This window comes from Paenibacillus sp. FSL P4-0081 (assembly GCF_000758565.1).
In the GTDB taxonomy this organism is placed as follows: Bacteria; Bacillota; Bacilli; order Paenibacillales; family Paenibacillaceae; genus Paenibacillus_AQ; species Paenibacillus_AQ phytohabitans.
Map to the genome: position 1 here is coordinate 3,688,303 of NZ_CP009280.1, position 230,686 is coordinate 3,918,988.

At 50.6% G+C, this 230,686-nt stretch carries 222 protein-coding genes, 1 pseudogene and 2 riboswitches (1 of these 225 cut by a window edge); of the genes and pseudogenes, 155 read left to right on the forward strand and 68 right to left on the reverse strand.

The window, feature by feature from the left end; all coding sequences use genetic code 11:
- From P40081_RS15670 to P40081_RS15705, 8 genes are all read left to right on the forward strand, one after another.
- Positions 1–1,465, forward strand: the 3' portion of a protein-coding gene (locus P40081_RS15670) for a HEAT repeat domain-containing protein (protein WP_042136710.1). 383 nt of this gene lie to the left of the window's left edge; 1,465 of the gene's 1,848 nt are visible here — the last part of the coding sequence; the start codon falls outside the window, past its left edge; its stop codon occupies positions 1,463–1,465.
- A gap of 60 nt (positions 1,466–1,525) precedes the next feature.
- The gene (locus P40081_RS15675) at positions 1,526–2,629 is read left to right on the forward strand and encodes an AAA family ATPase (RefSeq protein ID WP_042136712.1); all 1,104 of its coding nucleotides are present in this window, start codon (positions 1,526–1,528) and stop codon (positions 2,627–2,629) included.
- On the forward strand, positions 2,626–4,974 hold the full coding sequence (locus P40081_RS15680) for a DUF5682 family protein (protein WP_042136714.1): 2,349 nt from the start codon (positions 2,626–2,628) through the stop codon (positions 4,972–4,974). The genes P40081_RS15675 and P40081_RS15680 overlap by 4 nt, the downstream gene beginning before the upstream one ends.
- Positions 4,975–6,201 (forward strand): VWA domain-containing protein, encoded by a 1,227-nt coding sequence (locus P40081_RS15685; protein ID WP_042136716.1) that lies wholly within the window; start codon positions 4,975–4,977, stop codon positions 6,199–6,201. It begins immediately after the preceding gene.
- Between the two features lie 122 nt (positions 6,202–6,323).
- Entirely contained in the window at positions 6,324–7,409 is a 1,086-nt protein-coding gene (gene asd, locus P40081_RS15690; protein WP_042136717.1) for an aspartate-semialdehyde dehydrogenase, read from the forward strand.
- A gap of 146 nt (positions 7,410–7,555) precedes the next feature.
- The gene (locus P40081_RS15695) at positions 7,556–7,753 is read left to right on the forward strand and encodes a DUF3934 family protein (RefSeq protein WP_156118779.1); all 198 of its coding nucleotides are present in this window, start codon (positions 7,556–7,558) and stop codon (positions 7,751–7,753) included.
- 85 nt (positions 7,754–7,838) lie between these two features.
- A complete protein-coding gene (locus P40081_RS15700) occupies positions 7,839–8,540 on the forward strand; it encodes a pseudouridine synthase (protein WP_042136721.1) in 702 nt (233 codons plus the stop codon).
- A 56-nt stretch (positions 8,541–8,596) separates the two neighbouring features.
- Positions 8,597–9,541: a hypothetical protein gene (locus tag P40081_RS15705; protein WP_042136724.1), complete on the forward strand. Its 945-nt coding sequence runs from the start codon at positions 8,597–8,599 to the stop codon at positions 9,539–9,541.
- 89 nt (positions 9,542–9,630) lie between these two features.
- Here the strand turns inward: P40081_RS15705 and P40081_RS15710 are convergent, their stop codons facing one another.
- From P40081_RS15710 to P40081_RS15750, 9 genes are all read right to left on the reverse strand, one after another.
- Positions 9,631–11,463: an ABC transporter ATP-binding protein gene (locus P40081_RS15710; protein ID WP_231575363.1), complete on the reverse strand. Its 1,833-nt coding sequence runs from the start codon at positions 11,461–11,463 to the stop codon at positions 9,631–9,633.
- Entirely contained in the window at positions 11,463–11,939 is a 477-nt protein-coding gene (locus P40081_RS15715; protein WP_042136727.1) for a MarR family winged helix-turn-helix transcriptional regulator, read from the reverse strand. The genes P40081_RS15710 and P40081_RS15715 overlap by 1 nt, the downstream gene beginning before the upstream one ends.
- 207 nt (positions 11,940–12,146) lie before the next feature.
- Complete coding sequence (gene thiE, locus P40081_RS15720; protein ID WP_042136729.1) at positions 12,147–12,818, reverse strand: thiamine phosphate synthase; 672 nt, start codon at positions 12,816–12,818, stop codon at positions 12,147–12,149.
- Positions 12,815–13,642, reverse strand: a complete 828-nt coding sequence (gene thiD / locus P40081_RS15725) for a bifunctional hydroxymethylpyrimidine kinase/phosphomethylpyrimidine kinase (RefSeq protein ID WP_042136731.1) — start codon at positions 13,640–13,642, stop codon at positions 12,815–12,817. The genes thiE and thiD overlap by 4 nt, the downstream gene beginning before the upstream one ends.
- 27 nt (positions 13,643–13,669) lie before the next feature.
- On the reverse strand, positions 13,670–14,467 hold the full coding sequence (gene thiM / locus P40081_RS15730; protein ID WP_231575364.1) for a hydroxyethylthiazole kinase: 798 nt from the start codon (positions 14,465–14,467) through the stop codon (positions 13,670–13,672).
- A 76-nt stretch (positions 14,468–14,543) separates the two neighbouring features.
- The gene (locus P40081_RS15735) at positions 14,544–15,641 is read right to left on the reverse strand and encodes an ABC transporter substrate-binding protein (protein ID WP_042136735.1); all 1,098 of its coding nucleotides are present in this window, start codon (positions 15,639–15,641) and stop codon (positions 14,544–14,546) included.
- The gene (locus P40081_RS15740) at positions 15,638–16,414 is read right to left on the reverse strand and encodes an ABC transporter permease (protein ID WP_042136737.1); all 777 of its coding nucleotides are present in this window, start codon (positions 16,412–16,414) and stop codon (positions 15,638–15,640) included. The genes P40081_RS15735 and P40081_RS15740 overlap by 4 nt, the downstream gene beginning before the upstream one ends.
- Complete coding sequence (locus P40081_RS15745) at positions 16,395–17,177, reverse strand: ABC transporter ATP-binding protein (RefSeq protein ID WP_231575365.1); 783 nt, start codon at positions 17,175–17,177, stop codon at positions 16,395–16,397. Before P40081_RS15745 ends, P40081_RS15740 begins: the two co-directional genes overlap by 20 nt.
- A gap of 112 nt (positions 17,178–17,289) precedes the next feature.
- A riboswitch (TPP riboswitch) is annotated at positions 17,290–17,392 on the reverse strand.
- A 68-nt stretch (positions 17,393–17,460) separates the two neighbouring features.
- Entirely contained in the window at positions 17,461–18,153 is a 693-nt protein-coding gene (locus P40081_RS15750) for a TetR/AcrR family transcriptional regulator (RefSeq protein ID WP_197074364.1), read from the reverse strand.
- A 407-nt stretch (positions 18,154–18,560) separates the two neighbouring features.
- On the opposite strand from P40081_RS15750, the gene P40081_RS15755 reads away from it, so the two are divergent.
- The 4 genes from P40081_RS15755 to P40081_RS15770 all read left to right on the forward strand — a co-directional run bounded on the left by P40081_RS15755 (position 18,561) and on the right by P40081_RS15770 (position 22,722).
- Positions 18,561–20,081, forward strand: a complete 1,521-nt coding sequence (locus P40081_RS15755) for a DHA2 family efflux MFS transporter permease subunit (protein ID WP_042136742.1) — start codon at positions 18,561–18,563, stop codon at positions 20,079–20,081.
- Between the two features lie 262 nt (positions 20,082–20,343).
- Positions 20,344–21,198 carry an amino acid ABC transporter substrate-binding protein gene (locus P40081_RS15760; protein WP_042136744.1) on the forward strand — a complete coding sequence of 285 codons (855 nt, stop codon included), beginning with the start codon at positions 20,344–20,346 and terminating at the stop codon, positions 21,196–21,198.
- A gap of 93 nt (positions 21,199–21,291) precedes the next feature.
- A complete protein-coding gene (locus tag P40081_RS15765; protein ID WP_042136746.1) occupies positions 21,292–21,960 on the forward strand; it encodes an amino acid ABC transporter permease in 669 nt (222 codons plus the stop codon).
- A 12-nt stretch (positions 21,961–21,972) separates the two neighbouring features.
- Complete coding sequence (locus P40081_RS15770; protein ID WP_042136749.1) at positions 21,973–22,722, forward strand: amino acid ABC transporter ATP-binding protein; 750 nt, start codon at positions 21,973–21,975, stop codon at positions 22,720–22,722.
- A 115-nt stretch (positions 22,723–22,837) separates the two neighbouring features.
- Here P40081_RS15770 and P40081_RS15775 read toward each other — a convergent pair whose 3' ends face one another.
- Together P40081_RS15775 and P40081_RS15780 are read right to left on the reverse strand one after the other, a co-directional pair.
- On the reverse strand, positions 22,838–23,512 hold the full coding sequence (locus P40081_RS15775) for an S-layer homology domain-containing protein (RefSeq protein ID WP_042136751.1): 675 nt from the start codon (positions 23,510–23,512) through the stop codon (positions 22,838–22,840).
- A 132-nt stretch (positions 23,513–23,644) separates the two neighbouring features.
- The gene (locus P40081_RS15780) at positions 23,645–24,220 is read right to left on the reverse strand and encodes a hypothetical protein (protein WP_042136753.1); all 576 of its coding nucleotides are present in this window, start codon (positions 24,218–24,220) and stop codon (positions 23,645–23,647) included.
- A gap of 253 nt (positions 24,221–24,473) precedes the next feature.
- Between P40081_RS15780 and fur the strand changes: the two genes are divergently transcribed.
- Positions 24,474–24,947 carry a ferric iron uptake transcriptional regulator gene (fur, locus tag P40081_RS15785; protein ID WP_042136755.1) on the forward strand — a complete coding sequence of 158 codons (474 nt, stop codon included), beginning with the start codon at positions 24,474–24,476 and terminating at the stop codon, positions 24,945–24,947.
- 138 nt (positions 24,948–25,085) lie between these two features.
- A complete protein-coding gene (locus P40081_RS15790) occupies positions 25,086–25,676 on the forward strand; it encodes a TetR/AcrR family transcriptional regulator (RefSeq protein WP_042136757.1) in 591 nt (196 codons plus the stop codon).
- A 105-nt stretch (positions 25,677–25,781) separates the two neighbouring features.
- Here the strand turns inward: P40081_RS15790 and P40081_RS15795 are convergent, their stop codons facing one another.
- Entirely contained in the window at positions 25,782–26,462 is a 681-nt protein-coding gene (locus tag P40081_RS15795) for a TIGR00266 family protein (RefSeq protein WP_042136759.1), read from the reverse strand.
- A 260-nt stretch (positions 26,463–26,722) separates the two neighbouring features.
- Here P40081_RS15795 and P40081_RS15800 point away from each other — a divergent pair, with 260 nt between their 5' ends.
- Complete coding sequence (locus P40081_RS15800) at positions 26,723–26,935, forward strand: hypothetical protein (protein ID WP_042136761.1); 213 nt, start codon at positions 26,723–26,725, stop codon at positions 26,933–26,935.
- 2 nt (positions 26,936–26,937) lie between these two features.
- On the opposite strand, the gene P40081_RS15805 is transcribed toward P40081_RS15800, so the two are convergent.
- Complete coding sequence (locus tag P40081_RS15805) at positions 26,938–27,756, reverse strand: helix-turn-helix domain-containing protein (protein ID WP_039303582.1); 819 nt, start codon at positions 27,754–27,756, stop codon at positions 26,938–26,940.
- A gap of 312 nt (positions 27,757–28,068) precedes the next feature.
- Between P40081_RS15805 and P40081_RS15810 the strand changes: the two genes are divergently transcribed.
- The 5 genes from P40081_RS15810 to P40081_RS15830 are packed head-to-tail and all read left to right on the forward strand — an operon-like array spanning position 28,069 to position 33,025.
- Positions 28,069–28,836: a sugar phosphate isomerase/epimerase family protein gene (locus P40081_RS15810; protein ID WP_042136762.1), complete on the forward strand. Its 768-nt coding sequence runs from the start codon at positions 28,069–28,071 to the stop codon at positions 28,834–28,836.
- Positions 28,829–29,926, forward strand: coding sequence for a Gfo/Idh/MocA family protein (locus P40081_RS15815; protein ID WP_039303577.1), 1,098 nt, complete (start codon positions 28,829–28,831; stop codon positions 29,924–29,926). Before P40081_RS15810 ends, P40081_RS15815 begins: the two co-directional genes overlap by 8 nt.
- Before the next feature lie 48 nt (positions 29,927–29,974).
- Entirely contained in the window at positions 29,975–31,045 is a 1,071-nt protein-coding gene (locus P40081_RS15820; RefSeq protein ID WP_042136765.1) for a Gfo/Idh/MocA family protein, read from the forward strand.
- 39 nt (positions 31,046–31,084) lie between these two features.
- A complete protein-coding gene (locus P40081_RS15825) occupies positions 31,085–32,053 on the forward strand; it encodes a sugar phosphate isomerase/epimerase family protein (RefSeq protein ID WP_042136766.1) in 969 nt (322 codons plus the stop codon).
- 3 nt (positions 32,054–32,056) lie between these two features.
- On the forward strand, positions 32,057–33,025 hold the full coding sequence (locus tag P40081_RS15830; RefSeq protein ID WP_042136769.1) for a phosphotransferase family protein: 969 nt from the start codon (positions 32,057–32,059) through the stop codon (positions 33,023–33,025).
- A gap of 101 nt (positions 33,026–33,126) precedes the next feature.
- Here the strand turns inward: P40081_RS15830 and fabV are convergent, their stop codons facing one another.
- Complete coding sequence (fabV, locus tag P40081_RS15835) at positions 33,127–34,317, reverse strand: enoyl-ACP reductase FabV (protein WP_042136771.1); 1,191 nt, start codon at positions 34,315–34,317, stop codon at positions 33,127–33,129.
- Positions 34,318–34,587: 270 nt separating this feature from the next.
- Here fabV and P40081_RS15840 point away from each other — a divergent pair, with 270 nt between their 5' ends.
- From P40081_RS15840 to P40081_RS15850, 3 genes are all read left to right on the forward strand, one after another.
- Entirely contained in the window at positions 34,588–35,130 is a 543-nt protein-coding gene (locus P40081_RS15840) for an HXXEE domain-containing protein (protein WP_042136773.1), read from the forward strand.
- 140 nt (positions 35,131–35,270) lie between these two features.
- The gene (locus tag P40081_RS15845; RefSeq protein ID WP_042136776.1) at positions 35,271–36,341 is read left to right on the forward strand and encodes an ABC transporter ATP-binding protein; all 1,071 of its coding nucleotides are present in this window, start codon (positions 35,271–35,273) and stop codon (positions 36,339–36,341) included.
- 256 nt (positions 36,342–36,597) lie between these two features.
- Positions 36,598–38,031, forward strand: a complete 1,434-nt coding sequence (locus tag P40081_RS15850) for an arabinan endo-1,5-alpha-L-arabinosidase AbnB (RefSeq protein ID WP_081969977.1) — start codon at positions 36,598–36,600, stop codon at positions 38,029–38,031.
- Positions 38,032–38,114: 83 nt separating this feature from the next.
- On the opposite strand, the gene P40081_RS15855 is transcribed toward P40081_RS15850, so the two are convergent.
- Positions 38,115–39,278: an MFS transporter gene (locus P40081_RS15855; RefSeq protein WP_042136778.1), complete on the reverse strand. Its 1,164-nt coding sequence runs from the start codon at positions 39,276–39,278 to the stop codon at positions 38,115–38,117.
- A gap of 166 nt (positions 39,279–39,444) precedes the next feature.
- On the opposite strand from P40081_RS15855, the gene P40081_RS15860 reads away from it, so the two are divergent.
- Positions 39,445–40,320 (forward strand): LysR family transcriptional regulator, encoded by an 876-nt coding sequence (locus P40081_RS15860; protein WP_052421845.1) that lies wholly within the window; start codon positions 39,445–39,447, stop codon positions 40,318–40,320.
- 407 nt (positions 40,321–40,727) lie between these two features.
- Here the strand turns inward: P40081_RS15860 and fabF (P40081_RS15865) are convergent, their stop codons facing one another.
- On the reverse strand, positions 40,728–41,966 hold the full coding sequence (gene fabF, locus P40081_RS15865) for a beta-ketoacyl-ACP synthase II (RefSeq protein ID WP_042136782.1): 1,239 nt from the start codon (positions 41,964–41,966) through the stop codon (positions 40,728–40,730).
- Positions 41,967–42,137: 171 nt separating this feature from the next.
- Between fabF (P40081_RS15865) and P40081_RS15870 the strand changes: the two genes are divergently transcribed.
- A complete protein-coding gene (locus P40081_RS15870; RefSeq protein ID WP_042136784.1) occupies positions 42,138–42,989 on the forward strand; it encodes a helix-turn-helix transcriptional regulator in 852 nt (283 codons plus the stop codon).
- Positions 42,990–43,103: 114 nt separating this feature from the next.
- Positions 43,104–44,213 (forward strand): citrate synthase/methylcitrate synthase, encoded by a 1,110-nt coding sequence (locus P40081_RS15875; RefSeq protein ID WP_042136785.1) that lies wholly within the window; start codon positions 43,104–43,106, stop codon positions 44,211–44,213.
- A 95-nt stretch (positions 44,214–44,308) separates the two neighbouring features.
- Here the strand turns inward: P40081_RS15875 and P40081_RS15880 are convergent, their stop codons facing one another.
- Positions 44,309–44,596 carry a hypothetical protein gene (locus P40081_RS15880; protein WP_039303550.1) on the reverse strand — a complete coding sequence of 96 codons (288 nt, stop codon included), beginning with the start codon at positions 44,594–44,596 and terminating at the stop codon, positions 44,309–44,311.
- 359 nt (positions 44,597–44,955) lie between these two features.
- Between P40081_RS15880 and P40081_RS15885 the strand changes: the two genes are divergently transcribed.
- A complete protein-coding gene (locus tag P40081_RS15885; protein WP_042136788.1) occupies positions 44,956–45,723 on the forward strand; it encodes an exodeoxyribonuclease III in 768 nt (255 codons plus the stop codon).
- Between the two features lie 78 nt (positions 45,724–45,801).
- Here the strand turns inward: P40081_RS15885 and P40081_RS15890 are convergent, their stop codons facing one another.
- Both P40081_RS15890 and P40081_RS15895 read right to left on the reverse strand, forming a co-directional pair.
- Positions 45,802–47,352, reverse strand: coding sequence for an amidase family protein (locus tag P40081_RS15890; protein WP_081969978.1), 1,551 nt, complete (start codon positions 47,350–47,352; stop codon positions 45,802–45,804).
- Positions 47,353–47,382: 30 nt separating this feature from the next.
- A complete protein-coding gene (locus P40081_RS15895; RefSeq protein ID WP_042136789.1) occupies positions 47,383–48,513 on the reverse strand; it encodes a VanZ family protein in 1,131 nt (376 codons plus the stop codon).
- A 217-nt stretch (positions 48,514–48,730) separates the two neighbouring features.
- Between P40081_RS15895 and P40081_RS15900 the strand changes: the two genes are divergently transcribed.
- The 5 genes from P40081_RS15900 (at position 48,731) to P40081_RS15920 (ending at position 52,880) form a co-directional block, all read left to right on the forward strand.
- Positions 48,731–49,078: a hypothetical protein gene (locus tag P40081_RS15900; RefSeq protein WP_042136791.1), complete on the forward strand. Its 348-nt coding sequence runs from the start codon at positions 48,731–48,733 to the stop codon at positions 49,076–49,078.
- An 85-nt stretch (positions 49,079–49,163) separates the two neighbouring features.
- Positions 49,164–49,712 (forward strand): hypothetical protein, encoded by a 549-nt coding sequence (locus P40081_RS15905; protein ID WP_042136793.1) that lies wholly within the window; start codon positions 49,164–49,166, stop codon positions 49,710–49,712.
- 103 nt (positions 49,713–49,815) lie between these two features.
- Positions 49,816–51,048, forward strand: a complete 1,233-nt coding sequence (locus tag P40081_RS15910; RefSeq protein WP_039303534.1) for an aminopeptidase — start codon at positions 49,816–49,818, stop codon at positions 51,046–51,048.
- A 172-nt stretch (positions 51,049–51,220) separates the two neighbouring features.
- The gene (locus tag P40081_RS15915; protein WP_042136796.1) at positions 51,221–51,757 is read left to right on the forward strand and encodes a sigma-70 family RNA polymerase sigma factor; all 537 of its coding nucleotides are present in this window, start codon (positions 51,221–51,223) and stop codon (positions 51,755–51,757) included.
- Positions 51,747–52,880, forward strand: coding sequence for a DUF4179 domain-containing protein (locus P40081_RS15920; RefSeq protein WP_081969979.1), 1,134 nt, complete (start codon positions 51,747–51,749; stop codon positions 52,878–52,880). Before P40081_RS15915 ends, P40081_RS15920 begins: the two co-directional genes overlap by 11 nt.
- Before the next feature lie 85 nt (positions 52,881–52,965).
- Here P40081_RS15920 and P40081_RS15925 read toward each other — a convergent pair whose 3' ends face one another.
- The gene (locus P40081_RS15925; RefSeq protein ID WP_042136800.1) at positions 52,966–53,517 is read right to left on the reverse strand and encodes a hypothetical protein; all 552 of its coding nucleotides are present in this window, start codon (positions 53,515–53,517) and stop codon (positions 52,966–52,968) included.
- 235 nt (positions 53,518–53,752) lie between these two features.
- Here P40081_RS15925 and P40081_RS15930 point away from each other — a divergent pair, with 235 nt between their 5' ends.
- On the forward strand, positions 53,753–54,088 hold the full coding sequence (locus P40081_RS15930) for an antibiotic biosynthesis monooxygenase (protein WP_042136801.1): 336 nt from the start codon (positions 53,753–53,755) through the stop codon (positions 54,086–54,088).
- 423 nt (positions 54,089–54,511) lie between these two features.
- On the opposite strand, the gene P40081_RS15935 is transcribed toward P40081_RS15930, so the two are convergent.
- Positions 54,512–55,810 carry a DUF5050 domain-containing protein gene (locus P40081_RS15935; protein ID WP_042136803.1) on the reverse strand — a complete coding sequence of 433 codons (1,299 nt, stop codon included), beginning with the start codon at positions 55,808–55,810 and terminating at the stop codon, positions 54,512–54,514.
- 431 nt (positions 55,811–56,241) lie between these two features.
- Here P40081_RS15935 and P40081_RS15940 point away from each other — a divergent pair, with 431 nt between their 5' ends.
- Entirely contained in the window at positions 56,242–56,553 is a 312-nt protein-coding gene (locus P40081_RS15940) for a hypothetical protein (RefSeq protein WP_231575366.1), read from the forward strand.
- A gap of 103 nt (positions 56,554–56,656) precedes the next feature.
- Here the strand turns inward: P40081_RS15940 and P40081_RS15945 are convergent, their stop codons facing one another.
- The 3 genes from P40081_RS15945 to P40081_RS15955 all read right to left on the reverse strand — a co-directional run bounded on the left by P40081_RS15945 (position 56,657) and on the right by P40081_RS15955 (position 59,997).
- Positions 56,657–57,811, reverse strand: a complete 1,155-nt coding sequence (locus P40081_RS15945; protein ID WP_042136804.1) for a hypothetical protein — start codon at positions 57,809–57,811, stop codon at positions 56,657–56,659.
- Between the two features lie 64 nt (positions 57,812–57,875).
- Complete coding sequence (locus tag P40081_RS15950; RefSeq protein ID WP_042136807.1) at positions 57,876–59,447, reverse strand: DUF4179 domain-containing protein; 1,572 nt, start codon at positions 59,445–59,447, stop codon at positions 57,876–57,878.
- Positions 59,416–59,997, reverse strand: a complete 582-nt coding sequence (locus tag P40081_RS15955; protein ID WP_042136809.1) for an RNA polymerase sigma factor — start codon at positions 59,995–59,997, stop codon at positions 59,416–59,418. Before P40081_RS15955 ends, P40081_RS15950 begins: the two co-directional genes overlap by 32 nt.
- Before the next feature lie 493 nt (positions 59,998–60,490).
- Between P40081_RS15955 and P40081_RS15960 the strand changes: the two genes are divergently transcribed.
- Positions 60,491–60,943: a hypothetical protein gene (locus tag P40081_RS15960; protein ID WP_156118628.1), complete on the forward strand. Its 453-nt coding sequence runs from the start codon at positions 60,491–60,493 to the stop codon at positions 60,941–60,943.
- A 58-nt stretch (positions 60,944–61,001) separates the two neighbouring features.
- Here P40081_RS15960 and P40081_RS15965 read toward each other — a convergent pair whose 3' ends face one another.
- The 3 genes from P40081_RS15965 to P40081_RS15975 all read right to left on the reverse strand — a co-directional run bounded on the left by P40081_RS15965 (position 61,002) and on the right by P40081_RS15975 (position 64,055).
- Positions 61,002–61,847 carry an ornithine carbamoyltransferase gene (locus P40081_RS15965; protein WP_042136811.1) on the reverse strand — a complete coding sequence of 282 codons (846 nt, stop codon included), beginning with the start codon at positions 61,845–61,847 and terminating at the stop codon, positions 61,002–61,004.
- A gap of 111 nt (positions 61,848–61,958) precedes the next feature.
- Positions 61,959–62,678: a L,D-transpeptidase family protein gene (locus P40081_RS15970; protein ID WP_231575367.1), complete on the reverse strand. Its 720-nt coding sequence runs from the start codon at positions 62,676–62,678 to the stop codon at positions 61,959–61,961.
- A gap of 264 nt (positions 62,679–62,942) precedes the next feature.
- Entirely contained in the window at positions 62,943–64,055 is a 1,113-nt protein-coding gene (locus P40081_RS15975; RefSeq protein ID WP_052421847.1) for a serine hydrolase domain-containing protein, read from the reverse strand.
- Between the two features lie 159 nt (positions 64,056–64,214).
- Here P40081_RS15975 and P40081_RS15980 point away from each other — a divergent pair, with 159 nt between their 5' ends.
- Positions 64,215–65,141 (forward strand): AraC family transcriptional regulator, encoded by a 927-nt coding sequence (locus P40081_RS15980; protein WP_052421848.1) that lies wholly within the window; start codon positions 64,215–64,217, stop codon positions 65,139–65,141.
- A 363-nt stretch (positions 65,142–65,504) separates the two neighbouring features.
- On the opposite strand, the gene P40081_RS15985 is transcribed toward P40081_RS15980, so the two are convergent.
- The 3 genes from P40081_RS15985 to P40081_RS15995 are packed head-to-tail and all read right to left on the reverse strand — an operon-like array spanning position 65,505 to position 69,126.
- A complete protein-coding gene (locus P40081_RS15985) occupies positions 65,505–66,644 on the reverse strand; it encodes a toxic anion resistance protein (protein WP_042136815.1) in 1,140 nt (379 codons plus the stop codon).
- A 27-nt stretch (positions 66,645–66,671) separates the two neighbouring features.
- Positions 66,672–68,360: a vWA domain-containing protein gene (locus P40081_RS15990; protein WP_042136818.1), complete on the reverse strand. Its 1,689-nt coding sequence runs from the start codon at positions 68,358–68,360 to the stop codon at positions 66,672–66,674.
- A gap of 16 nt (positions 68,361–68,376) precedes the next feature.
- Positions 68,377–69,126 (reverse strand): hypothetical protein, encoded by a 750-nt coding sequence (locus P40081_RS15995; protein WP_231575368.1) that lies wholly within the window; start codon positions 69,124–69,126, stop codon positions 68,377–68,379.
- 185 nt (positions 69,127–69,311) lie between these two features.
- Here P40081_RS15995 and P40081_RS16000 point away from each other — a divergent pair, with 185 nt between their 5' ends.
- From P40081_RS16000 to P40081_RS16030, 7 genes are all read left to right on the forward strand, one after another.
- Positions 69,312–70,796 (forward strand): stalk domain-containing protein, encoded by a 1,485-nt coding sequence (locus tag P40081_RS16000; protein WP_052421849.1) that lies wholly within the window; start codon positions 69,312–69,314, stop codon positions 70,794–70,796.
- Positions 70,797–70,913: 117 nt separating this feature from the next.
- Positions 70,914–71,276, forward strand: coding sequence for a BlaI/MecI/CopY family transcriptional regulator (locus tag P40081_RS16005; RefSeq protein WP_042136820.1), 363 nt, complete (start codon positions 70,914–70,916; stop codon positions 71,274–71,276).
- 2 nt (positions 71,277–71,278) lie between these two features.
- Complete coding sequence (locus tag P40081_RS36430) at positions 71,279–73,390, forward strand: M56 family metallopeptidase (protein ID WP_052421850.1); 2,112 nt, start codon at positions 71,279–71,281, stop codon at positions 73,388–73,390.
- A 70-nt stretch (positions 73,391–73,460) separates the two neighbouring features.
- A riboswitch (purine riboswitch) is annotated at positions 73,461–73,570 on the forward strand.
- Between the two features lie 86 nt (positions 73,571–73,656).
- Entirely contained in the window at positions 73,657–74,622 is a 966-nt protein-coding gene (locus P40081_RS16015) for an EamA family transporter (protein WP_042141130.1), read from the forward strand.
- Positions 74,623–74,953: 331 nt separating this feature from the next.
- Positions 74,954–75,790, forward strand: a complete 837-nt coding sequence (licT, locus tag P40081_RS16020) for a BglG family transcription antiterminator LicT (protein WP_042136822.1) — start codon at positions 74,954–74,956, stop codon at positions 75,788–75,790.
- Between the two features lie 102 nt (positions 75,791–75,892).
- On the forward strand, positions 75,893–77,791 hold the full coding sequence (locus P40081_RS16025) for a beta-glucoside-specific PTS transporter subunit IIABC (RefSeq protein ID WP_042136825.1): 1,899 nt from the start codon (positions 75,893–75,895) through the stop codon (positions 77,789–77,791).
- 45 nt (positions 77,792–77,836) lie between these two features.
- Complete coding sequence (locus P40081_RS16030; RefSeq protein WP_442950227.1) at positions 77,837–79,285, forward strand: 6-phospho-beta-glucosidase; 1,449 nt, start codon at positions 77,837–77,839, stop codon at positions 79,283–79,285.
- A 276-nt stretch (positions 79,286–79,561) separates the two neighbouring features.
- Here P40081_RS16030 and P40081_RS16035 read toward each other — a convergent pair whose 3' ends face one another.
- The 3 genes from P40081_RS16035 to P40081_RS16045 are packed head-to-tail and all read right to left on the reverse strand — an operon-like array spanning position 79,562 to position 81,033.
- Positions 79,562–80,317, reverse strand: a complete 756-nt coding sequence (locus tag P40081_RS16035; protein WP_197074394.1) for a methyltransferase domain-containing protein — start codon at positions 80,315–80,317, stop codon at positions 79,562–79,564.
- Positions 80,295–80,678, reverse strand: a complete 384-nt coding sequence (locus P40081_RS16040; protein WP_042136830.1) for a cupin domain-containing protein — start codon at positions 80,676–80,678, stop codon at positions 80,295–80,297. Before P40081_RS16040 ends, P40081_RS16035 begins: the two co-directional genes overlap by 23 nt.
- 16 nt (positions 80,679–80,694) lie before the next feature.
- Positions 80,695–81,033 carry a cupin domain-containing protein gene (locus P40081_RS16045; RefSeq protein WP_042136832.1) on the reverse strand — a complete coding sequence of 113 codons (339 nt, stop codon included), beginning with the start codon at positions 81,031–81,033 and terminating at the stop codon, positions 80,695–80,697.
- Between the two features lie 135 nt (positions 81,034–81,168).
- Here P40081_RS16045 and P40081_RS16050 point away from each other — a divergent pair, with 135 nt between their 5' ends.
- The 6 genes from P40081_RS16050 (at position 81,169) to ltrA (P40081_RS16075) (ending at position 88,742) form a co-directional block, all read left to right on the forward strand.
- Positions 81,169–81,867 (forward strand): Crp/Fnr family transcriptional regulator, encoded by a 699-nt coding sequence (locus tag P40081_RS16050; protein ID WP_042136833.1) that lies wholly within the window; start codon positions 81,169–81,171, stop codon positions 81,865–81,867.
- 209 nt (positions 81,868–82,076) lie between these two features.
- On the forward strand, positions 82,077–83,453 hold the full coding sequence (locus tag P40081_RS16055) for a DHA2 family efflux MFS transporter permease subunit (RefSeq protein WP_042136835.1): 1,377 nt from the start codon (positions 82,077–82,079) through the stop codon (positions 83,451–83,453).
- A gap of 150 nt (positions 83,454–83,603) precedes the next feature.
- Positions 83,604–84,563, forward strand: a complete 960-nt coding sequence (locus P40081_RS16060) for an ABC transporter substrate-binding protein (RefSeq protein ID WP_039303485.1) — start codon at positions 83,604–83,606, stop codon at positions 84,561–84,563.
- Between the two features lie 174 nt (positions 84,564–84,737).
- Complete coding sequence (locus P40081_RS16065) at positions 84,738–85,037, forward strand: heme biosynthesis protein HemY (RefSeq protein ID WP_042136836.1); 300 nt, start codon at positions 84,738–84,740, stop codon at positions 85,035–85,037.
- 256 nt (positions 85,038–85,293) lie between these two features.
- The gene (locus P40081_RS16070; protein ID WP_331281721.1) at positions 85,294–86,883 is read left to right on the forward strand and encodes an ABC transporter substrate-binding protein; all 1,590 of its coding nucleotides are present in this window, start codon (positions 85,294–85,296) and stop codon (positions 86,881–86,883) included.
- Positions 86,884–87,350: 467 nt separating this feature from the next.
- Positions 87,351–88,742: a group II intron reverse transcriptase/maturase gene (gene ltrA / locus P40081_RS16075; protein WP_081969981.1), complete on the forward strand. Its 1,392-nt coding sequence runs from the start codon at positions 87,351–87,353 to the stop codon at positions 88,740–88,742.
- Between the two features lie 94 nt (positions 88,743–88,836).
- Here ltrA (P40081_RS16075) and P40081_RS16080 read toward each other — a convergent pair whose 3' ends face one another.
- The 4 genes from P40081_RS16080 to P40081_RS16095 form a co-directional block, all read right to left on the reverse strand.
- Positions 88,837–90,186 carry an FAD-binding oxidoreductase gene (locus tag P40081_RS16080; RefSeq protein ID WP_042136838.1) on the reverse strand — a complete coding sequence of 450 codons (1,350 nt, stop codon included), beginning with the start codon at positions 90,184–90,186 and terminating at the stop codon, positions 88,837–88,839.
- 115 nt (positions 90,187–90,301) lie between these two features.
- Positions 90,302–91,315, reverse strand: a complete 1,014-nt coding sequence (locus P40081_RS16085; protein ID WP_042136839.1) for a FecCD family ABC transporter permease — start codon at positions 91,313–91,315, stop codon at positions 90,302–90,304.
- Positions 91,312–92,334 (reverse strand): FecCD family ABC transporter permease, encoded by a 1,023-nt coding sequence (locus tag P40081_RS16090; RefSeq protein ID WP_042136841.1) that lies wholly within the window; start codon positions 92,332–92,334, stop codon positions 91,312–91,314. Before P40081_RS16090 ends, P40081_RS16085 begins: the two co-directional genes overlap by 4 nt.
- Before the next feature lie 95 nt (positions 92,335–92,429).
- On the reverse strand, positions 92,430–93,401 hold the full coding sequence (locus tag P40081_RS16095; protein WP_042136842.1) for an iron-hydroxamate ABC transporter substrate-binding protein: 972 nt from the start codon (positions 93,399–93,401) through the stop codon (positions 92,430–92,432).
- A gap of 215 nt (positions 93,402–93,616) precedes the next feature.
- Here P40081_RS16095 and P40081_RS16100 point away from each other — a divergent pair, with 215 nt between their 5' ends.
- Positions 93,617–96,010 (forward strand): polyprenyl synthetase family protein, encoded by a 2,394-nt coding sequence (locus P40081_RS16100; protein WP_042141134.1) that lies wholly within the window; start codon positions 93,617–93,619, stop codon positions 96,008–96,010.
- A gap of 7 nt (positions 96,011–96,017) precedes the next feature.
- Here P40081_RS16100 and P40081_RS16105 read toward each other — a convergent pair whose 3' ends face one another.
- Positions 96,018–96,878: an alpha/beta fold hydrolase gene (locus P40081_RS16105; protein WP_052421852.1), complete on the reverse strand. Its 861-nt coding sequence runs from the start codon at positions 96,876–96,878 to the stop codon at positions 96,018–96,020.
- Between the two features lie 188 nt (positions 96,879–97,066).
- Between P40081_RS16105 and P40081_RS16110 the strand changes: the two genes are divergently transcribed.
- On the forward strand, positions 97,067–98,050 hold the full coding sequence (locus tag P40081_RS16110; protein ID WP_042136843.1) for a diaminopimelate dehydrogenase: 984 nt from the start codon (positions 97,067–97,069) through the stop codon (positions 98,048–98,050).
- A 661-nt stretch (positions 98,051–98,711) separates the two neighbouring features.
- Here the strand turns inward: P40081_RS16110 and gdhA are convergent.
- Complete coding sequence (gdhA, locus tag P40081_RS16115) at positions 98,712–100,067, reverse strand: NADP-specific glutamate dehydrogenase (protein ID WP_371916281.1); 1,356 nt, start codon at positions 100,065–100,067, stop codon at positions 98,712–98,714.
- A 408-nt stretch (positions 100,068–100,475) separates the two neighbouring features.
- Between gdhA and P40081_RS16120 the strand changes: the two genes are divergently transcribed.
- The 7 genes from P40081_RS16120 to mnhG all read left to right on the forward strand — a co-directional run bounded on the left by P40081_RS16120 (position 100,476) and on the right by mnhG (position 106,973).
- Positions 100,476–101,084 (forward strand): universal stress protein, encoded by a 609-nt coding sequence (locus P40081_RS16120; protein WP_042136847.1) that lies wholly within the window; start codon positions 100,476–100,478, stop codon positions 101,082–101,084.
- A 65-nt stretch (positions 101,085–101,149) separates the two neighbouring features.
- Positions 101,150–104,014, forward strand: a complete 2,865-nt coding sequence (locus P40081_RS16125) for a Na+/H+ antiporter subunit A (RefSeq protein WP_042136849.1) — start codon at positions 101,150–101,152, stop codon at positions 104,012–104,014.
- A complete protein-coding gene (locus P40081_RS16130; RefSeq protein WP_042136851.1) occupies positions 104,014–104,349 on the forward strand; it encodes a Na(+)/H(+) antiporter subunit C in 336 nt (111 codons plus the stop codon). Before P40081_RS16125 ends, P40081_RS16130 begins: the two co-directional genes overlap by 1 nt.
- Entirely contained in the window at positions 104,346–105,839 is a 1,494-nt protein-coding gene (locus P40081_RS16135; protein ID WP_042136853.1) for a Na+/H+ antiporter subunit D, read from the forward strand. Before P40081_RS16130 ends, P40081_RS16135 begins: the two co-directional genes overlap by 4 nt.
- 6 nt (positions 105,840–105,845) lie before the next feature.
- Complete coding sequence (locus P40081_RS16140; protein ID WP_042136855.1) at positions 105,846–106,325, forward strand: Na+/H+ antiporter subunit E; 480 nt, start codon at positions 105,846–105,848, stop codon at positions 106,323–106,325.
- Positions 106,322–106,615: a Na(+)/H(+) antiporter subunit F1 gene (locus tag P40081_RS16145; RefSeq protein ID WP_042136857.1), complete on the forward strand. Its 294-nt coding sequence runs from the start codon at positions 106,322–106,324 to the stop codon at positions 106,613–106,615. Before P40081_RS16140 ends, P40081_RS16145 begins: the two co-directional genes overlap by 4 nt.
- Positions 106,590–106,973, forward strand: coding sequence for a monovalent cation/H(+) antiporter subunit G (gene mnhG / locus P40081_RS16150; RefSeq protein WP_039306101.1), 384 nt, complete (start codon positions 106,590–106,592; stop codon positions 106,971–106,973). The genes P40081_RS16145 and mnhG overlap by 26 nt, the downstream gene beginning before the upstream one ends.
- A gap of 65 nt (positions 106,974–107,038) precedes the next feature.
- Here mnhG and P40081_RS16155 read toward each other — a convergent pair whose 3' ends face one another.
- The gene (locus P40081_RS16155) at positions 107,039–108,292 is read right to left on the reverse strand and encodes an MFS transporter (RefSeq protein WP_042136860.1); all 1,254 of its coding nucleotides are present in this window, start codon (positions 108,290–108,292) and stop codon (positions 107,039–107,041) included.
- A 174-nt stretch (positions 108,293–108,466) separates the two neighbouring features.
- Here P40081_RS16155 and P40081_RS16160 point away from each other — a divergent pair, with 174 nt between their 5' ends.
- Positions 108,467–109,579 (forward strand): metallophosphoesterase, encoded by a 1,113-nt coding sequence (locus P40081_RS16160; protein ID WP_042136862.1) that lies wholly within the window; start codon positions 108,467–108,469, stop codon positions 109,577–109,579.
- Positions 109,580–109,724: 145 nt separating this feature from the next.
- Here the strand turns inward: P40081_RS16160 and P40081_RS16165 are convergent, their stop codons facing one another.
- Positions 109,725–110,252, reverse strand: a complete 528-nt coding sequence (locus P40081_RS16165; protein ID WP_042136863.1) for a MepB family protein — start codon at positions 110,250–110,252, stop codon at positions 109,725–109,727.
- A gap of 156 nt (positions 110,253–110,408) precedes the next feature.
- On the opposite strand from P40081_RS16165, the gene P40081_RS16170 reads away from it, so the two are divergent.
- Positions 110,409–112,322, forward strand: a complete 1,914-nt coding sequence (locus P40081_RS16170; protein WP_052421853.1) for a serine hydrolase domain-containing protein — start codon at positions 110,409–110,411, stop codon at positions 112,320–112,322.
- Between the two features lie 154 nt (positions 112,323–112,476).
- Here the strand turns inward: P40081_RS16170 and P40081_RS16175 are convergent, their stop codons facing one another.
- Both P40081_RS16175 and P40081_RS16180 read right to left on the reverse strand, forming a co-directional pair.
- Positions 112,477–114,765, reverse strand: a complete 2,289-nt coding sequence (locus P40081_RS16175) for a preprotein translocase subunit SecA (protein WP_042136866.1) — start codon at positions 114,763–114,765, stop codon at positions 112,477–112,479.
- A 265-nt stretch (positions 114,766–115,030) separates the two neighbouring features.
- On the reverse strand, positions 115,031–115,813 hold the full coding sequence (locus tag P40081_RS16180) for a DUF975 family protein (protein WP_197074366.1): 783 nt from the start codon (positions 115,811–115,813) through the stop codon (positions 115,031–115,033).
- Between the two features lie 312 nt (positions 115,814–116,125).
- On the opposite strand from P40081_RS16180, the gene P40081_RS16185 reads away from it, so the two are divergent.
- From P40081_RS16185 to P40081_RS16210, 6 genes are read left to right on the forward strand one after another with little or no spacing between them, the layout of a single operon-like run.
- Positions 116,126–116,602, forward strand: a complete 477-nt coding sequence (locus tag P40081_RS16185) for a hypothetical protein (protein WP_231575370.1) — start codon at positions 116,126–116,128, stop codon at positions 116,600–116,602.
- Positions 116,602–117,123 (forward strand): hypothetical protein, encoded by a 522-nt coding sequence (locus tag P40081_RS16190; RefSeq protein ID WP_042136870.1) that lies wholly within the window; start codon positions 116,602–116,604, stop codon positions 117,121–117,123. Before P40081_RS16185 ends, P40081_RS16190 begins: the two co-directional genes overlap by 1 nt.
- A 26-nt stretch (positions 117,124–117,149) precedes the next feature.
- Complete coding sequence (locus tag P40081_RS16195; RefSeq protein WP_042136872.1) at positions 117,150–117,944, forward strand: hypothetical protein; 795 nt, start codon at positions 117,150–117,152, stop codon at positions 117,942–117,944.
- The gene (locus P40081_RS16200; protein ID WP_042136874.1) at positions 117,945–118,394 is read left to right on the forward strand and encodes a DMT family transporter; all 450 of its coding nucleotides are present in this window, start codon (positions 117,945–117,947) and stop codon (positions 118,392–118,394) included.
- A 28-nt stretch (positions 118,395–118,422) separates the two neighbouring features.
- A complete protein-coding gene (locus P40081_RS16205; protein ID WP_081969982.1) occupies positions 118,423–119,931 on the forward strand; it encodes a spore germination protein in 1,509 nt (502 codons plus the stop codon).
- Complete coding sequence (locus P40081_RS16210) at positions 119,928–121,022, forward strand: Ger(x)C family spore germination protein (RefSeq protein ID WP_052421854.1); 1,095 nt, start codon at positions 119,928–119,930, stop codon at positions 121,020–121,022. Before P40081_RS16205 ends, P40081_RS16210 begins: the two co-directional genes overlap by 4 nt.
- A 138-nt stretch (positions 121,023–121,160) precedes the next feature.
- On the opposite strand, the gene P40081_RS16215 is transcribed toward P40081_RS16210, so the two are convergent.
- Positions 121,161–122,246: a GerAB/ArcD/ProY family transporter gene (locus tag P40081_RS16215; protein WP_042136876.1), complete on the reverse strand. Its 1,086-nt coding sequence runs from the start codon at positions 122,244–122,246 to the stop codon at positions 121,161–121,163.
- A 518-nt stretch (positions 122,247–122,764) separates the two neighbouring features.
- The gene (locus tag P40081_RS16220; RefSeq protein ID WP_197074367.1) at positions 122,765–123,538 is read right to left on the reverse strand and encodes an SDR family NAD(P)-dependent oxidoreductase; all 774 of its coding nucleotides are present in this window, start codon (positions 123,536–123,538) and stop codon (positions 122,765–122,767) included.
- A gap of 126 nt (positions 123,539–123,664) precedes the next feature.
- On the opposite strand from P40081_RS16220, the gene P40081_RS16225 reads away from it, so the two are divergent.
- Positions 123,665–124,504, forward strand: a complete 840-nt coding sequence (locus tag P40081_RS16225) for a helix-turn-helix transcriptional regulator (RefSeq protein WP_042136880.1) — start codon at positions 123,665–123,667, stop codon at positions 124,502–124,504.
- A 104-nt stretch (positions 124,505–124,608) separates the two neighbouring features.
- On the opposite strand, the gene P40081_RS16230 is transcribed toward P40081_RS16225, so the two are convergent.
- Both P40081_RS16230 and P40081_RS16235 read right to left on the reverse strand, forming a co-directional pair.
- Entirely contained in the window at positions 124,609–125,514 is a 906-nt protein-coding gene (locus P40081_RS16230; protein WP_042136882.1) for a sulfurtransferase, read from the reverse strand.
- Positions 125,515–125,597: 83 nt separating this feature from the next.
- Positions 125,598–125,978: a sigma factor gene (locus P40081_RS16235; protein WP_081969983.1), complete on the reverse strand. Its 381-nt coding sequence runs from the start codon at positions 125,976–125,978 to the stop codon at positions 125,598–125,600.
- Positions 125,979–126,068: 90 nt separating this feature from the next.
- Between P40081_RS16235 and P40081_RS16240 the strand changes: the two genes are divergently transcribed.
- Positions 126,069–127,034, forward strand: coding sequence for a phosphotransferase enzyme family protein (locus tag P40081_RS16240; RefSeq protein ID WP_042136886.1), 966 nt, complete (start codon positions 126,069–126,071; stop codon positions 127,032–127,034).
- Positions 127,035–127,138: 104 nt separating this feature from the next.
- On the opposite strand, the gene P40081_RS16245 is transcribed toward P40081_RS16240, so the two are convergent.
- Both P40081_RS16245 and P40081_RS16250 read right to left on the reverse strand, forming a co-directional pair.
- Positions 127,139–128,071 carry an aminoglycoside phosphotransferase family protein gene (locus P40081_RS16245; RefSeq protein WP_042136887.1) on the reverse strand — a complete coding sequence of 311 codons (933 nt, stop codon included), beginning with the start codon at positions 128,069–128,071 and terminating at the stop codon, positions 127,139–127,141.
- Between the two features lie 240 nt (positions 128,072–128,311).
- The gene (locus P40081_RS16250) at positions 128,312–128,683 is read right to left on the reverse strand and encodes a hypothetical protein (RefSeq protein ID WP_042136889.1); all 372 of its coding nucleotides are present in this window, start codon (positions 128,681–128,683) and stop codon (positions 128,312–128,314) included.
- Between the two features lie 260 nt (positions 128,684–128,943).
- On the opposite strand from P40081_RS16250, the gene P40081_RS16255 reads away from it, so the two are divergent.
- The 5 genes from P40081_RS16255 to P40081_RS16275 are packed head-to-tail and all read left to right on the forward strand — an operon-like array spanning position 128,944 to position 132,475.
- Entirely contained in the window at positions 128,944–129,915 is a 972-nt protein-coding gene (locus P40081_RS16255; RefSeq protein ID WP_042136891.1) for an ABC transporter ATP-binding protein, read from the forward strand.
- A complete protein-coding gene (locus tag P40081_RS16260) occupies positions 129,908–130,657 on the forward strand; it encodes an ABC transporter permease (protein WP_042136893.1) in 750 nt (249 codons plus the stop codon). The genes P40081_RS16255 and P40081_RS16260 overlap by 8 nt, the downstream gene beginning before the upstream one ends.
- Positions 130,657–131,031 (forward strand): GntR family transcriptional regulator, encoded by a 375-nt coding sequence (locus tag P40081_RS16265; RefSeq protein WP_039306026.1) that lies wholly within the window; start codon positions 130,657–130,659, stop codon positions 131,029–131,031. The genes P40081_RS16260 and P40081_RS16265 overlap by 1 nt, the downstream gene beginning before the upstream one ends.
- 14 nt (positions 131,032–131,045) lie before the next feature.
- Positions 131,046–131,747, forward strand: a complete 702-nt coding sequence (locus tag P40081_RS16270) for an ABC transporter ATP-binding protein (protein ID WP_042136895.1) — start codon at positions 131,046–131,048, stop codon at positions 131,745–131,747.
- Positions 131,741–132,475: a hypothetical protein gene (locus tag P40081_RS16275; protein WP_042136896.1), complete on the forward strand. Its 735-nt coding sequence runs from the start codon at positions 131,741–131,743 to the stop codon at positions 132,473–132,475. The genes P40081_RS16270 and P40081_RS16275 overlap by 7 nt, the downstream gene beginning before the upstream one ends.
- Before the next feature lie 92 nt (positions 132,476–132,567).
- Here the strand turns inward: P40081_RS16275 and P40081_RS16280 are convergent, their stop codons facing one another.
- Positions 132,568–132,951, reverse strand: coding sequence for a PilZ domain-containing protein (locus tag P40081_RS16280; RefSeq protein ID WP_231575371.1), 384 nt, complete (start codon positions 132,949–132,951; stop codon positions 132,568–132,570).
- A 141-nt stretch (positions 132,952–133,092) separates the two neighbouring features.
- Between P40081_RS16280 and P40081_RS16285 the strand changes: the two genes are divergently transcribed.
- A complete protein-coding gene (locus P40081_RS16285; RefSeq protein ID WP_042136898.1) occupies positions 133,093–133,698 on the forward strand; it encodes a pentapeptide repeat-containing protein in 606 nt (201 codons plus the stop codon).
- 127 nt (positions 133,699–133,825) lie between these two features.
- On the opposite strand, the gene P40081_RS16290 is transcribed toward P40081_RS16285, so the two are convergent.
- A complete protein-coding gene (locus P40081_RS16290) occupies positions 133,826–134,113 on the reverse strand; it encodes a hypothetical protein (RefSeq protein ID WP_231575372.1) in 288 nt (95 codons plus the stop codon).
- Positions 134,114–134,378: 265 nt separating this feature from the next.
- On the opposite strand from P40081_RS16290, the gene P40081_RS16295 reads away from it, so the two are divergent.
- The 13 genes from P40081_RS16295 (at position 134,379) to coaD (ending at position 143,100) form a co-directional block, all read left to right on the forward strand.
- Positions 134,379–136,013: a sensor domain-containing diguanylate cyclase gene (locus P40081_RS16295; RefSeq protein ID WP_042136902.1), complete on the forward strand. Its 1,635-nt coding sequence runs from the start codon at positions 134,379–134,381 to the stop codon at positions 136,011–136,013.
- Positions 136,014–136,431: 418 nt separating this feature from the next.
- Entirely contained in the window at positions 136,432–136,536 is a 105-nt protein-coding gene (locus P40081_RS39020; RefSeq protein WP_197073088.1) for a sporulation protein YjcZ, read from the forward strand.
- 145 nt (positions 136,537–136,681) lie between these two features.
- Positions 136,682–137,485: a glycoside hydrolase family 73 protein gene (locus P40081_RS16300; RefSeq protein ID WP_042136904.1), complete on the forward strand. Its 804-nt coding sequence runs from the start codon at positions 136,682–136,684 to the stop codon at positions 137,483–137,485.
- 5 nt (positions 137,486–137,490) lie between these two features.
- The gene (locus P40081_RS16305; RefSeq protein WP_039305999.1) at positions 137,491–137,772 is read left to right on the forward strand and encodes a holin; all 282 of its coding nucleotides are present in this window, start codon (positions 137,491–137,493) and stop codon (positions 137,770–137,772) included.
- A gap of 100 nt (positions 137,773–137,872) precedes the next feature.
- The gene (locus P40081_RS16310) at positions 137,873–138,295 is read left to right on the forward strand and encodes a hypothetical protein (protein ID WP_042136906.1); all 423 of its coding nucleotides are present in this window, start codon (positions 137,873–137,875) and stop codon (positions 138,293–138,295) included.
- A 151-nt stretch (positions 138,296–138,446) separates the two neighbouring features.
- On the forward strand, positions 138,447–138,581 hold the full coding sequence (locus tag P40081_RS38535) for a sporulation protein YjcZ (protein ID WP_099052468.1): 135 nt from the start codon (positions 138,447–138,449) through the stop codon (positions 138,579–138,581).
- A 141-nt stretch (positions 138,582–138,722) separates the two neighbouring features.
- Positions 138,723–138,974 (forward strand): hypothetical protein, encoded by a 252-nt coding sequence (locus tag P40081_RS16315; protein WP_042136908.1) that lies wholly within the window; start codon positions 138,723–138,725, stop codon positions 138,972–138,974.
- Between the two features lie 52 nt (positions 138,975–139,026).
- The gene (locus P40081_RS16320; protein ID WP_042136910.1) at positions 139,027–139,491 is read left to right on the forward strand and encodes a GNAT family N-acetyltransferase; all 465 of its coding nucleotides are present in this window, start codon (positions 139,027–139,029) and stop codon (positions 139,489–139,491) included.
- A 77-nt stretch (positions 139,492–139,568) separates the two neighbouring features.
- Positions 139,569–141,296, forward strand: coding sequence for an alpha/beta fold hydrolase (locus P40081_RS37565; protein WP_081969984.1), 1,728 nt, complete (start codon positions 139,569–139,571; stop codon positions 141,294–141,296).
- A 55-nt stretch (positions 141,297–141,351) separates the two neighbouring features.
- Positions 141,352–141,498, forward strand: a complete 147-nt coding sequence (locus tag P40081_RS39365) for a hypothetical protein (protein ID WP_231575373.1) — start codon at positions 141,352–141,354, stop codon at positions 141,496–141,498.
- Positions 141,491–141,628, forward strand: a complete 138-nt coding sequence (locus tag P40081_RS39370; RefSeq protein ID WP_231575374.1) for a hypothetical protein — start codon at positions 141,491–141,493, stop codon at positions 141,626–141,628. The genes P40081_RS39365 and P40081_RS39370 overlap by 8 nt, the downstream gene beginning before the upstream one ends.
- 361 nt (positions 141,629–141,989) lie before the next feature.
- Positions 141,990–142,598 (forward strand): 16S rRNA (guanine(966)-N(2))-methyltransferase RsmD, encoded by a 609-nt coding sequence (rsmD, locus tag P40081_RS16335; protein WP_042136912.1) that lies wholly within the window; start codon positions 141,990–141,992, stop codon positions 142,596–142,598.
- Entirely contained in the window at positions 142,582–143,100 is a 519-nt protein-coding gene (gene coaD, locus P40081_RS16340; protein ID WP_144026102.1) for a pantetheine-phosphate adenylyltransferase, read from the forward strand. Before rsmD ends, coaD begins: the two co-directional genes overlap by 17 nt.
- Here the strand turns inward: coaD and P40081_RS16345 are convergent.
- A complete protein-coding gene (locus P40081_RS16345) occupies positions 143,072–144,325 on the reverse strand; it encodes a nucleoside recognition domain-containing protein (RefSeq protein ID WP_042136914.1) in 1,254 nt (417 codons plus the stop codon). The two genes, coaD and P40081_RS16345, sit on opposite strands and share 29 nt — an antisense overlap.
- Positions 144,326–144,485: 160 nt before the next feature.
- Here P40081_RS16345 and P40081_RS16350 point away from each other — a divergent pair, with 160 nt between their 5' ends.
- Positions 144,486–145,526 carry a SepM family pheromone-processing serine protease gene (locus P40081_RS16350; protein WP_052421855.1) on the forward strand — a complete coding sequence of 347 codons (1,041 nt, stop codon included), beginning with the start codon at positions 144,486–144,488 and terminating at the stop codon, positions 145,524–145,526.
- Here P40081_RS16350 and P40081_RS16355 read toward each other — a convergent pair.
- Positions 145,516–146,754: a nucleotidyltransferase gene (locus P40081_RS16355; protein ID WP_042136915.1), complete on the reverse strand. Its 1,239-nt coding sequence runs from the start codon at positions 146,752–146,754 to the stop codon at positions 145,516–145,518. The two genes, P40081_RS16350 and P40081_RS16355, sit on opposite strands and share 11 nt — an antisense overlap.
- Positions 146,755–146,958: 204 nt before the next feature.
- On the opposite strand from P40081_RS16355, the gene P40081_RS16360 reads away from it, so the two are divergent.
- The 23 genes from P40081_RS16360 (at position 146,959) to P40081_RS16470 (ending at position 169,480) form a co-directional block, all read left to right on the forward strand.
- Complete coding sequence (locus tag P40081_RS16360) at positions 146,959–147,480, forward strand: YceD family protein (RefSeq protein WP_039307410.1); 522 nt, start codon at positions 146,959–146,961, stop codon at positions 147,478–147,480.
- 53 nt (positions 147,481–147,533) lie between these two features.
- Entirely contained in the window at positions 147,534–147,707 is a 174-nt protein-coding gene (gene rpmF / locus P40081_RS16365) for a 50S ribosomal protein L32 (RefSeq protein ID WP_019911234.1), read from the forward strand.
- 312 nt (positions 147,708–148,019) lie between these two features.
- Positions 148,020–148,616 (forward strand): transcription factor FapR, encoded by a 597-nt coding sequence (gene fapR / locus P40081_RS16370; RefSeq protein ID WP_039307413.1) that lies wholly within the window; start codon positions 148,020–148,022, stop codon positions 148,614–148,616.
- Complete coding sequence (gene plsX, locus P40081_RS16375) at positions 148,600–149,589, forward strand: phosphate acyltransferase PlsX (protein ID WP_042136916.1); 990 nt, start codon at positions 148,600–148,602, stop codon at positions 149,587–149,589. The genes fapR and plsX overlap by 17 nt, the downstream gene beginning before the upstream one ends.
- 8 nt (positions 149,590–149,597) lie before the next feature.
- Entirely contained in the window at positions 149,598–150,587 is a 990-nt protein-coding gene (locus P40081_RS16380; protein ID WP_144026103.1) for a beta-ketoacyl-ACP synthase III, read from the forward strand.
- A gap of 90 nt (positions 150,588–150,677) precedes the next feature.
- Complete coding sequence (gene fabD, locus P40081_RS16385) at positions 150,678–151,601, forward strand: ACP S-malonyltransferase (protein WP_042136919.1); 924 nt, start codon at positions 150,678–150,680, stop codon at positions 151,599–151,601.
- 51 nt (positions 151,602–151,652) lie between these two features.
- Positions 151,653–152,402 carry a 3-oxoacyl-[acyl-carrier-protein] reductase gene (gene fabG / locus P40081_RS16390; RefSeq protein WP_039307455.1) on the forward strand — a complete coding sequence of 250 codons (750 nt, stop codon included), beginning with the start codon at positions 151,653–151,655 and terminating at the stop codon, positions 152,400–152,402.
- 121 nt (positions 152,403–152,523) lie between these two features.
- A complete protein-coding gene (locus P40081_RS16395) occupies positions 152,524–152,757 on the forward strand; it encodes an acyl carrier protein (protein WP_039307421.1) in 234 nt (77 codons plus the stop codon).
- A gap of 221 nt (positions 152,758–152,978) precedes the next feature.
- A complete protein-coding gene (gene fabF, locus P40081_RS16400; protein ID WP_081969985.1) occupies positions 152,979–154,217 on the forward strand; it encodes a beta-ketoacyl-ACP synthase II in 1,239 nt (412 codons plus the stop codon).
- Positions 154,218–154,229: 12 nt separating this feature from the next.
- Positions 154,230–154,934 (forward strand): ribonuclease III, encoded by a 705-nt coding sequence (gene rnc, locus P40081_RS16405; protein ID WP_039307426.1) that lies wholly within the window; start codon positions 154,230–154,232, stop codon positions 154,932–154,934.
- Between the two features lie 192 nt (positions 154,935–155,126).
- A complete protein-coding gene (smc, locus tag P40081_RS16410; RefSeq protein ID WP_042136922.1) occupies positions 155,127–158,696 on the forward strand; it encodes a chromosome segregation protein SMC in 3,570 nt (1,189 codons plus the stop codon).
- 146 nt (positions 158,697–158,842) lie between these two features.
- On the forward strand, positions 158,843–159,841 hold the full coding sequence (gene ftsY / locus P40081_RS16415; RefSeq protein ID WP_042136924.1) for a signal recognition particle-docking protein FtsY: 999 nt from the start codon (positions 158,843–158,845) through the stop codon (positions 159,839–159,841).
- A gap of 733 nt (positions 159,842–160,574) precedes the next feature.
- Positions 160,575–162,038 (forward strand): circularly permuted type 2 ATP-grasp protein, encoded by a 1,464-nt coding sequence (locus P40081_RS16420; RefSeq protein ID WP_042136925.1) that lies wholly within the window; start codon positions 160,575–160,577, stop codon positions 162,036–162,038.
- 58 nt (positions 162,039–162,096) lie between these two features.
- The gene (locus P40081_RS16425) at positions 162,097–163,050 is read left to right on the forward strand and encodes an alpha-E domain-containing protein (protein WP_039307436.1); all 954 of its coding nucleotides are present in this window, start codon (positions 162,097–162,099) and stop codon (positions 163,048–163,050) included.
- Positions 163,047–163,913 carry a transglutaminase family protein gene (locus tag P40081_RS16430; RefSeq protein WP_039307438.1) on the forward strand — a complete coding sequence of 289 codons (867 nt, stop codon included), beginning with the start codon at positions 163,047–163,049 and terminating at the stop codon, positions 163,911–163,913. Before P40081_RS16425 ends, P40081_RS16430 begins: the two co-directional genes overlap by 4 nt.
- Positions 163,914–164,097: 184 nt before the next feature.
- The gene (locus tag P40081_RS16435) at positions 164,098–164,907 is read left to right on the forward strand and encodes an SDR family oxidoreductase (RefSeq protein ID WP_042136926.1); all 810 of its coding nucleotides are present in this window, start codon (positions 164,098–164,100) and stop codon (positions 164,905–164,907) included.
- 93 nt (positions 164,908–165,000) lie between these two features.
- Complete coding sequence (locus tag P40081_RS16440; protein ID WP_231575375.1) at positions 165,001–165,597, forward strand: TetR/AcrR family transcriptional regulator; 597 nt, start codon at positions 165,001–165,003, stop codon at positions 165,595–165,597.
- Positions 165,598–165,665: 68 nt separating this feature from the next.
- On the forward strand, positions 165,666–166,499 hold the full coding sequence (locus P40081_RS16445; RefSeq protein WP_042136927.1) for an oxidoreductase: 834 nt from the start codon (positions 165,666–165,668) through the stop codon (positions 166,497–166,499).
- A 56-nt stretch (positions 166,500–166,555) separates the two neighbouring features.
- Entirely contained in the window at positions 166,556–167,248 is a 693-nt protein-coding gene (locus P40081_RS16450) for a Rossmann-fold NAD(P)-binding domain-containing protein (protein WP_042136928.1), read from the forward strand.
- A gap of 36 nt (positions 167,249–167,284) precedes the next feature.
- Positions 167,285–167,629 carry a DUF1801 domain-containing protein gene (locus P40081_RS16455; protein ID WP_042136929.1) on the forward strand — a complete coding sequence of 115 codons (345 nt, stop codon included), beginning with the start codon at positions 167,285–167,287 and terminating at the stop codon, positions 167,627–167,629.
- A gap of 174 nt (positions 167,630–167,803) precedes the next feature.
- Positions 167,804–168,571 carry a DUF2087 domain-containing protein gene (locus P40081_RS16460; protein ID WP_042141144.1) on the forward strand — a complete coding sequence of 256 codons (768 nt, stop codon included), beginning with the start codon at positions 167,804–167,806 and terminating at the stop codon, positions 168,569–168,571.
- 56 nt (positions 168,572–168,627) lie between these two features.
- Entirely contained in the window at positions 168,628–169,017 is a 390-nt protein-coding gene (locus P40081_RS16465; protein WP_042136930.1) for a GIY-YIG nuclease family protein, read from the forward strand.
- Positions 169,018–169,081: 64 nt separating this feature from the next.
- A complete protein-coding gene (locus tag P40081_RS16470; protein ID WP_042136931.1) occupies positions 169,082–169,480 on the forward strand; it encodes a DnaJ family domain-containing protein in 399 nt (132 codons plus the stop codon).
- Between the two features lie 67 nt (positions 169,481–169,547).
- On the opposite strand, the gene P40081_RS16475 is transcribed toward P40081_RS16470, so the two are convergent.
- Positions 169,548–170,588 (reverse strand): hypothetical protein, encoded by a 1,041-nt coding sequence (locus P40081_RS16475; RefSeq protein ID WP_042136932.1) that lies wholly within the window; start codon positions 170,586–170,588, stop codon positions 169,548–169,550.
- A 118-nt stretch (positions 170,589–170,706) separates the two neighbouring features.
- On the opposite strand from P40081_RS16475, the gene hrpB reads away from it, so the two are divergent.
- Complete coding sequence (hrpB, locus tag P40081_RS16480; RefSeq protein WP_042136933.1) at positions 170,707–173,199, forward strand: ATP-dependent helicase HrpB; 2,493 nt, start codon at positions 170,707–170,709, stop codon at positions 173,197–173,199.
- Positions 173,200–173,310: 111 nt separating this feature from the next.
- The gene (locus P40081_RS16485; RefSeq protein WP_052421856.1) at positions 173,311–173,967 is read left to right on the forward strand and encodes a general stress protein; all 657 of its coding nucleotides are present in this window, start codon (positions 173,311–173,313) and stop codon (positions 173,965–173,967) included.
- Positions 173,968–174,093: 126 nt separating this feature from the next.
- Here the strand turns inward: P40081_RS16485 and P40081_RS16490 are convergent, their stop codons facing one another.
- The gene (locus P40081_RS16490; RefSeq protein ID WP_042136934.1) at positions 174,094–174,663 is read right to left on the reverse strand and encodes a spermidine/spermine N(1)-acetyltransferase; all 570 of its coding nucleotides are present in this window, start codon (positions 174,661–174,663) and stop codon (positions 174,094–174,096) included.
- Positions 174,664–176,210: 1,547 nt separating this feature from the next.
- Between P40081_RS16490 and P40081_RS16495 the strand changes: the two genes are divergently transcribed.
- Positions 176,211–176,570: a replication termination protein gene (locus P40081_RS16495; protein ID WP_039292873.1), complete on the forward strand. Its 360-nt coding sequence runs from the start codon at positions 176,211–176,213 to the stop codon at positions 176,568–176,570.
- 33 nt (positions 176,571–176,603) lie between these two features.
- On the opposite strand, the gene P40081_RS16500 is transcribed toward P40081_RS16495, so the two are convergent.
- Entirely contained in the window at positions 176,604–177,167 is a 564-nt protein-coding gene (locus tag P40081_RS16500; protein ID WP_042136935.1) for a TraR/DksA C4-type zinc finger protein, read from the reverse strand.
- A gap of 190 nt (positions 177,168–177,357) precedes the next feature.
- On the opposite strand from P40081_RS16500, the gene P40081_RS16505 reads away from it, so the two are divergent.
- Positions 177,358–177,741: a DivIVA domain-containing protein gene (locus P40081_RS16505; RefSeq protein WP_042136936.1), complete on the forward strand. Its 384-nt coding sequence runs from the start codon at positions 177,358–177,360 to the stop codon at positions 177,739–177,741.
- 100 nt (positions 177,742–177,841) lie between these two features.
- Complete coding sequence (locus P40081_RS16510; RefSeq protein ID WP_052421857.1) at positions 177,842–180,583, forward strand: CHASE3 domain-containing protein; 2,742 nt, start codon at positions 177,842–177,844, stop codon at positions 180,581–180,583.
- Between the two features lie 77 nt (positions 180,584–180,660).
- On the opposite strand, the gene P40081_RS40040 is transcribed toward P40081_RS16510, so the two are convergent.
- Genes P40081_RS40040 through P40081_RS16535 form a run of 5 tightly spaced genes read right to left on the reverse strand, consistent with a single transcriptional unit; the run spans position 180,661 to position 185,633 of the window.
- A complete protein-coding gene (locus tag P40081_RS40040) occupies positions 180,661–181,077 on the reverse strand; it encodes a disulfide bond formation protein B (protein ID WP_042136938.1) in 417 nt (138 codons plus the stop codon).
- Positions 181,078–181,115: 38 nt separating this feature from the next.
- Positions 181,116–181,793 (reverse strand): DsbA family protein, encoded by a 678-nt coding sequence (locus tag P40081_RS16520; RefSeq protein ID WP_052421858.1) that lies wholly within the window; start codon positions 181,791–181,793, stop codon positions 181,116–181,118.
- A 15-nt stretch (positions 181,794–181,808) separates the two neighbouring features.
- Positions 181,809–183,101 carry a glycosyltransferase gene (locus tag P40081_RS16525; RefSeq protein ID WP_042136939.1) on the reverse strand — a complete coding sequence of 431 codons (1,293 nt, stop codon included), beginning with the start codon at positions 183,099–183,101 and terminating at the stop codon, positions 181,809–181,811.
- 19 nt (positions 183,102–183,120) lie between these two features.
- Entirely contained in the window at positions 183,121–183,531 is a 411-nt protein-coding gene (locus tag P40081_RS16530) for a thioredoxin family protein (protein ID WP_042136940.1), read from the reverse strand.
- Positions 183,528–185,633, reverse strand: coding sequence for a peptidase domain-containing ABC transporter (locus P40081_RS16535; RefSeq protein WP_042136941.1), 2,106 nt, complete (start codon positions 185,631–185,633; stop codon positions 183,528–183,530). The genes P40081_RS16530 and P40081_RS16535 overlap by 4 nt, the downstream gene beginning before the upstream one ends.
- A 670-nt stretch (positions 185,634–186,303) precedes the next feature.
- Here P40081_RS16535 and P40081_RS16540 point away from each other — a divergent pair.
- The 4 genes from P40081_RS16540 (at position 186,304) to P40081_RS16555 (ending at position 189,638) form a co-directional block, all read left to right on the forward strand.
- Entirely contained in the window at positions 186,304–187,170 is an 867-nt protein-coding gene (locus P40081_RS16540) for a PRD domain-containing protein (RefSeq protein WP_076244917.1), read from the forward strand.
- 21 nt (positions 187,171–187,191) lie between these two features.
- Positions 187,192–187,701 (forward strand): PTS sugar transporter subunit IIA, encoded by a 510-nt coding sequence (locus P40081_RS16545; protein WP_042136942.1) that lies wholly within the window; start codon positions 187,192–187,194, stop codon positions 187,699–187,701.
- Positions 187,702–187,743: 42 nt separating this feature from the next.
- On the forward strand, positions 187,744–189,198 hold the full coding sequence (locus P40081_RS16550) for a PTS transporter subunit EIIC (RefSeq protein ID WP_042136943.1): 1,455 nt from the start codon (positions 187,744–187,746) through the stop codon (positions 189,196–189,198).
- 125 nt (positions 189,199–189,323) lie between these two features.
- Positions 189,324–189,638, forward strand: coding sequence for a hypothetical protein (locus P40081_RS16555; RefSeq protein ID WP_042136944.1), 315 nt, complete (start codon positions 189,324–189,326; stop codon positions 189,636–189,638).
- Positions 189,639–189,799: 161 nt separating this feature from the next.
- Here the strand turns inward: P40081_RS16555 and P40081_RS16560 are convergent, their stop codons facing one another.
- Positions 189,800–190,012: a hypothetical protein gene (locus tag P40081_RS16560; RefSeq protein ID WP_039292850.1), complete on the reverse strand. Its 213-nt coding sequence runs from the start codon at positions 190,010–190,012 to the stop codon at positions 189,800–189,802.
- Positions 190,013–190,369: 357 nt separating this feature from the next.
- Here P40081_RS16560 and P40081_RS16565 point away from each other — a divergent pair, with 357 nt between their 5' ends.
- Genes P40081_RS16565 through P40081_RS16580 form a run of 4 tightly spaced genes read left to right on the forward strand, consistent with a single transcriptional unit; the run spans position 190,370 to position 193,891 of the window.
- A complete protein-coding gene (locus P40081_RS16565) occupies positions 190,370–190,885 on the forward strand; it encodes a sigma-70 family RNA polymerase sigma factor (RefSeq protein ID WP_042136946.1) in 516 nt (171 codons plus the stop codon).
- A gap of 23 nt (positions 190,886–190,908) precedes the next feature.
- Positions 190,909–192,033: a hypothetical protein gene (locus P40081_RS16570; protein WP_042136948.1), complete on the forward strand. Its 1,125-nt coding sequence runs from the start codon at positions 190,909–190,911 to the stop codon at positions 192,031–192,033.
- Positions 192,030–193,013 carry an ABC transporter ATP-binding protein gene (locus P40081_RS16575; RefSeq protein WP_042136950.1) on the forward strand — a complete coding sequence of 328 codons (984 nt, stop codon included), beginning with the start codon at positions 192,030–192,032 and terminating at the stop codon, positions 193,011–193,013. Before P40081_RS16570 ends, P40081_RS16575 begins: the two co-directional genes overlap by 4 nt.
- Positions 193,010–193,891 carry an ABC transporter permease gene (locus tag P40081_RS16580; RefSeq protein WP_042136952.1) on the forward strand — a complete coding sequence of 294 codons (882 nt, stop codon included), beginning with the start codon at positions 193,010–193,012 and terminating at the stop codon, positions 193,889–193,891. The genes P40081_RS16575 and P40081_RS16580 overlap by 4 nt, the downstream gene beginning before the upstream one ends.
- A gap of 75 nt (positions 193,892–193,966) precedes the next feature.
- On the opposite strand, the gene P40081_RS16585 is transcribed toward P40081_RS16580, so the two are convergent.
- Positions 193,967–194,293 carry a catDE operon transcriptional regulator CatR gene (locus tag P40081_RS16585; protein ID WP_039292833.1) on the reverse strand — a complete coding sequence of 109 codons (327 nt, stop codon included), beginning with the start codon at positions 194,291–194,293 and terminating at the stop codon, positions 193,967–193,969.
- Between the two features lie 294 nt (positions 194,294–194,587).
- Here P40081_RS16585 and P40081_RS16590 point away from each other — a divergent pair, with 294 nt between their 5' ends.
- From P40081_RS16590 to P40081_RS16640, 10 genes are all read left to right on the forward strand, one after another.
- Positions 194,588–195,370, forward strand: a complete 783-nt coding sequence (locus P40081_RS16590) for a GTP cyclohydrolase II (RefSeq protein ID WP_042136953.1) — start codon at positions 194,588–194,590, stop codon at positions 195,368–195,370.
- Between the two features lie 110 nt (positions 195,371–195,480).
- Positions 195,481–196,536, forward strand: coding sequence for an ABC transporter ATP-binding protein (locus P40081_RS16595; RefSeq protein WP_042136955.1), 1,056 nt, complete (start codon positions 195,481–195,483; stop codon positions 196,534–196,536).
- 70 nt (positions 196,537–196,606) lie between these two features.
- Positions 196,607–197,401, forward strand: a complete 795-nt coding sequence (locus tag P40081_RS16600; protein WP_042141150.1) for an ABC transporter permease — start codon at positions 196,607–196,609, stop codon at positions 197,399–197,401.
- A 6-nt stretch (positions 197,402–197,407) separates the two neighbouring features.
- Complete coding sequence (locus P40081_RS16605) at positions 197,408–198,193, forward strand: ABC transporter permease (RefSeq protein ID WP_039292825.1); 786 nt, start codon at positions 197,408–197,410, stop codon at positions 198,191–198,193.
- 610 nt (positions 198,194–198,803) lie between these two features.
- Complete coding sequence (ltrA, locus tag P40081_RS16615) at positions 198,804–200,096, forward strand: group II intron reverse transcriptase/maturase (RefSeq protein WP_042132671.1); 1,293 nt, start codon at positions 198,804–198,806, stop codon at positions 200,094–200,096.
- Positions 200,097–200,311: 215 nt separating this feature from the next.
- Positions 200,312–201,286, forward strand: coding sequence for an ROK family protein (locus P40081_RS16620; RefSeq protein WP_042136957.1), 975 nt, complete (start codon positions 200,312–200,314; stop codon positions 201,284–201,286).
- Positions 201,287–201,604: 318 nt separating this feature from the next.
- The gene (locus P40081_RS16625; protein WP_042136959.1) at positions 201,605–202,537 is read left to right on the forward strand and encodes an NAD-dependent epimerase/dehydratase family protein; all 933 of its coding nucleotides are present in this window, start codon (positions 201,605–201,607) and stop codon (positions 202,535–202,537) included.
- A 31-nt stretch (positions 202,538–202,568) separates the two neighbouring features.
- The gene (locus tag P40081_RS16630) at positions 202,569–203,315 is read left to right on the forward strand and encodes a 4'-phosphopantetheinyl transferase family protein (protein WP_042136961.1); all 747 of its coding nucleotides are present in this window, start codon (positions 202,569–202,571) and stop codon (positions 203,313–203,315) included.
- A gap of 213 nt (positions 203,316–203,528) precedes the next feature.
- Positions 203,529–204,059, forward strand: a complete 531-nt coding sequence (locus P40081_RS16635; RefSeq protein WP_042136963.1) for a hypothetical protein — start codon at positions 203,529–203,531, stop codon at positions 204,057–204,059.
- A gap of 41 nt (positions 204,060–204,100) precedes the next feature.
- The gene (locus tag P40081_RS16640) at positions 204,101–204,439 is read left to right on the forward strand and encodes a DUF6054 family protein (protein WP_042136964.1); all 339 of its coding nucleotides are present in this window, start codon (positions 204,101–204,103) and stop codon (positions 204,437–204,439) included.
- A gap of 110 nt (positions 204,440–204,549) precedes the next feature.
- Here P40081_RS16640 and P40081_RS16645 read toward each other — a convergent pair whose 3' ends face one another.
- Complete coding sequence (locus tag P40081_RS16645; protein WP_042136966.1) at positions 204,550–204,993, reverse strand: DUF4395 domain-containing protein; 444 nt, start codon at positions 204,991–204,993, stop codon at positions 204,550–204,552.
- A 185-nt stretch (positions 204,994–205,178) separates the two neighbouring features.
- On the opposite strand from P40081_RS16645, the gene P40081_RS16650 reads away from it, so the two are divergent.
- The 10 genes from P40081_RS16650 to P40081_RS16695 all read left to right on the forward strand — a co-directional run bounded on the left by P40081_RS16650 (position 205,179) and on the right by P40081_RS16695 (position 215,352).
- Positions 205,179–205,748: a TetR/AcrR family transcriptional regulator gene (locus tag P40081_RS16650; RefSeq protein ID WP_042136969.1), complete on the forward strand. Its 570-nt coding sequence runs from the start codon at positions 205,179–205,181 to the stop codon at positions 205,746–205,748.
- A 91-nt stretch (positions 205,749–205,839) separates the two neighbouring features.
- Positions 205,840–207,294: a DHA2 family efflux MFS transporter permease subunit gene (locus P40081_RS16655; RefSeq protein ID WP_042141151.1), complete on the forward strand. Its 1,455-nt coding sequence runs from the start codon at positions 205,840–205,842 to the stop codon at positions 207,292–207,294.
- 473 nt (positions 207,295–207,767) lie between these two features.
- Positions 207,768–208,100, forward strand: a complete 333-nt coding sequence (locus P40081_RS16660) for a PadR family transcriptional regulator (protein WP_039292805.1) — start codon at positions 207,768–207,770, stop codon at positions 208,098–208,100.
- A complete protein-coding gene (locus P40081_RS16665) occupies positions 208,097–209,431 on the forward strand; it encodes an FtsW/RodA/SpoVE family cell cycle protein (RefSeq protein ID WP_042136970.1) in 1,335 nt (444 codons plus the stop codon). The genes P40081_RS16660 and P40081_RS16665 overlap by 4 nt, the downstream gene beginning before the upstream one ends.
- A gap of 63 nt (positions 209,432–209,494) precedes the next feature.
- Entirely contained in the window at positions 209,495–210,277 is a 783-nt protein-coding gene (locus P40081_RS16670) for a M15 family metallopeptidase (protein ID WP_081969989.1), read from the forward strand.
- Positions 210,278–210,377: 100 nt separating this feature from the next.
- Positions 210,378–211,148: a stalk domain-containing protein gene (locus P40081_RS16675; RefSeq protein ID WP_042136972.1), complete on the forward strand. Its 771-nt coding sequence runs from the start codon at positions 210,378–210,380 to the stop codon at positions 211,146–211,148.
- A gap of 207 nt (positions 211,149–211,355) precedes the next feature.
- Entirely contained in the window at positions 211,356–211,979 is a 624-nt protein-coding gene (locus P40081_RS16680; RefSeq protein WP_042136974.1) for a TetR/AcrR family transcriptional regulator, read from the forward strand.
- A gap of 30 nt (positions 211,980–212,009) precedes the next feature.
- Complete coding sequence (locus tag P40081_RS16685; protein ID WP_042136976.1) at positions 212,010–213,509, forward strand: DHA2 family efflux MFS transporter permease subunit; 1,500 nt, start codon at positions 212,010–212,012, stop codon at positions 213,507–213,509.
- Between the two features lie 365 nt (positions 213,510–213,874).
- Positions 213,875–214,438 carry a PadR family transcriptional regulator gene (locus P40081_RS39025; protein WP_076244939.1) on the forward strand — a complete coding sequence of 188 codons (564 nt, stop codon included), beginning with the start codon at positions 213,875–213,877 and terminating at the stop codon, positions 214,436–214,438.
- On the forward strand, positions 214,435–215,352 hold the full coding sequence (locus tag P40081_RS16695; protein WP_052421859.1) for an alpha/beta hydrolase fold domain-containing protein: 918 nt from the start codon (positions 214,435–214,437) through the stop codon (positions 215,350–215,352). Before P40081_RS39025 ends, P40081_RS16695 begins: the two co-directional genes overlap by 4 nt.
- Here P40081_RS16695 and P40081_RS16700 read toward each other — a convergent pair.
- Positions 215,347–216,249: a DMT family transporter gene (locus P40081_RS16700; protein WP_042136980.1), complete on the reverse strand. Its 903-nt coding sequence runs from the start codon at positions 216,247–216,249 to the stop codon at positions 215,347–215,349. The two genes, P40081_RS16695 and P40081_RS16700, sit on opposite strands and share 6 nt — an antisense overlap.
- Before the next feature lie 120 nt (positions 216,250–216,369).
- On the opposite strand from P40081_RS16700, the gene P40081_RS16705 reads away from it, so the two are divergent.
- A complete protein-coding gene (locus tag P40081_RS16705) occupies positions 216,370–217,251 on the forward strand; it encodes a LysR family transcriptional regulator (RefSeq protein WP_042136981.1) in 882 nt (293 codons plus the stop codon).
- A gap of 66 nt (positions 217,252–217,317) precedes the next feature.
- Here P40081_RS16705 and P40081_RS16710 read toward each other — a convergent pair whose 3' ends face one another.
- Positions 217,318–218,631 (reverse strand): hypothetical protein, encoded by a 1,314-nt coding sequence (locus P40081_RS16710; protein WP_042136983.1) that lies wholly within the window; start codon positions 218,629–218,631, stop codon positions 217,318–217,320.
- Positions 218,632–218,863: 232 nt separating this feature from the next.
- Here P40081_RS16710 and P40081_RS16715 point away from each other — a divergent pair, with 232 nt between their 5' ends.
- From P40081_RS16715 to P40081_RS40045, 6 genes and pseudogenes are all read left to right on the forward strand, one after another.
- Entirely contained in the window at positions 218,864–220,081 is a 1,218-nt protein-coding gene (locus P40081_RS16715; RefSeq protein WP_231575376.1) for a M20 metallopeptidase family protein, read from the forward strand.
- Between the two features lie 29 nt (positions 220,082–220,110).
- On the forward strand, positions 220,111–220,950 hold the full coding sequence (locus tag P40081_RS16720; protein WP_042136985.1) for an enoyl-CoA hydratase/isomerase family protein: 840 nt from the start codon (positions 220,111–220,113) through the stop codon (positions 220,948–220,950).
- Complete coding sequence (locus tag P40081_RS16725) at positions 220,940–221,776, forward strand: enoyl-CoA hydratase/isomerase family protein (RefSeq protein ID WP_042136987.1); 837 nt, start codon at positions 220,940–220,942, stop codon at positions 221,774–221,776. The genes P40081_RS16720 and P40081_RS16725 overlap by 11 nt, the downstream gene beginning before the upstream one ends.
- Before the next feature lie 22 nt (positions 221,777–221,798).
- The gene (locus P40081_RS16730; protein WP_042136989.1) at positions 221,799–223,007 is read left to right on the forward strand and encodes an L-serine ammonia-lyase; all 1,209 of its coding nucleotides are present in this window, start codon (positions 221,799–221,801) and stop codon (positions 223,005–223,007) included.
- Positions 223,008–223,217: 210 nt separating this feature from the next.
- Positions 223,218–224,378, forward strand: coding sequence for a Gfo/Idh/MocA family protein (locus tag P40081_RS16735; RefSeq protein WP_042136991.1), 1,161 nt, complete (start codon positions 223,218–223,220; stop codon positions 224,376–224,378).
- A 281-nt stretch (positions 224,379–224,659) separates the two neighbouring features.
- Positions 224,660–225,164: pseudogene (locus P40081_RS40045) on the forward strand (transposase); the annotation flags it as partial.
- Positions 225,165–225,294: 130 nt separating this feature from the next.
- On the opposite strand, the gene P40081_RS16740 reads toward P40081_RS40045, so the two are convergent.
- Positions 225,295–226,164, reverse strand: coding sequence for a helix-turn-helix domain-containing protein (locus P40081_RS16740; RefSeq protein ID WP_042136992.1), 870 nt, complete (start codon positions 226,162–226,164; stop codon positions 225,295–225,297).
- A 124-nt stretch (positions 226,165–226,288) separates the two neighbouring features.
- Here P40081_RS16740 and P40081_RS16745 point away from each other — a divergent pair, with 124 nt between their 5' ends.
- From P40081_RS16745 to P40081_RS16755, 3 genes are all read left to right on the forward strand, one after another.
- Positions 226,289–227,176 (forward strand): sugar phosphate isomerase/epimerase family protein, encoded by an 888-nt coding sequence (locus P40081_RS16745; protein ID WP_042136994.1) that lies wholly within the window; start codon positions 226,289–226,291, stop codon positions 227,174–227,176.
- 21 nt (positions 227,177–227,197) lie between these two features.
- A complete protein-coding gene (locus tag P40081_RS16750; RefSeq protein WP_042136996.1) occupies positions 227,198–228,262 on the forward strand; it encodes a Gfo/Idh/MocA family protein in 1,065 nt (354 codons plus the stop codon).
- Between the two features lie 219 nt (positions 228,263–228,481).
- Positions 228,482–229,075 carry a class I SAM-dependent methyltransferase gene (locus P40081_RS16755; protein ID WP_042141156.1) on the forward strand — a complete coding sequence of 198 codons (594 nt, stop codon included), beginning with the start codon at positions 228,482–228,484 and terminating at the stop codon, positions 229,073–229,075.
- Positions 229,076–229,168: 93 nt separating this feature from the next.
- On the opposite strand, the gene P40081_RS16760 is transcribed toward P40081_RS16755, so the two are convergent.
- Positions 229,169–229,375: a DUF1657 domain-containing protein gene (locus P40081_RS16760; RefSeq protein ID WP_042136998.1), complete on the reverse strand. Its 207-nt coding sequence runs from the start codon at positions 229,373–229,375 to the stop codon at positions 229,169–229,171.
- A gap of 223 nt (positions 229,376–229,598) precedes the next feature.
- Between P40081_RS16760 and P40081_RS16765 the strand changes: the two genes are divergently transcribed.
- Entirely contained in the window at positions 229,599–230,459 is an 861-nt protein-coding gene (locus tag P40081_RS16765) for a DUF421 domain-containing protein (protein WP_042136999.1), read from the forward strand.
- Positions 230,460–230,686 lie beyond the last annotated feature (227 nt).

Below are 230,686 nucleotides of genomic sequence, written 5' to 3' on the forward strand. Positions count from 1 at the left end.
ATATGAAATTGTAATTGATGCTTTCAAGGAAGGTGTTTTTCAGGATTTGCGGCTGCTGCCGCCGGCAGTCTCGGCGCTGAACGATCCTTATTCGGAACTTGCAGACTTTGCGATGACCGATATTCTTCCGTCCTATGGACCGGACATTGCCGGATTCCTGTTCGAAAGCTTGGATCCAGCCGGCGGCAGGAGCGAGGTCCGCAAGCTTGAGGTGATCGGCAAGGTGGGAGGAGACCGGTATCTGGAGGAGATGTTCCGCATCGCCGGAAGCGGCAGTGAAGACATCCGGGTAGCCGCTATGAAATGGCTCGCCGGTCATGAGCAGTATGTGGATGCACTCTTGGAGTGGACAACAGATAAGAAGAAGGCCATCCGTGAAGCTGCCTTCTCGGCGCTGGCTGCAGGCGGTTCGCAGCAGGGCGGTGAACGGCTTGTGGAGGCTTTCACGGCGAAAAAGGACCGTGAGATGGTTGCCGGTGTACTGGCGGGCAGAGCTTCCGCAGAGGTGTCTGATAAGCTGGCGGCATTGTTCATGGAAGAACTGCAGAAGGCGCCGCAGAATAATGCAGACAAGAAGCTCACAGAGGCCGCATGGAATAGCCTTCTTCCATTCTTGACCGCTCTTCGCCATGAGCGTAGCCCGCAGCTGGATGAAATCTACAGCTATATCCTTCAGGAATATGCCAGGTTTTCCCCGCTCGGCTGGATTCCGCTCATTGACCAGGCAGCCTGGTATAAAGAGAATACTCCGGGCGGAGCTGCACTGGCAGAGCTGGAGGCGCTGGAGAAGCGGAGTGTGCGTTTCCTGCCGAATTACTTCCACGCCGCCCAGCGGGTGATGACGCCCAAGGAGCTGTATAGCCGGTTCGGCGGAACCTTTATGGACAAATTGAAAGCGCTGGTGGGCAAGGATGCCAAAGATGCGGCTCAGCGCGCCCAGCTGCTGATTAATACGATAGAGGAGCAGGTCGTGGATATCCGCCGGAGGGCGTATGAGGTAGAGTGGGATGCTGCAGGAATCAGGCAGCCTTACAGCAGGGAGATGCTGTCAGCCGAGGAAATTGCGGCAGCCTGGGATTCCCGCTGGCTGGACTGGTTCATTCAGCATGATGCGGTGAACCTGGCAAGCGCTTTTGCCCGGCCGGGTCATAAGGGCGTGCGGGACTACCTGCTTGGCAAGCTGCAGGAGCCATTTAAACGTACGACTTATGATCTCCTTTCTAATATTTTCAAGGGTCTGGAGAGGGCCGGGGTGCCGGAGCCGGAGCGTCTTGAGCTGCTGATGACAGCCCTTGAGAATAAAAATGTTCATACAGCTTACACATTTGAGCTCTACTTATTCAAACTGATTGAGCGCTTCCCGGTCAGCTATGTGGGACGTCTGGAAGCGATTGTCCCTAAATATAGATATGAATGCAAGCAGCAGCTGGAGTATGTGCTGAACAGCTTGAAGAGTGCGCAATAATCCTGGGCGGATGTAGCTTGAGAAATCTAATTGAAGAGTTCTTATAAAGGAGAGGTGTTCATGTCGACGGAACAAAGTCAGCTTCAGGATTACATGCGTCTGCCAGCCGAGGTTCTATACCGTGAGGAACTGGAGGCCTTACGCAGGGAAGATACAGGCCGTATCCCTGCCGGGTGGCAGATGTCGCCGCGTTCGGTGTTAACGTTCATTGCCGGAGGCAAGGCGGGCAAGACCGTGATTACCCCGAAATATATCGGTAACACGCGGCTAATCGAGATGGCGGTCGCCACGCTGGTAACAGACCGGGCGCTGCTTCTGATCGGTGAGCCGGGAACGGCAAAGTCCTGGCTGTCCGAGAATCTGGCGGCTGCGATCTACGGCAACTCGGGCCTGGTTGTGCAAGGGACTGCCGGAACCAGTGAGGAGCATGTACGTTATTCATGGAACTATGCCATGCTCCTGGCGAACGGACCAACGCCGGAGGCGCTGGTCAAGAGTCCGATTATGCGGGCAATGGAGGACGGCGGGCTAGCCCGGTTTGAGGAGATCTCCCGCTGCGCTTCCGAGGTGCAGGATGCGCTGATCTCCATCCTCTCGGAGAAGACGATCTCCGTGCCGGAACTGGGCAAGGAGACCAGTGCCCGCAAAGGCTTCTCCATTATTGCCACCGCCAACACGCGCGACCGCGGCGTGAACGAAATGTCAGCGGCGCTCAAGCGCCGGTTCAACATCATCGTGCTGCCGGCACCGTCTGATCTGGAGACCGAGCTGTCGATCGTGAAGAAGCGGGTTGCAGAGATTGCTTCTTCGTATGAGCTTCAGGCTTCTGTTCCGGCGGATGAAGCACTGCTCAAGGTAGTGACGATCTTCCGCGAGCTGCGCAGCGGCATGACGCTCGACAAGAAGGAGAAGGTGAAGACACCGGCCGGTGTAATCTCCACGGCGGAAGCCATCTCCCTGCTGACGAACAGCATGGCCCTGGCAGCCAGCTTCGGCAGCGGAGAATTGACCGACGGGGATCTGGCTGCCGGCCTGCAGGGGGCTATCGTCAAGGATGATGACAAGGATAAGCTGGTCTGGAAGGAATACCTCGATAATGTAATGAAGAAAAAAGGAGCGGACTGGCGCGGATTGTATCAAGCCTGCAAGGAGATGAACGAGTGAGTGGGGCGGCTGTTGCTGCCGTTGTGAATATTTTCGGGGTGCGCCATCTGTCTCCGGGCGGTGCGAAGCATCTGCTGGAATACTTGAATGAGCTTCAGCCGACCGCCGTACTGATCGAAGGACCCGGTGATGCGACTGACGAGATCCGTCATTTGACTCACACCGTCACGAAACCTCCGGTTGCAATTCTGGCCTTTACTGAGGATTTGCCTGTGCGGACGGTGCTGTGGCCGTTAGCTGTCTACTCCCCGGAATACCAGGGGATGCGATGGGCGAAGGAGCATGGGGCAGAAGCGGAATTCATCGATCTTCCCTCATCCGTAACCCTGGGTCTGCAGGATGCCCTGCGGCTTGAATCCGGGAGCAGGCCGGTGCTTAAGCCTGCGGCGGATGAACAAGGTGAGCCTACGGATGATGAGCTGCAGGAGCAGGAATCGGTGTACAGCCGGATTGCCCGGCTCGCCGGTGAATCTGATTATGATATGTATTGGGAACGCAATTACGAGCATAACGCCAGCAGCGGAGCGTACCGTGCGGCGATACTGGCGTTCTCAGCCCGGATGCGTGAGCTGTCAGAGTCCCGGGAGCTGGTAGAGCAGCCCCGCGAATATGCTTATAACGCGCTGCGCGAAGCTTATATGCGGCGCCAGATCCGGAAGAAGATTGAAGCCGGCCATCAGCCGGAGAAGATAGTAGTGATCTGCGGCGCTTACCATGCTGCTGCACTGGCAGACCTTGCAGACGGGATGACCGACAGCGAGCTGGCGTCACTGCCTGCACGCAGCACGAAGCTGACACTGATGCCGTATTCGTATTACAAGCTCTCTACAATGTCCGGCTATGGTGCAGGCAACGGGGCTCCGCATTACTTCGAGCTGATGTGGGAGCTGATGGAGTCCGGCAGGGCTGAGGAGCTGCCGCATCTCTACCTGTCCTCCGTGGCTAGGCAGGTACGCAGATCCGGGACGCACCGCTCCACGGCTGAAGTCATTGAAGCGGTCCGGCTGGCAGAGTCGCTGGCAGCACTGCACGGCGGGAGCGCGCCTACACTGCGTGATCTGCGCGATGCCGCCCAGACACTGCTCGGCCATGGCGACCTCTCGGTTGTTGCCGAATCGCTGGCCCGGGTAGATGTCGGTACGGCGATTGGCAGCCTGGCCGAAGGTGTCAGCCAGACACCGATCCAGGATGACCTGAACCGGCTGCTGAAACGGTATAAGCTGGAGAAATATAAGTCCACTGTAGCCAGTGACCTGGCGCTCGATCTGCGTGAGAACCGCCGGGTGTCCAGCGCTGAAGCGGCCTACCTGGATCTGCACCGTTCCGTGCTGTTTCACAGGCTGGAGCTGCTGGGCATATCCTTCGTGCGGAATATGCCAAGCGGACAGTCCGGGGCAACCTGGGCAGAGCACTGGATTATTCAGTGGTCACCGGAGGTGGAGATTCAGGTGGTTGAATCGACGCTCCTGGGCGAGACCATTGAAGTCGCTTCAGCTTATGTGCTGAAGGAGAAGCTGCTGGAGTGCCGCTCCATTACTGATGCGTCTGCGCTGATCCGCATCGCCTGCCAGTGTGCGATGACCTCGCAGATGGAGGAGAGCAGCCGGGTGCTGCAGAGCCTGGCGGTGGACAGCCGCGATGTAGTTGCTATTGCCGCCGCTGCCCGGGAGCTGGCGACAATTATCGGCTTCAGCGATATCCGCAAGGTGGATACCGCTCCGCTAGTGCCGCTGCTGGAGGAGCTGTTCCGGCGCGGCTGCCTGTTCCTGCTGGATGCGAGCGGCTGCAATGACGAAGCTGCGGCGCTGATGATCAGCGCCATGAATGAGCTGAACGGCATCTCGCTGGAACATAGCGGGACTCTGGATACTGCCCTGTGGCTGCAGGAGCTGCAGCAGCTGTCACAGCGGGATGACCGTAACCCCCGGCTGTCCGGCTTCGCATGCGCGATCCTGATGGAGCGGGCTGCGGTCTCTGCGGAAGATGTGGTCGCAGAGGTGTCGCGCCGGCTGTCTCCGGGTATCCCAGCTGATCTGGGGGCGGGCTGGTTCGAAGGGCTGTCTATGCGTAACCGCTACGGCCTGTTGTCGCGGATGAGCCTGTGGGAGCAGCTGAATGATTATATTAATGCCCTGGACGATGAGGAATTCAAGCGTGCCCTGGTCTTTCTGCGCCGGGCATTCAGCACCTTCTCTCCCCGGGAGAAGACGATGATCTCCGAGCTTCTGGGTGAGCTGTGGGGTGTGAACACAGAACAGGCTGCTGAGATTCTTACAGGCGAGCTGAAGGAGGAGGAAGCCAAAATGCTGGATGAGCTGAATGATTTTGACTTCGGTGACCTATAGATGGCGGGGGATATTAAGGATAACGGACGGAACGGGGCGGTATCGCGCTGGAGGCTGATATTGGGCCAGGAAGCAGAGGAAGCTTTATCCGGTTACGGGACAGGCGGCGGGCCTACACTGACCGAGGAAGAACGGATTATGGATGCGGCGCTGGCTGCCATCTATAATGAGGCAGGTGCTGGCGGAGCTGACGGGACCTCTCAAGCGGGTTCGAAGGGCAGAGGGGCGGGATCAGGGCATGCCGCTATTAACCTGTCCAAATGGCTTGGGGATGTGCGCACCTTCTTCCCGGAGGATGTTGTCTCGATTATCCAGAGTGATGCCATGGAGCGCAAAGGCTGGAAGCAGCTGCTGTTCGAGCCGGAGCTGCTGGCGGCAGTGAAGCCGGATATCCAGCTGGTCGGTACGCTTCTGGCACTCAAAGGCAAAATTCCTGAGAAAACAAAGGACACCGCAAGAATGCTAGTCCAGGCACTGGTTGATGAGCTGGTCAAGCTGCTGGAGACGGATATCCGCCGTGCCGTTACCGGCGCGCTGAACAAGCGGCAGCATTCTCCGCTGCCGTCCCTGAGCGGGCTGGACTGGAAGCGGACCATTGAGCGCAATCTGAAGCATTACGATGCAGAGCGGCGGATGATTATCCCCGAGCGGTTCTTTTATTTCGACCGGGCACGCCGCAGCAAGGAATGGACCGTGATCGTGGACATTGACCAGAGCGGATCGATGGCCAGCTCTGTCATCTGGGCTTCGGTCATCGGCTCGATCTTCGCCAGCATTCCGGCGCTTAACACGCGTGTGGTCGCTTTTGACACTGAGGTCGTAGATTTGACTGAGCAATGTGCCAATGATCCTGTAGACATGCTCTTCGGCATTCAGCTTGGCGGCGGCACGGATATCCATAAGTCCGTGAAGTATTGTGAGCAGTTCATTGAGGAGCCGAAGAAGACGCTGTTCATCATTGTTTCCGATCTGTATGAGAACGGCAACCAGGCCGGACTGGTCCGGCGGATGCGTGAGCTGCGCGAATCCGGTGTGCGGACGATGACACTGCTGGCCCTGTCGGATGAAGGGAAGCCTTCCTACGACGAGCGTCTGGCCGCCCAGCTCACCCGTGACGGAACCCCTTGCTTTGCCTGTACTCCGGCGTTACTTCCTGTTTTGGTCGAGGGAGCGCTCAAGGGCCAGGATCTCGGTGAATTGTCCAAGCGTCTGGGGATGGCGCGATAATTTTTAGGAACAGGAAACACTTACTTTATAATCACATATTGTGTAACATGCATATATCATTTATAATCGGTTATTAAAAAGCACCTATCGCTAGGCGCTGCTTGAAAGGAAATGAATTTCTTATGTCAAGTAAGTTGAGAGCGGGTATTGTTGGCGGTACCGGTATGGTCGGCCAGCGTTTCATTGCACTTCTTGAGAATCATCCCTGGTTTCAGGTAACGGCTATTGCCGCGAGCGCGAATTCGGCCGGTAAGACGTACGAAGAGTCCGTCAAAGGCAGATGGAAGCTGTCTACACCAATGCCGGAGGCCGTTAAGAGTATCATGGTTCAGGACGCCTCCAAGGTAGAGGAAGTGTCTGCGGATGTGGATCTGATCTTCTGCGCTGTAGATATGAAGAAAGAAGAAATCAAGGCACTGGAAGAAGCCTACGCACGCACTGGTACTCCGGTTATTTCCAACAATTCCGCGCACCGCTGGACGCCGGATGTTCCGATGGTGATTCCTGAGATCAACCCTGAGCATCTTGAGGTGATTGCCCAGCAGCGCAAACGTCTGGGCACCGAAACCGGATTTATCGCTGTGAAGCCAAACTGTTCCATTCAAAGCTACATGCCTACACTGCATGCGCTTCATGATTTCAAGCCTTCGAAGGTTGTTGTGACGACGTATCAGGCGATTTCCGGAGCCGGTAAAACCTTTGCCGACTGGCCGGACATGGTGGACAACGTGATTCCATTCATCGGCGGCGAAGAAGAGAAGAGTGAGCAGGAGCCTTTGCGGATCTGGGGGAAGGTAACCGAAGAGGGGATTGTCAAAAGCGAACAGCCGGTGATCACCACACAGTGTATTCGTGTGCCGGTTGCTGATGGCCATATGGCTGCGGTATTCGCATCCTTTGAGCAGAAGCCTAGCAGGGAAGAGATTCTGGAACACTGGAACAGCTTCCAGGGACGTCCGCAGCAGCTGGGACTGCCAAGCGCACCTAAACAGTTCATTACCTATTTCGAAGAAGAGAACCGTCCGCAGACCCGTCTGGACCGTGATATTGAGAACGGAATGGGAATTTCGGCCGGCAGACTCCGTGAGGATTCACTCTATGACTACAAATTTGTCAGCCTGTCCCACAACACTGTAAGAGGTGCTGCCGGCGGTGCTGTCCTGATCGCTGAGCTTCTGAAGGCTGAAGGTTATATTCAGCCGAAATAAGCAGCAGCAACAGCTTCATTTCAGTTCGTAATGCAGCCTGCCGGAGCCTCTCCGCGCAGGTTGTTTGCGGTTTTACCTGACATTACCCCCGGAATAATGGTAAGATAGAGGAATGCATGACGAAAACTGAATACCGACGGAGTGATATTGTGGCAAAAAGTAAAGGCGGCGGCACAGGCAGAGGGACAGGGAGCAAGGGCTGGACCCGCTGGAATAAGACGGCGAAACCCGTGAAGCCGGCAAAAAGCGGACCTCCCGGAAGCCCGGGTACCAAACCGGGAACTAAGGGAGCAAGCGCAGCCAAGGGCGGCGGCGGAGGCAACAAAACCGGAGGCAGTAAATAAGGCGGCCATGTGCCCATATGCAACATCTGATTTGTAAGTGAATCAGGTGTTCTTTAATATGTAGGGCAGGAAAGCGGGTACTGGAGTGAGAATTAATAAATATATAAGTGAGACAGGCGTATATCCGCGCAGAGAGACGGACCGGCTGATTGCGGCGGGACGGATAACCATTAACGGTATAGCCTGTGCAGCGGGGGCTAGTGTTGAGCCGGGAGATACGGTGGCCGTTGACGGCGTTACGCTGAGCCCGGACCGGGAAGAACGGGTCTATCTGGCTCTTAACAAGCCAGTTGGGATTACCTGTACAGCTGCCCGGCAGGTGGAAGGGAATATCATTGATTATGTCGGTTATCCTTCCCGGATCTTTGCCGTCGGCAGGCTGGACAAACAGTCCGAAGGACTGATACTCATGACCAATGACGGAGCCGTGGTTAACCGGATGATGCGCTCCGAGCATGGGCATGAGAAGGAATATAACGTTACGGTGGACAAGCCGGTGACTGAAGCATTCCTTCAGGAGATGTCAGCCGGTGTGGGTATTCTCGGGACCCGGACCAAGCCTTGCCTCACCCGCAGGATCACGGACAACGAGTTCGCGATTGTTTTAACCCAGGGGCTGAATCTGCAGATCCGCCGGATGTGCAAGGAGCTGGGATACCGGGTGCTCCGCCTGGAGCGCATCCGGATCATGCACATTACGCTCAGCGGCCTTGAGCGGGGGCAGTGGAGGCATCTGACCGCAGAAGAGCTGGCTGAACTCTACTCCAGACTGGACGCAGAGAAATAGGGATTCACAGCATTTAAGCGTTTGCTGACATACTGACAAACCATCAGGAGGATCAAATGAGAATAATAAGTTTGCTATTAGCGCTAATGGTTATAGCCGGTTGCTCGGGAACCGGCAGTAATGAATCTGCGGAGCCGCCGGAAGCATCTGTGACTTCAGAAGCAGCAGCACAGTCAACTGCACCACAAGCCTCTCCGGCGGATGCAACCGCTGATTTTACGGGGGAAGTACCGGAAGTCTCCCCGGAGATTTCGGATAAATATTCAGGCTTCTTACATATGGATGCCGTTCAGCTGAACGGGCAGATCTACGAGGTGTATTACTGGAACAAAGGGGAGTTTACGTATACGCAGTTTGCGGTTGTGAAGGACGGGAAGATTGTCTTTGACAGCAAGCAAGCCGGAATTAAGATGGAAGGCGGCAATATCTGGAGTGAGGAAGATGATCTCTGGGCGGAAGCGCTTGTGCAGAATAATCATGCCACCTTTTTGTTCAGTCTGATGGATAACCGTCCTGAATCATCCTATATTGTCGTTGAGGAAATCGACGGAGTCATGCAGGTAACTGTTAACGATAATGTATCGGTGAACTATGAGGATACGGATCAGGACGGAGATGAGGATTTGCTTGCAAGTCCCTTTTCCGGGCAATTGCCGCTTGGTCCAGCGCTGGTAGGCGTGTATGAGCTTCAGGGAACACGGTATGTACCGGATAAGACCCTCACCAAGCAATATGCGGAAGACCAGCTGCGGCTAAGTGAGCAGGAGTACAAAAATAACCCCACAGACCTGACATTGGACAGCCTGCTCAGTGCTTATCTGATTCTGGAGAAGCGTAGTTTTGCATTGACGCGGTTTGAAGAATTCTATGAGTGGGCAGGACAGCGTGCCGGAGACGGCGGTTTTGTGGACGAATATTATGACCGCTTGAAGAAGAACGAGACGCCGGAATACTTCAGCGGATGGATGGACAAGCTGGAGCCATTGCGTACAGAGAGATAAACCTGGACTTGTCTGTTCAATTATAAAAAGGGATTCCGGAGGCAGCGGTTAATGGCCTCCGTGAATCCCTTTTTCAATTCCGTACAATATCAAGTGGCGGACTCTGACGCCTGAAACTGCTTGTTATACAAATCCCTGTAGACCCCGTTGTCCGCCAGCAGAGAAGCATGTTGTCCAGACTCCACAATAGCGCCGTCCTGAACGACAAGAATGGTATCGGCAGCCATAATGGTGGAAAGCCTGTGGGCGATAACGATGCTGGTCTTGCCCAGCAGCAGCTGATGCATCGCCTGTTGGATATAGAACTCCGACACTGTATCCAGTGACGAGGTGGCTTCATCCATGATGATAATAGGCGGATTCTTGAGCAGCACGCGGGCGATCGAGATCCGCTGCTTCTCTCCGCCGGACAGCTTGATTCCCCGGTTACCGACTACCGTATTGTAGCCTTCAGGCAGCTTCATAATGAAATCATGAATATAAGCGGCTTCACAGGCGGCAATCATCTCGGACTCCGTGGCACCGGCGCTTGCATAGAGCAGATTCTCCTGGATGGTCCCGTTGAACAGATATGTGTCCTGGGTAACCAGCCCGATCTGAGAGCGTAGGGAGTGCAGCGTGAACTCACGGATATCCTTGCCGCCGATGCGGATCACACCCGAATCCAGTTCATAGAGTCTGGGGATGAGGTTGGTAATGGTTGTTTTACCCGCTCCGCTGGGGCCGACCAGCGCAGTCAGTGATCCGGCGGCAGCCGTGAAGGAAATTTCCCGCAGGGCCGGTTTGCCCGGCTGATAGGCGAAATTCACCTTGTCGAAGACGATATCCTGGCCGTCAGCACTGCTTGGCAGGGCCAGCGGCGAATCCACAATCAGCGGGTCCATATCGAAATAGTCAAAAATCCGTTCAAACAGCGCCACCGACCGGTTCACATCCACATACAGATTGGTCATTTGCATGACCGGCCCGTATAATCTGCCCAGCAGCGCCACAAAGGTGATAATCGCACCAACCGTCAGCTCTCCCTGGATAAATAAATAACCCCCGTACAGATAAATCAGCATGGGCCCGATACTGGTGAAGGTGGTGAGGACCAGCATAAACCAGCGTCCGGCCATCGATTCCCGGATCTGCAGGCGTGTCGCCTGGGCATTAACGGTTCTGAAGCTCGCCAGCTCGTTGTCTTCCTTGGTGAACAGCTTCATGAGCATATATCCGCTGAGACTGAGCGTTTCCTGGATGATCTGGTTTTGCTCGGAGATCTTCTCCTGGGTTTCCTTGGCCAGCTTCCAGCGCACATTGCCCATTTTGCGGGTTGGCATAATGAACAGGGGGACAACCAGTATGCCCAGTAGCGCCAGCTTCCAGTTCATGATAAACAGAGTTGCCGCTGTCGTAGTCAGAATGAACAGATTGCTGGCAAAATTGACGATGGTGCTGTTGAACACGCCCTGTATCCCGGCAATATCACTGGTCATCCGGGTGATGACTTCCCCTTGCTTAACCCCTGAGAAGAACTGCAGCGGCATGCCCTGCAGATGGCGGTACATCTGATTTTTCATATCGTGGACAATATTTTGTGAGATAAAAGAGTTCAGGTAATTCTGCAGCACGCCCAGCAGACCGGACACTACAGTTGTACCGAGCGAGGCGAGGACAAGCAGAACCAGCAGCCTCAGGTTTTTATCCGGGAGCGCACGGTCGATAATATGCTGAATCAGAATCGGAGGAAGCAGCCCGAGCACTGCAGTAATGCACAGCACAATCATCACCAGCAGGGTCTGCTTCCAGTAAGGCAGGAAATATTTCACGATGCGGAGCAGCAGCGTCTTGGATATATCCGGCTTCGCCTCATCATCATCGAACTTTAATTTGCCATGCCCGGGTCCGCCGAATCCCATTGGACCGAAACCTCTGCCCATTATTCATCACCAGCTTTGTGTGTATTTAAGTTATCCTGATCCCGGGTCAGCTGTTCGAGCAGCTGTGAGTGCATTTGAATGAGCGACTGGACTTCTTCTCCCGAAAAATGATCCAGCGCCGCCCCCAGCATTTGGTATGAATAGGCGTCTTCATTGTATTGCCTGCACAGCGCTTCACCTGCCGGGGTGAGATTCAGCCTCGTTTCCCTGCGGTCTGCCTCGGAGGCGGTCCGGGTCACCAGTTCCTTCTCGGCCAACGCATCAATATGCAGGCTTACGCGGCTCTTGGCAAATACCAGACGCTCTGTTATTTCCTTCTGCGATTGACCGGGATGCTTGAGCAGAGAATTCAGTATACCGATCTGATGCACGGTTAATCCGAGATCCGCAGCGCTCTGATGGGCCAGCTTACGGAGCTGGCGGGCAACGGCGAGCAAGGAATGATACACCTCTATCGTTTGCGCCGGATCTGTCATGGGGCAACCTCCTCTGACCTGATAATAGTTTCTTTTGTCAACAGTTAACAATGTAAACTGATTATACGCCTGAATATTCCAAAAGTAAATGTTACGCTGAAATAGCGGTAAACAGGTTATGCCGGAATGCATAAGAAACACCCGCAGCGCCTGTGTGAAGGCAGCTGCGGGTGTTTTTGTAATTGAAATACGCTCATTTATTTAAGCTCATTCCGGAAGCATTCCGCATTGTATAATCCGCCCGAACGCCCTCGCGGTCTCCCGGATATCCTCTGCTCCGGCAATGGCCGAGATTACGGAGATTCCGTCTGCACCGGCCCGGATCACCGGCAGGGCGTTATCCAGGGTTATACCGCCTATCCCTACCAGGGGGATATTAAGCCCGCTGCGGCGGAGAGTATCAATGACAGCCGTCCCTTGAACGGCTTCGGCATCGTCTTTGGAGGAGGTGGGGTAGACCGGACCGACCCCGAGATAATCGGCTCCGTCCGCAATCGCCTGCTGCGCTTCCGCGGGATTATGGGCGGAAACGCCGATGATCTTGTGCTCGCCGAGCCGCTGGCGGATCGTCCGGGCCGGCAGATCATCCTGGCCCACATGGACTCCGTCTGCATCAAGTGCAACCGCCAGCTCCAGGTCGTCATTGACGATGAACGGAATCCGCTTGTCCCGGCAGATTGCCCGGAGCTGCTGTCCAAGCTCTAGCAGAGCAGCGCCGGTCAGAGCACCGGGACCCTTTTCACGGAACTGGAATAAGGTGATTCCCCCGTCTGCTGCGGCAGATAAAGTCTCGGCTGGAGAGAGGCGGCAGTTCACGCTGCCCATAATGAAATATACCTTAAGGAGCTTGCGCATATGCTCACTGTCAATCCGGTTCATAGCTGCTGCCCCCCTGATCTGATACGGTTCCCGTAAGCAAAATGATTGGTCGGCCCATGTCCTGCCCCGATGTTCAGACTGTCCTCAATGGCTGCCTGAATGAAGGCTTTGGCTGTATGCACCGCTTCATTTATAGAGTGGCCGAGCGCAAGTCCTGCCGCCACCGCCGCCGAGAAAGTACAGCCGGTCCCATGCGTATGCCTGGTCTCAATCCGCGGACTGGTCAGATATTGGAATTCCCGGCCGTCATAGAGCAGGTCCACCAGCTGATCGCCTTCCGGATCATGTCCGCCCTTAAGAACAATGTACTGCGGCCCCATCTGATGGAGGAGTCTTGCAGCCTGTTCTCTGTCTGCCATTCCATTAATCTTCATCCCCGTGAGCATCTCTGCCTCGGGAAGATTGGGGGTAACCACAAGAGCCAGAGGCATCAGTCCGGTAATCAATGCCTGCACGGCTTCCTGCAGCAGCAGAGCTGACCCGCCCTTGGCAATCATTACCGGGTCGATCACAAGCCGCTGCTGCCAGCCGTACGCTGTCACCTTATCCGCGACAACACCGATAATCTTACTGCTGAACAGCATACCGGTCTTAATGGCATCAGGTGTCAAGTCACTGCCAATAGAATCCAGCTGCGCAGCAACGGCTTCCGGCTCCAGCGGATATACCCCTTGAACGCCTAAGGTATTCTGAGCCGTGACCGCAGTGAGCGCGGACATTCCGTAGACTCCAAGCTCCTGAAAGGTCTTCAGATCAGCCTGGATACCGGCACCGCCGCCGCTGTCAGAGCCGGCAATCGTTAACGCTTTACGTATACGGGTCATCAGGTATTCTCCTTTAAGAGGTGCGGTTTATTGTTCAAGCAGCTGCAGGCGTGACCGGCTGCTGTAGATATCTGGTGTCACCAGGGACAATTGATTCAGGAACTCCATCTGGAAGCTGCCGGGTCCTTGTCCTTCAGCGGCTTCTGCGGCAATCTCGGCTGCCACGCCGTAGAACGAGAGTGCTTCGGCAGCTGCCTCAAGCGCATTCCCACCGCTTACTGCAAGAAATGCGCCTACTACGGCACTGAGCAGACAGCCGGTTCCCGTCACTTGGGTCAGGATGGAATGGCCGTTGCTGGCGATGTAGGTGCGCGTGCCGTCGCTAATGATATCCTCCTTGCCGGTGATGATCACCACGCAGTTCAGCTTCCGCGCAGCCTTGTTCGCCAAGGCGATCACATCGCCTTCACCTGCTCCGGCATCGACGCCTTTGCTCGCCCAGCGCTCTCCGGCGACATTGGCTACTTCGGCCACATTGCCGCGCAGAGCGGTCAGCTGCAGCTCACCCAGCAGCTTCGCGGTAACGTCAGTGCGGTACGGTGTAGCACCTGCTCCAACGGGATCAAGCACGAGCGGGACACCATGCCGGTTCGCGGCTTGCCCGGCCTTCACCATTGAAGTGATGATAGCTTCATTCAGTGTACCGATGTTCAGCACGACCGCCCCGGACATCGCGGCAACATCCGCCACCTCTTCCAGTGCGTCGGCCATGAACGGGGAAGCCCCCAGCGCCAGCAGTCCGTTAGCGGTGAAATTAGCCACTACAATATTGGTAATGTTATGTACGAGCGGATTTGCCTGCCGTACCTTGGATAGAAAAGACATGATTATTCCTCCTGAAAGTTTTGATAGCATACGCATCCTTGAGATCATTTCGCAAAACTAACTTCGAAAGCATGTTCTATAAATTAATAAAAGCATCCGCACTGTCAACTTCCTCAGCCAGCAGACCGCCCTCGCTCAGCCATTTGCGCACATTCTCCCAGGAAACGCTATCCTGATAACCGAAGGGCTGTGCACCGGCATCCATCAGCGGCAGCAGAATTTCCAGGCTGCGCTTCTCGATGGCTTCATCAAGCGGTGCGGTGGCATCCTGATGCTCCAGCAGAAGCTTCAGCGCCTGCTCCGGCTGCTTAGTGACGAACTGCTGACCCTTGCGCGCAGCATTCATGAACTTCTGGAAATATTCCGAGGAATTCTGCAGACCCTGGTCACTTGCGACCAGCACCAGCTCATAATAATCAGGAACCCCGTAGTCAACAGGATTGAACGAACGCACAGGATGGCCTTCCTGCTCTAATATCAGCTGCTCATGGTTGATGAATCCGCCCATAATTCCATCCACACGCCCGGTGGAGAGGGCAGGGATAAGCTCAAAGCCGACGTCAATCAGCTTCAGGGAGGCGGGATCGCCGCCATCGGTTTGGATCATAGTGTGCAGCATGGCTTCATACAGCGGAATGGAGGAGTAACCGGCTTGCTTGCCTGAGAGCTCCCCGGGCCGGGTTATTCCGCTGTCTGCGGAAACCATGAGATGGTTCAGGGGATGCCGTACCAGAGCGGCAACGGATTTGACCGGAATCTGCTCTCCCCGGGCCATCAGCACCTGCGGCTGGTAGCTGAGGGCCAGATCGACTTGTCCGGCAGCTACCAGTTTCAGCGCGTCGTTGCTGTCGGCAGGCATCTGTATCTCAACATCAAGCCCCTCTTCGGCAAAATACCCCTCACTCTGTGCCGCATACAAAAAGGAATGAACGGCGTTCGGATACCAGTCGAGCATGATCGTCAGCTTATGGGCTGTACCGTCTGCGGCTGCCGCCGGAGCGGATGATGCCGATGATGAGCCGGAGCCAGCCGGCACGTTATTGCCAGCCGACCCGTTATTGCCGGCGCAGCCCGGCAGCACCAAAAGAACAGACAGGAGCAATACATAAGGCAGCAACTTATAAGGTTGAGTACTACGGGTGTAGTGATAACGGTTATAGCGGATTGGAGTCATGAATAACGTCCTCTTTTCTTCAGAAATAACTTCTCGAGAGTAGCAATACAAAGAAACAAAGTGATCCCAAGGGCGGACAACAGCACAACAGCGGCAAACATCTCGGCACTTTGCAGATTGCCGGCCATTCTCCGGCTGAAATAACCAAGCCCCCGGCTGCCTCCAAGCCATTCGCCGATGGTAGCGCCAATGACGCAGTACACCACCGACAGCTTCAGTCCGGAGAAAAAGGACGGCAGGGCCAGCGGAACAGCAGCCTTGCGGAGAATCTGCCAGCGGTTCGCGCCAAGCGTCAACAACAGCTCGCGGTACTGCTCCGTATTCTTGCCCAGCCCATCGTAGATGCCGACAACCACCGGGAAGAAGGCGGTCAGGAACACTACGGCAACCTTGCTCCACAAGGTATAGCCGAACCACATGATAAACAGGGGAGAGAGGGCAACCAGCGGAATCGTCTGGCTGATAATCAGCAGCGGATACAGCGCTTTGGCCAGCGGCCTGAACAGATGCATGCCCGTTCCCAGCAGACTGCCGCAGAAGACGGACAGAGCGAAGCCTGTTAGTACCTCAAGCAGCGTTGCAGGCAGGTGAACGCCGAAGAGTAAATGCCTGTCTTCCATCAGAGCAATCCAGATGGCAGTGGGAGCCGGCAGGATGAACGGAGGAATCAGCCCCAGCCGGGACACCGTTTCCCAGACCGCAAGAATCAGCAGCACAAGCAGAATAGCCGGGCTGTACTCCCGCAGCAATCTTCTATAGAAGACGGTTGTCATACAGCTTCAGCTCCAAATCCTGCCGCAGGGCAACAAACTGCGGTTCGTAATTCTGACTATGATGTCTGGGGCGGGGAAGACCGGTGATGAACTCCTGCATACCGCCCCCGGCACTGCCGGTCATCAGATAGATGCGGTCACTAAGCAGAAGCGCTTCTTCAAGGTCATGGGTAATGAACAGCACAGTCTTGTCCAGTCCTGACCATAATTCCAGCAGCCAGCGGTGAAGCTCCCGCTTGGTTATGGCGTCCAGTGCCCCGAACGGCTCGTCCAGCAGGAGCAGATCATTCCCGGCGGCAATGGTGCGGAGTACCGCAACCCGCTGGCGCATGCCGCCCGACAGCTCATGCGGATACGCAGCCCCCGAATCACCAAGACCGAACTGCTGCAGCATGCTGCGGATCTGAATAACGGCTTCCTCTTTGGAGCCGCTCCGCTTCAGTTCCCAGGGCAGCAGGCAATTGTCCAGTACGGTTCTCCAGGGCAGCAGGAGATCCCGCTGCGGCATATAGCCGACCTGGCCGAGCCGCTCCGAGGCGCTATTAGGCGGTTGCCCGTCCAGGGAAACCTCGCCGCTGCCGGGTTCCAGCAGGCCGGCGATAATCTTGAACAGCGTGCTTTTGCCGCAGCCGCTGGCACCCACGACGGAGATGAACTCGCCGCGGCGGACCTTCATGGAGATTCCGGAGAAGACCGGAGCCCTTGAAGCTGCGCCGAAAGAATAGGACAGGTTAGCGATGTTGATCATAGGATGGGGAAGCAAGCCTCCTTAGGGAAAAGTGATTACGCTACGAAAACAAGAAAGACCCATCCATTTCCGGAGGAAATGAATGGGCCTGAAGGTACAGTCAGTTTGCAAAGACGCGGAACCGCTGATACATTCTGCTCCACTTCCCTCCGCTGGTATGATCCAGATCAGGTTCCAAGGGTCCGGAGCTTAAGCTCCGTCTCAGTCGGCCGACTCCCCTAGTGAAATAACAGGTGCTATTGAATTCGTAATTGCTACTTAATATACCATAATTTCCCCGCTTGTAAAGAGCCTGTGCTCAGCGCTTGGAGAGGCCGGTGATGAACAACGCAACAATTCCCCGCGAGATTTCCTCTTTGGAGGAGCCGTTCCGTTTCTGTTCATACAGGTAAAGATCGGGACTAAGTACAGAGATCAGCGCTGTGGCAGCGAAGCGGGGATCGATCCCGATAATCTCTCCATTCGCGGATGCGCGGTGCAGAAGTTCACCCATAATCACCCCGAGCCGCTGGAAAAAAGGATGTTCGAACTGGGTAAGCTGCTTCTTGCCGGTGAATTCGGATTTGATCATGTTCAAGAGCTCCGCATATTGCTCAATGAAACCAACGACCTGCTCAATGCTGCTCTGCAGATGCGCGAGGGCAGCCGTTTCACCAGCGCTGGCAGCAAGCTGCTGTTCCATCCCCGACAGAAACTGCTCGGTGCTGTCCAGCAGCAGGGCCGAACAGATTTCGCCCTTATCAGTGAAGCGGCGGTAGAGCGATCCCTGCCCTATACCGGCCCGTTTGGCGATGCCGTACATACTGACAGCTTCGAGGCCGCTCTCGGTGAACAGCTGGCGGGCCGCCTCGAGTATCCGCTGCATATAAGGATCGGCGGGTTCTTTTGCAGCGATGTCTCTGTTCACTGTGTTATCTTTGTTCTCTGTGTTCTCTGTATTGTCCGGAGCTGCTGATGTTACAGGTTCAACTTCCGTTTCTGTTTTTTTCATGATATCCCCTTTCATATAAAGTAAATCCTGCCCATAATACAACATTTCCCTCATTCGATCGGCCTAAATCCCAAATTGTTGTATAAAATGCATTATTTCAGCTTGTTCAAGCAGTTTAGCAGAACTATTCTTGCATTTCATACAACAATCCATCCGGAAACCCGGCTATCCATGAATCAAAGCTGCAAAATATACAACATTTATGCCTACAGTGCGTCCTAAGAAATCTCTATTCTGCCGGTAAACGAATCAAGTGTGGGGAATTGGCGTATTCCGCTTGACACATCGGACAATTGTCCGTAGACTATGAAATGCGAACGCGGACAATTGTCCGTTCACTAATTATATAGACAAACCTGCCCGCAGGTCAACGTAGTTGAAGCGGACACTTCAGGAGGAGAAGGAGTATGGATCAGACCTTGAAGCAGGATGCCGATTTCCGGTTATCCGGCATTCTAGTTCCGCTGCTGGCGATTATTGCCGGCGTATTTATGGTCGTGCTGGATAGTACGGCAATGAATGTGGCATTGTCCAGACTGGTAGTGGATTTCAATACAGACCTGCATACGCTGCAGTGGGTCGTAACCGGGTATATGCTGGCGCAGGCTTCGGTCATTCCGCTGTCAGGCTGGCTGTCTGACCGGTTCGGGGCTAAGAACGTCTTTTTGACAGCTGTTATTGTGTTTACGATCGGCTCCATTCTGTGTGCAACGCCAAGCAGTGCAGAATGGCTGGTCGTTTTCCGGGTATTGCAGGGTCTTGGAGGGGGCTGTGTGCTCCCGGTCGGGATGGCTTATGTGTACAGACTGGCTCCGAAGAGTAAAGTCGGCGTTGTTATGGGGATTATGGGAATTCCCGTGCTGTTCGCTCCGGCGATTGGTCCTGTATTGTCAGGCTGGCTGGTGGAATACCACTCCTGGCGCTGGATCTTCCTGATTAATATCCCCATCGGTATTATCTGTGTGCTGATCGGGCTGCGAAAGCTGCCGAATGCGGCGAAGAACACCGTTCCCGGCATGGATAAATTCGGAATGGTGCTCGGACCACTGGCTTTTGCTTCACTCACTTACGGTGTAAGTCAGGGTGCGCAGAGCTGGACCTCGGACAAAACGCTAATCGGGTTATCTCTGGGAGCTGTTGCACTGATTGCCTTTGTCATTGCCGAGCTGCGTTCCAGGACCCCTTTACTGGAGCTGCGGATTCTGAAATCCGTGGATTTCACCACCGGAATTATTGTGCAGTGGATCGCCCAGTTCGGCTTATATGGTGCTTTATTTCTACTGCCGCAGTTTCTGCAGCAGGCCCGCGGCTTCGGCGCATTTGATACCGGATTGACCCTGCTGCCGCAGGCCATTGCTTCCGGGCTGATGATGCCAATTGCCGGAATTCTGTTCGACCGGATCGGGGTGCGCTGGCTGGTGGTTTGCGGACTCAGTCTGGTCTCTGGCGCCTTGTTTCAGTATTCCCATGTCGATCTGACCACCCAGAGCCGTGATCTCATTCTTCCGCTAATCATGTGCGGTGCAGGGATGGGGATGATGATGATGCCGATGAATACGCATCTGCTGAACAAGGCGCCAGGCAATCTGGTCAACCGGGTAACCTCACTCACCAACTCCATGCAGCAGGTCATTAACTCACTTGCAGTGTCAACACTGGTTACGATTCTGACGGCCAGAACCTCCGCGCGTGGTCTTGAAATGCAGGAGGCGGCAGCCGCTGCCGGGCAGACGGTGGACGGAGTCTCGAAGGAAGCCCTGCAGCTGGCCAAGCAGACTGTATTGGCCCAAGGCTTTGCCGACACCTTCCACATTATGATTTTTGTAGCTTTAGGCGGCGCCGTCCTTGGACTGCTGCTGCGCAGGGGCCGCAAACCAGAAAGCGGAGGCTCCAGGGAGAAAGCGGTGCCTGAAATCATGCACGGTTAATAGGTGCATTCACATTCATAAGAAGTTAGGCGGCGATTCTCCGTTACTGGAGGGTCGCTGTTTTGCGTTGTGGATCATTTAGTTTGTCTTCCACTGATGTAGAAATGCAATTTCGGGGCAAGCTAAACTATCAAAAACCTATATAACATAAATCCGATGTTTATTATCGGAAAAAGTTATTGACGGATGTAACAGCTCAGTGTTACGATTCATTTTGCCGGCAAGTCCGGAACATAAAGAGAGATGAGAGGGGATTAATCTTATGAAAAAACTTAGTCTGACAATTATGCTGCTCCTGACCATGGCCGTGGTTGCGGCATGCGGCAACAACAATAACAATAATTCAGCAACAGGCGGCAATGCGGCGGCTGAACCGACTGCGGCGGCTACTGATAGTGCAGCACCTGCTGAGCAGAATAGTCTGGAAGCTGTCAAAGCCAGCGGCAAGCTGCGTATCGGAACAGAAGGCACCTATGCCCCGTTCACATATCATGATGCCGACGGCAAGCTGACCGGTTTCGATGTGGAAATTGCTGAAGAAGTAACTAAACGTCTGGGCGTGGAAGCCGAGTTTATCGAGACTCAGTGGGACGGTATTTTTGCCGGCATGGATGCCAAGCGGTTCGATACGATCTTCAACGAAGTTTCCATTACGGATGAGCGCAAAGTGAAATATGATTTCTCCGACCCGTATATCGTATCCAAGGCTGTGCTGATCGTCAGTGAAGATAATGAAGATATCAAATCATTCGCGGACCTCAAGGGCAAGAAAGCCGGCCAGTCCCTGACAAGTAACCTCGGACAGATTGCAACGGATAACGGTGCAGAGATTGTATCCACCGAAGGCTTCAATCAGGCAATTGATCTGCTGACCTCCGGCCGGATTGATGCAACCGTCAATGACGGCTTGTCCTTCCTGGATCTGAAGAAGCAGAAGCCTGATATCAAGATCAAGAAGGTTGATGAGATTGCAGAAGGCTCGTATAGTGCAGCGGTCTTCCTGAAGGGTAACGATGAGCTTGTGCAGGCAGTGAATGAAGCGCTGACTGCCATGCATGATGATGGCACATATCTGAAGATTTCCGAGAAGTACTTCGGAGCTGATGTATCGAAATAAGCTTGCCTGCTTGACGGCAGTCTCAAATAACTTATGGACACAGGGCGGAGCTGGTTGCTTCCGCCTTGCCGTTCCAAGAAGGATGTCAGAACGATGGATGACCGCAAAATACAAATATTTCTCGATTCACTGCTGCCTCTGTTCAAAGCCGGGGTGGCTTTTACCATTCCGCTGACCTTGGTCTCCTTTGCACTTGGGCTTACACTTGCTGTAATTACTGCGCTTGTGCGGCTCTCTTCCTGGAGAATTCCGAAGCTGATTGCCGGCTTCTACGTCTGGGTCATCCGCGGAACACCGCTGCTGCTTCAGCTGTTTATTATTTTCTACGGGCTGCCTACGGTAGGTATTGTGCTTGATCCGTTCATCGCAGCTGTGATTGGCTTCACCCTTAGTGTCGGGGCATACTCCTCGGAAATTGTCCGGGCGGCTATTCTCTCCATACATAAAGGGCAATGGGAGGCTGCCTTCTCCGTCGGTATGAGCCGTGGACAGGCTTTGCGGCGGGTGATTCTGCCTCAAGCTGCCCGGGTATCGGTTCCGCCATTATCCAATTCATTTATTAGTCTGGTGAAGGATACATCACTTGCAGCAAGCATCACATATGTAGAAATGTTCAGAAAAGCTCAGCAAATTACAGCCACCACCTATGAACCGCTGCTGTTGTATTGCGAAGCGGGTTTATTCTATCTGTTATTTTGCTCAGTATTATCGGTGCTGCAGAAATACCTGGAGAAGCGGCTGGACCGGTATTCGGCCAGTTAAGGAGGCATACCCATGATTGAAATACGTGATTTACATAAATCCTTCGGTCCGCTGCAGGTCTTGAAGGGGGTTGATCTTACCGTTGAGCATGGCCAGGTGATGGTCATTATCGGACCTTCCGGCTCCGGCAAAACCACCCTGCTGCGCTGCTTCAACCTGCTGGAGACTCCCGACAAGGGCAGCCTGGCTCTGAATAATATTAAGCTGGATTTCACTCCCGGCGGCAAAATTCCACAGCGTACCGTGCTGTCTCTTCGCCAGCAGACGGGAATGGTCTTCCAGTCCTACAATCTGTTCCCGCATATGACGGCGCTCGGTAATGTAATGGAGGGCCAGGTGACCGTTCAGAAGCGTTCCAGGGAGGAAGCCAGAACGAAGGCGCTTGCCCTGCTGGACAAGGTAGGGCTGGCCGACAAGGCGGATACCTATCCGCATCAGCTGTCCGGCGGCCAGCAGCAGCGTGTGGCGATTGCCCGGGCGATGGCGGTCGAGCCGGAGGTGCTGCTGTTCGATGAGCCAACCTCGGCGCTCGATCCGGAGCTGGTCGGTGAGGTGCTGAAGGTCATCAAGCAGCTGGCCCGGGAAGGAATGACGATGGTCATTGTTACCCATGAGATGAAATTCGCGGCCGATGTGGCCGACCGGATCATCTTAATGGATAACGGGGTCATTCTGGAGCAGGGAACTCCGCAGCAGGTGCTGGAGCAGACGAAGAATCCGCGCGCCCTGCAGTTCCTGAACCGGCTCAGCGGAGAAGACTAAACGAATGTGGGCATTAATGCAAAAAGGCAGTCCGGGAGGGGAATCCCGGAATGCCTTTTCTGCTTGTGAATTCATCATGCACGGGGGAGTGCACGAAGGATTACTCAGCCATTAGTTAGTTCTGTGTTGCTCCATCACTGCGTGAGTTCAAATAGTCCAGTGCGTTGTAGAGCATAATTGCCGCTTCGGCGCGGGTGAGCTGGCTCTTCGGGTTGAACTTGCCGTTAGCATCCAGTGTATTGATGTTGTATTTCAGGGACCGCTGGATAGTGCCCTGGTAGGATGGCTCAAGCGCATCTGCATCGGCGATGTCCACCGGCACGATGTTGATCATCGGCAGGTTGCCTGCCTTCTCAACGCCCTGAATCAGCAGGCTGGTGAACAGCTCTTTGGTAATCGGTTTGGATGGATCAATATCAGCGGGAATATCCACGTCATTATAGTGTGCATTGATGAAGGCTTCTGCGTACCAGGCGTTGTCTTTTACTTTGGAGAAGATCGCACTGGCTACGGGAGCCTTGTTGAAACTGATTGCGGCCAGGCTAAGCTGGAGTCCGCCCGTGATAAACTGAACGCCTTGTGCTGTAGTTACAGTGGATGCGGGCAGAAACTGGGTATCCGATATCCCTTTGATCAGGCCCTGCTGCTTCAGAGAGTTGATTTTGTCCTTACCGGTTACACTGTCAATATCCTTAAAGCTGCTGCCGGCTGCAAAAATTTGTCCGCCGAAAGAGAAGGTAAGAAGCGTTACGGCTGTAAAAGCTGCGATCGTGTTTTTTTTGATACTCATCTGAATTCCACCTCTATTGTAGGTTGTACCACTAGATTTCACGCTGATCCGGTGATTGTCCGTTACAGCACGGCGTAACCGTTTCAACTTGACTCTAATGACGCAATGACAATAGAAAAGGTTGCAGACGTTTTACATCATTTCCTGGAACAGCAGGTTGCGGTAAGGGTATTTACTGAACCGGGTTCTGAACAGCAGCGCGATCCCGCTGTCTTCAATGGTTACGGATTTCAGCGAATCTGCTGTGACGAGGCTGCGTACCATCGCTGTTACCGCACCGCGGTCTCTGCGCCGGATGGCTGCAGCCAGACTCTCCGCGAAGCAGTTATTTACAGAGAGCTCCCGGTAGAGCGGAATAACGGCCCGTGCGATGCTCCGGTGGGCTGCTGTACTGAAGGTGAACTGGACCGTGCCCGGCGGAATCGTTGTTCCATTCGTGTAGAACGCAACCGGCAGCGGAAAAGGAAACGAGATGAAATAGCCGATGCCGTTCGTCCCATAATTCTCTACTCTGGAAAGGGTGGGAATTCTGGCCAGCAGGCTGCCCATCAGATCAAGATCTGCGGAGACAACAGCGGTTGTCCAATCAGCGGCATAACTGCTGTTGCCGGCAATTTTCCGGTAGAACGGCAGCATGGCCGTGGCTACTCTGCGCAGTACACGGGCTGTTACAAGCCGCTGGGTCTGCTTAGGTTTTATTTTCACCATCCGGATCATCCTCACTTATAAGAGATTTAGTCTATATAAGGTATGGAGGGAGGGCGCACTTCGGATTGGGCGTAAGACTAGCCGGCGATAATATAATCATAATCCGCAGAACCTATTTATACGTTTTTGGGGAAAAGTGATGTTATACTGGTGTCAGGCCTTTTCTTTGACGGACAAGTTTGTTATGCTTATATCGTAAAGATTACTAATTATTGTCGGGAATTGTTCAACTTCCGGAAAGGTGGGAACCCGGGTGAACCGAGTAGCAAATATCAGCCAGCAGTTTGCGGCGCAGAATTATAAGCTTACGCCTCAGCGCGAAGCTATAGTAAGAGTATTACTGGACAACGAGAAGGATCACTTAAGTGTGGAAGAGGTCTATATGCTGGTCAAGCGCAGTTATCCGCATTTGGGACTTGCGACCGTATACCGTACCTTAGAGCTGCTGTGTGAACTTCATATTGTAGAAAAGATGAATTTCGGCGATGGCGTTGCCCGCTATGACCTGCGAGGTGACGATCATGTTCATATGCACCACCACCTGATCTGCAGTGTATGCGGCAAGCTGGAGGAGATCAAGGATGACTGGCTGCTGGACCTTGAAGCGCGGCTGGCCCGTGAGTACGGCTTCAGTGTGACCGATCACCGGCTTGATTTCAAAGGCACCTATAATACCTGCAAGGGAAACGGCTGCAAGGGCGATAAAGAATGCCGGGCTGTATCCTGAGCCGCAGCTGGGGCACATTCAAAGACGCATGGCTGATTTAACAGCCGGCGTCTTTTTGTTTGACTGCAGCGGAGAATCAGCGCATTTGCGACTTATGGAGCAGGGATATGACGCTGGTGCACATGCTATAATGACGTTATGCCAAAAAAAGTGGACCATGATGAACGCCGTAATCATCTGGCGGAGGCGGCTTGGCGGATCATCCGGCGTGATGGTCTGGAAGCTGTATCCGTGCGGAATGTTGCCAAGGAGGCAGGCATGTCGCTGGGATCGCTGCGGCATTATTTTGCCAGCCAATCCGAGCTGCTTGCCTTCTCCATGAGACTGGTGAGTGAACGAAGTTATCAGAGAGTTGAGGTCTTTCAATACTCGGGGAATCCCCGGGAGGATGTGGAGAGGCTGATTCATGAATTAATGCCCATTGATGAAGAGAGGAGAGCGGAAGCGGAGGTCTGGTTGGCTTTTGTCGGACGGGCAGCAGCGGACCCCGCCATACAGGCGCTGAAACAGGAAGTACATAACGGGCTGTATAGCGGCTTCTGCCAGATGATGGAGTACCTGGATGCCGTGAATCTGCTAAGACAGGACCTGGATCTGGACCGGGAAATCAAGACGCTGCATGCATTAGTAGACGGATTGGTCGTCCATAGTGTAATCTATCCCGAAATGGTAACACCGGAAGATATGATTATGCTCATTTCCAGTCATTTCGACAAGCTGATGGCTTAAGTACCCGGTCAAACGCGGATGAATTTCCAAAAAAGATTGAACCTGTGATTCTTCTATTAACAGGTTCAATCTTTTTTAAATTTCGGAATCGGCAGCCCGCCGCTGCTACGGCCGGTTCGGCACAAAGGACTTGATCCACGTCCCGAAGCTTCCGGGATTGCGGGTCTGTACCAGAACGACGCCTTCGCCGCGGAACCGGCAGACCAGTGCCTCCCCGCTGGTTAAGCTGTTCAGCCAGCCGGAGGCTGCCTTTTCCACCTTATAATCCATATAATCCGGCCAGGCCACGAGGTGGCCGTTATCAATGATCATTTCCTCGCCAGGGCCGAGGTTAATGGCGTGAATGGCTCCGAAGGAAGAGAGGAAGACCGTGCCTCTGCCGCTGATTTCTATAATGAAGAAGCCTTCGCCGGAGAATAAGCCGCGGGTCAGATTCTGCATTTTGGTGTTCACTTGAATACCGTGGGTTCCAGCCAGGAAACCATCCTTCTGCACCATCAGCTTGTACGATCCGTCCAGCTCAATTGCCTGAATATCCCCGATTGCCCCTGGTGAGAGCAGCACTTCACTCTGTCCGCGGGTGGCGGTCAGCTCCTGGAAGAAGAATTTCTCCCCGCTCAGCATCCGGCCGAGTCCGCGCATAATACCGCCGTCTACCGTTCCTCTCAGCTCCACATTCGGCGACATGGCGACCATCGCCCCCATTTCCGCCTTCACACTTTCTCCTGACTCCAGGACTACCTTCAGCATGGCAAAAGCGCCGTCATACAGCACATCGTATTTCATTAATATCTCCTCCTGATTCTGCCTATTCCATTCTAAGTATAACTGATGACTTTCTTCTGCCAGACACATGTACCTTGTCCATCAAGAATACTGTAACAAGCTGTACCGCTGCAAGCTGAGGACAAGGCAGTGTAACTGACCACAAAGGAATAAACTATTTTAGTTAATTATACCGGGCAGCGGTATGGTGATTATGTTAAAATTAAACTAACAGTACCGCATGTACTGAATATGCTTATAACAAAGGAGTGTTGCCGCTTATGGCACGTACACGCACACAAAAAGCTCTGCTGAAGGCAGAACGCTCCGGCACCTGGTGTGCCGAAAGAAACCGCAGGATGAATCAGGATTACGGCGCCATCTCCCAGCATGTACGGACGACACCCGGCAAGCGCCAGCAATTGAATAAAGTCAAACACAAGGAGCGGATCTATAGTGATGGCGCTCCTTTTGCATGCCTACTGGTCTCGTGACCTTACGCCTGCGCCCTGCTATGGATACGGTACTGCTTGGGTGACATTCCGAACCGGCTGCGGAAGACACGGTGGAAGTACGTATAGTTGGCAAACCCGCAAGTTTCAGATACATGCTCCAGCGGCATCGGGCTGAAGGTGATCTTCTCCCTGGCCATATCCAGCCTGACGTCATTTACATATTTCACAATCGTAGTGCCGAACGCTTCTTTGAACAGATGAACCGCGCGGGAGACGGAAATATCGACATGGCCGGCCACATCCTCCAGACGGAAGGCGTACGCGGCATGCTCCTCGACATACTGCTTCATCCGGTAAGCAAGATAGGCCTTGGGTGAAATTGCCGGCTGCTCGGACATCAGCCTGTCAATCTCCATACATAGAATCTGCAGATAACACGCGGAGATATCCGGTGAAGAATCTGATAGACGGCGCTGCTCCAGTACAAGCTGGCGGAACAGGCCAAGAATATGGTCGCTGAGCGGCAGCCGGAGTACAGCCGGGCGATGCTTGCGTCCCCACCATTCTTCAATCCAGGGGCCGCTGCAGAAAATATGATAGTCGCCGCTCTCAATCCGCGGCTTGCCGACAGGGTAGACTTCCTTGTCGATACTTAAGTAGTAGGGATCGGTCGGTGCGAAGAGCATCAGATTGCCGCTCTCGACAGTAGTGATGACTCCGCCTTCCATCGTCCGGCTGCGTCCTTCGGTCTGGAGGCGCAGCAGATAATACTGGACGCCTTCGCTGCGGGACATATGAAACGGCTTGCGGTGGAAGGAGAATCCGGCGGATAGGATGTGGCAGGCTGCGTTAGGTGTCATGAGTCCTCCTGTTGTTAAATGATAAGCAGATTGTTCATGTTTTAATCATATTATTCATTTTATTATATACGCTTTCATATTACCATGTACCTAAGCAAAAAACATACAAATGATGTGGGGGAGGCTGTATTGCGGCTCTGATCGCTACATAGGCAAACACTGGAGGCAGCGGATGACAGATAGACAGCTATATTACATCCTATGTTTACAGCCCGTTTGTTCAGGTGGAATGCCTGGCATAGGTGCGGGGCAAAGGGCGGTGGCGGCAAGATCAGTCGGACTCTCGGATCAAACTTAGGAGTGAGAGCAATAATGTTGAAGGTAGGACTTCAGCTGTATACGCTGAGAGACGAACTGGAACAGGATTTCGAAGGGACAATACGCAAGGTTGCCGAACTGGGCTACAGCGGTGTGGAATTCTTCCACTATTTCGGCCGGACGGCCGGGCAGGTGAAGGCACTGCTTGAGGAAACAGGACTCGTGGCTCTCGGAGCGCATCGCCCGTACGATGTTATGCTGAACGATACGGAACAGGAAATCAGCTTCAATCTGGAGATTGGCAACCGCAATCTGATCGTGCCTTTTCTGACGGAAGAACAGCGTAATTGGCCTGAAGTGGCTAAGAACCTGCGGCTGATCGGCGACAAATGCCGGGCAGGCGGGGCGGTTCTTTCTTATCATAATCATGATTTCGAATTCACGGAGAAGGTGGGCGGCCGCACAGCTTTTGACTACCTGTTCGATGAGGTGCCTGCTGAGCAGCTTCAAGTGGAAATGGATACATGCTGGGTGTATTATGGCGGATATGATCCGGTAGAATACATCAATAAATACGCAGGACGGCTGCCGATCATCCACCTCAAGGACCTGAAAAAACGCGAAGACGGTTCTCCGGAGACTGTGGTCTTGGGTGAAGGCGAAGTCAATCTGGCTGCAATTATTGAAGCAGCCGCGGCGGCTGGTGTGGAATGGGCAGTGGTTGAACAGGATTATTGCAGCCGTTCACCGCTTGCCAGTGTAGCTGACAGTTTGAATTGGATCAAATCATATGGTAATCAAGGAGGAAATATTCATGTCTAACAAACTCAAAATTGCTATTATCGGTTGCGGTGGTATCGCAAACGGCAAACATATGCCAAGTCTTTCCCGTCAGGCGGATGCCGAAATGGTGGCATTCTGTGACATCGTAGAAGAACGTGCTCAAGAGGCTGCCAAGACTTACGGAGCGGAAGGCGCTGCTGTATTCACCGATTTCCGTGAGCTGCTGGCTGCCGGCGGATTCGACATCGTGCATGTATGCACACCAAACGACAGCCACTCCGAGATCACTGTGGCCGCCCTCGAAGCCGGCAATCACGTGCTGTGCGAGAAGCCGATGGCGAAGACCACTGCCCAGGCGAAGGAAATGCTGGATGCCGCCAAGCGCACTGGCAAGAAATTATCCATTGCTTATCAGAACCGTTTCCGTGCAGACAGTGATTATCTGAAGGGGCTGTGCGAGAGCGGAGAACTCGGCGATATCTATTACGGTAAGGCTATTGCGCTTCGCCGCCGTGCCGTTCCGACTTGGGGCGTATTCCTGGATGAAGAGAAACAGGGCGGCGGACCGCTGATCGATATCGGTACACATGCACTGGATCTGACGCTCTGGCTGATGGATAACTACAAACCGCGTATGGTCGTAGGCTCCACCTTCCACAAGCTGGGCCAGAAGAAGAATGCGGCGAATGCCTTCGGTCCATGGGATCCGGAACAATTCAAGGTTGAAGATTCCGCATTCGGCTTCATTACAATGGAGAACGGTGCTACAATTGTGCTTGAAGCCAGCTGGGCGCTGAATGTGTCAGAATTTGGTGAAGCCAAGACAATGCTCGCCGGTACGGAGGGCGGAGCAGACATGAAGGATGGCCTGCGTCTGAACGGCGAACGTGCCGGACGCCTGTACGAAACCAAAGTTGATCTTGGATCAGGCGGAGTAGCCTTCTACTCCGGTGCTGCTGAGACTGAAGCTGACCGTGAAGCGCGTCTGTGGCTGGAAGCGGTAAGAGAAGATAAAGATCCGGTTGTATTGCCGGAGCAGGCTTTTGTTGTTACCCAGATCCTTGAAGCAGTGTATGAATCAGCACGTACCGGACGTGCCGTTTATTTTGACGGAAGTTCTGACAACTAAGAGCATCTCCGGTTCACGCGACTATTAGAGAAAACAGGAGTGGAATCCATGAGTTCAATCAAACATACTGTAGTTATCGTTGGTTACGGCGGAATGGGCAGCTATCACACGCAATTAATTAAAGAAAGCGACCGCGTGATAGTGAGCGGAGCCTTCGATCTGCTGGAAGAGCGGCGCGCGCTGGCTGCCGAAGCAGGTTACACCGCTTATTCCAGCTATGAGGAAGTACTGGCAGATCCGGAGGTGGACATTATTCTGATCGCAACACCGAATGATGTGCACAAGGATATTGCTGTTCGTGCATTTCAGGCGGGCAAGCATGTGGTCTGTGAGAAGCCGGTGGCCATGTCTTCGGCCGAATTTACCGAGATGCAGGCAGCGGCAGATACGGCCGGACGTGTGCTGATGGTGCACCAGAACAGACGCTGGGATGAGGATTTCCGCGTAATCAAGGAGATGTATGAGAAGGAGACGATTGGATCACTCTTCCAGCTTGAGTCCCGGGTGCATGGTGCTAACGGGATTCCCGGCGACTGGCGTCATGTGAAGGCGCAGGGCGGAGGGATGCTGCTGGACTGGGGCGTTCATCTGCTGGATCAGCTGCTGTTCATGATTGACAGCAAAGTCACAAGCGTAAGCAGCAGCCTGAGCTATATTCTCGGCAATGATGTGGATGACGGTTTCGAGGCCAGCCTGCAGTTTGAGAATGGGATCAAAGCCATCGTTGAAGTCGGAACCACCAACTTTATCACGCTGCCAAGATGGTATGTGAAGGGGCTTGAGGGAACGGCTATTATTGAGGACTGGTCTCTGAGAGGAAGAATAGTCACCCGCAATAATGCATCCGAGAAAATAGAACCGACACCGATCCGTGCAGGTGTAGGGTTAACCAAGACGATGGCTCCGCCATCGGAAGGCTCGACAATTGCCGGAGACCTGCCGGCGGCGTCTGAGCTATCCTCCAGCTTCTATGATAATCTGGCTGCTGTAATCGAAGGTACAGCTGAACCGATTGTCAAGAACGCTGAAGTGCTGCGTGTGCTTATTCTGATTGAAGCTATCTTTGAAGCGGCAGAGAAGAATGAGACCATCAAGAATTTCGATATCTACGGTGCATAACAAGATACGAGAACTGATCAGGGAGAGGTGGCAACATCAATGAAACTTGGAGTATTTATGGTATTGTTCGGCGGCCGCAAGCTGGAGGAAGCGCTGGATTACGTAGCATCCAAAGGGCTGAAGGCAGTTGAGATCGGCACCGGAGGTTATCCCGGCAACAGCCATTGCGATCCGAAGCTGCTGCTTGAGAATGAAGCAGCGCTTAAGGAATTCAAGCATGCAGTAGAATCCCGCGGTCTGATTATCAGTGCACTTAGCTGCCACGGCAATCCGCTGCATCCGCAGAAGGAGCTGGCAGCCAAGGACCATGAGGATTTCGTGAACACGGTTAAGCTGGCACAGAAGCTGGGTGTTAAGGTTGTGAATACCTTCTCCGGCTGTCCCGGCGATCATGAAGGCGCGAAATATCCGAACTGGCCGGTTGCGCCATGGCCGAATGATTACCAGGAGATTCTGACCTGGCAGTGGGAGAACAAAGTGATCCCTTATTGGACGGAGCAGGCTGCTTTCGCAACTGAGCATGATGTGAAGATTGGCCTTGAACTGCACGGAGGATTCTCGGTGCATACGCCAGCTACGCTGCTGAGACTAAGAGAAGCTGCAGGGGAAGCCATTGGCGCGAACCTGGACCCGAGCCATATGTGGTGGCAGGGCATTGATCCGGTACAGGCGATTCATATTCTGGGCCGTGAAGGCGCAATTCATCACTTCCATGCGAAGGATACGGTAATTGATCCGGTCAATGTCAACAAGCATGGCCTGACCGATATGCAGTCCTATACGAATATGCTTGACCGCGCCTGGCAGTTCCGTTCCGTAGGCTACGGACATGATGTCAAGGTGTGGGCGGACATGATGAGTGCGCTCCGCCTTGTAGGATACGACTATGTGGTCAGCATTGAACACGAAGACGGCCTGATGTCTATTGAGGAAGGCTTCTCCAAGGCTGTAGACAATCTCCGCCAGGTACTTATTGAAGAGCCTCTTTCCGAGATGTGGTGGGTCTAACAGATGGAGAGCTTCACCAAGGTCAAGCTGAATGACCGGGAGCTGAGTCTATTAGCAGCAAGCGCCTTCGGTGCAGATGCAGCGGTTGTCGGCAGCAGAGAGCTGACCGGAGGTTTTTTTAATACAGGATATGATCTGGAGCTGAGCGATGGACGGTCGGTCATCCTTAAGGTTGCTCCTGGGCCGGGGACGGCAGTGCTTAGCTATGAGAAGGATATTATGCGTGCTGAAGTCGGAGCGCTCCGCCTGGTCCGTGCTGCAGGCGGGATTCCTGTGCCTGAAGTCTACAGTTATGATGAGAGCCTGCTGCTGATTCCATGCCCTTATTTCTTCATGGAGAAGATTGAAGGTGAGCCGTACAGTGATGTGAAGGAGAGCCTGTCTCCAGAGCAGCGTTCTTCCATTGAGTATGAACTCGGGCGGTACCAGCGTCTGATCAATGAGATTAAAGGGCCAGTTTTTGGATTATTCGGTGCAGATCCTGCCGGAGGCGGAATGTCCTGGAGGGAGACCTTCAAGGCGATGCTGCTGAATGTGCTTCAGGATGCTGTGAGACTGGATGCCGCGTTACCTGCATCGCTGCCGGAAATTGAGCAGGCGCTGGGGCGTTATCTGCCGGCGCTGGATGCAGTGACGCAGCCGCGTCTTGTACACTGGGATTTGTGGAACGGTAATATTTTTGTGCAGGATGGCAGGATCGTATCCATTATTGACTGGGAGCGGGCCATGTGGGGTGATGTGCTGCTGGAGTATTATTTCCGGCATTTCGAGAACTCGGAAGCGTTCTATGAGGGGTACGGGACAGCTTTCAGCAGTCCGGACGAACTACTGCGGAAGCGGCTGTACGACCTGTATCTGGATCTTATTATGGTTATTGAGTGTTATTCGCGCCAGTATAAGGATGAGAATCATGTAAACTGGGCCCACGAGAACCTCGCGGAGTCCTGGAAGCTGTTCTCAGCTGTAATCTGACGAGACAAACAGGAGGCCGGTTCTCTTCGGAGATCCGGCCTCCTGGCTGTTGTTGTTGAGCAGCACATCAGAACAGTTGGATGTCAGTCAGCACTCAGTACTCAGTACCTGTTCCGGATGGCGATAACGGGGTTGATGTCTGCTTCGTAATCAACGCCGCCAGTCTCGAAGCCGAACAGCTGGAAGAACTCACGTCTGTAGCCGTCCAGATCGGAATATTGATAGACATTCTCCGTGCTTAGCTTGGGCCATATGCGGTCCACTTCTGTCTGCACAGCGGAGCTCATCTCATGATCATCAATCCGGATGCGCCCTTGTCCGTCTACCGGAGTCCCTTCCGGGTTGTACAGGAAACCGGTATACAGCCGGTATGCTTGTTCGATGCAGCCTTCGTGCAGTCCCTTTTCTTTCATAACCTTGTAGAGAACGGAGATGTAGAGCGGAACTACAGGGATCGCCGAGCTGGACTGGGTGACCAGGCCCTTGCTGACTGCTACATAGGCGCGGCCTCCGGTTGGTGATAATTGGGCATTCAGCTCTAAGGCTGTGGCTTCCAGATGATCTTTAGCCCGGCCGATGGTTCCGTCGCGGTAGACGGCCTGTGTTAGCTCCGAACCTATATAGGAGAAGGCGAGAGTGACCGCATCTGCCGCCAGAGCACCGGAATTCCGGAGCGCTTCAATCCAGAGCTGCCAATCTTCTCCGCCCATCACATGAACCGTGTCATCGATTTCAGCTTCGGTGGCCGGTTCAATCTGTACCGTGCTTAGTTCTCCGGTATGGAAATTGACCGTTGTATTGGTATAAGTGCTGCCGATCGGCTTCAATACTGACTGATGAACTTCTCTGGTCTCTGGGTCTGTTCTGCGTGCCGAGGCTACGCTGTAAATGACAAGATCAACCTGTCCGAGCTCCCTGCGGATTAACTCTATGGTCCGTTCTTTCGTTTCAGCGGTGAAAGCGTCCCCGCATACGCTGTAGGAGCGCAGGCCGGCTGTATAGGCCATTTCCTCAAAAGCTGCGGAATTATACCAGCCTGCGGAGGCCGTCCGCGTCTCGCTGGCTGTGCTGGGTCTATAGACACCTACAGTTGCTGCTCCTGCACCGAAGGCTGCAGCAATCCTGACTGCAAGTCCATACCCGGTTGAAGCCCCGATTACGAGTACATTGCGGGGGCCTGTAAATTTTCCCTGATTTTGTACATAGTTCACTTGCTGCTGTACCTGATGCGCACAGCCTGCGGGGTGGGCAGTCGTACAGATGAAACCGCGCGTTCTGGGTTTTATGATCATTATAATATTTACCTCGCTTTCATCGATGGTTGCAGGGATTGTAGAATCGAGAGGAGTTGCCTGATTCGGAGTGAGTATTTTCTCATGGTGAACCTCTCAGGTGATCCTTATAATGAAGTGAAGAAACATCTGAGCTCCCAGATCAGGCTGTATGAATGCTATATTGATCTAATTTACTTCATTGAATGTTATTCCCGCAAGTAAGGCAGGGACGACGGGCAGCGGAGAACATACCGGATGACAACTTTCCCGCGAAAGGAGACGGATGTTATGATGTTGAACTGGCTGCAAATACATATGGACGTAACAAGCTTGCTCTGGCTGCTGCCTGTATTCTTCATGTTTCATGATTTTGAGGAAATTCTTACAGTTGAGGCATGGGGGAACAAACACGGTCCAGCTATAACATCGTCGCTTTCCCCGTCATTGCAGAAGCGCCTGGCGCCTATGATGGGCATGACCACCAGGAATTTTGCTATGGATGTGCTCTTCGTGTATATTCTGATAGTGGGGGTAACCTTCGTTGCGGTGTTTTTAGAGTTCTACTGGCTCTACTTAGCCGTGCTCGCTGTGTTTCTGCTGCATGTCTTCACACATTTGGCACAAAGTATTGTTCTGAGGCTGTATACCCCGGGTGTAGTGACTGCTGTGCTCGTAGCATTGCCGTACTCGATATATGCTTTTTACCGCCTGCTGTATGAGAATGTTGTCAGCGAAGCTGACATAGGGTGGTCGGTGCTGCTCATGCTGATCCTGACACCACTGCTTGTATGGGGCATGATGAAGAACCGGACAAGACATAACCGCAGCTGAGAATGATGATTTGTTACGGTGACGTTTTCAGAAAAATCTTGACGTGACCCCCTAATGATAGATAAAATAATATTATTGCGTGTTTTTTGGCTACTGAGAATTATTATCATAATTTGAAAAGAAGCAGAGAGGGTGACAGGATGGAGCGCCTTTTAGAGGTAAAAGACCTAGCTATATCATTCAGAACACGCGGAGGAGAAGTCCAAGCAATCCGTGGTGTCAGCTTTCATGTAAATAAAGGGGAGACTCTGGCGATTGTAGGCGAATCCGGTTCCGGTAAGAGCGTAACCTCGCAAGCAGTCATGAAGCTGGTTCCTCAGCCTGCGGGCGAATATAAGCGTGGACAGATTCTGTTCGATGGACAAGATCTGATCGGCAAGAATGAGAAGCAAATGCAAAAAATCCGCGGTAAAGAGATCGGTATGATTTTCCAGGATCCGATGACCTCGCTGAATCCGATGATGAAAGTCGGCAGACAGATTACCGAAGTACTGTTCAAGCACGAGAAAATTACAAAAGAAGCTGCTTACAAACGCGGCATCGAGCTGCTTAATCTGGTGGGAATTCCTTCACCTGAACGCCGTTTCCAGCAGTACCCGCATGAGTTCAGCGGCGGGATGCGCCAACGTGTCGTAATCGCTATGGCACTTGCCGCTAACCCTAAGCTCCTGATTGCCGATGAGCCGACAACCGCGCTTGACGTAACCATTCAGGCACAGATCCTGGATCTGATGAAGGACCTGCAGAAGAAGATTGATACAGCGATCATTTTCATCACCCATGACCTTGGGGTTGTGGCGAGAATGGCAGACCGTGTTGCCGTAATGTACGCTGGTCAAATCGTTGAAATGGGCACAGCGGAAGAGATCTTCTATGATCCGAGACATCCGTATACTTGGGGCTTGCTGGCTTCCATGCCTAGCCTTGAGAGCAAGGGTTCCCTGCTTACAGCGATTCCGGGAACACCTCCCGATCTGATCAAGCCGCCTAAGGGTGATGCCTTCGCACTGCGGAGCACATATGCCATGGCGATTGACATGGAGAAAGAACCGCCAATGTACAAGGTTTCCGATACTCATCTTGTGAAGTCCTGGCTGATGCATCCGATGGCACCTGCGGTAGAACCGCCGGATGTCGTGAAGAAGCAGCGCCGCGTTTTGAGCAATGCCTATCCGGAGCCGCTTCTCGTGCAGAACAGCAGCGAGTATTAAGAACCGGGCTATAGCACATACTATTAAGATTAGCGTCAGGCCGATTGCGGCTTGGCGCTTTTTTGACGATTCAGGAAGCAATGAGTTTCTTCGAAGGTGGACGAAGCTTAAAGTTACCGCAAAGAACATGCCCGGCCGATCTGCCTGACTTTAAGTTTATATAAATATAAAATAATACAAATATATATAAATAAAAGTATTGACTAATTTGTCATTGCGCAGCAAAATGTAAGGGTATACATAAGGGGGTTATAAGTTGAGAACAAGAACGCTAACCGCTTTGATATCCTTAGCTTTGCTGTCTGCCTGCAGTGGCGGGAATGCTGCAGGCACACCTGAGTTTGAGAATGTATCGGTACACGATCCATCCGTGATCAAGGCTGACGATACTTTTTATGTGTTTGGCTCGCATTTGGCTTCGGCCAAATCCAAGGATCTGATGTCGTGGACTCAGATTTCCTCCGGGGTAACGGATGACAACGTGCTTATCCCCAATGTAACGGAGGAACTCAGTGAGACTCTCAGCTGGGCACAATCGGACACCCTGTGGGCGCCTGATGTCATTCAGCTGGCGGACGGGAAGTTCTACATGTACTACGATGCATGCCGGGGAGATTCTCCGCTGTCGGCACTCGGCATCGCAGCCGCTGACAAGGTCGAAGGCCCTTATAAGAATAAAGGAATTATTCTTAAATCTGGTATGGCCGGCACCGGAGATGACGGTGAGGTCTATGATGCTACCGAGAAGCCTAATGTAGTAGATCCTGATGTGTTTTTTGATAAGAACGGCAAGCTGTGGATGGTATACGGTTCGTATTCCGGAGGCATCTTCATTCTGGAGCTGGACCCGGCTACGGGCTTTCCGCTGGCAGACCAAGGGTATGGCAAGAAGCTGCTGGGGGCGGATCATGCCCGGATAGAAGGGCCTTATATGCTGTACAGTCCGGAGACGGATTACTACTACTTGTTCCTGTCTTACGGCGGGCTCGATGCGAATGGCGGCTATAATATCCGTGTTGCACGCTCCAAGAACCCGGACGGACCGTTTGAGGATTCTGAAGGCAAAGCTATGATTGACGCGCGGGGGACGGCTGGTGTTCTGTTTGATGATCCGGCATATGCACCTTACGGAGTGAAGCTGATGGGGAGTTATGAGTTCCTGAACACGGATCAGGAACCTTCAGCCAGCGGTGCAGGGTATGTCTCTCCCGGACATAACTCGGCATATTATGATGAGAAGAGCGGGCAGTATTATCTGATCTTCCATACCCGGTTCCCGAATCTTGGCGAGCAGCATGAAGTGCGGGTACACCAGATGTTCCTGAACGAAGCGGGCTGGCCGGTAGTGGCGCCCCACCGCTACAGCGGGGAGAAGATCGGCAAGTACTCCGGTAGGGATGTGGCCGGCGAGTACAAATATATCAATCACGGCAAAGATATTACTGCAGAGATTGTAGAGTCGCAGCTCCTTAAGCTGAATACAGACGGTACGATAAGCGGCGCAGTAACAGGTACATGGAGCCTGGGTGATGAGCATAGTGCGAAGCTGACTATAGACGGGACGGAGTACAGCGGAGTGTTCCTGCGCGAATGGAATGAAGCCACTGGAAGTAATGTAATGACATTCACGGCATTGTCGGCGGAAGGCATCTCAGTCTGGGGAAGCCAGGTTTCACCGGAGAACAAGTAACGTTACATTCCCCGGTGGCTATGATCATATGAAACAGCGGCAGCAAAGGACGAACTATAGTCCCTGGCTGCCGCTGTTTTTTATTATGGAGAACTTTTTTTGTTCCCTATTGCCAATTGAACGATAATCTGAAGTACGATGATGCCAGCCAAACCATAGAATGCTTGTACGAAGCTGCCCGTAGCATCGTAGTACCAGCCCATGGCCAGCGGCCCAAGCGCTCCGAGAATATAACCGCCGGATTGGGTCATTGCAGACCAGCTACTGGCTTCCTGGGCGTTGCTTGTTTCATCAATGGGCAACATTAATGCAATCGGGAACATTCCGCCCGCACCAATACCGAGCGGGACCGCCGCGAGCCAAGGGCTAACGGATAGGTTCAGCATCAGGACACCGGTCAACTCCATTAACGCACACCCGACAAGCCAGAATACACGTCTTTGGTAGCGGTGTACAAGCATGGGTATGAACAACGTAGAGGGCAGCGATATCAATGTGAATAAGGTTTGGATGTTTCCGGCCGTCTCCTGGCTGTACCCCTGGCTTTGGATGGCTGGCGCGAGCCAGGCGGTTAAGGAATAGAAGATCGCTGCCATCAGCCCGAAGAATAGGGTCAGCACCCAGGCACGCCTGTTCTTCACTGGAAGAGGTGCATGAAATACACTCTTAGTTATATCGGATTGCCGGTCTGTGTGCGCAGACCAGGCTAACCGCAACCAGACAGGCAATGCAATGGCTGCGGGGAATGCCCATACAGCCAGTGAGCTCCTCCATGATCCCCCCAGCAGATGCTGAAGCGGAACCGATAGTCCCACACTAATGCTCGCCCCCGCCACCATCGCTGTAGAGTAGATCCCTACCATGGCTGCCACCCGGTCAGGGAAATGCTGTTTGATGAAGCTGGACAACAGCGGTCCTGCCAAGGCGATCCCTACACCCGACATAAAAGAAGTGAACATCATCAATGGAGTTGTGTCCACAAACCAGCGTAATCCCGTACCCAGCCCGATGAGGATTAGAGCCAGAACAATGGCCCCTTCATTTCCCCACCTTCTGCTTAATCTAACGGAGAACGGAGCAAATAGGCCCATGCATAATACCGGAAGTGTGGTTAACAGACTGGCGGTAATCCCGCTTATACCCAGATCATTTTGTATGGTGCTCATTAGAGGAGAAATGGATGTAATAGGCGGCCGTAAATTCAGTGAAGCCAGGATAAGCGCCAAGACGATGTAAAAAAGTTTCATTCTGAATCTCCTCGTGGTAGTAGTATTGTGGCTTTCACCCGTGAGCATGAGCCCGTGACAGAGCATTGGGGGATGCACGGTTAAGTATAGAATCATTAGAATGATTGAACAATACTATTGTTTCTATTAAAATGATTACTAAAACCAATGATTGGAGGTGGCTGATATGGAGATTCGTCAGATGGAAAACTTCATTGCGGTGTGCGAGGCGCTTCATTTCACACGGGCAGCTGAGAAACTTGGCATATCCCAACCTACGCTGAGTCAACAAATACGTGCGCTGGAGGATGAACTCGGCGTTCCCTTATTCGACCGGGTCGGCAAGAGGATTGTGATGACACAGGCAGGAAACCTGTTTCTGGAGCACTGTGTACAGATGATCCGTCATTTACAGAATACCCGGGATGCATTAGCTGAATTCCGCAATGATCAGCGGGGCCGACTGGTAATCGGTGTTCTCCCTTCCGATCTGGACTACCGGATTACTCCTTTGCTGGCAGATTTTCATACCCGGTTCCCCAAGGTGCAGCTGAAGGTTGTCTCTTCGGTCTTCGTCTTGAATCAAGTGCTGGAGAATGAAGTAGACATCGGCATCGACGTCTCGTCTGCTCCTGATGACCGGCTTGTACGCATTTCTTTGTGCAGTGAAGAATATGTGCTCGTCGTTTCCGAGAATCATGATTGGGCGAAGCGAAGCTCAATTGGTATCCGGGAGCTGCGTGATATCCAAACGGTGATGTTCCCCGAAGGATTTACAGGCCGAGAACTGGTGGATAACTATTGCCGTAAATATGGCTTCAGCTTAAATACGATCATGGAGATCAGTTCGGCCACTTCCATTATTAGCCTGGTAAAAGCCAATGTCGGAGGCACCCTGCTGCCGTATCCTCTGATCCAAGCGATGAATGAACCGACACTGCGCTGCATCCGAATTACAGATGATCCGCCATACCGTCACTTTGAGATCATTCACCGGTCAGACCGGTTTCTGACTCAATCGGCCAAGGCATTTATTGAGAAAACTATTGCGTATTTCAATTGATTTGTATACAAATCCTGATAGGGTAACTTCTTATAAAATCATGCCCATAATACAACATTTCCCTGATCCTAGCGGCAGAAATTCAAGATTGTTGTATAAAATGTAGGATTTCAGCGTTTTCAAGCGGCTTAGCCGGATTATTCTTGTTTTTTATACAACAATCCTTCCAATCACCCGGCTACTTATCGGTCAGAGTTGCAGAACGTACAACATTTAGGTCTAGAGTGCTTTCTAAAAGTCTCCATTCTGCCGGTAACGAATCCAATTGCAGGAATTGTCTCCTGTGTTCCAGTCTCGCTGCGTGACCGGTAACTTGTATGACAAACAGCGGGTCTCCGCCTGGAGATCCGCTGTTAATTGGTAACATACTATTCTTAGGCCATTGAATGCCGCAACTTCATCTTGATTTACTCCTCATACCTGCGCAGCACGATGACCGCATTATGTCCGCCGAAGCCAAAGGAATTGGAGATCCCGATCTTCAGATCCGCCTGACGGGCATGGTTAGGAACATAATCCAGGTCGCACAATTCGTCAGGCTGCTCCAGATTGATTGTCGGCGGAATCAGACCCTCCTGAATGCTTTTGAGCAGGGCGATGGCTTCCAGGCCGCCGGCTGCTCCGAGTGCATGTCCGGTCATCGACTTGTTCGCAGTGACCGGAATCCGGTAGGCGTCCTCACCGAACAGCTTCTTGATCGCCATGGTCTCAGAACGGTCCCCGACGATCGTACTGGTCGCGTGGGCACTAATTACATCCACCTCAACCGGAGCGATTCCGGCCTCTCTCAGCGCCAGCTTCATCGCCTGATAGGCACCTATGCCCTCGGGATGAGTGGCTACCATATGATAAGCATCGGAGCTGGCCCCATAGCCGGTTACTTCACCATAGATGACAGCATTCCGCTGCAAGGCATGGGAGAGGGACTCCAGGATGACAATGGCGCCGCCTTCCCCGATGACAAAGCCGTCGCGGCGCTGGTCAAAAGGCCGGCTGGCCTTCTGCGGCTCCTCATTGCGGGTGGATAGGGCGGTTGCATTGCCGAAGCTGGCCAGGGCAATTTCGGTCACCGCCGCTTCGGCACCCCCGGCGAGGATCACATCGGCTCCGCCGTAACGGATCAGGCGGAAGGCTTCGCCGATGGCAGTATTACCAATCGAGCAGGCAGTGACCGGCGAGAGGGTCGGCCCTAAGGCTCCCAGCTCAATGCTGATCATTGCTGCTGCCATATTGGAGATCAGCATCGGGATCAGGGTTGGACTTACCCGCTCCGGGCCACGCGAGCGCAGCAGATCACCCTGCTCCATCAGGGTCTGGATGCCGCCTACTCCGGAGCCTACATAGACACCGAGCCGTTCGCGGTCAATCTTGTCCAGCTGCAGGCCGGAATGGGCCCAGGCCTCCTCGGCGGCGGCAAGCGCAAACTGGCTGAACCGGTCCATGCGCCGCGCTTCCTTGCGGCCGAATCTGGCGTCAGGATCGAACTCTTGTACAGAGCCGGCAATTTTGGTCTTGAAATGTGTTATATCAAAAGTAGTGATCGGCGAAATTCCCGATTCACCAGCAGCCAAGCGGCTCCAGAATTGTTCTACGGTATTGCCAAGCGGCGAAATTACGCCCATCCCTGTGATCACTACGCGTTCCATATGATAATCCTCCTAAAAGTTATGTGAGCATAAACTTAAGTGTTGTAAGTATAACCGGATGCGTTCTAGACCTATTGTTCCACTTAATTTATCCTATTACAAGTTGTAGTTTATACTAGTATAATTACTACTACACTAATAGGCAGACCAACCGGAAGGCAGGGAGATACAATGTCCAATCAGAACAGGCTGCAAGCATTATCCGATTTCCTGAAATCCAGACGAGCGGCCATCTCTCCGGCAGCGGCAGGACTGCTGGAAGGCTCGCGCAGAAGGACGCCGGGGCTAAGACGCGAAGAGGTGGCACAGCTGGCCGGGGTCAGCAATACCTGGTACACGTGGCTTGAGCAGGGGCGTGATATTAAAGTATCTCCATCCGTGCTGGATTGTATTGCCGCAGCACTGCGGCTGACCAAGGATGAGCGGAGCTACTTATTTGCCCTGGCCCTGGATAACGGGCCGGGAAGTATGATTTATCCTCAAGAGGAGAGCTCAGTGATTCATCCGTCCCTGCAGAAGATCCTGCAGGAGCTGAAAAGCTGTCCGACAATCATCTCGGACCGGCACTGCGGCATTGTCGGCTGGAATGAGGCGGCCGCACATGTGTTTCTTGATTTCGCCAAGCTGCCGCCGGAGCAGCGCAATATGATCTCCCTGTTATTTGTACGCAAGGAATTCAGACGGCTGGCCGTGAACTGGGAGCAGTTTGTCCGGGGGTACCTGTCGATTTTCCGCGCCTATTACGGACAATATCTGGAGGACCGCTGGTATGATGAATTCATTGCGGAGATGAAGGAACAGCATCCGGAGTTCAATCAGCTATGGGAGGAGAGCCGGGTAAGCTCCGCTCCGGACGTAGTACTGGAGTTCCGGCATGCCAAAGCCGGCAAAATGCTGTTCCATTTAACCTCGCTTCAGGTGCAGGGCAGCACGGATCTGCGCTGCAGCATCTACACCCCCGCCGGAGATTCCAATACAGAATCCAAGCTGAAGCAGCTGATGGCGCCTGAACCACAGGCTTGATAGATATTTTTTATGGATTCATAAAAAACTATAAATATACAATATCGAATTTGGCGTTTATACTCCTTATATGATGAATCAATTCCTGCGGGATCGTAAAAGGAGCAAAGGTCAATGGCTAAAGTAACCGGATTGGAAGGCGTAGTTGCCGGAGAAACTGAAATCGGATTGGTCGATGGAGAGAAAGGACATTTGGTATACCGCGGATATTGGGCCAAAGAGCTTGCGGTAAGCAAAAGTTATGAGGAAGTGGCTTATTTGCTCTGGAACGGGCATCTGCCGGATGCAGTGGAGCTGGCGCTGCTGAAGGCACAGATGGCAGAGGAGAGAGTCATTCCTGAGTATCTTTGCAGGATGCTGGATCTGTTCCCGGCTTCGGTACCGCTTATGCTGGTGCTGCAGAGTGCAGTTGCCGCACTAGGCGATAAAGAGAATACAACCTGGCCGCCAACGCTGAAGCAAGCGGTACGTCTGACGGCTGTTCTACCAGCAATCATCGCGTACAGAGCCCGCAGCCTGCAGGGCCTGGCACCACTGGATTCGCTTCCTGAGCTTGGCCATGCTGCGAATTATCTATATTTGCTTACAGGAAAGCTGCCGGAGGAAGCCCATGTCAAGGCGCTCAGCGCTTATCTGATTCTCTGCATGGAGCATGGCATGAATGCTTCGACTTTTGCCGGGCGGGTAGTGCTCTCGACTGAATCCGATATGTGCGCAGCGGTATGCGGAGCTATCGGAGCGATGAAAGGGCCGCTGCATGGCGGTGCACCTTATGAAGTCATCTCAATGCTGGAGGATATCGGAACGGTAGAGCGGGCAGAGCCTTGGCTGCGCAATGCGCTGGATAACGGGACGAAGCTGATGGGCTTTGGACACCGCATCTATAAGACCAAGGACCCCCGTGCAGAAGCACTGCAGATTGCCACGCTGGAGATGATCGGGAAGGATGCATCCTTTGACCTTGCCCTGCATGTAGAAGCCACGGCAATCGCACTGCTGGAGGAATACAAACCGGGCCGGCGGCTGTTCACTAACGTCGAGTTTTATGCCGCAGCGATTCTGAAGGCGCTGCAGCTCTCACCGGAGATATTTACTCCAACGTTTACGGCTGGTAGAATTGTCGGCTGGACGGCCCATATACTGGAGCAAGCGGCCAATAACCGGATTTTCCGCCCGCAATCTACGTATATCGGACCGATGCCTGAATCAGAGGTTGTATCATAACAGCACACAAACATCCCCGGCCGTCAAACAGCCGGGGATGTTGAACAAGGGAATGTTAATGAGAGAGTATGAGGGGGGATACTCTGACATTAGATTTAGAAATCAGAGGTTGCAACTTCGATGGTGCCGAAGACTGCGCCTGCAGCTGTGCTGAGAAGAGCAGCAACAAGCAGCAGGTTTACAGAAACTGTGAGACTGTTCAGCGCAGGAATAGTATAAGTGACGACTGGAGCATTGACTCTGTAAAGAACAAGGTCCACAGGGAAACCGGAGTTGTTATTTACAGTTACAGCCGCGTTGATGCCTCCAGCCAGATTCTCATAATAAGATTTACCAACGCCTGCAGCCAGGTTGAAGAATTGTTGCGGTAACAAGATTGCCATGGTAATGACCTCCTTTTTCGTTTGATAGGATATCATATTCGCCGAAACTATGATTGCTGTAACGTATGTCTTGGGAGATTAGCACATTTTAATAGGGCGATGAGAGTTAGAATTAAATAGAAGAAGAGCCTCTACCCTTGGCGGGCGGGGGCTCTTTGCGGTTCGATTACTCTATGGATTAGGTCTATGACCTATGAAGCTGGTTTAATATATGCCTTATCTTTGGACTGTCTGCCGTAGAAGCGGTATAGGATAAGCCCGAAGAGCATTCCGGCAAAAGACATGGCTGCTACGCTCAAATAGAGGACAATATGGTACACTGGAAGTAATTCTAGTGAATGGTAAGGAGAATGACAACGATGAAGCTGGTGTCCTGGAATGTAAATGGTCTGAGAGCTTGTGTAAACAAAGGGTTTAACGAATATTTCCGGGAAAGCGCCGCAGACATCTTCTGCGTGCAGGAAACGAAGCTTCAGGAGGGTCAGATTGTTCTGGACCACGGTGAGGAGTATTCGCAGTACTGGAATTATGCCCTCAAAAAAGGATATTCAGGTACGGCCGTCTTCACCCGGATTAAGCCGCTGTCTGTCAGATATGGTCTCGACAAGGAAACCGAAGACGAGGGAAGAATTATTACCCTGGAATTCACAGACTTCTATCTGGTGAATGTATATACTCCGAATGCCAAACGGGATCTGTCGAGACTGGATTACCGGATGGAATGGGAGGAAGAGTTCCGCAATTATCTGCTGAAGCTCGATGCGCATAAGCCGGTTCTAGTCTGCGGGGATTTGAATGTGGCGCATCAGGATATTGATCTCAAGAATGTCAAATCGAACCGCGGGAATTCAGGCTTCACCGATGAAGAACGCGGAAAGATGACAGAGCTGCTGGAGGCCGGGTTCGTTGATACTTTCCGGTATTTCTATCCTGAGCTTGAGGGTGCCTACAGCTGGTGGTCCTATATGCCGAAGGTAAGAGAGAAGAATGTAGGCTGGCGGATCGACTATTTCCTCGCTTCCTCGCGGCTGGCCCCGCGCCTTCTGGATGCAGGGATAGAGTGCAATATTCTCGGCAGTGATCATTGTCCGGTAGTCCTTCATCTTGCTGATGCGGCGGAAGTGTAGATTTATTCGTTATACAAAAGAACATAAAAGAACAGAGGCGGTATCCCGGGTTGCGGGGTACCGCCTCTGTTTGTGATATCAATCGGATTCCCCGGCCGTGTCAAGAAGCGGCGGACGCCGGTGCTTCGTGGCCTGTTCGAAGCTGTATGCAATGCCGGTCAGCACGGCTTCGCTGAAGGCTGAAGCGGAGAAGGTGACCCCCTGCGGACCGTTGGTGATATAGCCTCCCGGTGCAGTTATCCCGGTAGTGGTATATCCGGCAGGTACTGTAATGAGCGGATAGCCGGCTCTGGCTGCCAGGTCAGTGCCGTGAAATCCGGCAAACATGATGGCATCCAGACCGTAATGCTCCAGTGCATAATCGATGCCTTGTCTGCCAGCCATGGACCGGGAGAATTGCAGCTGCTCCAGATATTCCTGCTCCGTAATCCCGTCTCCGGAAGTATCCAGCCATTCAAGCGTTCCCTGACCATATTTCAGCGCCTGTGCGCTGTGCTGGTTGTTGAATTCGATTAACTCCTGCAGGGAATGCACCGGGATAGAAGCAGGCAGGCCGCTTAAATAACGGTTTAAGCCTTTTTTGAATTCATATTGTAGTATAACAGCATTCCACTCGGCATTCTGGCAAGGAAGCTCAATAGGATCAATGACTTCAGCTCCAAGTTCTTTAAGAACAGCTATGGCAGATTCCATCAGGAGCAGTGCCTCCTCATCCAAATCCTTATAATAGAATCTCGGGATACCAATCCGTTTGGATTTCACGTATTCAATATCCAGAGCGGCAGTATAATCCTGTCTGCCTGCTGTCCCATCGGATGAAGCGCTGTGGGGATGCTCTCCGGTACCGGCAATGACACTGAGGAGCAGTGCGGCATCCGATACGGTTCTGGCCATCGGACCGGCGGTATCCTGACTGCCGATCCCCGGTATAATCCCCGCATTGCTTACCAGCCTCCACGTAGGTTTGATGCCGGCAAGCGAGTTCTGGGCAGCCGGACAAATGATGGAACCCGAAGTTTCCGTGCCGAGAGCGGCAGCTGCCAGGTTAGCGGCAACGGCCGCAGCACTTCCCGAGCTGGAGCCGCCAATGAACAGCTCACCGGGCCCGTAAGGATTCAGCACCAGTCCGCCGCGTGAGCTGTATCCCGCCCACATGGTGGGCGACATGAAGTTGGCCCACTCCGTCATATTTGCTTTTCCCAGAATCACTGCACCTGCAGCCCGCAGCTTATTAATGACTACGGCATCTTCAGCAGCCCTGTAATCTGCTAATGCCAGCGCTCCCGCACTGGTGTGCAGCTTGTCCGAAGTAGCGATATTATCCTTAACAAGTACGGGGATTCCGTGCAGCGGACTGCGTATTCCCTTATCCCGGCGTTCCTGATCGAGCCTCCGGGCAATCTCCAGTGCATTCGGATTAATCTCCAGTACAGATTTCAGCAGGCTGTCATACCGGTCAATCCGCTCTAAATACAGCGCTGTTAACCGCTCGGAAGTTAAATTCCCCTGCTCCATTTCCTGCTGCATGGCCGTTATATCCGCTTCAATTATCCATTCCTGCCACTCCCGGGCGGGGGAGTGAATGTTGCTGAGGGGGCTGCTGCTAAGGTCTGCATCATTATTTTTCATGGCTGTTTTCTTCCCTCTATACATAGTATTTTAGTTGGCCAGCGTCTCAGCGGCAGCTGCCGGCTGCGGGTCCGGCCAGGTAATCACATTGTGTGTCCTGCTCCACTCTTCGTAGAATAGCGGGCGGTCACGCTTAAACATCCGCATCAGCAGATGAATGAAGAAGATCAGATCGGCAAGCGAGGCTGTAATTCGTACAACCGTAGAACCTGCAGTGCCGAAATTAAGCATTAAGGCAGAATCAAGGGACAGGAAGTTTATTCCTCCAAGCAATCCATAGAGTAGTCCATACCTTATCCACACCATCCAGAGTTTGAGCGGACCACCATCCGCACTGCCCAGCCGGATACGCACCACCCATTTGCCGAGCGTCCGCCCTCCGGTTAAGAGAGGAACGATCAGGAAATACACCATACTGACTGACCAGAATGAAATATTCAGAGATAGCAGATTGAGCAGAAGTGCCGCTGCCATCCATAGGACTGCATCCAGCAGGCAAGCGAGGCCTCGGCGTGTGTAGGTAACCTTTTTGGCGGATAAATCCTCCTGGCTGTCCAGCTGTTCAATCCGCGGCAGCAGTCCGGAGATCCATAAGGCAATCCGGAATCCGGCTATTCCGCCGAATGTATTGGTGATCAGGTCATCGACATCAAAGATCCGGTAAGGATGGTCGAAGAAACCGTAAATCCCGGTAATCTGTGTTATCTCAAACAATAGCGATAGCCCGAAAGAAAGCATGATGCACACGACCCAGCGGGTCCGGAAATAGTAGCCCAGAAACAGCCCGAAAGGTAAGGTCAGCACAACATTGAAGGCAGCCAGCAGGAAATCCGTTTCGCGCAGTACGTTAAGATAGCTTGACGGATCATTACGCGAGAGATGCGTATTGCGCAAGATGTCCTGAATGAACTGCAGCGGCACAGGCTGGAGCATATGCCCGGTAGGCGCAGCGTTATGGCGTGAGTCCGGCATGGGCAGCAGCACCAGGAAAAAGGCGTTCAGCAAGTATAGGAGCAGCAAATAGAGGATGAGCGCCCGAATCTTGTTGATATAACCGTGCCGGCGGTATTGAACGATCAGGAACGGCAAAGTGAAGAGCAGCGCCGCTAACGGAAAAGCCATAAATGCATAAGAGATCGGAAAAAGATAGGATTGAAACATGGTTCACCTGCTGTCTTAGTTTTTGTCTGAACGATTTCTCGATAGGATGCTAAGCATTATGTATGAGACCCCGGTTCTTAACGTTGCAGACTATTTCCCCTATTATAACTTGCTTGAACCGACTTCAGTATAGAATTAAACCTGGGCTTAATCCATGGAATTAATCATTCTATCCGTTCTTTCCTGCATACATATGAGGAGAGGAGCGTGAGACAGGATGGAGAAGAAGGTACAGCAGTATTATAAATTGAAGACCAGGCAGAAGGAGCTGGAAAAGGAGCTGGCCGGGCTGAGGCAGGATATTCTGGCCTATTTTGCTGAACAAGGCAAGGCGGAGTCGGTTATCGGCAGCTACAAAGTGAAGCTTGTCACGCAGAACCGGAAGGAATATGATGATGATAAGCTTTACCAGACATTGTCAGATCCGGAACTGTGGAGGCTGCTCTCCAAGGCAGACCCGGCCAAAGTAGCGAGTCTCACGAAATTGAAAGTGATTGACGAAGAGAAGATTTCACATACGTATAATGTGAAGACAATTACGCTGCTGCAGGTGGATAAACAGTAGATTCTGCGGTACCGGAGGCGGAGGGGGAATGTACTTTCCGTTTCCGGCGCAGCAGGGAGATTAATATGATTGGAGGGGGATGGAAATGAACAGGACAAGGACCGGAATGAAGAAGGCCCGGTTTCGCCTCGTTGCGGGAGTGCTGCTCATTATCGCTCTAGGATTGCTTGCCTTTTTTTACAGGGAGATTTCTTCCGGACCGGAGAAGCTGCAGGCATGGCAGAAGGTATTTATTCTAACGGTTCATGCTGCAGACGGAACACCGGAGCTGGCGCAGCCGGATCGTGAGGCTTCTTATGGAAGCTACCGTGTCACCGACAGCAAGGCACCCGGCTATACGCTAATTGTAAATGCTGAAGATGCGGATGAGATCAGGCTGAGTGCAAGTACGGGCAGCTTCATACGCTGGAATGCGCCAGACTATAAGGTGAACCAGGCTGGTAAGGAGATTACGATAGCGCCGGGTGAGACGATCTATTGGACTCCGCTAACCGGAGAATCACCGGAGAGAATTACAGAGAGTGAGCTGACAATGTCTGCTTACCGGCATAACTCGGTGTTCAGCGAAGCCCGGTTTATAATCCGGAGTGATGAGAGCGGCGTCTATACAGGAAAATGGGCTGAGGGGGATTAACTGATCGCCACATGCCCTTTTTTGCGTTAAAATAACAAGTGGGTTTGTTCAAAGTAAGGCAAGAATCATTCACAGACGGAATAGATACGGAGGAAGAGAAGACATGAAGGATTTTGATCTGATGCTGGAGAAATATGCAGAGCTTGTGGTAAAGGTTGGCGTGAACGTGCAGCCAGGGCAAGTGCTGATGGTGCATGCACCGCTTGAGACCGTGGAGCTTACCCGGCTAATCGTAGGCAAAGCTTATGAGGCAGGGGCTAAATATGTGCTTGTGGACTGGGATGATGAAGCGGTAACGCGCATCCGTTATGAGAAGGCTTCTGAGGATTCCTTCGGATATTATCCGCAGTGGCATGCGGACATGCTGGAGGGGTTCGCTGAAGAAGGCGGGGCTATATTACATATTAAGGTACCGGACCCTGAGCTGTTCCGCGGAATTGATTCCGCCAAAGTCTCCACAGCGGTTAAGGCTGCTGCTGTAGCCCGTAAGAAATATCAGAACTATACCCGCAACAACCGAATCAGCTGGTCGCTGGTCAAGGCACCTACGCGTGCCTGGGCGGACAAGGTATTCGCTGATCTGCCTGAAGAGGGCCGGATTGAGGCAATGTGGGAAGCGGTATTCCAGATGAACCGTGTGGGCAGCGAGGATCCGGTTGCTGCTTGGCGCAGTCATATCGGTGACCTGAAGCAGAGCCAGGAGCGGATGAATGCCAAACGGTATAAAAGCCTTCATTACCGTGCACCGGGCACGGATCTGCGCGTAGAACTGCCTGAAGGCCATCTGTGGCGCGGCGGCGGCGGCGAGAATGCCGGCGGTGTATATTTTGTAGCGAATATGCCTACGGAAGAGATCTACACGATGCCGCATCGCACCGGAGTCAATGGTACTGTCAAAAGCACCCTTCCGCTTAATCTGAACGGACGGCTGGTGGACGGAATTACGGTTACCTTTACGGACGGCAAGGTTACAGCCTATGATGCCGAATCCGGGCGTGAGCATCTGACCTCGCTGCTGGACACGGATGAAGGGGCCTCTTATCTTGGGGAGGTGGCACTGGTGCCGCATGACTCTCCGATCTCCCGGCTGAACAGAGTGTTCTATAATACCGGGATCGATGAGAATGCATCCTGTCATTTCGCCCTGGGCAGTGCGTATCCGGTTAACATTGAAGGCGGGACTTCCATGACAAGCGAAGAACTGATTGCCAGGGGAGCCAACGTCAGCCTTACGCATGTCGATTTCATGATTGGCTCGGCGGAGCTTGATATTGACGGGGAGCTGGCCGATGGGACCATTGAGCCGGTGTTCCGCCAAGGCAACTGGGTGCTGTAGCCGGAGGATATCCGGCGGCGGCTAATTAGCTGCGTTCCACAAGTAAGGCCGCATTTTTTCCCGGTCAGCGGGGAATGCGGTTTTTTTTGTGATAATAATTGCCGCAGGATAAAACTGTTTGTGATACCTCTCCGTCTAATTCATGTAAAAGTGATGGAGAGGAGAGGGAGAGATGACGATGTCCGGGGCTGAGATGAAGCGTGTTACTGCCGCTGTGCCGCATGAAGAGACGGATTTTGTTAAAGCGGTTATGGAGCACAGTGATCAGCTATATCATATTGCTTACAGTTATCTGGGCAACCGCAACGATGCGCTGGAAGCCTTGCAGGAAGCGACCTGCCGGGCCTGGGTGAAACGAAGAACCCTAAAGGACCCCCAGGCGTTCAAATCCTGGCTGATACGGATATTAATCTATGTCTGCATTGACGAACAGCGGAGAAGGAAGAGGGCAGTCCCGACCGCAGCGGAGAATATGATGGAGCCGGTCATTCATAACAGCACTCATACTATGGAGATGCAGTGGGCGCTCTTGCAGGTGAAGCTGAAATACCGTCATGTGCTGCTGCTCAAATACTACAATGATATGACCTTGGCTGAAATCGCCGTTCTGCTTAAGAAGCCGGAGGGAACAATCAAAACCTGGCAGCACAAAGGACTGAAGCAGCTTAGGATGATTATGAAGAACCGGGGTGAATGGAATGAACAGTAGCAGGGAAGAACAGGCGATGTTGTCTGATGCGGTCCGTATACACGAGGCAGCTGAAGCGGACGCCGGAGGCAATGCGGTCAGAATGGCAGTTCAGGCGGGAATGGAGAGCGGACGCAGGAGAAGCTGGCAGGGCAGATTCACCAAAGGTTCCTTTATCGGCCTGGCTGCCGCTGCGGTTGCCGCAATGATCCTATTTTTCATTCCAGTAATCCACGATTCTGCATCGCATACTGCCACACCTCCTGGAGTAGTGAATTGGGGAGAGCTGGAAAAGTTTAAACGGCTCTATTCTTTTGATATGGAAGCGGCGACTCTGGATTCAGCTATACGGCATGATTATATCCAGATGATTAATCAAAGTGCCGCTAGCGGAGATTATAAGATTACATTAAATGCCGTTACAGCGGATGAGAACCGGATTATCTTTTTGTACACCGCAGAAGTGGCTGAAGGCCAGGAGGTCTATGGTACCAGCAGTGCACGAATGAAGGATATATCAACAGGACAATATTTGGAGAACGGTGGCGGAATCGGGGGCAATGCGACGGCTTCTGGCCTGCTCAATAACCGTATTTACTACGGCCGAAGCATTATCAATCTGGACCGGAACAAGCCGTTCCCGGAGCAGCTTGAAGCAGATTTCCAGATCGCATCTGTGGACACCGGCAAGCTTGGCCAGCCGAAGACAGGGACAATTGTAGCCGACATGCATTATTCTCCCAGACTCAAGGTCAGCTTCAAGCTGGACCCGAAATTCAAAGAGCAGCAAACTGTCATTGTTCAGCCGGATGAAGACTTCGTCCTCGACGGGATCGAAGTGACACTGGAGAAGGTTGAAATCTCACCACTTCTGATCCGGACGATGATTAAAATTAAGAATGAGTCAGATATTACCTGGCAGAACAGGCAAAATATATTTGAGGTTGTATACGGGAATGAAATTCAGTCGATTACAAAATATGGAACTGTCCATCTAGGAATGACGCTGGGTTCCGGAACTTATGAGGGCTTTGAACGGAGCTTCGGCAGCAATCTGCTGGATCAGCCCGAGTCCCTCAATTTGATTCTGAAGACGGGCACAGGTAAGAATGCCAAGGAAATTAACCTGCCCATTCTGCCGTAAAATAGGATGAGAAAAGGCTGACCGCCGGTATCTTTAGCGCGTCAGCCTTTGTGCTGTGTGACTTGTGAAGTGTCAAAGTTAACACTCATTCAATCCGGTTATTAAACCGGAAGACAAGCATATTTCCGTCGAAGGTCTCTCCGGTGCGCTCTGTATATTGACCCTGCGTATAGCGGGAGACCGTCTTCCGCCAGAATTTCTGACCGGTTATATTCCTCGCCGCCGGATTGGTGAACAGCTCCCATTCGCCCCGGAACCGTTCAAATACCTCCACAGCCGCTTGCTCCGCAATACCATTCCCCCTGAAGGGCTGCAGCAGAAAAAAGTCATTCACGAAATAATTAACCTCCTGCCCGCAGTGCGGCGGAGTGGCAATCAGTGCGAACCCGGCCGGCAGTGAATTCACCATGATCAGAAAAGGGTAGAGAATCCCGGGTTTCTCCCACCAGATATTCTGCACTTCATACTGGTCTGCCAGTGTGCGGCATTCGTCATCATCCTCAAATATACCGTGCCGGTTAGGGGTATGTCCTTGCACAAGTCCGTAATGTCCCGACAAATCATGCAGATAGAGCGGATACATATTTTTGATAATATAGGCTTCATTAAGCCCGGTAAGCTTAACTTCGATGTTCATCTGATATTCTGCCTGCTTTCTATGCGTATTGGGTAACAACAACTATTAAAACTTTATACCGGGAGTTCTATTCTTTCTAGTGAGATCTCTGTTATAAAATAAACTTTATCTATTGTGCTGCAGCTTGGCTGGAAATGATAACGATTATCAATTAGAATGAGAGTATTATATTTTAAGCTGACTGCATCAATATTTAAGCCCGGTGCAGCAGCTTCTTCAGGAGGAATAGATCAATATGTACGTGCAAACCAGATCCATCGTTGTAGAAAAAGGCAACAGTAGCACCGTAGTAGAACGCTTCAGCAAACAGGGGGCACTGGAGGAAATGGACGGGCTGATCGATGTCAGCGTGATGGTCAATAAGAAGAGTAAGGAGCATGAAGAGGTTCTCCTGCTGATCCGCTGGGAATCGGAGGAAGCCTGGAAGAACTGGGAGAAGAGTGATGCCCATCTTCAGGGCCACAAGAACAGCAGAGGGCAGGCGAAGCCTGCTTATATCATTAGCACTACAGTAAATATGTATCATGTACAGACGGTAAAAGAGGGCAAGGCCTACGGGAAACGCTCCTAAACCGGGCTAATTCAGAATGCCTTCTCTGGACAGCAAACTTGATATTATGCGGTATGCTGTGCCAATGACCTCGTGCTATGAGGGCAATTATGAATTGGGCCGTAAGGGGATAAAGTTGCCTGACGATCTCCCGGTGATCGGCTATGATAATGCTTTTTTACCGAAAATACGAATGCGCCGCTTATCACCATACGTCACCGGTACGAAGAAATTGGAACGCTTGCCGCTGAATTGCTGATTGAAATTATGAATGGGGGAGCCGGAAGAAGTCTGCGGCTTGCTCCGGAACTTTTCAGACGGGATACGGTTATTTGTGTGAATTGATATTTAAATGAAAAAAAAGGCCATGCAGCTGTTATATCAGTGCATGGTCTTTTCTTCTGAACCAGGGCTTCAAATAGAAGCTCCTTCATAGTCTGGTATTTAATGTGTGGAGAGCAAGCCGATAAAAGTTACCGGGCCAGCCGAAAGCTTGGTTTTGGTTTTACCGTCATTGCTGAACCGGTACAAACAATCGTTGTCTCCAGCGTTAATATAATATATACCCTGGATATCGTTTGTAATTACGGAGTAGTCAGATTCTACACCCGCCATCTTGGTCAGTGTTGAATCGGCATTCAGTACATAAGCATCGGTTTTGGTATAAAAAATGGTAGTAAGCGTGGTTCCATTCTTTACGGTTTGGACATTGATAACATTAGTCAGTGCAAGTGCCTTGGATGAGGCTATTTTGCCATTTGCAAGAGTGCTGATATATGCTTTGCCCTTGGAATCCACATATGCCAGTTTGGTATTGCTTAACTCGCTGATGCTTAGGACACTATTCTGGCTAAGTTGAAGGATCTTTCCGTTTTTGTCGATCAGGAAGCCTTTGCCAGTGCTGAAATTGTTCTCTCCTTTTGCATCAAGTTTAATCCCTTTGTTAAACAGGAAGTAATTATTGGACCAGGTGCCAGCGTACACTTCATTTGAATCCAGCGGACTTTTGGCATTGGCTGCTTTGGGAGCCCCTCCGCTTAAGGGAAGCGTGTAGAGCACCTTAGAATTAAGGGAATATTCTGTTTCACCAGGAATAGTGTCAATCATCAGGTTTAAGCTGGCACCATACGGGTGGATGAAACTGGCATCCTGAATAGCTCCGCTGGCGATCCATTGAATGGTTCCGCTCCCGTCACTAGGCTTAGAAGCTACCCAGGTAGTGGTTGTATCCTTCAAGGCATTATAGTAGATTCGTCCATTCAGGACGTCAAAGCACTGGAAGTTCGCATCTGCATTGTCTGCGACCCGCGTAAGCTGGGTATCATCTTCAGCATTGGCTGAAGTCCGGTAGATGCTGCCCGTGTCATCCATGAAGTACAGGAAGTCACCATCGATCAGGAAATAGACAATATTGCGATCTCCGCTAAAATTGGTGATTAAGGCATCGGGATCAGTTAGTGACAGGCGCTGTATACCCATGATGCTCTCATAGTAAAAATAGAGATATTTACCTGTCGACATTAATCCGTTGCCATCGAAATTCTCGGCGATTTTCTGTGTTTCGCTTCCGTCTGTCGTTACACGGTATAGAACTTCATTGGATACATAATACACATATGCTTTGCCTGCTGTTGCCGCTGAAGCCGTTTGTGTTTGGCTGGCGCCGGCTGTACCGATGGTCACCAGTAACAGTACAAGCAGAATACAACCTAGTTTTCTGGATAATAACTTTAAAGCGTTCATGTGAAGTCTCCTCTTTGGCAGTGTGGTATACAGTAAATACTGTTCTAATAAGATATCGGAGAGATTCACAATATGTAATATAAATCTAAAGAACCAATTATTAACTTTAACATTAAAGTTATCAAGGAAGTTGCTAGGGGATTCTGCGTTCTTATGTATGCTGAAAGGCGGTAAACCTGCGGGGAGGAAAGGAAATATAGTCTGACGAGTGATGGAAAGAGTCCCAAGGCTTGCATGAATGAGAAAATGTAACCGAACGCATTATACGGGAAGTACAAGTGGAAGCATATGATTATCTTGCCAGGGTAGGGGTAAAATCACCATGTAATCATCCGCAGCTCTTCGGTAATTGATAATGCCTGCTGATATAACTACTATACCTGACACTGGAGGAGATTATATGTTTGGCAAAAAAACGATTTTCATAACCGGTGCCGGCAGCGGGCGCTGAATTCGGCATCCAGGTAGCGACCATTAATCCGGGACCCTATAAGACAGGCTTCAATGATATGATGTTTGAAGAGAAAGAGAAATGGTATGACGAGAAAGTCAATTTCACGAAACGCGCGGATATGCTAAAAGGTGCCGCAATGCTTGCATTGCAGCAGGACCCCCAGGAAATGATTGATAAAATGGTGGAGGTCATCGAAGCCAAACATCATCCGTTCCGGACGGTCTACCCCGAGGCGGCTGAGCTGCTGGTGAAGGAGAATGAGCGGAAGATTTGGGATGAGAAAATATAAATTTGTAGTGAATACAGGGAAGCGGGGACCGGCGCATAGGCTGATCCCCGCTTTTATTGCGTGTGGTAGATACGGTATCGAAAATTATGCTAGAGACAGCATGTTATAAGGAATCTGTTCCTATATAGGCCTCCAGCAGTTCCCTTGAGGTTTTGCCTATCAGCAGGTTGCCGTCACTGGTCCATTTCAGCAGACGTCCCCTCTCCAGCTTCACGGCTTGCCGGGTCTTCTGATTAAGCAGCCAGATATCCGAATTCATGCCTTGAACCGCATAATACACAGGCTGGTCTCCAGGCTCGGGGAGGAAGTGCAGCTCCTCCGGGAATTTCACCTTTCCGGCGGATTCCTCAAATAGCAGAAGCAGGTCAGCGGGAAGGGAAGGCTTCTCCAAGAACTCGGTTACCCCAGTATCCGTATGAACCAGATTCACGCCACCGTTGCCATATTGCTCATATCCGCTGACCGGAACTGTGAGGATACCGGGATCTTTCCAGGCCATCGGATAAATAAACAGAAATCCGTCACTGTGGCTTTGGACGCTGGCCCTCGGTTTGGTGAATACTTCTTCTCCCTTACGGTTCAGAACAATCAAATCGGCGTCAGGACCTATATACGGCTCAGAGGCAACAAGCAGGGCAGCCTGGCTGTTATCCGGGGATGCGGTGAGTCCATAGACCGCCCGCTCGGCAGAATACAGCTTTTTGGCTTCTCCGGTTGTAATATTCACCAGGTATAAAGTGCGGTTTCCTTTGACGGCAAAAATCTCATCATTCAGCAGCCGGTCGGCATAGAGCACATCATTGCCGTAGTCATTACCGTAGGGAGGTTCCTCACCGGACCATTGCGGCGCCGGCCAGGATGTTATGCTTCCGTCCTCCGCCAGAAGCTCAGGCTGCTCACTGCCGATGTGGTAGATAAGCAGCTGCTGCTGTTCGTTCAGGCCGGTCCTTACCGGTTGGAACAAGTTAATGGCTGCTGAAGCCCATTCTCTTATAACCTCTCCCTGTTTGCTGACAAGCCGGACACCCCGGAAGGAATCTGCCGGATCCGGCACAGCCGCCGCAGCAGGGGCTACGCTAACTCCAGGCGCAGACGGAGAAACGGCAGGTTCAGGTGTGCTTGTGGGCACCGTTCCCGTGAATCCGGGAGCAGCGGATGAGGAAGAAGGCTTAGGGGAACCAGCCTGCTCTGAACTGCAGCCGCCGAGTGCGGCAATGGATACAAGCAATAGCAAGAATAGCCTAATACTGCGGTTCATAGATTCACATCCATTTCCTATTATTGGGATGAGGAATCCCTATTATTAGGAATAGACGTGGAAATTATTGTGAAGTTGCTGCCGAGCGAGGCAATTCGAAGCTCCAGTCGGCGTCATTGAAGAGTTTGTCTGTGACTGTGCGGATTAGCGTCAGCTCCTTCGGGATGGATTTCATACCGTCAACAATCAGATACACAAGATCGGAGTTCCCACTGCTCTGGCCAAAGGTAACGAGATCCCCCTCCCGGTAGGAACCCCAGCGGATTACATCATACTCAGTGCCATTGCCGTCCCGGGCCATCCATTTGTCCATATCGAATTCATTGCTGAATTTGCCGCTGACAGCCATCCAGGCTGACAGCCCAGGCAAGGTCTGAGTCTCAGTGATCTTTATATTATTTACATTCAAAATATCACCCTCTGCTGCAAAGACAGCAGGCTTTGTCTTCAGAAGCGCCGGATTGAACGTTAATGAATCATCCGATTCAACAGGGATGGAGAAGCCGTCGAGTACGAAATAAATAGGCTCGCTGAGATATGGAAGTTCCGTTAAGTAATAACTCCAGTTCAATTGGAGATCATGACCGACTCTGTTTATCTCAGACATTCCGCCATATTTACTATTAATGAGTGAGCCCACAATTTGACCTTTGGCATTCTCGAAATGATACCTGACACCCAGATTAACCCTGCGGTTCTCCGGAACTTGGGAGGCCAGCTCATCCTTTAGCAGGGTACTGAATTCAATTTTGGCACCGGCAGGAGAATGCGTGATGCCTTTCATCAGAATTTCCAGCCCTTGAGGTGTGGTGTAGCTGTATTTACTCAAATCAGTGTTCACTGTCAGAGCATTGGCGGTTGTCATGTCTGCAGCATAACTGAAGCTCCAATTCCCCGAAATCCTATCATTGGTCTTGTATTTCAGCATCAGCTCGTGAACCTTCCCTTCAATGAACACGGTATCCCCGGGCTGTTCTCCTTTGAAATAATAGGTTAATAACAGATATTCAATCCTGAACTTATCGGGGCCGAGCTTAGTACTCATATGATTGATACCCTGCAGGTCTCCAATTTCTAGCCCTTCCTCGTTACGGAGCTGCAGCTGGGTGATATCAAACATACTCATCATTTCTTCATCTGGCTGCCCTTTGGCATCGGTAATTCTGAGATTCAGAATCATCCGGTTCGGGTCGGCAACAACCTCTTGCAGCGTCAGCGTATAGCCCTGATCCGTGACCTCAATATCAGGCAGCTTCACTACCCCGGCTTTCTTGGCTTCCAGCAGGTGATGGTCACTCCACTCGGAAGGCAGTATGAGCAGCCGCTGGGATTTGGAGGATTGGATCTGCTGTAGAGCAGATAAGTCCGGGAGCAGGAACAGCAGGACCGCCAGCGCAATGGCAGCTGTACCCAAGCCTGCCCATAGTACATTACGCCGGAACCTTCTGCGGCCGTGATTGCTGGTATAGCCAGCCATGGACCCGTTTGATACGGGCAAAACCTCCGTCTGGCGGATTTGCTCCATAACACGCCCCGTGAAATCCTCATCCATCTGATGATCATCATAACCGGACAGAGACATTAGCATTTCCTCATCTGCTACATTATCGTGTGTGCGGTAATCCGATTTTTTCATTGGAATCCTCCTTCGGTTTCGACCATTGTTTTTTGAGCTTCAAGCGGGCGCGGTGCAGACGGTTCTTCACCTGATGCAAGGTCATTCCCGTGATGGCGGCAATCTCCTCATAAGTCAATTCATTGGTATAACGCAACAGCAGCACGATCCGGTAGCGTTCCGGAAGCCGGGCCAGCTTTTTTTGCAGCTCCAGCTTGTTTTCCTTGATCATATACCGCTCTTCAGGTGTCGGGGTCTGATCCCTCTCCTCCAGAATGGAGCCCCCCGAGAAAGAGAAGGACTTGCGCCGCTTCTGTGATTTGAACCGGTTGATGGCAATGGCGTAGAGCCAGGCTGCGAAGCTGGACTGTTCATTATGGCTGCGCAGCTTCTGATAGGCCTGAATGAAAGTCTCCTGCGCCAGATCCTGCGCATCCTGATGGCTCGCACCGAGGCCCAGCAGCAGAAGGTATAAACCGGATTTATACTGGTCTACCAGTATAGCAAAGGCCTCACGATTTCCGGCCAGCACCTCGGCAATTATGATTTCGGCATTGTCTTGTTCCTTCATCTATTGCCTCCAAATGGACGTATTTACTTATAAGACGCGCGGACGGCCTGCGGTTTCTCACTTTTTTTGCCAAAAAACAAAAGATATCTTCTCACACCGCAGCCGGTATGTAAATATTATCCGCCTGGAGCGATGCGGCCGGTTTCTGCAAACAGCTCAAATTCTGCCATCCGGAGGCATCTTATCCGGTAATCGGGTAATAAGAGAATAGCTAAACTTAAGTTCAGCTATCAGACAGACATCTATTCTTCGGGAGGTTAGCAGATGAGAAGATTACATTTCAATTTGCCGGTATGGTGTAAAGGAGCTTTACTAGGCCTAGTTCTGATCTTTGGCAGCATTGTTACAGGAAATTCTACACCTCAGGCCACTGCGGCAGCATTCTCAGAGAAGGAGGCCGTGTATAAAGCAAGTAATTGATAGATCTGCAGCCAAGAGCGGGCTAACATACAGCGGATTGTTGAGCTCGGTTCAGGAGGCCAATATCCGGAAGTTGTTAATAGAATTGAGAGATACGGGTTATAAAATCGAGACCAGTGAGGGGATGTATTATCCTATTATGCATTATGAGGGCTTCAAAGCGTTTAAACCGTATATTGCAAAAGATATTGCAGCTTATATGGATCTCATGGCCACAGAGAGCAACCGCCCGGCAACCTACGATGCCGGTATCGTCATTACGTGGGATGAGATTATAGCCAGGGCGGTAATTATGGAGGATTTTGTCCAGAACTATCCGAAGTTCAACCGGGTCAGCGTTGTCCAAACAGAGCTGGGATACGCAGTGTCGAGAACGTTCTATGGGACGGACAACACTCCGGCTTATGATTATGAGGATGAAGCTGTTGACCCTGCACTTAAAAAAGCATATGAGAATGTGCTGCTGGAGGGGCCCGGGGATAGCCGTTATTCTGCAAATAATCCAGAAGCTGCTGTCTATGCTTGATGCCTCGGATGACTGCTTCACACCTCAAATTGAAAGCTACCTGAAGACTGCTCTGCAGTTAGTGGGATAAACAATAGATAAGGATGGCCTGCTGCAGATAGATCAGGCTTTTCTTGAATCCGAAGCCGGCAAAATAAGGCGAAGCAATCGCATCTTCACTTACTTCCTCATTGCGGAAGAATGGGGGGCAAGGATTTAAGATGGCATCCGGTTTGGCAGACTTCATCCGCTCAAGGGTAATTTGATAGGCGCCAAGATACTCCTGGGTCAGGCATGTCACTGGCAAAGAATCGGTAAGAATAACGTCGCTCTCCGGCAGAATGCTGTCCAGACTGGTGTGAAACGCATAATTAGGGTTCTCTGTCCCCATCTCTTTGCCTGCCGTGCATACATGATTGAAAGAGAGGTCAAGAGCCTTGGCGGCTTCCATCCAGCTTCTGGATATATTGCCTGCCGGACCTACGAAGGTGTAGGTCAGTTCCCGGTAGTTATCTCTGATGGAGCGCAGGGCGTACAGGTCAGCCAGAATCTCACAGGGGTGATTGTGCGCTGTCATGGCATTAATGACTGGAATCGAGGCGTGCGCCGACAGCTCTTCCAGCTTGGACAACTCGGGATATCTGGCGATAATCCCGTCACCCCAGTTCTCCAGATAGCGGATCATATCGCCGGGAGATTCTTTCTTGTCCAGGGCTTCCGGCGGAAATGTAATATAGGCTCCGCCGAGGTCCCTGATGCCTTTCTCGAAGCTGATCCGGGTCCGCAGACTGGTATCGGGGAAGAAGAGAATCATCGTTTTTCCTTCAAGTAAAGGCTCCGGGCTTCTGTAACGAAGCTGATCGGTTAATTCAAATATTTCAAGGATCTGCTCAGCGGTGAGCTGGCTTATATCCAGAAAATGCATCGTGGTATCCCTCCTTGGCACAGGTATATTCATTACAGTAACTGTATAAATATACATTAGTGCGGAAGGATATACAAACCAATATTTGCTAAAAAAGTTACGGGTTTTGTATCAGCCGGATATGCCAATAGCAATGGCCGGAGAAAGTTCAGGGTCAAGCAGCCTCATTAGCTGAAGGAGATTAGACTCCGACATGGCAATGCATCCGGCAGTAGGCTTGCCAGCGGCTCTCCAGATATGCAGGAAGATAGCGCTGCCTTTGCCGGACACAACCGGATCATCGTTATATTTCAGAATGATAGCGTATTTATATAGGGGCTGCTGGAGCCGCTCATAAGACCGCCAGCGCTGATCCGGATTGCCGGCATAATTCACCCATTGATTGTACTGGCTGGATAACGGATCATCGACCCAGTAATCCTGATTAGACGTTCTTGTATAGAAGATACGAAGTCCGCCGGGATTCATTGCTGATCCGAAACCTGAGCCGAGGCGGTAGATACCGGAGGGGGTCCGCCCGTCACCTTCCTTGGTTTTGCCGATGCCCTTGCTGCCCAAGGTGACGGGTATTCCTGAGAGGACGGATTGCCATTGCCCGCCAGCTTTCTGATAAAGAGAGAGCTGACCGGTCTGGGAATGGATGGACTTCGCTTCGACAACAACCATCTGCTGGCTATGTATAACATCTGCCTTGTAGGGCCAGGAAGCGGCGAAGCCGGCTGCAGAGGACCGGGGAGACCAGGTGGCGCAGCTTAAGAACAGGAAGAAGAGAGACAATAACCAGATGGCTGGTTGTACGGAAATCCGCGGTTTAATATTATGGCAACGCATAGCTCAGCCCCCTTTGTCTTCTTATTACCTCTGGAGGACTGAGGGGAATCGGCTGGATAATGGAATGTTTTATAGAATAATATGTAATCGAAGAGCAGTCTGTACAAATGACACATGACAATATTGACGATCAATAGAAAAAATGACATAAGATAACATTCTTGATTATTTGTCTCTTGGTTGGCTGTTCCATCCCGGTGCTCCATAAGTTAATAATCACATTTTCAAACGAATGAAAGTTGTAGGGCGATTCTTAGGATTTCCTCAATCTGTTCTCACGGCTTTGACCAAGCGCCCGATAAACTGAATGGGGAGGAGGGTATCCTGGGGATTCTTGGAGAAAGCCGAGTTTACGACAATTACTAGATCAAGGTCGGGTACGAGGGTCAAATATTGGCCGGCATAACCCATACCGAAAATGGCCTTATGTCCGCTGTACTGATTTATCCACCAATGTAAACCATAATTACCAAAATTAATATTTCCCTCCGAATGCGGAGTGGTCGTATCCTGGATCCATGCCTCCGATACAATGCGTTTACCATTCCATATGCCATGGTTAAGCACCAATTGGCCAATCTTCGCTAGATCCCTTGGCTTCATCTTCAGTCCGAAACCACCTGAATTCGAATCGTCCGGTGAACTAGGCCACTCTACGCTATTAATGTCGAGAGGACCTAACAGATGCTCCTTGGCAAAATCGAGTTCGGATTTTCCAGTCGTTTTTCTGATAATCGCCGCCAGCAATTGGGAACCGCCCGTATTATAGTTCCAAGTAATACCTGGGGCGTCATCCATTGATTGGCTAAGTATAAATTGGTTCCAATCCTTGGTCTCTGTCATAGGTTTGAGCATATAGTTCCACTCAGTCCATTCCGGGAAATGCAAGCCACTTGTCATACTGAGCAGATGCTCCATGGTAATGAATTTCTTAGCTGATGAATCGAAGAAATCTTTATATTCGGGAAAAAATGCCTCGATCGGCTCATTAATTCCTTTCAGATAGCCTTTATCGATAGCTATCCCGATTAAGAGCGAAGTCACGCTCTTAGTGATGGAGTTTACAGCCAGCATAGAATCCGGCATGCCATCCTTATAATACTCGGAGACGATTGTGCCGTCTCTAACAACCAGCATGGAAAGAACCGCCGATTTCTTGGCAAGTTGCATCACTGCCTCGATTTCCTTGGAATCCATCTCAACCTGCTCTGGAGTGCCGATCTGCCACTCCCCATTAGGCAAGCTAATCACCTTGGAGCTGTTGAGGGATGGCACGGAGGTTGAGGACTTTTCGGAAGAGCAAGCGGAAGTGGCAAGGATCAGACAAAATGCCCCAGCCACCATGGCCAGCTTAGCAAAGCTGAATAATTTGTTCATAGAGTAACACACCCCTTAAATTTATAATTCGAACTCCCTTATGGTAGTGTAATGGGCGTGTATCGTCTTCCAATTTCTTGCTAACGAATTAACAATTCTTGCTATAATAAAAAAAGACTGAATCTATGAATAGGAAAAAGGAAAGGAGGGAAACGGATAGTGGCAGCAAAAGCCTTGGAATTGGAATACCGGTACCGGATCAACCATGTCGTCAACTACATGGAAGAGCATCTTACGGAGCCATTAACCCTTGAAGAAGTATCGGACGTGAGTGCCTACTCACCCTATCACTTTCATCGGGTGTTTAAAACGGTGATGGATGAGAATGTGCACGGGTTTATCCAGCGGATCCGCATTGAGAAGGCAATTAAGCTGTTATTGTTTCATCCAGGTAGAAGTATAACTGATATCGCCTTGGATTGCGGTCTGCAAACTCAGGCCCACTTTTGCAGAGTATTCCGCAAGCATACCGGTCTGAGCGCTTCTGAATACCGGGACAGATTTCGTCTGCGGACGATCGCAGAACGGTTTAGGGCTAAAGTCACCTTAGAGAAGTCCACCGAACTGTCCTGCAAGCTGGCAGAGCTTCCGATCGAGATTCGGAGCCTTGCTCCGATGAATACGATCTATGCCCGATATAGGGGGACTATCAATGAAGGAAGGATTAATTCGGATATTACAGGGCTCTTTGAGCATGTAGCCTCATGGTTGGTCGCGAGAGAAGCCTTGAATAAAGACAGCTTAACTGTCGGACTCATCTTAGACGACCCTTACATCACGCCGGATGGCAGACACAGGTACGATGCTTGTATTACAACGGAGCACCGGATGACACCGACTGGCGATCTGGGTGTCCGGACGATTCCCGGTGGCAAGTACGCCCTTGTGCAGTTGAAAGACAGACCGGATAGGGTGAGAGATCTGCTCCACTTAGTCTCCACCGAGTGGCTTCCTCTAAGCCCGTATGTATGGGACGTCACGAGACCAGCCCTGGAAATTTTCTTCCCCAACTCGCTTGACCATACGGCAGGACAGTGGGAAATGGAATTTGGCATCCCTGTTAAACTAAATGAAGCCGGCTTCTGAGGTATCACGTACTGACGGTATTCCGTTGTGGCGGTAACGCCTGCCTATACTCCAGCTGTTTCGGGCAGGAGGTGATTATAGTCTAGCGCTGAAGAGCGACGGTACCGTTTAGTTACTCAGATTCCTGGTATTTCGTGCGCGATTTCCAATTCTTGCGGTGAATGCAACAGTTTGCACTTTTGGGGTACAGACATGTCCAATCTTGGGGGGGGAATGCTTACAGGATTACAATTATTATATAGTTCGCTAAACGTTATCTATCAAAACAGCGACAGCTAAGGACAGGAAATAGCGTCCTTGACTGTCGCTGTTTTGATTTCGGAGCTCAGTCCAATCCTTTATTTTAAGCTGACAACAGTAGTGCTATAACCCCAGCGTACTGCCTTTTTCCAGCCGCCGGATCTGCTGTTCGCCGCTATCCGCCAGTTCCCGGAACTGGTTGATCGTCTCCCGCATCTTGGGGAGGGCTTCCTGCTTATAGGTGCTGATAGAATCAAGCGCAGACAGGACATCTGTGAACGCCTGCTTCAAGGTGTCAGCGGAAATACTGGTTTCGAGCGATTGCTTGTGAATGGCCGCGCCCTGGTCTTTCAACATTTTGGAGGTGCCGCTGATCAGGTTGTTGGTGGTCTGGTTCAGCAGCTCGATCTTTTTGAGTACGATCCTCTGATTGTATAAGGCACTTGCGACCGTAACCGAAATTTTGAGCGCAGATACCGTGACGTTCCGTGCTCTGTCCACACCGCGGATCAGCTCTTTGTTGTTGCGTATTACGACTTCAATGGCCATGATCCCCTGCTGATTGACCACCAGCATCTGCTGCAGATCCATTACCCTCTGACGTAACGGGAATAGGACTTCTTCGGTGATGAACCGGATTTTATCCTCGTCTTCACTGCGCTGCTTAGCCGCCTCAATCTGCGTCTCGATCTCCTGATCCATCAGGATGCCGAGCTGAATTTCCTTTTTCAGCCGTTTAGTCAGCTCCCGCAGAGTCTGTTGCTCAATCTCTAAGGTGATATTGTCATTTTTCAGCACGCTTTTGCCTTTATCCAGAGACAGAATGATATCGGAGATGACACTATCCGCCTTCTGGTATTTGGCGAAGTAATTACGCAAGGGATGGAAGAACTTGCCCAGGAAGCCGCTTTTGGCGAAATCAACTGCACTCGGGTCCAGATCCTTCAGCTGGAGATGCAGCTCTGTTAATCCCTTGGCGACCTGGCCGCCTTCATCACCGGTCTTGGAGAGATTACCTACAGATACCTGCAGGAGCGAATTCTTCTCCGAAGAGGAGCGCATGGTGCCCATCCCGAAGCTGTCAATCGACTGCAGCACTGATTTGCGTTTCTCCAGTGAATCGAAATCCAGGGCAAGAATATTGGATACATTATTGACCGCCTGTTCCTTCAGCTGCGTAACTTCCTCCGGCTCCGTCTGCACCTGCTCTTCGACGGCCTCTTTCAGCTTCTCAGGGCTGGGAATTTCCATTGAGAATGACATGGGAACCCTCCTTCGGGATTATGGGACTTACATTTGCACATTGAGCAGATTGCCGATTTTGTAGACCACATCTTCAGTATCTGCATTGATATTAGCCGCCTCGTTGATGCTTGAAATGCTCTCCAGCGCCTTGATGTTGGCGTTATATCCAATTGTATATACGGGGATTTTGTAGCTCTCAATCAATCCTCTGATCTCATCCAATGAATGTCCTTCGTTCGTCTCCCCGTCGCTAAGCACGAAGATCAGCGGTTTCATCTCCGGATGCAGCGCGAGCTCCTCCTTCAGCATCTTCATGGCCACGACCATTCCGTCAAAAGTAGCCGTCCCCCCGGCAGCCTGCAGGCTATTGATCGCCCCAACGAACATGGACTGCTGATTGGTGTCGTATTTGCCGATCGGCAGATTAATCGTCACATCACTGGAGTAGGAGACAAACCCGATGCTGTTGTCCTTGCCCAGAAACTTCTGGCCCTTCAGCAGCGATTCCTTGAGCCGGTTCAGCGGTTCCCCGGCCATGCTGCCCGATACATCAGCAACAAATACTGCGGCAATCGGTTTGCTGCCGTCTTTTTTCTCCTTCCATAGCTTCTGGGCTGAGGAGAGGAGGGAGCCGTCCACCGGAGCCAGCTCGGACTTGTAATCATTCAGACCGTTAAAGCCTCTGTCTGAGGCTGCTGTCTGGTATTTGTCCTGCACGGCAAATTCGGCGAACTTGCGGATGATCTCCAGCTTCTCTTTTGGCAAATCACCCAGTGCATAGAGTGGACTGTCATGCCGTACCCCGAAGGGGGTAAACACATAACCGCTTGTCAGATCTGCCGCATTGACATACGTCTGATATTCCAGCACAAAAGCATCCAGCATGCCCGACTTCGCTGCGTCCCGCATCTGCAGGGTAGTGGAGGCAATGAAAGGCACATTCGCCTGGAACTTCTCAAAGCCTTGAACCGCCTTGTCCCCAAGCAGATCCGTACTGTCGAACGTGCCCAGTGCAGTCACGAGGAAATTCAATCCCGTGGAGCTGGCAAAAGGATCAGTGTAGCCCATCGCGAGCTCATTCGCTGCAATGGCATCGGTGATCGTCTTCACATTAATCGAGCCGTATTTGCCGACCAGCTGATCATATTTCTGCTTGCTCATGACCACCCCGGCCACATTGCCGGCCAGCCGCTCAGATACAAGTTCCGCTGAGATGCCGCTTGCCTTGACCATTTCACCCCATAGCTCATTGGACGGAGTGTAGGCGTCTGGCACATATTTGCCGGACCGGATATAATCTGCGGCTGTGCCTGATGCAATATTACGGATGCTGACCGAGACGGGCTTGCCGTCCACGAGGATACCCGCAGCGTTGAAGTCATTGGCCACTTCATTCAGCCAGCCGTCGTTGCCGGTGCCGGATTTCTCGGTCGAGGAGAAAATTTCGGCATAGCTGTCCGTTGTGCTGTTCACAGAAAGCGGGAATTTGGAGATATCGGGCAATGAATCGCCGACTGCTGCCGGATCAAGATCAATTTGCCCTTTTACAGGTGCGGTACTGCTCACGTTAATATCTTTATAGATCCTGTTCAGCCTTTTATCCGCATCTTCTGCAGAGATCTCTGTCTTGGATTTGCCCAAGTTCGCGGTCAGGCTGATTCCGAAGTAGACAAGCGCAAAGACGGACACGGCGATGAGGCCAAGTACGATGAATGTTTTGCCTTTCCCGGCCATAATCATCTTCCTTTCGTTACTGATAGAGTTTCGTCTGCCCGATCAGGGCGGTCAGCTCCTGCATGCAGGGCATTTCCAGAGCGGCGTCATAATCAGCACTTCCGAGCCGGGAGATCTCCAGCAGCAGCTGGTCCAGCTTCAGCAGAATCTCTTCGTTTGCTGCCAGACAGCCTTTGACATGGGTGAAATATTCGTTGAACAAGGCGTTTTTCTTCTGGATGAATGTACTTGTGAATCTGCCGGAGTTAATTGTACCCGTAAATTGCGAGAACTCGGCGGCATCGAATACGCTTAGCTTATTCAGAATACTGCGGATATTCAGATACAGGAGCTTCTCCACTTCTTGAATCACTGTGTGGAACTTCCGGAAACTGAGCTCCTCCCGCCCGAAACGCCCGGCAAGAACATTCAGCAGCGTCAGCTTTTTTTTATCCACCCGCTCCAGCTGATCCAGGGCCAGGGCGACATCCTCTTTCAGTACCCTCACATTACGGTAGCGGTTAAGTTCAGCTATATAGTCTTCCCGTGAATCGAGAGGAGGGACAGCGGGAACAATTGCCCGTTTGAAGAGCAGGGTATAACTCCCGTAGAGCAGAATCAGCAGGCTGACAACGAGCAGGGTTACCCCTGTTGCAGTTTCAAGAGCACTGGACCCGCCGATAGCTATTCCCAGCAGTCCTGGCGATAAGATAGCAATGTTCAGAATGACGACTCCGGCAATTACGCCCAGCAGCTTCACAGGTCCGGAACTATTCAGGATTAACACCCCCTCCAAGAGTATATTTAGCTACTGCGCCTTTTGATTCGTAAATGGAGAGAAATACTGTGCATGTAACGTTTAGCATGTTGGGATTTTACATTTCCCCGCTGTGCTGTACTAATAATTGGAAGTATACTAGTCTAGTGGATAGGATAATTATGGGAAAAGAAGAGTGCAAGGGGGAAAAGACTTTGCTTTTACGTAAAACAGTAATTCAGCTCATAGTATGTATACTGGTGGTGTCCGTATTCCTGCCTTCCGGCAAGGAAGCAGCTGCGGCGCCTGCGTTAAAAGTGGTAAGTGCATCCGGCGGTTCTGCGCATGGAATTGCGGCCTGGAGCGACGGGACAGTGACCGGCTGGGGATACAACAAACAAGGCCAGGTCGGCGACGGTACCAGCATTAATCAGTACGTTCCCAGAAGAGTGGAGGGTCTAAGCGGTATCGTGCAGGTGGCGGCAGGCGGGAATACATCCTTCGCGCTCAGCGGGGGCGGTGAGGTATGGGGCTGGGGTCAAGCCTACAGCAGCTTCATTCCGAATGACCCCATTCTGCCCGATCAAAGAAGGGGAGGTCCGGTTAAGCTCGAAGGTCTTCAGGACGTTTCATTCCTGACTACGGACGGCTCTAAGGGAATTGCTGTAAAAAGAGACGGGACCGCAATGCTATGGTATCCGTCCTATGATCAGGCTGACAGCACGCTGGTGCAGATCCGGTATCTAGCGCTTGAAGGCGTTTCAGGAATTAAATCCGCTGTGATTAATGGTAACGATGCGTTGTTTCTTACCGGGGCTGGCAGTGTGAAGCAGGTGAGCCTCTATAACAGTGTCCTGAACCGGATGCGCCTTGAGGGTGATCCGGTCAGTATAGGAACGCTGGCTTCATCCTCTATAACAAGTATGGCAGCCTCCCAAGGTGAGGTGTTCCTGCTCCGAAGCGACGGCCAGATCCTGCGCTGGAACAAGGGGCTTCAAGCGACGTCACCCGTTGCCAATCTTAACGGCGTCTATCAGCTGCAGGCGGGATTCTACCGGCTCTATGTACTGAAGAAGAATGGGACAGTCTGGCAATGGAATTACAACTCAGGAGCGCAGGTTAAACCGTTTCAGGTAAAAGACGGAGCCGGCATCACCAACATTTGGGGAAGCAGCGGGAACTTCGGATTTGCCCAGCGCAAAGAGGGTGCTTTTCTCGGTTGGGGGGAAGGTTTTGACTCGGGACTTGCGACTGGCAGCGGTACGACAACCAGGGATGAAGAGGGTTATGTCCTGGCGCCGGTCCAGCATCCGCTAACTTTCGCCGTGAACGGGAAGCCGTTATATTTCTATGGAACCGCAGCAGTGATTGACGGCAAACTGTATGTTCCGTTGACCAGTGTATTCAAGGCGCTTGGTGTACAGGTCAGCAGGGGGATATCCAATCCGGATCCGAAGCTCGGCAATTATCATTTCACTGTCTGGTCCTTTGTTTACGGGAATTCGACGATTCAGGTTAAGGTCAGCGATCCGCTCGAATTGTATATCAATGGCAAGAAATCAGGCCGTGAGTTTAAAATAGGCAGCTTGCCCGATAGCACAATGTTCCCGCTGGAGGATATCTGCGGGATTCTGGGTATAGGCCAGCAATGGAATAAAGTCACAGGTGAAGTGAAGCTGGGGACTGCAGCAGCCCAATAAGATGAGTGCTGCTGGCACGTTGAACGGGCTGGGTTTCAGTTCTGGACATTCCGGTCTACAAGTTGTAAACTGAACTCAGTTGAGTCTACAATTTGTAGACCGAAAGGGCTGAATAACTTGAGGAAAAATGCATTAACGGATATGGAGTCCAAATTCGCAGATTTAATCTGGAGCCATGAGCCGGTTCCTTCAGGCGATCTCGTGAAGCTGTGCGAGACTGAACTGAACTGGAAGAAATCAACAACGTATACGATGTTGAAGCGTTTGGAGAGCAAAGGCATATGTGAGAACCGGAATGGTATAGTCACGGCAATATTGAATAAAGAGGATTTCTACGCCGAACAGAGCAAGCGGTTCGTGGAGGAGACCTTCGAGGGCTCCTTGCCCAGGTTTCTGGCGGCGTTCACCAGGAGCCGGAAGCTTAGTGACAGCGAAGTAGATGCCTTTGTGAAGCTAATCAAGGAGCATAAGGAGGAATAGCCGTGGATCAGCTGTTGGAACACCTGATGAAGATGACTATTACAGGCAGCCACTGTATTGTAATTGTAATCCTTATGCGGCTGCTGCTCCGCAGAGTTCCCAAGATTTATTCCTACGCACTATGGTCGATAGTCTTGTTCCGGCTCGTCTGCCCGTTCTCCTTCGAGAGTGCCATCAGTCTTATTCCGGCGGAGGCGCAACAGATTTCAGTGAAATTGACGGCTTCACAAGCTGCTGCAGGGGCAGTCCTGCCGGATTCCCGGTCCGCTCAAGTCCTGCAGATACCGGAGGAGAGCCAAGGTGCTGCAAGCCTGCAGCCAGTGAATGCTGTATCACAGTCAGTGACTGCTACAGCTCAATCTGCAGACAGCCCGGCTTCCGGTAATCCGTGGGCCCAGACTGCGCTGTATATTTGGCTTACCGGGATTGGCATTATGCTTGTACACAGTCTGACTGCCACAATCCGCCTGAGACGCAGGCTGGAGAACGCTCGGCTCATATCCGGGAACATCTACGAAACCAGGCGGATCTCAACCCCGTTTGTCTCAGGTATGCTGAGACCGCGGATTTATCTTCCCCCCGGTCTGCAGGATCAGGAGCGGGCTTATATCATCAAGCATGAGCAGGTGCATATCCGCAGATTTGACCATATCATCAAGCCTCTAGCCTATGCAGTACTCTGTATCCACTGGTTCAATCCGCTGGTCTGGCTCGCATTCTTCCTGATGAGCGAGGATATGGAGAAATCCTGCGATGAGAGTGTAATCCGGCAGCTGGGCAGCGGAATCAAGCAGGATTATTCGCTTTCGCTGTTAGCTTTGTCAACCGGGAGACGATTTACCTACGGCTCGCCGCTTGCTTTTGGAGAGAGTGGTACGAAAGGACGGATCCGCAATATTTTACATTACCGCAAACCCGCATTCTGGGTAGTCCTGCTCTGTATTGCCGGAACCGCCGGCATTAGCGTGGGACTGCTTGGCAACCCCAGACAGCAGGCAGAATTCACTGAAAGGGATTACGCAGAACAATACATTAAGGCGAATATCGCCTCCTATCAAAGAGCGGTGCCGGATCTAACTTTTGAGAATAGCACCATCACTACATTTGAGCGCATCGGTGAATTCGCCCACCTGCTGGATACGCCTGTGCAGCTTTGGGCTTTGGAATACAGGCTGAAGCCGGATGATGCAGACAAATTAATGCAGCTGGGAAATATAAATATAGAAGACGGAATGCTTACCGAAGACGGGAGTATGGGCAAGCCGATACTTGTATTCTCCTATCAGGATTCTATACCGGAGTATCTGGGGGAGATCAGGAGCGGGGAGAACGACATGTCCCGGCCGGCCGGTCAGGAAACAGCTCTCCGCAAGTTCTTTGAAGGGAAAGGCATGCTTCCGCATGAGACATTCAGCGGCAATCATATCCTGGTCAAATTTATTTTGACCGCTGGTGAGACCAGCCAGCTGTTATTATCCCAGCCTGTGAAGCAGGGAGAGCAAGGTATCTGGACCGTCGAACGCTGGATGGATACGCGCGGCAATGAGTATTACGAAACACCGGAGACGGAAGAGACTCTGGCTGCATACTATGCCGGCCTGCAGGCGGGAGCTGATGCGGGGACGGAACAGGCATGGCTTGACCCGCTTCAGGTGGCGGTTCAATATATCAGAACTGAACTGGGCCAGCCGGTATCCAGAGACAATCTTGTAGTAGATTATGAGGCAACTGCCGCAGATTTTGCAATTGCACCTGTGAGCAGCTTCCTTGGTTACGTTACAGGTCTTGCCATGGACAGCGACACATTGAATTTGGATCAGGTGGAGTGGCTGACGCTTGAAGATTCTGAACGTTTTGCCGCCCTGGGTATCACGGAGGAGGATCTGCCGGGAGGATTCTATATCCTCAACAAATATAAGATTAACGATCTCTACACTGTCACGGCGGAAACGGAGTATAAGCTGATAGACCGTGTGAATCCCGGATCGCTCCAAAGCGTCAGCAAAGCGGAGTTTATTGCGTATTATGAGCAGTTTACCGGCTTCGCCCCTCCATGTATGATTACGATAAGCAATAACACGGTTAATACCGTCACAGAGGTTTATGTTCCGTAACACCACAAATTTTAAGAATTAAGGGTTGACGCCAGCTCACTTGACGTGTAACATATGAACAGTCGTCAACCCGATAATTACATATTGTTCTCGTATAACCTCGCAGCCATCAGGTACATCAGGGCGAGGGTTTCTACAGGAAGCCTACTCTTCCTAACTACGATGATAAGGACTTTGTTACACAGGTCCCTATCCCGGAGTTAGGATTATTTGCGTGTTGCGGCCGACACAACAGAGATTCAGGAGGCATAATTGAAATGAAAGATATGAAATACTTAATCTCCGTGCTCATAGGTGCTATGAGCTACGGCATTTTATCCACAATCGTCGTATTAGCATACGGAGAAGGCTATAAGCTGGGCGAAGTTGTTGGTACCCAGCTGCTGACCGGCTGCATTCTCGCCTGGCTGCTGGCCTTATATACCAAGGTTAGAGAGAACCGCAAACAGCACAGCCGTACCAATACTGCGGCCACGGCTGCTGTCAGCAAGGCTCCGGCCATGAAGCTGGCCTGGAAGCACAGATTGCTGCTAATGCTCGCCGGCGCGCCAACAGTGGTTACCGGTCTGCTGTACTACCAGTCCCTCCGGTATATTCCGGCGTCGCTCGCCATTATTCTCCTGTTCCAGTTCACCTGGATCAGCGTGCTGATCCAGGCTGTAAGCAAACGTCAGCGCCCCGATAAGATCACTGTGCTAACCTTGATCCTGCTGTTCGGGGGAACGCTGCTGGCAGCCGGAATTCTGAATCAGGGAGCTGCCGAGTTTAACGCACTCGGGCTTATGCTCGGGCTGTTATCTGCAGTAAGCTATTCCATGTTCATTATCTTCAGCGGCAAAGCCGTTCCGGCTGCGCATCCGGCTTACCGTAGCGCCTGGATGGTTACCGGCGGCCTGCTGCTGCTGTTCATCCTGTTCCCGCCATACTTCCTGTTTAACGGTTTGCTGTGGAGTCAGCTGCTGCTGTTCGGCTTCCTGCTTGGATTGTTCGGCGCCTTTATCCCGCCAGTCCTGTTCGCCATCGGTGTTCCGCATATTGGCGGAGGCATGGCTGGTATTCTGGGTGCTGCTGAACTGCCGGTTGCCGTGCTGCTGTCCTCGTTCGTACTGCATGAGCATGTGAGCGGCCTGCAGTGGACCGGAGTGGTTCTGGTGCTGATCGGAGTCGTACTGCCGGAGCTGTATAAGCTGCGCTGGGGGAATTCCCGGTCGGTCACTTCATCATCCGTTTAAGTTCTTATTCAACAGTAACATGAAGCAGAGGATTAATTTCCGTATTACCCGGAAATCAATCCTCTGCTTATTTACATACGAAGAATGTTCCAATCATCCGGGCGGAACAATCGTTCATTGAAAGCGCAAACATTTTTGTTGCCAAAAGTGAAATAGAGTGCTATTCTGAATTTGGGATTGTTACTGAAAAGGCAAAACCCAAAACATGGTCACGTGTTTTGGGTTTTGCCTTTCTTTATGTTAAGGCCTGCGGGACGCCGCGGGAATCCTTGATTAATCCGTCTACATCCTGTATTGATGAATGAAATTCGGGATAAAGGAGGGCAGAGGGTTGATTATCGAAAAAATTTTCAATAATAATGCCATTATTGCCAAGGATTCAGGCAAAGATGAGCTGGTGGTCATGGGACGCGGCATCGGATTCAAGAAGAACGCCGGCGATCCGGTGGATATATCCCTGATTGAGAAGACGTTTGTACTGAAGCAGAATGATGCTTCGGAGAAATTCAAAGCATTAATGGCAGATGCGCCCGCCGAATATGTAGCTTTAAGCTACGATATTATCGAATATGCCAAGCATTCCCTGAAGGTGCGCCTAAGCGATTATATCTATGTTACATTAACGGATCATTTGACCCATGCACTTAGGCTCTGGGACCAGGGGATCCGCAATACCAATCCGCTCATCTGGGAGATACAGCGCTGTTATCCCAAGGAATATGGTATCGCACTTCAAGCCTTGCAGATCATTGAGGGTTATACCCGCATCCGCCTGCCGGAGGATGAAGCCGGCAATATTGCCCTGCATCTGATCAATGCGCAAATAAACAGCTCCGGTCATAGAATTGCTGATGTCACCAGACAGACGCAACAGATCGATGACATTCTCAATATTGTTAAGTATTCCTATAACAACGAGATTGATGAGAGTTCGGTCAGCTATGAACGGTTCATTAAGCATCTGCGGTATTTTTTTCAGCGGTCACGCAAGAAGGAAGCGGTGGAGTCGGTTGATGATTTTCTGCTTAAGCAGGTACGGACCAAATACAAAAAGGCGCATAGCTGTGTACTCAAAATTGAGCAGTACCTGGACACCCGGCTTCTGGATGAGGAAAGACTGTACTTGACGATTCACATTCAGCGGGTAACACAAAGACAAACTGAATAAAACCTTTGGATTGTTACTGGTCATGCAGGCGAAACCAAATCGGCAGAATATTGCCGTGTGGTTTCGTTTTTTGTTTTTTAATCGGGAATGGGAGGGTTTAGGATGAAATATGATGCACTCGCGAATGAAATTATCAGGAATGTCGGCGGCAAAGAAAATGTTAACGGATTAACCCACTGTGTGACCCGTCTGCGCTTCAAACTTAAGAACGACACACTGGCGAACACAGATGTGCTGAAAAATATGGATGGAATCGTTACAGTCATCCAGAGCGGCGGCCAATATCAGGTTGTCATCGGCAATCATGTATCTGAGGTCTATGCCCAGGTTATGGCTGCTGGCGGATTCCAGGAAGACGGGTCAGAGGCAGCCACGGCCGGTAAAACAAGCCTGTTCAACAGGTTTATCGATATGATCTCAGGGGTATTCTCTCCGACGCTTGGTGTGCTGTGCGCAACAGGAATGATTAAGGGGTTCACTGCCCTGTTTGTGACGCTGGGACTGATTACGAATACTTCGGGTACCTACCAGATTCTTAATGCGCTTGGGGACTGCCTGTTCTATTTCTTCCCGATTTTCCTCGGGTATACGTCGGCGAAGAAGTTTGGCGCCAACATCTTTATCGGAATGGCTATTGGTGCTACATTGGTGTATCCGACATTTAGCAGCACCATGGCAACCGGCGAGCCGCTCTATACGCTGTTTAGCGGAACGCTGTTTGAATCCCCGGTGTACATTACGTTCCTGGGAATCCCGGTAATCCTGATGTCGTATACCTCCAGCGTTATTCCGATCATCATCTCAACCTTTGTAGGCTCTAAGCTGGAAAGCTTCTTCAAGAAAGTGATTCCGAGTGTGGTGCGCACCTTCCTGGTTCCGTTCTTCACCCTGCTCGTCACCGTTCCGCTGGCACTGATTGCGATTGGTCCAATCTCCACGTGGGCAGGACAACTGCTGGGAGAGGGAACCTTGTTCCTCTACAATCTCAGTCCGGTTATTGAAGGCTTGCTGGTTGGCGCGTTCTGGCAGGTATTCGTCATCTTCGGCCTGCACTGGGGTCTGGTTCCGATTGCGCTCAACAACATGGCTGTGCTGAAATCCGATCCGATTCTGGCAGCTTCCTTCGGGGCTTCCTTTGCCCAGACCGGTGCCGTGCTGGCCATTCTGCTGCGGACTAAGAACGTCAAGCTCAAGTCATTGTCTATACCGGCCGTCATTTCAGGGATCTTCGGTGTTACCGAGCCCGCTATTTACGGGATTACGCTGCCGCGCAAGAAGCCGTTTGTCTTAAGCTGTATCGCTGCAGCAGTCGGGGGCGGTATTGTCGGTCTGATGGGCACCAAGGGCTATATTCTCGGCGGTCTGGGCATCTTCGGCATCCCAAGCTATATCAGTCCGGACGGTATGGATAAAGGCTTCTACGGCGCAATTGCGGCGATTGTAATCAGCTTCATTCTAGGTTTTATTCTGGTATTCTTCTCCGGATTTAAGGATGAAGAGGCTGCAGAGAGCAAGAGCACAGGCACCCCGCGCAATACGCTGGTGAAGCAGGAGACTGTGGGAAGTCCGCTGAAGGGCCAGGTCCGAGCGCTGTCCGAGCTGACAGACGAAGCTTTCTCTACAGGAGCCATGGGTAAGGGCATCGCGATTGAGCCGCTGGAAGGCAAAGTATACTCACCGGTAGACGGGGTACTGACCACATTGTTTGCATCCGGGCATGCCATAGGGATCACCAGTGATAACGGGGTCGATATTCTGATTCATGTGGGCAAGGATACCGTCAAATTAAAGGGCAAATACTTCACCCCAAAGGCCAAGCAAGGAGATCTGGTCAAAAAAGGCCAGCTGCTGATGGAGTTTGATGTAGCGGCGATCAGAGAGGCCGGCTATACCCTGACCACACCGGTCATTATTTCAAATTCCGCCGAGTATCTCGATGTGATTGAGACGGACCTGAAGAGCATTGATTACAGGGAGAATCTGCTGACTGTCATGATCTGATCTGTGCAAAGAAACCCCAAACGAGGAGGAACTATAATGAGCACAATGTACAAAAGTTTTCCGGAGGATTTCCTGTGGGGCGGCGCAACCGCTGCCAATCAGCTGGAGGGCGGATTCGATGCTGGAGGCAAGGGATTAAGCACTGCCGATGTGATTACCGCCGGAACGCATACAGTATCCAGAAGAATTACCCCGGTATTGGAAGCCGGTTCTAATTATCCGAGCCATGAGGCAGTGGATTTCTATCACCGCTACAAGGAGGATATCGCTTTGTTTGCCGAAATGGGCTTCAAAGTATTCCGCTTGTCCATCGCCTGGTCACGGATTTTCCCGAATGGGGATGATGCGCAGCCGAATGAGGAGGGTCTTCAATTCTACGATCAGGTCTTTGCCGAACTCAAAAAGCATCAGATCGAACCGCTGGTAACGATCTCCCATTTTGAAGCCCCTTTCCACCTGGCTGAAGCCTATAACGGGTGGGCCGACCGCAGAACGATTGACTTCTATGTCCGTTATTGTGAAGTGATCTTCAACAGATACAGGGACAGTGTGAAATACTGGCTGACCTTCAACGAAATCAATATTCTGACGATGCCGTTCGGAACATTCATGGCAGGAGCGATCATGCCGCAGGGCAATGCAGAGCTCGGCACTTCGGCAATCGGCGACAATGAGCAACTGCGTTATCAGGCGCTGCATCACCAGTTCCTCGCGAGCGCCAAAGCCGTGAAGCTGGGGCATGAGATCAATGAGAAGTTCCAGATCGGCTGCATGATTGCCTACATGTGTTCTTACCCGCTGACCTGTAATCCGGAAGACGTTCTGCTGGCGCAGCAAAAGGATAATCTGAGCAATTTCCTCTGCTCGGATGTACAGGTCAGAGGTGCATATCCGGGCTTCGCCACAAGATATTTCAAGGAGAAGAATATTAAGCTTCAGCAGGAGGAGGACGACGAGCAGACGCTGCGGGAAGGCTGTGTAGATTTCTACACCTTCAGCTACTATTCATCCACCTGCGTGAGCGCAGCGCCGGATCAGGAGGCTATCGGCGGCAATCTGTCGATGGGGCTGAAGAATCCATATCTGCAGGCGAGCGCATGGGAATGGCAGATAGACCCGCAAGGGCTCAGATGGTCCCTGAACCATATTTACAACCGTTATGGCATTCCTATGATGGTAGTGGAGAATGGACTTGGCGCTGTAGAAACCGTTGAAGCGGACGGTTCAATCCAAGACGGTTACCGGATCGATTATTTGCGGGAACATGTCAAGACCATGGGTGAAGCGCTGGAGGACGGGGTAGAATTGATCGGCTACACTCCGTGGGGCTGCATTGACCTGGTCAGTGCAGGAACAGGCGAAATGAAGAAGCGCTACGGATTCATCTACGTCGACAAGGACAATGAAGGGAACGGCACACTGGCCAGATCCCGCAAAGACAGCTTTTACTGGTACAAGAATGTAATCGCCAGCAGCGGAACACAGCTGGATTAATCAGGCTATCAGCAATGAGTTCATAAGCATAGCAGCCAAACAAGTGCTTCTGCACTGCTTGGCTGCTATTTGATTTTGTAACGAGCATGCTTGCACAAGATGAAGATTCGGACTCGGCCCATTCTTGATGAAAACGATCATTATCGCCCTGATCGGGCTGCCTTCAGCTATTCCGGTGATTCAGTTCGGACTCCCAAGCAGCCAGTTCATGGCTTTTGGGACAGCTCCTTTTTGTTGTGTATGAGCTCTTTAGTCCAGGCGGCACGGGATTTTTCATCAGTCCTTGCTGCTGCACACGGCGATATAATTCAGGTCCTTGCCGGTTGTATTGAAGAAGGTATACATCTTCTTGAACTGGGCGCGGTTTTCTTTTTTGAGTGCATTCTTGAAAATACGCAGTGTACCGGGGACGCCTTCATCACGAATCATGCCTTTAACACTCATCAGCGACATGGTGCCTGTAGAATGTTCGATCTTCTTGAATCCGGTGGAGTTGAACAGTCCTTCCCACTCTGCCACAGGCAGCGGCTCTACATTAATATGAATTGTCCGGCGCAGCTCCGCCAGCTCCCCGGCCATGTTATTCTTCGCAAAAGTGATGTCATGCGTAAGCAGAACCCCGCCCGGCTTCAGCACACGGAAATATTCAGCTACAGCCTTCTGCTTCGCCGCCTGATTCAGCATGGTCAGCATCGCTTCGTTAATGACGACGTCGAAGCTGTTATCCTCAAAAGGCAGCTTCATCGCATTGGCCTGTCTGACCTGAATGTACCCCTCCAGATTGGCATCTCTAATATTCTTCTCAGCCTTCTCAAGTGCCCTGGGGTCCATATCAATCCCGGTAATCTGGCACTTATACTCCCGCGCAAGCTGGATAGAGGTGGTACACATGTTGCAGGCCACTTCCAGCACACGGCTGTCTTTAGTCAGCTTCGCATGCCGGATCAACCAGTTCGTAGCAGCGACACCGCCGGGACGCAGCCGCTTTTTACCCAGTTTGGCCAGGAAATTATGCCCTACTTCCTTTTTCAACATGTCTCAGCTCCTTCTTCTCCGGTTTGACCACAATCAGCAGCATTTGGAAGGCTTCGGTAGCATACAGCGCATGGGGAATATTAGCCGGCAAAATGATCGTTTCTCCTGCCAGCACCGTGTAGGGTTTATCCGCAATGGTGATCTGAGCCTCGCCCGACAGAATATTCACCATGGCATCGCCCGGGGAGGAGTGGCCGCCAATCGATGAGCCTTTATCCAGGGAGATCAGTGTCATGGCGAGACTGGAGCGCTGTACCAGGGTCAGGCTCGATACCTGCTGCTCCTCCACCGTAATGATCTTCCGTAAATCCATAACTTCAGCTTGCGGCAATCTTTTAATATAGTGTTCTTGCTCCATATGATCTACCTCCAGGTTATATGCTGATTTGCAGAAATTTGCAGCTGCTCTGCGCAGCGAATTCATGCCAGGTACCGGCTTGGACGATTACCGCTGCCCCGGCGGTTAATGGACAGGGCTGCTCTCCTATGAGCATGTGAAGCTCTCCCTCCAGTACGTGAATGAGCTTGGATCTGGGCGAGGTCTCCGAGCTGATGGTCTCATCCTTATCCATGCCGTATAGTACCCATTCAGGTGCTTCAGCGGCTTGGCCCGAACCTTCTGTGATATTCAGTGTTCTGCTCGATATCTGATAGGGCCGGATGCTAATCATGTCATTGAAATAAAATACTGTGCCTGCAGTCATTCCGCTCATGCCGTCCTCCTGTATATATTGAATGATTCTTAACATTTGGTATAATGAGATGAGGTGAGAATCGTTCTCATTTATTAAATTGTAGCAGAGTTTGTACAATGACTCTGTTGCCATGGCAACAGGAGGCGGATAAATGTGCAGCAATATATGAACAAAATCCAAAGCACGGTCTTATTTAAAGGATTTATGATCAGTGAGGTGCAGCAGGCACTGGGCTGTCTTCAGGGTACCATCAAGGATTTCGCCAAGAAGGATGTCATCTTCAAACAGGAGGAATATCTGGTTTCGGCGGGTATTATTCTCCAGGGAAATGTATTGCTGTGCAAAGAGAATAGTTCGGGCATGCGCTTCATATTCTCGGAGCTTGAGAGCGGGGAGATTATCGGGGAGACCGCCCTTCGTCTGGAGCAGGAGCCCAGCGGCTACGAAGCGGTTGCAGGCTCGGCGTGCCGGGTGCTGTTCATCAAGATTAACAAAATTGTACGTCCGGGCCAGGCGACCTGCCATTTGAGAAGCCGGATTATTGAGAATATGCTGACCTTGCTGCTTGAGAATAACCGGTCGATGTATCAGAAGCTTGACCTGGTCTCACACAAATCACTGCGGGAACGGATTATCCACTACTTCAGCCTGCAGGCCCAAAAAAATAATTCGCCCGTCTTTGAAATTCCATTCAGCCGGAATGATCTGGCGGATTACCTGACTGTGGACCGGAGTGCCTTATCCAGAGAGTTGCAGCGGATGGCACAGGATGGACTGATCCGGTTTACACGGAACCAGTTTGAATTGCTGAAGGCAGATTATGAGAAGCAGTGGTGGAAGAATCAGTGGTGAAAGCATGCGGACTCCTGTAAGTACAGATTGACAATCTGTACTTTTGGATATATTGTAGATACATTAAGTCTTTGATTTAAGGTGTTTACTTCCGGTCCAATTAACCAGAACAATCTGTAGAAGTTAAAGTGGAGGGCGTAGTCCGCTTTTATTAAGGACTTAATATATCTTTAATATATTTTATAACAAGAGAGACAGGTGGAGACGGAATGAAAAGCAGACCCGGATTAATTATATCTTCGCTGGTCATCGCGAATTTCCTCGGGCAGCTGATGCAGACGATGCTGAATACGGCATTGCCCAGAATGATGCTGGATTTGGGGATTAATGAAGGCAGGGCCCAGTGGCTGATTACAGTATACTATCTGACTGCAGGCATAACGGTGCCTGTTGCCGGATTTTTAATCGGAAGATTCACGACAAGAGGTTTATTCTTCACTTCGGCAAGTGTCTTTGCAGCAGGCACACTGATCGCGGGAATATCCCCGGACTTTATCCTTATTCTGGGCGGGCGTATTATTCAGGGTTTGGGCGCAGGACTGCTGATGCCTCTGTTCCAGACAACGATTCTAAGGGTGTTCCCGAAGGGGAAGATAGGCTCGGCTATGGGGTTAATCGGACTGGTAATGGGCCTGGCTCCGGCGCTGGGTCCGACCCTGTCAGGATTAGTCGTTCAGGATCACTCCTGGCGGATTCTCTTCTATGCATTGCTGCCTGTAGTGATAGCCAATCTGCTGCTCGCTGCGTTCAGTCTGCAGAATGTGGGGGAGAGACACCGGGAGAAGCTGGACTACATATCTATTCTATTATCAACAACCGGATTTGCCGGTCTGTTATATGGTGTTAATCTGGCAGGGGATCAAAGTGCCCCGCGGGTATGGGCAGGGGCCGTTATCCTAAGCGGGATATTGTTCATAATTCTATTTATCAGGCGTCAGCTGAAGCTTACCGTTCCATTGCTGGATTTCAGGCTGTTCAAGAGCAGGAGCTTTAGCCTTGCCTCAATCATTGGAGTGCTGATGTTCATTGTAATGGTGGGTGCTGAGCTGCTGATTCCGTTATATGTGCAGAATGTCCGGGGGCTGACGCCAAGTGAGTCAGGTCTGATGCTGCTGCCGGGTGCGCTGCTGCTGGGGTGTACCAGTGTAATCTCCGGAAAAATATATGACCGCTATGGAGTGAAGATAGTGCTTCGCGGCGGGTTTACCCTCATTGCCGGGGTATCTTTGCTAATCTCGCTTATGTTATCCCAGGATTCATCCATACTTATACTCGCTGTGCTCTATGTATTTCTAATGGTGGGAATCGGGTTTATTATGACCCCTGTTACCGCCTATGCGATGGCAAGTGTACCTCCTCAGATGATTGCACATGCCTCTCCAATGACGATTTCGATCCGCTCGTTAGCCAGCTCTATGGGAGGGGTTCTGCTGATAGCCATAATGACGATTACGATGAATTACAGTTCTTTCACATTCCCGGTGAATATGATGCAGGGATTCCATGCCGCTTTTTGGTGCCTGACCGTAGTAGCCATAGCCGGATTAGGTTTATCGTTTAATCTGAAGGGGCTGACTCATTCGTAAAGAATAGTTAAGGGGATATTCACTTTACGCAGATCGTCCATGGTTTTAACGACAATAATCCATGTTCAAAATGGGGAGATGAATCTATTATATTAGTAATGGTGATAATGATTATCATTATTAATAAATGATGGAGAGTGGTAGCAGGCTATGATTAAGAGAATAACAGGTTTGGTACTTGCTGGTGTTATGGCGCTGGGTATCGTTTCTGCCGCAGGTGTAAATGTCGCACCTGTGGGCGTTGCGGAAGCCGCACAGGCAACGCAAAAGATTACCTATAAAGGCAAGGTATACACCGTTCCGGCCAAAACCAATAATATTGTCATTACCGGTGCAGTAGAGGCGCTGGAAGACGCACTGGTACTCAATTTCAAACCCAAGGGAGCATTGACTGTCGGCGGTGAGTTCCCTTCAATCTTTTCCAAAATAACAAGCGGCGTAACAGCGATCGGGGAAAAGGCAGAACCTGACCTGGAAGCGATCCTGAAGCTCAAACCGGATATTATCCTCAGCAGCACGAAGTTCCCGGCGGAGACCAATGAGAAGCTGGCGAAGATCGCGACTACGATTCCAGTATCGCATATCGCGACCGATTGGATGGACAACCTGAAGCTGCTCGCAGCACTTACGGGCAAACAGAAGGAAGCGACCACTGCGATTCTGAAATACCAGAAGGAACTGAAGGAAGCCAAAGTGAAGCTTGCGCCGAAGCTCAAGGACAAGAAGGTCATTGCTCTGCGCATCCGTTCAGGCAGCCTGTTCCTCTATCCGCAGGACGTATTCTTTAACCGCTCCCTGTATGCCGACCTGGGTGCAACCGTGCCGAAGGAAGTGCAGCAGGTCAAAGCCCAGCAGAATATTTCCCTTGAATCCTTTGCGGCAATCAATCCGGATTACATCTTTGTACAGTTCTCGGCGGATGAGAACAAAGACAATCCTAAGGCACTGGAAGAGCTGCAGAAGAACGCCATCTGGAAGAGCCTGAAAGCTGTGAAGGGCGGCAATGTATTTGTCAATCTGGTTGATCCGCTGGCACAAGGCGGAACTGCATTCAGCAAGTTCTCCTTCCTTGAAGCCCTGATGAAGACCAAACTGTACACAGGGAAGTAAGATTAATTCCAGCCAGTATATGCAAATGGAAGAAAACAGGAGAGAGCCCAGGCCGGCTCTCTTTTTGCTGCACCAAAAGCGGGTGCAATTTATTGCTGAATTATATATAGCACCTTATATTATGTTATAATGGATTTCTTATTGTAAATTACAAAGAATAGAGGTCGCTAGAGGATGAAAGTTAAAGTTAACCGCAATGCTGCAAAGGTTCTGAAGGATATGCTGAACACTCCTGAAGCGGAGGGCAAGAAGATCCGCGTCATTATTACTCAGGATCACGGCAATCACGGGCACTATGATGTTGCTCTTGATACACCGACCGAGCATGATGAAGTGGTTGCCACGGATAAAGGTATCGAGATTGTGCTGGATACACGTCAACCGCTGCTGGACGGTGTCTGGATTCAGTATTTCTATGTTCCCCAAGAAGGCTTCTTCATTACGAATCCCTCTACAGGATTTCTTGAGAAATAAGCAGCTGAACCTGATATAGAACCATATGGTTTGAGACGGCATTGTCTTAACAGCCTTATAAGGGCTGCTAAAGATAATGCCGTTTCTTTGGGTTGTTTAAATAAACAGAGCGGCAAAATTCATCATTTATTGTACTTCCGCCCAAAAAGTCGTTGCAAAAGTATGTATAATCGTTGACTGCCTACATTAGACGGACTTGGATTTTTTATTATACTGTAATTGTAAGCGATTACACATACGCTGGGGGGAAATTCAATTGAACAAGAAAAAAAGATTAACACTGCTGTCCGGTATACTGATGATCTCTCTGCTTGCTGCATGCGGCAATAACAACGGTAATGCCGTAGGAAGCACGGCGGAGCCGCAGGCTTCGGCAGCCGCGACAGAAGCTGCCGGGACGAATGCCGGCCCAGCCGGAGATTCCGGCACAGTGGATACGTCCCAGCCCGTAACACTGAAGATGATTTTTGTAGGACCGAAGCCGGTCGACTATGACCTGGTATTTGGAGAGATCAACAAGAAGCTGAAGGAGAAAGTTAACGCTACGCTGGAAGCCGAGTTCCTGGACTGGTCGGATTGGGCGCAGAAATATCCGCTCAAGCTGGCGGCGAATGAGAATTTTGACCTCATCTACTCTGCCAACTGGGCAGGCTATAATGATCAGGCCCTCAAAGGCGGGTTTCTTGAGCTGACCGACGAATTGCTGCAGAAGTACGCGCCGATGACCTGGGAAGCGATGCCGGAGGTGGGCTGGGGTCAGGCGAAGGTGAACGGCAAGCTCTATATGGTGCCTCAGAACCGCGGGGAAACGATTGAGAAGCTGATTCTGTACCGGGAGGACCTGCGCAAGAAATATAACCTGCCGGAGATCAACAGCCCGGAGGCGTATGCTACTTATCTCAAGACGGTCTCCGAGAAGGAGCAGGGTGTCACTCCGTTCGTACCGGAGACAGGGGACTGGAAGCTGCACAATCTGGACCGGGTCCTGCTGAAGCAGCAGAATGAATGGAACATGTTCGACTTCGATCTGCCGATTGGCTTCAAGCTGACAGATCCTGCCGGTAAGGTATTCAATGTATACGAAACTCCGGAATTCAAAGAGCTTGTCTACTATTATAAAGATCTTGCGGATCACAACGCCTGGTCGAAGAGCGCACTGAACAGCAAGCTGGATCACCAGCAGGAGTTCCGTGCAGGCAAGACAGCATCAATCACACACAATCTTGGTACGCTAGGCGCTTTAATGACGGATATGCGCGAGAAAAATTCACCGTATGAGCTGGCTCTGGCTGATATTACACCGGACAAGAAGAAGTCTGTTGCTGTCTCCACGCAGAACGGGGTCTCTATTCACGCTACGACCAAGAACCCGGAACGTTCACTGATGGTGATTGATCTTCTGCAGAATGACAAGGAACTGCATGATCTGATGATGAACGGCATTACGGCTGTGCATTATAATCCGGTTGGCGATGATAAATATACGAATGCAGAGAAAAATGCTAACTATACCGGATTCTCCAACTGGGGCTTTAACTCCCCATTGAACCGGGACAACGCCTCCTTCCCTGACGAAGGCAATGCGCTGACCGACAAATGGGAAGGTGAGGTTTACCACTATCCGCTGGAGACCTTTGTCTTCGATAACAGCAAAGTGAAGACGGAGGTAGCTAATGTCGGTAATGTGATGCTGCAATATGGCATTCCGCTGGAATACGGTTCAGTGAAGGATGTGGACGGCGGACTGGCCAAGCTTCAGGCACAGGTGAAGGAAGCTGGAATTGATACCATCATTGCAGAAGTTCAGCGGCAGATTGATGAATTCCTGGCTAATTCCGGACAGTAAAAGGCTGCAACCATAAGAAGGAGGCCCGCGTGGATACATGCAGGCCTCTTTATGTTCGTACGCCCAGCATGGGCGTCATCTTTAGGGTGAAAGTCCCGAACGGGGGCTGGCGAGCGCCTACCGTTAGCCAAGGGCAAGGGTGTCCACCGTGAGGTGGAATCTGAAGGAAGCCGGAGGCAAAAGCACGGGCCAAGGTACACGAACTGGATTTGAGGCTGTGTCAGTCGGATGAGTCACCTAAACATGACGAAATCCAAAGCCGCCAAGGGCTGGCGCGGTATACTCCAGTGGTCGCGGGCAGACAGATGACGTTCTTATCTGGGGAGACCTGTCAGATAAGCAAGAAAAAAAACTTGTAACCGTAGCTGAGAGGCTGCGCTGAACTGGCAGGAGTCAGCAGAAGCCATAGTACGTAAGCTGTTGCAACAATTTACGGAAGGGCTGAACCGAAAGGAGAGAGGAAAGCGATGCGTTCGCATGAAGAGCAACGACAGCAGAATATCTCGCAAGGGAGCTTGCGGCAAAGAGAAGCGGTGAAGCCGTCAGGGTATGCCGGAGCGCCGAGTTCTTCGTCGGCACAAGTCGTCCCTTCCTCTCGCGAAGACCAGAACAACTTGCTGGAGCAAATGCTCAAAGGAGATAACCTTCGACTCGCTTACAAACGAGTGGTGCAAAATGGAGGAGCGCCCGGTGTGGACGGTGTAACGGTAGCGAATCTACAAGTTTACCTGAATACGCACTGGGCATCGGTGAAAACTGAACTTCTGACGGGAACTTACAGACCTGCGCCAGTCAAACGGGTGGAAATCCCCAAACCTGGAGGCGGTGTACGGCAGCTAGGCATCCCGACTGTGATGGACCGTTTCCTCCAGCAAGCACTTTTACAAGTCATGAACCCGATCTTTGACGCACAATTCTCGTGGTACAGCTACGGCTTTCGGCCGGGGAAGAGCGCGCATGACGCCGTTAAACAAGCCCAAAGATATATCCAAGGCGGCCTCAGATGGGTCGTGGATTTGGATCTGGAGAAATTCTTTGACAAGGTAAACCACGACATGCTAATGGCAAGAGTGGCGCGGAAAGTGGAGGACAAAAGAGTGCTGACGCTAATCCGTGCTTACTTAAACGCCGGAGTTATGGTGGATGGAAAATGGGAGCGTAGCCGGGAGGGAACGCCACAAGGCGGTCCGCTTAGTCCGCTTCTAGCAAACATTCTATTGGATGATCTGGACAAGGAACTGACCGGGCGAGGTTTGCGATTCGTACGCTACGCGGACGACTGTAATATCTTTGTGGCGAGTAAACGAGCAGGCGAGCGTGTCATGGAATCGGTAAGTCGGTTTGTAGAAGGAAAGCTAAAACTGAAAGTAAACGGGGAGAAAAGTGCGGTAGCGAGACCTTGGCACCGAAAGTTCTTAGGATTCAGTTTCCTGAGCCAGAAACAGGCAACGATTCGGATTGCTCCGAAGAGTCTCGCAGCTTTTAAAGGGAGAATTCGAGAGCTAACGAAACGTACCTGGTCCATTTCCATGGAAGAAAGGATTTACCGACTGAACCGCTATCTGATGGGTTGGCTCGGTTATTTCCGTCTAGCCTCGGCGAAGACACACTTCCAAACACTGGACCAGTGGATTCGGAGGAGACTTCGAATGTGTCTGTGGAAACAGTGGAAACGAGTACGTACACGAATCCGCGAGCTTCGAGCACTCGGGGTTCCAAAGTGGGCTTGTTTTAAGATGGCCAACTCGCGGCGAGGCGCGTGGGAAATGTCCCGGAACACGAATAACGCCCTTCCGACTTCCTATTGGGAAGCAAAAGGGCTGAAGAGTTTACTTTCACGCTATCTGGAACTTTGTTAACCTTTTGGAACCGCCGTATGCGGACCCGCATGTACGGTGGTGTGAGAGGACGGGGGCTTGCCGCCCCCTCCTACTCGATAGTTTAATCTTATTCTTATACCTTGCGGGCCGGAGGAATGCTTTGCGGATTGTTGAATACATTTCCGGGATCATATTTGGCTTTGACTCTCCGTAACCGGGGATAGTTCGCTCCATAATAGACCGGGCCGGAATGTTTGATCCCCTGGTCCGGAACATTAATATAGCTTCCCACGATGAACGGCTGCAGCTTCCGGCGTGTATTCCGCACTATGGCAATATTTTTGGCAGCATCCGATTTCTTGACCCATGAACTGTTCCACTCTACATAGAATTTCGCTTTACGCCAGTAGAAGGCGGTAGATCTGGGTGATTTACGGCTTACAGCCCCGCCCCAGTTGAGGAAATAGAACCCTGCGAACTCGCCCTCCACGTTCTCAAGGAACTCACGCATAGACTTAAACGCTTTGTCCGGGAAAGGTTTTCTTCCGAAACCGCTGGAGAACTGGTTGCTGAATCTTTGGGTCTCCACCGGATCGGGAGCCAGCAGGAAACTCACTACTTTGGGATAAGATAATGAGCGGATCAATTGATTCGTGGGCGTCCCTACGTCCGTAATGGGCTTTAAGAGGCGGACCGCCTCCGCTTTTGATCCGAGGAACAGGCCCAGCATGCTGACATTACCGCCCTTTTTGGGACCAATGGATAGCTCGCTGCCCAGTCTGGTGTTCACAGAAGGAGCCCAGCGCTGCCAGGCTTTGAGTACCTTTTCGAACTGGTTCCAGGGCCAGGTGATGCGGAATACGGTCGCCGTGGCCGGCGCGGGACGCACTTTGAACTTATAACGGGTGCAGACTCCAAAATTACCTCCGCCACCCCCGCGGGAAGCCCAGAGGAGATCGGCGTTGCTGTTCTTATTGGCGACAATAATTCTGCCTTTGGCATCCACCATTTCGAGCTCAATCAGATTATCACTGACCAGACCTACGGTCCGCTGAAGCGGCCCAATTCCCCCGCCTAGTGTAATGCCCCCGATTCCGACAGTGGGACTATCCCCAAAAGGGGCCATGTATCCCTGCCGCGCAAGCGTATGGGCAATTCTTCCCACCGTATTTCCGGTCCCCACTACTGCAGTTCCCGATTTTTTATTGAGCTTGATGCTTCTCAGTTCACTTACATCGATGACAATGCCTCCGTTGACCTGGGACAGATTGACCTCCAGCGAGTGCCGGCCGCTTCTTGGCCGGATAGGGATGTTATTCTCGTTGGCCCAGCGGATGGCGTTGGCTACATCCTGCGTTTTCTGTGCGAAGACAAATACCTTCGGGAATCTGTCAGTATGCGGATCCCAATTTTTGCGTGCCGTTTCATAGCCCGGATCACCTTTATAGATAACCCGCCCGGTAAGCTTTGTTCCTGATTTCACTGATTCCAGCTCCTTTTGAGCTAACAATTTAACTGCATGTATGCAGTCAGGTCCCAATATAGTATGTAGGGCGTTAGTCTATGGAGTGGGCTTACGCGGAGAGTTTGCGTCAGTACTACCCTTCTTTCTTCAATAGAAGATACAGGAAATAAGGAGCGCCGATAAAAGCAACCATTATTCCGGCAGCGATACCGTCAGGCTGGGTCAGGTTACGGCCAATCGTATCCGCCAGCAGCAGCAGCCAGCCGCCGATTAATATGGATACCGGCACGAATTGCTGATGCCGCGCTCCTACCAGGGCTCTGGCAATATGCGGAGCCATCAGGCCGACAAAGGCGATGCCGCCGGTCATCGAAACAGCCGACGCTGCCAGTGCAACCGCCGCCAGCATAAGGAGGACCCGGTCTCTGGAGACCGCCACACCTGCCCCGATAGCAGTAGGCTCGTTCAAAGCAAGCAAATTCAGTGTTCTGGATTTGTACAGCACATAAGGGACCAGAATGATCAGCCAAGGCAGCAGGGCGAGAACGAAAGGCCAGTCTGTACCCCACACATTACCGGCCAGCCATTTGGAGATGAAGTCCACCTTGGTCCGGTCCACCGAAGAGATGAGTACGATCATCACGCCGGAGAGCGCCATGGAGAACCCGACTCCGGTGATGACCAGCCTGATCGGCTGAACGCCATCGGTGCGGGTGTAGGAGAAGGCATAGATGAGTACAGCGGTTACCAGGGCTCCGGCGAATGCCGCAAGCGGAATCATATATATGAAGGACCCGGCGTCAATGGATGCAAAGATGAAAAAGACGGTAACCCCGACCCCGGCCCCGGCATTAATGCCTATAATTCCCGGATCAGCCAGCTCATTGCGGGTAATGCCCTGCAGAATAGCACCGGATAAAGCAAGCGCCATACCTGCGAGCAGCGTAATCAGTATCCGGGGGAGCCGGATGGAGAACAGTACAAAATTATCCTCGAAAGAACCGTGCCCGAGGATTGTCGGAATCAGTCTCCCGTATGACACCGGGGAAGATCCGATCCCTATTCCGATAACGATGGTAGCCAGGATAAGAAGCATAAGCAGCGATACGACAAGCGGTTGATTACGATACAGCCGGGCTGGTTTCATGAGAAGGATCGCACTCCTTTACGGACAATGAACAGGAAGAACGGCAGGCCCAGCACAGCCACGATCGCGGCGACAGGCGTTTCGAACGGGACGTCAATCATCCGTCCGAGTGTGTCGGCGAACACCATAAAGGTGGCGCCGGCAATGGCGGACAGCGGAAGAATGGCACGGTAATCTGTCCCGGCAAACACCCGCACGAGGTGGGGGATCATCAGGCCGACAAAAGCGATGTTGCCGACAAGCGCAACAGCAGCGCCTGCGAGCAGCGTGATCAATATGTACAGTGTAATTTTAACCTGAGTCGTCTTGAGCCCAAGACTTACAGCCGTTCCTTCGTTCAGACTAAGGATTGTCAGCTGACGGGACAAAAGGATTGAAACGATAAGGCAAATGATAATAACCGGGGCAATTGCTGTAATCTGGCCCCAGGTAGTGCCGATCAGCCCGCCGGATGTCCACATCGATACATTTTTAGAGATCTTGAATTGAAGGCTGATTCCTTCGGCTACAGCGGTCAGCAGAGCGGATACGGCAGAACCGGCCAGCACCATCCGCAGAGGCGACATATTCTGCCTCCGGAGTGCAGCGATGCCGAACACCAGCATCACGCCACAGGCTGCGCCGATGAAACAGGCGATCATGATTCCGTAGTATCCGATGGAGGGGATGAAGGCAGAGGATACCGCAAGTGCGGCATTGGCACCTGCCGTCAGACCAAGCAGTCCCGGGTCGGCAAGCGGATTTCGGGTTAGACCCTGCATGATTGCCCCGGCAACAGCGAGGGCGGCACCTACCAGAATGCCGCCGACTTCGCGGGGGAGCCGCAGTTCACGGATGATAGAGATATCACCACCCGTAGCCTTCGGGTTGCTGATGGCGCTCCAAATATCTGCCAGTGAAACATTTTTGGCACCGAGCCTGACCGCCAGGGCAAATACAATCACAAATAAAATCATGCTGACGAGCAGCTTAAGCACAAAAGTAGAATTTATCGGCTTTTGCGGAGACTGTTTCTCCATTTCGACCATCCGTTCCTTATCAATTTGCGAAAAAAAAGAACGCGATTTGCGCTCCTTTTTTTCGGTTTCAACCTGGCTGGATTCCTAAATAATAATTAATTTCCCAGCAATGATTTGGAAATGAAATCAAGCTGATAGTCAAGCGACAGAGCATCATTGAAATAGAAAGATGTAGCATCTATTTCGTAGACATGATTATTTTTGACGGCCGGGATATCCTTGTAAGTGGAAGTCTCCTGGAAGGAAGCATCACCTGCAGGATCTTTGCTGTAGATCACGTAATCTCCCATATAATCCGGCAGGATTTCCAGTGATAAATTGAAGTATCCTTCTTTGGCTGTCATTTCCTTCACTTTATCCGGCATTTTCAGACCCATAGCCTGATAGATGATTTCTGTACCGCGTCCCCAGGCGCTGCCGAAGGTGTACAGATTTTTGGAATCTCCTTCAATAACGGAGATCGTGCTATCAGCACCGATTTTGGCTTTGATTTCTTCACCGGCCGCCAAGGCACGTGCCTTGAAATCAGCAATCCAGTCAGCGGCTTTCTGCTCCTGGTTAACCGCTTTGCCGATCTCCAGGATCTGGGTCAGATAATCCACTTTGTTGTATGTATAGGTAACCACCGGTGCGATTTGTTTCATTTTGTCCAGGTTTTTGGTATCTGACGAAGCAATGATTAAGTCTGGCTTGAGATTCAGAATACTCTCCACATTCTCCTCGGAGACTTCCGCGACGTCCTTCAACTGATCCTGGAAATTTGGATTTGCTTTGATGTAGGAATCTACTCCTGCTAGGGGGACATCCAGAGCGAGCAGGTTACCTGCGTACCCGGCAAGAACTACAACACGCTGGGGATTGGCGGGAACTTCGATAGGTCCGGTTTCAGACTCATATGTAATGGTATCTGTGCTGCTGTTATCAGCACTTGCAGTTGCGCTGGCTTCGGGTGCCGGTGTAGCTGTGGCAGCAGCCGTGTTGTTGCTTGCACTGTTGCTTGCATTATTGCCGCAGGCACTTAGTACCAGGAGGGTAAGGATGAGTAGAGGTAACAACAATTTCTTCATTTCTGATAATCTCCCTTTCAATGATAAATTTATGAAATTGATAATCATTATCAATGATGTAACTGTTAAAACTTTAATTGTTTATTGACCGTTTGTCAATCCTTAACTTGATTTCGTAACCATGCTGCCACTTGTTCGTATAAGGATAAAAAGCAGGCTCCCCATTTGTTCAAAGACCCCCATACAGCATGATAAACCAATATGAAGCTAAGGTTGTGCATCCTATGAATGAAATTGTCAGAGAACATCCCCATACAGGTTATCAGCTGGCAGAGCAGAAGGCCGCCCGCTACTTAAGCTCACTCCATGATCAGCTGAAGAGCCAATCTTATGTGACGGCGTTGACGGCGGATATCCATGAGTGGAAAAAGAAGCATATCCGGCGGTTCTCCGTGTTGTCCTTGTGGTCACCGGGGAAGAAAAAGCCGGACACCCAAGATTATTACCGCTACATCCAATGGCTGAATTACACGAAGAAGCTGGATGATTATCTGGACCGGAGCGTCTCGTACATTTATATGAGGGATCTGGGTAAGGCACCCGATTCTCCAGATACACAGAAACGGATCAGGAGAACCATAGCTGATCTGAACCAGCATCTGCTGAAGTCAGCCCGCTCAGGCAGCGGAGAAGTGCCGGATTTCATGAATCTGGACGGGGTATACCGCTGGGCCCAGAAGGAAGGGATAGAAGCTGCAGTGATCTGGGTTTTTGCCAAATTAAGATCTGTAGCAGCCCATATACCGGAGGGAATGAACGCGGAGCATGCCCAGCGCAAGCTAATCAAGATTATCGTTGGCGTTATACTGCATGTTATAGAAGAGATGGACGGTGATACTGCGCCTGTGGAACGGTCCCGGAGATTGGATGAAGCGATCAGGCTTGGCTATTCCTATGGACTGACGTATCCTTTCGTTGACGATCTGCTGGATTCTCGGATACTGACGGTTCAAGAGAAAGTGCAATACTCTGAGCTGATTCGTTCAGCGCTGCTCACAGGAGTTGTGCCGGTACTTGGGGATTGGTCCGGAGAGAACATGGAACTGATCAAGTATATTCATTCGGAGCTTTCTGAGGCATTCGAGTATATTAAGCAGCAACAGCGGCCGGAGACGCAGCATATCTTTTTCGGCCAGTCCTATGTTTTTTTTCAGGCTCAGGATAAGGACCGTGTCAAGGTACTCACCAGGGGAGATTACACTAACGATGATTTGTACATCCCCGTTATCTTGAAGTCATCGTCATCCCGGCTCATTGCGCGTTCGGTGATTAGTGCGCCTGCGGATGAGGGATTTGAAGAGCGGACCTTCTTTTTTGGCCTCTACAATCAGCTTGCTGATGATTTCGCGGATATGACCGAGGATATGAGTGACGGAGCCGTAACACCGTATACCTATTATTTGAAATATCATAAGCAAAGGCCTGATCTGATTAATCCTTTTGAGTTATACTGGGCGGTCATCTCCAATCTGATCCACAGTGTATATCACTCCGATGCCAAGGCCCGCGAGGTTATTCTTGACCGGGCAATTAACGGGCTGAAACGTTATAAAGAACGTGTGGGATCTGATAAGTATAATGAGACGATGAGGATTTTTGCAGCAGGCAACCCGGAGTTTAACAGGCTCATTCAGATCCTGGTAGACAAAGCGGATGATGTGGACTTTTTTGATAAGCTGCTGCGGGACCGGATGATTGAGCACTTGAAGAAGGATGCCAGGGAGCAGAAGGAATTCTTCGCTACGTTTAAAAGTGTCCGCAGTCTGATCAATGAAGAACTGCTCTTCGCTAAGCCGCAGGAGCTTCCGGCCATGAAGGAGCAGCTGATCGATGCGGCCAATTACAGCCTGGCGGGGGACGGCAAGCGGGTGCGACCGATTCTAACCTGGGTGATGGGTGTGAAGGAATACGGCTTGGAGCCGGCAGCCATAGTTCCGCTTCTCCGCTCGCTTGAATACATGCATACCGCCTCCCTGATCTTCGATGATCTGCCTTCCCAGGATAATGCCTCTACCCGCAGAGGGCGCACGACCCTGCATGAGATTCACAGCAGTGCAGTTGCGGAGTTAACCGGTCTGTATCTGATCCAGAAGGCCATCGGGGAGCAAGCCTCGCTTGACCGCTTTAAGGCGGAAACAGTGCTTGCCTTGATCCGTTATTCGGCCCGGAAGGCAGAGGATATGTGTATGGGCCAGGCGATGGATTTGGATGCAAAAGGCAGAACATTGACGCTGGAGCAGCTGAATAATGTGTGCTTTTACAAAACAGGAGTGGCCTTTGAGGCGTGCCTGGTCATGCCGGCCATGCTGGCTGAGGTTAGCGATGCGGAGATCAGTGCGCTCAAAAAAATCGCTTACCATATGGGCATTGCTTTTCAGATTAAGGATGATTTGCTTGATGTGGAAGGGGATATGCATGTACTTGGTAAGCCTGTCGGCAACGATGTTGTTAACAATAATTCGAATTTTGTCTCGATTCTTGGTCAAGAAGGGGCCAGTAAAGAGATGTGGGATCACTATTGCAAGGCCAATGAGGCTCTGCGCGGGATCCCGCGTAATATCACCTTCCTGAAGCATTTAATGAATTATGTGGTGAACAGGGAGCGGTAAGCCCGGACTAATCGATCATCCGTCTGACCTCATCTGCGATCAGTCCGGGCTCGCTGTACATGATCATATGACCGGATTGCCGGGCTTCGACCAGGCGGCCGTCTGCCAATCCTGCTGCCGTCTGCTTGTGCGCTGCATGAAGCGCAGGCCGGAAATTCCGTTCCATCCGCGTGATTAGTGTTCCTGAGAGCACGGATACCTCAATACCCTCCAGCTTCAGCGGATGCTCCAGAAGTGCCCGTAAATCCTCCAGGAAGGTTGCTCCCTCAGCAACCATGGTATGAGCTGCCCGCATAGTGAAATCCTCCTGCCGCTGTTCCTTGTAGACATCCGCTGGCAGAACCTTGCCCGGCTTGCTTCCCATCAGCTTGTATAAACCGGTTCCCGCAAGCAGCGGAAGGAGAGTATTCATCTTCGCAAAATGCTTCACGGAAGCTTCTTCGAAATAGAGCCCGCAATGCTCGTCTGTCGGATCGACCAGAACGAGTCCCCGTATGATGTCAGGGTTCCGGGAAGCTGCTGTGCGGACAACGGGGCCGCCCCAGCTGTGTCCGACGAGAATGAAGGGGCCCGCTCCCAAGTGGCTCAATAAGCACATGAGATCATCGGCCATTCTGCTCAGGGTCCTTGGTGCCCGGTCCGCACCGCTTTTCCCGCTGCCCGCCCTGTCGTAGACGACAGCCCGCGCGTATCTGGCGACTACCGGCTGCACCAGCCCCCAGGCAGAGCGGGACATGCCCATGCCCGATTCGAATACCACAGTTACCGGACCGGCTCCGTTCTCCATGTAATGGAGCTGACGCCCGTCCGGTGTTTGTATGTAATGGCTGTCTCCATACGTATGAGAGATCACAGCTGGAATCTTCATTTTTCACCCCATCCATTAAGAATGATTATCAATTGGACTCATTGTAAGTGAAGAACGGGGAAAGGACAAGTCCGGGAAAATTCAATTTATATACTCTTAAATGTTTACATTTCGTGTAATGTATATATACTTATAATTTAAAGGATTCATATCTCCGGGATAACCGGCAAGGGAGGACTATATTAAACATGACTTCAAACATCAGAGTTGGGATTGTCGGATACGGGAATTTGGGCAAAGGGGTACAGCAGGCGATTGAACAAAATCCGGATATGGAGCTTGCCGCTATTTTTACCCGCAGAGACCCGCAGCAGCTGGCGGAGATCACAGGAGCAGTCACAGAGCATATTTCCGCAGCCGAGCAATACATAGGCAAAATCGACGTAATGATTCTGTGCGGCGGATCAGCAACAGACCTGCCGGAGCAGACTCCGCAGCTGGCCAGATTGTTTAATACAGTGGACAGCTTTGACACCCATGCCAAAATTCCTGACTTCTTCACTGAAGTGGATAAGGCAGCCCAAGGCGGCGGGACAGTCAGTGTGATCTCAACGGGCTGGGACCCGGGAATGTTCTCCATGAACCGTCTGCTGATGCAGTCCATCCTGCCGGAAGGTGAGGATTATACCTTCTGGGGCACCGGAGTCAGCCAAGGGCATTCGGATGCGATCCGCCGGGTTCCCGGTGTGAAGGCAGGCGTGCAATATACCGTTCCTGTCCAGGAGGTAATTGACAGTATCCGGGGCGGCGAGACCCCGCAGCTGACTACCCGCGAGAAGCACCGCCGGGAATGTTTCGTGGTGGCGGAAGAAGGGGCGGACCATGAGGCTATCACCCGGAGCATTGTGGGGATGCCGAATTATTTCGCCGATTATGATACAACGGTGAACTTCATTTCGGAGGATGAGCTTGCTGCGAAGCATTCCGGCATGCCGCATGGCGGCTTCGTTATCCGTAGTGGTATAACCGGCGGAGGAAGCAAGCAGATTGCTGAATTCGGGCTGAAGCTGGACAGTAATCCTGAATTTACAGCCAGCGTGCTGGTAGCCTATGCCCGCGCAGCTGTCCGCCTGAAGCATGAAGGCCATAAGGGTGCCAAGACGGTATTCGATATTCCGCTCGGCCATCTGTCCCCTAAATCGGCAGAGACGCTGCGGCGCGAGCTGCTGTAGGCTGGCGAAGAGTGAGCAAGGGGCATGCAGGTGGGAGCAGCCGGCTGCTGTGAGGACCATGATCTGGCCGGGGCTCGCCCGGGGGAAACCCTGATCCTGCTTAAAGAGCACAGCATTTAGAACAACGGTCCGTTCGCGGAGCGTTCTCACCACGAGTTTAAGTATCGCATACTCCAAAAACGAGGGGTGTCTCAATAGCCATTGCATGGCTATTGAGACACCCCTTCTGCAGGTTCTGATGGAATCAAAAAAAATCAGAGGTAGAAATACCTCTGATTCATAGTGAGTGGAAGTAACCGGACAAATGCGGTCACTAAATAAGCTGGACTTAATAGTCATACTGAAATCCTGCACGAAATACAACATTTCCTTCATAATATCGGGTCTATTCAAGAATTGTTGTATAAAAAGCAGCATTTCCCACGTATTCAAGCGGCGAACGGGACAATTGTTGTATTTCATACAACAATCCTTATGAAAACCCCATTATCAGTGAATCTATGTTGCACTACGTACAACAATATGTACAACGATAGATTCAGGCCTAGCTCTACAAATAAGCTTTATACATATAGCAACAGCATCTTTTCGGGCAGTAAAAGCTACTCGCTCGTAATAACCAAAGCTCGTTCCGCCCGCCATTAATCTGCAGCTTATTTAGTTACACAATCCCCTGCGCCAGCATAGTGTCGGCAACCTTCAGGAAACCGGCGATGTTAGCTCCAGCCACCAGGTTACCGGCCACTCCGTATTCCTCTGCCGCCTGCACCGTTCTACGGTAGATATTCTTCATAATCTCCTGCAGCTTGGCATCGACTTCTTCAAAGCTCCAGGCCAGCCGCATGCTGTTCTGGCTCATTTCCAGGCCCGAGACGGCTACACCGCCCGCATTAGCCGCTTTGGCCGGAGCGAACAATACATTATTCTCAAGGAACAATTCTACCGCTTCAATCGTCGTCGGCATATTAGCCCCTTCACCGATGGCTTGGACTCCATTCAGAATCAGCGTACGGGCGGATGTCAGATCAATCTCATTTTGGGTGGCACAAGGCAGGGCGATATCGCATGGCAGACTCCAGATTCCGCTGCAGCCGTCAATGTACTGTGCGTGCGGATGCTCCTTCACGTATTCGCTGATGCGCAGGCGTTCGGTTTCCTTCAGTCTTTTGACAGTAGCGAGGTTGATGCCTTGCGGATCATGAATGTATCCGTTCGAATCACTGCACGCGATAACAAGAGCACCCAGCTGCTGAGCCTTCTCGATAGCATAAATAGAGACGTTTCCTGATCCCGAGATAACTACCCGGCTGCCCTCGAAGCTGGTTCCCCGCGTGGACGACAGCATTTCCTGCACGAAGTATACACAGCCGTAGCCGGTAGCCTCCTTGCGTGCCAGACTGCCGCCGTATAACAGCCCTTTTCCGGTGAGAACCCCGGCCGCATGTCCTCCGTGAATCCGTTTATATTGTCCGAACATATAGCCGATCTCGCGTGCGCCGACACCAATATCCCCTGCGGGAACATCCGTATCCTGGCCGATGTGGCGGTACAGTTCCGTCATGAAGCTTTGGGTGAAACGCATAACTTCCTGATCGGATTTATCCTTGGGATCGAAATCACTGCCGCCTTTGCCGCCGCCCATGGGCAGGCCGGTCAGGGCATTTTTGAAAATCTGCTCGAAGCCCAGGAACTTGATAATGCCAAGATAAACGGATGGATGGAAGCGGAGTCCGCCTTTGTAAGGGCCGATGGCGCTGCTGTATTGAACGCGGAAACCGCGGTTGACCCGGACCTTGCCGGCATCATCGACCCAGGGCACGCGGAAGGATATGCTGCGCTCGGGTTCAACCAGCCGTTCGAGAATCCCTTGCTTCATATATTGCGGATGACGGGCCAGGACAGGCACGAGACAATCCAGGAACTCCTTGACCGCCTGATGAAATTCGGGCTCTTGCGGGTCGCGCTGCTGGACCTCCGCGTAGATCTGATGAACATATTGTACAGCCTGGTTAGTTATTTCTGAAGTAACGGAATGAACGGTGGACACTTTAGCTAGCACTCCCTGTCTGATAGTGGATTCGGGCAGCCCCGGATTTATTTTTAATTTAAAAGAATTCTATAAAACCTTACATCAATTTACCAATCAATTATTTTTGGTGTGGTCATTAAGAAATTCTATGAACCTTACATGCGATGCCAGATATAGCTTGTGAAAGGACTGATTTGGGCTTCAATATAATGGTAATTATGTTTCAATGTTGTCATATCCTTGTCCGTAAACTTTACAAACAGTATCGGAATAGATATAATTTAAGTATAATTTTTAGGGTTTGAAACAACAGAAAGGGGCCTAACGCCAGTAGGCTCCTTTTGTATTTCTTGCCCATGTTACAGGAGGGCGAAGGTCATTCACAAGGAAAAAATTATGGTATGCGTTCATTATGGTCCGCACGGGGAGCGTTTGATCCGGCGTGGAGTCGAGCTGTCTGAGATGCTGGGGGCACCGCTTTATGTGCTCAATGTGGATAGCTCGGATAGTGATGAATACAATCAGAGCAAAGAAATGTTCATGGCGGTCTGGAAGCGTCTCGCCGAGGAGGCCGGAGCAGAGTTTATGGTCCGCAAACGCCGGGGCCGCAAGACAACGGATGTAATCGTTGAAGCGGCAGAAGAGAAGGATGTCACGCAGATTATTATCGGACAATCCGCCCAGACACTGTGGCAGGAGCTGACCAAGCGCAATTTTGTCAATGAGCTGATCAGTAAAATGAAGATGATGGATCTGCATGTTGTGGCAGTACAGCGGATGCGCGCCGGTCTTGAAGAGACGCATGAAGAAGGTGTAATCTCCTATCTGGTGAAGAATGAGGGCGTTTATCAGCTCAGTGATGAGCCGGAAGGTCAGGATTTCATCAAAGGGAAATTTTTTCACGAATTGCACACGGAATTTGAGAATGGCTTATTCAGAATTGAGCAAGATGGTAAAGCGAGATATTTGCATATCTGCGAGGGGACACTTAGCGATCCCTTATAATCGTTTTTACTTCCAGTAGTATGTACTATTGTTCACAACTTAATTTGTAGAGTGGAAAAGGAGGCTTGCCTTTGCTGCATATAACCGTACTTGTTCCGTTTCTGCTGGCCCTAATGATAGCGCTTCTACGCGGGCGGATGGCCTGGCTCCACCGGGGTTGGCTTGTACTTGCCGGACCGCTGGCGTTGTTCATTTATTTCTTGACCCGGATTCCTGTCATTAAGGGAGGGGACTCCGGATATGAGACTGTATCCTGGATTCCGTCCCTTGGCATTAATCTGGTATTTCATCTGGATGGATTAAGTTTGCTGTTTGCATTGTTAATTACGGGAATGGGGATGCTGGTCATCTTCTACTCGATTTATTATCTGGACAAACGCAAAGAAGAACTGACCCCGTTTTATGTATATCTCCTAATCTTTATGGGCGCGATGCTCGGGGTGGTAATGTCCGATAACCTGATGGTTCTGTACGGCTTCTGGGAGCTGACAAGTGTATCCTCCTTCCTCCTGATTGCCTATTGGCACCGTAGACAGAAGTCACGCTACGGCGCACTGAAGTCGATGCTGATCACGGTCTTCGGCGGTCTGGCAATGTTCGCCGGCTTCCTGATGCTGTATGGCATGACAGGGACCTTCAGTATCCGTGAAATCTGGAGCCAGGCCGGGGACATCAGCGGACAAACGCTGTTCATACCGTCGATGATCCTGATTCTGCTGGGGGCTTTCACCAAATCGGCCCAGTTTCCGTTTCATATCTGGCTGCCGGATGCGATGGAAGCACCGACCCCGGTCAGCGCATATCTGCACTCGGCAACGATGGTCAAAGCAGGACTGTATCTGGTCGCGCGTTTCAGCCCGGTGTTTGCGGGGCAACATGAGTGGTTTTGGATTGTGTCGGGCGTCGGCCTGATCACCTTGATCTATGGATCGATCCAGGCGATGAAGCAGACGGACCTGAAGGCTCTGTTAGCCTATTCCACAATCAGCCAGCTGGGGCTGATTATGGGATTACTGGGAATGGGATCGGCAGCTTCATTCTATACGGGCGAAGAGGCTGTGTTCTTTACCGCCGCAACAACGGCTGCCCTTTTTCATTTGATTAATCATGCCATATTCAAGGGTTCGCTGTTCATGGTGGTCGGGATTGTCGACCATGAGACGAATACACGTGATCTGCGCAAGCTGGGAGGACTGGTGTCACTGATGCCGGTGACCTTCACGGTAGCGCTGATCGGCAGCTTCTCCATGGCAGGCCTCCCGCCGTTTGCCGGATTTCTGAGCAAGGAAATGTTCTTCACGGCTGTACTGAATATCAGACAGCTGGATATCCTCAGCCCGCAATCCTTCTTCACGATCTTTCCGGTGCTGGCCTGGATTGCAAGCATATTTACCTTTGCATACAGCATGATTATGGTTTTCCATACCTTTTTCGGCAAATACCAGCCCGAGAAGCTGGATAAGAAGCCGCATGAAGCACCGTTTGGGCTGCTGCTTCCTCCGATTCTCCTGGCACTGCTGGCCGTTATCACCGGCCTGTTCCCGAACATCCTGTCCAAGACATTGATTGTACCGGGAATGAATGCTATTCATCCGCAGCTTGCGGCAAGCTCGCCCTTTTATGTGAACATTTATTTCTGGCATGGCTTCACAGCTGAAGTGTGGATGACTCTGGGTGTGATCCTGCTGGGAATTGTCGTATACCGTGTGTATGGCCGGTTAAGTCTGGTCGATAAGGAATGGCGCAGCGGGTATACACTCAACCAGGTCTACGACGGCAGTATCCGGCTGGTGGAGCGGGTGTCCCGTTCGGTGACAGGGCTATATATGACAGGCTCCATGCGCCATTATCTGATGTATATTTTCACCTTGATTATTGTTGTAGTTGGCGGTTCATTGCTGTACGCAGACGGAATTACGTTTGGCCAAGGGCAGTATGCTCCGGTCACCTTCTTTGAAGTCGTGGCAGTGCTGGTCATGCTGACAGGTGCGCTCGCGATTCCGTTCGCCAGGTCCAGGATTGCGGCAATTCTGTTAACGGGAATGGTAGGGTATATGGTGACATTGCTCTTCATCCTGTTCCGTGCACCCGATCTGGCGCTTACGCAGATGATCGTCGAAGTGGTGTCGGTGACGCTGTTCCTGCTCTGCTTCCGGCATTTGCCCCGACTGAAACGGGAGAAGGTCAAATTCCGGGTAAAGATCCCGAAGCTGATTATCGCCGTAGGATTCGGGGCAACGATGACACTTGTCGCACTGGCAGCGCTTGGGAGCAGTCCGTTCGAGTCCATCTCAAGCTACTACGTGGAGAACAGCTATACCCTCGGCGGCGGCAAAAATATAGTCAACGTGCTGCTGGTGGATTTCCGCGGCTTTGATACCATGTTTGAGATTACGGTGCTTGGTCTGGCCTCGCTGGCTATCTATTCAATGATTAAGCTGCAGCTTGAACCGGGTAGTAAGCCTGATCTGGTCAGAGATGTGCCGGACGATAACAAGCCGCGTTATGCGCGCAGTAACGATGTGCTGCTGCAGTCTGTGGCCAAAGTGGCCTTCGTGATTATTATTACCTTCTCGCTGTATTTGTTCTTTGCCGGTCATAACCATCCGGGCGGCGGATTTATCGGCGCATTGATGGCTGCAGCCGGGCTCGTGCTGCTCTCGATTGCGTTCGGTACAGAGTTTGTAGAGAAGGTGCTGCCTGTCGATTACCGTAAGTTAATTGCGGCCGGAATTTCTATAGCTTTTCTCACAGGGATAGGTTCCTTTGTATTCGATGTTCCGTTCCTGACCCAGACCTTCGGCTATTTCGAGCTGCCGGTGATGGGCAAGACTGAACTTACTACAGCAACACTGTTCGATCTGGGCGTATACCTGTCAGTGATCGGTGTTACCATGAATATCATCTTTACGATCGGGAGGGATAACTGATGGAGATCCTTATTGCCCTGGCGATCGGCGTCTTGTTTACCGTAGGTGTATATCTGGTCTTATCCAAAAGCCTGCTCCGCATCCTTCTGGGGACAACACTGCTGACTCACGGTGTTCATCTGCTGCTGCTGACCATGGCGGGACTTAAGACTGGCGCTTCACCGCTGCTTGGCGAGAAAGCGGAGAGTTATGTCGATCCGCTGCCGCAGGCGCTTATCCTTACTTCGATTGTAATCAGCTTTGGGGTATCCGCGTTCTTCATCGTGCTGGCTTACCGGGCATACCGCTCGGCAGGCATGGATGATGTGGAAGGAAGCAAGGGGGAGAGACCATGAACAATCTGCTGGTACTGCCTTTGCTGATTCCGGCCTTTACGGCGGTCATCCTGATTTTTCTGAAGGAAAGAATTAACCTGCAGCGTATAATCAGTGCAATCAGTGTATTTGTCAATATTGCTGTTGCGATAATTATTGTGTATCAGGTGAATACAAACGGGATTCAAACGCTGTACATGGGAGGGTGGCTGCCGCCCTACGGCATCGTCTTTGTTGCTGATATGTTTGCGGCATTGCTGGTATTAACCACGGCGGTTGTAGGCGCGGCCTGCCTGTTCTTTTCCTTCGCAAGCATTGGGGAACAGCGGGAGCGGTTCTACTACTATACCTTCTTCCACTTCCTGCTGACCGGTGTGTTCGGCTCCTTCCTTACGGGAGACCTGTTTAACCTGTTCGTATGCTTCGAGGTATTGCTGGTTGCCTCCTATGCGATGATTGTACTGGGCGGAACCCGGGTTCAGCTGCGGGAGACACTGAAATATATTCTTGTCAATGTGATCTCCTCCAGCTTGTTCGTAGCGGCAATTGCTTATCTGTACGCTGCGACAGGTACGCTTAACATGGCGCATCTGGCGGTCCGTGTAGCGGAGGCGGGGCAGGGCGGTGTCATGAATGTAATTGCTGTACTGCTGCTGCTGGTCTTCTCGCTCAAAGCCGGTCTGCTGCTGTTCTTCTGGCTGCCGGATTCATACAGTGCTCCTCCCCTGGCTGTAAGGGCGCTGTTCGGTGCCTTATTGACCAAAGTTGGTCTGTATGCCATCACACGTACATTCTCCCTGATTTTTGTTCATGATCTGGGACTGACACATACGCTGATCGGCTGGATGGCCGGGGCAACAATGATTCTTGGAGCTGTCGGCGCGCTGGCTTACAATGATCTGAGCCGGATTTTTAATTACAATATTGTGATTAGCGTAGGCTTTATTGCCTTTGGCATATCGGTGGCAACCCAGGATTCATTAAACGGGGTAGTGTTCTATCTGATGCACGACATGATTGCCAAGGCGCTGCTGTTCTTCCTGGGCGGTATGATTATTGCAGCGTCAGGAACGGAGCAGCTACGGCAAATGGGCGGCCTGATCCGCCGGTATCCATGGACGGGCTGGATGTTTTTCATCCTGACTCTGGCGCTGGTGGGCGTTCCGCCGCTTAGCGGTTTCGCGGGGAAAGTGATGATGGTCCGCAGCGGCTTAGGGGAGCAGCACGTCGCTCTTGCACTTATTGCACTGGCGTCAAGTTTCGTTGTGCTCTATTCGCTGATCAAAGTGTTCCAGGAAGTGTTCTGGGGTGGTGAACGAAGCGAGGAAGAAGTCCACCCGCTGCGCTACAAAGCAATGATGGCACCGGCTGCCATGCTGTTTGTCCTCATCATCCTGATGGGGGTCGGCGCCGAAACGGTGAACGGGCTTGTGGCCCAAGCCGGGGCCGTGCTGGCTGATCCGGCAGAGTACATTAACGCTGTGTACATTAACGCTGTCATGAAGGAGTAGATGAAGATGGCCTTTCAAATATTATTAAATCTCATGATAGCGTTCTTGTGGATGTTCCTGAATAATGACTGGACGGCCTCCGGCTTCATTGTCGGGTATGTGCTGGGTATTGCCGTTCTTATGGCTATGCGGCGTTTCTTCGACGGGCGGCTGTATCTTGGCAAGGTATGGGCTATTGTGAAGCTGGCTGGCCTGCTGCTGCGGGAACTGGTTGTATCCAGCTATATCGTGGTCAAGGCGGTGCTTCGGCCGAACCTCAACATCCGCCCGGCCATCCTAATGTACCACACGGAGCTGGAGTCGGACTGGGAGGTTGCCGTGCTGATTACACTGCTCTGCTTGACTCCGGGGTCCGTGGTGCTGGAAGTATCCAAAGATAACCGGACGTTATACATTCATGCGATGGATATACAGGATGTGGAACAGTTCGGCGCGAATATCCGCAATACGTTCGAACGAGCGATTCTGGAGGTGACCCGTTCATGATTCATTTTATACTCATGCTGTCGCTTTCGATCATGGTCATTTCGATTGCAATATGCGCCTGGAGGCTGGTCAAAGGACCCTCGCTGCCTGACCGGGTCGCAGCACTCGATACAATCGGAATCAACCTGCTGGCGATGGTGGCGGTTCTCTCGATCCTGTTCAAGACTGAGGCCTTCATTGAATACATTCTGCTGATCGGCATTCTCTCTTTTATCGGAACGATAGCGCTGGCCAGATATATCGAAAGGGGAGTGGTGTTTGAATATGGAAATGATCAAGACGGCCGTTGAATTGCTGTTCGTATTGCTTATCCTGACAGGTGCACTCCTCAGTGCTGTCAGCTCTGTGGGGCTGATCCGTCTACCGGACGTCTACTTAAGATCACATGCTGCTGCCAAAAGCGCTACGCTTGGTGTATTGTGTGTGCTCAGCGGGGCGTTTCTCTACTTTGCTTTTTTTCTCGATTACGTCAGTGCAAAGCTGCTGCTGGGGATTGTCTTCGTATTTATGACTTCACCGTTGTCAGCCCACCTGACCGGCCGGGCGGCCTACCGCTCCGGTGTTCCGCTGTGGAACCGCCGTATCCAGGATGACCTCAAAGAGGTGCTGGAGAAGGAACGGATCAAGTCGGATTCTTCAACGTCATAGCCGTAAGGTGTAAACAGGGATGTCCTCCAGGCCATAAATGGTCTGAGGGACATCCCTGCCCTGGTTTATTGTGAAAGCTGCTGCGGAGAATTGTGATTCTGTGCAGTCCGTCTGCGGTACAGATGCAGCAGTGCGTATGAGAGGACGAACGCAGCTGTAACCAGCCATAGAGGGATTCGCGGATCGAGCTTGTACGCCCAGCCGCCGATGATGCCCGCAGGTGCAGTGAACAGCAGGATCAGCACGGACAGTGTGGAAAAGACTTTGGCCCGTTTATCATCATCGATGGCGTTCTGTACGGCAGCCTCCAGATAAGGGGAGCTGATCATCAGTCCCACGGCTGCCAGTATGGTGCTGAGTCCGATCCACAAGAGGCTGGACGAAGGATATAACACCAGCATAGCATTGGACAGCGCAGATAGTCCGAAGCCGGCCATCATGGAGCGGTTGGCGCTCTGGTCCGGGATTTTGGGCATAAGAAGCCATAAGGTCAGCAGCATGATTATAGAGGAGACTGCGGGAAACAGGGAGAGGATACCGCTATCCATATGCAGATAATCAGCCAGGTACAGTGACAGATAGGTGCTTTTCAGCGTGGCCTGGAAATTGAACAGGATGTATACGCCGAAGATCAGCAGCAGATTGCGTTCCACCCACAGCTCACGGAATGCGCCGCCATATTCGACCATAATTTCCCGCAGTCCAAGTTCACGTGTTTCCTGACGTTTCCTTATTCCGGCTTCGGTTTCGCGCGTCGTCAGCTGGCGGCCGATGAACTGGAAGGTCATGAACAGAAATGCGAGCACATACATCATCCGCATCCCCTGAATCATGCCGTACTGGTGTACAAGCAGACCGCCCAGCGGTGCAAACAGCCCTCCGATGACACCGATAATCTGCAGCAGGGTGAAGACATACGTCCGGTCAGAGGGCCGGGTGTCTTCGACAATCAGGCAATAAAAAGCAATATGCGGGACACGCTGGAAGCCGTTAATGACCGCAGCTGCCGCAAAAAACCACAGATTCTGTGATGCGGCCCATAACAGGGTGGCCAGGCTCCAGCTAAGCAGGTCAAAGTATAAAATAGCCCGCTTGCGTCCCAGACGGTCCGTCAAATATCCGCTGATTAATGAAGAGAATACCTGTACGATCAGTCCGATCGTGGTAATCCAGCCGATGTTCAGCTCCGACAGTCCCAGCTCGTACATATAAAGCGTAGCATAGGTGGAGAACATGCTGTAGGGAATCAGGAAAAAAGGTTCAAAGGTTAAGCAGCCCCGGCTGTTTCCCTGCAGCCGCGGAAATAAAGGTTTGGCCATGATTAAATCCTCCAGGGTTGTCTGTAAAGTAAGGAAAGGTCCAAACCATTAAATGATAATTACAGGACAATGTCAACAACAAAACACAGCTTAGTTGCAGTAGTGCCTGAAGTTACTGTAGACTGGTTAGAAAAGATTTTGTGCTCGGGATGAAATTTACATAAGGTGGTTAACATGTATATCCTTATCGGAATCGTATTTATCATTGTATATGCCTTAATTGTATTCTACATCGGCTGGAGCGGCTGGGGCTGGATCAAGCCGGTAGTGTCTGGCAGGTTCCGGCTATTCTATATCCTTGCGCTTGTTTTTCTGGCCAGCTCGCTGATCCTGTCCAGAGTGGTCGCAGGATCGGCCATTTTAAGTGTTATCGGCAGCTACTGGCTGGCATTGTTCAGCTTATTGATTATGCTGCTGCCGCTTGTTCATCTATCGGTCTGGTTAACGAAGCTGAGCAGGCTGCCGCGTCATGCCGTTCAGAAGTGGTCGGGGATTCTTACTATGCTGCTGCTGGCCGGTCTGCTTGGATTCGGGAGCTTCAACGCTTACAGTCCGGTTGTCCGTTCGTATGACATACAGATCGACAAGGCAGGTCCGGCGCAAGGTGAACTTCATATTGTGATGGCCTCTGATATGCATTTTGGCTATTTGTCGGGTAAAAGCCATGCGCTGCGGATGGTAAAGGAGATCAATGCGCTGAAGCCGGATATTGTCTTATTCCCCGGTGATATTGTAGATGATGATATTGTGCCGTATAAGGACAAGGGCATCGGTGCGATTTTAGCGGAGATTGAAGCGCCGCTCGGCGTGTATGCTTCTCTGGGCAATCATGACCGCTTCAAAGGCGGGACGGAGGAGATCATCAGTCTTCTGGAGGAGAGCGGGATTCAGGTCCTCTATGATGAAGCCATTGAGGTGGGAGACTGGCTGACGCTGATCGGGCGGAAGGATTATAGTGATAAGGATAGAGCGGAGCTGTCTGTTCTGATGGAGAATATAGATGGCTCGAAGCCGGTAGTTATGCTGGAGCATCAACCGGTCGGCTTCGACACAGCAGAGGAGCAGGGAATTGATCTGATGGTATCCGGTCATACCCACCGCGGGCAGATTGCGCCTGCCAATATATTGACTGACAGATTGTTTGAGAATGACTGGGGATATCTGCAGAAAGGGCAGCTCCATTCCATAGTATCTTCCGGATATGGATTCTGGGGTCCGCCGATCCGTATCGGATCGCGGTCGGAGGTAGTGTCCATTCATGTGAATTTTAATCATTCAGAGCGATAGTGCAAGAAGGGTCCATCCGGATATTCGGATGGACTCTTCTTGTTATAAGCCAATCTGATGGATACTTACCGGAGGAATTTCAGTCCGCTATGCTCAAGATAACGTTCATTCCGTAACAAAAAAGGCTCCAGAATAATGAACAGAATCATAGCTGAAATTCCTTTGGTTCATACAACCGGGTTAAGGCCTGCATATGCTGATCGTTCATGGGAGCTACTCTCGAAAAATAAGGCAGCTGCCATTTCTGCGCAGCAGAAGCCTGCTTATTAGTCACGGTATCCCAGTCCGGATACACGCGCATTGCCATTTTTCCTGGTGTATCCTTGTCCGCCAGCACCCCGTGCATTCTCAGCAAGTCTTTGGGAAAGACGAACTGTCCACACTCCCCGCTGAAGGGATGGAAGGTATGGATTACCAATATATCGGGAGCGTCCGTATAGGCAAATGCCCGGTTTTTGCGCTCCGCATCCTTTTCCCAGAAGACGACAAACTGCCCTGTCTTCGTTGGGGTGATTTTTGCAACACGAAACCGAACGGACCGGGTATTCAGCTGGAACCGCCCTGCGCCGTATTCGGCATTCTGCGGTTCTTCCCGCACTGAATCAACAGTGAAGCGGGCCGGTGCATAAAATGTATCAGTTATATAAGCTAACGTATTATAAAAGTTATTCATGAGATGCCTTCTTCCTGAGTGGTTATCATGCTGTCTCCAATTAAGATAATACCAGTCCATCCCGCATAAATGTAAGCTGTTTGTAATGTTATGGAGGATGATATTTGTTAGAATGGGGGAACTGCAGGAATTTACTCGACTAAAGGAGAGGTTTAATTGTTAAGAAAAGGATTTACCGTTATGTTCTCAATACTATTGCTATTATCCGGCAGTATCACGGCATTTGCTGCCGGGAAAGGCAGCGGGGGAGCAGAGGGAGTAACCCCATCAGGCATTCCGCTGACCGGTTTGGAAGCTTTTGTCGACGATTATGTAAAAGAGTACATAGGACAACAATCCGTAGGTGCGTCTGTTGTTATGGTAAAGGATGGCCGGGTGGTACTGTCCAAGGGTTACGGATACGCTGACTTGGAGCAGCAGATCCCTGTTTCAAAGGATACGGTAATGGAATGGGGCTCAATCAGCAAGCTTACCGTATGGACTTCCGTAATGCAGCTGGTTGAGCAAGGAAAGCTCGATCTGAATGAAGATATCCGCAAGCTTTTGCCGGACAATTTCCTGACCAGACTGAAATATGATGATCCCATAACGATGCTTCATCTGATGAACCACAATGCCGGATTCGAGGAGTATATGTTCGACATGGCTTATCAGTCCCCTGAGGAAGTACGTTCTTTGGAAGAGGGGCTGCTGCTGGCCCAGCCGGCACAGATTTACAGACCGGGTGAGGTTGTAGCCTACTCTAACTACGGCAACTCACTGGCTGCCTTCATTGTAGAGAGAATCAGCGGCCAGCCTTATCATGAATACGTTCAGCAGCATATTTTTGATCCCCTCGGGATGAAGGATTCAATTGCCTATTCTGTTGTAGAGGACCGTCCGGAGCTGTTGAAGCATAAAGCTAAAGGTTATTTCTTCGAGGGAGAAGGGACCTTTACGCAAGGATCATGGAATTATATGTCCATGTACCCTAACGGAGGCAATAACGGCACTGCAGAGGACCTGGCTAAGTTTGCGATGGCGTTCATGCCTGCAGCCGGAGAAGCCTCCCCTCTGTTTGAGAAGCCGGAGACACTGGGCACGATGCTGACTCAGAGTTATACATCAGCTGAAGGAATGCCGGGTATTGCCCATGGGTTCTGGGAATATCCCGGAATGAAGCGTACGCTTGGACATGGCGGAAATACGATTGCATTTGCCACCAATCTGCAGATTGTGCCTGAAGACCGGTTCGCGATTATAATTATGACCAATCAGGCCAGCGAATCCATTATTGTACATGGTCTGACCAAAGCAATACTGGGCATGCGTGAGCAGGCAGATGCCGTTGATCTGCCGGATTCGTCAGAGATTCAAGGCGAGTTCATGGCTGCGCGGCGCCCCGGACACGGCTTCATGAATCTATTCCCCTATCTTACGCTGATGAAGCTTGAGCCGCAGGGGGAAGATCAACTCGGGGTATCACTTGCCGGGATGACCGGAAGCTATAAACAGGTTCAGCCCTATCTCTATGAGAAAGTAAGCGGAGACTCGGCGCTGGATGCCTGGCCAATGCTGCATGCCACAGTCAGTGAGGGTAAGGTGAAGGCCATCTCGGTATATACGACAGATTATTTGCCTCTGCCTGCTGGTAAGTCAATGCCGGTGCTGCTCATGAATGCCGTGCTTGCGGCACTGGCCATCCTCTATTTCGTTATCGCCCCGTTTGTATTGCTGATACAGGCAATATTGAACAAGCGAAGAGCCGGAACACGCCCTGCACCTCGTGCCGTCAGCCGTATGCTGGCAGCTGGCCTCACCTTGACAGGTACCGGTATTGTGGTGAACAACCTGATTCTGGCCTTGAGGATGCTAAGCAACAATGAACGAGCTTATGCAGAAGTGTATCCGCAGATTTTGGTTAACTATGGTCTGACTGGACTGGCGGTGTTGTTCTTGGCCGCGCTGCTGCTATCCTGGAGGAAGAACCGCTCTGCTTCAACTGCCCGTGGCAAGTGGTCTGCTATTCTTCCTATAGTCATGATGGCTGTTCTGGTGGGGTTGCTTGTATTCTGGAAGTTCTACAGTTAAGCAGGGGGATTACACTGTAAATTACGCCTGACGAATTGAATTTTCCTAAGCTGATTTCCAATTGTTCGTCATTACTGAATACATCGCCAAGTGCAGTATACGCACCGGCGATGTATTTTTGTGTGTTCCTGATTAATCAGCTGCGCTGCAATAATTAATATTTAGGCAGCTTGAGTACCGGCCATAATAGCTTCCTCAATACCGGACGAAGCCAATAAGCCAATACAGTCGTTCCGGTCCATGAGCTGCGCTTATTCTGCAGGTATTGATCGTTGATAATATAAGTCCGGGTGGAAGGGGGACTCTTGAGACCGAACTCATCCCATTTTGCCGGATCATTCGAGCCATTGAGTCTTTTAAGCATATTTGCTGTTTCATGGTCTATTTTAGCGGGGATCTGTTCGTAGGCCTGGGAAATTTGCATATGAAATTCATCGATCGGACTGCGGCTGGCCAGGCTCTCCAGGTGGATGCTTTCACGAAGGTAAGAGACGTATGCCAGATGATCCGCCCAGAACGCGTCGATATAAAAAAGCCGTACCCGCTGCTCCGCAGGGCTCATCGGTTTCGTGCCATGCAGAATTCCGAGCCGCTCCGCGTATAGAATCCGCCTCTGATCCTCCACCATATCCGAATAACCGTTCAGTTCCTGGTGGATATCGAAGTTTTGGCTCATAATAACGCGCTGGGTATGCGCGATTTTGCTGCGGAGCAACGGATCATCAAGAGCCTCATCCTGCCGGGGAACGCGAACCGCTTTATCGAATCCGAACCGCAGCATCAGCTCGTCTTCTAAGCTTACGTAGAATACGGAAGCTCCCGGGTCGCCTTGGCGGCCGGAACGCCCGCGCAGCTGGTCGTCGATCCGTACGCTTTCATTCACATGAGTGCCAATCACGTACAACCCGCCCAGCTTGGTTACTACCTCTGTCTGCGCGGGGTCACCTCCACCGAGCCGGATGTCCACGCCCCGTCCCGCCATATTCGTAGACACCGTGACGGCGCCGAATGCTCCGGCTTTGGCGATGATCCCGGCTTCTTCTGCATCGTTTTTTGCATTCAGAACCTGACAGGGTACACCCGCAGCCGCTAATGCCTCCGCCAGCATATCAGACTCCTGGACACTGGACGTTCCAATGAGAATAGGACGTCCCGCCTTATGAACGGACGAAATTTCTTGTACAAGCGCTTTAAATTTGGCTTCTTTATGGGTAAAAATCATGTGCGGATGGTCGATCCGTATGTTTGTCCGGTTCGGAGGAATTTGCACGACCTGCAGCATATAAACCGCTTTGAATTCCATTGCGGAAGCGTGCGCGGTCGCCGTCATTCCGCAAATTCCCGGATACAGGCTAATGAAATGCTGGAGGGTAATTGTGCCGAGAATTCTCCCTCCAACGCTCCACTGCAGCCCTTCTTTGACCGCAAGCGCGGCTTGCAGCCCGTCCGGTAAATACCTGTTCTCGGCCACGCGGCCGGTATATTCCTCGATCTGCTCGATTTTACCGTCCCGGACGATATAATCAATGTCTTTGTTTAATAACGATTCCACATGCAGCGCGCAATTTAATGAGGTTAACAAGTGAGAATTATGGCTATCGTACAAATTACCGCATCCCAGCAGGGATTCCGCTTTCGCGGCGCCGGCTTCATTCAAGTAAACATTCCGCTGGAACTCATCGAAGTCGTAATGCTCCGCAGGCTGTAGCTGCCGGGCCACTTCTGCGAACAGAAAGCCGTCACTGATGGAAGAGTCCGACTCCCCGCTGATGACCAGCGGCACCCGCGCTTCGTCAAGAAGCAGCGAATCTGCTTCATCGACGATGACATAGTGGAACGGACGATGTACGGTATCGGCTTCGCTTAGTGCGATCGTGTCGCGCAAGTAATCGAAGCCAGCCTCTTTGGCCGTAACGTAGGTTATATCGGCGGCGTATGCTTCCCGTTTCCGGGACAGGCTCATGCCAGCCTGCACCGGCTGAACCGTTAATCCGAGGAAACGATACACCGGACCCATCCACCCGGCATCGCGTTTGGCCAAATAATCGTTAAAGGTCAGCACATGAACCCCTTCGCCGGTCAGTGCATTTAGATATGCAGGCATAACCGCAGATAGTGTTTTTCCTTCACCGGTATGCTGCTCGATTAAGAATCTCTTATGCAGTGCGATCGCAGCCATGATCTGGACATCGTAGGGCTGTAGTCCGAGCGTTCTTTTCGCTGCCTCACAGACAAGCGCATAAGCATCAACAAGCAGCTCGTCCAATGGCGTACCTGACCGTGCTTCTTTTTGCAGCCGGAGGGATTCCGCTTGAAGCTGGCCATCCTCCCATGCTTGCAGATTCCGGCTCCTGATGAGCTCCGTTTGGTCCTGATAGATCTTCAGCTTACTCCGGTTATCGTAGTCTTTGAATCGATGCATCAGCTTGACGGCTATATTCATAGGAATATGATCTCCCCTCGGTAGTAGAATGAAGTCCAATCGCTCCACAACATGGAATGCTTTGCCGGGCTTCAAGCTCATAAACTTCGTATTACTACGTAAAAGCCTGCCCAAAGTTTCTATTTATTTCCTCCCGGGCAAAATTGCCCGAAAGACGCGGTCTTACATACAAAAGCAGCAGTAACCTCCGGTCTACGGGGCTGCTGCTGCTTTTTCATAGGGTGCAATTGTCCTAAATAGTGGTATGCAGATAACAGATAGGTTTCTAGTAAAAGGGGGTCTGTGCTAACCGGAGTTCATGGGCTGTTGTCAAATTATACGAAAGCGCATTGTGGCGCAACTCCAGGTACAGCTCGGCCTTCGTGGCGTTGATATAGGGCTGGACAAATAAGACGCCGATTCCGAGTGCCAGCAGGCCCAGTAGAATCCACCCTATGAAGCTCAAATCAAGCACAAACATGCTGAATTTATGACCGCGTGTCATTTGCTTGCTTAATTCTACTGCGCGGTTATACCCGATGTGCGGATTGTCCGCAAGGATGTAAGGCACCTGGCTGTATGCATAGGATTTTACAATGCCAGGAATGATCAGCAGCAGGAACCATAAGAAATTCAAAAAACCTCTCCAGAGCATAGTTAGAACTATAGCCCAATACCGGTCCCTGTTAAACGCATACCCGACATTGCCCATCCGGACTTCTCCCTCGGCAGATCGTTTGAAGTAACGCAGTGAACCTACAGTAAGGGGGGAGGCGATCAGAATATAAAACGCTATTCCAATTACTGCGAAGATGCCAATTAGTAAAAATGCGAATGCAAGAAAAGATCCTAACACGCTCCAATCTAATTCCACACCGGAGCTGGAAATTTTAGAACGTGCCGATGATCCCCAGTTCCGATCAAAGCTTGGAATACCTGAGCCTTCTCCGAGCAAAACCAGCAGTAAACTTACTACAAAAGCCTTCCAATACGAGGTGCGGAGGACATTCTTAGCCCTTCCCTTTATTTCTTTACGATCCCACATCAAAAAACCTCTTTCCTTTTGCATTTTGTTCTTCGTCTTACAATTGATACCATAGATTATGTCATTAGACAATCAATTAATTACTATAACCTTTGACTGAATACTGAAGATTGCAGGGAGGATGCGAATAACCGAATACAAAGTGCGGCTACGAAGATGGATTTCTCCTCTAATTGGCTAGAAAGTAACAAAAGCCCGTGCCAGGCACGGGCTCTTCATGGTAACTATTCGCCAGCGGTTATACCGGAGCAGGGTTGAACGCTCAGCATGCATAAGTCACCAAAATAAAGGGGAAATTAGAAATCAAATTTAACAGTGAAGCGGAGGCATTTTGTAGTGGTAATTGTCATATTCCTCATACTCGCATGGTTCTCTATTGGGGTCATGGCCAGTCTGCCCAATAAACTGCCGCTGGCAGCCAACTTCCTTTTGGTTATGGTCATTGAAATTTTACTTACTAATAAATTGACCCTCTTATCTTTCAATTTTAAGCTGTTCGAAATAAATACAAGCAGTATCCCCCACTTTCTATCCATGATTCTGCAAAATGATATCACTGTCACTTTCATTCTCCTGACCTATGTGAATGTGTTTCTAACTGCCTCCAAAGCCAGCACGCGCTGGGGAATATCTGCCTATGGGTTTCTGTTCCAAATGTTCATTGGAGCAATGCTTCGCTGGTACTCCGTACTTACTTATACCGGATGGAATTTCTTAATGGAGGCGGTGATGATCATTGCTTTAATGAGCTGTACTTTGCTGACGGGGCGTTTCTTTCAACGAATGATTACTAAGGAAGGATGGATTCGGTGATGGAAAAAATCGTTTATGACAATCAATTTAACGGGAATGAGTGGTTTGTCATTGGGATGGCTGTCATTGGTTTGACGGCAGTCTGGTTGCTTCCCCGGCGCTTTTCACCTGCCCACGCAACCTTTAATCTGCTTATTGGCGTCACTTTTGGACTTATGTTTGACCATGCGATCGCGATCCCGCCGTTTGATCTATATGATGCGGGGGACAACTCAACATACGAGTGGATTGACTTATTCTCTTATTTCATGTATGCGCCGTTTGGATACTTGTTTATTTATGGGTATGAGCGGCTGCGGATGTTCGAAATCATGACGGTTGTGTATATTCTCTTTTGGGCACTAGTGTCTATCGGGTTTGAATGGCTGGCTGTAAAAGCTGGCGTGTTCCATTACAAGCATGGCTACCACATAAGTTACTCGTTCCCCATTTACTTATTCCTGATGAGTATTCATCTAAGCTTGTACCGGATGGCATTCTCACGGGTTCGTTGGCAGAGTAAGCGTAGTAAAGAAGTATAAGAAGATTATACTCGGGGGCAATCCAGATGGAGCAGAAGAAGGAAGCAAAGCGCATCCGCAGATATAACAGCTATATGGCGGTATTCAATACTAACCAAATTTATTTAAGGAACCCTTGGGTCATCGCATGGTGGTCAGCGGCTTTTCCAGGTTTTGGTCATCTGAACCTCGGGCTTTATTTGAAGGGGTTTATGCTGATTATTTGGGAAATCGTCATAAATAACGGTGCCGGGATCAATAAAGCGATGGTGTATTCCTTTAACGGAAGGTTTGATGTCGCCAAAGACATACTGAACCCGAGGTGGGTGCTACTATATATTCCAGTCTATATCTATTGCATATGGGACAGTTATCACAAAACAATCGATCTGAACAAGCATTTCCTGTTGGCCCAAAATGAGAATTCACCCGTCACAGTTTTCAATATGAAGGGTGTGAGCCTGAATATGCTGGATAAACGGCAGCCACAGTATGCTCTGGTATGGTCCTTATTATTTCCGGGATTGGGTCATCTCTATTTACATAAATTGATGAGCGGTTCATTTCTCTTCGTGAGTTGTATTGTTATTGCTTATTATTCACATCTCGTTGAAGCCTGTATCTATACGATTAACGGTTCCTTTGAATTAGCAAGGGCTGTACTAGATCCGGAATGGTTCTGTTACTATCCGTCGATGTTTTGTTTTGCAGCTTATGAAGCGTACATAATAGCGGTTGAGCAAAATAAATTATTCGAGCTAGAGCAGTTTCAATTTCTCCGGGAAAATGTACAGCCACGGAGCTTTGAGCTGCTTGGCTCGAAAGGAAATGAGGAAACTTAATTGCATGTACTCTCTTGTTTTGAGTCTTCTGTGTATCTGGAATTGGTAATTCTGGCTTTAGAGCAGAATGGTTTCGGTAAAGAAAGCATTGCTGCTGTTCCAATGGAACCAACAACCCAAAGAACGAAGCTGTCCGATTCCATTCATCGGGCCGAGGGAATTGCCGCAATTGATCCAGCAGCAATCCTGGGCACCATCTTTGCGGTCCTGGGCGCCTCTTTCGGATTTGAATTAAGGTGGGGACCCGTTCTTTGGGGGCTTATCGGACTAGCGGCAGGAGTGTTCACCGGTTGGATCCTCTTCCTTATAGCCGGAAATAGAGTGAAGAATAGGCCGCCTGGTACAAATGCATTAGTCATGTTGATTATTCATTGCGAAGAAGCAGAGTCAATTAAGGCGATCCATATTTTGAAGCAGTTCTCTGCGATAAACATTGGAAATTTAAACTAGGAATTTCTTGAAAGGATGGAGGGGAACTATGCGGTATACAGAATTAAGCACTGAACTCGCGATTAATGAGAAGATGCTGAGAGAAATTTTCCAGGACTGCTCTGATATCGTATTTCGGACCATCAGCATCAGCCCCAAAATACTGCTTATTTATTTAGATGGATTAACCGATACCAAAATCCTGGATCAAGTTGTGCTACAACCAATCATTTATGATGAAAATCCGGACGGGTTGAATAGCGTTACCAAGCTACGGGGAATCATCCAACAGCAGCTTGTAGCCATCTCACAGGTCCAGACGGTTTCTAAAGTAAAAGATGTGGCTGATGGCGTATTAAAGGCGAATATCACCATACTGGTTGAGGGAGAGGACAAAGCTTTAGTTGCAGATCTGAAAGGATTTGAGAAACGGGGGATTGAAGAACCAGCAGCTGAAGTCTCTGTCCGTGGACCCAGAGATGGCTTCACAGAAACATTACGAATTAATACAAGCCTGATCCGCAGACGCATCCGCAGTGCAGAGCTCAAAATGGAATCCATTACAGTGGGACAATATTCTCAGACGGATATCGTCATTGCATATATTCATGGTGTTGTCTCGAATACCGTCCTTGAGGAAGTCCGTAACCGAATCAAGCAAATCCAGATTGACGGGGTCATGGAATCGGGTTTTATTGAAGAGTTTATCGAAGATGTTCCTTGGTCTCCATTTCCGCAAATTCAAAATACCGAACGTCCTGACGTTGTTAGCGCAAGTCTGTTGGAGGGCAAAGTTGCCATTATCGTTGATAATACTCCATTTGTGCTGATCGTTCCGATGAATTTTTGGACAGGATTACAGGCGGTTGAAGACTATTACGAACGTTCTATTTATACGACCTTCATTCGGTTCATCCGCTATTCGCTGGTAAATATGTCACTATTGCTTCCGTCCTTATATGTTGCACTTACAACGTTTCATCAGCAGCTTATTCCAACCAACCTGCTCATTAGTATTGCCAATTCCAGAGAAGGCGTCCCTTTTCCAACCTTTGTTGAAACATTATTGATGGAATTTATGTTTGAGGGACTTCGTGAAGCGGGCATTCGTATGCCAAAGGCCGTTGGTTCGGCGGTAAGCATTGTGGGGGCACTTGTCATTGGACAAGCTGCTGTGCAAGCAGGCATTGTATCAGCCCCTGTTGTGATTGTGGTAGCTACGACAGGAATTGCCTCGTTTGCCATTCCCCGGTACAATTTTGGAACTGCATACCGGATGCTTCGGTTTCCTATGTTGATTTTTGCGGGATTGCTGGGTTTATACGGGATAATCAGCGGATTATTTATTTTGATCATCCATCTTCTAAGTCTGTGTTCATTTGGTGTTCCGTATATGAGTCCGGTCGCTCCACAAACTCTCCGGAGCTTGAAGGATGTAATCATCCGCGCACCCAGATGGAGTATGAACCGGCGTCCGGCATATCTCTCCGGGGCTAATAGAACCCGCATTCCCGAAGGCCAGCAACCCCATCCAAAACGAAAGAGGGGAGACAAATGAATAGAAAACGGATAGTTTCTTCCTGTCTGCTCATCTCTCTTCTATTTACTTCAGGTTGTTGGGACAGTACAGAGGTAAACGATCTTGCGATAGAACTCGCCTGGGGGATTGATAAAGGGCAAAATAATGACGTAGTGATCAGTGCTCAGGCTATCGTTCCGTCGAAAATTAGCAGTGGACAAAGTGGAGGTAAAGATGGAGGAAGTCAGAATAATCCCTTTTTTGTCGTGACCAGCTCTGGTATGAACACGCTTGATGCCGTGCAGCAGATGCAGGCCAAGCTGTCCCGGCAGGTATTCCGCGGTCACCGGCGGGTCATTGTGATTGGAGAGTCAATGGCCAGACACGGGATTAAGGATGTACTGGATACGTATACCCGGGATCCGAACCTCAAGCTGCGGACCGATCTGTTTGTGGTCAAGGGAGGCACTGCACGGGATTTTTTAAACATATCGTATCCGCTAGAAACAATACCCGGTCTCGGAGCCTTAGGAGAATTTGACCAGATCGGTACGCTTATGGAAATGGGGTTTTTACATTTTTTAATATCCGCAAGCAGCAAAGGAACCAGTCCGACTGTTCCATTAATTAAAGCGGGCTTGAACAATGGCGCGCAAGAAGAAGGCGAGCATCAGGATCAATCCAGCAGGAATGATGTGGAGGGGTTTCACCTAGCAGGAACCGCAATTTTTAGTCAAGAGCTGAAATTGGTAGGATTCTTGGATATCACAGAAGGACGAATTATGCGATGGGTAACCGGGAATTTACAGAAGCTTACTATTTCAGCCCAAATACCCGAAGACAACGGAAACGCTAGTCTGGAGGTAAATAAGTTAGGGAGCAAGATTCAGCCTGTTATCCAAGGTGATCATATCAAATTCCTTGTTACGTTAACAGGGCAAGGAGCCATACGAGAAAACAACACGAGACTGGACCTGACAAAAATGGACAATATAAATCTTATGCAAGACACATTTAACAAGCATGTTGAAGAATCGGTGCTGCGGACCATTACCAAAGTGCAAAAAAAGTATGGAACTGATATCTTTGGATTCGGGGATTCCATTCACAATGAAAATTCATCATTATAGAAATCCTTGAAAAATAACTGGGATATGGAGTTTTCAAAGGCGGAGGTATCAGTAAAAGCAAATTTGACGGTTCGGCGGATAGGTGTAACAGGACCATCGGTACATTTGATGGATGACGAAATAAAACGATGAAGTTTGTCATTTCTTGAATTGCCGAAACCAAGTAACGAAGAGCAGGATCGCTGGCAAGACTAAATGCAAGGGTACCGACACATAAGGAAGCAATATTTTAAAATGATGATAATAAATATGCTCAGTGATGTTCTTGGACATGGTCATTCCCAGAATTAATGAGAGGAGGCATGACGGAATGATCAGTGAACGATAACTCTTCATCTTGGTCAATTGCTGAATCCCTTTTAGCGCACCGAACATATATATGACACTTTTTAATAATGCTGTCATTAAAAAATACAGGACACCAAACATCTGCAGGTTTTCAATGAATTTTCCGATACTGATTAAACTCAATAAGGTGTAGAGGGGATATAGAAACCGCGAAAACACTCCCCCAAAAACGGAAATCGCAAACAAATCCAAACAGGCAATCATGATTCCTGACAGTACTGTGGAAATAACTGTAATCTTCATTACTTTTGAAGGGGTTTTGACTTCAGGCCAGAACATGGCAAGAACAATGGCTTCCCCAAAGGATTGAGTGACACCGCCTGGGTAAACAACGTTCCAGATGGGTCCCCACCCGTTTTCCAAAACAGGTTGTATATTCTTGATATGCATGACACCGGAGCCAAATAGAAGGATAATCTCAATACTGAAAATGATGATAACAATGGGAAGGAATAATTCTCCCAGTCGTGCAATGATCTGAGCGCCACCATATAAGCAAAAGGCGATGATGAGGGCAAATAACCCTGTAATCAGTATAAGCGGTGTATTATTTAAGAGGGTTGTTGAAACCATATCCCTAATATCCGCAATAATACGTCCCACAAAATACAGAAACACAAGAGGGTATACAAATGCTATAGGTGTCCCGATCCAGCGTCCAAATTGTGCGGGAAACCACTGGACTAGAGAGAGCCCCGGGTTCATCCCCATTAAGGTGGTGTAGACGAGAATAATAACTACTCCCAGAGCACTGGAAATCAGTTCACCAATCCATGCATCCCGGCCAGCCGTACCTCCAAAGCCAAAGATAATGGTCGTTCCGAGCTGGAAAATAAAAGTGATTGTGAATAATTGATAGCTAGTAATTTTATTCAAAGTATCCGCTCCATCTCATCTGATTCACATATCATCAGTATGATTATTTCCATAGGAGGGACGCGGCAAACATGAGAAGGTCAGAGGGAGACAGAGTATTATTATACGCCTCGCCACTCCGTTCTCCGCATTCAAAATGAACTGAACCGTGCTGCATACCCCTCACCCGGTCCAGTCCACCAAAATGCTTATCTAAATCCTTCGTTTCTTTTATGCTTCCACCGTAGCCACCTGATTCAAGCGCAGCCAGCGACTGAAATGCAACTAAAAGCGATCGCTGAACTGGAGAAAAGCACTGGCAAGTCTTATGAGGATAAGCTGAGTAAGCTGGAAGCATAATTTTATATAACAATTCTTGCTGCAGGCATGTGAACGTAGGTAATGTCTACTCCTCAAAACTTGGCTCTGCAGGCATGGAAAAGCGCCGCTGGGAGCTTCTTCTCCAAGCGGCAACCTTGCCGGGATTCACCTGTATTCCCGGTAGTGAAACCTAGTCGTTTTCCTTTGCCACCGGGTTTTTATGCGCTTAGCCCACCGTCAACCGGCAGGATAACCCCCGTAATGAAAGAGGCGTAATCACTAAGCAGCCAAGCCGCTGCCTGCGCGATCTCAAGGGGTTCAGCCGGACGCCGAAGAGGTGTTTTGGCGCTGATTTGTTCGATAATTTCAGGGTTGATGGAAACCCATTGCTGAATCATATCCGTCATCGTGGTCCCAGGGGCAATTGCATTGACACGGATGCCAACTGGCCCATACTCAATAGCAGCCGTTTGAGTCAGGCTGTTTACTCCCCGTTTAGATGCCCCATACGCTCCTAACCCCGGATTCCCCTTAAGGCTGCCCACACTGCTGGTATTGACAATTGCGCCTGATCCCGAGGTCTCTAACATAGCCTTAATCTGGGCCTTCATAGACAACCAGACTCCTTTATAATTTACAGACTGAATCAAGTCAAAATCTTCTTCATTTTCATCGAGCAACGAGGAAACCGTGACTCCGATGCCTGCATTATTGAAAGCACCATCAAGGCGGCCATATCGTTCCACTGTCGCTTTGACAGCTTTCTCAATGTTGCTTGCAGCTGACAGATCGGCTGTGAAATAATCTGCCTCTCCGCCGGATGCCGTAATTTCATCTCTGACTTTGAGCAGCTCGGATTCTGTTCTCGCGACGAGCATCACCGAAGCACCTTGCTGAGCAAATAGCTTTGCTGCCGCAGCTCCAATTCCTCGTCCGGAACCTGTAATCATTATCACTTTGTTCGTCAACAATTGCGTAGAATTGCTTGTCATGTTCATTCTCCTTTGTCTTAGGCATATTGATATCACCGATCACCTTGAGTATACTTTGACTATGATTTTTCGACGAGAGCCTGCTTAATGGTAGGTTTATGAGTGCTAGGATAAGGGGGATTCCTGATGAATGATAGTGAACGTCGTATAGCTCTGGGTAATTTTCTGCGAAGTCTGAGAGCGTCGATCTCTCCCCTCGATGTTGGGCTGCCGACCGGTAACCGTCGCCGGACACATGGCCTGCGCCGCGAAGAAGTTGCTCAGCTCGCCAACATTGGCCCATCATGGTATACCCGTCTGGAGCAAGGACGTGATATCCGTCCATCGGTGAGCGTGCTGGAGAGCCTGGCTTCAGCGCTCAAGCTAACACCCAATGAGCAGCGGCATCTCTTTCTGCTCGCAGGAGAGTCGTTGCCCCCTCATTGGGATGCTGCTGAAGAGAAGATCAATCCATTTATTCAGGCAATGCTGGACGAATTAAATCCGAATCCGGCCTATGTGATTGGTAGGAAATGGGATTTTTTGGCCTGGAATATAGCAGCAGATGCGGTGTTTACGATTCCTGAGTCCTCGTCGCCGCATAATTACAATTTGATCTGGCGTCAATTCACAGACCCTATTTGGAGAGAAGGATCAGAGGATTGGGAATCCGTTTCACAGAGAATGATTGCCGAGTTCCGTACGGCGAGAGCCCGTTACTTGGAAGATGCTTCATTCGACAGATTAATCGACGATCTGAAACGAGTAAGTTCCGATTTTACACGGATGTGGCAGAATCATGAGGCACCTAGAACCCTTGATGGGTATAAGAAACTTTCTCACCCCGTTCTTGGAGCTTTAGAGTTTGAGCATATCACCCTTCAATTCCCCAATGACCCGGATCAACGGATCATGATCTATATACCGCTTACTGCAACAAAATCCAGGTTGAAGCATTATTTACTGTTGGGTAATTCCGCTTTGTAATCGTCATTTATTAGGTAGTCCCATGCTGTACAGTTTGCATAGTTGATAAATCCTGCAGCACAAAAAGCCCGCGTCGCTCGCGGGCTTAAGTTTTATACTCGTGGTTACACTTCCCCAGTAGCCACCGGATTCTCCTCATAACTAATCCAGTCGCTCCAGCTTCCCGCATACAGCCGCACCTTCTTGAATCCAGCCTTCTCCAGCGCGAGCACATTCGGGCAGGCGGTTACGCCGGACCCGCAGTAGACGATAATCTCCGCGTTCTTGTCCATTCCGGCAAAATGCTCCGCAAGCTCATCGGCGCTCTTGAAGCTGCCGCCCGCGTTTTGCGTTTCTTTCCAGAAGTAGTTGACCGCACCGGGGATATGCCCCCCGACCGGGTCCAGGGTTTCATTCATACCCTGATAACGGTCATTCGCGCGGGAATCAATCAGGATAGGGAGAGCCGAGAGCGAAGCGGCAACGCCAGCAGTATTCCCGGTATCGGCCCCATCTTGAGTCCCGAAACCAGCCGTCTTCACCGACACGCGGCGAACCTCTTCAACATCCACCAGCATATGAGGCTGCAGATTTGCCGTAAAAGTACTCGGCACCCGCACCGGCTGATGATCCGTCACCGGATATTTCTCAGCCTTCCAGGCACTGAAGCCGCCTTCCAGAATGAAAACCTGTTCATGCCCGAGGTAGCGCAGCAGCCACCACAGCCGGGCAGCGTTCATGCCGCTCTCATCGTCATAGGCAACGATACGGGAATCGTTCCCGATTCCGAGCTTCGCGAGCCGTGCCGCCAGCACCTCCGGATCGGGAAGCGGGTGGCGTCCGCCGTGTTCGGTAACCGGACTGGACAGATCCAGCTTCAGATCGAGATAGACCGCGCCTGGAATATGCTCTTGTTCGTAGCTCTCCCGGCCTGCTTCGGGTTTGCCCAGGGTGAAGCGGCAGTCGATGATGGTCTGCTCCGGCTCATAGAGCCTTGCCAGCAGCCAGCGTTTGGTAACAGTTGCGTCCATAAGTATCCCATCCTTTGCATATTTCAATATGAATTTCATTATAGCGGAAAAACCACAGCTTGGCAGAATATGCTCACTAACAGTTAATTCTGTTCTGCGAATTGGGCTTCAACGGCTGCAGTTGCGGGAGGCAGATCCATGCCCTGCTTCCAGATCAGGATCGGATTATTATCCTTGGGGCCATAATAGATGGCTTTGATTTGAGTGGAGGGGTTGGTCCGGTTAGCGTTTAATAATTCGAGATCTATGGTGTCATATCTGTTGCCAAGCCCGAGCTCTGCGAATTTTCGCGATTTAATTACCTGCAGCTTTTCCTGTGGCTCAGCGGGATCCCGGCGTTTTTCCTTCTCCATATAAGTGAAGTAGGTATTTTTAGCGATTTGACAGAGCCAGACACTGATTTTACAATTGCCTTTGAACTGGTTAATATTTTTCACTGCTTTGACAAACGTTTCTTGCGTAATTTCCTCGGTTCACCATCTTACATAGATAAGACCCGACTGCGGAAGATTCGTTACATATCAGCACAAAAAAAGAGAAAGGGGCACAAGCCTATGAATAACATTGTAAGCCAGGCCTGGCCGGAGTGGAATGGAACGTTAAGGAAGCGGAGCGGAGGCTGGAATAACACCACCTACTTCGTGGACAAGGACGCCCGCCGCGCTGTACTAAGAATCTATGATACACATAGGGAGCGGAATAAAATAGAGTTCGAGCATGCCGTGCTGCAGAAGCTGGCTATACTGGATTTGCCGTTTAAAACCCCCGTTCCCATTCTTACCTCCACAGGGGAAACGATGGTCCAGCTTGAAGAGGGGGAAGGAAAGTTCGCTTGCCTGTTCGGCTATATTGATGGTGAATCTCCCGCTGAACAGGATTCCGGCTTCTATGAGTCGTTCGGTGAGGCAGCCGGGACATTATCTGCTGTGCTTGCTGATGTGAAGCCGGAGACCCCTCCTGTATACAGGCCCTACTATGAGCTGGGGCGTTCGTACCCGCTGTGCACCCGGGAAGCGCTCCGCGACCTGTTGTTGAATCCGCCTGAACCTCTCCAGGGTTTGCTGCCCGAACTGAAAGTGCTGGTTGAGGCTTATGAAGGTGTGGCAGACTCACTGGAGCAACTGGAGGAGTTACCCCACCAGCTGGTGCATGGCGATCTTAATGCCTCTAACCTGCTGGTTGATACGGAGGATGCTGCGCAGGTGACGGCGCTGCTTGATTTTGAGTTCTGTACCTGGGATGTACGGGCCATGGAGGCTGCGGTCATCTTGTCCGGAATGCTGTGCCATGAAGAGGAAGAGCGGATTATCCGTGATTTCTGGCGGGGCTTCAGCCGCAAGATCATGCTTACTGCAGAAGAATTCACAGCGATTCCGACGCTGATCCTGCTGCGTAAGGTCGACGTCTTTCTTCATTTTGTCACCCGTTACTGGAAAGGCATTGATGAAGTGAATGTGCTGCAGGAGCAGATACCTGTGCTCGCGGCAGAGGTGCTTCAGATGTCGGGCGGGAAGCTGTAGCTGGAATTCTATTTGCTTATAAGCGAGCGCATAAAAAATAAGACCTGTAAGAAAGACACTAAGCTGAGAGAGCTTCTTACGGGTCTTTATGGCTGCGTTCAATCTTATAATAAATTATTATCATAAATTCTATGTAAAAGCTCCCTGCCATAATGGATGACGTTCGGCTGTTTGTTGAGGGTGCCCCAATATATATCGCCAATTGCCATCTTAATGCAGCAGATTTGCACTTCTATATTCCTCTCCTTAAGTATCTCGGCTCCATAGCCTTCAAAATATGCTTTCATAGCACGTTTATTATCTTTGAAATACCGCCCGAATAGAATGGAGAAGTTATCCACATCAATACCCCATAACATATTTTCAAAATCAATCATTCCGGTGAAAATACCGTTGTTATCAACCAGCCAATTCCCTGGTGTAGAATCCCAGCTTATGGGGACTGGTTTAGCAGGCTCAAAAATTTGAGTGTTCTGAAGAGCCCAATGGGTTAACTCGATCTCTGAAGATTGCAACAACCCTTCCTGAGTACAGCGCTTACAAATATCAATAATTGAATTGGATACATATTGAACCGGGTCTGCATTATGGTATAACTCAATTGGATTTCCATTCTTATCGGGGCGGCCAAACCAACGGCCATTCTCTGAATGATGTAAGACTCTTGTAAGTTCACCAGCCTTAAGGTAAGCAGCTTCATTAGCTGCGGAACTTAGTTCCGCTTCTCTCAGGATTGTTCCATTAATCGAAGTTATCAATATCGCTTGCCATTCATAGCCCTCAAAGGAACTGATCAGCTCTGGTACATACGGCTTCAAGTAACCTGTCCAATGAGTATAAGCAAAAACTTCCGGATGCCATCTTTGTTTTCTGGTATAGGTTTTTAAGTAATAACATTTGTTGCCGGTGTCTGAACTAAGCTTCCAGACTCCTGTCCTTACGCTATTTAATCTTAAATTAGCTATGACTTGAAAGGGGCCAATGGCGGATAGAACCAATCCGCTTAATTCAGGTGGATATATTTCTAGATTGAGCATGCTTATCCTAATCCTCCTCAAGCGTTGCCGGATACTATTGACATTTCTAACATATCATATTGTTCAGTCCGCGGATATTTTTCTTTACTGCCTGCCGCCCTTGAATTTGTCTCTTACCTAATAGTGATGCCGTACAGTTTGAATGTTAATAACAGTCCGGCTGACAGCCTTGAACAACCAAATAGGGCGCACTCCAGCTGGGTGATACCGGAGGGTGCCCTATTTGTCTTGCGGATGCTACTAGATCAGCCGGTAACCCGAAGGCAGATTTCCGCTGCTGCGGATGCTGCGGATTTGTGCCAGGGTCAGCCTTTGGTTAGTTGAGATAATCGACTCTACATCGTTGCCGGAGATAAAGTCATCCAGATCACGGATGCTGTGGTTCCCGCGAAGCACACGGAAGCTGCCTCTGAACCGGGTTCTGCTGAACAGGACGAGCGTAGCATTGCTGCTGGTGGAGAAGAAACGGAGACTTTCGATTCCGTCCAGAATATTGTCTGTATTACGGATACCCAGATTGCCCCTGTAAATTCTGCTTCTTCCCCGGTAATTTTCTTCGCTGTACACGGTCAGCCGTGGATAAGTCTGTGAGATATGAACCTCTTTGTCCATGCGAACTCCTCCTCGAAGCTGGAATGGCAAATGCAGTACGATACTGTCAGTTGCAATACTATTTTATGATTGCTTTGGAAGACTGGTATGGTTAAACCCCCCGCATGAATAGCCTGTTTCCGGAGAGGATAAGGAAAAAATTCACAAACGGGCTTTACAGATTGAAATGTCTAGTGTACTATTTAACTAACACACCGACACGATAATTCAAATGCGCACTTGGAAACATTAACAATCCCGTACTACATTAGGAGGCTGTCATGAATTCGTCCACTCGTAATCAAGGGCTGTCAGGTCCCATGAAGGAAGAAACCGTATTGGAAATGCAAGGCGTCAGCAAGGTGATAAAAGGGAAGGCAATAGTAGATAACCTTAGCTTCGATATCCGCAGAGGGGAGATTATCGGACTGCTGGGTCCGAACGGGGCGGGTAAAACGACCACCATCCGCATGATGACCGGACTTATCCGAATGAGCGGAGGAGATGTCCTTATTCATGGGCACAGCATACGCAAGGATTTCAAGCGGGCCATCTCGCAGATCGGAGCGATCATCGAGAACCCGGAGTTTTATCCCCATATGACCGGTTATGACAATCTGAAGCAGTATCTGCGGATGAGTGACGGGGCCGGAGAATCGCGGATTGATGAAGTTGTGGCGCTGGTTGGACTGCAGGAAGCGATGGATAAGAAGGTAAAAGCGTATTCGCTGGGTATGCGCCAGCGTCTTGGCATCGCCCAGGCCCTGCTGCATTCGCCGAAGCTGCTCATTCTGGATGAACCGACCAACGGGCTGGACCCCGCCGGAATCCGGGAAATGCGCGATTATATGCGCACGATTGCCGAGGTGGAGGGCATTGCAATACTGATCTCCAGCCATATGCTGGCCGAGATTGAACAGATCTGCCACCGCGCGGTTGTAATTCAGAACGGGAAGCTTGTAACGGTTACGCAGCTTGCTGAGGCGCCGGAAGCGCGCAGTGAAGTAGCCCTTACCATCCGGGTGGATAATGCCGGGAACGCGCGTACTGTTGCCGAAGCATTGCAGGGTGTGGAGGTTACCGGGACAGATGAAGCTCACTCCGAGCTGCATGTAAGCCTGCCCGACAGGAATGTTCCGGAGCTTGTGGCTGCACTCAGTGAAGCCAAGGTTGGGGTATACCGGATTACCGAGAATAAACAGAGCCTGGAAGATGATTTCCTGAAATGGACAGGGGGTAACCGCATTGCGTAAATTTAATCAGCTCGTACTGAATGAATGGCTCAAAATATCGAAGAAACGCAGCTTTACTGTTCCATATGCCCTTCTGGTGCTGATGGTATTTGTGATAGGTTATATTGTGCACACGGTGGCAGGGGCGGATACGTATGCCTCCGCGGCGGAATTCACAGCAGACTCACTGCTGCCTACAGGAATCGGCCAGGTGCTGGTGATCCTCGTCATTGTAGGGATAGCTGGGATAGTGTCCAAAGAATACAGCCAGGGGACCATCAAGTTTCTGCTGATCCGGGCCCGCAGCCGGACTGCGATACTGGCCTCTAAATATGTAACCGTACTGCTCTATTCATTGAGTATGCTGCTGATTGCGACAATCGCGCTGTTTGTCTCAGGAATGATCTTCTTTGGACTCAGCGGAGGGGATTCAGGACTCAGCGATATCCTTACCTCACTGTTGTACTCATCCGTATACTGCATCGTGTATGCCACGATCGGATTTATGCTTGGAATACTGACCCGATCAACAGGAGTAACGATCGGTGCGACTATCTTTGCCACTACCATAGATAAAATCATCATCTACCGTGATTTCTATAAATACTTCCTTTTCCCGAACCTCAATCTCGCAGCTTATAAAGATGGCGGTGCGCCGATGCCGGGAATGACGTTGAACTTCTCCATTGTGCTGCTGTGCATATATATGGCGTTGTTCCTGCTCGCGGGATTTGCGGTCTTCAGACGCAGGGATGTTGCTTGATGGTTATCGAATTTGATAACAACCAGCCGATTTATCTTCAGATCATGAATTACATCAAAGGGGAGATCATCACAGGCAAGCTGAAGCCCGGTGACAAAATCCCCTCAGTACGTGAATTGGCCGCAGAACTGCAGATTAATCCGAATACGGTACAAAGAACCTTTCAGGAACTGGAGCGTGAGACAATCGTGGAGACCCGCCGCGGCATGGGCAGATATGTTACCGGAAGAGAAGAGACGATTCTGACCATCAAGAAGGAAATGGCACAGGATGTGCTGGACCGTTTTATCCGCGGCATGCAGGAGCTCGGCTTCCAGGGTGAAGATATTCTGGCGGCCGTAGCGGAGAATATACATCAGCGTGGCCAAGAATAGGGGGATTACCAAGAGTGGATGAGTTACTTGAAGTACAGGGCGTGACCAAGAAGTTCGGCTCCAAACAAGCGCTGGGCAATGTCTCCTTTACACTGGGCGCAGGCAGAATTACCGGACTGCTCGGCAGCAACGGCAGCGGCAAAAGCACCCTCATGAAGCTGATCGCAGGATTGGCACAGCCGGGCTCAGGCCGGATTTCAGTCCTCGGTGTTCCCATTGGGGTGGAGAGCCGGAAGCTTGTATCCTTCATGCCTGATGTTCCCGTTACGGAGTCTTGGATGAATGTGGGGGATGCGTTGAAGTTCCAGCGGGATTTCTACCCGGACTTCGATCAGGCCAAAGCACAGCGGATGCTCGATTTCATGAATCTCAGAGTACAGGATAAGGTCCGGACGTTATCCAAAGGGATGAACGAACGTCTCCAGCTCACCCTTGCGCTGTCGCGCCGGGCCAGACTCTACATGCTGGATGAGCCAATCGGCGGTGTCGACCCTGTAGCACGGACCAAAATTCTCAATGCGCTGATGGAGTTCTATGAGGAAGACAGCAGTATTCTGATCTCTACACACCTGGTGAACGATATCGAACGGATTTTTGACGAGGTTATTTTCTTGAAAAACGGGGAGATCGTTCTCCAGCGCGAAGTGGAAGAGCTCAGACTCGAGCGCGGAAAAAGTATAGATGAGCTGTTCAGAGAGGTGTTTGCCGAATGCTGAAGCTGTTAAAATATGACCTGAGACGCAGAAGGGAACGGATCCTCGTCTTTATTGTTATTGCTCTGCTGGTTCAGCCTGCGATTTGGATATCCAGCACTAAGGTCAATGAACAACTAATTTCGCTGAATCTGGTTATCTACTTTATACTTACATTGGCGCTTGTATTTATAGCTGTATTCAGTTATTTCCGGAATCTGAAGTCTTACCAGCGGCGGCTTATCCCGGTTACTGCCCTGCAGACGGTCATGTCACCGTTGCTGTTTGCGCTACTGCTAATCTTGACGGTGATTGCTCTCGGTCTGGTGCATTTTGGCATTTACCAGCTGATCTACCCGCTGGATTTCCTGCCGGATAATATAGTGTCAGTTGGCTTAAGATGTTTATTGCAGTTTATGTGGTCAGTTGGTTTCATGATGATTATGGTTATGTTCTCTATTACTGTAGCATTAAGCTTTCGCTTCAAGGGGAGAGTATGGATAGGGATTGTGATCCTCACACTTCTGCAGAATGGTATAGCCTATCTTGAAAAGTTTATGTTCGACAGCTATTTCATTGGTCTGGACAATACCTTTAATTTTGAGATTTACGAGAATAATCTGCGGCCAGACAGCGGAGTAACGATCAGATACCTCTCTACGAATCAATGGCCGCTTCTGTTCGAATTTGTAGTTGCTATTATACTGATCTATTCAATGGTTGTAATGGTGAAAAAAAGAATTGAAGTTTGATCGCATAGGGAGCTGCCCTGCGAATATGTCTAATCAACGAGAAAGCAAGGCTGACGATGTCAGCCTTGCTTTCGTTTTTGTGCAAATTACAGCTACAATCCTTGAGCCCTTCTGCCGTGGGTCCAGATCTCCAGCTCCCGCAGCAGCTGTTCTTCCTCGGCTTCCTGCAGATCAAGTCTTACCCCGTACTGGAATTGTCCAAGGCCGAACATCCAGCCCCAGCGGACACTTCCTTCATACTGAAGCTTCTCTTCCGCCAGCTGGAAATGTATAATCAGCTTCGTATCGCCTGCAGTGAAACGGAGGTTCAGAGAAGTACGTACCTTACAGCCGGAACGGCTAAGGTCTAGCAGGATGCCTTCCGTCAATTTTCCGGCTCCGGGCCCGTTATTACTGGCCGGGATTTCAAGCCAGCAATCGATGGGCTGGTTCATAACATAACGGAACGGTTCTTTTCTGCTGGAGTCATCCATCATTTACCTCCGCGAGTTTATTTGCTATTATATCGAAACGGCTACACTTGGACAATCTCCTAAAGTAGTATATTTAAAAATAAATTATAATCCGGTATTCAAAACTTTAGATTCAATACCCATAAGAAGAGGGGTCAAAACATTATGTATCAGTACCACAATGAAACTTTTCAGAATCAAAATTTTGACTATGCCAATATGCAGGATGGAGAGATGAACGGTTGCACCTTTGAACACTGCTCGTTCAGAGGGGCTTCCATGGAAGAAATGACCTCCAGCGGCTGCCGGTTTGTGAATTGTGATTTTACCGGTGCACTGCTGAATGCTTCACTGCATAGAGACGGGGCTTTTACCAATTGCAAGTTTACCGGGGCGAATCTGTTTGTGTCGAAGTTCGAGAATTGTAAGATGATTGGTTCCGATTTCGCGAATGCCTATATGGATGGGATTACTCTCACCGGAGGGGACTGGGCTTATACGAATCTGCGACATCTGAATCTCAGCAGGCAGGATCTGCGGGGCATCCGGTTCGCCGAAGCGGATATGCAGGGCTGCAATTTGCAAAAAGCGGATCTGCGCGGTGCCGACTTAAGCCGTGTACAGCTTGCGCAGTGCCAGCTTGCAGGAGCGGATCTGCAGGGTGCCAAGCTGGAGGGGATTGACCTGAAGAGTCTTGATCTTAAAGGGGTACGGCTGGATGTGGAGCAGGCTGTGCTGCTGGCCCGCTCGATGGGAGCCAAGGTGGGATAAGCGGAGGGTCTGGCCGACTGTTCACTATATACCTGGTTAAGTGAGCAATAAACGAACTGCCGCCCCGGAACGGGACGGCAGGGCTGCAGTGTTTGTTGGAGCTGCCTTTATGTAACTTAGAGAAGAATTAGAGGCTATAGAGTGAAGCCATGCAGTTTACGAACATTTTGTTGTACTGGGAACGGGTCAGATCGCTGGAAGAGGCGATATCTCTGCCCAGGAACTCAAACCAGGTAATTTCCGTGCCGTCTTTTTTGTAGAGGAATCTCTGGTGTTCAATGGCAAAAACCTCATTCTCATAAGAAGGAACATGCTCAAATTTCAGTTCGGTCCCCTGTTTCTCCGATATAAGCGTTGCCAGCAGAATAAGCATCTTGAACGGATCATCATACATCTCAAATTGTTCTGTCATCATCAATCACTCCTTAAGGTGGCATGTGCTACAGGGCAGATTATACTATAATGCCAAAATGTAAACACTATCATCCGCGAAACTCAGCACAATATTGATACAACCTATGAGCTAAATTAAGGAAATCCGCAAGTCTGCCGGAAGCTGTATTATATTTCCGCTTATTCCTTCCGATAAATAATTATCGACCCTTTTCGACATAGAGTGAGCTACCAGGCAACCTCGGCGGTCGGTGCTATGAAAAGGTCTTCCGAAGAGGAGAATGTGAATGTCTTTAAATTTGCGTACGTTATTTTCAACGGCTTTTGCGGTCATTATCATCCTGTTAACGGCATTGCTCAGCTATGTTATCGGCAACCGGTCTACACAGTCCGTAGAGGTCAGCATTGGCAGCTCTCTGGCGGAAGAAGCCTACCAAATGTCTGAGAAGCTTGATCATTTCATGTGGTCGCGTTCCGGAGAAGTGGAGGTATTAAGCAAGCTTAATGCATTTCAGGAGCCGGTTGACTCCTCAGAGGTCAGCGGATTGCTCGATCAGCTGAAGAAGAGTCTGCCGGTGTTCACCTGGGTGGGTTTCCTCGATAATAAAGGGAATGTCCTTTCTTCCACAGATCATATACTCCAGGGTACGAATATTAGCCAGCGGCCGGTGTTTCAGGAAGGCCTGAAGGGGACCTTCACCGGTGATGTACATGATGCGGTGCTGCTCTCCAAGCTGCTTCCCAATCCTACCGGCGAAGCCTTGCAGTTTGTGGATGTGAGTGTGCCGGTTACTGACAAGCAAGGCCGGACAAGCGGTGTACTGGCTGCACACCTCAGCTGGGAGTGGTCGCGTGAAGTCGAGGCTTCCATTGTGACTCCGCTCAAGGAGCGCCTGAAGGGCGTGCAAGTGTTTGTAGTCAGCAGGAAAGATGACACGATCCTTCTCGGTCCCGAGGCACTCGTCGGCAAAAGAATGCCGAATGAAGTGCTGCAGAAAGCCCGCAGCGGTAATAGTTCATGGATTATTGAACAGGAGCGGAATCAGGACTCCTATCTGACCGGCTATGCCTACGGGGACGGCTATCTGAATTATCCCGGGCTGGGCTGGTCGGTCATTATCCGCCAGCCAGCGGATATTGCCTTTGCCTCGGTGCATCAGCTTGAGCGCTTTATTCTGATCAGCGGACTGGTTACCGCAGCTGTCTTCGCGGTTATCGGCTGGCTGCTGGCCGGATGGATCAGCCGTCCGCTGAGGAACATTACCCGTACAGCCGATCTGCTCAGCTCCGGTGCTGATGTGGAGATTCCATCCTCGACCCGGTTCAAGGATGTGGCGATTCTATCTGCGTCACTGCGCAACCTGGTGAATAATCTGACCAAGACAGAGAACAAGCTGAGCTACATGTCGGACATGGCGCTGCATGACAAGCTTACGGGCTTGCCCAACCGGGCAGCGCTGGATGAATTTCTGGCCCATGCGGTCAGCAAAGCCAAGCAGAACCGCACAACGCTTAGTTTCTTATACCTTGATCTGGACGGCTTCAAAAAAGTAAATGATACCTTCGGCCATGCAATCGGCGACGCCTTGCTGCAGGAGGTAGCCTTCAGACTGATGGACTGTACACGTGATAATGAAATCGTAGCCCGGCTGGGCGGGGATGAGTTCGTTATTATTCTTAATACTTCTGCCGGCAAACCTATGAAGGAGGCAGAAATTGTGGCTTCACGGATTATCAGTAAAATCAATCTGCCCATTGTGATCAGAGGCGAGAATCTGCATGTCGGCTGTAGTGTAGGCGCGGCAGTATGGACACCGGACGGGGGCAGCGACACTGTTGAAACCCTGCGGCTGGCGGATGAAGCATTATACATTTCCAAGCGGAGCGGAAAGAACCGGATTACTTTTGAGGCGGCTTCTTAAGTTCTCCAACGCATATTCATCACAGCAAATAACCTTTCTCCGTCAAATGACAGAGAGAGGTTATTTGGCATTCTGGTTATAGAGAACTATATGCAGATATGTATCTAACGAAGTCAGCGTAATCTCTTGCGTGGCTTAGACCACCATTTAACCCATAGAAATCCTTCGTCATCCCGGAAAAACTTAATACCTACCCAACTCAGCGGTGTCCAGAATTCCTTAAAATAATATGAAGGCATAGTAAATTAGTCCCTCCGATATAGTTAATTATTACTAGTTTACGCTACGATGGAAGATTTCACAATACTTTTTTTGCTTATAATTACCATATTGTGCATCAGCCCAGTTTTTTCAGGACCTCAGGCATATGATGCTAAGGAAAGACATAATGACGGCACAGGCTGAGGGAGGAATTGTAATGGGAGAGAATGTGGCTGGTTACGGCTATGGCTGTATTGGAACGTCTGCTGCTACCATTTTGGTACTGTTTATCTTGCTGGTTATTATCCTCAGCGTATTTTAGCTGAAGCTAACCGGACGAATAACTTAAAGAAGCGCCGGAGCGGGAGCTCCGGCGCTTTTTGCATAAATGACCCTGGAGTAACAGGGATAAGCACAGGCAGCTTAACTGAACGAGCATTTAATATAGTAGGAAGGGATGTGATGAAATGACGGATTCTGAGTTTATCTCCCGAATGGTCTCCTTTGCCTTGGCTGATATGCAGCGCAGTCATATTGCGGCTTCCCTGACAATTGCCCAGGCCGCGCTGGAATCCGGCTGGGGGAACAGCAGCCTGACCGTGAAGGCTAGTAATCTGTTTGGCATCAAAGGCAGCGGACCCGCCGGAAGCTTATCAATCCGGACTACGGAATATAGGAACGGCCAAGCTGTGCAGGTATCTGCGCTTTTCAGAGCCTACAATAACTGGGGTGAGTCTGTGGCCGACCATTCTGCGCTGATTGCCCAGGGCGTATCCTGGAACCGGGACTTATACAGCAAGGTGATTGGAGCGGACGGCAGAACGGCTGCCAGGGAGATTGCCGCTGCAGGGTATGCGACCGATCCGAACTACGCGTCAAAGCTGATTCAGATTATGGATGCTTATAACTTGTATCAATACGATGAGCTGAAGGAGGATGAGGAGATGTCGGCTGAAGATAAACAAAGGCTTGCGACTCTGGAAACGGAGCTTCAGGAGATGCGGGTATTGCTGGCAGGACTTACAGTGAGCCGGGATACACTCAAAACAGGTGTTCTGGAACAGGGACAGGCAATTAAAGGAGTAGCAGAAAGGGTTACCGCAATAGAAGGCCGTGCTGCAGTCAGTATACCTGCCTGGGCAGAGCCGGCGGTTCAGGCAGCGGTGGCAGCGGGATTACTCGATACCCCTACGGGAGGAAGCTATGATTTCTACCGGATATTGACGGTGCTGAACAGGGCCGGACTGCTGGTTACCAGGAAGGAGGTGTAGAACTTATGTACAACGATGCGCTTAACAATGTGCTGGCGTTTGCTTCGCTGTTGGCCGTCTTTGTGATGGCACTGGTTCAACTGGTGAAGAACAGTGTGAATCTTCCGCGCAACGTTGTTCCCGCAGTGGGACTGGGTATTGGTCTGCTGGTCGGAGCTGTAGCCTATCCTTTTACAGACATGAACCTTATTCTGCGTTTATGGGCAGGCGGGCTTGCGGGATTGTCGGCGACAGGATTGTTTGAACTGGCGTTTAACAAGCGTGGTGGGACTACCAAGGAAGACTAAGCAGGCTGCTCTTGATATGGGGAGATGTGCATTGGCGATATATCCAAGCATTCCCGGGGACTTGTTAATACACTGTATATGAAGAAAGGAGGTGCTTGATATGGGAACTTATGTTGATGGAAGAACTTCGCAGAATGCCAGTACTGCCAACTCTATTGCAATACCGATTCTGGTTATCAATGCTCCCCAGCTATTTGGGCAGATTGGTCTTATCACTCAAGGTGTAACGACGAATCCGCGTGTAATTCTTAAAGGTACGGTATCTGTGTCGCTTCCGCTTGCACTGGTTGGTGTCACTATTAGTATTGTAAGAGGAACTTTGCCCACGGATCCGCTTGTGTATTCTGCCACCTCAACTTTCAGCCTTAGTGTGTTGGCTCCACAGGTTATTACGTTCTCTGCGGATGACTTCATTCCGCCGATTACTCCGCAACTGACTTATACTGCATTCATCACCTCTAACCTTCTCGGTACGGTCCGTGTAGGTCCTGAGAGCTTTGACGGAATTCTGGTTTCCGATTAATCTACAGATTCATGCATCCTGTCCGGTTCGGTTGACCGGGCGGGCAGGATGCCCTTGTACATACCCCCAAATTTTGACCGTTTCGCCCAATCTGTTAAGGCATTCTGCTCATATTCTGTTCTGTAGTCATCATTTTGAAGGAGGTAATCTCATGGGTGCAGATTGCGGATACGGTGGTAATGTAGGCGGCGTTAATGTGGTTCCGGTAAGTCCTTGGACTTCAACCGGTGCGATTCTGGTACTTTATATCCTGCTGGTCATTATTCTGAGTGCCTGCTTCTACTAGAACTTAACGTAAGGCAGCGCAGTCCGGGGCTAAGGCCTTGGGACTGCGCTTTTTTTCTGATTAGCTATGTCTGGCAGAAATATGCGATAATAGTAGTCATTGTCTTCATGGCAATCAGTGCAGTTATGAAAGAGGTGCTTCATGGAAGAGAAGGAATTGGTCTATGCCATACTTAAGCGGATTGAACTGGACAAGCCGGTCGGTCAGGATGAAATGGGGCTGGAGGCCGGGGCGTATGCCGATATTATGGAGGAGCTTGTGGACAGCCGGATGGTGGAGAATGTGAGCTTCCTGAGAGCTGGCAATGGCACTGTAACCGTCCGGACTGCCGGAATGAAGATGACCCGGCGCGGCCATGATTTTATTTTATTGAAAGAATCGGGCAGAATTTGAATTTACGCTGGTTGAGATACAGGATTTGATGTTTCAGAACAAGGAGGCATGTATGGATATCAGGAAATTGCTGCCCGGCGAATTGCCGCCGATGGATTTGCTGCTGTCCGCCGATCCGTCCGTATCATTGGTGAAGAACTACCTCACTAGTGGAGACTGCTATATTGCTGTCCAGGATGAGGAGGTATTGGGTGTGTATGTGCTGCTGCCTACCCGGCCGGATACAGCCGAGCTGGTGAATGTGGCGGTTGCTGAAGAGCATCAGGGCAAAGGGATCGGCAAGATGCTGGTGCAGCAGGCTATTGAGACGGCGAAGCAAACGGGCTATACAACTATTGAACTGGGGACGGGGAATTCAAGTGTGGGGCAGCTGGCGTTATATCAAAAATGCGGCTTTCGGATCGTTGGCATAGATTTTGATTTTTTCACCAGACACTACGCGGAGATCATATATGAAAATGGCATACATTGCAGGGATATGGTGCGCTTATCACAGGACTTGAATGGCGGAAAATAAGTTTGTGAATTATGTAACTATCTGCCAAACGCCCCGTATAAACAAAAGGATGTGATTATTGAAGGGAGTTGTAATCAATGAGAAGACCAAGACGATTCTTGTTGTCCATGCTGGCCTGCTCTCTGCTGTTATCTGCGGGCTTTGTCACACCGCGGGTAGCGCAGGCAGCGGATAACAAAGTAACTCTGAGTGTGAACGGTGAAGTATTGAAGTTCCCTGCAGCCGAGGCGCCATATCTGGAGGGTACAATGATCATGGTGCCTGTCCGTAAGGCGGGGGAAGCTTTGGGGTTTCAGACGGCTTACATAAAAGAGAGCTCCAGTCTGCAAATCAAGCTCAGCGGTATAGAGCTCTTGATGAAGCTGGGAGGCGGTCAGTTTATCCTAAATGGAAAGGATACACTTACCATTGAAGGTGCAGCTGTTCTGAAGAACAATCGTATCTATGTGCCGTTGCCGCTGCTGGATGAGATCGGCTATATCACCAAGCCCGGTCCGGGCTCCGCCCAGGCAGAAGTAAGCACACCGCAGAATTATACCGAGTCAGTAATGAAGCTGCTTGCCTCCGGCCAGTATGAAGCATTATCAGACCGGTTCTTCAGTACAGAGGTGCGGAATAACTTGTCGAGTCTCAAACTTCAGCAGGTCTGGGAGGGATTTACTGCTGCTTATGGAGAGTATGGTAAGGTCGGTTCACTGAAAAGCAGCCGTGACAATGGGCGGTATTCTCTGTCCGGTACCGCTGTATTTGCACATAGAAAGCTCACGGTGACGCTTACAGTTAACAGCAGTGGCCAGATTCAGGGACTATGGTTTGCTCCGTACGAAGATCCGCAAGCAGCGCCGGAGCTGGCTCTGCCGGCAGGTGTTACCGAAGAAGCGGTTACAGTAGGAGCAGGGACCTCACATCCGCTTAAGGGCATTCTGACACTCCCCAAAGCTACCGGCAAGCCTTTGCCTTCTATAGTACTGGTGCACGGATCGGGTATCTCTGATCTTAATGAAGCGGCATATGCGTACAAGCCCTTCCGTGACATCGCATATGGCCTTGCAGAGCAGGGAATTGCAGTTCTGCGTTATGACAAGCGGGGCTACAGCTATCCGCAGGAATTCATGGGTAGTGCTGCCGCATCGGTTACCGTTAAGGAAGAAACGGTTGAAGATGCCATTGCAGCGGCAGCTCTGCTTAAGAAGGACAAGCGTCTGGATGCTGCGCAGGTATATCTTGCCGGGCACAGCCTGGGCGGGATGCTGGGCCCGAGAATCGATGCGGATGGCGGTAACTTCGCCGGGTTAATCCTGCTTGCTGGCTCACCGCGAAGCTTGTGGGAGATTATCTACGACCAGAATATGAGAGTGATCTCCAGGCTGGATGATGCTATCCCGGCTAAGGCAGAGGCCGCTTCCAGCGTGAATGCGGAGCTGGCCAAAGCCAAGGCGCTGCCGGCACTGACAGACGAGCAGGCCAAAGCAGCTCCGGCTGTGTTTGGTGCAGCTGCCTATTACTTTAAGGAAATGGATCAGCACAGTACCGCCGAGCTGGGCCGGAAACTGACCAAACCTGTGCTTGTTATGCAGGGAAGCGATGATTTCCAGGTCTATGCGGACGTGGATTATCCGCTCTGGAAGGATGTTCTGAAGAATAATAGCTTGGCAGAGTTCGAGCTGTATCCGGGCCTGAATCATTTCTTCGTTGGTTATGAAGGAGCGGGGGCAGGAACACCGGATGAATATAATGTCCCGGGTATGGTCGATGAGCAGGTGATTAAAGATATGGGGCAGTGGATTTTGAAGCAGAGCAGGTAGAATAAGAAGCTTGGTTCTGGTACAATCTATTTATTAAGTTTTAAGGAGCGGGCGCATGGATAATGATCTGGCAAAGTTGTTAAGATCCGTCATTCGTGAAGAATTAGAGCCTGTGAATGAGCGCTTGGAACGGATTGAGACTGAACAGACCGGCTTGAAGCAAGAAGTGCAAATAGTTGAAGCAGGATCAGGAATTGATTAAACGTGCGGTATTGGATACCAATGAACGGGTAATCCGGATGGAGTCCATTCTGGAGAATCAGCATCGGATTATCGAACTCCTCTCGGCACGCTCGATTGAGCAAGAGGCGCTCATTAAAAGAATTAAATAAATTTTCTTAGTCCGGCACTGCATGGTGCCGGACTTTTCTTTTCGTATAGGTTTCCCATCACACAAAAAATCGAGGCTCCCTTTCGGGAGCCTCTTTCATGGGAGAGGAGAAACCGGACGAAGAGCTTATGGGGAAACGTAAGCCTGCTCCGCGGTTGTCTACGACATTTTGCGATGTCGATAGTTACAGGATGGCCCGGTTGCCGGACTTTTATACATCCGTTCTCCAAAACTTCTGAACTGCGCATTGTGACAAAGTCGGACAATCTTTTTATTTCACGGAATAATTGTGGTACTATAGGCTTGGACTTATGCCCTGAAACGGCATAATAAATAGAGACATAAAAGCAGGTGGATGATCGGTGAGAGTAATATCGGGCACTGCAAAGGGCAGGCCGCTTAAGAGTGTTCCAGGCAAGGGCACCCGGCCTACAACCGATAAAGTGAAGGAAGCCTTATTCAGTATGATCGGGCCTTATTTTGAAGGCGGAACGGCGCTGGATCTCTATGCCGGTACCGGGGGGCTTGGGATTGAGGCCTTGAGCAGAGGGATGGAAGCAGCCGTATTTGTGGATATGGAGCAGAAGGCGCTCGACACTGTGCGGGCGAATCTAAAGGCAGCCAAGGTGGAGGCGCAGGCCGAAGTCTACCGCAATGATGCCGGAAGAGCACTGGCTGCGCTGGAGAAGCGGGGGAGAGCGTTTGACCTTGTATTTCTGGACCCTCCGTATCGTCTGAAGCACGGGGATGAGCTTATGATGACGATGGCAGCCAAGAATCTGCTGAAGCCTGATGCCGTAATTGTGCTTGAGCATGAATCGGGTTATGAATATCCGGAGAATATACCGGGATTCAGCAGGACACGGCAATCCGTATATGGGGAGACTACGATCTCAATCTATCAGTATGAAGCTGCTCTGCAGGAAGTTGCCGTCAGTGGCGAGGAGGTTAATGATGAGTCTGCAAATTAGAAAAGAGCGTGTGGCAATCTATCCCGGAACCTTTGATCCGGTAACCCTGGGGCATATGGATATTATTCATCGTGCAGCGAAACAGTTCGACAGGCTGATTGTGGCGGTGCTGAACAATTTAAGTAAGAATCCGTTATTTTCAGTCGAGGAGCGCACAGAGCTTCTGCGCCAGGCTACAGCGGACATCCCGAATGTAGAGGTCGACAGCTTCCGTGATCTGCTCGTTAATTATGTCCGGCAAAAGGATGCACAGGTGATTGTCCGGGGAATCCGTACGGTCACGGACTTTGAGTATGAGCTGCAGAATGCATCCATTAATCATAATCTGGATCCCGAAGCGGAAACGATATTTATGATGACCAATCCGAGATATTCCTATCTTAGCTCAAGTGTGGTTAAGGAAATTGCCCACTTTGGCGGGAATGTCTCGGATTTTGTAACGCCTGAAGTGGAACAGGCTATGAAGCTTAAGTTCAAGCGGATGGATGGCGGCGCCAAGTAAAAAGCTTTAGAGCCACTGATAAGCTTAACAGGAGCAGGAGTATTAGTCCCTGCAGACTAAGGATCTGAGGGAACAAGCTCCATATTCTGGTTGCAGTGCCCAAGCCGGGTTCCGGACTGCCTGAACCGGTACCGGTGAAGACCGGAAGTACAGCGGCGCGGATACTTACGAGCGGCTTCCATAGCAGGAAGGTTAGTGCAAAGGCGGTTAGTCCATGCAATAACCGGACTGCAGCAAACGGGAGAAAGCGGACATTAGCCGGTTTAAGCACCGTCAGCGCCTGAAGCTGTGCGCAGATTCCGCTCCAGGCAAGCAGAGCTGACAGAAAAGCGGGACCGAGAAGACTGCCGGACAAGAACCCTCCAGGGCTGGCAGAATCCGAGGTTAACGCATGGGCACCGAGGTGAATCTCAAACACTCCGGCAGCCAGCGGAGACGGGAGCTGCGGCAGCAGCCTGGTGATGATGTTAATAACTACGGCGAACATGATCATATAGCCGCCTACGATCATCAGATTCTGGACGGCGGCGGATACAGATTCGCCGAGCACCTTGCCGAAGCCCCGTCCGTCTCTGGCACGGGCATCCAGTGCCGCCTGATGGATTCGCCCGGGCAAGGATGCTTTTTTGGCGTGCGGGCTGCTGCCGGGCAGTCTGCTGACAGTGGCGGCGGCCCCGCTGCTCTTCCGCGTTCCGCTGAAGAGAGCGGATAGCCATCCGGCGGCAAGGCCTGACAGCCAGTGAATGGCAAGCAGGGCATATCCGGCTGCCGGACTGTGCAGAAAAGCGGTGCCGACGACAATAAGCAGTGTAACCGGGCTGGCATAATGGACCATGGAGGCCAGACGTCCGGCATCCTTGTCCGTGATGTCCCCCTGCTTATGCAACTGCAACACCGCTCCTGCTCCGGCCGGGAAGCCGGCGGTGATTCCGAGCACAAGCGTCCAGCCGCCTGCTCCGGGAAGCCGGAACAGGCGTTTCATCAGCGGCTCCAACAGGACGCCGATGCCATGCACGAACCCTGAAGCGGTCAGCATCTCTGACAGGATCAGGAATGGCAGCAGTGCCGGGAAGACAAGGGTCCACCAGAGCTTCAGTCCCGCAAGGGAAGCCTTGAATGACGATTCCGGTGCCAGGACGATCGCTATAGCGAGTAGGATCGCCGCCGCCCCTGATAGGAATGGAGCTGAACCCCGGAAGAACCGCCGTATTGTAAAGTTAATCATTAGTAGCATCACCTCTTCATAGCTTAGGACATGGGCAGAGCTTGTTATCAATTTATGCAGGGGAGACAACCATCATGCCACAGCCGGAGAGAAGCTCCCGGCTCCTGGCAGCACATTCCAATGCCGGGGCTGCATGCCGCGGGAAAGAAGGGGAAGAGACTTGAGGCAACAGAAACGCCGTGTGGGTATCCGCGCCACAGCCTACTTATTTACATTTGTGGTCATTCTCTATGTTGCTGTCTTTATGAATACTCCGTATATTGTGTATCAGCCGGGAAGCGCCTCCGAGGTAGCCCCGATGATCAAGGTGGAGAATGCTGATCCCGAGGAGCAGGGCACGTTCATGATGACTACCGTATCCGCCAGTTATGCCAATGTGGCTCTTCTGGTCGCCTCCGTATTTAACTCGAATGCAGAGGTTGTCCTGAAAGAGACCCGCCTGCAGGATAAGACGGAGCAGGAATACGCGGCTGAGCAGGTCTTTTATATGAACAGTTCACAGTCGTATGCTGTACAGGCCGCTTATCATGCTGCCAAAGTGCCCTATGAGGATATTGTGGATTATTTGTACGTGTTCTCGGTGCCGGATGCAACCAATCAGGGCCAGTTCAAGCCGGGCGACAAGATTATCAGTGTAAAAGGACAGCACGCAGCCGATCCGGCGGCTCTGTCCGCCTTGCTGTCCGCATACAAAATCGGCGATACCGTTGAGGTAGTCCTGCAGCGTGGAGGCAAGGAAATTTCCGAGCAGGTGAAGCTGGTGGAGGTTAAGGATAAAGAAACCTCGGCCGGACGGCCGGGCTTCGGGGTTGTTATCGGAGCCGTTCAGAAGGTACAGCCTAAGGAAGAGGGGAAAGGCGTCAGTTTTGTGGATACGAATGTAGGAGGACCTTCCGCAGGACTGATGTTCACCATGGAAATCTATAACCGGCTCACTCCGGGGGATTTGACCAAGGGCCACCGGGTAGCAGGTACGGGTACAATAGATGCTGAGGGAAATGTGGGGGCAATCGGCGGAGTGAAGCATAAGATTGTGGCTGCTGACCGCAAAGGTGCCGAATTCTTCTTTGTTCCGGTCAAAAACTATGAAGAAGCCAAGGCGAAAGCTGACCAGATCGGCACCGACATGAAGCTGATTCCGGTATCGACACTGTCAGACGCGCTGAAATATATGGAAGAACAGCCGGTCATCAAATCCTGACCGGCGGCTCCAGGTAATCGCTGTATAGATCATTTCGTACAGGATCGGCATAGGCAGCAGCGAACACAGCTGCCGCCTGCAGATCCCGCTCCAGCATGGGATGGGAGAAGCGCGCAGGGCTTGTCACTACCGGAAGTGCCGCGCGCTGCTTCATTTGCTTCAGCAGCCTGCGGCCGCTCTCCCGGAAGCCGAGAACCCGGATATAACCCGGACCCTGGGCCAGTGCGGCCGGGGTCATTTCTTCTTTGCTGTGATTCAGCAAAGTATGAAGCAGAAGACGCTGCAGCCGTGTATGGGTGTAGCGTCTGCTCTTCAGCTCCTGCAGAAGACCGGCGACCGTGAACCTGCCGAGCTGGGGAAGGATGCGGAGTATCCGGTTCTCCAGCCCTTCATTCATATCCTGCACCGTCTGCAGCTCGGCTGCTGAGTGTGTGGAGAGCACGTGGCGCAGCGGAGCCCGGAAGTCCTCGAGTATAACCGGCCCCCGGCCCGCTGCATGCTCTCTCTCCAGGATGGACACGCTATACTCCGGCATGTATGCCGCCGGAGAGCCGCCTTCCTGCAGCAGCCTGCGGATTGCTGTCGCACTGGCAATGGACGACCCGCCCTGCAGCGGGTCATGGAAGCCCGCGCCGGTCCGCGGCACGGTGAAGGGCCTGATCGCGCTGCCGAGCCGCTGCAGCGCGATCAGGTAGTGCAGGCCGAGGCTGTTGTTGGGCTGCCGCAATAGAATTTCGGCATCTGCCGGTTTCTCCTCTCCCATGAAAGAGGCCTTCCAGGCCGCCGCCGCAGCTGCGCTGTATGCGGCGGGGAATCCCGCGCCCTGCGCCATGCGCGCGCGGATCTCGTCCTTAAGCGCGCTGCTCTCCTCGGCCAGGAATCCCGCCAGGGGGAGCAGCGCGCCCAAAGTGCCGGCTTCGGAGCCGAAGCACAGGCTGTCCACGACGCCGGTCGCCTCCAGCAGGAATACCGCTCCGAAGGCGAACCATTCCGCCGGCTGGACGGCATACGCCACCGGCAGCTCAATCACGAGGTCGGCGCCCATATGCAGCGCCATCTCGGTGCGGGCGCGCTTGCTGACCGCCGCCGGCTCGCCGCGCTGGGTGAACGGGCCGCTCATGATGACGATGGAGCTTTCGGCTCCGGAGATTCTTTTGGCCTCGCTGAAATGGTGAACATGCCCGTTATGTAAAGGGTTATATTCGGCTATAATGCCTACAGTTGTCACGTTTGCTTCACGCCCTATTCTGGGATATCTGACGATTCGGGTTCCGGAATCAGGTTCATTCCTTCCCGTTTTTTGCAGATTTCTTGTATTTAACTTATGTATATCATAAATTGTCTCTGTCCCTGAAACAATATAAAGGAAAAATGGTTGACAAAGTCCGGTAATAATAGGTATAATAAATTTTGTTTGTTTGGAGTGATAACTATGAACATTCACTTTCGCAAATTAGCGAATGCCGACGAGCCCCTGGTCCTCCACGATGTTGTGGATGTCAGTGAGGTTGTCAAAGGGCGCAAGGATATTCTTGCTGTTGCACCACTCTCAGTAGACCTTAAAGCGCTGCCCGCGGGAACCGATAGTGTGAACGTGGTGGGAACACTGAGTGGAGAAGTGGACATGTTATGTTCACGTTGTCTCACGGAGGTTAACAGTAAGCTGAACATTCCTTTCGCTGAGACTTTCAAGTGGCTTAAACAGCCAATTCTTCCGGAAGATGAAGGTGAGGAACTCATTTACATCAAGGATGAGATTGTGGATCTTATCCCCTATGTGGAAGAAAATTTCGTACTGCACTTACCGGATTCGGTATTGTGCAAGGCAGACTGTCTTGGTCTTTGTCAGAAATGCGGACAGAACTTGAACGAAGGCACCTGCAGTTGCGACAACACAGTGATCGATCCAAGACTCGCTGGGTTGAAAGGATTCTTTACCAAGCAAGATAACTAAGAACAAATCCCGGGTTATAACGGGTCAAAACCAAAATCAGGAGGTTGATTAACATGGCAGTACCACAACGCAGAACGTCCAAGACACGCCGTGACAAGCGTCGTACTCACTTTAAACTGGTAGTTCCAGGTATGGTGAAATGTGAACAATGCGGAGAGCTGAAACTGGCTCACCACGTATGCAAAGTTTGCGGAACCTACAAAGCAAGAGAGATCATCAAACAATAGTTTGCAAATTTGCATATAAGAGTAGCACTTCATCTGCCGGTGAAGTGCTATTTTTTTGGGGATATATGAATTTATATGCTTTACATGATAGTTTCCTTCAGATTCTTGCACCGTTTCCCCAAGCCCGCCGCGGGTTTTCGCGGGTTTTCAAGTCAAAGCTTTATTTTTGTGGCGTCATGCTTTATACTACATATTAGTACCTGGTTCTAATTGTTAATTAAGAACAGAGAGTTATAACTACAAGCGGCCACTCTTGCGGCCGGATGCTTTTCATTAGAGGCATGTGCCAGGAGGTGAGTCGCCATCGAACGGTTGTCCAAGAAAGAACGGCAGCAGCAGCTGCTCTCAATCATTGAAGGTAATCCTTTTGTAACGGACCGGGAATTGACCCGCCAGCTGAAGGTGAGCATTCAGACGATCCGGCTGGACCGGATGGAGCTGGGGATTCCCGAGCTGCGTGAACGGATGAAGCAAATGGCAGAGCACTCCTATGATCAGGTCCGCTCGCTGCCTGTCGACGAAGTGGTTGGTGACATAGTCGATTTGCAGCTGGACCGGAGCGGGATTTCTATTTTTGAGATCCGTGAAGAGCATGTCTTCTCCAGAAACGGGATTGCCCGCGGCCACTATGTCTTCGGCCAGGCGAATTCGCTGGCAGTTGCTGTTATCAATGATGAAATTGCCCTGACCGCTTCAGCCGATATCCGGTTCGTGCGCATGGTCCGGCTGGGTGAGAAATGTATCGCCAAAGCGCAGGTACGCTCGCTTGCGGGCCGGAACGGCAAAGCTGAGGTGGACGTGTTTACATATGTTGGAGAAGAACTGGTATTTCAAGGCCATTTTGTAGTGTACCGTTCTGCAATTGAAGAGTACAGCGAAGGGGGAAACCGGAGTGCTGATCGCCATTGATGCCATGGGCGGGGATAATGCTCCTGAGTGTAATGTAGAAGGGGCCCTGGCTGCAGCTGCGGAGTGGAGTGATACGCAGATCGTGCTGGTCGGTGATGAAGCCAGACTTGCGCCGCTGCTGAAGAACAAGCCGTCCAATGTGACGGTGCGTCATGCGGGGGATGTGATCGGTTCCGATGAGGAGCCGGTGAAGGCGGTCCGCCGTAAAAAGGATTCGTCCATGGTAGTCGCCGGACGGATGGTGCGCGAAGGTGAAGCCGATGCCATGATCTCGTCAGGCAATACCGGAGCACTTATGACTACGGGGCTGCTGGTTGTGGGAAGAATGCAGGGTATAGAACGTCCTGCCCTGGTGGCGATGATACCGACGCTGGATGATGTCGGCGTATTAGCCCTGGACCTTGGTGCCAATATGGATGCCAAGCCGCAGCATCTGGCCCAGTATGCCCTGATGGGCAGCATATACCGCAATAAGGTCCATGGCATTGCGAAGCCCCGGGTAGGCCTGCTGAATGTAGGGACTGAGCCGGGCAAGGGGAATGAGCTGACCAAAGAAGCTTATCCGCTGCTTGAAGCTTTGACAGGAATTCATTTTGTCGGCAATGTGGAGGCGCGGGATGTGCTCACCGGAGCCTGCGATGTGCTGGTCTGTGACGGGTTTGCCGGCAATATCCTTCTGAAGACGCTGGAAGGAACGGCAGGGGCCATGTTCGCTCTGCTCAAAGAGCAATTCAGCAAGTCGCTTAAGACTAAGCTGGGCGCAGCCATACTGATGCCGGAGCTTAGAAGTCTTAAGGGTAAAATGGATTATAAGGAACACGGCGGAGCGCCGCTGCTCGGTCTTAGCGGTCTTGTAGTGAAGGGGCATGGTTCCTCCGATGGCAACGCGGTGAAGAATGCGGTAAGGCAGGCCCGGATTGCGCTGCAGGCGGATCTGGTAGCCAGTATATCCAGAGAAATTAGCGGGAAGTGAGTGACGATATGAAACAATTACGTCCGGTAGGAATCATTGGTACAGGTAAATATGTACCCGAAAGAATATTGACCAACAGCGATCTGGAGAAGATCGTCGACACAAACGATGAATGGATTGTCAGCCGTACAGGAATCCGGGAACGGCATATTGCCGCTCCGGAGCAAGCCACATCCGATCTTGCTTATGAAGCAGCGCTGAAGGCACTGGAATCCGCCGGTATGAAGGCGGAAGAGCTTGATCTTATTATTGTGGCCACAGTTACACCGGACAGCACTTTCCCATCCACAGCCTGTATTCTTCAGGACAAGCTGGGCGCTAAGGGGGCTGCGGCCTTTGACCTGTCGGCAGCCTGCTCCGGGTTCGTCTACAGTCTGGCTACGGCAACCGGCTTTATCCAGAACGGCATGTATAACAATGCGCTTGTTATCGGTGCGGACACATTGTCGCGCATCACGGATTATACAGACCGCAACACCTGTGTACTGTTCGGTGATGGTGCCGGCGCAGTTATCGTAGGTGAAGTTCCGGAAGGCCGCGGCTTCCAGTCCTTCGATCTTGGCGCTGAAGGTTCCGGCGGCAGCCTGCTCAAGATGGAAGCAGGCGGTTCACGTCTGCCGGCTTCCCAGCAGACGGTAGAAGACAAGAAGCATTTTATCTATATGAACGGCCGTGAAGTATTTAAGTTCGCAGTGCGCGTGATGGGCACGGCTACGGAACGTGTGCTTACCAAAGCGGGATTGACCAAGGAGAATATCGACTTGTTCGTGCCTCACCAGGCCAACATCCGGATTATTCAATCGGCGATGCAGCGTCTGGATCTGCCGCCTGAGAAATGTGTCATCAACGTTGATAAATATGCGAATACTTCAGCGGCATCCATTCCGCTGGCACTTGTGGAAGCAGCAGAGGAAGGCCGGATGAAGGAAGGCGACACTGTGCTTATGGTCGGCTTCGGCGGCGGACTCACCTGGGGAGCTTCCGTACTGATCTGGTAAAGAACAGGGCATTACTAACAGAACGAAGCGGTTCTATCCTGGCGTAAGGCGGGAGGAGCCGCTGTTAACGGGGAGGGAGCTTTTAGCATCATGGGTAAAATCGCATTTGTCTTTCCCGGTCAGGGTGCACAGGCAGTTGGTATGGGTAAGGATGTATATGAAGCCCTGCCGCAGAGCCGTGCAGTATTTGAAAAGGGTGACGAAGTACTTGGATTTCCGCTAAGCAAGCTTATATTTGAAGGACCTGAGAGCGAGCTTAAACAGACTGTCAATACACAGCCGGCATTGGTTACAGCCAGTGTGGCTTATCTGGAAGCACTGCGGGATTTAGGGGTAACGCCTGATTATGTAGCAGGTCACAGTCTTGGTGAATACAGCGCTCTTGTAGCCGCCGGGGTCCTCTCTTATGAGGATGCAGTGCGGCTGGTACGTCTGCGCGGACAATTCATGGAAGAAGCTGTACCAGGAGGACAAGGGGCTATGGCTGCTACACTTGGCGCAGACCGTGCGGCCCTCTCGGAACTTTGCCGCAGTATTTCAGAGGCTGGCAATTCCGTTGAGCTGGCTAACGTCAATTGCCCGGGACAGATCGTGGTTTCCGGCACCGTGGCTGGCGTGAATGAAGTGGTGCAGCGTGTTAAGGAAGCAGGCGGCAAACGGGCAATTCCGCTGGAGGTCAGCGGCCCGTTCCACTCTTCATTAATGAAGGAAGCCGCTGAACAGCTGGCTGCAGAGCTGCAGAAAGTAACCTTTAATGCTCCTCTTATGCCGGTAATCGTCAATGTCACAGCTGCCCCGGTTACGGATCCGGAAGAGATTCGTAATCTGCTGGTAGCGCAGGTATTCTCTCCTGTACTCTGGCAGGACAGCGTGGAATGGCTCATTGCAGACGGCGTGGACACTTTTGTAGAGATCGGCTCCGGCAGCGTGCTGGCAGGCCTGATCCGCAAAATTGACAAGAATGTTAAGCTCGTGAATATCAACAGTCTCGAGAGCGCTCAGACTGGCTGGTAATCCGCTTGGCATGAGAATAGCGGCATGATTATTGAAGGGGGACAACTGGAAATGTTTGCAGCACTCAAAGGTCAGACCGCCCTTGTTACCGGCGGTTCCCGGGGGATTGGCCGCGCAATTGCACTGGCACTGGCGGAGCAGGGCGTGAAGGTTGCCGTGAACTACTCGGGCAGCCTTCAGGCGGCAGAGGAAACTGTAGCCCGGATACAGGAGCTGGGCTCGGAAGGAATTGCTCTGCAAGGGAATGTCGGTAATAGCGAACAGGCTGAGAACCTCGTGAAAGAGGTTATTAACACTTGGGGGAAAATTGATATTCTTGTGAATAATGCCGGCATTACCCGGGATAATCTGATTATGCGTATGAAAGAGGAAGAATTCGACCAGGTCATCGAGACGAACCTGAAGGGTGTGTTCAATTGCCTGAAGGCAGCGACACGTCCGATGATGAAACAGCGTTACGGCCGGATCATCAATATTTCCTCTGTCGTGGGTGTGACGGGTAATCCCGGTCAGGTGAACTATACGGCTGCCAAAGCTGGGGTTATCGGGATGACGAAATCCGCGGCACGCGAGCTGGCTTCACGGGGAATTACCGTGAACTGCATTGCGCCGGGGTTCATCGATACCGATATGACCCGTGAGCTGTCCGATGAAGTCCGCAGTGAGCTGGTTAAGGGGATTCCCCTTGCTAAGCTTGGGCGGGCGGAGGACATTGCTAATACGGCGGTATTCCTGGCCTCGGAAGGGGCAGCCTACATGACAGGCCAGACACTTCATGTGGATGGCGGAATGTACATGTAAGGTAACGCCAGCGTTAGATCATTACGGGGGAAGAGAGCAGAGGCGGCCAGAAAGCGTTTTTTGTGCTCTATGGTATTTTGACTTCATATCTCGTATAATACCAAAAGAGGAGGTGAACCGGATGTCCGATGTATTGGAGCGTGTAAAACGCATTGTCATCGACCGCTTAGGTGCCGATGAAGCTGAGGTAACATTAGAAGCGTCTTTCAAAGATGATTTAGGTGCTGATTCTCTTGATGTAGTAGAATTGGTTATGGAATTGGAAGATGAATTCGATATGGAAATCTCTGATGAAGATGCAGAGAGTATTACGACCGTGGGTGAAGTTGTGAAGTACATACAATCTCATACCTAGAGTCATATGATTGAGGGTCCCGTTCCTGCCAGGGCGGGACTTCTCCTCATTTTAAGGTGATTTAAGGGCAGCAGCAAAGGGTGCATGAGCATCTTTATGGGGAAAATAACAGAACCGCAGATTGGTTAATTTTGCGGCGACTGCAGTTTATATAGACTTCTGGCCGGAATACATTTACATGTTGTAGAAGTATATACAGCCTACAGATGGGGTGAACGCGTTTGAGTCAAAGAGTGGTTGTTACAGGTATGGGAGTGATGACATCGCTGGGCAAGGATCTGGAAACGTTCTGGGACAGTCTGATGAGCGGTACATCCGGAGTATCTCTTGTTGAGGCTTTTGATGTCAGTGAATATACTACGCGAATCGCAGCTTCGGTCAAGGATTTCAATGCTGAGGAACGTTTCGGCCGTAAGGAAGCCCGCAAGATGGACCGTTTCGTGCAATTTGCGGTTGCTGCCGGCGAAGAAGCCCTGAAGGACAGCGGACTGAAGATTGGTGAAGATATCGATGCTGAGCGTATCGGCGTTTCTGTCGGCTCCGGTATCGGCGGTCTGGGTACTTGGGAAGACAATCACAATCTGCTGCTGGAAAAAGGCCCGAAACGGGTCAGCCCGTTCTTCATTCCAATGATGATTGCCAACATGGGCTCCGGCCAGCTGTCGATCAATCTCGGTGCCAAAGGGCCGAATACAACAACGGTAACCGCTTGCGCCACAGGTAGCCATTCCATTGGTGAATCCTTCCGCCTGATCCAGCGCGGTGATGCGGATGCGATGATCTGCGGCGGTGCAGAAGCAACCATCCGACCTACAGGTATGGCAGGCTTTTGTGCAATGAGAGCCATGTCCACCCGCAATGACGAGCCGCAGAAGGCAAGCCGCCCGTTCGATGTTGACCGTGACGGTTTTGTTATGGGTGAAGGCGCAGGAATCCTGATTCTCGAATCTCTGGAACATGCAGAGAAACGCGGAGCCAAGATTTACGCCGAAGTGATTGGTTATGGCCTGAGTGCCGATGCCCATCATATGACGGAGCCTGATCCTGACGGTGCAGCACGCTGCATGAAGATGGCGATCCGCGATGCCGGAATTAATCCGGAGGATATCGATTACATCAATGCGCATGGTACCTCTACACCGGTAGGCGACAAGTCGGAAACCGCGGCTGTCAAGAAAGCTCTGGGTGAGCACGCGTACAAGGTAGCAATCAGTTCCACCAAATCAATGACAGGCCACTTGCTTGGCGCTGCCGGCGGTGTGGAAGCGATTATCTGCGGTCTTTCGCTGCAGAAGGGCATAATTGCTCCTACGATTAATTTGGACAACCCTGATCCGGATTGTGATCTGGATTATGTTCCGAATGTGCCCCGCAAGGCGGATCTAAATATCGCGATGTCGAATTCATTCGGATTCGGAGGCCATAACGCGACTGTTATACTCAAAAAATATAATAAGTAGGGGGACAGTGCAGTGAAAGGAGACCTGAAGCAGTTACAAAGCCAACTTCAAATCCAATTTCACGATCCTGTACTTCTGAAGCAGGCTTTTACCCATGCATCTTATGTGAACGAACACCGTTTCAATCAGCATCAGGACAACGAGCGCCTGGAATTTCTGGGTGACGCTGTGCTGGAGCTTACGGTGTCCGAATACTTGTACAATCTGCTCCCGGACAGGCCTGAAGGGGAACTGACCAAGCTGCGTGCCGCTATTGTATGCGAGCCGTCGCTGGTCCGGTTTGCCGAGACGCTCGGTTTCGGACGGTTTGTGCTGCTGGGTAAAGGGGAAGAACTTACGGGCGGGCGTACCCGCCCGGCTCTGCTGGCCGATGTGTTTGAAGCCTTCGTGGGAGCGCTTTATCTCGATCAGGGACTGGAAACGGCCCGGAAGTTTCTGGATAATCACGTTTTCCCGCTGGTCGAAACCGATGGTAAGCTGCAAATGCAGATGAGCGATTTCAAAACAGAGCTTCAGGAACTGATACAGCATCATGGCATGGGTACGCTGGAATATCGGATTATTGAAGAACGCGGACCGGCGCACGAGCGCGAATTCGTATCTGAAGTGTTCATGGCCAGCCGATCGCTGGGCAGCGGCAGCGGCCGTTCCAAGAAGGAAGCGGAACAGCAGGCAGCGGCAGCGGCGTTATTGCGTCTGAAGGAAGACGGTGCCTGAGGTAGACTTGAACAGCAAAGCTGAGCAAGCGGAGTAGAGCAGCAATGGTCTGAATGCCGGCGTTTAGGCGGAAGTCAGACTTTTGCTGCTCTTTTTCGAAATGAAGGATGTAACAGGGTGCCCGGATTGGAGTTTGACGATTCTAGGCAAGGAAACGCTATGGTATAATGGGTTAGAGGTGATAGGCGAGTTATGTTTCTGAAACGGATTGAATTAGCGGGCTTCAAATCATTTGCCGACAAAACGGAAATGGAATTTGTGCGCGGAATTACGGCCGTAGTCGGCCCGAACGGAAGCGGCAAAAGTAATATTTCCGACGGCATACGCTGGGTGCTTGGCGAGCAGAGTGCCAAATCACTGCGCGGCGGTAAAATGGAGGATATTATCTTTGCCGGAAGTGACGCCCGCAAAGCGGTCAATTACGGCGAGGTCTCCCTTACGCTGGATAATGAGGATCATGTACTGCCGCTGGATTTCAGCGAGGTTACGGTTACCCGCCGTGTGCACCGCAGCGGAGAAAGTGAATATTTAATCAATAAGCAAGCCTGCCGGCTGAAGGATATCACAGAGCTGTTTATGGATACCGGGATCGGCCGCGAGGCTTATTCGATTATTGGACAAGGCCGGATAGAAGAGATACTCAGTACCCGTTCTGAAGACCGGAGGGGGATATTTGAAGAGGCTTCGGGGATTGTTAAATATAAATCACGCAAAAAAGACGCCGGGCGCAAATTGGACGAGACCGAGCAGAATTTGCTGCGGATTCATGACCTGATCAGTGAGCTTGAGGATCAGGTGGGGCCGCTGAAGGATCAGTCTGAGAAGGCTATCCGTTACAAGGAACTGCGTGAGCAGCTGAAGCATCTCGAGATCTCGGTGTATGTGCATCAGATTGAAGGCATACATACGGCCTGGCAGGAAGGCAATACACGGCTTGAGCTGCTGAAGAATGAACAACTTGAGCTGTCAACGGTAGTCTCCGCCCATGACGCCAAGCTGGAGAGCGGCCGAGCCGAGCTGCGGAGCCTGGAGCAGGAAGTGGAGAAGCTGCAGGAGCAGCTGCTGCACTACAGCGAAGCGAACGAGAAGAGCGAAGGCTACGGAGAGCTCCTCAAGGAACGCCGCCGCAACCTGGAGAACAACCGCGAACAGCTGATGCAGACCCTGGGTTCTGTAGGGGAGCGTTCGGAGGGACGGCAGCGTGAGCTGGCGGAGCTTGAGCATAAGCTGAAGCAGTCCCGGCAGGCGCTGGAGGAACTGCGTCTGCAGCTGGCTGATGAAGAATCCCGGCTGCAGGGTGTTGCCGGGGGCATCAGCCAGAGCAAGGAAGAGAAGCTGAAGAGCGCGCTGCTCGAGCTGATGAACCTGATGGCTCAGGCGCGCAATGAAATCCGCTATGCGGATCAGCAGAAGGAGAGCCTGGAGAAGCGGATGAGCCGCAGCCAGGAAGAGAGCGGCAAATGGACAGCCCGGCTGGAGGAGCTGACCTCTGCCCAGAGCGGGCTTAAGGATAAGATTGCCGGACTCGGCAAGGAAATCGGCCTTTTGCGCGGTGCGTACATTACGGAGAGCGAGCAGACCGGTAAGCGGCAGAAGCTGCTGGAGGAAACGCAAAGCGGCCTGCGCAAATGGGAGCAGAAACGCGAAGCCCAGGTCTCCCGGCATGAGACGATGAAGGAAATGCAGGATGATTTTGACGGATTCATGCTTGGGGTTAAGGAAGTGCTGAAAGGTGCCCGCAAAGGACAGTTAACCGGTGTACACGGCGCGGTTGCTGAACTAATCTCCGTTCCGGAGAAGCTCGAAATGGCTATCGAGACGGCCATGGGCGCTTCACTGCAGCATGTTGTTATGGAGAACGAAGCCGTGTCCCGGCAAGCGATTGCTTTCCTGAAGCAGCGCCAGCTGGGACGGGCGACCTTTCTGCCGCTGGATGTAATCCGGCCCCGGCAGATTACCGGCAGTGACCGCAGTATGGTGGAAGGTGCCGAGGGGTTTGTCGGGATCGGTTCTGAGCTGGTTGGTTTCGAAGAGAAGTATTCTAGCATTGTAGGGAGTTTACTGGGGAATGTGGTTATCGCTGAGAGCCTGGAGCAGGCGAACCGCATTGCGGCCAAATGCCAATACCGGTACAGAGTCGTAACGCTTGAAGGAGATGTTGTCAATGCCGGCGGTTCGATGACCGGGGGCAGCCAGCATAAGAAGAACAATAGTCTGCTCAGCCGCAAACGGCAGCTGGACCAATTGTTCGGCGAGATTGAAGAGAGCGAGCAGCAGATCGCCAAGCTGAAGCAGGGAATCCTCCGTCTGCGCGCCGAGCAGGACAAAGCGGCACAGAAGCTGGAAGAGCTGCGGCATGACGGTGACGAGAAACGTCTGGAAGAGCAGCGGGTATCCGGTGATCTGAAGCAGCTGGAGCAGGAGCTTCGCCACGTCAAGGAGCAGGTAGAGGGTGCTGGCGCAGAGCGCAGCGGATTCGAGAATGAGGTCCGCGGCTTCGAAGAGACCCGCAAGCAGGCGGAGGCGGAGCTTGCCCGGCTGGAGAAGGAAGAGAAGGAAGCCCACGAGGCTATCCGGAATGCCGAATCTGACCGTAAGGCAAATGAAACCGCCAAGGAAGAGCTGCAGGGTAAGCTGACAGGCATGAAGGTTACGGAAGGGAAGCTGGACCAGGAGATTTTCTCCCTGGAGGAACAGCTGCGGCGTATGAGACAGGATGCCGGCTCGCAGGAGAAAGAGCTGCGGCAGAGCCGCAGCCTGCTGATGACCATTGAGCAGGATCTCGAAGAGAATACACGCGAAGCTGTGAAGCAAAAGGAAGATGTGAACAGCCTACGGCTAAAGAAGGAAGATACCTCAGCGAAGCTCGACCTGGCCCGTGCCGACCGTACCGCGATCTCTCGCAAGCTGGAGCTGGCCGAAGGAGAGACCAAAGACCAGCGGCAGGCGCTTAAAGGGGTTGAAGACAAGCTCCGTTCAACGGAGGTTGCCGTCGGGCGGCTGGATGTGGAGCTGGATAATATACTGCGCAAGCTGAGCGATGATTATGAACTAAGCTATGAGCTGGCTAAGCAGCGTTATCCGGTTCCCGAGGATGTGCCTGCAGCGCAGATGGAAGTACAGCGTCTGAAGCGCAGCATCTCCGGACTGGGTGAGGTGAACCTGGGCGCCATTGAAGAGTATCAGCGGGTGCATGAACGCTATACCTTCCTCAGCGGACAGAAAGATGATCTGGTCGAAGCCAAAACTACGCTGTATCATGTCATTCATGAGATGGAAGAGGAAATGTCCAAACGCTTCAAGCAGACCTTTGATGCTATCCGCCGTGAATTCGGCACGGTATTCTCAAAGCTGTTCGGGGGTGGACGGGCAGACCTGATGCTGCTTGATCCGGAGCATATGCTGGATACGGGGATTGATATTGTTGCTCAGCCTCCGGGCAAAAAACTGCAGAACCTGCAGCTTCTGTCCGGCGGGGAACGCGCATTGACCGCTATGGCGCTGCTGTTCGCGATCCTTCAGGTTAAGCCGGTGCCGTTCTGCGTACTGGATGAAGTGGAAGCGGCGCTGGATGAAGCCAATGTCGTGCGCTTCGCCCAATATCTGCGCGAGTTCTCGGAGCAGACACAGTTTATCGTAGTCACCCACCGCAAAGGAACGATGGAGGAAGCCGATGTTCTCTATGGCGTGACCATGGAAGAAGGCGGCGTATCCAAGCTCGTATCGGTGCGGCTGGAGGATGAAGAGGCGGAAATTGCCTAATAGGCAGATGCTTACGAAGCGGGTTTTAATGCGGAGTAATTCTAAGCAGTATCGCTTCATAAAACTTAAGCTTAGGCTTACGAAGTTATTTTTGTACGAAGCGAAATCTATGGAGTTGATCCTTACAAAAATCTAGGAGGAACACTATGAGCTTTTTTAAGAAACTGAAAGAAAGCATCTCCGGCAAAACGGAAAGCGTAACGAAACAATTCCGCGACGGCCTGGAGAAGACCCGCAAGGGCTTCGTTGAGAAGGTCTCTGATCTGATCATCCGCCGCAAAAAGATAGATGAAGAATTCTATGAAGAGCTGGAAGAGATTCTGATCGGTGCCGATGTCGGCGTTAATACAGTAATGAATCTGGTGGAAGAGCTGCGCATCGAAGTGAAGCAGAAGCGGATCGAGGATGCTGCAGAGCTGCAGCCGATTCTCTCCCGCAAGCTGATGGAGCTGCTGCGCGGCGATGACGATAACAGTCTGAACGAGAACCCGGATGGCATTACAGTCATTCTGTTCGTAGGCGTGAACGGGGTCGGTAAGACTACAACGATCGGCAAGCTGGCGCACCGTTATAAGCAGGAAGGCAAGAAGGTGCTGCTGGCGGCAGGCGATACTTTCCGTGCGGGAGCAATTGAACAGCTTGAGGTCTGGGGCCAGCGTGCCGGCGTGGATGTGATCAAGCAGCAGGCAGGTTCTGACCCGGCAGCTGTTATGTTCGATGCGGTACAGGCTGCCAAGCAGCGTAACGTAGACGTACTGATCTGTGATACCGCAGGCAGACTGCAGAACAAGAGCAATCTGATGGAAGAGCTGAACAAAATCTTCCGGGTCATTCAGCGCGAAATACCGAGTGCCCCGCATGAGGTACTAATGGTGCTGGATGCAACGACCGGCCAGAATGCACTGAGTCAGGCCAAGCTGTTCGGAGAGAAGAGCGGCGTGACCGGGCTGGTGCTGACCAAGCTGGACGGCACCGCGAAGGGCGGGATTGTAGTTGCTATCCGCCAGGAGATGAATCTCCCGGTGAAGCTCGTGGGTCTGGGCGAGAAGATGGAAGACCTCCAGCCGTTTGATTCCGACCAGTTCGTGCATGCCCTGTTCGCAGGCATGATCTCCGAAGAGGAAGAGACCGAAGGACAAGCGTAATATCCGGGTCTCAACTCCTGCTGCACCAGTATGAACGTAATCTATAAGGCCTCCAGGGAGAGAAAATGCCCTGGGGGCTTTTTTGTGTGGGAAAGCAAGAGGAAGCTGCAGCCAGTATGGGGAGCGGCCTGAGAGGAGCTTATTTCCTGAAACAACCGCTTTTTGATAGTGAAGCGGACTGAGATTCCGTTATCCTGTTCATTTGAGCTGACAATGAGGCGTCAGAAGTCATATAAGGGATTCTCAGTCCGAATGCTCCGCAAATCGCCGGAATTTGCAAGAATAGCTGAATTTCAGTCCGCATCATAGGTGATGGGCATGAAGCAGCCCCACTCATTTCTTTAAGGCATGAAGCGATCGAACCCACTTTTTTAAGGCATGAAGCAGCCCGCCCACATTTAAATAGAAGGAACGGCTGTTGTTTTACCAAAAACACTATAAAATAACATCATATGAAAATTTCATAATAGTACTGCTTGTCAGCGCTCCTGCATACAATTTGATGTATGATTCCCATTAGCACGCCTCCAAAGCATCTTTAAGAGAAAGGAAGCGATTCCATTCATGCGGGATGGTTCATAAACTCCATTTTGCTGTTATATATATTGACATGAACATTATCATTTACGTATTATGAAGTTAGTATTTAATATTTTCATGAAAAAATCCTAAAAATTAAGCTAATTTGTCAACAAACTTTACACACCACACTGATCCGAGAGGAGTCGGGCTCATGTCCAAACTAGATCCTTTGCCCGGTGTAGCTCCGTATCCATTGCAGCATTTTTACGACGAAATGTATGCCGATGAACGGAGTATCCGGCCTCATTACAAGCATGTGAACCGCATGTTTTCCGGGATGAGCCCCGAAGAGCTGCAAGGCAAGCAGAAGCTGATGCAGCGTCGGATGATGGAAGAAGGCATTACTTTTACACTCTACAACCCGGCACAGGATCAACCGATGGAGCGGACAATTCCCTTCGACATGATTCCACGGATCATTCCAAAGGCAGAATGGGAGCGGCTTGAAGCTGGCATTGTGCAGCGGATTACAGCACTTAACCTGTTCATTCATGATATTTACCATGAGCAATATATCGTGAAGGACGGGATTGTACCCCGGCGGATGATTATATCCAACTGCTATTTCCGGCCGGAAATGACTGGACTTCGGGTCCCTGGCGGTGCGTACGTTACTACCTCGGGGATCGACCTGATCCGCCATCATGACGGTGAGTATTATGTGCTTGAAGATAACTTGCGTACGCCTTCCGGATTCTCCTATTTATTCAAAGGCAGATCCCTTATGAACCAGCTCTTTCCCGAATTATCGTTCGCCAGCTCTATCCGCGATGTGGATCACAGCCTGAACCGGTTCCTGTCGGTACTTCGCAGCCTTTCCCCTTCGCGCACCAAAGATCCGGTGATCGCTTTGCTGACCCCTGGCGAGTATAACTCCGCGTATTACGAGCATGCTTTTCTCGCTCAGCAAATGGGGATCCACCTGGTAGAAGGACGGGATCTGGTAGCCCAGGACCACAAGATCTACCTGAAAGAAATGAATGGCCTTCGCCGCGTGGATGTACTGTACCGCCGTTTAGATGATGATTTCATCGATCCTTTGGCTTTTCAGCCCAGCTCACTGCTTGGGGTTGCCGGCTTAATGAATGCCTACCGTGCCGGGAATATCGCAATTGCCAATGCACCAGGAACCGGCGTCGCAGATGACAAGGCCATGTATGTGTATGTGCCGGATATGATCCGTTATTATCTCAATGAAGAACCGATTCTGGGCAATGTTCCAACGTACCTGTTATCCCGGCCGCAGGAGCGGCAGTACGTGCTGGATAATCTGTCCGAAATGGTGGTGAAGGAGACCTCGCTCTCCGGCGGATACGGCATGCTGATCGGAAGCGAGGCGACCAAGCAGGATCTGGTGGATTTCCGGCTCAAGATTCTGGCGGAACCGGAGCGGTATATCGCCCAGCCCATAATGTCGCTGTCCCGTGCACCGGTATTGTCGGGAGCGTCCATGGCGCCGCGCCATATTGATCTTAGAGCATTCGTGCTGATGGGGGCTGACCGCAAGCCCCATGTGATTCCCGGCGGTCTTACCCGGGTGGCGATGCGCGAAGGCTCGCTGGTCGTGAACTCATCACAAGGCGGCGGAGTGAAGGACACTTGGGTAATGGCCTAACGTGATATGGATTCACCAATAATGCAGCATCAATATGTAAGGTGAAGGGGTGGCTACGATGCTGAATCGCAATGCGGAGGCTTTATTCTGGATTGGCCGGTATATAGAACGGGCTGAGAATCATGCTAGGCTGATCGATGTGCATTATCATATTCAACAGGAAGAGGATTTCCAGGCGGAGGGGCATAAGTGGTCGAGACTGATTGATGCGCTTGGTGTCCGGAATGAATATCTGCAGCAATTCGAGAGCTTCGCCGAGCAGGATGTGCTGTCCTTCATCACACTGGATCTCGGTAATACGAATTCATTATTCTCCTGCGTGCATCAGGCCAGGAACAATCTGCGCACCCTGCGCCAGCATTTGCCTAGTGAGCTGTGGGATATAGCCAACAGCTTCAATCTATGGCTTGGTGAGCAGTCGGTAGCAGATATTATGAGCAGCCCCCACCAGTTCTATCAGCAGATCAAAGAACGCGCCGCCATGTTCCTCGGAGCAGAACAATCGGTGATGCTTCGCGGCAACGAATGGCATTTCATTGAAAGCGGCCGGTTCCTGGAACGGGCCGAGAATACAACGCGTATTCTTCAGGCAGTAACGGTATCCTGCAAATCGAAGGATATCAATTCGATCTATACGCAGTTGCAAGCGGTGCTGAAATCGGTGAGCGGGTATCAGGCATTCCGCCGGTATTACGCGGATGATATGTCACCGGAGTGCATTTTGGAATTCCTGATTGTAAATCCGCATTTCCCGCGTTCCATAAGATTCTCCTTCCATAAGCTGGAGGAGCATCTGGCTAAGCTGGAGCTGGATAGCTCCGAGAAGGGCTCGGGACATGAGAAGGTCATCCGCCAGGCGGGGAAGATCAAAGCCGAGCTGGACTATATGGAGAAGGAAGAAATGTCCGGTGACTTGGTCGAGGATGTTCTGCAGGCCCTGATGTTATCCTGCCAGAAGCTCGGCAAAACGATGGAGGGTGCATTTTTTCGCCGTGAAGGAGTCTCGGTATGAAGATCCAAATCAATCACACGACAACCTACACTTATTCGGAGCCGGTGACGGACAGTGTCAATGAGGTCAGACTGACGCCGCGCACCAATTACCGCCAATCCTGTTACCATCATGAGGTGGAGGTGCATCCGCCGGCCAATCTGTTGACCTATGAAGATTTCTTCGGCAACCGCGTCCATGCCTATTCAGTGAACAAGCCGCATACCGAGATGGTGATTCATACCAAAGCGACGGTGGTGACGCTTGACAAGGCCCAGGGTGCGGACCTGCCGCATATCCCGCTGGAGGAGCAGGTAAAGCTGCTTAATGACGAGAAGTTCCAGAACCGGTATGTAGAGTTTATTCTGCCGACAAGGTATACCGAGGTGACGCCTGAGCTGGTGGAGTTTGCTTCACAGCATCCTTTTGAGGAAGCCGAGGATATGTATGAGTGGACCAAGAAGCTCTCCTCAACGATCTATGAACAGTTCACGTATGACCCTGAAGCGACCAGTGTAAACACAACGGTCAAAAAAGCGCTGAAGCTCAAACGCGGGGTCTGTCAGGATTATGCGCATCTGATGATTGCCGTCTGCCGCAGTGTAGGGCTGCCGTCGCGTTACGTGAGCGGGTATCATTTTGTCGGCGATCTGCAGGGAGGCAATGCTAATTTCGAGCAGGCCTCTCATGCCTGGGTAGAGACCCATATTCCGGGAACGGGCTGGCTGGGCTTCGATCCGACTAATAATGTTGAAGTCAGCTGGCGGTATATCAAGCTTGGACATGGACGGGATTACAAGGATATTGTTCCGGTCAAAGGCGTCTACCGCGGGGTAGCGGGCACCCTTACTGTTAAAGTGGATGTCCGGCGGCTGGATAATTAAAGACAACAGGCGGGGCCTCACAATGGTGAGGTCCTTTCTTATTGTAATGGTGTGATTAGCCGGTGCAAGTTGCACAAGTTTTGTGCAATTTTTGCATAAAATGATTATAATCCAGGCTCAATTGGGTAATCTTGAAACAGAGCCATTCACATGAAGATGGACGATACGGAAGGAGAGTGTACATATGAGCCCAAATATAGCTAAAAAACAGCGTTTTCTCGGGAAAACAGCCATAATTACAGGTGCGGGCTCGGGGATCGGCAGAGCGGCTGCGATTCAGATGGCACGCGAAGGTGCGAATGTGGCCTTATTCGATCTGGTGAATGAACGTACCTCGATCCTGGAGCAGAAGCTGAACAAGCTGCGCAAAGACTGCGCATTAGCCATTGATGTGGATACTTCGGATGCCGTCCGGATGGAAGAAGCGGTGCGCAGGACCGTGGAGCATTTCGGAGGGCTTGATATTGTCTTCGCGAATGCCGGCATTAACGGAGCGGTCGGTCCGATTGAGGAGCTGAGCCTGAGTGATTGGGAGAAAACCATTTCAGTTAATCTGACGGGTACCTTCCTGACGCTGAAATACAGTATTCCCCATTTGAAGGAAAAAGGCAAAGGCAGCATCATTATCACCAGCTCGATTAACGGCAACAGCAGATTCGCCAGTTTCGGCTGGTCACCATACAGTACTACCAAGGCAGGCCAAGTGGCGTTTGCGAAGATGGCCGCACTGGAGCTGGCCAAGTTCAAAATCCGCGTAAATGTCATTTGCCCGGGAGCAATATCCACGAATATCGATGAAAGCACAGAGTTCAATGAGGATGTGGAATCGATTGTGATTCCGATTGAATTCCCCGAAGGTGCACAGCCGCTCGCAGACGGTCCGGGTAAACCTGAGAATGTGGCTGATCTGGTGGCGTTCCTGGCCTCGGATGAGTCGATCCATATTACCGGTGCACAGATTGTTATTGATGGAGCGGAGTCATTATTATCTTGAGTAGCTTGTATAAATAGATTGTAGAAAATAACCTTGTCCCAAGATCCGCATGATCTGTACAGGGTTATTTTATGCCGGCTTGACGATAATCGAATGATCGTTTATTATAACCTCATGAGACATAAAGATGAGAATAAAAGTGAAGCTATTTTTCAGGCAACCCTGGAGCTGTTGAATGAGATCGGATTCTCCGACACTTCAATGTCCAAGATTGCGAAGCGTGCCCAGGTGTCACCGTCAACAATTTACGTTTATTTTGCGAATAAGGAGGACATGCTCGGCAAGCTGTATACCCGTGTGAAAGAGAAGATGAGCCTGAATATGGTACACGGACTTGAGGCCGATCAGCCGGTGCAGCAGGGAATGGCGGTTATGATGAGGAATCTGCGTGATTTCTTGCTGGAGAACCGGGATTATTTCCTGTTCCTGGAGCAGTTCAGCAATTCTCCGCTGCTTGCGAAATTATGCCTTGATGAGAGTATGGCGCTGATGTTCAAGCCCCTGCATGATTATATCGGGCGCGGGAAGCAGCAGGGCGTGCTGAAGCAGCTTGACGCCAGTCTGCTGTTGACCTATTGTTATTTCCCTGTCACCGCCCTGGCCAAGGAGCATTTCAAAGGAAACGGCGAATTTAACGAGGACAGGCTTTCGGAGATTATCAAGCTTAGCTGGGATGCGATTAAGACTTGATGATTTCTTTTTTTGATTATAAAAGAACGAACGATCGTTTAATAAATAAGAGAAAGAGGTTAAAGGATATGTCAAAAGTATGGTTCATTACCGGAAGCTCGCGCGGATTAGGCCGTGCCCTTGCTGAGGCTGTATTGGCTAATGGGGATAAACTTGTGGCCACGGCCCGCAATCCGCAGCAGCTTGCGGATCTGGAAGAACGTTACGGCGGGCAAATATTCGCGGTTACACTGGATGTGACTGATCCGGGGGAGACAGAGGCGGCTATCGCAGCTGCAGTTGAACGGTTCGGGCGTCTGGACGTTGTTGTAAATAATGCGGGTTATGGTAATATCTCTGCAATAGAAGAGACTTCTCTGGATGATTTCCGGGCACAGATGGAGACAAATCTATGGGGGGTCATCCATGTCACCAAGGCAGCGCTGCCTGTTCTGCGTGAGCAGGGAAGCGGGCATTTCCTGCAGATATCCTCTATCGGCGGACGTGCAGGGGCTCCGGGACTCGCGGCGTATCAATCGGCAAAATGGGGGGTGGAGGGCTTCTCGGAAGTACTTGCCAAAGAGGCTGCCCCGCTGGGAATCAAGGTAACTATTGTTGAACCGGGGGGATTCCGTACAGATTGGGCGGGGCCTTCCATGAGTCATGTAGAACCCGGAGAACCGTATAAGGACACAGTAGGTCAACTGCTGAAGCATGTACGGAGCCGCACAGGACAAGAACCCGGAGATCCGGCCAGAGCGGCGCAGGCAATGCTGGCGATTGTGGAAGAGGCCCATCCGCCGCTCCGTCTGCTGCTGGGCAGTGATGCTGTAGGGATGGCCAAGGAGATCGATCAGGCCAAGCTGGCCGAAACCTTACGCTGGGAGGCGCTTAGCACTTCTGCGGATTTTGCCGCGGATTGATAAGATAAGACGCAGAGCGGTTAGAGCTAATAGTTACAAAGAAAGCAGGCGAATATATGAGATCATCCCAACCTGTAACAGCAGGAGGCAAAATCCGTACAATTATTACCGGTTCTACCGGTATGGTGGGTGAAGGCGTGCTGCATGAATGCCTTACGCATCCTCAGGTGGAACAGATACTGCTGATCAACCGCCGTCCCTCCGGCATTTCGCATCCCAAAGTAACCGAAATAATCCATGAGAATTTCTATGATCTCAGCAGCATCAGCGGCAAGCTTGCGGGCTATAATGCCTGTTACTTCTGTCTTGGGGTATCATCGGTCGGGTTGAAGGAAGAGGAATACCGCAGGCTGACCTATGATCTTACGATGCATGTGGCCCGGCAGCTGTCTGCCGTGAATCCGGAAATGGTCTTCTGCTATGTAACCGGATCGGGAACGGATAGTACAGAACAAGGGCGCAGTATGTGGGCCAGAGTGAAGGGCAAGACAGAGAATGATCTGCGCAAGCTGCCGTTCCGGGGAACCTACTTCTTTCGTCCGGGATTTATCCGGCCTACTCCGGGCTTGACCCGCACACATACATATTATTATGCTATTGGATGGGTGTACCCCGTGCTTCGCGCCTTATTTCCGGGGTATGCCGTAACTCTGCAGGAATTGGGACTGGCCATGATTCATATTGTGAGCCGGGGCCATGACCGTGATATTGTGGAGAACCGGGATATTGCTGCTATAGCCATACCGTAAGAGCCTGCATCACATCCTCCAGAAAAAGGTGATTCCATGAACGAAGAGGTTACAAATTTCATTGCTCAAATCAAAGCACCCTGGCAAGCGGAGATATGCTCTAAATTGCGTCAAGTGATTCAAGAAACTATCCCTGACGTGACGGAACGGATTCAGTATGGCAAACCGCATTTTCTCAAAAACGGGAAATATGCAGCTGTAATCTCCACCGCCAAAGGCTGGGTGAGCTTCTCCATATTCAATGCAGCAGCGCTGGAGGTACCTGAAGGCCAATTCGAAGCGGGAAGCGGGGACCGTCTGACAACCAAGCTGCCGGAGGGCAAGACTGTCGATTATGAACTGCTGTCCTCCTTGCTGAAACAAGCCTCGGATTCATTATAGAACGAATAATCAAATAACCACAGCCGGGATACAGAGACACTGCCATGATTGGCGGTGTTTTTTTTAACAAACATTCTAATTAGATAGTTGTAAAATAACAAACGTAATGATATTATGTCTATGTAAAAACAAACAAAGAATGTGGTGATCCAGTTGTCAGAAGGAAATGAAGCGATCCGGATTTCGGAGAAATTCTGGAATGCTTCCATTGCAGAATTGAAGCAGGGCTATACCTGTGAAGGTGACGGACACCTGGCTGTGTTCCATTGTCTGGTCTGCGGTGAGCAGTTCGAGAAGGGTATTATTTATAAGGATGGGGACCGATTCTATGAAGCTGAGAGGTTCGCAGGCCTGCATGTAGAGAGCACGCATGGGGGGATGTTCACTTGGCTGCTTACGCTGGATAAGAAGCTGACCGGATTAACGGAGCTGCAGAAGGGTCTGCTGCAGGCCTTCCGTCAAAGTCTCAGTGACGCTGAGGCTGCCAAAGAGCTGGGAATCGGCAGCACGTCCACAGTCCGCAATCACCGGTTCACCCTTAGGGAGAAGGTGAAGCAGGCCAGGCTGTTCCTGGCTGTAATGGAGCTGGCCGAAGAGAAGTCGGGGGCTTCATCCCCTTTTGTCAGTATTCCGCGTACGGCTGTGATGGTTGATGAACGGTTCGCCATTACTGAACAGGAGAATACCGAGATATTGGGTGCATATTTCAAACAGGGCCTGGACGGCCCCTTGTCAGAGTTCCCGAAGAAACAGAAACGCAAAGCGGCAATTCTGCGGCATTTGATCCAGCGTTTTGAGACGGGACGCGAGTACAGTGAGAAAGAAATTAACGCCGTGCTGGAATCGGCTTATCCCGATTATGTGACGCTGCGGCGCTACCTGATCGATTACGGACTGCTGGACCGCGAAGATGACGGAAGCAGCTACTGGGTGAAATTATAGCAGAAGCTTATGGAAGAATAGATAAGCTAACGCAGATGAGAAGGAGAGACAAGAGAATGGATAAATCAAGACGCAAAGAGCTGGGATATAATTATGCGCACACGCACAGGCCGATGGGGGTATACAGAATTGTAAATACCGGCAACGACAAAGCGTATGTAGGAAGCAGCCTGAATCTTGACGGGGTCTGGAACAAGCATAAGTTCATGCTGGATATCAACAACCATGACAACAAGGAGCTGCAGGCCGATTGGAATAAATATGGTGAGGCCGGATTCTGTTTTGAGGTATTGGAGCAGATTAAGCCTGAAGAAGATTTCGTGGCAGATGTACAGGAATTGAAGAAATACCGCAAAATGCTGCCGGAGCTGGAGACCAAATGGCTGGAGCAGCTGTCTCCTTACGGGGAGCGGGGTTATCATAAGGAGAAGGTGAACCGGGAATGAATTTCATCAGCGCCTGTGCTAAAATAAGGGCAAACAGCAGGTGCTGGCGAATGGAGCGGGGTGTATGGCTATATTATCTTGGCTTGCAGAACAGAGAATTCAGGAGGCCATGCGCAGCGGAGAGTTTGCCAATCTGCCGGGGCATGGCAAGCCGCTGGAACTGGAGGATCTCTCGGGAGTGCCTGAGGATCTGCGGATGTCCTACAAGATCATGAAGAATGCAGGGCTGCTCCCGGAGGAAGTCTCTCTGCGTGCGGAGTGTGTAACCCTGGAAGAATTGCTGGCCGCCTGTCACCGCAGCGGGAACAGCGATAGCGGCGAACGCAAGGAGCTGGAATCCAAGCTGTCCCTCAAGCGCCTGCGTCTGCAGGTCCTGCTGCAGGAACGCGGACTGGACTGCAGTGCGGCTTATATGGATTACGGCGATAAGATCCGGCAGCGCCTTGAAGGAATGGACGAGTAAGGAATATGTAGGAGCAGCCTCCAGTTCGAAGAACTGGGGGCTGTTTTCTATACTACATTGAAGAGTTTTACGGCAGAGGAGTATAGATATAGAAACCGCGCTCTTCGTGAATGATGCCTTGCTCAGCAAGTGCCAGGACTGCCTCGACCAACTGATTCGTATTAAGAGTAGAAGCTTGGGCTAAGGCAGAATGGAGTTCTGCGGAGTCTGACGGAAGGTGGAGCTTGTCTATCAGTATGCGGTCAAGGACAACTCCTTCTGCCAGATTGGCATAACTGGAGAGGAATGCCCGGCTCACGCTGGCAGACCCGCCCTTCAGCTCAAACTCAGTATATAGATTCCCAACTATAAAAGGCGCGGATTCGAGATTGACCAGTCTCTTAACAATCCATGATGAGGAAGGATCTGTTCCGTTCTCTTGCAGGCTGTAAGCAGTAGGTGTACCTATATCTATCAGATCAGACTGGCTGAGCGGATTCGGCAGAGAAGAATTGCTCTTCAAACGGAGGATATCTTCATCCAGCAATCGTAGATTCTGCGTCAGTCCGTATTTTGCCAGCTTGACTTGCAGCGTGTACGCGTCAATCTGTGTGGTCGCCACAGCGGGCTGCTCATCTGCCAATGACCACAGCAGGGTGAAGCCTCTCCCGGGTTCATAACTATACAGCCATTGCTCCAAAGTACTGCCGATACTGTTAGTGGGCCAAACGATGCTTGCGAGAAGGAATGACTGCGTGCCTGTATCCGCGGTAGAATCGTAGAGTCTCTCAAGCTTCAATTCCGTATGAGGGGGCAGTTCAGTATCCGCGGAGCTATAATTAGAAGGAACCTGTGTCTCCAGGCTGCCGTCTCGCAGAAGAAAACCATGATGAAAGACGAATTGCAGCTGCTGCTTAACTTTGTCCCCTGAAGAGACGGACATTGCATAAGGCTGGGCTTCCGGCGAAAAGACGGGCGTAGGCTCCGGGACGGGATGCACGGCAGGAATAAAGGTCTGGCTGCTGGCGTAAGCGGGGGAGTTGGCGGTATCTTTGGGCGTACACCCGCTTAGTGCATTTAACGCCAAAACTGACATAGAAATGAGTCTGATCACTTTTATAATCTTCATATGGCTGAACTCCTTGATATCCGGGCCGGTTTCGCCCATGATAATGAAATGGATATAGCTGATTAAAGTATGTTAATTCCAATTATACCTAATTTGTAGCGGATGATGGAGAGATGAAATGAAGCAGCTTCCAATTATGCAGGTGCTCCCTGACCTGAAAAGAATACTTACAGATACTACTGCAGCAATACTGATCGCCGAGCCGGGAGCGGGTAAGACCACAGGGACCCCTCCGGCTTTTTTGGACGAGCCTTGGCTGGCCGGCAAAACCATTCTCATGCTGGAGCCCAGACGTCTGGCAGCCCGTTCGGCGGCGGCTTATATGGCTTCCTGTCTCGGGGAAAGTGTCGGTCAGACGGTCGGATACCGGATGCGGATGGATACCAAGGTGGGCAGGAATACGCGTATTGTTGTGGTTACAGAAGGTGTATTAACGAGAATGCTGCAAAGCGATCCTTCGCTAGGTGATGTCGGACTCGTGATTTTCGATGAATTTCATGAGCGGAGCCTGCATGCTGATCTGGGGCTGGCGCTGACGCTCGAAGCGCAGAGTGTATTGAGGGAGGATCTGCGCATTCTGGTGATGTCGGCGACACTGGATGGTGAGCGGGTATCGGCTCTGCTTGGCGGGGCGCCGGTAGTCAACTGTCCGGGACGGACGTATCCGGTTGAAACGGTGTATGTACCGGGCCCCGACAAGATCTATCCCGAGCTAGCGGCGGCCGCAGCCGTGCGCCGGGCACTTACCGAGCAGCCGGGGGATGTACTGGTCTTCCTGCCGGGCGAACGGGAGATCCGCCGGACGGAGCAGGAGCTGGCCTCCGGAGGTCTTCCGGAGGGAACTGTGCTGCGTCCGCTCTACGGCCAGCTGCCGCAGCAGATGCAGGAAGCAGCAGTCGCAGCGGCTGTACCGGGAGAACGCAAGGTCGTTCTGGCGACATCCATCGCCGAGACCAGTCTGACGATTGAAGGTGTGCGCACGGTGATTGACACGGGTCTTAGACGGACCCAGGTGTTCTCTCCGCGCACCGGCATGCCGCGCCTGACCACGGTGCCGGTCTCGAAGGCCTCGGCGGATCAGCGGCGCGGCCGGGCCGGCCGCACGGCGCCGGGCGTGTGCTACCGGCTGTGGAGCCGGGAGGAGCATGACCGCCTTCCGGACGATAACGTACCGGAGATTATGGAGACCGACCTGGCGCAGCTTGCCCTGGAGCTGGCGCTGTGGGGCGTGCCGGAGCCCGGAGCGCTCGCCTGGCTCGATGCGCCGCCTGCCGCGCCTTACGCGCAGGCCACGGCGCTGCTGCGCCAGCTCGGCGCGCTGGACGCCGGCGGCGCCATTACGCCGCACGGCCGCAGCATGGCCGCGCTCGGCGCGCACCCGCGCATCGCGCACATGCTGCTGCGCGCGGCAGACCTTGCAGCGGCGCCGCTCGCGGCACTGCTCGCGGCGCTGCTGCAGGAGCGGGACCTTTTCAAGGGTCCCGCGGCACTAAGCAGCGACCTCACGCTGCGCGTGGAGGCGCTGCTCGGGTCCGGGCGCTCCGCTGCCGGCGGCGGAGCGGACCCCGCGGCCCTTCGCGCGGTGCAGCGCGAGAGCCGGAACTTCCTGGCGCAGCTGCAGGCAGCGCCGGGCGGACCGCCTGACAACATCAGCCTCAGCGGGCTGCTGTTGTCGTTCGCCTATCCCGACCGCATCGGGCAGAAACGCGGCGATGGCGCGTTTCTCCTCTCCGGTGGCCGGGGGGCGGCGATGCGCGAGGGCCAGCCGCTGGCGCGCTCGCCCTATATTGTGGCGCCCGGCGTGGATGACCGTGCCGGGCAGAGCCGGATCATGCTTGCCGCAGAGCTCTCCGAGCAGGATCTGCTGAAGCATCATGCGGACAGCCTTCTTGAAGAGCGCGAAGTCTACTGGGACAACGAGAGCGGAAGCGTGAAGGCGCGCAGAGTAACCCGGCTGGGCGCGCTCATCCTGAAGGAGACGACGCATGAACGCGCAACCGCAGAAGAGACGGAACACGTACTGCTGAAAGTGATTGCTGCAGAAGGGCTGGAACGGCTGCCGTGGGACAAGGGAACCCTCCAGCTGCGCCAGCGGATGGGCTTCCTTCATACCTTGCGGGCGGACTTTCCGGATATGTCCGATGCTGCGCTGTGCGATACCCTGGACGAGTGGCTGGCCCCGTATATCCACGGAATGCGCAATTTGCGCGATCTGCAGCGTGTGAATCTGACGCAGGCTTTGGAGAGTATGCTGGACTGGAACAGCAGGCAGACGCTGAATAGAGAAGCGCCCACACATATTACCGTGCCTAGCGGTTCGCGTATTCCACTGGATTACAGCAATCCGGGATCTCCGGTATTGGCCGTCAGACTGCAGGAAATGTTCGGGCAGACCGATACGCCGAGGATTGGCGGAGGGAAGATTCCGGTGCTGCTGCATCTGTTGTCTCCGGCCAGAAGGCCGATGCAGGTGACCTCAGACCTGGCCAGCTTCTGGCAGGGCACTTATTTTGAGGTCAAAAAAGATTTGAAAGGCCGCTATCCCAAGCACTACTGGCCGGATGATCCGCTGCAGGCTATTCCAACCAACCGCACCCGTCCGTCAAAATAAACATTCTTGCATATTAACGCAAATTAACCCGCAAAGAATTGGAATCGCTGTTTGGCACACCTGTGAATGGGTAATACAATAGCGAACGACAATTTCGAAGGAGGGCTTCAAGTGACAGATAAAATCGTAGGTGTATTCGACACAGAACAAGAAGCGACCAGAGCAATTGAAAGTTTGCAGAGCCAAGGGTTCACTAACGACGATATTTCAGTAATTACACGGGATCGTGATGATTTAAAAAGCATTTCCGAGGATACAGGAACGATGGCGCCGGAAGGTGTAGCAACAGGAGCGGCAACCGGGGGCGTAGTCGGCGGAATCACCGGATTACTCGCAGGAATCGGCGCACTCGCTATCCCGGGGATAGGACCGATCCTCGCAGCAGGTCCCATTGTAGCCACTTTAACAGGTGCTGCAATCGGCGCAGGTGCAGGCGGACTCGTGGGCGGATTAATCGGACTCGGCATTCCGGAGGATGAAGCGCGTGATTACGAAGGATACGTGGACAGCGGCAAAATCCTCGTCCTCGTTGATGACAACGGCCGGGGCAGGGATATCCATAATGTTTTCCGGGGCAACCGTTCCCTCAACGCAAGCCGCTATGACAGCCTCTATGCCGACGATACCGTAAACAGCACACTTACAGACCGTGGACCTACGAATCCCGATATTATTCCTGAGGATACAAGGGTCGGCAACACGCTGGGCAACAGAGGCGCGATGAACGCCGACAGCGATCCGGATCTCTATAACCGCGATAAATTCTAAATGAGCAAATTGGCTCAACATGATTATAAATAATAACAAGGACTGCCTTACAGGAGCATTTGGCCTGGGGCAGTCTTTGCTTTGGGGAGGGATATAAAGCAGGTATCGTCTAAGAGTCCGTAGGTTCTATGAATTTCCCGGCTTATCTGAAGTGATTTTTGTACCGTCTGCTGCGGTGCTGTTAAGCGTTTTGGTCATTATATAATCAGTCTGTTCCTCATCACCCATATAGAAACAATGCGTACCGGTCTGGACAAACCCCATTTTTGTATAAAAAGCAATCGCACCCCCGTTTCGTTCCCACACGCCCAGCCAAATTTTATCGATATTCCGCTCAACCGCAATTGCTATGGCTTTATCAATCAGATATTTTCCAAGTCTCTGATTGTGAAAAGGCCTCCTGATATAGATCCGCTCGATTTCAAGCGAATGGTTACCCATATTTTCAGATTGGGCCTCATTCGTGTTTACCTTCAAATACCCGGCAAGCTCGCCTTTGGAGTAGATGAAATAGAATTCAGAAGCGCTATTAGATAACTCAGTATTTAATTGCTCCAGGTTAAAGGCTTTCTCTAAATAGGCTTGCATAACTTCCGCTGAATTTTGATGCTCAAATGTATCCCTGAAGGTCTCAACACTAATGTCTTGAAGCAAGCCCAAATCGCCGGCCGAGCACTTTGTTATAGCTATACTCATTTATGATTCCTCCTTATCTCAAACATTCTTCCGTTATTACAACTACCCTGTATAGGCTGAACTTCAGAGACTAACGACACTAACTGAAATCCTGCACGAAATACATCATTCCCGGCAGAATATAGAGTATATTCGAAAATTGTTGTAGAAAAAGCAGCATTTCCCTGTGTTTGAGCGGCTATGCGTGGTCGATTCTTGTATTTCATACAACAATCTTTACGAATCACCTTGGATCAAAACATACAAGTTGCAATTTGTACAACATTTAGGACTGTTCGCTCGTGTAATCTTGCCGTGTCTGCTGCAGCCCGCAATATTATTTTGACAGGGTGGTAAAAAAATAGTACATGATTTATGTTGCATTTACAACAATAAATCTGTGAAGTGAAGTGAAATTTCAATACATGAATAATTCACATTAGAAACTCCAGCATTAAAAAGAAGCAAAGTACCAAACAAAGAATACAAACAGACAAGGGAAGCAGACGAGAATAACATACAAAGAAAAACATACAAAGAAAAACAGATGGAGAAAAACAGACGAGAAAGACACACAAACAAAAACAGACCAAGAACACACACAAACTAAACCCGGCTAATTAAAATAAAAAGAAGGACGAAATCAGATGGATAAAATAACTCAATGTAGACCAGCAGTAGACCAGTAGTGGATTGACAGAAGAACAACAGAACACCAGCAGAAGACCAACAGAAGACCAACAGAAGACCAACAGAAGACCAACAGAAGACCAACAGAAGACCAACAGAAGACCAAAGAAAAAAACCAAAAAACTTGTTGATATAATATCACTATGTGAAAAATTCATAATAGTTTGATTAGATTGAAAATCTCACCATCTATATTTACTTTAAATAACTTCTCAATAAATAGATCCCTATAAATAAACTCCCAAATTAAAAATTCATAATGAATAAGTCCAGTCAGTACAGGTATCCAGATGCAAGAAACATGAAATACCCGACCTCTTAGGGTGATCAAGATGGAACTGACCAATTCTATATTTCGTCACCCTTAACTTTGCGGGCTCTTCATGACTAATCAACTGTAATGCGGACTGAGATTCCGCTAAGCGGTTAATTCTGGCTAAATACAGGGGCATGCGGACTGAGTGATTCCGTTAAACATTCTGAAATGCCCCGATTTTTACTCAAATGAACAAGATAACGGAATGTCAGTCCGCTTGAGCAAGCAAGGCCACTTTGCTAACTTAATCGCTATAATTCTGCAAATTCATCATATGAAAAATTCACAATAGAAATACTAAAAATGCCACCACATACCTATCCACTCACACTCCTTAGACCAAACTAGCCACGTACCTATCAAACTTTTCGAACCGGAAAAAGGAACCTTTAATTCCAACCCTTCCGATATCCTGAATTTTTACTTGGGCATTGCTTGTTGTGAATGATGGGAAATAGGGTTTATACTAGGGATACAAGTAAGTCATAACAAACTGTAAACAACCCTATCAAACAATTCATATCAAAGAATCCATATCAAAAAAACACCCAGGAGGTGTCCTATGGCGTTTATGATTGCCCAGCGGGCGTTTATAAAGGTATATCTGATTACTATGGTGGAACAGCACAAAGGATACGGTTATCAGATGCTGGAGGATCTGCGGAGAGATTTCAAAGCGTATGGGTATTCTCCTCCCCAAAGTGAAATTTACCGTGCGCTGCATGAATTAGTGCAGCAGGGGATACTTTACCGCACGAAGCAGCTAAAGGGCAGTGATCCCAAAGTTGATTTCCAGGAAATTGTTCTATACCATTTCACTGCCGACGGGGAGGAGAAGGCCAAGCTGTACAAAAAACAGGTGAAGACTGATCTGGACCGCTGTCTGGGGATACTGAATAAGGCGGTAGCAGACAACTTCTGAAGCTGATCTATTGATCGCTATTCCGCCCGTAACTCAGGAATCCTCTTCTTCGGTATCCTGGCCCGGAGTGGTGACAGGTGAGCTTGCACTGCCGTAATCCTCGACAGCTTCCCAGGCTCCGGCATCATCGAATCTCCCGCTATGCTCCTGCCGTCCCTGGCCCGCGCCGGAAGGCGGCGGAGTCATGACTTCTTCTTCCACGGGACGCACGTCTGAATTCCGGCTGGACGGGGCATATTCAACGGCGTAACGGGTGTAGGGGATGGCTTCAAGACGTTCATAAGGAATTTCTTGTTTGCTGATTTCACAGATTCCATAAGTACCGTCTTCGATCCGCTGAAGGGCAGCTTCGATATCGGTTAATTCTTCAGAAAGTGAAGTGTTGATGGACAGGTCACGGCTGCGTTCAAACGTTTCGGTTCCTGTATCGGCAGGGTGGTTATCGACTGAAGAGAGTTCTCCCGTAGAGAGTGTGAGTGAATCGCCCAGCAGGCTGTCTTCAGCCCCGTTGCTGGAGAAATGCTGTTCCAGTTCTGTTTTGCGCTCCTCAAGTAGCTGCCGGAGCTTAGTCAACTCTGATTTTGATAAGTGGCTCATCGGGTCATCTTCCTTTCGGGTGTGTGTAGTAGTTATACTGTTGTAATCTTTCCTTACCCTATTGTCCCGGAGTGCAATCAGCAGGCTCCGTTCTGCTGAAATGCAACTTTAGTGATGTTTTCAGGTTGCTTTCACCCTGTTATAATAATTACTGCCGGATGAATGCAGCATAACTTTGGAGGTTACTTAAATGGACGAACATATGAAACGCCGGTTGGACAAGCAAAGAAAGCTGTTCAGCCAGCTCGGAATTACCCTGGATGCACTTACTATTCATGAGAAGGAATTCAGCATGAAGCTTCGTGGTTACGATGCCGAGGAAGTGGATACGTTTCTGGATAGTGTAATTAAGGATTATGAGCGGTTCTATGCTACCATTGCCGATCTGATGGATAAGTGGCAGGAGCAGCAGATTGAAATGAAGGAGTTGAAGGCCGAGACCAAGGCAGCAACAGCACCTGCTCCGGTTATCAAAGGGATCGATCCGCTGGATTTGGAAGAAATTATTATTAAACTGGAAGCCAATGTACGGCAGCTCAAGGACAGATTGCCGCGCACAGAAGGATATTTGTAGGGCTGCACACCTGGAAACCGGTCTGCTTGTGAACCTTTGCTCCAGCCTTTACAATTATAGGGAATGCAGTATATTATAACGCAAGATGGGGGTTGGACCATTGCCGGAGAAGCATGCGTGGAGCTTGAAGATCCGTGGCAAAATCGCACTTGGATATGTCATCATTTTATTAATGCTGGGGCTGTTTCTGGTTATCGTCTCCAACAGGATTACCAGCCTGGAGAAAGAAACCGTGTTTCTGAGTGACCATGATATCGAGGTTCATGAACTTACATATCAAATTGAAAAAAATGTACTGGATATGGAGACCGGGCAAAGGGGATACGCCCTTACCGGGGACGAGTCTTACCTGGAGCCATATAACAACGGTCTTGTAGAATGGCGGATTAATTTCGCGAAGCTAAACGGTCTGATTATAGATAATCCGGAGCAAGTGGGGAACCTGAATAACATATCAGATAATATTGAGAAATGGATCGATGAGGCCGGTCAATATGTAGTTGATCTGAAGCGGAATGGCCAGGATGAGACTGTAAGTGCTTTTTTTCGCAATGATGCAGGTAAAATTGTGATCGATGCGATTCGCTCGCAATCCGATTACTTCCGCGATATTGAACGCACGCTTACCAATGAGCGTATTAACAATCTAAAAGACAGCAACCATAAGCTGCTCATTACGATGTACATTCTTTGGGGCCTCGTAGCCCTATTAGCCTCACTCATTACCTATCTGCTCTCAGCCAGCATTGTGAATCCTTTGCACAGTGTGATCCGGGCCATAAACGAAATAGCCGGCGGAGGGAATAAGTCAGAGCGCATCAAAGTGAAGACGTTTGATGAGATCTATGAATTGGGAGAAGCGACCAATGGCCTGCTGGACACTGTGCAGCGGGATCAGTGGAACAGCGAACAGCTTACTTCGATGTCTATTGCACTGCAGGAAACGACGGATATGGCTGCTTTGTGCCGGATCTTTATCAACCGCCTGTCGCTGATGCTGGAAATGCAGTACGCCACTATATTTGTGCTTAACCGGGATGAGCTTTTTGAGCGGAGGTACTCCTATGCGGGAGCCGAGAACAAGGAAGCCCGTTTAAGCGGAGATCTCGTTCAGCCTGGAGCGGGTTTGATCGGTCAGTGCGCATTGGATCAGCGGGTTAACATTATCGAGCATCTGCCGGAGGATTATGTTTATATCTCTTCCGGGCTGGGCAGGACGGCTCCGCGTTTTGCGGTCATCGCTCCGATTGTTTTTGAGAACAAGACGGTGGCGGTGCTGGAGGTTGCTGCGCTTACACGGTGGGCTCCTTATCACTTCGAGCTGCTGGATGAATTGCTCCAAATGATGGGCGTGACCGTCAATTCCGTAATGACACGGATGGAGATTCAGAAGCTGCTGCATGATTCACAGGTTATGAATGAAGAGCTGCAGGTGCAATCCGAAGAGCTGCAGGTACAGTCGGAGGAGCTTCAGGTACAGACTGAGGAGCTGCAGAACCAGACCAGTGAATTGCTGACAGTGAACAAGGAGCTTGAGGATCAGAAGTCTGTGGCAGAGAACGCAGCAATAGAGCTGGAGCGGTACAATGAACAGCTTGAGCTTAGCTCCCGCTATAAATCGGAGTTTCTGGCCAATATGTCACATGAACTGCGCACACCGCTCAATAGCATGCTGATTCTCTCACAGCTGCTTACGGAGAACCGCAATCATACATTGACAGAAGAAGAACAGGGGTATGCCTCAGTAATTTACAATTCCGGCAGTGATCTGCTGAGTATGATTAATGATATTCTTGATCTCTCCAAGGTGGAAGCCGGCAAAATGCTGGTGGAAATGGATGCCGTTAATCTTACTGAGCTGCCGTCCCTGCTGCAGGGTTATTTCGGTAAGCTCGCTGAGGGAAGGAATTTAGAATTTAAGGTGACCATCGGCGCGGAGGTTCCCGATCTGTTCTTCACCGATGAAATGAGGATGCATCAGATCCTGCGTAATCTGCTGTCCAATGCGTTCAAATTCACACAGCATGGCTCAGTCTCTGTGGATGTCCATAAGCTGGATTCCTACTCGGATATGAATTACGCCATGAATGAATCCTTACTGTCCTTTGCTGTAAAAGATACGGGTATCGGCATTTCGGCGGAGAACCGCGAACTGATCTTTGAGGCCTTCCGTCAGGCTGACGGGACGACTGCGCGCAGATTCGGAGGAACCGGATTAGGGCTATCCATCTCGCTACAGTTAGCCAAGCTGCTGGGCGGACATATCAGCCTGGAGAGTGAAGAGGGTGCAGGCAGCACGTTCACGCTCTATCTTCCATGCCGTGAGCTGGACAGCGGGGAAGAGCCTGATAGCCTCACGGGGCAGACCCAGGCTGCAGCAGCGTCTGAACAGGCAGAGTCTGTCCGGCGGGAGACGCAGGTCAACAGCAAGGATTTACTGTTTGAAAAGGAGTTCCAGAAGCTTCAGGGCAGAACTGTGCTGATTGTAGATGATGATGCACGTAATATTTTTGCACTGCAGAAGGGCCTGGAGCCTTATGAAATGAATATCCTCACTGCCCAGACAGGTTACGAGTGTCTGCAGATGGTCAGAGAACAGCCTGACTTGGATATTGTATTGCTTGACATCATGATGCCGAATCTCGATGGCTACGATACCTTGTCGATTATCCGGGAAGAACTATTACTCACAGAGCTTCCGATCATTGCGATTTCAGCCAAGACTATGAAGGAAGACCGTGAACGCTGTCTGACTGCAGGAGCAACAGATTTCATAAGCAAGCCTGTAGTAATGAAAGATGTAGTCAGCCGGATGTGCCGGTGGATCCAGGATGGCGTATAGAAGTTGATTTTGCATACTAAAGAGCCGTGAAGTAAACCATTTATTGGTTTCTTCCCGGCTCTTTTAATTAGAGTTATTTATGTTTGTTTTTCTTCACAAGATAAATAAAGAAATAAGACGATACTAAAGAAAGCAAGAAGTGCAAGAGTGGGAATTGATATAAAACCGAATATATTTAAGTATTCTTCATTGCATGCAGATTTCCCAATTACACATTGAGACGGTATACTGCTCATTTTTTGCTTTACTATATGATAGATTGAGAAGATTACACCAGTCGATGATACAGCTATACTATAGATTCTACACTGCTGAGGTTTGTATTTATACTTAAGTCCGAGTGAAAACATTACTGATATCATTAGTACAATCTGAATCCAGCATAAGATGCCAGGTTTAAAACCCATGACAGCTATAAAGTAAATAGTACTGATTACACTGATTATAGAGACCGTTATGGCTAGAAAATAGCCTTCTGTTTTGATTAGCTTCATCTGCGGTTCCTTTCATACAATGAGTCTTCCAATGAAAGCTATTTAGTCATTTGAGCGATTTTTTCGCTGAGATCATCTGTTTTGACTAAAGTGCCATTGACTATAAATGAAGGGGTTCCATATACTCCATTGGCAGCTGATATTTTAAAATCCTCTTTAACATTTAGAAGATAAGTGTGATTCTCTAAATCTGCTGCAAATTTCTTCTGATCAATTCCGTTAATATTTTCACTGACAATTTTTTTTAGGAGTTTTTCAGTAGCCCACACGTTTTTTTCCTTTCCTTGATAGCTGTACAATTGCACTTTGAACTCCCAAAATTTATTGGAATCTTGTTGGAAAATGGACTCTGCAGCCATTGCGGCTTCAATGGAATCAGGCCCTAGAAAGGGGAAGTTTATGACGAAAAATTGCACCTTACCTGTATCAATAAACTCTTGCTTGAATTTTGGAAAGCTTTCCGCATCCCATTTCTTGCAAGAAGGACATTTATAATCAATGAATTCTATAACCTTTACTGGAGCACTGGGATCACCCATCGAAGGCTGCTTATCGAGTTTGAAATCTCCTGGAGTTAATGTGATTTGTCCTACTGCGTCCATCAAGGACGGGATTTTCTCAAGTTCACTTCTTTGTGAGCTTTTTGCGGCTCCCATAACCGAGAAGAAGACAGCCAGCACAACAACAACAGTAACTAGCAACGTATTTTTTTTCAAATGAAAACACCCCTTTTAATATATCTGCGATAATTTATGTTTCATCCTGTCCAATAGATTCAAAGAGGAAGCGATTTCTTCATGTATAATTGGGATTTCATTTAAACTGTTCTCATTAGACGTGAGAAAATCGGTAATTTTGTTGAAATCAGCCATATGAAAACTATACAGCCCCGCTATATTCTTTAGGTGTTCATTTCTGGAATGAATCAAGCTATTATTAATTCCACCTATCAGTTTCTCTGCTTCATTTCGTATAGTGTTCATTCTGGTAAGTACGAGCATGAGGTTCAAAGCCATTTCCAGATACATAAGATCAACCTGAGGAACGAATGTATTAGATTCCTTAATTAAAGCGATGATCTTTTTTAGATTCATGATATCAGCGCGTTTGCAGTAGAGCTGACCCAGTAATATAAGAGATCTTGAAGTGTATTTATTCACTGTCACTGATACTCTTAGCAGTTCTTGTTCTGCTTCATATTCTTCCGGTGCTTGTTGATATCTGAGAAGCGCTCTAGCGTGATAATAATTCCATTTAAGATTATTTGGTTCTTCATTCAGCATTAATTTAATCATATTCATGTTTCGTTCAGCCTTTCTCTTGTTGAGATAAATATTTTGCTCATAACCGTCATGAAAAATAGTTAGTGAAAGGCCAATATCAAAAACCTTATTGAATCGATGAGATTTAGGTTCTTCATGTACTCTACCAGTGTAGTAAAAATCAAATTTCTTGTTCAAAATTCTTTGCGTATTGGTATATCGGTTGCCATTTAAATCAAGAATGGACGGACTGAGACAATAGCATTGGTCCTCTATCATTTCTGCCAGCTTCAGAGTATCCTTCAGGGTATCTAGACTCTCTGGTTTCATGTACTCATCAGCATCGAGAAAAAAAACCCATGTATACGTCGCTAGATTTAAGGCGTAGTTGCGAATATCCGAAAAATCGTTAGTCCATTCCTTATTATAGATGCGGATCCCTTCAAATTCGGATCTAATTACTTCTAAGGTGTTATCCGTTGAGCCTGTATCAATTACTATAATCTCGTCGGCATGATTGTAAATGCTCTGAATACATCTCTGAATACATCTCTCTTCATTTTTCGTTAGTACACAAAAAGTAAGGAGCGGGGAAGGTTCATTCTTAAACGATAAAGGGAATTCGTGAATGATTTCTGTCTTTTCATTGTTTTGCGGATGGGGATTAATATATGTAATGCACTCAATTATCTGGGCCAAATCGTTATCTATGCAAAGAGGATTTTCCTTACGAATATGTTGAAAGATATCTGCGAGTAGCATACGGTACTCCCTTCTTACACTAATTAAGATTTAAAAAGTTTTTTAGTTCAGTTTCAGATAGAACGCCTTCTTTTATGGCGATCTCTTTACCTTTTTCGTAGTTTACCATCGTAGGGGTTAGTGAGATATTTTGTTCTTTTAAAAAGGATAGATCTCTATTTTGGTTTTTATCAAGATTTAGAGCATAGACTACATTTGGTTTGTTTTTAAGCACTTCGTTAACAATGGGTTTAAAAGTCTGACACGCTCGGCAGGATGTAGCATAGATATAAATCGAGAAATTTTCAAGATCACTAATTTTCTTTTGATATTCTGAGAGGGTGATATTTGTATACAGGGGTTTTTCAGCTCCAATGGAGTGGAATACATTCAATAACAAAATAATTACTGCTGCTACTGAAACTGTTAAGAGAATAAGCTTTTTGATCACACCGAAACCTCCTCGCGAATCTTAATTAACATGTTTTTATCAAGGTCAAAGATTTTATCTACATAAGGGATATCCTCAGGCTTATGAGTAATATATAATCTTGTAAGCTGGATATTTTGTAGATTATTGTAGATTATACGGCACTTCTCCACATCAACATTGCTCATGATCTCATCACAAATCACTACTTCAGGCTTATTAAGAAGAGCACGTGCTAATGAGAGTCTTTGCTTTTGTCCTAATGAAAAATTGCTCCCGCTCTCTAATACGGCATAGCCAAGTTGCCCAGGCATCCGCTGAATTTCTTCCCAGATACAGGCAGCTTCACAAGCAATTTTAAGCTCTTTCTCCGTAAAATCGGTACCCATACACAAGTTCTCCCGTAAGCTTCCGGCAAAAAAGAAAGGGTTTTGTGATAGATAAATGATTTTCTGACGGACAGAATATATATCAAGGTTATTGATATCCGTATGATTTATCATTAATTTGCCTTCATTTGAATCCAGAATACGAACAATCAATTTGGCCAAAGTAGTTTTACCCGAACCACTCTGTCCAACAATTGCGATACTTTCGTTACGTGATATCACGAGAGATAAATTCTCCAGCACCTTGCTGTTGGTGTACGAGTAGGAAAGCTTATCAAAAATAATGGAATCAATTCTGCAGAGGATTCCGGAAACACTGTTCTCAGGGGTCGGATAATCCAAATATTCGTAGTATCGGTTAACGGCAACATAAGCTTTAATGATGTCAGGCTGAGCATTTACCAATCGTTCCACCGAAAGAATGAAGTAGCTGGCAAGTGCCGTAAAGGTCATTAATTGTCCAATGCTGGACTGATCATTAATAATCTGTTTGATGCCGACCCATAAGACAACCAGGCTAAAAAATGATTGGATAGTTCGAGTGAGTGAAATGTTGATATTGGAAAGCAGGTTGAATAGAAAATTCCGCTTAAGAACTCCCTTCAATTTATTAATGAGATTCTGATGGACATAAGGCTGTTTATTAAGGGCATGTATGGATTCCATGCCTTCAAGTACTTGAATCATATGACTGGTCAAATAAGATTGATCTTCTATACTTTTTTTGCTGGATTTATGTAATTGATTGAAGAACAAGCTGTTGATGCACAGATAAATTAGCACCGGCGAGAGCGATATTAAAAACAGCTGTTGATTCTCCTTATACAAGATGAAAGAGGTTATGCAGATAGTCATCAGGTCAATGGCACTCAAAATTAAAGTGTTACTGATTAAATTTCTAACACTAGAAATGTCGTGAAAACGTGCAAGAGTATCTCCGTTTTCTCTGCTAGTAAAAAAATTTAAGGGTAATTTAAGTATTTTTGTAAAAAAATGATTAGCCAAACGATCATCAATTCTTCTACTAAGCATAGAGATGAACATTCCTCTCAGAAATTCAAACAAACCCTTAACGAGAATAATTAGCAAGAAAGCTCCTATGATCTGGTTCAGTAAATCTTCGTTTTTCTCAGGAACAACAAAGTCAAATGCTGCTCGGTAAATATAAGAAAATACGACAGCAGATATAGCAGCAACCAAAGCAAAAAAAGCAGAGAGAAGAATATAGGGCAGGTTATGCTTGCAAATCCGCCATATTTTTTGACCTGCACTATTTTTTTTCTTTTGCATGGGCGAGATTAATGAAGTGCTTAATGAAGGATATGCCAGGATTATTACTCCTGTAAAAGAAGAAATAAATTCATCGAAGCTTACTAGACATATTTTTTCCTTTTGGGGGTCACTAACGATCAATCTATTCTTCTTAAGACCATAAAGAACGATGTAGTGTTCAAGACCGGCAACGAATGTATGTGCAATGCACGGATATACAATTTTTTGCATGGAGACCACATTTAACTGTTTTAATCGGACCAGTTTTGCCTCAAACCCAAGATTTTGCAAAGAATGGATCATACTGCTTGACCTTGTTCCCGTAGTATCAGTTTTTAGTATATCTCTAAGATATTGATAATTAAGATAGTTATCATAAAAATTTAACAGGCTCATAACACATGCTGTGCCGCAATCTGCAGAGTCTTGTTGTTTTGTATGAATATGAATTTTTTTAAGCATCGTATGCATCCCCCATTGAGATAAAGGCCCCTTCCGGGGCCTTTATAACCAATACTTAAGAACAGCCTTGGTAAAAGAGTACGCAAGGGCTTGTACAACCTTGCGGGTATATGAGGCACATCGACCATAAGTAAGCGCATTCTGCAGCGCTAAAGCCAGCCCCATTCAAATCAAATTCATCTGCATTAAGTTCTTCAAAAATGTCCGAAATCGAGGTTTTATTCATCTTCTCTTCTCCTTTAGTAATTTTTTCCATGGAATATTGTCATAATAGTCCAACCTTACATGATACGCAATATTTTTAATTAAAAGTAATAATAAGTCAAAAAAATGATTAGAATGTAAATTAATAACTGTGAAGGAATCGCATGAATCATTAGAAAGTGTTTATAACAAGTATGAATATCGCATTTTGTAGAGTGTATAAATAATGTATATAGGTATAGAATAGATCTTGAAATCATGACTGTCGGGGTAAAACTTGACTTTTCGAAAAACTCATTGACGGAACACAAGGTATGATTTATTATGAGATCATAAATGATCATTTATATGCAAGTGGCGTGTTACCTTAATAGGGCATGAGCCAAGATCTGATCTCATTCGTTTGAGTCAGTCTTGGCTCTTTTTTGTGCGAAAAATCAGGCAATGGGCGGAAAGGAGGGAGAACTTGGCGAGGGAAAATGAACAATTTCAGGTTTTGCGGGTGATTGGAAATAATGTCGTGATGGTCCAAGGAGGCAAGAAAAGCAAGGAATATGTGATTATCGGCAAGGGCATCGGTTTTGCGCTTAAAGACGCAGGTGTGATTGATGCGGATGATCCCCGGATTGAGAAGCTGTTTCGGCTGGAGGACCGGGAGGAATGGAGCCAGTATCAGATTCTGCTGGAAGACATAGATCCCAAGGTCATGAGGATTACGGATGAGATTATTTCGGATATCGCCCGTGAGTTTCCCGGCAAGTTAAACGACAAGATCTATTTGGCGCTCCCCAGCCATATCCAGTTCACCATATTCCGCTTGCGGAGCGGTATGGACATTGTCAATCCGTTCCTTGAGGAAACGCGGATGACCTTTCCCAGGGAATTTGAGATCGCTTACAAGGCAGCGGAGAAGATCAGCGTGGAATTCGAGGTGCGGATTCCTGAAGATGAAGTCGGATTCCTCACCTATCACGTATATTCTGCGGTCAGCAATGTGCCGGTTGGCCAGCTGGTCAAAGCCTCTAACATCGTCAGTGATCTGATGGATATGATCCGCAACGAACGCAATATTATTTTTGAACAGGGCAGTATGAATCATGTCCGGCTGATGGTACACCTGAGATTCTCTATTGAACGGATTCTGCAGGGTTCGCTCATTGATAATCCATTCGTGAAGCATATCAAGAAAGAATACAAGGATGAATACAAGCTGGCTCTCAAAATGGGAAAGATCATGCAGGGCAAGCTCGGCGTAGACGTACCGGAAGAAGAAATATGCTTCCTTGCCATGCATCTGCACCGGTTATTCCAGACCTTAGAGAAAAATAAATAACAGCAGCAAGGAGTGACATTTATGTTTTCCAGATGGAAATCCAAAAAAGAAGAGAAACATGCTGAAGCAAGTATTGAGATACCCGCTCCGGTCAGCGGGCAAGCCGTTCCGTTATCTGAAGTACCGGATGAGACATTTGCCGGCGGGCATATGGGTAAGGGAATTGCCATAGAACCGACCGAGGGCAGATTAATCGCTCCCTTTGACGGAACAATCGCCCATGTGGTCAAAACCAATCACGCACTTATCCTGGAGCATTCCTCCGGTCTGCAGCTCCTGATGCATATTGGGATCGATACGGTCAGCCTGAAGGGAAACGGCTTCATCAGCAGTATTGCTACCGGAGATGAAGTGAAAGCAGGCCAGACGCTGATTGAGTTCGATCTCGAGGCGATACGGACAGCGGGGTACCGAACCATTACACCAGTCATTGTGACCAGCAGCGAGGAGTACACCCCGGAAGTCAAATGCCATTACGGCGCAGTATTTGCGGGACAGAACAGTATTCTTACAGTGGTTTCAAAGCTATAAAAACATATACGTACTAATATGAAACCGGGAGATGATTTCATTATGTTAGCTTTTTTACAGAAGTTAGGGAAGTCTCTGATGCTACCAGTCGCTACATTGCCGGCGGCAGCGATTCTGCAAGGGCTTGGACTTCTCGATTATGAAAAGGATTTGCATCTGGGTAGCACAATAGGTGGATTCTTGAACCAATACGTTGCTCCATTCTTAAACGCAGGTGCTGGTGCGGTATTCGGCAATCTGGCCTTAATTTTTGCAATTGGTGTCGCCATTGGATTCGCCGGGGATGCCGTAGCTGCTTTATCCGCACTGATTGCTTATATGGTTCTTACCAAAATATTGTTGATCGTTCCGGGAACCTTTGGTTTCATTAGCGATGATGTTGTGTTGGATATGGGTGTGCTTGGCGGTATCTTTGCCGGAGCCTGGGCAGCATTCCTGTACAAGAAATATCATAATATCAAAATGCCGGATTGGCTGGGCTTCTTCGCAGGTAAACGTTTTGTTCCGATAATTACTGCGGCTTCGACTATGGTGCTGGCTGTTTTCATTGGTATGATCTGGAGTCCGGTACAGGATGTCATCAGTGAATTCGGAAATTGGGTAGTAGGCCTTGGTGCAATTGGCTCATTTGTATTCGGAACCGCAAACCGTCTGCTTGTTCCGATTGGCCTTCATCATGTCATTAACACTATTGCATGGTTCCAGCTCGGTGATTATACGAACGCAGCCGGCGAGGTCGTCCATGGAGATGTTTGGCGCTTCCTGGCTGGGGATAAAAGTGCAGGGATGTTCACCACCGGTTTCTTCCCGATTATGATGTTCGCTTTGCCGGGTGCGGCGCTTGCCTTCATCCATACTGCAAAACCGGAAAAGAAAAAAATGGTGGCATCGATTTTCATTGGTTCTGCTATTGCCTCAATACTTACAGGTATCACTGAACCGCTTGAATTCTCGTTCATGTTTGTGGCACCACTTCTGTACCTCGTGCATGCGCTTCTCACCGGTGTGTCTATGGCTGTGATGTACATCCTGGATGTACGGTTGGGCTTCAGCTTCTCCGCAGGTCTAATTGATTATCTGACCAATTTGAAGATTTCAACGAATGCATGGGTTCTGTTCCCTGTAGGGCTGGCATTCTTCTTACTATATTATGTATTGTTCCGCTTTGTCATCGTGAAGTTCAATCTCAAAACACCAGGCCGTGAAGATGATACAGATGATGAAATGATTGACCTAGGCAAAGGTACAACAACCGCATCAGCTTCTTCCCGGGCTGCTAAGATTCTGGAGAATATCGGCGGTCCTGCGAACATCCGCAGCATCGATGCCTGTATTACCCGTCTGCGACTTAACGTTAACGATGACAAGGCGGTTAAGGACTCTGCACTTAAACAGCTTGGCGCTTCCGGTGTAATGAGACTGGGGCAAGGGGCTGTACAGATTGTATTCGGACCGCAGTCCGAGCAGATTAAGGATGATATCAAAAAGCTGATGTAACTCTGCAGCGTAATAGTTATTCCGAAGCGGACATCTTGGATGTCTGCTTTTTTTTATGCAAACTATTGCAATATACATAATACGAGTATAATACTTGGTATAAAGAAATTAAGGAGTCGGTACACATGTCAATCGATGATTTTCTGGATCTTCTAAATTACGCCATAGCAATTAACGATGAACAGTGGCAGGCTGATCTCCTGGATCGCTTGAAGAACTATAAAGAGCTTGCGGAAGCACAGAAACAAGTGGATAGCGTAAGAGAGCTTTGGTCGCGGTTCGATCACATTAACTTCATGCTGCTGCAGTTATTCGATAAGCTGAGAGATCATGAGGATGATGAGGGTAGCGACCGGTGGAAAGAGCAGATTTGGGAGCTGAAGATGGAGCGGATTACCGTAGCCAAACAGATTCAGGATCGGTATATCAAGATCAGATAGGCCAGGCAAGGGATATTCGGAGATATAATAAGGTAGAAGATACAGAAATATAAATAAAAAATAGACATAAAAAATGGCATGCAGTTAGTCTGCTCTGCCATGATATGCGAATATACTGTTAGAGTGAATTTAGCGGATTCACTTCAACAACTTGCGGTCACTTACTTGGACATTTGCATTCCTTCACGCATCATGGTCATACACATGGTCATCATTTCATCGCATTCCTGCATTTTCTTCATCATCATGTCCATATCCATGTCCATCATGCCCATTTCGGTCATTTTTTCCATGCACATCTTCATGTTCTTCATCTTGCACATCATGTCCTCCATACACATGTTCATCATCATTTCCATACACATCTTTTCCATCGTTAGCTCCACCTCTCAATTTATAATAGCTTACACTTTTAAAATTACTATATTTTACCGTTCAGAGCAACCTGTCTATACTAAATTGGTACGTTTTTTCTTTGATTTTTGTCACATTTATGGATATTCTGACCTTGCGGATGGTAATTATCTGAATACTTAACATGGACATGTAGGGTACGGGTAGTGCCTATTTAATTGAATATACATCGAACTTAAGGCCCCACTTTGTGGGGTTATTTTGCGTATCGGCAGCTCTTATGGTAAGAATGGGATGAATATTTGAAACGGGAATGATACAAATATGCTTCAGCCTTCGTCTTACTTATAGCTGCAGCGGATAAGGAGGATTACCTGATGGACATTCCGGAATCAGACAACTTTAAATCGATTTTTTATACACATTATCCAATCGTGCGCCGAAAGCTGTCCGCGCTTGTAAGGGATGAGAGTGCAGCCGATGATTTGGCGCAGGAGGTATTTCTGAGACTGTACAGAAATCCGCCGGATGATCCCGAAGCTCTGGGAGCCTGGCTGCATAGAGTGCTTACACGGATCGGATACGATTACCTGAACAAGCAAGTGCGGGAGCGAAGACTGATTAATAAACAGGAGTTAATGTACGATACAGATGCCTCAGCCCCTACGGGGGAAGAAGTAGTGTTGGGCAAGCTGGACCAGGAAGATGTGCGGAGCTGGCTGGACGGGCTTCCCGAGCGGGACCGGCAGGCTCTGCTGCTTAAGTATTCGGGTTACAGCTATGCAGAGATCGCCGGAGAGCTCGGAGTGAAACCGCCGGTAGTAGGCACGCTGTTAAGCAGGGCTACCGCCAAATTGAAACAGCATGCGGTGAAGTCGCTTCCGCAAGAATAAGATCATCCGGGAGGAATGAAGCAATGAACAATAGAGCAAACGGGAATTCTCAGCCCGTGGGAACAGACGAGGCATGGGCTAAATTGCAGGAGAAGCTCGGACAAGAACCGGTAAATCCGGTTTGGGCCGAATGGGGCAAGCAGGAGGCAGCATTAGCGGCTCAAACAGAGGAAACTGTTATAACGGATTCTGCGGCAAGCGGAATCAATTCTATATCTTCAGTAAGAGCAAGAGAAAATACAGGTTCAGAGCTTCCGCAGAATTCCATCAGCAAATCACGCAGACCAGTGCTGAGCCGCAGCCGTAAGTGGGCTGCTGCCGCTGCAGGGGTTGCCATCTTCGCCGCTATTCTGGCTACTCCAGTAGGCAATACCGCCATGGCTGCTATCCTCAACCAGTTCCGGATGCAGGATGTAGCTGTAGTGGAAGAGAGCGATCTGCGCGATATGTTCTATCAGGTGAGCGGGGAAGGGAATTTCCACAAGACGATGAATTCCTTTGGCACTTTCACATTCGCTAACGGATCTGTCGAGGGCAAGCTCCCGGTTGGGGAAATACAAGGAGTGCTGGGATATGAACCTCTGAAGGGCCAAGATATGACTGGCATGAAGACTGTAGAGGTGAGTCCGTCCCGTGATATTACCCTTACGCTGAACGTGGATGAAGTGAATCAGGCGTTGAAGCGTGTAGGCTCGAACGATCTGTTGCCGGAGTCTGTGGACGGAAAACCGCTTACACTGCATTTGCCCGAAATTGTGAATTATGACCTGTCTCCAGATCCGGAGCATTGGGCTACTCTGTCACAGATGAATACACCTGTAGTTACTGTTGATCCTTCTATAGATATAGATGAAGCGTTGGATGCCGTAGTTAACTTTCCGCTAATTCCCGATTATCTGAGAAGTGACCTGCAGAAGAGCCGGATTCTGTCAGGCGATATTCCGATGCCGCTGATAAAGGGCAGCAATGATGAACAGATTACGGTGGCCGACACTTCTGTTATTCTTACCGAAATGAAGTTCAGCAGTGGCTATAGCTATTCTGCGGTCTGGGTCCAGGATGGTCAGATGCTCCAGCTTACTGGCGGAGATGTCTATCCAGACAGGGATCAATTCATTCAGAAAGTACAGGAGTTGATCACACAATGAGCAGCGTACCTGCAATTGATGCTAACGCCCTGACCAAAGAGTATACTAATGGACGCGGTTGCCGGGATGTTACCATCACTGTGGGGAAAGGGGAAGCCTTCGGCTTCCTCGGCCCCAACGGTGCAGGCAAGAGCACCTTCGTCAAAATGCTGGTGGGACTCATCTCGCCAACAGGCGGGAATGCTTCCATCCTGGGTCACCCGCTCGGTTCTCTTGAAGCCAAAGCCAAGATTGGATATTTGCCGGAGCTATACCGTTATCAGGAGTGGCTGACCGGAGAAGAGGTAGTCAGACTGCATGCCAAGCTATGCCGGATCGAGAAGACTCTGGCGGATAGAAGGATCCCACAGCTGCTGCAGGAAGTAGGCATTGGTCAGCGCGGGAAGGACAGGGTCAAGCATTATTCCAAGGGAATGCAGCAGCGGCTGGGACTGGCTTGTGCGCTGGTCAATGAGCCGGAAATTATTTTTCTTGATGAACCCTCCTCTGCTCTTGATCCAATCGGGAGAATGGAAGTACGGATGATTCTGGAGCGGCTGAAGGAGAGGGGGATCACGATATTTCTCAACTCCCATTTGCTTGAGGATGTTGAAGTGCTGTGCGACCGGATGGCCCTGCTTAATAACGGGGCGGTCCTGCGGCACGGCAAAGTATCAGAGATCCTGAGCAAGCGGACCAGCTGGCATTTCAAAGTGGGCGGGTATACGCCTTTTTTGCTGTCCTGGCTGAATGAGCATACAGGGCTTAACATCCGGCAGACGGCCGCTGGAGCCGGAAAAACCGGGCAAGAGCCGGAATTAGGCAGCAGTGTCGTATGGCTGGAAGCAGAGCTGGACAACGAGGAGCAGGCGGGCTGGCTGAACGGGCTGATTGTGGAGCAGGGGATGACTCTATATGAAGTAACCCGCAAACAAGAACGGCTGGAAGAGTGGTTCATGGATGCCGTATCCGGACTTAGCCATAGGGGGGAGAGCGAATGAATACCATACTTGAAATGACATGGAAGGAAATGCTGCGCAAAAAGGTGATGCTGCTGACTCTGCTGCTCACGTTTGTCTTTCTGATCGCCTTCTGGTTTGTGGCCGATACGGTTGGAAAGAATGACCCCGGGGCGGGGTCCGTACATAACGGGAGCGAGCTGTTCACACGATTTACGAACGGCGCTTTTATTCTTAGTCTGGGATACTTTTTCGGCGCCTTTGTAATCGCCTTTCTGGCGATCTTCAGCTCGTTCTCGGTAATTGCCGGGGAAGCGGAACAAGGAGTCATGCAGGCATTGCTGCCCCGGCCGCTGCCCCGCTGGAAATGGTATCTTGGCCGCTGGCTCGGTTTCGTGACACTGGGTGCAGTATATGCCTTCATTCTATTTCTGGCTATCCTGCTGATCACAAATGTCCATGCGAGTGTACCCAGAGATCCGGCAGCACTAGTGAAGTCATTTCTGCTGTTTGCTTCTGTGGTTCCATTGTTAATCTCCGTATCCATGCTGGGCTCAGGGATTTTCTCGGCGCTGGGTAACGGTGTGTTCATGACGATGCTCTATGGGGCAGGGTTTCTGGGAGGAATGCTTGATAAGCTAAGCGGTTCGCTGCGGCTGGAGAACGACGCGCTGAATGTGCTCCATAATCTGACCGGAATCATGTCGATGCTGATGCCGGCAGATGCCTTGCAGCGCAGAATGACCGCCGAGCTGTTCAGTCTGAAGGATATCAGCGGCCTGGTTTCCCTAAGTAACGGCGGACTCAGCATCATTAATATCACCGCGTACCCGTCAGTGTCATTCATCGTATATGCTGTGTGTTATACCGTAATTGTATTTGCGATAGGAATTCTGCATTTTCAGCGCAAGGATTTATAAGACAAACAAACAGCGCCCTCAAAGTTTCCTGGTTAAGGAACCTTCAGGGGCGCTGCTTCGCATGCAGGCCGGCAATCATTTGGTCACGCCAATCTCAATCCAATCCGTGGACCAGTTACCGATTTCACCAAGAATGGGAGCCAGTGCCGTGCCTTTGTCGGTTAACGAATATTCAATACGCACAGGCATTTCAGGATATACCGTACGCTGAATGATGCCTTCGTTCTCCATTTCCTTCAGCCGGTCGGATAATACTTTGCCGCTTAGATTGGATAAGCAATGCTCGATTTCCCCGAATCTCCGCGGACCATCCATCAGTACGAATACGATCAGAGCAACCCACCGTTTACTAAGCACATCGACCGCTTTCTCGAAGCGTGGACACATTTCGAAATTGTTCATTAGCATCACCTCAACATTCATTATATCATAAACTTACAATAAGTAATCATTAATATTTAAATATATATTATAACTTGACGAACTTATATTACAATGATAAACTAACTTACAAATAGTTACTAGTGCAAAAAATGAATATTAAAATTTTACGAACCAGGCATAGGCTATTACGCATTTTCGGGAGAAAAGTTGCTTGGGCTATGCTATCAAAACTAAGTGTATGCTTCCGAAGCAAGTTTTGCGAAACGGAAACGAAGAAGCTAATGCTATCAAAACTTTTAGGACGGTGCACTCATGATCAAACCCGATATCCTTTCCATATTACAGAACAAAATCAAACGGATCTCAATGGAAGATTCCACGAATATACTGGTTGGTCCCATTACCTTACCTGTGAACCTGGACGGGGAGACCGTTACCTTCAAATGGTACAGCTGGCTGAAAGTGACGGATGAAGAGCTTCAGCAAGCGGAAGGTAAAGAGGCTACAGAGCTGCTCATCAGCCGGTTGTCTTCGATGAACCTTGCGGATGGACAACAGTCGAGCGTTCTTGTCTATGGGGATTTCGAGAACTCCGACGAAGCGCTGATCCGGATGCACAGCATCTGCCATACCGGCGATATTTTTGGCAGCAAACGCTGCGATTGCGGCTTCCAGCTGCACACATCGATGAAGATGATTGCCCAGCATGGTTCCGGTGCCCTCTTTTACCTGGCTAATCATGAGGGACGAGGCATCGGCCTGTTCAGCAAAGCCATGGCTTATATTTTGCAGGAAGAAGGATATGATACTGTTGAAGCTAATCTGGAGCTGGGTTTTGCCGATGATTCCAGAGATTACAGTGACGCGATCAGCGTGCTTCAGTCCCTGCGCAACAAACCGGTGACCCTTATCACCAATAATCCGAAGAAGATGGAAGCTCTGAGAGCTGCCGGAATGAACACGGTCAAAAGAGTACCGCTATGGGGCGATGTCTCGGTCTTCAACGAAAAGTATCTGCGTACCAAAGTAGCCCGCTCGGGACATCTGGAGGCTGTGCAGAGCGCGGATTTTTTTGAGGGCAGAGTAGCTAAATAAGCCGGCCGTACTCTGGCAGAGCAGAATGGTAAGGGAAATAGGTAGTACTTTTGGATTCATTCTATTATAATGGGGTACTGAACCCAATACTTAGCTTAGTGAGGTAACCTATGAATGCTATTCAAGTGCAGGACTTGCGCAAGACATTTAAAGTCCAAAAAAACCGCGAGGGCCTCAAAGGGGCCTTCGCTGATTTGTTTAAACGGCAATATTCCGAAGTGACCGCAGTGAAGGACATTTCGTTCAGTATTCCGGAAGGCGAAATATGCGGATACATCGGGGAGAACGGGGCCGGCAAATCGACCACGATTAAGATGCTCACCGGGATTCTCGTACCTACCGCCGGCAGTCTGTCTGTAGGCGGCTTCGTGCCGTATGCGGAACGGGAGAAGTTCGTACAGAATATCGGAGTCGTATTCGGACAGCGCAGCCAGCTCTGGTGGGATATCGGTGTCATCGAATCGTTCCAGCTGTTGCGCAAGGTATACCGGGTCTCCGAGCAGGATTTCAAAAAACGGCTGGATGAGCTCGTCGAGCGCCTGGAGCTGCAGGAGCTGCTGAACCGTCCGGTACGCAAGCTCAGTCTCGGACAGCGGATGCGCTGTGAGCTGGTCGCTGCGCTGCTGCACAACCCGTCAATTCTGTTTCTGGATGAGCCGACGATCGGCCTTGATATTGTCGTGAAGTCGGAGATTCGTGAGTTCCTCAAGGATATGAACCGTGAGCATGGTACAACCATTCTGCTGACGACGCATGATCTGCAGGATATTGAAGCTCTCTGCTCGCGGGTAATCATGCTGGATGACGGGCGGATTATCTATGACGGGGGTCTGGAGGATCTCAAGCAGCGGTGGGGAACCGGACGCGAGGTGCAGTTTCAGTTCGGTACTGCGACGAAGCTGCAGCAGCTGGTTCAGTGGACAGAGGGGATGCCGGTTACCTGGACCGCCGAGAATGAGCTGGGTGCCAAGGTATGGATTCCGCTCGAGCTGAATGTATCGGATGTACTGGGCCGGGTGGTTGGACAGGCAGATATTACAGACATCAAAATCATTGAGACGAACACGGACGATATTGTCCGCAGTATTTATCAGTCAGGTTCGGCAGAGAAACCGGAAGAGATGATAGCAGCACTCCGAGATGAGAAAGAGGTCATCCATGTCTGAGCAGCTTAATGGTGCAGTTGCCTCCTCCGGAGGCTCTTCAGGCGGTTCTGGAGAGAACGGACGCAGGCTGCTGCTCGGCGCTTATTTCGATTTCATCCGCATCCGCTTCCTGACGATGCTGGCCTACCGGATCAATTACTATTCAGGAATTCTGATCTACACGCTGAATATCGGGGTTAACTATTTCACCTGGAAAGCTATATATGGCAACGGGGAGTCGCTAGGCGGCTTTACCGGAGCGCAGATGACTACGTATGTGGCCGTCTCATGGATGGCCCGGGCGTTCTATTTCAATAACCTGGACAGGGAGATTTCTACCGATATCCGTGACGGCAGCATCGCGATTCAGTTCATCCGCCCTTATAACTATGTTCTGGTCAAAATGATGCAGGGACTTGGCGAAGGCCTGTTCCGCTTCATGATGCTGATGATTCCGGGCATGGTGATTGCCATTCTGCTGTTTCCGGTGCAGCTGCCGACAGAACCATCCGCCTGGATCGGTTTCCTGGTGATGCTCTTCTTCAGCTTCCTGATCAGCTCACAGATTAATATCATAACGGGGCTCTCTGCATTCTTCGTCGAGAATAATGAGGGGATGATGCGCATGAAGCGTGTTATCGTTGACCTGTTTTCCGGCCTGATCGTCCCGATTACGCTGTTTCCGGGCTGGTTAGCGTCCATTCTCAAGGTTCTGCCCTTTCAGGCCATCACGTATCTGCCGGGTTCCGTATTCACGGGCCGTGTGCAGGGAGTGGGCATTTGGAATGTGCTGGGCATCCAGGTGATCTGGTTCCTGGTCCTGCTGGTTCCGATTGTCTGGCTATATCACGCAGCGCGCCAGCGGCTGTTCGTGCAGGGAGGTTGAGCCGGAATGTACTATTTGGGCTTGTTAATTGAATATCTGAAAAATTATATGAAGACAAGGTTAACCTACCGTGCTGATTTCTGGGTGGAGGTGGTTTCCGATCTGCTCTTCCAGGCAACGAACTTTATCTTCATTCTGGTCATTTTCATGCATACCGACAGCCTGGGCGGCTGGAATCAGAACGAAGTGGTGTTCGTCTACGGCTTCTTCATGGTGCCGTTCGGCGTGTTCAGCTGCTTCGTGAATATGTGGGGCTTCAGTGAGCGTTATATCGTCAAAGGCGAGATGGACCGTATTCTGACCCGTCCGGCGCATAACCTGTTCCAGATCTTCCTGGAGAATGTGGACCCGCCGTCACTTGTGGGTTCCTTCATCGGACTGATTGTTATGGCCATCAGCGGCAGCAATCTGGGCTTGCCGTTCGAATGGTGGACCATTCCGATGCTGATTATCCTGACACTCAGTGCGGTAGCAATCTATACCGGCATCTATACGACATTGACTTCACTGTCGTTCTACTCGGATGCGCCGACGGGTATTCTGCCGCTGATGTATAATATCCAGACCTACGGCCGTTATCCGGTTACGATCTACAACCGGGCGATTCAGGTGCTGCTAACCTGGATTATCCCGTTTGCCTTTGTCGGGATCTATCCGGCAGCCCTGTTCCTCCACCGTGATGAGATGAAGGGGATGGCGCTGCTGACCCCCGTTGTGGGTGCAGTGTTCCTCGGCATCGGCCTGATGGCCTGGAGCTATGGCGTTAAGCGGTACAAAGGTGCGGGGTCTTAAGGGATTCCGCAAAGAACATTATACAGGGTCGTCCAAGCAGCTATTCATTGGCTGGCGCGGACGGCCCTTTTTTGTGTAGGCGTGCCCAGAGGCACGCATTATCTAATTGGTGAAAGTCCAATCAAAGGAGGGGCCAAGCCACCTTTGTAGCTAGGATGCTTGCGCATGGCGAAATCTGTGTGTAAAAGCGCATCGACAAAAGTACGGGTCAGAGACCGGGCGAGCAACAACCCAGGCCGCAACATCAAGTGAATCCTGCCGCGTCGTCAAAAAGGCCCTGCGAAGGGGAAGAGAGGATGCCGAGTCTCGCTATACTGGACGAAGGCCAAGGAAACTGTACAGAACTTGGATCAGCAGTGAAGAATCCTCCGGCGTATAGGGAACGGCATGGGTTGAAAGATAATGCAGTGAACTGGGGAGACCCTCCCCCACACGGGATTTTTTTTTTAGGAACCCGTAAAGAGGCGCTCTATAAGTCCAGAAGACGAAATGAACCGTCTGTGGGAAGGGAGTCCGAGGGGCTCATAGTACCGAAGAACCTAAGGACAACATAACCTTAGGGAGGGAAGGAGCCCTGCTTTGTTTATGCTTTTGGAGGAGGTACGAGTGAGTGAATGCCAAACGGCTAACGACACCCAAGGAAAAAGTTCAAGAACTCCAAGAAAAGCTAGGTCAGGCGGCCAAGGAGAACAGTAAGCGTAAATTCCATGCGTTGTACGACAAAGTCTATCGGTGGGATGTGCTGTGCGAAGCCTGGAAACGGGTGAAAGCAAATAAGGGAGCGGCCGGAGTAGATGAGGTGACGCTTGCAGATATTGTGGAACAAGGAGAAACAAGGTTCCTCAAGGAATGCGAGCGAGCATTGAAAGAAGGCAATTACCATCCGCAGCCCGTACGACGGCACTATATCCCGAAGAAAGACGGGAAGCCAAGACCGCTGGGCATACCCACCGTGCGCGACCGAGTAGTGCAGATGGCAACGAAACTCGTGATTGAACCCATCTTCGAAGCAGACTTCGAAGATGTATCCTTCGGATTTCGCCCGAAACGAAGTGCAAAAGGAGCGCTAGATCGAATCCGGAAAGCCTGCAACCGCAAAGGGAATTGGGTAGTCGACGTCGATATCCAAGGCTACTTCGACAATATTAATCAGGAGAAGCTTATGAAATTGGTACAAATGCGTATTAATGACAGGCGGATCCTAAAGGTAATACGGAAGTGGTTACAGGCGGGAGTCATGGAAGAAGGAAACGTAAGGCGATCCGATTTAGGTACACCGCAAGGTGGCGTCATTTCACCGCTTCTGGCGAACATCTACTTGAACTATTTTGACCGACTGTGGGAGAAACACGGAAGTGGATTGGGAGAACTGACAAGGTATGCAGACGACTTTGTTGTGGTCTGTAAATCCAAAAAGGACGCCGAGCATGCCTATGAGCTCATAGGCAGAATCATGGAACGTCTGGAACTGACCTTACATCCAACCAAAACCCGTATTGTAGGCCTATGGACAGGAGACGAAGGGTTCGACTTCTTAGGGATGCACCACCGAAAAACGAAAGCAGAGACTTCTCAAGGGAAGGTGTACTACACCACGCAGCAGTGGCTAACAAAGAAGGCAGAGGAACGTATTCGAGGAGTGGTCAAAGAAAGATTAGCACCGCCGAGTATGCGCTCAAGATCATTCGTGGAGCATGTGGAATGGCTCAATCCAAAGATTCAAGGATGGAGAAATTACTATTACACGAACTACAGCCAGAAGAGGTTAGCCAAGCTTGACTGGTATATCTTGCAGAGATTCACACGGTGGTATGCGAAGAAGAGACAACGCGGGAGATGGATGAGTTCAGTTTCTGAAGTTAAGTATAGTGCCAAGCAATATGGACTAAAAACGCTGTTGTAATCTGCATGCCCATGAATGACAAACATCGGAAAGCCGTATGAGGGAAAACCTCACGTACGGTTTGATGAGGAGGGGCTGGTTTAAATCCAGCCCTTTACTCTAGAAAATACTATAACAATGCTCAAAAAATCCTACCTGTCCAATACATGAAAGCGCATAATAAGTGGTGAGAGTAAAGTAAGGATAAGGACAATTGCTGTAAAGGAGCAGAAGCGATGAACAATTATACTATAGGCGTCGATTTGGGCGGCACCAATATCAAAGCGGGATTGTTCGATGGGGATTTCAACGCAGTCGAGGAGCTGTCTCTGCCAACGGAAGCGGCGGCAGGACCGGCGCATGTGCTGGAGCGGATCAGATTGGCCGTTACACAGCTGACAGAGGGCAAGGGGATAGATCAGCAGCAGATCACCTGTATGGGGATGGGAATTCCCGGTCTGCTGGACCCGGAGGAAGGCCTGTCCATCTTTTCGCCTAACTTTCCCGGATGGGAACAAATACATATAGTGAATGCAATGAAACCCTTTTATGATTATCCGGTCTACATCGATAATGATGTGCGGGTTAACTTATATGGGGAATGGCAGCAGGGAGCCGGAAAAGGATGCCGTAACCTGGTGCTGCTCACACTTGGAACCGGACTGGGCTCAGGCATTGTCGATGACGGCAAGGTGTTGTACGGAACAACCTTCAGCGCTGGTGAAATCGGACATATGAATATGTACCGGCAGGGCCGGCCCTGCCGCTGCGGGAGCTCCGGCTGTCTCGGGAGGTATGTATCTGCTGTGGGTATGGTCAACACGTTCAAAGAGAAGCTGCTGGATGGCAGGAGCAGTCTGATTCAGACTTGGACGAATCAGGATGACGGACAAATTACCGCAAAAATGATTTCGGAGGCTTATGATCTCGGGGACCCGCTGGCGATTGAGGTCATGCATGAAACCGGAGAACTGCTGGGGTACGGTCTGGCTAATGTAATTAATCTGCTGAACCCGGAGCTGATCATTATTGGAGGCGGTATGGCTGCCGCAGGAGAACGGCTGCTGGGCAGCGTCCGCGGCACTGTAAATGCTCATGCGCTGAAGCTCTCAGGGAGCAAATGCAGGATCGTTCAAGCCGAACTGGGCAGCAGGGCGGGCACACTTGGCGCAGCAGTATATGCGGACCAGAGACTGAATGCTCTTAAATGATGATTGACCGGAACAATGATCGGCGAAGATTAACGTAAGGTGATGCAAAACTATTGAATCTCAATAATTCACCATATCTACATATTAAGGACCTTAAACGACAATAATCGTCAAATTATCCCAATGATGACAGCATATTCTTGGCTGTATACTAATAGCAGGTTAAGAATTCGGCAGCAGTTCTATATCCGGCAGTTCCTGAGGAAGCGGCATGTAACGGTTCTTCATAACTGCTAAACATCATCCCGGGCAGACTGAATAAACACTGAAGCTGGTGGCTGAAGGTATTCATACGCTCGATAAGGAGCCGGTAATGTTATGAATCTCGTAATCGGAGGCAATGGCGGTTTAGGCCATTCCATTACCCAAGAATTACTGTGGCGGGGGAAGCTGGTAACAGCGACCTATCATCGTTCTAATGAGGCACTAAGCAGACTGAGAGGACCTCTGCTGACTATGGCTTCACTGGATATACAAGATGAGAGGGCTCTTGCTGCTCTCCTGACAGGAGTGAAAACGGTCTACTTCTGTCTTAATGTGCCTTACCAGGACTGGTACACGATCATGCCCAAAGCGCTGGAACGGGTTACCGCGAAGCTGCATTCCGGGCAGACGCTGGTATTTCCCGGCAATGTCTACGGATACGGCAGATTCCAATACCTTCCCGCGGATGAGAACCATCCCAAGGCGGCTCTTACCCGTAAAGGAAAGCTCCGTAACCAGCTGGAAGAGCTGCTGAAGAAGCGGGCAGCGGAGAACGGCTTCCGCTATGTCATTCCGCGTTATCCCGACTACTATGGTCCCAACGTTACGAACAGGGTATTCGGACCGATATTCAACGGAGCGCTGCGGGCCAAAACCATCGCCTGGCCGGTCAGGCTGGATGTTTCCCATGATCTGGTCTATATCCGTGATGCGGCCAAAGCAGCCGTGCTGCTGGCGTATAGCGGGGAAGAAGGGGAATGGCATGTGTCGGGCTCCGGGGCGATTGAAGGCCGCCAGTTCCTGAATCTCATCCAGGATGAAGCAGACAGTCCAAGGAAATGCCGGACTCTCCCGGGCTGGGCCGTTGGTTTGGCAGGTATATTCGATAAAGAAGCTAAGGAATTCCATGAGCTGCTATACGAATACCAGTATCCGCTGGTGCTGAGCGAGAACAAATTCATGAAGCGGTTCCCGGAATATTCTCCAACCGCCTACAAGGATGCAGTCAAAGAAACCTTGGGCTGGTTCCGGGAGCAGCAGGAATAGACCGGAGAACCGATAGGAGGATTGGCCGTTCATGCATATCATTGCTGTATCACTCGGGACTGCTTTTTCGATTCCTGAGCTGCTGCCCCATGTGTCACCGGAGCGCCGGATGAGCAGCAGCCGGCTGAAACGTGAAGACGATGTTCGCAGGTCTCTTATCGGAGACATCCTTGCCCGGATGTTCGCCATGGATATGGAGGGAATGCGGAATGATGAGATCTGTTTTGACAAAGGGGTGTTTGGCAAACCCCGGCTGTCTGCTATGCGCGAACCGTGGGACTATAACCTCTCACATTCGGGAAAATGGGTAGCAGGTATCGTCAGCCGCAAGGGACAGCGGGTTGGAATCGACATTCAGAAGATGGCTGCCATAAATCCGGCGTTAGCCCGGTACAGCCTGTCCCCTGAAGAAATGGAGCAATACCAGAGCTTGAAATCAGAGGCTCAAATACGCTATTACTATGACCTGTGGACGCGGAAGGAGAGTTATCTGAAGATGGAGGGCATTGGCCTGACGGTTCCGATCCGTTCGGTATTCTCTGAGCAGTATGCTTTGAAATATGAGCAGTCTGTGCTTAGTGACCGGCTGCCCGATCATGCGTTCAGGCAATATCCGGTAGATCCGGGCTACGTGCTGACCGCTTGTTCAACAGATTTCCGCTTTCCTGATCAGTATTTGGTGGTCCGGGCTAAGGATCTAGCCGAAGTGTTTCTGCGGCGCTGCCGGCTGCAGGAGGAGCAATCCGCTTCAGAGCCTGACGGACTCACCGTCTTGTAGGGAAGAGGGCACCTGCCAGCCGGTATTAGATATGAGGGCACAGAATGTCCTTACACTGAGCAACACTTACATATAGCAGCGGTGCCATGACTGGCAACCGCTGCTTTTTTGGCGAGTATTACTATTCAGGGCATAGGTTCTAGGTCCAGGAATTGTACGCGGTCCGGGGTAGCATGATATGCTGTAGATATTGAAGCACACAGGAGGGTAATGATGAAACGAGACATTCAGCATGTGCCTTATGGTTATGAACCCCCAGCCGGTGAACGCAAAGGGACCTTAATCTTCTATGATTCATTCGAGCATATCTCGGATATGGATTTGATGAAGGCGGCTGAGACAGCGATAGAGCGCAAATTCACCAAGCTGGTGCTGTATCCGCTGCATGAAGAAACCGTGAGACGGATGACGAAGGAGCCGGTGCAGGTTTTATATAAACGGGAGGACCGGCTGCATGAGTGGAAAAGAGATCAGGGGCGCTCTTTCATTACCGTGGAAAGTCTGGAGGGGAAACGCAAGAAATACACCCCGCTTGATTCTGCGCTGCGCCATATCAGCGAGGTCTATTCCGCACCTTACTTTCTCTATCTGACTCCGGAGATGGCTAATCTGTTCGCTTCCTATTCCTCATTCGAGGAATGGATCGTCAAGCTGCGTTTGCTGTTGTCAGAAGCGCCCGCACAACTGCATCCGCGGCTGGAGAAATTCCGTCACCGCTGGGATGTGGCTGGTGAAGGCCGCTAGGCAAATAGTTGTATACCTAAACCCGTGGGAGGGTGATGAGCATGAATGAGGCCTATCAACTCGATGTCAGATTGCAGCCCAATGAGACGCTTGCGCTGATCAAAGAGGGAATGACGCAGGAGTCGGAGCTGTTGTACGAGGAGCTGAATGATCTCGGTGAAGGCAAGATGATCGGAACGCTGGTCTATGAGCGGTATTATTTCCGGTCCGGTAATCAGGCGGCGCTGGTGATTCTAGTGGATAATCTGAAGGGCAGAAGTAATGTCCGGCTTATTCCGGCGGGAGGATCCAACGGGTTGATCCTTAAGCTCGATTGGGGCGCCGGCAAAAGCTTCGCTTCTTCAGTGGAGCGAATTCTGGCGGATTATATTGTGGAATAACCGGGGATGTTAAGGAGAAGGAGCTTGGAGGCCAGCATAGGTCTGGCAGCATACTGCTGCTGCTGTGGCTTACTGGCCTTGTAAGATACACCGTACGGGCAGACTCCTGCTTATTTGTGGAGGGCTGCCTGTTTGCGTCTATAGGTATACATTCTCCACTGGTAGTGGATGAAGCACCCGATGCAGAAGCCGAGGATAGCTACTGTGGCTGCTACCGCAACCATGATCGTGAAGATATAAGCCGCAACGGTCCAGCCGGCTAGGAAGCTGACCAGCCCTGCAGTCAGGCAGAAGACGGCAATGCTCTGGTTGAACTGCTGCTGTTCCCAGTCTTCCAGTACATAGGCGGAGCGCTCCTTAGTCAGGAAGTTCGCCGCAACCTTGATAACCGGATTATATCCGAAGATTAGGCCAGACAGTCCTGCGGCAAGCGGCAGGGCAAGAATCCAGTAAGCTCCCGTAAACAGTGACAATAATACAGAAATTACGATAAAAGCCTGATTAGTTCTGACTAACGGCCGGGGAATTCCCTTAATGATTGAAGGCTCACTCATTTAAATCACACCTTTCGCATTGGAATAATTAAATTATAACCAATGATCCGCAATGTGGCAATCGGTAAGCGTAAACATTAAAATTTGAAATTATTATCCATTGACAGCCGGAGCCCACTCGTGGTTTTATTATGTAGACCAATTGTTATAAAAGTGCAGAAACATCTATAAAGGAAGTGTCCGGCTTGTCAAACAAGCATAATGCACGTGAAGCTATTCTGGATACGGCTTCAAGATTGTTTTTCACACAGGGCTATCATGCAACCGGACTAAATCAGATCATCAAGGACAGCGATTCGCCCAAAGGATCATTGTATTATTATTTTCCTCACGGCAAAGAAGAGCTGGTGTTGACCTGTATTAACCGGACAAGTGAAATGGTCTCCCAAAATTTGCGGCATTATGTAGAGAGTGAAGACTCACCTGCTCAGGCAGTGCAGAATTTCATTCTGTCTATGGCGAGGGAAGCGGAGGAATCGTCTTTTGAAGGATTGGTGCCGTTCAGCTTCTGGGTAGCCGTGGAGACTTCCTGTGTCAGCAATGAGCTGCGAACCGCTTGTCAATGTGTGTTCAAGGATTGGCAGGATGTGATCGCCCAGCGTCTGATGAAGGATGGCATGCAGGAGGAAGCTGCTGTGGGAAAAGCGACTGTTGTGGTCTCCTTGTTTGAAGGTGCGCTGCTCCTGGCGTTAACCTGCCGAAATGTCCAGCCGCTGGTTGCGGCAGCAGAGAGTATTCCGGCAATACTGGCTTAAGGTTTCATAGTACCATCGCAAGACTGCAACACAGTAACAAATAGAGAGAGAACAAACAGATTATCAGGAGGATATGAGAGTGAACGCAACTATGACTGGTAAGGGGCACACAGAGCCCCGCAAATTTAAGACCCTTCCAATTCTCGTCTCCTTATTGCTTGCCGGATTTATCGGCATGTTCAGTGAGACCGCATTAAATGTAGCCTTAAGTGATCTTATGAATGTATTACAAATTACTCCGACCACAGCGCAGTGGCTGACTACAGCTTACCTGCTGACGCTGGGGATTCTGGTTCCGATCTCCGGGCTGCTCCTGCAGTGGTTCACGACCAGACAGCTGTTCATTGCTGCGCTATGCTTCTCGATTGCGGGAACATTCCTGGCTGCAATGGCGCCGAACTTCGAATTCCTGCTTACAGCGCGTGTGGTTCAGGCGATGGGAACTGCACTTCTTTTGCCGCTGATGTTCAATACGATCCTGATTATTATCCCTGCTGAGAAAAGAGGCGCGGCGATGGGGCTCATCGGCCTCGTCATCATGGTAGCTCCAGCGATCGGCCCTACTATTGCCGGCTTGCTTATTGAGAGTCTGAGCTGGCACTGGATCTTCTGGCTGTCCCTGCCGTTCCTTGTGATCGCGCTGTTCAGCGGAATTTTCTTCATGCAGAACGTCACAGAAGTGACCAAGCCGAAGATTGATATCCTCTCGATTGTATTATCCTCACTTGGTTTCGGCGGTGTTGTGTATGGATTCAGCAGCGCCGGTGAAGCGGAAGGCTGGGGAAGTCCGAAGGTGATTATCGCCATTGCTATTGGTGTAATTGCGCTCGTTCTATTCTGCATCCGGCAGTTGACGATGAAGCAGCCGATGATTAATCTGCGTGCCTTCAAATTCCCGATGTTCGTGGTCGGTGTACTGATGGTCTTCATTTGCATGATGGTGATTCTGTCTTCGATGCTGATTCTTCCAATGTACCTGCAGCAGGGACAAGGCTATACAGCGTTCAAAGCAGGATTACTGCTGCTGCCGGGCGGAATTATCAACGGACTGATGTCACCAGTGATGGGACGCCTGTTCGATAAATACGGTCCGAAATGGCTCGTTATTCCAGGACTTGTGCTCGTTGCTGTCTCGCTGTGGTTCTTCTCGAGTATTACAGCAACTTCTACCGTTATCTTCGTAATTGTACTTCACAGCGTGCTGATGATCGGAATCTCGATGATTATGATGCCTGCCCAGACGAACGGGATCAATCAGCTTCCGCTGGAATACTATCCTGACGGTACAGCGATCATGAATACTCTGCAGCAGGTTGCAGGGGCAATTGGTACGGCTCTGGCAGTAAGCATTATGACCTCCGGTACCAAGAGCTACATGAAGACTGTAACTGATCCTGGTGATCCGCTGAATATTGGCGCTGCATTTACCCATGGGGTACAGAATGCGTTCATCTTCGGCATGGTGATGGCCATTATCGGTCTGGTTGTTGCTTTCTTCCTCAAACGTGTTATTGTCTCGCACAAAACACAGGCTTCCATGCACTAATCTCATTAATTGACTGCAAGCACATCCGTAATCCGGGTGTGCTTTTTTGCTATGTGCAATATGGAGCTTACAGAGCATTCATTGTATAAAATCCTGCCCTAAATACAACATTTCCCTCATGATATCGCTCCTAATTCATATTTGTTGTAAAAAAGGCAACATTTCTCCTACTCCAAACGGATTATTTGGACAATTCTTGTATTTCGTACAACAATCCTCTCTGGCGCCCGGGTATCTGGGGATCAAAGTTGTAAAACGTACAACATAAATGCCCAAGAGGCTGCTTATCTGCAAGTGCAAGTATTATCGGGTTACTTGTCTGCCAGCGTTAACTGTTACTCATACGCAAGTTAACGGATTACTCATATGGCTGACGTGGAGACAATCTCTGGACATCAACTGGGAATTAAAGTATATTAAGCATAGATTAACGATGTATCGACGGACAGCCATTCGGACGGGAGGGAATGCCGATGAAAGTCAGTAAAGAAATGCTGAAGGGCAGCACGGGGACCTTGATTCTCACTCTGCTGCTCGATAAGCCGTTATACGGCTACGAACTGATTAAAGAGCTGGAGCAGCGCTCGCAGGGGGTATTTTCCCTGAAGGAGGGCACGCTCTATCCAATACTCCATGCGATGGAGAGCGAACGCTGGGTAGAGGCGTATTGGCTTGAGGTAGAAGGGCGCAAACGCAAATATTACCGGCTGCTGGATGAAGGCAAGGCGAAGCTGCAGGAGAAGAGAGCAGAATGGAATCTTTTCAAAGGCGCGGTGGATTCGGTACTGGGGGAGGGCGGCGCATGATGGAGCAGTGGAAGAAGCTGGACAACTATCTGGACAGGGTGTGTGCAGAGGTTAGAGCCAAAGGGATGCACAGGGAGATAAGGGAGGAACTCAGCGGGCACTTCCAGGACTTGATGCTGGAGCGGCAGCAGCTTGGTGCAACTGAAGAAGAAGCACAGCAATATGCTATCGCGCAAATGGGTGATCCGCAGGTGGTCGGCCGGGATCTGCACAGAATCCATAAACCGCGGATTCCGTGGGGACTGCTCACCGCAGTAATGATGTTGTCAGCTGTGAGTCTGCTGGGGATGGGGGCTATAGAAGCCGGAACCTCCTTCAACCCGGCCCTATCTGATCTGACGATGCGCCAGACGGTGTATATCATCCTTGGGATCGCCGTTATGACAGGAATGTACTTCGTCAATTTCAAGCTGCTTCAGAAAGCATCAGTAATTATATATCTCGCAGCATTAATGGCTATCGTTGCCAGCCTATTGCTGGGTCCTGAATTAATCAATGGGAATAGACGCTATGTTGGTTTTATGGGCTTTTATTTTGATCTGGTTGGATACAGTCCTTATATATTTGTTGTCGCTCTGACAGGAATATGGACCAGCCACAGCTTTGTGCTGAAATGGAGCGGACGGACCAGGGAATTCGCGGAGTTCGCCTTACTGCTGCTGCCTGCGGTGATCTATGCGGCGATCCGGTCTTTACCGGAGCTGGTGGTTTATTTGGCAGTATCGCTGACGCTATATGTATGGATAACACGGCGCTGGATTACAGCCGGATTAATGGCTATAACATTTGTGTCGGGCGGAGCCATCTATGTTTGGAATAATTTGAACTTGCGTGACAGGGTCATCGGAGCGATAAATCATAATTACATGCTTAATGGCCCGGGTTACCTCAACCGCAGAATTCACGAGACCATTACATCCGCAGGCTGGAGAGGGTATGGCTTCGGAGGTGCGGAAGAAGGACTGCCGTATGCGTATTCGGATCTTTTTCCGGTATTTCTGGTTCAATGCTTCGGCTGGGCCGGGGGCTTGCTCTTCATCGCGGCAGTGTGCTGGTTCGTTCTCAAAATGATTTCCTATACCCGCGCTGTACGCGATACCTACGGGCGGATGCTTATCCTTGCTCTGGCCCTTATGCTAGCCATCCGCTTAGCTTATGGTCTATCGATCCTCAGCGGAAGAATGCCAATTACAGCTATACCGTTCCCATTCCTCAGCTACGGACAGCATGTCTTCATTGAATTCGCCGCTGTCGGGCTGCTGATGGGTGTCTACCGGCGGAAGGATATGCTCCCTGCGGACACAAGCCTAGACTTAACTATGGACGCCTAGTGCGGCTGCACGTATACTGGTAGGGTGAAAATACGGACGAGGCAGGAGAGGGGGAGCATTGTGATGAAGCTGCGAAATACAGGTAGAAAATTAGGGCTGGTCTCATGTGCGCTTATCCTAGGCGGAGCTACGCTTTTAACGGCAACAGCAACAGCAACAGCAGCCACAGCGGCTGCTCCTAAGCTACAGAATACAGCCGCAGCCCCGGCGCAAAGCAAGGTGGAGAAGAAACACAATCTGCCCGGCGGCTTTGTGTATCTGGATGAAGTGATTCCTACGGCGCAATATGAGATACGCTACTACAGTGAGAATAATTTTACCGGAACAAGGGTGGACGGGTATAAGGCTCCGCTGGCGATTTTCTCGCGGACAGCAGCGAGTGCGCTGAAGAAAGTCAGTGAGGATCTGGCTGGCAAAGGGTATATCCTGAGAATCTATGATGCCTACCGTCCGCAACAAGCCGTTAATCACTTCGTACGCTGGTCACAGGATGCCGCGGATATTAAGATGAAGCAGCAGTATTATCCCAAGCTGGACAAGCGTAATCTGTTCAAGCTGGGCTTCATCTCCAAGAAATCGGGGCATTCGCGGGGCAGCACTATCGATCTGACACTGGCTGATAAAAAAACAGGGGCACTGGTTGACATGGGCAGCCCGTATGATTTCTTCGGCGAGATTTCTTACTATAATACCACTCTGGTCAACAGTACCCAGCATGCCAACCGTAAAGTTCTTAAGGATGCCATGTCGAAGCAGGGCTTCAAGCCCTATACCAAGGAGTGGTGGCATTTCACACTGATCAAGGAGCCTTATCCACAGCAGTATTTTAACTTTAATGTGGAGTGAGGCTGTTCCAAAGCTGCGCAGAACGGTTAATGATTAATATAAGTTTAGTCCCTGAAGTTTGCGTGCATAATAATTATATTACAGGAGAGGTGGGATCGATTTGAAGAACAGAATCGCAGCCGTTTTCCTAAGTGTACTGTTATTGGCAGCAGGATCGGGAGTATTAACCGGAAATAGTGTCCACGCAGCACCGGGTGTAAATATTATTGTGAACGGACAAGCCTTGCAGCTGGATGGACCGCAAACCTATACCAGCGGAACAACCCTCATGCTCCCGCTCCGGGAGACTACGGAAATCCTTAAGTATAAGACTACCTTTGTAGGTGCCACAGGACAGTTCAAGCTGAATCGCTTCCAGGAAACCATTGAGTTCAGATTGAGCGGGAAAGAGATCATTCTGAACGGCAAGGATCGGGTGCCTTTTACAGATAGTATTGAACTGAAGCAGCAGCGCGCATATGCACCTTTGTCGTTTTTTGCAGCGATCGGGCTGGTTACATCCTATAATCAGGCAAAAGGGCAGGTTGAAATCTACTCACCGGAGGTAACTGCCGGAGCTGTAGCCGGATTGCTGGCCGCAGGCAACTATACAGGACTCCGCGAGCGTTACTTCACTGCGGAAGCAGAGCAGCCCCCGCTGCCCGTCATTCAGCAGAACTGGGAGGGTGTAAGCGCTCCGGCTGGCCAGTACTTCGGAGTGAAATCTACGGAGAGCCGGCAGCATGACGGGAATATGACAATAACAAGCGTGTTGTCCTTCTCCAAATCCGAGGCGCTGCTGACCCTGGAGCTGAATACATCGGGCAAGATCGTGAAGCTGAGCCTGGCGGCGCTGCAGGCAGCGGAAGTGCTGGTCAACCCTTCGAAATAACAAATAATTGATCATTCATAGCAGGAGCATCTCGCAGCTGTAATCCGCTGCCGGAGATGCTTCTTTTTTATTAATGCTAACTCTTTTGAAAATTCCTAAAAACTTCTGTTGACAGATCACTCCAAAGAGAGTAATTTTAAATTCTGATTAAACGCTGTTTAAATCGATGATTAGAAATCGCGGCAAAGGAGGGCGACAAGCTGCATTATGGTTAAATCTGACAACAAAGCTGATTCTTCAGATAAAGATACGAAGCAGATTATACTCGATGCAACCGTGGATTTGATCCGCGAAGAGGGGTTCAGCTGTATCACCCTTCGGAGTATCGCAGCAAGGGCAGAGACGAATCTTGCACTGGTGAACTATTATTACGGCTCCAAGGAAAAACTGTTTGGCGACGCAGTGAAGAGACTGGTGTCTACCTTTGATGATGCCTTCAAAGCACTGGAAGATGACAGCCTGCCGCCGAAGGAGCGGATGAAGTTATTTTTCATGCGTTATATTATGAATCTCAGCCGTTACCCGGGAATGGCCCGGCAGATGCTTGATCAAAGACATCATATTATGGGCTCACAGGATGAATATGCGAAGTACTCCAAGCTGATGAGACTGGAGCGCATTAAGGAAGTGCTCAGTGAGATCACTGGGGAGCAGGACCGCGACAAGCTCATGATGATGATGATGCAAGTCTATGGGGCCATTGTTTTTCCGGTAATTATGGTCTCCAGCCTGCCGAAGGAACGGGAGGATCTCAAGGAGATGTTCAGGCTTTCGCCGCTTGAGGAGCAGATTGACGGTTTATTTGAACTTTATTTTCATAAGTATAACTAATTATAAACAGAGAAAAGAGTGGAGAATAGAATGACAAACACCGCAAATAAAGGAAACAGTGCAGCAGTAGAAGCACCGTTCTCGCTGAAAGCCATTATTCCGCCGTTAATGGCTATTATCGTCGGCATGATTATGGTTATCCTGGACAGCACTGCCGTAAACGTTGCGGTACCGAATCTGGTGCAGTATTTCGCAACAGATCTTAAGACCGTTCAGTGGGCCATTACGGGTTATACGCTGGCGCTGGCTGCCGTAATTCCGCTGGCTGGCTACATGACTGACCGCTTCGGTTCCAAGCAAGTCTTTCTAACGACTATTGTTATGTTTGTACTGGGGTCCGTTCTTTGTTCGGTTGCCCAGACCTCAACGCAGCTGGTCATCTTCCGTGTCATTCAAGGTCTTGGCGGCGGTATGGTAGCTCCAATCGGTATGGCCATGGTCTTCAGACTGGCTCCGGCAGAGCGCAGAGGTTCTATTATGGGGATGCTCGGAATTCCCATGCTGCTGGCTCCGGCACTTGGACCGATCCTCTCCGGCTGGCTGGTAGAATACGTGAGCTGGCACTGGATCTTCCTGATCAACCTGCCTATCGGTATCGTTGGTATCATTCTGGGAGTTAAATATCTGCCTGTTACAGAGAAGAAGGGCAAAGCCCATCTGGATATCTTCGGTATCATTCTGGCTCCGCTTGCGTTCTCCATGCTTGCCTATGGCGTCAATCAAGGCGGAGGCGAAAGCTGGACTTCGACGGGGGCTCTCGTAGGTCTATCTGTCGGCGGTGTGGCGCTGGTGCTGTTCGTCATTGCTGAGCTGATGCAGAAGCATCCGCTGCTGGAGCTGCGCGTCTTCCGTTCATCGGACTTCACACGCGGCATTATCCTATCCTGGGTGACCCAGGCTGCCTTGTTCGGTTCCATGCTGTTCGTTCCGTTGTATCTGCAGCAGATCCGCAACTACACACCGCTTGAGACAGGTCTGATTCTGCTTCCGCAGGCGCTGGCATCCGGTATCGGTATGCCGGTGGGCGGCCGTTTATTTGATAAAATTGGTGCACGTCCGCTGTTGTTCGTCGGACTCAGTGTCATTTCCACTGCACTGTTCCTGTTGTCCGGTGTTACGGTAGACACCAGTCTTCCCGTTATCATGGGCTGTCTCGCTATGATGGGTCTGGGTATGGGCTTGTCGATGATGCCGGTTAACACTCATGTTCTAAACTCTGCGCCGCGTGAATGGGTTGGCCGGGTGACTCCGCTGACCGCCGCAGCCCAGCAGGTCGTAGTATCGTTCGCGGTTGCCGGAATGACCGGATACTTAACCAGCCAGATTACCGTTCATATGGGTGAGATGGCTGCCGGAAGCAATCCGCTTGTCGCCGCTGTTCAGGGCTTCAATGATGTATTCTTCCTCTCCGCATGCATCGCGCTGGCCGGAGTGGTCATCAGTCTGATTCTGCGCAAGCCGAAGACAGCCGGTTCCGCCGGAACTCCGGAAGGGCAGCAGGCCGACGCTGCTGTAATGATGGGACATTAATTTATATCTTGGGTTTACGGCCGCCTCAGCTAATCGCTGCGGCGGTTTTTTCTCATTTCACCCCCGTTGTCGCGATTACGATTCGAAATCCTGCACGAAATACAACATTTATGTCTTTACAGCAAGAACTGAAGTCACTCAATTGCTGTCATCTTATAGGACGGCTATACAGAAGGGCGAAAGGAGGAATTAGAGGTATACATCACATCGCCTTGGATGCGATACAGAAGGCGAAATGGGAGGAATTACGGCGGTATGTGGGATTTATCCGGGGCAGGCGCCAGTTGGAGTATTTTGTGAACCGCTTGACGGCTGATAAGGAATTCTATATAGTTTTAATAAAACTATTAACGAGGGGTTTCCTTATGTATGAATTACTGGTCCTGTCATTGCTGATGCATTTCCCGCTGCATGCTTATCTGATTGCGAAGATTATCAGCCCGTGGGAGAAAATCAGCCGCGGAACGCTGTCCACCCTGTTGTCCAGACTTGAGAGAGAGGGACTGATCTGCGAAGCCGATCCTTCATCAGTGCCTTATCCCAGTGAACGGCCGTCCCGTGCGCTGCAGCTCACCGGTAAAGGGCGGACCCGGTTCACCGAGCTGATGATGGATACGGGGACGGAGTCGGCAACCTATCAGAAGCTTTTTCATATTAAAGCCCAGCATTTGGAGTTCCTTGCCCCTGAAGCGCAGCTGGCGCTTGTAGACCATTATCTTGCGTACGCCGCTAAAGGCATTGCAGAGCTGCTAAAAGGGATAGACGCCTTCCGAAAAGAGACTGCTCCTGATGCTGCCGCGCCGGGAGGGCGATTCTATGCGACAACGATGGATCTGCTGCAGGTGCGTCTGGAGGCGCAGGAGCTGGATCTGGCCTGGGCGCAGCGTTTGCGGGAAGCCGTGATGACGCAGAAAGAAGGACAACAATGAAGGGTTCCCAAGAAAGCTGGCAGAGCAGAGCGGTTAAGCTGGGCTTGCGCCTCATGAGGATTAACGCCATGTGGAAGAAGACAGGGATAGCTTTGCGGAAGGAAATTGAAACGAAGCAGCGGAAGGAGAGCAGTAAGCCGCCGGCTAAAGTGTATACGTTATGCAGCGTCGAAGAGCGTGAGATAGCCGGTTCTCCTTACTATGTGCTGTCTGCAAAGTCTCTTTCGGGCGGCAAACAGATCCTGTATCTGCACGGCGGAGGTTATGTGCTGAAGATATCCCCGCTGCATTGGGAGTTCCTGGCCGGTATGGCAGACAAGCTGAGGTGTACGATTGCGGTTCCCATGTACCCTTTGGCACCGCAATATGGACATAAGGAAGTATTTCAGATGCTGGTACCGCTATATGAGGAGATGTTAGCACAAAGTTCTGAGTGTGGAGACAAGCTTGTGGTCATGGGGGATTCGGCTGGCGGCGGAATGGGGCTTGCACTAGTGCAGCTGCTTAAGGAAAAGGGGATACCACGGCCTGCACACACGATCCTGATCTCCCCGGTGCTCGACATGACCTTCAGCAACCCGGATATCAAGGCTGTGGAGCGTAAAGATCCTGTCACGGCAGTTCCTGCCATCAAAGAAATTGCTGAGTGGTATGCGGGGGATCAGGAGATTACTTCTCATTTGATCAGCCCCGCTTATGGGGAGGTCACGGATATAGGGCCGGTCAGCATCTTCATTGGGACGCATGACATTGTGTATCCCGATGTCAAGAGGTTCAAAGACCGGTTACTGGTTGAAGGAATAAAGATCGGCTACTATGAATATCCGCAAATGCTGCATGTCTGGCCGCTGTTCTTTTTCCCGGAATCCAAGACAGCGAGAGCACAGATCAGAGCAATTATTGAAGACTTATAGATCTGCCCGCCGTTTCTTGAGCATCCTTGCCTGAAAAGGGGCGAAGTGCAATCTGCCGAGCAGTTCGGAAGCTATAATGCCCAGCAGGACAAGGGCAGCGCCGGTGTAGCCTCGCAGCGAAAGCTGTTCATGTGCGAACCAGTAGCCGAAGAAGGCGGCAAAGACCGGTTCCAGGGCGAAGATTAATCCGGTGCGGGTCGGCGTTGTGTATTTCTGGGCAACGGGCTGCAGGATGAAGCCGCAGGCACTGCAGAAAATACCGAGTGCGAGGATGGCGATCCAGCCGGGAAGTGTCGAAGGCAGTGCAGGAGTCTCGAAGACTGCTGACAGAATCAGGGCATATCCCCCGGCGAAGCCCAGCTGCAGAATGCCGATATTCAGCGAATCGCTGCTCTTGACAGCGCGGCTGGTAACCAGAATCTGCACTGCGTAGAAAATGGCAGCCAGAATACAGAGCAGATCACCAGGCTGTACATGCAGCGACCCGTTCAGGGTGAGCAGCCCGATGCCGGCGATGGCCAGAATGGCACCGAGGATTTGCGGAGGGGCGACCTTCTTTTTGAAGATCAGAACATCCAGCAGCGGTACAAAAACAACGGTCAAAGCGACCAGAAATCCGGCATTGGAGGTCGTGGTGGTCTTCAGTCCGAAGGTGATGCAGGTGAACACACCGAGCAGAAGAAAGCCGAGCAGGGCTCCATATTTCAATGTTCTGGCGTCCACACTGCGCAGCCGTTTGCGGAACAGCAGAGCCGCCAGAATGAAGGCCAGTCCGAAGCGCAGTGCAATCAGATTGAATTCCCCCAGTGTGCCGAGTCCCATTTTCATGAACAGGTAGGAGGAACCCCAGAACATCGTTACTACTATGAGCATCAGCTCGGCCTTTAACGGCTTCATTCCATCATCATCCTTCTTTATTTCAAGTGATTATAGTATAATACGCTCAAATACATAAGGTAACTGAATGTTTATCATATGAAACATGAGAAATTCTCATGCAAACTGTGGGGGTCAGCGATGAGTATAATCAAATACGAAGTGTTCCTCAAAGTGGTTGAACTGGGCAGTCTGACCAAAGCCGCTGAGGTGCTGGGCTTCACCCAATCCGGTATCAGCCATACGATCAGCAGCCTGGAGAGCGAATTTGGTTTTCCGCTGCTTGTAAGGAGCCGTTCCGGTGTCAAGCTGACGGTCAATGGGGAGCAGGTTATTCCGCCTATCCGCGAAATCCTCAAATGGAATGAGCAGCTGAAGCAGCAGGTGGCCGATATTCATGGTCTGGAGACAGGGACAATTACACTAGGCACCTTCACAAGCGTATCCGTTCACTGGCTGCCGGACATGATCAAACAGTTCCGCAAAGAGTACCCATACATTGAATTCAAGCTGATGGAGGGCGGATATCTGGAGATTGAGCAATGGATTGAGGCTGGTGTGGTCGACTGCGGCTTCCTGTCGCTGCCTACCCGGGAGAAGTTTGAGGTCTTTCCGCTGAAGCAGGACCGGATGCTGGCGATTCTTCCGTTGGACCACCCGCTGAGCAAAGCCCCGTACATGCCGCTGGCCCAGATCGCCTACGAGGATTTCATCATTCCGAGACCCGGCTCGGACTATGATGTGCAGCGGGTGCTGGAGAAGGCGGGGATTAAGCCGAACATCAAATTCTCGGCCGGGGATGACTATGCGATCATAGCCATGGTAGAGAAGGGGCTGGGCATCAGCATCCTCCCGGAGCTGGTCACCCGGTTCCAGAATCATAATGTGGCCATGCTTGAGCTGGAGGAACGGAGTTTCCGCTCATTGGGAATTGCCGTCAGCTCGATGAAATATGCTTCTCCTGCAACGAGACGATTCCTGCAGCATGTGCAGAGCTGGTCGTCCGGCCAAGAAGGGATTTGACTTGATAAATCCAGCGCAAAAAAGGCACGTTTTCAGTTTTGAAAACATGCCTTTTTGCAATGCGCATCATTTGCTTAATTTGCGTCCTTCTTTGTCGAGAAACAACAGCTCGTAGTATTTTTTCGGCCGCCCTTTACTGTTGTCACGTTTTTCAAATACCGTTTGTACGTATTTTTTTTCTTCAATTTTGTTAAGGATACGGTTTGCACCTTTGACGGTCATGGACAGGCACCCAGCAACATCCTCAGAGGATAATTTATTTGTTCTCATAATTTCTGCGTAGGACATGATTTTCTGCAAATTGATGTTGTTTATTCCAATATTTTTGGCCAATGCGATGATTTCCGGGTCCCCCTGTTCAGAGAACTGTATGACATTCATGCTCTGCATTGGGCCGATAACCTTCTGATCCTCGTTTATAAAAAAGCTGCAGCTGCCCGTGTAGGCTTTCGCCTGTCTGTAAGCTTTGGCGGCGTTTTCGTTAGCTTGAAAATATTCATGTCCCGAGCCCCACCCGATCTTCACCTTGTAGCTTACGTACAATTCCAGATACTCCAGCAGTGAGCAGTTCTGCGCATTGGAGGTAATTTTCATGAAATTTCCGTAAGTGGTGTATAGTCTGACAAAGCCTTCCGAAATTTGGGCTGTGTCGGCAAGATTCACGCTATGCAGAAACCTGCCAACCAGGGCTTTCAGCTCTTGAAGCTGATCTTCAGATGGTGGCTGCTCATTGTGGACCGATAAGTATGCGACAACTGCCCGCTGGTTCTTAAGCTTGAGGATGGTAATCTCGTTGATGATCTCGCTTAGGGTCTCTTTAACATCTTCCAAAGTGGGCCGGATCAAGATATATCTGACTCCGTGCTTTTTGAGCTCTGGAACAAAGTGGCCGAACGCTGTAATGGACAGGTCTATTTTTTGGGCTTCCCACAAAGTGATATGGTTCTCCAGCATGGTCTCCACCCGTTCGAACAAATCTCCGCTGTCAACAGGCTTCCCTTCATGAGTCAGGTATTGCTGGAATTCACTGAAGGAATCGATAACATACGCATAATCCACATAGATCCTCGATATATCAAGCCCGGGCTCTGTCACCAGCACCCGGAAGAGTTCTCTATATAGAAGGTTCTCATTATCCTGCAAAATGTGAATAGGGACCTTCTCATCCAGGCAATCCTTATCTATTGACTCATAAAGCATCCTGCCGCTGACCACAAATCCATCCACCGAATCTAAGTTCTGCAGATACAGGTCTGTTGTTTGTCCGAAGGTGCTGATGGTAAGGAACCGGAACTGGCATATGGGCCGCATTTCTTGTTCAATGGCGCGGAAATAATCCATATGGCTCTCTGGCGTGATAATACCCAGCTTGATTTTCATAGTATATTCCTTTCAAAAGACAATGCAATCAAAAGAGTTATATCACAATAAATGTGATATTACAACGTTCCGGCACCTTTAAAATAATGTTCTTAAAATGTCTAATAATCTCTTGACAGCGAATGAATTTAAAAGTACGATAAAATCGTTCTTAAAAAGTCTTAAAATGTGAAGGAGGCCATTTAAACTCTGTACTTACATTCATTCAATTTGTGTTTTGGGAGATGTTATTGTGATTGAAGAAGCTGGAGACGATTTGAGTATGGCTCATCAGCTACAGGACAAATTGGTCATGTACAGGCATCATCTTCATGCGATTCCGGAGCTTGATTTAAGTTTGCCCAGAACAACGGCCTACGTCAAAGAGGTGTTGGAGTCGATGGGTCTTAAGCCCGCTCCCGTAGGGGAATCAGGGCTAACAGTTACCATTGGCGGACAGCATGACGGGAAGGTGGTTCTTCTCCGTGCAGATATGGACGCTTTGCCCATTTCAGAGGAAACGGAGCTTTCTTACGCGTCGTTGAACGGGAACATGCATGCTTGCGGTCATGACATGCATACTTCCATGCTGCTGGGAGCGGCGGAGATCCTGAAGGCTAACGAAGAGCAGCTTCGCGGGACGGTTAAGCTTATGTTTCAGCCGGGTGAAGAGACGCTGCACGGGGCAAAAATGATGCTTGAGAGCGGGATTCTCGACAATCCTAAAGTGGATGCAGCCATGATGCTTCACGTGTTGACCGGAATGCCACTTCCTATCGGACAATTTGTAGTGCCTGAGGAAGGTGGAGCGATTTCTGCTTCTTCGGATTGGTTCGAAATCATCATCCGCGGACGGGGCTCACATGGCGCAATGCCCGAGGCCGCAGTGGACCCCTTAAATGTGGCTGCTCATCTTCATCTGGCGCTGCAGGGTATACTTAGCCGGGAAATTTCGCCGATTGATAATGCAGTCCTTACCATAGGCGTGATGGAAGGCGGAAGTACAAACAATGTGATTCCCGATACGGCCAGAATGAAAGGCAGTGTACGCACATTTAACACCGCACTGCGGGATAAAGTGGAGACCCGAATCCGCGAAATTAGCGCAGGGATCGGAGAAACTTTTCAGGCCAAGGTGGAAGTGATCTATACCAGAGGCTGTCCCGAAGTGAAAACGGATGGCAGGCTTAATGAGCAAATGAGGGTTTCGATTGCAAATACCTTTGGTGACGGTTCCTACATTGGTATAACCGAACTGGTACCCGGCGGCAAATTAATGGGCTCGGAAGACTTCGCGTTTGTCTCACAGGCGGTGCCAAGTACCACAGTGTTTCTTAACGCAGGCAATATCGAAGATGGTTATCGTTACCCTGTACACCATCCAAAGACGATGTTCTCGGATGAGGTGCTTCATAGAGGGGCTGCGGCTTACGCAGCTTTTGCCAGAGACTGGCTTGAAAGTAACAGATAAGCTCTAAACCAAACTTAGGAGGAATTACAATGACAGAGAGACGGATGATTGGACCCACCAAATTTGAAGAGTACTCGGAGAAATACAAGGAATTCCTGTTAATGACCCGCCGTGACGGAATCCTTGAAGTGCGTCTTCACACCGACGGAGGATCGTACACGCACAATTGGGAAGCTCATACCGCCTGGTCTCATGCCTGGTCAGATATTGGCCGTGACCCTGAGAACGAAGTCATGATTATTACGGGAACCGGGGATAAATGGCTGATTGGCGACCCTGAGGTCTGGAATACTAAATTCATGGACTGGCCGAAGCAAAAGAAGCTCGAACAGTATCATGAATCGCTGAGACTGCTTGAAAATCTGATCTTCTGCATTGACATCCCGACCATCGGGGCGGTCAACGGGCCGGGAACGCACTGTGAACTCGCAACGCTCTGCGATATTACCATTTGCACGGAAGACGCGGACTTTTTCGATCCGCATTATCTGGGAGGCACGCCTCCAGGAGATGGAATGCTGCTCACACTGCAGAGCATGATCGGTTTCAAAAAAGCAGCCTACTACGCATACACCGGCAAGAATATCAACGGTCAGACCGCCTTGGATCTGGGTATTGTCAGTGAAGTTCTGCCCCGTGAGCAGCTTCTTCCACGCGCTTGGGAGCTCGCGGAGATGATCATGCAGGCACCGCGTTCAACGAGACATCTGTCTCACTCCATTATCTCCCGGCCATGGAAGCAGGCTCTGGTCGCCGATCAGGGATTCCAGCTTGCCCACCAGATGTACGACATGGCTATTGATGAAGAAGGAGCACTGGAACGGCTGAAGAAAATGCAGGGACGCCTGATGGGCAACGATGTTCAATAGAAAGATGACGGGGCCTACTCGGCTCGAAGAATACTCGGAGAAGTACAAGGACTTATTCCTCATGACCCGCCGCGGCGGCATCCTGGAAGTGCGTATGCACACTGACGGGGGACCTTTACAATTCGACTGGCCGGTCCAAGCCGCTTATGGTCACGTATGGTCAGATATTGGCCGTGATCCTGAGAATGAGGTCATGATTCTTACAGGGACAGGAGAGTTATGGCAGACCGGCAATCCTGAAGTCTGGAATACGAAATTCATGGATTGGCCGAATCGCCGGAAGCTGGAAATGTACCATGAATCACTTAGAATGATTGAGAATATGGTTCATTGCCTGGACATCCCTACTATTGGGGTGATCAATGGCACGGGCTCACACTGGCAGTTGGGGACGCTGTGTGATATTACCATCTGTGCGGAAGACACAGCGTTCTTCGATGCCCATTACCTGGGCGGTGTACCGCCCGGAGACGGAATTGTCTTAGCACTTCAACAACTGCTGGGAACCAAGAAAGCGGCATTCTACGCATATACGGGGATGAACATTAATGCTCAAGCGGCATTAGACCTCGGTCTGGTCAGTGAGGTGCTGCCTCGTGAACAGCTTCTTCCACGCGCGTGGGAGCTGGCAGAAAGAATCATGCAGGCGCCCCGCTCGGTAAGACATCTTACACATTCGATTGTGTCGCACCCGTGGAAAAAAGCCCTTGCCCATGATCAGGGTCTACAGATTACTCACCAATTGTATGACATGGCCATGGATGATGAGGGGATTCATGAGCGGCTCATGAAGCTCAAGGAACGTTTTCAGAGGAATGGGCAATAGCCAGAAGGGGGATAAGGGTGCTATGAGATCTTTGACTGAGCTATTTAAGATTGGCAGTGGACCGTCCAGCTCCCATACTATGGGGCCGGAGAAGGCGGCCAGGATCTTCAAATCAGAGAATGAAGACGCAGATGAGTTCAAGGCGTTGATCTATGGTTCCCTTGCCAAAACAGGCAAAGGCCATTTGACGGACAAGGCTATTCTTAGAGCACTTTCACCCGTTCCGGCGGAGGTTGAATTTGTTCCACAGGCAGATATTGTTCTGCCCCATCCCAATACGATGGATTTGTTCGCTTACAAAGACGGGCGCCAAATCTCATCCATGCGTGTCGTCAGTATCGGCGGCGGGGACATCGTTATTGAGGGACGGGAGGAGATGCAAACGCCAGATGTCTACCCTGAGAACAGCTTTGCTGAGATCAGCACCTTTTGTAACGCCAATCATATTCGTCTAAGCGATTACGTCGAGCAGCGCGAAGGCAAACAGATCTGGGATTTCCTCCAAGGAATCTGGGAAGCGATGAAGCGTTCGATTGACGAAGGGCTGTCTGTCACAGGTATTCTGGAGGGCGGTCTTGAGGTCGAACGCAAGGCGAAATATCTGTATCATCAGCGGGATATGGATGAGAGCCCGGAGACGAGGGAGAACAGGATCGTCAGCGCGTACGCTTTTGCTGTCAACGAACAGAATGCCGCCGCTGGCACAGTCGTAACGGCCCCGACCTGCGGGGCCAGCGGTGTCGTGCCCGCTTCGCTCCGTTATATGCAGGAGAAGATGCAGGTCCCGGACGAACAGATCCTCCGGGCTCTGGCCGTCGGCGGGCTCATTGGCAACCTGGTCAAGCAGAACGCCTCCATCAGCGGCGCTCAGTGCGGCTGCCAGGCGGAGGTTGGCACGGCTTGCTCTATGGCAGCGGCTGCACTGGCTGAACTGTCCGGTATGGAGATTGACCAGATTGAGTATGCGGCGGAGGTTGCTATGGAACACCACTTGGGGTTAACCTGTGATCCGATTAACGGACTCGTTCAAATCCCTTGCATTGAGCGGAATGCTGTCGGTGCGATGCGGGCGATCAATGCGCTGAGCCTGGCCAAATTCTTGTCTGGTACCCGTAAGATATCCTTTGATCTGGTTGTACAGACCATGTATGAGACAGGCCTGGATATGAACAGCAGGTACCGCGAAACTTCAGAAGGCGGGCTCGCTAAGCTCTACAAAGCTGACAGTTAAATGATACTTCCATGATCATGTGGCTGTAATTTCATACTTGTGTAATGTAACGAAGAACGTCCCGTGCTGCCGGTTGGCAGAAAGGACGTTCTTTTTTTGGAGGCTATACAGGGCAGGCTGCTGCTTCAAGAAGCAATTTGACGGGGCGCCGCTTGGATGAGAAAATGTATGCGTGTACATGGAGTGTGATTTCAACAGAGGAGGCTTCAAATGGAACAGCTACGCATTGGAATGATAGGTTATAAATTCATGGGCAAGGCCCACAGCAACGCCTACCGCAGTCTGCCGATGTTCTTCCCGAAGGCCGTCAAACCGCAAATGTCCGTCATCTGCGGACGCAATGAAGAAGCGCTGAAGGAGGCGGCAGACCAGCTGGGCTGGTCGGAGAGTGTAACCGACTGGAAAGAGCTGATCGGGCGTGACGATATTGATCTAATCGACATCAATGCGCCGAGCAATGCCCATAAGGAGATTGCGCTGGCGGCTGCTGCTGCAGGCAAGCATATTTTCTGCGAGAAGCCGCTGGCGCTGAATCTGGCAGATTCGCGAGAAATGCTCCAGGCTGCAGAGGCGGCCGGCATTGTTCATATGGTTGGCTTCAATTACCGTTTCTCCCCGGCGGTCAGGCTGGCGAAACGGCTGATCGAGAGCGGGCGGCTGGGAAAGATCTATCATTTCCGTGCCTGGTTCCTGCAGGACTGGATTCTCGACCCTGAATTCCCGCTGGTCTGGCGGCTGCAGAAGGAGATTGCCGGTTCAGGATCGCATGGGGATCTGGGGGCCCATCTGATTGATCTGGCCCATTTCCTGGTAGGGGATGTGCAGGAGGTCATCGGCATGAGTGAGACGTTCGTCAAGGAACGGCCCCTGGCAACGGAGATGACAGGTCTCAGCGCCCGGGCCAGCAAAGATGCACCGCGCGGCGCGGTAACGGTGGATGATGCTACTTTGTTCCTGGCCCGTTTTGCAAACGGCGCATTGGGCAGCTTTGAGGCGACACGGTTCGCGGCCGGGCATCGTTCGACCAATTCTTTTGAGATCAATGGCAGTCTGGGCAGTGTGAAATTCGACTTCGAGCGGATGAACGAACTGGAGGTCTATCTGACCTCGGATGATGAGGATGTGCAGGGCTTCCGGAGAGTGCTCGCCACCGATCCCGCACATGACTATGCTGAAGCCTGGTGGCCGCCGGGTCATACGATTGGATTTGAGCACACATTCATTCACGAGATGCTGGAGCTGTCGAATGCGATTGCCGAAGGCCGTCAGCCGGAGCCGAATTTCCGGGACGGTGTGAAATGCCAGGCTGTACTGGAAGCTGTGGAACGTTCGATTGAAGAGCGGCGCTGGGTTCCGATATCTGAAATGTAGCTTCTAAATGTAAAAAGGGGCTGTCCCAAAAGCCATGAAATGGCTGCTTGGGACAGCTCTTTATTTTGTAGTAGGATCAACGTGAGCACTTGGGTGGACGCTCCGCGAACGGACCGTTGTTCCAATCGCTGTGGTCTCCAGATTTTTTTCATTCCCCTTAGCGGTGAAAATCCGGAGACCAAGGCGACCGCTGCCGCTTTTCCACAATCGTTCCGTCCTCTCCGCTGTTTAAGCGGGAAAAGTTTCTTCAAATCTTTCTAAAATCACAAAAAGAAACCGTCCTTACTGCTAGTATACATCAAAGACCGACCGACACCCGCTGTTTAGAGCCGCATCTGGAAAAAGCCCAGCAAATCCTCGGGAATGGCCAAAGACAGTCATTGCGGATGCAGGCTACGGCAGCGAAGAAAACTACGCCTATCTGGAAAAGAAAGAGATACAGGCGGTGGTGAAGTACGGCAGCTACCACAAGGAAAAGACTAGAGCCTGGAAAGCGAATGTTTGTAAAATCGAAAACTGGACATACGATACAGCCGAGGATCACTGGACGTGCCCAGCTGGGAACAGGCTGCATTTCCACAGGGAAAGCAAGGAGACCCTAGAGAGTGGCTAAGAAATTCGCAGACGGCATTACCGAAGCAGCTCCTGTGAAGGCTGCCCCCTAAAGGAGCGTTGCACGAAAGCGGCAGGAAATCGGGAAGTGGTCGTCAGCGTGAACGACTGCGATACCAGAAACAGGCGCGTGAAATTCTACGGAGTGAAGAAGGTTACACCTTGGCCGTACGATGACCAAAAACGCAGAGCAGCGATCCTCCAATAACGGGAGAATCGCTGCTCTGTTCACTTTTTGTAACATTCAGAATGAAGAGAACGGTCTTCCGCCGTAGAAAACCTACTTTTGGGACAGCCCCTATGGCTATTTACGAACCATAGAAGGTGTCAGGCCTTTGTACTGCTTATAGAGCTTCGTGAAATAATTGGGATTGTCACAGCCGACTCTGCCGGAAATCTCTGTAATGCTGAAGCCGGTCTCCCGCAGCAGCCGCTCGGCTTCATCCATCCGGCACAGGTTCACATAGTCAATGAAGGTGCGTCCGGTCAGCTTCTTGAAGGTTTTGCAGAAATGGAAAGCGTTCAGATTGACAAAGCGGGCAGCACGCTCGACCGACATTTTCTGATCGACATGTGTTTCCAGGTATTCCAGCAGCGGCTTGAAGCGTTCGCGGTTGATAGAATGACGTTCACTCTGCTGGGCGGGGAAGGTACGGGACAGGAGTGTGAAGAATAAGTGGAGCTGGTTCTTCACCACGAGCTGAAAAGCCGGTTGTTTAGCCTGCACCTCCTCAATAATCCGCTCAAGCAAGGGATAATACGAGGCGCATTCCGGGTTGTGGACCACCGGCATGACCGGAAACTGATACTGATTGCTAAGATAAGGGGCCACAAATTGCTCATGCTGGGAATCCTGATTCCGGTCCTTGAACAATGAGGCATGAAAAACAATCGAGATATAAGAAACATCTCCGCTATACAAGCTATAGCCGACATGCAGCCCGCCGGAAGGTACCATGATTACGTCTCCGGGACCGGCTTCATACGGTTTGCTGTCCACATGAAAGATCGCCCGGCCTTCACGCATGACAATAATCTCGAAATGCTCATGCCAGTGCAGGAACAGGATATTCTGCTCGGGCTTGGCGCCCTGGCACTGATTAAAGAACAAGCGGAATGGATAGATCTTCTCCTCGAGCGCAGGGTATTCCTTAAGTTCCTTCGGATAAGTCATGATGGCTTCAACTCCCACAAGATTCAGCTAGTTTAACACAAGATAAGAAGAGATTTTGCCCGAAATGAAGGATATACTTGGGTTGTTGAACTAACTATAAACCAATATTGGAGTGGTATACAAGATGCAGGATACAATGAGAATCGGGACACTGGTGGGAGGCGGGGATGCACTAAGAGTGATTCCGCAAATTATAGGTCACGGGTTCGAATCATTCAGCCTGACCTTCTGGCAGACAACGGGAAACACGGATCTGACAGAAACTGCTGCACGGGTGCGTGAACTGGCTGCGGAGCATGATTTCGTGATCTCTTCTGTAGGGATATTCGGGAATCCGCTTACAGGCACTGGGGATAACTCGGATGCGCTGGGCAGCTGGGAACGGCTGATCGACCACGCCCATTTGTTTGGAACCGATATGGTCTCCGGCTTCACCGGACGACTGCCCGGGGTTTCAATTGACGAGTCCATCCCGAAATTTGCAGAGGTGTTTGGTGAGCTCTCCAAAAGAGCCGCGGACCGTGGCGTCAGAATTGCCTTTGAGAACTGTTCCATGGATGGAAACTGGCAATCCGGAGACTGGAATATTGCCCATAACCCTACAGCATGGGAGAAGATGTTCAATGCGGTGAATGCCGATAATCTGGGTCTGGAATGGGAGCCCTGCCACCAGATGGTGCAGCTGATTGATCCGATTCCGCAGCTGCGCAAATGGACGGACAAAATTTTCCACGTGCACGGCAAGGACGCTACGATTGCCTGGGATATTATCAAGGAATACGGAATTCACGGACCTAAACCGTATGTGTGGCACCGGACACCGGGCTTCGGGGATACGAATTGGACTGATGTAATCTCGGTACTGCGGCAGGCCGGATACACAGGAACGATTGATATCGAAGGCTGGCATGATCCCGTTTACCGTGACGAGCTGGAAATGACAGGACAGGTTCATGCGCTCCATTATTTGAAAAATTGCCGGGGCGGCAGTTTCGTGCCAAATCCGGTCTAATCCAGAAAGCGGGGAACACCTATGACAGCAGAGTATCGTGTAGTTGTTGCGGGCTGTGGAGCGATGGCTAATGAATGGATCAGCTATGCGCTGAAGCATGCTGATATTGAAATCGTCGGACTCGTAGATATCCGGGTGGAATCCGCGCAGGCCATGGCAGAGAAACATGGACTCACCTGCCCGGTATTTACAGATATATCACAGGCAATTGAAGCTACAGCGGCCAATCTGGTGTTCGATATCACCGTGCCTTCCAGCCATTTCAGTATTGCCAGTAAGGCACTGGAAGCCGGATGTCATGTCTTTACCGAGAAGCCGCTGGCGGAAACGATGGAGCAATGTAATGAAATCGTTAACATGGCCGGACGTACCGGGCTGAGCCATGCCGTCATGCAGAACCGCAGGTATGATCCGCATATCCGCTCTTTGCGCGGGCTAATCACCTCGGGAGTCATAGGGCGGACGGGCTCCATAAGCGCAAGCTTCTTTCTGGCTCCGCATTTCGGCGGTTTCCGGGAAGCGATGGACAGCCCGCTGCTTCTGGACATGGCCATCCATACCTTCGATCAGGCCCGCTTTATCAGCGGCGCCGATCCTGTAAGTGTGTACTGCCAGGAATTCAACCCTCCAGGATCGTGGTATGAAGGGAATGCGGCGGCTATCTGTATTTTTGAAATGTCAGACGGCTCCGTATTCTGTTATCAGGGCTCATGGTGTGCAGAAGGAGCGCCTACGTCCTGGGAAGCCTCATGGCGGGTCCAGGGGGAACGGGGGGCAGCCATCTGGGATGGCCGGGATATGCCGTATGCCGAGATTATCGGTGGCGGTGAAGCTGCCGGACAGTTCCTCAATGAATATGAGCGGGTAGAAGGGCCGGCTGTGCAGATGGAGGAGACCTTCCATCAGGGCTGTCTCGAAGAGATGTTCCGCTCGCTTGCGGAGCAGCGCCCAGCCGAGACCGACTGCCGCGACAACCGCTATAGTATGGCGATGGTGCTTGGCGCTTTGGAGAGTGCGCGGACAGGCAGCAAGCTGGACATTGCCGAATTCATCCGGAATGCCGAGCGGAATGTGCCGGATAAATAAAATGTGCGGAAGAGGGAAGGGCAGCCGACCGGCGGCTCTTTTCTTTTGTGAAAGATAGGAAATCAGCGATTCTCTAAGAAACTTGTAACTGGTTACTGGTAGTGCTGGAACAAGACGAGTAGCGTGATGCGGACTGAGAATCCGTTATGCAAAATAAGTCACATAAATCCATCTGAATCTGACAATGCTGTATTCCTGATTACTCCAATTGAGATTACAATGAATACCAGGGTAGTGGATGCTAATCAAGGAGTGATCCGGTTGAATGAACCATTAAGAGTAGTGATTGGAAGCGGAGGTAGTCCGCACAACAAAGGATGGCTGCATACGGAAGAAACGGAACTGAATCTGCTGCGTGAAGCGGACTGGTCAGAGAAATTCCGCCCCGGCTCCCTGAAGGTCGTTCTTGCCGAACATGTCTGGGAGCATCTGACCTATGAGGAAGGTGTGCAGGCAGCCTGCAACTGTTATACCTATCTGGCTCCAGGCGGATATATCCGCTGTGCTGTTCCGGACGGATTCTTCCCGGATGAAGCTTATCAGAACATTGTGCAGATCGGCGGGCCGGGACCCCTGGACCATCCTGCTGCCTCTCACCGGATCGTACATACTTATATTACTCTGCAGAAGATGTTCACTGCCGCAGGGTATCAGGTTAAACTGCTGGAGTACTGTGATGAATCCGGCCAATTTCATGAATTTCCCTGGGATGAGCGCGGCGGTTTCATCTACCGGTCCAAGCGTTTTGATCACCGTAATACGGAGGGGAAGTTAGGTTTTGTTTCATTAATTGCAGATGCAGTTAAAGTGTGAGACTTGTATTTAAAAGTAACAAATAGGCTGATCCGGTAGCAGAGAAATCTGCGTATGGATCAGCCTTTTTGCGTTCTTAATAACTAATGCCGGTTAGAACCCTTTATACTGCGGCTCTTCTTTCTCGATTTCGGCTACGCGGCCTTCCACCTGCTGGACAATCTGCAGCGTCTGCTCTGCAGCATTGGTGAACAGGGTTTTGGCTTCCTCGTTCTGGGTTTCCATGGCGAACTGCTCAAGACTGGCTTGGGCGCTCTTCAGCGAAGCTACGCAGGTTTTGACCTGTGATGCAACAGTCATTGGATCATTACCTCCTCGGGTCTGGGTTGGAACAGAATCTCACAGTGTAGTATCCGCATCCCTTAGCAGGACATACAGGTAACAAATCCCATTTGGCAGATAGTCTGTGCGCCCATTTGGCAGCAGGAATTTATTCTCTTGGTTATTTTCCGCCTGTTTTGACAAATAATGAAGCTGATGCGATATATGCGGGTAATGAATAACTTTACAGGAGGTTTTACGAATGCCGGAAGCACTGGAGGTCATTCTTCGGACAATTTTTGCTGTAGTAGTGCTTTTCTTCCTTACTAAAATACTGGGGAAGCGTCAGGTTTCACAGCTGTCTTTTTTCGAATACATTACGGGAATTACTATAGGCAGCTTGGCAGCATATATCTCGCTGGATACGGACAAAACCTGGCACCTCGGCCTGATTGCACTAATTGTCTGGGTTGCCTTCTCGTTCGGAATTGAATTCCTTCAGATCAAGAGCAAGAAAGCTCGGGATTTCATTGATTTCAAATCGACCGTACTGATCAAAGACGGTAAGATCCTGGAAGACAATATGAAGAAGGAGCGTCTGTCGACGGACGAGCTGCTGGAGGAGCTGCGCAAAAAGGATGTCTTCAAAGTGGCTGATGTTGAATTTGCCATTATGGAGTCGGACGGTGCGATCAATGTGCTGCTCACCCGTGAGAATCAGCCGCTTACACCCAAGCATCTTGGGATTAAGGTTGCTCCAGAGAGAGAGACTCAGGCTGTGATTATGGACGGCGAAATTATGGATGAACCGCTCGATACCCTGAATCTGTCGCGCGGCTGGCTGGAGGGGGAACTTGGTAAGCTTGATCTGAGCGTGGAGAATGTATTCCTGGGCCAGGTAGACTCTTACGGCGAGCTTACCGTAGATCTGTACACGGATAATGTGGAGGTTCAGCAGCCGCAGGACAAGCCCCAGCTGTATGCGCTGCTTAAGAAATGCGAAGCCGATCTGGAGCTGTTCAGCTTGTCAACGAAGCATAAAGAAGCCAAGCAGATGTACGAAAATTGCTCAGAACAGCTGCAGACCTTGCTGAAGAAGCTGAAGCCTTTTATCCAAAATTGACACCAAATATTGATTGAAGCTAAGACCCCACATAGTGGGGTTATTTCCTATGCACATCGCTGTGAATCCAGAAGAGTCCGGCGGAAAATTCATAGAAAATTCTATAATTCAAAGAAATACAATAAAATGGTTCTGAAACCTCTGTACAATTACAAATATTTACTTATAGTGGAGATTAGATTGGCTGCTGCGAAAAAGAACACAAAGCAGTGATCTGCATAGTCGGG

Coding starts and splice junctions, on each gene's coding strand:
- P40081_RS16685 (WP_042136976.1), top strand. CDS start 212,010: ATGACAAACACCGCAAATAAAGGAAACAGTGCAGCAGTAGAAGCACCG.
- P40081_RS16670 (WP_081969989.1), top strand. CDS start 209,495: ATGAAGCTGCGAAATACAGGTAGAAAATTAGGGCTGGTCTCATGTGCG.
- P40081_RS16040 (WP_042136830.1), bottom strand. CDS start 80,678: ATGGAGCAAGAACACTATATTAAAAGATTGCCGCAAGCTGAAGTTATG.
- P40081_RS16345 (WP_042136914.1), bottom strand. CDS start 144,325: ATGATTAACTTTACAATACGGCGGTTCTTCCGGGGTTCAGCTCCATTC.
- P40081_RS16090 (WP_042136841.1), bottom strand. CDS start 92,334: ATGGAGAAACAGTCTCCGCAAAAGCCGATAAATTCTACTTTTGTGCTT.
- P40081_RS16550 (WP_042136943.1), top strand. CDS start 187,744: ATGTTAGCTTTTTTACAGAAGTTAGGGAAGTCTCTGATGCTACCAGTC.
- P40081_RS16735 (WP_042136991.1), top strand. CDS start 223,218: ATGGAACAGCTACGCATTGGAATGATAGGTTATAAATTCATGGGCAAG.
- fabF (WP_042136782.1), bottom strand. CDS start 41,966: ATGGAACGCGTAGTGATCACAGGGATGGGCGTAATTTCGCCGCTTGGC.
- P40081_RS16495 (WP_039292873.1), top strand. CDS start 176,211: ATGGCGTTTATGATTGCCCAGCGGGCGTTTATAAAGGTATATCTGATT.
- asd (WP_042136717.1), top strand. CDS start 6,324: ATGTCAAGTAAGTTGAGAGCGGGTATTGTTGGCGGTACCGGTATGGTC.
- P40081_RS15915 (WP_042136796.1), top strand. CDS start 51,221: ATGACGATGTCCGGGGCTGAGATGAAGCGTGTTACTGCCGCTGTGCCG.
- P40081_RS15895 (WP_042136789.1), bottom strand. CDS start 48,513: ATGTTTCAATCCTATCTTTTTCCGATCTCTTATGCATTTATGGCTTTT.
- P40081_RS15685 (WP_042136716.1), top strand. CDS start 4,975: ATGGCGGGGGATATTAAGGATAACGGACGGAACGGGGCGGTATCGCGC.
- P40081_RS16660 (WP_039292805.1), top strand. CDS start 207,768: ATGAAAGTCAGTAAAGAAATGCTGAAGGGCAGCACGGGGACCTTGATT.
- P40081_RS16265 (WP_039306026.1), top strand. CDS start 130,657: ATGGTTATCGAATTTGATAACAACCAGCCGATTTATCTTCAGATCATG.
- rpmF (WP_019911234.1), top strand. CDS start 147,534: ATGGCAGTACCACAACGCAGAACGTCCAAGACACGCCGTGACAAGCGT.
- P40081_RS16240 (WP_042136886.1), top strand. CDS start 126,069: ATGAATAACATTGTAAGCCAGGCCTGGCCGGAGTGGAATGGAACGTTA.
- P40081_RS16490 (WP_042136934.1), bottom strand. CDS start 174,663: ATGAGTATAGCTATAACAAAGTGCTCGGCCGGCGATTTGGGCTTGCTT.
- P40081_RS16640 (WP_042136964.1), top strand. CDS start 204,101: ATGAATGAGGCCTATCAACTCGATGTCAGATTGCAGCCCAATGAGACG.
- P40081_RS39365 (WP_231575373.1), top strand. CDS start 141,352: ATGGATAATGATCTGGCAAAGTTGTTAAGATCCGTCATTCGTGAAGAA.
- P40081_RS15935 (WP_042136803.1), bottom strand. CDS start 55,810: ATGAACGCTTTAAAGTTATTATCCAGAAAACTAGGTTGTATTCTGCTT.
- P40081_RS16015 (WP_042141130.1), top strand. CDS start 73,657: ATGAAATACTTAATCTCCGTGCTCATAGGTGCTATGAGCTACGGCATT.
- P40081_RS16060 (WP_039303485.1), top strand. CDS start 83,604: ATGATTAAGAGAATAACAGGTTTGGTACTTGCTGGTGTTATGGCGCTG.
- P40081_RS16740 (WP_042136992.1), bottom strand. CDS start 226,164: ATGACTTATCCGAAGGAACTTAAGGAATACCCTGCGCTCGAGGAGAAG.
- P40081_RS39020 (WP_197073088.1), top strand. CDS start 136,432: ATGGGAGAGAATGTGGCTGGTTACGGCTATGGCTGTATTGGAACGTCT.
- P40081_RS40040 (WP_042136938.1), bottom strand. CDS start 181,077: ATGAAGCTAATCAAAACAGAAGGCTATTTTCTAGCCATAACGGTCTCT.
- P40081_RS16175 (WP_042136866.1), bottom strand. CDS start 114,765: ATGAATATAGCCGTCAAGCTGATGCATCGATTCAAAGACTACGATAAC.
- P40081_RS15795 (WP_042136759.1), bottom strand. CDS start 26,462: ATGAAATACGATGTGCTGTATGACGGCGCTTTTGCCATGCTGAAGGTA.
- fabG (WP_039307455.1), top strand. CDS start 151,653: ATGTTTGCAGCACTCAAAGGTCAGACCGCCCTTGTTACCGGCGGTTCC.
- P40081_RS16055 (WP_042136835.1), top strand. CDS start 82,077: ATGAAAAGCAGACCCGGATTAATTATATCTTCGCTGGTCATCGCGAAT.
- P40081_RS15950 (WP_042136807.1), bottom strand. CDS start 59,447: ATGAAAAAATCGGATTACCGCACACACGATAATGTAGCAGATGAGGAA.
- P40081_RS16045 (WP_042136832.1), bottom strand. CDS start 81,033: ATGAGCGGAATGACTGCAGGCACAGTATTTTATTTCAATGACATGATT.
- P40081_RS16220 (WP_197074367.1), bottom strand. CDS start 123,538: ATGACAAGCAATTCTACGCAATTGTTGACGAACAAAGTGATAATGATT.
- P40081_RS15885 (WP_042136788.1), top strand. CDS start 44,956: ATGAAGCTGGTGTCCTGGAATGTAAATGGTCTGAGAGCTTGTGTAAAC.
- P40081_RS16085 (WP_042136839.1), bottom strand. CDS start 91,315: ATGAAACCAGCCCGGCTGTATCGTAATCAACCGCTTGTCGTATCGCTG.
- P40081_RS16645 (WP_042136966.1), bottom strand. CDS start 204,993: ATGAGTGAGCCTTCAATCATTAAGGGAATTCCCCGGCCGTTAGTCAGA.
- coaD (WP_144026102.1), top strand. CDS start 142,582: ATGAGTCTGCAAATTAGAAAAGAGCGTGTGGCAATCTATCCCGGAACC.
- P40081_RS15845 (WP_042136776.1), top strand. CDS start 35,271: ATGGAGCGCCTTTTAGAGGTAAAAGACCTAGCTATATCATTCAGAACA.
- P40081_RS16535 (WP_042136941.1), bottom strand. CDS start 185,633: ATGCTTAAAAAAATTCATATTCATACAAAACAACAAGACTCTGCAGAT.
- P40081_RS16255 (WP_042136891.1), top strand. CDS start 128,944: ATGAATTCGTCCACTCGTAATCAAGGGCTGTCAGGTCCCATGAAGGAA.
- P40081_RS16295 (WP_042136902.1), top strand. CDS start 134,379: ATGTCTTTAAATTTGCGTACGTTATTTTCAACGGCTTTTGCGGTCATT.
- mnhG (WP_039306101.1), top strand. CDS start 106,590: ATGGAAATGATCAAGACGGCCGTTGAATTGCTGTTCGTATTGCTTATC.
- P40081_RS16475 (WP_042136932.1), bottom strand. CDS start 170,588: ATGAAGATTATAAAAGTGATCAGACTCATTTCTATGTCAGTTTTGGCG.
- ltrA (WP_081969981.1), top strand. CDS start 87,351: ATGCGTTCGCATGAAGAGCAACGACAGCAGAATATCTCGCAAGGGAGC.
- P40081_RS15965 (WP_042136811.1), bottom strand. CDS start 61,847: ATGCATTTTCTGGATATAAGCCAGCTCACCGCTGAGCAGATCCTTGAA.
- P40081_RS16105 (WP_052421852.1), bottom strand. CDS start 96,878: ATGAAGATTCCAGCTGTGATCTCTCATACGTATGGAGACAGCCATTAC.
- P40081_RS16165 (WP_042136863.1), bottom strand. CDS start 110,252: ATGAATAACTTTTATAATACGTTAGCTTATATAACTGATACATTTTAT.
- P40081_RS15985 (WP_042136815.1), bottom strand. CDS start 66,644: ATGTCATTCTCAATGGAAATTCCCAGCCCTGAGAAGCTGAAAGAGGCC.
- P40081_RS16275 (WP_042136896.1), top strand. CDS start 131,741: ATGCTGAAGCTGTTAAAATATGACCTGAGACGCAGAAGGGAACGGATC.
- P40081_RS16760 (WP_042136998.1), bottom strand. CDS start 229,375: ATGACTGTTGCATCACAGGTCAAAACCTGCGTAGCTTCGCTGAAGAGC.
- hrpB (WP_042136933.1), top strand. CDS start 170,707: ATGAAGCAGCTTCCAATTATGCAGGTGCTCCCTGACCTGAAAAGAATA.
- P40081_RS16585 (WP_039292833.1), bottom strand. CDS start 194,293: ATGAACAATTTCGAAATGTGTCCACGCTTCGAGAAAGCGGTCGATGTG.
- P40081_RS16635 (WP_042136963.1), top strand. CDS start 203,529: ATGAAACGAGACATTCAGCATGTGCCTTATGGTTATGAACCCCCAGCC.
- P40081_RS15970 (WP_231575367.1), bottom strand. CDS start 62,678: ATGCGTTGCCATAATATTAAACCGCGGATTTCCGTACAACCAGCCATC.
- thiD (WP_042136731.1), bottom strand. CDS start 13,642: ATGACCCGTATACGTAAAGCGTTAACGATTGCCGGCTCTGACAGCGGC.
- P40081_RS16135 (WP_042136853.1), top strand. CDS start 104,346: ATGAACAATCTGCTGGTACTGCCTTTGCTGATTCCGGCCTTTACGGCG.
- P40081_RS16450 (WP_042136928.1), top strand. CDS start 166,556: ATGAGATCATCCCAACCTGTAACAGCAGGAGGCAAAATCCGTACAATT.
- P40081_RS15675 (WP_042136712.1), top strand. CDS start 1,526: ATGTCGACGGAACAAAGTCAGCTTCAGGATTACATGCGTCTGCCAGCC.
- P40081_RS16590 (WP_042136953.1), top strand. CDS start 194,588: ATGATCAAACCCGATATCCTTTCCATATTACAGAACAAAATCAAACGG.
- P40081_RS15830 (WP_042136769.1), top strand. CDS start 32,057: ATGGAGAGCTTCACCAAGGTCAAGCTGAATGACCGGGAGCTGAGTCTA.
- P40081_RS16745 (WP_042136994.1), top strand. CDS start 226,289: ATGCAGGATACAATGAGAATCGGGACACTGGTGGGAGGCGGGGATGCA.
- P40081_RS15760 (WP_042136744.1), top strand. CDS start 20,344: ATGAAAAAACTTAGTCTGACAATTATGCTGCTCCTGACCATGGCCGTG.
- P40081_RS16560 (WP_039292850.1), bottom strand. CDS start 190,012: ATGGAAAAGATGTGTATGGAAATGATGATGAACATGTGTATGGAGGAC.
- P40081_RS16465 (WP_042136930.1), top strand. CDS start 168,628: ATGGATAAATCAAGACGCAAAGAGCTGGGATATAATTATGCGCACACG.
- P40081_RS15975 (WP_052421847.1), bottom strand. CDS start 64,055: ATGAACAAATTATTCAGCTTTGCTAAGCTGGCCATGGTGGCTGGGGCA.
- P40081_RS16195 (WP_042136872.1), top strand. CDS start 117,150: ATGGAGCAGAAGAAGGAAGCAAAGCGCATCCGCAGATATAACAGCTAT.
- P40081_RS16420 (WP_042136925.1), top strand. CDS start 160,575: ATGTCCAAACTAGATCCTTTGCCCGGTGTAGCTCCGTATCCATTGCAG.
- P40081_RS16765 (WP_042136999.1), top strand. CDS start 229,599: ATGCCGGAAGCACTGGAGGTCATTCTTCGGACAATTTTTGCTGTAGTA.
- P40081_RS15780 (WP_042136753.1), bottom strand. CDS start 24,220: ATGGTGAAAATAAAACCTAAGCAGACCCAGCGGCTTGTAACAGCCCGT.
- P40081_RS15805 (WP_039303582.1), bottom strand. CDS start 27,756: ATGACACCTAACGCAGCCTGCCACATCCTATCCGCCGGATTCTCCTTC.
- P40081_RS16605 (WP_039292825.1), top strand. CDS start 197,408: ATGTACTATTTGGGCTTGTTAATTGAATATCTGAAAAATTATATGAAG.
- P40081_RS15775 (WP_042136751.1), bottom strand. CDS start 23,512: ATGAGTATCAAAAAAAACACGATCGCAGCTTTTACAGCCGTAACGCTT.
- fabV (WP_042136771.1), bottom strand. CDS start 34,317: ATGATCATAAAACCCAGAACGCGCGGTTTCATCTGTACGACTGCCCAC.
- P40081_RS15815 (WP_039303577.1), top strand. CDS start 28,829: ATGTCTAACAAACTCAAAATTGCTATTATCGGTTGCGGTGGTATCGCA.
- P40081_RS15905 (WP_042136793.1), top strand. CDS start 49,164: ATGAACAGGACAAGGACCGGAATGAAGAAGGCCCGGTTTCGCCTCGTT.
- P40081_RS39025 (WP_076244939.1), top strand. CDS start 213,875: ATGTATGAATTACTGGTCCTGTCATTGCTGATGCATTTCCCGCTGCAT.
- P40081_RS16720 (WP_042136985.1), top strand. CDS start 220,111: ATGACAGAGAGACGGATGATTGGACCCACCAAATTTGAAGAGTACTCG.
- P40081_RS16025 (WP_042136825.1), top strand. CDS start 75,893: ATGAAATATGATGCACTCGCGAATGAAATTATCAGGAATGTCGGCGGC.
- P40081_RS16430 (WP_039307438.1), top strand. CDS start 163,047: ATGAAGATCCAAATCAATCACACGACAACCTACACTTATTCGGAGCCG.
- P40081_RS16230 (WP_042136882.1), bottom strand. CDS start 125,514: ATGGACGCAACTGTTACCAAACGCTGGCTGCTGGCAAGGCTCTATGAG.
- P40081_RS16095 (WP_042136842.1), bottom strand. CDS start 93,401: ATGAAGAAATTGTTGTTACCTCTACTCATCCTTACCCTCCTGGTACTA.
- P40081_RS15820 (WP_042136765.1), top strand. CDS start 29,975: ATGAGTTCAATCAAACATACTGTAGTTATCGTTGGTTACGGCGGAATG.
- P40081_RS15790 (WP_042136757.1), top strand. CDS start 25,086: ATGCCAAAAAAAGTGGACCATGATGAACGCCGTAATCATCTGGCGGAG.
- P40081_RS16320 (WP_042136910.1), top strand. CDS start 139,027: ATGGATATCAGGAAATTGCTGCCCGGCGAATTGCCGCCGATGGATTTG.
- P40081_RS16655 (WP_042141151.1), top strand. CDS start 205,840: ATGACTGGTAAGGGGCACACAGAGCCCCGCAAATTTAAGACCCTTCCA.
- P40081_RS16205 (WP_081969982.1), top strand. CDS start 118,423: ATGCGGTATACAGAATTAAGCACTGAACTCGCGATTAATGAGAAGATG.
- P40081_RS15880 (WP_039303550.1), bottom strand. CDS start 44,596: ATGGCAATCTTGTTACCGCAACAATTCTTCAACCTGGCTGCAGGCGTT.
- P40081_RS16570 (WP_042136948.1), top strand. CDS start 190,909: ATGAACAATAGAGCAAACGGGAATTCTCAGCCCGTGGGAACAGACGAG.
- P40081_RS16710 (WP_042136983.1), bottom strand. CDS start 218,631: ATGAAAATCAAGCTGGGTATTATCACGCCAGAGAGCCATATGGATTAT.
- P40081_RS15890 (WP_081969978.1), bottom strand. CDS start 47,352: ATGAAAAATAATGATGCAGACCTTAGCAGCAGCCCCCTCAGCAACATT.
- P40081_RS16425 (WP_039307436.1), top strand. CDS start 162,097: ATGCTGAATCGCAATGCGGAGGCTTTATTCTGGATTGGCCGGTATATA.
- P40081_RS16445 (WP_042136927.1), top strand. CDS start 165,666: ATGTCAAAAGTATGGTTCATTACCGGAAGCTCGCGCGGATTAGGCCGT.
- P40081_RS16505 (WP_042136936.1), top strand. CDS start 177,358: ATGGACGAACATATGAAACGCCGGTTGGACAAGCAAAGAAAGCTGTTC.
- P40081_RS15925 (WP_042136800.1), bottom strand. CDS start 53,517: ATGAACATCGAAGTTAAGCTTACCGGGCTTAATGAAGCCTATATTATC.
- P40081_RS15860 (WP_052421845.1), top strand. CDS start 39,445: ATGGAGATTCGTCAGATGGAAAACTTCATTGCGGTGTGCGAGGCGCTT.
- P40081_RS38535 (WP_099052468.1), top strand. CDS start 138,447: ATGGGTGCAGATTGCGGATACGGTGGTAATGTAGGCGGCGTTAATGTG.
- P40081_RS16140 (WP_042136855.1), top strand. CDS start 105,846: ATGGCCTTTCAAATATTATTAAATCTCATGATAGCGTTCTTGTGGATG.
- P40081_RS16155 (WP_042136860.1), bottom strand. CDS start 108,292: ATGGCCAAACCTTTATTTCCGCGGCTGCAGGGAAACAGCCGGGGCTGC.
- P40081_RS16695 (WP_052421859.1), top strand. CDS start 214,435: ATGAAGGGTTCCCAAGAAAGCTGGCAGAGCAGAGCGGTTAAGCTGGGC.
- P40081_RS16565 (WP_042136946.1), top strand. CDS start 190,370: ATGGACATTCCGGAATCAGACAACTTTAAATCGATTTTTTATACACAT.
- P40081_RS16310 (WP_042136906.1), top strand. CDS start 137,873: ATGGGAACTTATGTTGATGGAAGAACTTCGCAGAATGCCAGTACTGCC.
- P40081_RS15955 (WP_042136809.1), bottom strand. CDS start 59,997: ATGAAGGAACAAGACAATGCCGAAATCATAATTGCCGAGGTGCTGGCC.
- P40081_RS15770 (WP_042136749.1), top strand. CDS start 21,973: ATGATTGAAATACGTGATTTACATAAATCCTTCGGTCCGCTGCAGGTC.
- P40081_RS15840 (WP_042136773.1), top strand. CDS start 34,588: ATGATGTTGAACTGGCTGCAAATACATATGGACGTAACAAGCTTGCTC.
- P40081_RS16065 (WP_042136836.1), top strand. CDS start 84,738: ATGAAAGTTAAAGTTAACCGCAATGCTGCAAAGGTTCTGAAGGATATG.
- smc (WP_042136922.1), top strand. CDS start 155,127: ATGTTTCTGAAACGGATTGAATTAGCGGGCTTCAAATCATTTGCCGAC.
- P40081_RS16360 (WP_039307410.1), top strand. CDS start 146,959: ATGAACATTCACTTTCGCAAATTAGCGAATGCCGACGAGCCCCTGGTC.
- P40081_RS16225 (WP_042136880.1), top strand. CDS start 123,665: ATGAATGATAGTGAACGTCGTATAGCTCTGGGTAATTTTCTGCGAAGT.
- P40081_RS16665 (WP_042136970.1), top strand. CDS start 208,097: ATGATGGAGCAGTGGAAGAAGCTGGACAACTATCTGGACAGGGTGTGT.
- P40081_RS16455 (WP_042136929.1), top strand. CDS start 167,285: ATGAACGAAGAGGTTACAAATTTCATTGCTCAAATCAAAGCACCCTGG.
- P40081_RS16620 (WP_042136957.1), top strand. CDS start 200,312: ATGAACAATTATACTATAGGCGTCGATTTGGGCGGCACCAATATCAAA.
- P40081_RS15705 (WP_042136724.1), top strand. CDS start 8,597: ATGAGAATAATAAGTTTGCTATTAGCGCTAATGGTTATAGCCGGTTGC.
- P40081_RS16750 (WP_042136996.1), top strand. CDS start 227,198: ATGACAGCAGAGTATCGTGTAGTTGTTGCGGGCTGTGGAGCGATGGCT.
- P40081_RS15920 (WP_081969979.1), top strand. CDS start 51,747: ATGAACAGTAGCAGGGAAGAACAGGCGATGTTGTCTGATGCGGTCCGT.
- P40081_RS15735 (WP_042136735.1), bottom strand. CDS start 15,641: ATGACTCCAATCCGCTATAACCGTTATCACTACACCCGTAGTACTCAA.
- P40081_RS16160 (WP_042136862.1), top strand. CDS start 108,467: ATGTATATCCTTATCGGAATCGTATTTATCATTGTATATGCCTTAATT.
- P40081_RS16435 (WP_042136926.1), top strand. CDS start 164,098: ATGAGCCCAAATATAGCTAAAAAACAGCGTTTTCTCGGGAAAACAGCC.
- P40081_RS16630 (WP_042136961.1), top strand. CDS start 202,569: ATGCATATCATTGCTGTATCACTCGGGACTGCTTTTTCGATTCCTGAG.
- P40081_RS16545 (WP_042136942.1), top strand. CDS start 187,192: ATGTTTTCCAGATGGAAATCCAAAAAAGAAGAGAAACATGCTGAAGCA.
- P40081_RS16395 (WP_039307421.1), top strand. CDS start 152,524: ATGTCCGATGTATTGGAGCGTGTAAAACGCATTGTCATCGACCGCTTA.
- P40081_RS15710 (WP_231575363.1), bottom strand. CDS start 11,463: ATGGGCAGAGGTTTCGGTCCAATGGGATTCGGCGGACCCGGGCATGGC.
- P40081_RS16525 (WP_042136939.1), bottom strand. CDS start 183,101: ATGCTACTCGCAGATATCTTTCAACATATTCGTAAGGAAAATCCTCTT.
- P40081_RS16470 (WP_042136931.1), top strand. CDS start 169,082: ATGGCTATATTATCTTGGCTTGCAGAACAGAGAATTCAGGAGGCCATG.
- P40081_RS15945 (WP_042136804.1), bottom strand. CDS start 57,811: ATGAACCGCAGTATTAGGCTATTCTTGCTATTGCTTGTATCCATTGCC.
- P40081_RS16280 (WP_231575371.1), bottom strand. CDS start 132,951: ATGATGGATGACTCCAGCAGAAAAGAACCGTTCCGTTATGTTATGAAC.
- P40081_RS15715 (WP_042136727.1), bottom strand. CDS start 11,939: ATGACAGATCCGGCGCAAACGATAGAGGTGTATCATTCCTTGCTCGCC.
- P40081_RS16110 (WP_042136843.1), top strand. CDS start 97,067: ATGACTTCAAACATCAGAGTTGGGATTGTCGGATACGGGAATTTGGGC.
- thiE (WP_042136729.1), bottom strand. CDS start 12,818: ATGAACCGGATTGACAGTGAGCATATGCGCAAGCTCCTTAAGGTATAT.
- P40081_RS16440 (WP_231575375.1), top strand. CDS start 165,001: ATGATCGTTTATTATAACCTCATGAGACATAAAGATGAGAATAAAAGT.
- P40081_RS15930 (WP_042136801.1), top strand. CDS start 53,753: ATGTACGTGCAAACCAGATCCATCGTTGTAGAAAAAGGCAACAGTAGC.
- P40081_RS15910 (WP_039303534.1), top strand. CDS start 49,816: ATGAAGGATTTTGATCTGATGCTGGAGAAATATGCAGAGCTTGTGGTA.
- P40081_RS16180 (WP_197074366.1), bottom strand. CDS start 115,813: ATGCAAAAGGAAAGAGGTTTTTTGATGTGGGATCGTAAAGAAATAAAG.
- P40081_RS15855 (WP_042136778.1), bottom strand. CDS start 39,278: ATGAAACTTTTTTACATCGTCTTGGCGCTTATCCTGGCTTCACTGAAT.
- ftsY (WP_042136924.1), top strand. CDS start 158,843: ATGAGCTTTTTTAAGAAACTGAAAGAAAGCATCTCCGGCAAAACGGAA.
- P40081_RS16305 (WP_039305999.1), top strand. CDS start 137,491: ATGTACAACGATGCGCTTAACAATGTGCTGGCGTTTGCTTCGCTGTTG.
- P40081_RS16730 (WP_042136989.1), top strand. CDS start 221,799: ATGAGATCTTTGACTGAGCTATTTAAGATTGGCAGTGGACCGTCCAGC.
- P40081_RS15755 (WP_042136742.1), top strand. CDS start 18,561: ATGGATCAGACCTTGAAGCAGGATGCCGATTTCCGGTTATCCGGCATT.
- P40081_RS16290 (WP_231575372.1), bottom strand. CDS start 134,113: ATGATGACAGAACAATTTGAGATGTATGATGATCCGTTCAAGATGCTT.
- P40081_RS16315 (WP_042136908.1), top strand. CDS start 138,723: ATGGAAGAGAAGGAATTGGTCTATGCCATACTTAAGCGGATTGAACTG.
- P40081_RS16680 (WP_042136974.1), top strand. CDS start 211,356: ATGGTTAAATCTGACAACAAAGCTGATTCTTCAGATAAAGATACGAAG.
- P40081_RS15990 (WP_042136818.1), bottom strand. CDS start 68,360: ATGGCCGGGAAAGGCAAAACATTCATCGTACTTGGCCTCATCGCCGTG.
- P40081_RS16145 (WP_042136857.1), top strand. CDS start 106,322: ATGATTCATTTTATACTCATGCTGTCGCTTTCGATCATGGTCATTTCG.
- P40081_RS15870 (WP_042136784.1), top strand. CDS start 42,138: ATGTCCAATCAGAACAGGCTGCAAGCATTATCCGATTTCCTGAAATCC.
- P40081_RS16030 (WP_442950227.1), top strand. CDS start 77,837: ATGTACAAAAGTTTTCCGGAGGATTTCCTGTGGGGCGGCGCAACCGCT.
- P40081_RS16625 (WP_042136959.1), top strand. CDS start 201,605: ATGAATCTCGTAATCGGAGGCAATGGCGGTTTAGGCCATTCCATTACC.
- P40081_RS16285 (WP_042136898.1), top strand. CDS start 133,093: ATGTATCAGTACCACAATGAAACTTTTCAGAATCAAAATTTTGACTAT.
- thiM (WP_231575364.1), bottom strand. CDS start 14,467: ATGTCTTTTCTATCCAAGGTACGGCAGGCAAATCCGCTCGTACATAAC.
- P40081_RS16120 (WP_042136847.1), top strand. CDS start 100,476: ATGGTATGCGTTCATTATGGTCCGCACGGGGAGCGTTTGATCCGGCGT.
- P40081_RS16500 (WP_042136935.1), bottom strand. CDS start 177,167: ATGAGCCACTTATCAAAATCAGAGTTGACTAAGCTCCGGCAGCTACTT.
- P40081_RS16190 (WP_042136870.1), top strand. CDS start 116,602: ATGGAAAAAATCGTTTATGACAATCAATTTAACGGGAATGAGTGGTTT.
- P40081_RS16725 (WP_042136987.1), top strand. CDS start 220,940: ATGTTCAATAGAAAGATGACGGGGCCTACTCGGCTCGAAGAATACTCG.
- P40081_RS15765 (WP_042136746.1), top strand. CDS start 21,292: ATGGATGACCGCAAAATACAAATATTTCTCGATTCACTGCTGCCTCTG.
- P40081_RS16700 (WP_042136980.1), bottom strand. CDS start 216,249: ATGAAGCCGTTAAAGGCCGAGCTGATGCTCATAGTAGTAACGATGTTC.
- P40081_RS16555 (WP_042136944.1), top strand. CDS start 189,324: ATGTCAATCGATGATTTTCTGGATCTTCTAAATTACGCCATAGCAATT.
- P40081_RS16755 (WP_042141156.1), top strand. CDS start 228,482: ATGAATACCAGGGTAGTGGATGCTAATCAAGGAGTGATCCGGTTGAAT.
- fabD (WP_042136919.1), top strand. CDS start 150,678: ATGGGTAAAATCGCATTTGTCTTTCCCGGTCAGGGTGCACAGGCAGTT.
- P40081_RS16250 (WP_042136889.1), bottom strand. CDS start 128,683: ATGGACAAAGAGGTTCATATCTCACAGACTTATCCACGGCTGACCGTG.
- P40081_RS16210 (WP_052421854.1), top strand. CDS start 119,928: ATGAATAGAAAACGGATAGTTTCTTCCTGTCTGCTCATCTCTCTTCTA.
- P40081_RS16245 (WP_042136887.1), bottom strand. CDS start 128,071: ATGCTCAATCTAGAAATATATCCACCTGAATTAAGCGGATTGGTTCTA.
- P40081_RS16580 (WP_042136952.1), top strand. CDS start 193,010: ATGAATACCATACTTGAAATGACATGGAAGGAAATGCTGCGCAAAAAG.
- P40081_RS16595 (WP_042136955.1), top strand. CDS start 195,481: ATGAATGCTATTCAAGTGCAGGACTTGCGCAAGACATTTAAAGTCCAA.
- P40081_RS16300 (WP_042136904.1), top strand. CDS start 136,682: ATGACGGATTCTGAGTTTATCTCCCGAATGGTCTCCTTTGCCTTGGCT.
- P40081_RS15750 (WP_197074364.1), bottom strand. CDS start 18,153: ATGAAAAAAACAGAAACGGAAGTTGAACCTGTAACATCAGCAGCTCCG.
- P40081_RS15875 (WP_042136785.1), top strand. CDS start 43,104: ATGGCTAAAGTAACCGGATTGGAAGGCGTAGTTGCCGGAGAAACTGAA.
- P40081_RS16575 (WP_042136950.1), top strand. CDS start 192,030: ATGAGCAGCGTACCTGCAATTGATGCTAACGCCCTGACCAAAGAGTAT.
- P40081_RS16705 (WP_042136981.1), top strand. CDS start 216,370: ATGAGTATAATCAAATACGAAGTGTTCCTCAAAGTGGTTGAACTGGGC.
- P40081_RS15810 (WP_042136762.1), top strand. CDS start 28,069: ATGTTGAAGGTAGGACTTCAGCTGTATACGCTGAGAGACGAACTGGAA.
- P40081_RS15900 (WP_042136791.1), top strand. CDS start 48,731: ATGGAGAAGAAGGTACAGCAGTATTATAAATTGAAGACCAGGCAGAAG.
- P40081_RS16380 (WP_144026103.1), top strand. CDS start 149,598: ATGAAACAATTACGTCCGGTAGGAATCATTGGTACAGGTAAATATGTA.
- P40081_RS15825 (WP_042136766.1), top strand. CDS start 31,085: ATGAAACTTGGAGTATTTATGGTATTGTTCGGCGGCCGCAAGCTGGAG.
- P40081_RS16130 (WP_042136851.1), top strand. CDS start 104,014: ATGGAGATCCTTATTGCCCTGGCGATCGGCGTCTTGTTTACCGTAGGT.
- P40081_RS15800 (WP_042136761.1), top strand. CDS start 26,723: ATGGCACGTACACGCACACAAAAAGCTCTGCTGAAGGCAGAACGCTCC.
- P40081_RS15740 (WP_042136737.1), bottom strand. CDS start 16,414: ATGACAACCGTCTTCTATAGAAGATTGCTGCGGGAGTACAGCCCGGCT.
- P40081_RS37565 (WP_081969984.1), top strand. CDS start 139,569: ATGAGAAGACCAAGACGATTCTTGTTGTCCATGCTGGCCTGCTCTCTG.